The sequence below is a fragment of the Rhizobium sp. RCC_161_2 genome (assembly GCF_041355235.1).
Taxonomy (GTDB): Bacteria; Pseudomonadota; Alphaproteobacteria; order Rhizobiales; family Rhizobiaceae; genus Rhizobium.
Genome location: NZ_JBFUPL010000003.1, coordinates 169,906 through 394,630 on the forward strand (window position 1 = coordinate 169,906; position 224,725 = coordinate 394,630).

Annotated in this window: 220 protein-coding genes, 1 tRNA gene and 1 riboswitch (2 of these 222 running past the window's edge); of the genes, 99 read left to right on the forward strand and 122 right to left on the reverse strand. The window is 60.4% G+C overall.

Translation table 11 applies throughout. The features are described 5' to 3' along the window. A protein-coding gene (locus tag AB6803_RS08640) for an NnrU family protein (RefSeq protein WP_371108492.1) crosses the window boundary here: on the reverse strand, positions 1-345 show its 5' portion. Its footprint begins 237 nt before the window's first position; 345 of the gene's 582 nt are visible here — the first part of the coding sequence; it begins with the start codon at positions 343-345; its stop codon lies off the left edge, out of view. Between the two features lie 178 nt (positions 346-523). On the opposite strand from AB6803_RS08640, the gene AB6803_RS08645 reads away from it, so the two are divergent. Beyond that, the gene (locus tag AB6803_RS08645; RefSeq protein WP_371109000.1) at positions 524-1,504 is read left to right on the forward strand and encodes a polysaccharide deacetylase; all 981 of its coding nucleotides are present in this window, start codon (positions 524-526) and stop codon (positions 1,502-1,504) included. 203 nt (positions 1,505-1,707) lie between these two features. Here the strand turns inward: AB6803_RS08645 and sbmA are convergent, their stop codons facing one another. Next, entirely contained in the window at positions 1,708-2,973 is a 1,266-nt protein-coding gene (sbmA, locus tag AB6803_RS08650; protein WP_371108493.1) for a peptide antibiotic transporter SbmA, read from the reverse strand. A gap of 417 nt (positions 2,974-3,390) precedes the next feature. Between sbmA and AB6803_RS08655 the strand changes: the two genes are divergently transcribed. Beyond that, positions 3,391-3,963, forward strand: coding sequence for a PadR family transcriptional regulator (locus AB6803_RS08655; RefSeq protein WP_371108494.1), 573 nt, complete (start codon positions 3,391-3,393; stop codon positions 3,961-3,963). A gap of 64 nt (positions 3,964-4,027) precedes the next feature. On the opposite strand, the gene map is transcribed toward AB6803_RS08655, so the two are convergent. From map to glpK, 10 genes are all read right to left on the reverse strand, one after another. Further along, positions 4,028-4,780 carry a type I methionyl aminopeptidase gene (gene map, locus AB6803_RS08660; protein WP_007692404.1) on the reverse strand — a complete coding sequence of 251 codons (753 nt, stop codon included), beginning with the start codon at positions 4,778-4,780 and terminating at the stop codon, positions 4,028-4,030. Positions 4,781-4,832: 52 nt separating this feature from the next. Then, positions 4,833-5,894 carry an LLM class flavin-dependent oxidoreductase gene (locus tag AB6803_RS08665; protein WP_371108495.1) on the reverse strand — a complete coding sequence of 354 codons (1,062 nt, stop codon included), beginning with the start codon at positions 5,892-5,894 and terminating at the stop codon, positions 4,833-4,835. 175 nt (positions 5,895-6,069) lie between these two features. Then, a complete protein-coding gene (locus AB6803_RS08670; RefSeq protein ID WP_371108496.1) occupies positions 6,070-6,582 on the reverse strand; it encodes a GNAT family N-acetyltransferase in 513 nt (170 codons plus the stop codon). Positions 6,583-6,635: 53 nt separating this feature from the next. Then, entirely contained in the window at positions 6,636-7,058 is a 423-nt protein-coding gene (locus AB6803_RS08675; RefSeq protein ID WP_371108497.1) for a DoxX family protein, read from the reverse strand. Positions 7,059-7,088: 30 nt separating this feature from the next. Continuing rightward, positions 7,089-7,559 (reverse strand): SRPBCC family protein, encoded by a 471-nt coding sequence (locus tag AB6803_RS08680; protein ID WP_371108498.1) that lies wholly within the window; start codon positions 7,557-7,559, stop codon positions 7,089-7,091. A 98-nt stretch (positions 7,560-7,657) separates the two neighbouring features. Beyond that, positions 7,658-8,914, reverse strand: a complete 1,257-nt coding sequence (locus AB6803_RS08685) for an RNA polymerase sigma factor (RefSeq protein ID WP_371108499.1) — start codon at positions 8,912-8,914, stop codon at positions 7,658-7,660. Then, positions 8,911-9,285, reverse strand: a complete 375-nt coding sequence (locus AB6803_RS08690; RefSeq protein WP_371108500.1) for a YciI family protein — start codon at positions 9,283-9,285, stop codon at positions 8,911-8,913. The genes AB6803_RS08685 and AB6803_RS08690 overlap by 4 nt, the downstream gene beginning before the upstream one ends. Before the next feature lie 63 nt (positions 9,286-9,348). Further along, positions 9,349-10,278, reverse strand: coding sequence for a serine hydrolase domain-containing protein (locus tag AB6803_RS08695; RefSeq protein WP_371108501.1), 930 nt, complete (start codon positions 10,276-10,278; stop codon positions 9,349-9,351). A gap of 343 nt (positions 10,279-10,621) precedes the next feature. Continuing rightward, positions 10,622-11,431 carry a membrane-anchored protein gene (locus AB6803_RS08700; RefSeq protein WP_371108502.1) on the reverse strand — a complete coding sequence of 270 codons (810 nt, stop codon included), beginning with the start codon at positions 11,429-11,431 and terminating at the stop codon, positions 10,622-10,624. Between the two features lie 182 nt (positions 11,432-11,613). After that, a complete protein-coding gene (gene glpK, locus AB6803_RS08705) occupies positions 11,614-13,110 on the reverse strand; it encodes a glycerol kinase GlpK (protein ID WP_371108503.1) in 1,497 nt (498 codons plus the stop codon). A 235-nt stretch (positions 13,111-13,345) separates the two neighbouring features. On the opposite strand from glpK, the gene AB6803_RS08710 reads away from it, so the two are divergent. From AB6803_RS08710 to xdhC, 4 genes are all read left to right on the forward strand, one after another. Then, a complete protein-coding gene (locus tag AB6803_RS08710) occupies positions 13,346-14,122 on the forward strand; it encodes a 3-hydroxybutyrate dehydrogenase (protein ID WP_007694229.1) in 777 nt (258 codons plus the stop codon). A 69-nt stretch (positions 14,123-14,191) separates the two neighbouring features. After that, entirely contained in the window at positions 14,192-15,664 is a 1,473-nt protein-coding gene (gene xdhA, locus AB6803_RS08715; RefSeq protein ID WP_371108504.1) for a xanthine dehydrogenase small subunit, read from the forward strand. Positions 15,665-15,666: 2 nt separating this feature from the next. Beyond that, on the forward strand, positions 15,667-18,003 hold the full coding sequence (gene xdhB / locus AB6803_RS08720; protein WP_371108505.1) for a xanthine dehydrogenase molybdopterin binding subunit: 2,337 nt from the start codon (positions 15,667-15,669) through the stop codon (positions 18,001-18,003). A gap of 212 nt (positions 18,004-18,215) precedes the next feature. Continuing rightward, positions 18,216-19,028, forward strand: coding sequence for a xanthine dehydrogenase accessory protein XdhC (gene xdhC, locus AB6803_RS08725; RefSeq protein ID WP_371108506.1), 813 nt, complete (start codon positions 18,216-18,218; stop codon positions 19,026-19,028). On the opposite strand, the gene AB6803_RS08730 is transcribed toward xdhC, so the two are convergent. Next, on the reverse strand, positions 19,004-19,207 hold the full coding sequence (locus AB6803_RS08730) for a hypothetical protein (protein ID WP_371108507.1): 204 nt from the start codon (positions 19,205-19,207) through the stop codon (positions 19,004-19,006). The genes xdhC and AB6803_RS08730 overlap by 25 nt on opposite strands. An 81-nt stretch (positions 19,208-19,288) precedes the next feature. Between AB6803_RS08730 and AB6803_RS08735 the strand changes: the two genes are divergently transcribed. After that, the gene (locus AB6803_RS08735) at positions 19,289-20,206 is read left to right on the forward strand and encodes a LysR substrate-binding domain-containing protein (RefSeq protein WP_371108508.1); all 918 of its coding nucleotides are present in this window, start codon (positions 19,289-19,291) and stop codon (positions 20,204-20,206) included. A 3-nt stretch (positions 20,207-20,209) separates the two neighbouring features. Here the strand turns inward: AB6803_RS08735 and AB6803_RS08740 are convergent, their stop codons facing one another. After that, complete coding sequence (locus tag AB6803_RS08740) at positions 20,210-20,542, reverse strand: hypothetical protein (RefSeq protein WP_371108509.1); 333 nt, start codon at positions 20,540-20,542, stop codon at positions 20,210-20,212. Positions 20,543-20,751: 209 nt separating this feature from the next. Between AB6803_RS08740 and puuD the strand changes: the two genes are divergently transcribed. The 3 genes from puuD to AB6803_RS08755 all read left to right on the forward strand — a co-directional run bounded on the left by puuD (position 20,752) and on the right by AB6803_RS08755 (position 24,529). After that, entirely contained in the window at positions 20,752-21,990 is a 1,239-nt protein-coding gene (gene puuD / locus AB6803_RS08745; protein WP_371108510.1) for a urate hydroxylase PuuD, read from the forward strand. Beyond that, positions 21,987-23,294, forward strand: a complete 1,308-nt coding sequence (guaD, locus tag AB6803_RS08750) for a guanine deaminase (RefSeq protein ID WP_371108511.1) — start codon at positions 21,987-21,989, stop codon at positions 23,292-23,294. The genes puuD and guaD overlap by 4 nt, the downstream gene beginning before the upstream one ends. Before the next feature lie 95 nt (positions 23,295-23,389). Next, a complete protein-coding gene (locus tag AB6803_RS08755) occupies positions 23,390-24,529 on the forward strand; it encodes an L-lactate dehydrogenase (protein ID WP_371108512.1) in 1,140 nt (379 codons plus the stop codon). On the opposite strand, the gene AB6803_RS08760 is transcribed toward AB6803_RS08755, so the two are convergent. From AB6803_RS08760 to AB6803_RS08795, 8 genes are all read right to left on the reverse strand, one after another. Further along, the gene (locus AB6803_RS08760) at positions 24,526-25,266 is read right to left on the reverse strand and encodes a metallophosphoesterase (protein WP_371108513.1); all 741 of its coding nucleotides are present in this window, start codon (positions 25,264-25,266) and stop codon (positions 24,526-24,528) included. The genes AB6803_RS08755 and AB6803_RS08760 overlap by 4 nt on opposite strands. A 3-nt stretch (positions 25,267-25,269) precedes the next feature. Beyond that, positions 25,270-25,626, reverse strand: coding sequence for a hydroxyisourate hydrolase (uraH, locus tag AB6803_RS08765; protein WP_371108514.1), 357 nt, complete (start codon positions 25,624-25,626; stop codon positions 25,270-25,272). Beyond that, positions 25,623-26,123: an ureidoglycolate lyase gene (locus AB6803_RS08770; protein ID WP_371108515.1), complete on the reverse strand. Its 501-nt coding sequence runs from the start codon at positions 26,121-26,123 to the stop codon at positions 25,623-25,625. Before AB6803_RS08770 ends, uraH begins: the two co-directional genes overlap by 4 nt. Positions 26,124-26,128: 5 nt before the next feature. Then, positions 26,129-26,491, reverse strand: coding sequence for a DUF86 domain-containing protein (locus tag AB6803_RS08775; protein WP_371108516.1), 363 nt, complete (start codon positions 26,489-26,491; stop codon positions 26,129-26,131). 34 nt (positions 26,492-26,525) lie between these two features. Then, entirely contained in the window at positions 26,526-27,029 is a 504-nt protein-coding gene (gene uraD, locus AB6803_RS08780) for a 2-oxo-4-hydroxy-4-carboxy-5-ureidoimidazoline decarboxylase (protein ID WP_371108517.1), read from the reverse strand. 1 nt (position 27,030) lies between these two features. Beyond that, positions 27,031-27,954 (reverse strand): allantoinase PuuE, encoded by a 924-nt coding sequence (puuE, locus tag AB6803_RS08785; RefSeq protein ID WP_371108518.1) that lies wholly within the window; start codon positions 27,952-27,954, stop codon positions 27,031-27,033. Between the two features lie 96 nt (positions 27,955-28,050). Beyond that, positions 28,051-28,758, reverse strand: coding sequence for a DUF1045 domain-containing protein (locus AB6803_RS08790; RefSeq protein WP_371108519.1), 708 nt, complete (start codon positions 28,756-28,758; stop codon positions 28,051-28,053). A gap of 106 nt (positions 28,759-28,864) precedes the next feature. Next, entirely contained in the window at positions 28,865-30,049 is a 1,185-nt protein-coding gene (locus AB6803_RS08795) for an NAD(P)/FAD-dependent oxidoreductase (RefSeq protein ID WP_371108520.1), read from the reverse strand. Between AB6803_RS08795 and mnmD the strand changes: the two genes are divergently transcribed. Further along, on the forward strand, positions 30,048-30,782 hold the full coding sequence (mnmD, locus tag AB6803_RS08800; RefSeq protein ID WP_371108521.1) for a tRNA (5-methylaminomethyl-2-thiouridine)(34)-methyltransferase MnmD: 735 nt from the start codon (positions 30,048-30,050) through the stop codon (positions 30,780-30,782). The two genes, AB6803_RS08795 and mnmD, sit on opposite strands and share 2 nt — an antisense overlap. Here the strand turns inward: mnmD and AB6803_RS08805 are convergent. Beyond that, positions 30,779-34,039, reverse strand: coding sequence for a response regulator (locus tag AB6803_RS08805; protein ID WP_371108522.1), 3,261 nt, complete (start codon positions 34,037-34,039; stop codon positions 30,779-30,781). The genes mnmD and AB6803_RS08805 overlap by 4 nt on opposite strands. Positions 34,040-34,254: 215 nt before the next feature. On the opposite strand from AB6803_RS08805, the gene AB6803_RS08810 reads away from it, so the two are divergent. The 4 genes from AB6803_RS08810 to AB6803_RS08825 all read left to right on the forward strand — a co-directional run bounded on the left by AB6803_RS08810 (position 34,255) and on the right by AB6803_RS08825 (position 39,428). Beyond that, positions 34,255-35,841: a trimethylamine methyltransferase family protein gene (locus AB6803_RS08810; RefSeq protein ID WP_371108523.1), complete on the forward strand. Its 1,587-nt coding sequence runs from the start codon at positions 34,255-34,257 to the stop codon at positions 35,839-35,841. Between the two features lie 144 nt (positions 35,842-35,985). Next, positions 35,986-36,309: a hypothetical protein gene (locus tag AB6803_RS08815; protein ID WP_371108524.1), complete on the forward strand. Its 324-nt coding sequence runs from the start codon at positions 35,986-35,988 to the stop codon at positions 36,307-36,309. Between the two features lie 308 nt (positions 36,310-36,617). Continuing rightward, positions 36,618-38,288 carry a DEAD/DEAH box helicase gene (locus AB6803_RS08820; protein ID WP_371108525.1) on the forward strand — a complete coding sequence of 557 codons (1,671 nt, stop codon included), beginning with the start codon at positions 36,618-36,620 and terminating at the stop codon, positions 38,286-38,288. A 261-nt stretch (positions 38,289-38,549) separates the two neighbouring features. Next, complete coding sequence (locus AB6803_RS08825; protein WP_371108526.1) at positions 38,550-39,428, forward strand: DMT family transporter; 879 nt, start codon at positions 38,550-38,552, stop codon at positions 39,426-39,428. A 27-nt stretch (positions 39,429-39,455) separates the two neighbouring features. Here AB6803_RS08825 and AB6803_RS08830 read toward each other — a convergent pair whose 3' ends face one another. Next, positions 39,456-40,349 (reverse strand): DMT family transporter, encoded by an 894-nt coding sequence (locus tag AB6803_RS08830; protein WP_371108527.1) that lies wholly within the window; start codon positions 40,347-40,349, stop codon positions 39,456-39,458. Between the two features lie 398 nt (positions 40,350-40,747). Between AB6803_RS08830 and AB6803_RS08835 the strand changes: the two genes are divergently transcribed. From AB6803_RS08835 to AB6803_RS08855, 5 genes are all read left to right on the forward strand, one after another. After that, a complete protein-coding gene (locus AB6803_RS08835) occupies positions 40,748-42,157 on the forward strand; it encodes a circularly permuted type 2 ATP-grasp protein (protein WP_034519280.1) in 1,410 nt (469 codons plus the stop codon). A gap of 7 nt (positions 42,158-42,164) precedes the next feature. Then, positions 42,165-43,106 carry an alpha-E domain-containing protein gene (locus AB6803_RS08840; protein ID WP_371108528.1) on the forward strand — a complete coding sequence of 314 codons (942 nt, stop codon included), beginning with the start codon at positions 42,165-42,167 and terminating at the stop codon, positions 43,104-43,106. A 12-nt stretch (positions 43,107-43,118) separates the two neighbouring features. Next, a complete protein-coding gene (locus tag AB6803_RS08845; protein ID WP_371108529.1) occupies positions 43,119-43,937 on the forward strand; it encodes a transglutaminase domain-containing protein in 819 nt (272 codons plus the stop codon). 81 nt (positions 43,938-44,018) lie between these two features. Continuing rightward, complete coding sequence (locus AB6803_RS08850) at positions 44,019-44,315, forward strand: hypothetical protein (protein WP_371108530.1); 297 nt, start codon at positions 44,019-44,021, stop codon at positions 44,313-44,315. A gap of 375 nt (positions 44,316-44,690) precedes the next feature. Continuing rightward, positions 44,691-46,544, forward strand: a complete 1,854-nt coding sequence (locus tag AB6803_RS08855) for an ABC transporter ATP-binding protein (RefSeq protein WP_371108531.1) — start codon at positions 44,691-44,693, stop codon at positions 46,542-46,544. Positions 46,545-46,669: 125 nt separating this feature from the next. Here AB6803_RS08855 and araD read toward each other — a convergent pair whose 3' ends face one another. The 6 genes from araD to chvE all read right to left on the reverse strand — a co-directional run bounded on the left by araD (position 46,670) and on the right by chvE (position 55,009). Beyond that, positions 46,670-48,415 (reverse strand): L-arabinonate dehydratase, encoded by a 1,746-nt coding sequence (araD, locus tag AB6803_RS08860; protein ID WP_007689731.1) that lies wholly within the window; start codon positions 48,413-48,415, stop codon positions 46,670-46,672. A gap of 65 nt (positions 48,416-48,480) precedes the next feature. Then, complete coding sequence (locus tag AB6803_RS08865; protein WP_371108532.1) at positions 48,481-49,914, reverse strand: aldehyde dehydrogenase family protein; 1,434 nt, start codon at positions 49,912-49,914, stop codon at positions 48,481-48,483. A 67-nt stretch (positions 49,915-49,981) separates the two neighbouring features. Beyond that, a complete protein-coding gene (gene araD1 / locus AB6803_RS08870) occupies positions 49,982-50,980 on the reverse strand; it encodes an AraD1 family protein (protein WP_371108533.1) in 999 nt (332 codons plus the stop codon). 115 nt (positions 50,981-51,095) lie between these two features. Further along, complete coding sequence (mmsB, locus tag AB6803_RS08875) at positions 51,096-52,304, reverse strand: multiple monosaccharide ABC transporter permease (RefSeq protein ID WP_371108534.1); 1,209 nt, start codon at positions 52,302-52,304, stop codon at positions 51,096-51,098. Beyond that, positions 52,304-53,839 carry a multiple monosaccharide ABC transporter ATP-binding protein gene (gene mmsA / locus AB6803_RS08880; protein ID WP_371108535.1) on the reverse strand — a complete coding sequence of 512 codons (1,536 nt, stop codon included), beginning with the start codon at positions 53,837-53,839 and terminating at the stop codon, positions 52,304-52,306. The genes mmsB and mmsA overlap by 1 nt, the downstream gene beginning before the upstream one ends. 105 nt (positions 53,840-53,944) lie before the next feature. Then, positions 53,945-55,009 carry a multiple monosaccharide ABC transporter substrate-binding protein gene (gene chvE, locus AB6803_RS08885; RefSeq protein ID WP_371108536.1) on the reverse strand — a complete coding sequence of 355 codons (1,065 nt, stop codon included), beginning with the start codon at positions 55,007-55,009 and terminating at the stop codon, positions 53,945-53,947. A 272-nt stretch (positions 55,010-55,281) separates the two neighbouring features. Here chvE and AB6803_RS08890 point away from each other — a divergent pair, with 272 nt between their 5' ends. Together AB6803_RS08890 and AB6803_RS08895 are read left to right on the forward strand one after the other, a co-directional pair. Next, on the forward strand, positions 55,282-56,301 hold the full coding sequence (locus AB6803_RS08890) for a LysR family transcriptional regulator (RefSeq protein WP_371108537.1): 1,020 nt from the start codon (positions 55,282-55,284) through the stop codon (positions 56,299-56,301). A 65-nt stretch (positions 56,302-56,366) separates the two neighbouring features. Next, positions 56,367-56,834 (forward strand): hypothetical protein, encoded by a 468-nt coding sequence (locus AB6803_RS08895; RefSeq protein ID WP_371108538.1) that lies wholly within the window; start codon positions 56,367-56,369, stop codon positions 56,832-56,834. Here the strand turns inward: AB6803_RS08895 and AB6803_RS08900 are convergent, their stop codons facing one another. After that, positions 56,835-57,095, reverse strand: coding sequence for a hypothetical protein (locus AB6803_RS08900; protein WP_371108539.1), 261 nt, complete (start codon positions 57,093-57,095; stop codon positions 56,835-56,837). It lies immediately after the preceding gene. A gap of 218 nt (positions 57,096-57,313) precedes the next feature. On the opposite strand from AB6803_RS08900, the gene iolG reads away from it, so the two are divergent. Continuing rightward, positions 57,314-58,306 (forward strand): inositol 2-dehydrogenase, encoded by a 993-nt coding sequence (gene iolG, locus AB6803_RS08905; RefSeq protein ID WP_371108540.1) that lies wholly within the window; start codon positions 57,314-57,316, stop codon positions 58,304-58,306. Positions 58,307-58,357: 51 nt separating this feature from the next. Here iolG and AB6803_RS08910 read toward each other — a convergent pair whose 3' ends face one another. After that, positions 58,358-59,635: an ROK family protein gene (locus AB6803_RS08910; protein WP_371108541.1), complete on the reverse strand. Its 1,278-nt coding sequence runs from the start codon at positions 59,633-59,635 to the stop codon at positions 58,358-58,360. 223 nt (positions 59,636-59,858) lie between these two features. Here AB6803_RS08910 and xylF point away from each other — a divergent pair, with 223 nt between their 5' ends. The 7 genes from xylF (at position 59,859) to AB6803_RS08945 (ending at position 65,532) form a co-directional block, all read left to right on the forward strand. Continuing rightward, positions 59,859-60,899 carry a D-xylose ABC transporter substrate-binding protein gene (gene xylF, locus AB6803_RS08915; protein WP_371108542.1) on the forward strand — a complete coding sequence of 347 codons (1,041 nt, stop codon included), beginning with the start codon at positions 59,859-59,861 and terminating at the stop codon, positions 60,897-60,899. A 292-nt stretch (positions 60,900-61,191) separates the two neighbouring features. After that, positions 61,192-62,520 carry a sugar ABC transporter permease gene (locus AB6803_RS08920; RefSeq protein ID WP_371108543.1) on the forward strand — a complete coding sequence of 443 codons (1,329 nt, stop codon included), beginning with the start codon at positions 61,192-61,194 and terminating at the stop codon, positions 62,518-62,520. A gap of 15 nt (positions 62,521-62,535) precedes the next feature. Next, a complete protein-coding gene (locus AB6803_RS08925) occupies positions 62,536-63,318 on the forward strand; it encodes an ATP-binding cassette domain-containing protein (protein ID WP_007689768.1) in 783 nt (260 codons plus the stop codon). A 167-nt stretch (positions 63,319-63,485) separates the two neighbouring features. After that, positions 63,486-63,562: transfer RNA gene (locus tag AB6803_RS08930), tRNA-Arg, on the forward strand. Between the two features lie 80 nt (positions 63,563-63,642). Continuing rightward, positions 63,643-64,272 carry a DUF488 family protein gene (locus AB6803_RS08935; RefSeq protein WP_371108544.1) on the forward strand — a complete coding sequence of 210 codons (630 nt, stop codon included), beginning with the start codon at positions 63,643-63,645 and terminating at the stop codon, positions 64,270-64,272. Beyond that, the gene (locus AB6803_RS08940) at positions 64,269-64,715 is read left to right on the forward strand and encodes a DUF488 family protein (protein ID WP_371108545.1); all 447 of its coding nucleotides are present in this window, start codon (positions 64,269-64,271) and stop codon (positions 64,713-64,715) included. The genes AB6803_RS08935 and AB6803_RS08940 overlap by 4 nt, the downstream gene beginning before the upstream one ends. 136 nt (positions 64,716-64,851) lie before the next feature. After that, positions 64,852-65,532, forward strand: a complete 681-nt coding sequence (locus AB6803_RS08945; RefSeq protein ID WP_371108546.1) for a hypothetical protein — start codon at positions 64,852-64,854, stop codon at positions 65,530-65,532. 43 nt (positions 65,533-65,575) lie between these two features. Here the strand turns inward: AB6803_RS08945 and AB6803_RS08950 are convergent, their stop codons facing one another. The 3 genes from AB6803_RS08950 to bla form a co-directional block, all read right to left on the reverse strand. Next, on the reverse strand, positions 65,576-66,364 hold the full coding sequence (locus AB6803_RS08950) for a hypothetical protein (RefSeq protein WP_371108547.1): 789 nt from the start codon (positions 66,362-66,364) through the stop codon (positions 65,576-65,578). Between the two features lie 667 nt (positions 66,365-67,031). Next, positions 67,032-68,222: a class C beta-lactamase gene (ampC, locus tag AB6803_RS08955; protein WP_371108548.1), complete on the reverse strand. Its 1,191-nt coding sequence runs from the start codon at positions 68,220-68,222 to the stop codon at positions 67,032-67,034. A gap of 54 nt (positions 68,223-68,276) precedes the next feature. Further along, positions 68,277-69,173, reverse strand: a complete 897-nt coding sequence (gene bla, locus AB6803_RS08960) for a class A beta-lactamase (RefSeq protein ID WP_371108549.1) — start codon at positions 69,171-69,173, stop codon at positions 68,277-68,279. Between the two features lie 170 nt (positions 69,174-69,343). On the opposite strand from bla, the gene AB6803_RS08965 reads away from it, so the two are divergent. Further along, positions 69,344-70,219 (forward strand): LysR family transcriptional regulator, encoded by an 876-nt coding sequence (locus AB6803_RS08965; protein WP_371108550.1) that lies wholly within the window; start codon positions 69,344-69,346, stop codon positions 70,217-70,219. A 23-nt stretch (positions 70,220-70,242) separates the two neighbouring features. Here AB6803_RS08965 and AB6803_RS08970 read toward each other — a convergent pair whose 3' ends face one another. Next, on the reverse strand, positions 70,243-70,755 hold the full coding sequence (locus AB6803_RS08970) for a GNAT family N-acetyltransferase (protein WP_371108551.1): 513 nt from the start codon (positions 70,753-70,755) through the stop codon (positions 70,243-70,245). A 153-nt stretch (positions 70,756-70,908) separates the two neighbouring features. Here AB6803_RS08970 and pyrE point away from each other — a divergent pair, with 153 nt between their 5' ends. Then, positions 70,909-71,424 (forward strand): orotate phosphoribosyltransferase, encoded by a 516-nt coding sequence (gene pyrE, locus AB6803_RS08975; RefSeq protein ID WP_371108552.1) that lies wholly within the window; start codon positions 70,909-70,911, stop codon positions 71,422-71,424. A 17-nt stretch (positions 71,425-71,441) separates the two neighbouring features. On the opposite strand, the gene AB6803_RS08980 is transcribed toward pyrE, so the two are convergent. Beyond that, positions 71,442-72,437, reverse strand: a complete 996-nt coding sequence (locus AB6803_RS08980; RefSeq protein WP_371108553.1) for a LysR family transcriptional regulator — start codon at positions 72,435-72,437, stop codon at positions 71,442-71,444. A 120-nt stretch (positions 72,438-72,557) separates the two neighbouring features. On the opposite strand from AB6803_RS08980, the gene AB6803_RS08985 reads away from it, so the two are divergent. Next, positions 72,558-73,958, forward strand: a complete 1,401-nt coding sequence (locus AB6803_RS08985; RefSeq protein ID WP_371108554.1) for an MFS transporter — start codon at positions 72,558-72,560, stop codon at positions 73,956-73,958. 72 nt (positions 73,959-74,030) lie between these two features. Here AB6803_RS08985 and AB6803_RS08990 read toward each other — a convergent pair whose 3' ends face one another. Together AB6803_RS08990 and AB6803_RS08995 are read right to left on the reverse strand one after the other, a co-directional pair. Next, on the reverse strand, positions 74,031-75,302 hold the full coding sequence (locus AB6803_RS08990; protein WP_371108555.1) for an RNA polymerase sigma factor: 1,272 nt from the start codon (positions 75,300-75,302) through the stop codon (positions 74,031-74,033). A 31-nt stretch (positions 75,303-75,333) separates the two neighbouring features. Beyond that, positions 75,334-75,726 (reverse strand): YciI family protein, encoded by a 393-nt coding sequence (locus tag AB6803_RS08995; RefSeq protein WP_371108556.1) that lies wholly within the window; start codon positions 75,724-75,726, stop codon positions 75,334-75,336. 385 nt (positions 75,727-76,111) lie between these two features. Here AB6803_RS08995 and AB6803_RS09000 point away from each other — a divergent pair, with 385 nt between their 5' ends. Together AB6803_RS09000 and AB6803_RS09005 are read left to right on the forward strand one after the other, a co-directional pair. After that, complete coding sequence (locus tag AB6803_RS09000) at positions 76,112-76,489, forward strand: VOC family protein (RefSeq protein ID WP_371108557.1); 378 nt, start codon at positions 76,112-76,114, stop codon at positions 76,487-76,489. Positions 76,490-76,718: 229 nt separating this feature from the next. Next, on the forward strand, positions 76,719-77,486 hold the full coding sequence (locus tag AB6803_RS09005) for a phosphatase PAP2 family protein (protein ID WP_371108558.1): 768 nt from the start codon (positions 76,719-76,721) through the stop codon (positions 77,484-77,486). Positions 77,487-77,508: 22 nt separating this feature from the next. Here the strand turns inward: AB6803_RS09005 and AB6803_RS09010 are convergent, their stop codons facing one another. Continuing rightward, a complete protein-coding gene (locus tag AB6803_RS09010; protein WP_371108559.1) occupies positions 77,509-77,919 on the reverse strand; it encodes a response regulator in 411 nt (136 codons plus the stop codon). A gap of 350 nt (positions 77,920-78,269) precedes the next feature. Here AB6803_RS09010 and AB6803_RS09015 point away from each other — a divergent pair, with 350 nt between their 5' ends. The 6 genes from AB6803_RS09015 (at position 78,270) to AB6803_RS09040 (ending at position 83,896) form a co-directional block, all read left to right on the forward strand. Continuing rightward, on the forward strand, positions 78,270-79,826 hold the full coding sequence (locus tag AB6803_RS09015; RefSeq protein ID WP_371108560.1) for a phosphoethanolamine transferase: 1,557 nt from the start codon (positions 78,270-78,272) through the stop codon (positions 79,824-79,826). A 220-nt stretch (positions 79,827-80,046) separates the two neighbouring features. Beyond that, entirely contained in the window at positions 80,047-81,081 is a 1,035-nt protein-coding gene (locus AB6803_RS09020; RefSeq protein WP_371108561.1) for an LLM class flavin-dependent oxidoreductase, read from the forward strand. A 163-nt stretch (positions 81,082-81,244) separates the two neighbouring features. After that, positions 81,245-82,150, forward strand: a complete 906-nt coding sequence (locus AB6803_RS09025; protein WP_371108562.1) for a MurR/RpiR family transcriptional regulator — start codon at positions 81,245-81,247, stop codon at positions 82,148-82,150. Between the two features lie 42 nt (positions 82,151-82,192). Beyond that, entirely contained in the window at positions 82,193-82,948 is a 756-nt protein-coding gene (locus AB6803_RS09030) for a COG4280 domain-containing protein (protein WP_371108563.1), read from the forward strand. Further along, positions 82,945-83,151, forward strand: coding sequence for a hypothetical protein (locus AB6803_RS09035; protein ID WP_371108564.1), 207 nt, complete (start codon positions 82,945-82,947; stop codon positions 83,149-83,151). The genes AB6803_RS09030 and AB6803_RS09035 overlap by 4 nt, the downstream gene beginning before the upstream one ends. A 163-nt stretch (positions 83,152-83,314) precedes the next feature. Continuing rightward, entirely contained in the window at positions 83,315-83,896 is a 582-nt protein-coding gene (locus AB6803_RS09040; RefSeq protein ID WP_371108565.1) for a histidine phosphatase family protein, read from the forward strand. A 71-nt stretch (positions 83,897-83,967) separates the two neighbouring features. On the opposite strand, the gene AB6803_RS09045 is transcribed toward AB6803_RS09040, so the two are convergent. Further along, positions 83,968-84,903 carry a phytanoyl-CoA dioxygenase family protein gene (locus AB6803_RS09045; RefSeq protein ID WP_371108566.1) on the reverse strand — a complete coding sequence of 312 codons (936 nt, stop codon included), beginning with the start codon at positions 84,901-84,903 and terminating at the stop codon, positions 83,968-83,970. Between the two features lie 133 nt (positions 84,904-85,036). Between AB6803_RS09045 and AB6803_RS09050 the strand changes: the two genes are divergently transcribed. Continuing rightward, complete coding sequence (locus tag AB6803_RS09050) at positions 85,037-85,900, forward strand: helix-turn-helix domain-containing protein (RefSeq protein ID WP_371108567.1); 864 nt, start codon at positions 85,037-85,039, stop codon at positions 85,898-85,900. On the opposite strand, the gene AB6803_RS09055 is transcribed toward AB6803_RS09050, so the two are convergent. Next, on the reverse strand, positions 85,890-87,317 hold the full coding sequence (locus AB6803_RS09055) for a PLP-dependent aminotransferase family protein (RefSeq protein WP_371108568.1): 1,428 nt from the start codon (positions 87,315-87,317) through the stop codon (positions 85,890-85,892). The two genes, AB6803_RS09050 and AB6803_RS09055, sit on opposite strands and share 11 nt — an antisense overlap. 96 nt (positions 87,318-87,413) lie before the next feature. On the opposite strand from AB6803_RS09055, the gene AB6803_RS09060 reads away from it, so the two are divergent. Next, entirely contained in the window at positions 87,414-88,097 is a 684-nt protein-coding gene (locus AB6803_RS09060; protein ID WP_371108569.1) for a pyridoxamine 5'-phosphate oxidase family protein, read from the forward strand. Between the two features lie 34 nt (positions 88,098-88,131). Then, positions 88,132-88,794, forward strand: coding sequence for a GNAT family N-acetyltransferase (locus AB6803_RS09065; RefSeq protein WP_371108570.1), 663 nt, complete (start codon positions 88,132-88,134; stop codon positions 88,792-88,794). Here AB6803_RS09065 and aac(6') read toward each other — a convergent pair. Beyond that, entirely contained in the window at positions 88,791-89,231 is a 441-nt protein-coding gene (aac(6'), locus tag AB6803_RS09070) for an aminoglycoside 6'-N-acetyltransferase (protein ID WP_371108571.1), read from the reverse strand. The two genes, AB6803_RS09065 and aac(6'), sit on opposite strands and share 4 nt — an antisense overlap. Continuing rightward, a complete protein-coding gene (locus AB6803_RS09075; RefSeq protein WP_371108572.1) occupies positions 89,222-89,764 on the reverse strand; it encodes an HIT family protein in 543 nt (180 codons plus the stop codon). The genes aac(6') and AB6803_RS09075 overlap by 10 nt, the downstream gene beginning before the upstream one ends. 230 nt (positions 89,765-89,994) lie before the next feature. Between AB6803_RS09075 and AB6803_RS09080 the strand changes: the two genes are divergently transcribed. Both AB6803_RS09080 and AB6803_RS09085 read left to right on the forward strand, forming a co-directional pair. After that, positions 89,995-90,993 (forward strand): sterol desaturase family protein, encoded by a 999-nt coding sequence (locus AB6803_RS09080; RefSeq protein ID WP_371108573.1) that lies wholly within the window; start codon positions 89,995-89,997, stop codon positions 90,991-90,993. Between the two features lie 267 nt (positions 90,994-91,260). Then, on the forward strand, positions 91,261-94,584 hold the full coding sequence (locus AB6803_RS09085) for a thiamine pyrophosphate-dependent enzyme (protein WP_371108574.1): 3,324 nt from the start codon (positions 91,261-91,263) through the stop codon (positions 94,582-94,584). Between the two features lie 219 nt (positions 94,585-94,803). On the opposite strand, the gene AB6803_RS09090 is transcribed toward AB6803_RS09085, so the two are convergent. The 14 genes from AB6803_RS09090 to AB6803_RS09155 form a co-directional block, all read right to left on the reverse strand. Beyond that, the gene (locus AB6803_RS09090; RefSeq protein ID WP_371108575.1) at positions 94,804-95,574 is read right to left on the reverse strand and encodes a GNAT family N-acetyltransferase; all 771 of its coding nucleotides are present in this window, start codon (positions 95,572-95,574) and stop codon (positions 94,804-94,806) included. 502 nt (positions 95,575-96,076) lie between these two features. Next, entirely contained in the window at positions 96,077-96,922 is an 846-nt protein-coding gene (locus tag AB6803_RS09095) for an aspartyl/asparaginyl beta-hydroxylase domain-containing protein (RefSeq protein WP_371108576.1), read from the reverse strand. A 314-nt stretch (positions 96,923-97,236) separates the two neighbouring features. Next, positions 97,237-98,583: a voltage-gated chloride channel family protein gene (locus AB6803_RS09100; RefSeq protein ID WP_371108577.1), complete on the reverse strand. Its 1,347-nt coding sequence runs from the start codon at positions 98,581-98,583 to the stop codon at positions 97,237-97,239. A gap of 116 nt (positions 98,584-98,699) precedes the next feature. Then, a riboswitch (Fluoride riboswitch) is annotated at positions 98,700-98,787 on the reverse strand. 57 nt (positions 98,788-98,844) lie between these two features. Next, positions 98,845-99,669 (reverse strand): class I SAM-dependent methyltransferase, encoded by an 825-nt coding sequence (locus AB6803_RS09105; protein ID WP_371108578.1) that lies wholly within the window; start codon positions 99,667-99,669, stop codon positions 98,845-98,847. A gap of 148 nt (positions 99,670-99,817) precedes the next feature. Then, on the reverse strand, positions 99,818-100,861 hold the full coding sequence (locus tag AB6803_RS09110) for a Gfo/Idh/MocA family protein (RefSeq protein ID WP_371108579.1): 1,044 nt from the start codon (positions 100,859-100,861) through the stop codon (positions 99,818-99,820). Positions 100,862-100,869: 8 nt separating this feature from the next. After that, positions 100,870-101,655, reverse strand: a complete 786-nt coding sequence (locus AB6803_RS09115) for a ThuA domain-containing protein (protein ID WP_371108580.1) — start codon at positions 101,653-101,655, stop codon at positions 100,870-100,872. Between the two features lie 163 nt (positions 101,656-101,818). Further along, positions 101,819-102,160, reverse strand: a complete 342-nt coding sequence (locus AB6803_RS09120) for an SMR family transporter (protein WP_371108581.1) — start codon at positions 102,158-102,160, stop codon at positions 101,819-101,821. 19 nt (positions 102,161-102,179) lie between these two features. Next, a complete protein-coding gene (locus AB6803_RS09125) occupies positions 102,180-102,743 on the reverse strand; it encodes a TetR/AcrR family transcriptional regulator (RefSeq protein ID WP_371108582.1) in 564 nt (187 codons plus the stop codon). Between the two features lie 31 nt (positions 102,744-102,774). Then, positions 102,775-103,863: an ABC transporter ATP-binding protein gene (locus tag AB6803_RS09130; RefSeq protein WP_371108583.1), complete on the reverse strand. Its 1,089-nt coding sequence runs from the start codon at positions 103,861-103,863 to the stop codon at positions 102,775-102,777. Between the two features lie 113 nt (positions 103,864-103,976). After that, entirely contained in the window at positions 103,977-104,861 is an 885-nt protein-coding gene (locus tag AB6803_RS09135) for a carbohydrate ABC transporter permease (protein WP_371108584.1), read from the reverse strand. A 1-nt stretch (position 104,862) separates the two neighbouring features. Next, positions 104,863-105,765, reverse strand: a complete 903-nt coding sequence (locus AB6803_RS09140; RefSeq protein ID WP_371108585.1) for a carbohydrate ABC transporter permease — start codon at positions 105,763-105,765, stop codon at positions 104,863-104,865. A gap of 73 nt (positions 105,766-105,838) precedes the next feature. After that, entirely contained in the window at positions 105,839-107,107 is a 1,269-nt protein-coding gene (locus AB6803_RS09145) for an ABC transporter substrate-binding protein (protein ID WP_371108586.1), read from the reverse strand. A 251-nt stretch (positions 107,108-107,358) separates the two neighbouring features. Continuing rightward, positions 107,359-108,252 carry a sugar phosphate isomerase/epimerase family protein gene (locus AB6803_RS09150; protein WP_371108587.1) on the reverse strand — a complete coding sequence of 298 codons (894 nt, stop codon included), beginning with the start codon at positions 108,250-108,252 and terminating at the stop codon, positions 107,359-107,361. A gap of 19 nt (positions 108,253-108,271) precedes the next feature. Further along, positions 108,272-109,300, reverse strand: coding sequence for a Gfo/Idh/MocA family protein (locus AB6803_RS09155; protein ID WP_371108588.1), 1,029 nt, complete (start codon positions 109,298-109,300; stop codon positions 108,272-108,274). Positions 109,301-109,435: 135 nt separating this feature from the next. On the opposite strand from AB6803_RS09155, the gene AB6803_RS09160 reads away from it, so the two are divergent. The 3 genes from AB6803_RS09160 to AB6803_RS09170 all read left to right on the forward strand — a co-directional run bounded on the left by AB6803_RS09160 (position 109,436) and on the right by AB6803_RS09170 (position 111,337). After that, positions 109,436-110,476 carry a substrate-binding domain-containing protein gene (locus AB6803_RS09160; RefSeq protein WP_371108589.1) on the forward strand — a complete coding sequence of 347 codons (1,041 nt, stop codon included), beginning with the start codon at positions 109,436-109,438 and terminating at the stop codon, positions 110,474-110,476. A gap of 85 nt (positions 110,477-110,561) precedes the next feature. Beyond that, positions 110,562-110,951, forward strand: a complete 390-nt coding sequence (locus AB6803_RS09165; protein WP_371108590.1) for a group II truncated hemoglobin — start codon at positions 110,562-110,564, stop codon at positions 110,949-110,951. 8 nt (positions 110,952-110,959) lie between these two features. Continuing rightward, on the forward strand, positions 110,960-111,337 hold the full coding sequence (locus tag AB6803_RS09170) for a DUF423 domain-containing protein (protein ID WP_371108591.1): 378 nt from the start codon (positions 110,960-110,962) through the stop codon (positions 111,335-111,337). Positions 111,338-111,353: 16 nt separating this feature from the next. On the opposite strand, the gene AB6803_RS09175 is transcribed toward AB6803_RS09170, so the two are convergent. From AB6803_RS09175 to AB6803_RS09195, 5 genes are all read right to left on the reverse strand, one after another. Continuing rightward, the gene (locus AB6803_RS09175; protein ID WP_371108592.1) at positions 111,354-111,668 is read right to left on the reverse strand and encodes an antibiotic biosynthesis monooxygenase; all 315 of its coding nucleotides are present in this window, start codon (positions 111,666-111,668) and stop codon (positions 111,354-111,356) included. Between the two features lie 20 nt (positions 111,669-111,688). Further along, positions 111,689-111,967 carry a hypothetical protein gene (locus AB6803_RS09180; RefSeq protein ID WP_371108593.1) on the reverse strand — a complete coding sequence of 93 codons (279 nt, stop codon included), beginning with the start codon at positions 111,965-111,967 and terminating at the stop codon, positions 111,689-111,691. Beyond that, positions 111,964-112,362 (reverse strand): DUF2325 domain-containing protein, encoded by a 399-nt coding sequence (locus AB6803_RS09185; RefSeq protein WP_007689862.1) that lies wholly within the window; start codon positions 112,360-112,362, stop codon positions 111,964-111,966. Before AB6803_RS09185 ends, AB6803_RS09180 begins: the two co-directional genes overlap by 4 nt. Positions 112,363-112,496: 134 nt before the next feature. Then, a complete protein-coding gene (locus AB6803_RS09190) occupies positions 112,497-113,750 on the reverse strand; it encodes a TonB family protein (protein WP_371108594.1) in 1,254 nt (417 codons plus the stop codon). A 4-nt stretch (positions 113,751-113,754) separates the two neighbouring features. Continuing rightward, complete coding sequence (locus tag AB6803_RS09195) at positions 113,755-114,210, reverse strand: hypothetical protein (RefSeq protein WP_371108595.1); 456 nt, start codon at positions 114,208-114,210, stop codon at positions 113,755-113,757. 198 nt (positions 114,211-114,408) lie between these two features. Between AB6803_RS09195 and hemP the strand changes: the two genes are divergently transcribed. From hemP to AB6803_RS09230, 7 genes are all read left to right on the forward strand, one after another. After that, positions 114,409-114,582 (forward strand): hemin uptake protein HemP, encoded by a 174-nt coding sequence (gene hemP / locus AB6803_RS09200; RefSeq protein ID WP_153365876.1) that lies wholly within the window; start codon positions 114,409-114,411, stop codon positions 114,580-114,582. 9 nt (positions 114,583-114,591) lie between these two features. Continuing rightward, a complete protein-coding gene (locus tag AB6803_RS09205; protein WP_371108596.1) occupies positions 114,592-115,647 on the forward strand; it encodes a hemin-degrading factor in 1,056 nt (351 codons plus the stop codon). Positions 115,648-115,657: 10 nt separating this feature from the next. Continuing rightward, a complete protein-coding gene (locus AB6803_RS09210) occupies positions 115,658-116,590 on the forward strand; it encodes a hemin ABC transporter substrate-binding protein (protein WP_371108597.1) in 933 nt (310 codons plus the stop codon). Between the two features lies 1 nt (position 116,591). Then, complete coding sequence (locus tag AB6803_RS09215) at positions 116,592-117,701, forward strand: FecCD family ABC transporter permease (protein WP_371108598.1); 1,110 nt, start codon at positions 116,592-116,594, stop codon at positions 117,699-117,701. Between the two features lie 7 nt (positions 117,702-117,708). Further along, positions 117,709-118,500 (forward strand): heme ABC transporter ATP-binding protein, encoded by a 792-nt coding sequence (locus tag AB6803_RS09220; protein ID WP_371108599.1) that lies wholly within the window; start codon positions 117,709-117,711, stop codon positions 118,498-118,500. 174 nt (positions 118,501-118,674) lie between these two features. Then, the gene (locus tag AB6803_RS09225) at positions 118,675-119,025 is read left to right on the forward strand and encodes a hypothetical protein (protein WP_371108600.1); all 351 of its coding nucleotides are present in this window, start codon (positions 118,675-118,677) and stop codon (positions 119,023-119,025) included. Positions 119,026-119,034: 9 nt separating this feature from the next. Then, positions 119,035-119,439, forward strand: a complete 405-nt coding sequence (locus tag AB6803_RS09230; RefSeq protein ID WP_371108601.1) for a hypothetical protein — start codon at positions 119,035-119,037, stop codon at positions 119,437-119,439. A gap of 96 nt (positions 119,440-119,535) precedes the next feature. On the opposite strand, the gene AB6803_RS09235 is transcribed toward AB6803_RS09230, so the two are convergent. Beyond that, the gene (locus AB6803_RS09235) at positions 119,536-120,087 is read right to left on the reverse strand and encodes an RNA polymerase sigma factor (RefSeq protein WP_371108602.1); all 552 of its coding nucleotides are present in this window, start codon (positions 120,085-120,087) and stop codon (positions 119,536-119,538) included. An 11-nt stretch (positions 120,088-120,098) separates the two neighbouring features. Next, on the reverse strand, positions 120,099-120,305 hold the full coding sequence (locus AB6803_RS09240; RefSeq protein ID WP_047456638.1) for a NepR family anti-sigma factor: 207 nt from the start codon (positions 120,303-120,305) through the stop codon (positions 120,099-120,101). Positions 120,306-120,573: 268 nt separating this feature from the next. Here AB6803_RS09240 and AB6803_RS09245 point away from each other — a divergent pair, with 268 nt between their 5' ends. The 5 genes from AB6803_RS09245 to AB6803_RS09265 all read left to right on the forward strand — a co-directional run bounded on the left by AB6803_RS09245 (position 120,574) and on the right by AB6803_RS09265 (position 126,181). Then, entirely contained in the window at positions 120,574-121,368 is a 795-nt protein-coding gene (locus tag AB6803_RS09245; protein ID WP_371108603.1) for a response regulator, read from the forward strand. Between the two features lie 225 nt (positions 121,369-121,593). Continuing rightward, positions 121,594-122,547: a sensor histidine kinase gene (locus AB6803_RS09250; protein WP_371108604.1), complete on the forward strand. Its 954-nt coding sequence runs from the start codon at positions 121,594-121,596 to the stop codon at positions 122,545-122,547. A gap of 510 nt (positions 122,548-123,057) precedes the next feature. Further along, the gene (locus AB6803_RS09255) at positions 123,058-124,419 is read left to right on the forward strand and encodes an NAD(P)-dependent oxidoreductase (RefSeq protein ID WP_371108605.1); all 1,362 of its coding nucleotides are present in this window, start codon (positions 123,058-123,060) and stop codon (positions 124,417-124,419) included. 13 nt (positions 124,420-124,432) lie between these two features. Further along, a complete protein-coding gene (gene preA / locus AB6803_RS09260; protein ID WP_371108606.1) occupies positions 124,433-125,746 on the forward strand; it encodes an NAD-dependent dihydropyrimidine dehydrogenase subunit PreA in 1,314 nt (437 codons plus the stop codon). Positions 125,747-126,094: 348 nt separating this feature from the next. Next, positions 126,095-126,181 carry an SEC-C metal-binding domain-containing protein gene (locus AB6803_RS09265; protein WP_371109001.1) on the forward strand — a complete coding sequence of 29 codons (87 nt, stop codon included), beginning with the start codon at positions 126,095-126,097 and terminating at the stop codon, positions 126,179-126,181. A 113-nt stretch (positions 126,182-126,294) separates the two neighbouring features. On the opposite strand, the gene AB6803_RS09270 is transcribed toward AB6803_RS09265, so the two are convergent. Then, positions 126,295-126,939, reverse strand: a complete 645-nt coding sequence (locus AB6803_RS09270) for a TetR family transcriptional regulator C-terminal domain-containing protein (RefSeq protein WP_371108607.1) — start codon at positions 126,937-126,939, stop codon at positions 126,295-126,297. Between the two features lie 301 nt (positions 126,940-127,240). Between AB6803_RS09270 and AB6803_RS09275 the strand changes: the two genes are divergently transcribed. The 3 genes from AB6803_RS09275 to hydA all read left to right on the forward strand — a co-directional run bounded on the left by AB6803_RS09275 (position 127,241) and on the right by hydA (position 130,819). Further along, positions 127,241-128,494, forward strand: a complete 1,254-nt coding sequence (locus tag AB6803_RS09275) for a Zn-dependent hydrolase (RefSeq protein ID WP_371108608.1) — start codon at positions 127,241-127,243, stop codon at positions 128,492-128,494. A gap of 206 nt (positions 128,495-128,700) precedes the next feature. After that, the gene (locus tag AB6803_RS09280; protein ID WP_371108609.1) at positions 128,701-129,132 is read left to right on the forward strand and encodes an endonuclease domain-containing protein; all 432 of its coding nucleotides are present in this window, start codon (positions 128,701-128,703) and stop codon (positions 129,130-129,132) included. 232 nt (positions 129,133-129,364) lie between these two features. Continuing rightward, positions 129,365-130,819 carry a dihydropyrimidinase gene (gene hydA, locus AB6803_RS09285; RefSeq protein ID WP_371108610.1) on the forward strand — a complete coding sequence of 485 codons (1,455 nt, stop codon included), beginning with the start codon at positions 129,365-129,367 and terminating at the stop codon, positions 130,817-130,819. A gap of 30 nt (positions 130,820-130,849) precedes the next feature. On the opposite strand, the gene AB6803_RS09290 is transcribed toward hydA, so the two are convergent. Continuing rightward, entirely contained in the window at positions 130,850-131,263 is a 414-nt protein-coding gene (locus AB6803_RS09290; protein ID WP_371108611.1) for a cupin domain-containing protein, read from the reverse strand. Between the two features lie 123 nt (positions 131,264-131,386). Between AB6803_RS09290 and AB6803_RS09295 the strand changes: the two genes are divergently transcribed. From AB6803_RS09295 to AB6803_RS09325, 7 genes are all read left to right on the forward strand, one after another. Further along, positions 131,387-132,178: an ABC transporter ATP-binding protein gene (locus tag AB6803_RS09295; protein ID WP_371108612.1), complete on the forward strand. Its 792-nt coding sequence runs from the start codon at positions 131,387-131,389 to the stop codon at positions 132,176-132,178. A gap of 9 nt (positions 132,179-132,187) precedes the next feature. After that, on the forward strand, positions 132,188-132,523 hold the full coding sequence (locus AB6803_RS09300; protein WP_047456647.1) for a membrane protein: 336 nt from the start codon (positions 132,188-132,190) through the stop codon (positions 132,521-132,523). A 2-nt stretch (positions 132,524-132,525) separates the two neighbouring features. Next, entirely contained in the window at positions 132,526-133,413 is an 888-nt protein-coding gene (locus AB6803_RS09305) for an ABC transporter permease (protein WP_371109002.1), read from the forward strand. Further along, positions 133,410-134,543, forward strand: coding sequence for an ABC transporter permease (locus AB6803_RS09310; protein ID WP_371108613.1), 1,134 nt, complete (start codon positions 133,410-133,412; stop codon positions 134,541-134,543). Before AB6803_RS09305 ends, AB6803_RS09310 begins: the two co-directional genes overlap by 4 nt. Before the next feature lie 69 nt (positions 134,544-134,612). Next, the gene (locus tag AB6803_RS09315) at positions 134,613-135,569 is read left to right on the forward strand and encodes an ABC transporter substrate-binding protein (protein WP_371109003.1); all 957 of its coding nucleotides are present in this window, start codon (positions 134,613-134,615) and stop codon (positions 135,567-135,569) included. 397 nt (positions 135,570-135,966) lie between these two features. Next, the gene (locus AB6803_RS09320) at positions 135,967-137,157 is read left to right on the forward strand and encodes an efflux RND transporter periplasmic adaptor subunit (protein ID WP_371108614.1); all 1,191 of its coding nucleotides are present in this window, start codon (positions 135,967-135,969) and stop codon (positions 137,155-137,157) included. A 14-nt stretch (positions 137,158-137,171) separates the two neighbouring features. After that, positions 137,172-140,492, forward strand: coding sequence for an efflux RND transporter permease subunit (locus AB6803_RS09325; RefSeq protein ID WP_371108615.1), 3,321 nt, complete (start codon positions 137,172-137,174; stop codon positions 140,490-140,492). Positions 140,493-140,531: 39 nt separating this feature from the next. Here the strand turns inward: AB6803_RS09325 and ureG are convergent, their stop codons facing one another. The 15 genes from ureG to urtA form a co-directional block, all read right to left on the reverse strand. Further along, on the reverse strand, positions 140,532-141,143 hold the full coding sequence (gene ureG, locus AB6803_RS09330; RefSeq protein ID WP_012652104.1) for an urease accessory protein UreG: 612 nt from the start codon (positions 141,141-141,143) through the stop codon (positions 140,532-140,534). A 106-nt stretch (positions 141,144-141,249) separates the two neighbouring features. Continuing rightward, the gene (locus AB6803_RS09335; RefSeq protein WP_371108616.1) at positions 141,250-141,936 is read right to left on the reverse strand and encodes an urease accessory protein UreF; all 687 of its coding nucleotides are present in this window, start codon (positions 141,934-141,936) and stop codon (positions 141,250-141,252) included. Between the two features lie 6 nt (positions 141,937-141,942). After that, positions 141,943-142,449 (reverse strand): urease accessory protein UreE, encoded by a 507-nt coding sequence (gene ureE, locus AB6803_RS09340; RefSeq protein WP_371108617.1) that lies wholly within the window; start codon positions 142,447-142,449, stop codon positions 141,943-141,945. 79 nt (positions 142,450-142,528) lie between these two features. Continuing rightward, positions 142,529-143,386 carry a GGDEF domain-containing protein gene (locus AB6803_RS09345; protein WP_371108618.1) on the reverse strand — a complete coding sequence of 286 codons (858 nt, stop codon included), beginning with the start codon at positions 143,384-143,386 and terminating at the stop codon, positions 142,529-142,531. Between the two features lie 339 nt (positions 143,387-143,725). Further along, positions 143,726-144,400 carry a TIGR02117 family protein gene (locus tag AB6803_RS09350; protein ID WP_371108619.1) on the reverse strand — a complete coding sequence of 225 codons (675 nt, stop codon included), beginning with the start codon at positions 144,398-144,400 and terminating at the stop codon, positions 143,726-143,728. Between the two features lie 7 nt (positions 144,401-144,407). After that, the gene (gene ureC, locus AB6803_RS09355; RefSeq protein ID WP_371108620.1) at positions 144,408-146,117 is read right to left on the reverse strand and encodes an urease subunit alpha; all 1,710 of its coding nucleotides are present in this window, start codon (positions 146,115-146,117) and stop codon (positions 144,408-144,410) included. 3 nt (positions 146,118-146,120) lie between these two features. Then, positions 146,121-146,744, reverse strand: a complete 624-nt coding sequence (locus AB6803_RS09360) for a Urease operon accessory protein (RefSeq protein ID WP_371109004.1) — start codon at positions 146,742-146,744, stop codon at positions 146,121-146,123. A gap of 43 nt (positions 146,745-146,787) precedes the next feature. After that, on the reverse strand, positions 146,788-147,093 hold the full coding sequence (locus AB6803_RS09365; protein ID WP_007689919.1) for an urease subunit beta: 306 nt from the start codon (positions 147,091-147,093) through the stop codon (positions 146,788-146,790). 22 nt (positions 147,094-147,115) lie between these two features. Further along, positions 147,116-147,418, reverse strand: a complete 303-nt coding sequence (locus AB6803_RS09370) for an urease subunit gamma (protein WP_007689920.1) — start codon at positions 147,416-147,418, stop codon at positions 147,116-147,118. 31 nt (positions 147,419-147,449) lie between these two features. Next, complete coding sequence (locus tag AB6803_RS09375) at positions 147,450-148,271, reverse strand: urease accessory protein UreD (RefSeq protein WP_371108621.1); 822 nt, start codon at positions 148,269-148,271, stop codon at positions 147,450-147,452. A 165-nt stretch (positions 148,272-148,436) separates the two neighbouring features. Continuing rightward, on the reverse strand, positions 148,437-149,132 hold the full coding sequence (urtE, locus tag AB6803_RS09380; RefSeq protein ID WP_371108622.1) for an urea ABC transporter ATP-binding subunit UrtE: 696 nt from the start codon (positions 149,130-149,132) through the stop codon (positions 148,437-148,439). Between the two features lies 1 nt (position 149,133). Further along, entirely contained in the window at positions 149,134-149,889 is a 756-nt protein-coding gene (urtD, locus tag AB6803_RS09385) for an urea ABC transporter ATP-binding protein UrtD (RefSeq protein WP_371108623.1), read from the reverse strand. Positions 149,890-149,893: 4 nt separating this feature from the next. Continuing rightward, positions 149,894-151,054, reverse strand: a complete 1,161-nt coding sequence (gene urtC, locus AB6803_RS09390; protein ID WP_371108624.1) for an urea ABC transporter permease subunit UrtC — start codon at positions 151,052-151,054, stop codon at positions 149,894-149,896. Then, positions 151,051-152,676: an urea ABC transporter permease subunit UrtB gene (gene urtB / locus AB6803_RS09395; protein WP_174161062.1), complete on the reverse strand. Its 1,626-nt coding sequence runs from the start codon at positions 152,674-152,676 to the stop codon at positions 151,051-151,053. The genes urtC and urtB overlap by 4 nt, the downstream gene beginning before the upstream one ends. Before the next feature lie 72 nt (positions 152,677-152,748). Continuing rightward, positions 152,749-154,038 (reverse strand): urea ABC transporter substrate-binding protein, encoded by a 1,290-nt coding sequence (gene urtA, locus AB6803_RS09400; protein WP_007689929.1) that lies wholly within the window; start codon positions 154,036-154,038, stop codon positions 152,749-152,751. A gap of 230 nt (positions 154,039-154,268) precedes the next feature. On the opposite strand from urtA, the gene AB6803_RS09405 reads away from it, so the two are divergent. Together AB6803_RS09405 and AB6803_RS09410 are read left to right on the forward strand one after the other, a co-directional pair. Continuing rightward, entirely contained in the window at positions 154,269-157,658 is a 3,390-nt protein-coding gene (locus AB6803_RS09405) for an ATP-binding protein (RefSeq protein ID WP_371108625.1), read from the forward strand. Further along, on the forward strand, positions 157,651-158,574 hold the full coding sequence (locus tag AB6803_RS09410) for a response regulator (RefSeq protein ID WP_371108626.1): 924 nt from the start codon (positions 157,651-157,653) through the stop codon (positions 158,572-158,574). The genes AB6803_RS09405 and AB6803_RS09410 overlap by 8 nt, the downstream gene beginning before the upstream one ends. 139 nt (positions 158,575-158,713) lie before the next feature. On the opposite strand, the gene AB6803_RS09415 is transcribed toward AB6803_RS09410, so the two are convergent. The 11 genes from AB6803_RS09415 to AB6803_RS09465 all read right to left on the reverse strand — a co-directional run bounded on the left by AB6803_RS09415 (position 158,714) and on the right by AB6803_RS09465 (position 172,301). Then, positions 158,714-159,835 (reverse strand): branched-chain amino acid ABC transporter substrate-binding protein, encoded by a 1,122-nt coding sequence (locus AB6803_RS09415; RefSeq protein ID WP_371108627.1) that lies wholly within the window; start codon positions 159,833-159,835, stop codon positions 158,714-158,716. A 179-nt stretch (positions 159,836-160,014) separates the two neighbouring features. After that, positions 160,015-160,368 (reverse strand): DUF6867 family protein, encoded by a 354-nt coding sequence (locus AB6803_RS09420; protein WP_371108628.1) that lies wholly within the window; start codon positions 160,366-160,368, stop codon positions 160,015-160,017. 24 nt (positions 160,369-160,392) lie between these two features. Beyond that, entirely contained in the window at positions 160,393-161,121 is a 729-nt protein-coding gene (locus tag AB6803_RS09425; RefSeq protein WP_007689938.1) for an ABC transporter ATP-binding protein, read from the reverse strand. Further along, a complete protein-coding gene (locus AB6803_RS09430; RefSeq protein WP_371108629.1) occupies positions 161,121-161,993 on the reverse strand; it encodes an ABC transporter ATP-binding protein in 873 nt (290 codons plus the stop codon). Before AB6803_RS09430 ends, AB6803_RS09425 begins: the two co-directional genes overlap by 1 nt. After that, positions 161,993-163,384, reverse strand: coding sequence for a high-affinity branched-chain amino acid ABC transporter permease LivM (gene livM, locus AB6803_RS09435; protein WP_371108630.1), 1,392 nt, complete (start codon positions 163,382-163,384; stop codon positions 161,993-161,995). The genes AB6803_RS09430 and livM overlap by 1 nt, the downstream gene beginning before the upstream one ends. Positions 163,385-163,388: 4 nt before the next feature. Continuing rightward, a complete protein-coding gene (locus AB6803_RS09440) occupies positions 163,389-164,291 on the reverse strand; it encodes a branched-chain amino acid ABC transporter permease (protein WP_007689941.1) in 903 nt (300 codons plus the stop codon). Between the two features lie 306 nt (positions 164,292-164,597). After that, a complete protein-coding gene (locus AB6803_RS09445; protein WP_371108631.1) occupies positions 164,598-167,024 on the reverse strand; it encodes an FAD-dependent oxidoreductase in 2,427 nt (808 codons plus the stop codon). A 218-nt stretch (positions 167,025-167,242) separates the two neighbouring features. Then, positions 167,243-167,797, reverse strand: a complete 555-nt coding sequence (locus AB6803_RS09450; protein ID WP_371108632.1) for a sarcosine oxidase subunit gamma — start codon at positions 167,795-167,797, stop codon at positions 167,243-167,245. 7 nt (positions 167,798-167,804) lie between these two features. After that, entirely contained in the window at positions 167,805-170,762 is a 2,958-nt protein-coding gene (locus AB6803_RS09455; RefSeq protein ID WP_371108633.1) for a sarcosine oxidase subunit alpha family protein, read from the reverse strand. Further along, positions 170,759-171,034, reverse strand: coding sequence for a sarcosine oxidase subunit delta (locus tag AB6803_RS09460; protein ID WP_371108634.1), 276 nt, complete (start codon positions 171,032-171,034; stop codon positions 170,759-170,761). The genes AB6803_RS09455 and AB6803_RS09460 overlap by 4 nt, the downstream gene beginning before the upstream one ends. Before the next feature lie 13 nt (positions 171,035-171,047). Next, positions 171,048-172,301: a sarcosine oxidase subunit beta family protein gene (locus AB6803_RS09465; protein ID WP_371108635.1), complete on the reverse strand. Its 1,254-nt coding sequence runs from the start codon at positions 172,299-172,301 to the stop codon at positions 171,048-171,050. A 327-nt stretch (positions 172,302-172,628) separates the two neighbouring features. On the opposite strand from AB6803_RS09465, the gene cysQ reads away from it, so the two are divergent. From cysQ to AB6803_RS09480, 3 genes are all read left to right on the forward strand, one after another. After that, positions 172,629-173,423: a 3'(2'),5'-bisphosphate nucleotidase CysQ gene (gene cysQ / locus AB6803_RS09470; RefSeq protein WP_371108636.1), complete on the forward strand. Its 795-nt coding sequence runs from the start codon at positions 172,629-172,631 to the stop codon at positions 173,421-173,423. 231 nt (positions 173,424-173,654) lie between these two features. Further along, positions 173,655-173,930, forward strand: a complete 276-nt coding sequence (locus AB6803_RS09475; protein ID WP_007533628.1) for a DUF1153 domain-containing protein — start codon at positions 173,655-173,657, stop codon at positions 173,928-173,930. A 345-nt stretch (positions 173,931-174,275) separates the two neighbouring features. Beyond that, positions 174,276-174,557 (forward strand): GNAT family N-acetyltransferase, encoded by a 282-nt coding sequence (locus AB6803_RS09480; RefSeq protein ID WP_371108637.1) that lies wholly within the window; start codon positions 174,276-174,278, stop codon positions 174,555-174,557. 191 nt (positions 174,558-174,748) lie between these two features. Here the strand turns inward: AB6803_RS09480 and AB6803_RS09485 are convergent, their stop codons facing one another. Beyond that, positions 174,749-175,105 (reverse strand): hypothetical protein, encoded by a 357-nt coding sequence (locus AB6803_RS09485; RefSeq protein WP_007703800.1) that lies wholly within the window; start codon positions 175,103-175,105, stop codon positions 174,749-174,751. 440 nt (positions 175,106-175,545) lie between these two features. Here AB6803_RS09485 and ctrA point away from each other — a divergent pair, with 440 nt between their 5' ends. Then, positions 175,546-176,247: a response regulator transcription factor CtrA gene (gene ctrA / locus AB6803_RS09490; RefSeq protein ID WP_153364868.1), complete on the forward strand. Its 702-nt coding sequence runs from the start codon at positions 175,546-175,548 to the stop codon at positions 176,245-176,247. A 140-nt stretch (positions 176,248-176,387) separates the two neighbouring features. Here the strand turns inward: ctrA and AB6803_RS09495 are convergent, their stop codons facing one another. Both AB6803_RS09495 and chpT read right to left on the reverse strand, forming a co-directional pair. Beyond that, positions 176,388-176,750 (reverse strand): PleD family two-component system response regulator, encoded by a 363-nt coding sequence (locus tag AB6803_RS09495; protein WP_371108638.1) that lies wholly within the window; start codon positions 176,748-176,750, stop codon positions 176,388-176,390. 208 nt (positions 176,751-176,958) lie between these two features. Then, positions 176,959-177,606: a histidine phosphotransferase ChpT gene (gene chpT / locus AB6803_RS09500; protein WP_371108639.1), complete on the reverse strand. Its 648-nt coding sequence runs from the start codon at positions 177,604-177,606 to the stop codon at positions 176,959-176,961. A 306-nt stretch (positions 177,607-177,912) separates the two neighbouring features. Here chpT and AB6803_RS09505 point away from each other — a divergent pair, with 306 nt between their 5' ends. Both AB6803_RS09505 and AB6803_RS09510 read left to right on the forward strand, forming a co-directional pair. Continuing rightward, positions 177,913-178,527, forward strand: coding sequence for a DUF1134 domain-containing protein (locus AB6803_RS09505; protein ID WP_229202536.1), 615 nt, complete (start codon positions 177,913-177,915; stop codon positions 178,525-178,527). A gap of 186 nt (positions 178,528-178,713) precedes the next feature. Beyond that, positions 178,714-179,895: a hypothetical protein gene (locus AB6803_RS09510; RefSeq protein ID WP_371108640.1), complete on the forward strand. Its 1,182-nt coding sequence runs from the start codon at positions 178,714-178,716 to the stop codon at positions 179,893-179,895. Positions 179,896-179,911: 16 nt separating this feature from the next. On the opposite strand, the gene AB6803_RS09515 is transcribed toward AB6803_RS09510, so the two are convergent. Further along, a complete protein-coding gene (locus AB6803_RS09515; protein ID WP_371108641.1) occupies positions 179,912-180,742 on the reverse strand; it encodes a TrmH family RNA methyltransferase in 831 nt (276 codons plus the stop codon). A 10-nt stretch (positions 180,743-180,752) separates the two neighbouring features. Then, positions 180,753-181,130 (reverse strand): hypothetical protein, encoded by a 378-nt coding sequence (locus AB6803_RS09520; protein ID WP_047456689.1) that lies wholly within the window; start codon positions 181,128-181,130, stop codon positions 180,753-180,755. Positions 181,131-181,179: 49 nt separating this feature from the next. Between AB6803_RS09520 and AB6803_RS09525 the strand changes: the two genes are divergently transcribed. Beyond that, on the forward strand, positions 181,180-182,205 hold the full coding sequence (locus AB6803_RS09525) for an RluA family pseudouridine synthase (RefSeq protein WP_371108642.1): 1,026 nt from the start codon (positions 181,180-181,182) through the stop codon (positions 182,203-182,205). Positions 182,206-182,571: 366 nt separating this feature from the next. Next, a complete protein-coding gene (rpoH, locus tag AB6803_RS09530; protein WP_371108643.1) occupies positions 182,572-183,480 on the forward strand; it encodes an RNA polymerase sigma factor RpoH in 909 nt (302 codons plus the stop codon). A 90-nt stretch (positions 183,481-183,570) separates the two neighbouring features. Here rpoH and AB6803_RS09535 read toward each other — a convergent pair whose 3' ends face one another. The 4 genes from AB6803_RS09535 to AB6803_RS09550 all read right to left on the reverse strand — a co-directional run bounded on the left by AB6803_RS09535 (position 183,571) and on the right by AB6803_RS09550 (position 189,708). After that, on the reverse strand, positions 183,571-185,862 hold the full coding sequence (locus tag AB6803_RS09535) for a hypothetical protein (protein ID WP_371108644.1): 2,292 nt from the start codon (positions 185,860-185,862) through the stop codon (positions 183,571-183,573). 61 nt (positions 185,863-185,923) lie between these two features. Beyond that, complete coding sequence (locus tag AB6803_RS09540) at positions 185,924-187,219, reverse strand: adenylosuccinate synthase (RefSeq protein ID WP_371108645.1); 1,296 nt, start codon at positions 187,217-187,219, stop codon at positions 185,924-185,926. Between the two features lie 222 nt (positions 187,220-187,441). Next, entirely contained in the window at positions 187,442-188,293 is an 852-nt protein-coding gene (locus AB6803_RS09545; RefSeq protein ID WP_371108646.1) for a GNAT family N-acetyltransferase, read from the reverse strand. 116 nt (positions 188,294-188,409) lie between these two features. Next, a complete protein-coding gene (locus AB6803_RS09550) occupies positions 188,410-189,708 on the reverse strand; it encodes an amidohydrolase family protein (protein WP_371108647.1) in 1,299 nt (432 codons plus the stop codon). A gap of 279 nt (positions 189,709-189,987) precedes the next feature. On the opposite strand from AB6803_RS09550, the gene AB6803_RS09555 reads away from it, so the two are divergent. Next, positions 189,988-191,310, forward strand: a complete 1,323-nt coding sequence (locus tag AB6803_RS09555; protein ID WP_371108648.1) for a UDP-glucose/GDP-mannose dehydrogenase family protein — start codon at positions 189,988-189,990, stop codon at positions 191,308-191,310. A 14-nt stretch (positions 191,311-191,324) separates the two neighbouring features. Beyond that, entirely contained in the window at positions 191,325-192,329 is a 1,005-nt protein-coding gene (locus tag AB6803_RS09560) for an NAD-dependent epimerase (RefSeq protein WP_371108649.1), read from the forward strand. A 10-nt stretch (positions 192,330-192,339) separates the two neighbouring features. Here AB6803_RS09560 and rutF read toward each other — a convergent pair whose 3' ends face one another. Beyond that, on the reverse strand, positions 192,340-192,879 hold the full coding sequence (gene rutF / locus AB6803_RS09565; protein ID WP_371108650.1) for an NADH-dependent FMN reductase RutF: 540 nt from the start codon (positions 192,877-192,879) through the stop codon (positions 192,340-192,342). Between the two features lie 335 nt (positions 192,880-193,214). Between rutF and AB6803_RS09570 the strand changes: the two genes are divergently transcribed. Then, a complete protein-coding gene (locus AB6803_RS09570; protein WP_371108651.1) occupies positions 193,215-194,012 on the forward strand; it encodes a creatininase family protein in 798 nt (265 codons plus the stop codon). Here AB6803_RS09570 and AB6803_RS09575 read toward each other — a convergent pair. After that, a complete protein-coding gene (locus tag AB6803_RS09575; RefSeq protein ID WP_371108652.1) occupies positions 194,000-194,968 on the reverse strand; it encodes a LysR substrate-binding domain-containing protein in 969 nt (322 codons plus the stop codon). The genes AB6803_RS09570 and AB6803_RS09575 overlap by 13 nt on opposite strands. 184 nt (positions 194,969-195,152) lie before the next feature. Between AB6803_RS09575 and AB6803_RS09580 the strand changes: the two genes are divergently transcribed. The 6 genes from AB6803_RS09580 (at position 195,153) to AB6803_RS09605 (ending at position 201,308) form a co-directional block, all read left to right on the forward strand. Then, positions 195,153-196,169 (forward strand): ABC transporter substrate-binding protein, encoded by a 1,017-nt coding sequence (locus AB6803_RS09580; RefSeq protein ID WP_371108653.1) that lies wholly within the window; start codon positions 195,153-195,155, stop codon positions 196,167-196,169. Positions 196,170-196,315: 146 nt separating this feature from the next. Then, positions 196,316-197,140, forward strand: a complete 825-nt coding sequence (locus AB6803_RS09585) for an ABC transporter ATP-binding protein (protein ID WP_371108654.1) — start codon at positions 196,316-196,318, stop codon at positions 197,138-197,140. Then, entirely contained in the window at positions 197,140-198,006 is an 867-nt protein-coding gene (locus AB6803_RS09590) for an ABC transporter permease (RefSeq protein ID WP_371108655.1), read from the forward strand. The genes AB6803_RS09585 and AB6803_RS09590 overlap by 1 nt, the downstream gene beginning before the upstream one ends. Further along, a complete protein-coding gene (locus tag AB6803_RS09595; protein ID WP_371108656.1) occupies positions 198,006-199,319 on the forward strand; it encodes a cytosine deaminase in 1,314 nt (437 codons plus the stop codon). The genes AB6803_RS09590 and AB6803_RS09595 overlap by 1 nt, the downstream gene beginning before the upstream one ends. 1 nt (position 199,320) lies before the next feature. Further along, positions 199,321-200,730 (forward strand): FAD-binding oxidoreductase, encoded by a 1,410-nt coding sequence (locus AB6803_RS09600; protein ID WP_371108657.1) that lies wholly within the window; start codon positions 199,321-199,323, stop codon positions 200,728-200,730. After that, the gene (locus AB6803_RS09605; protein WP_371108658.1) at positions 200,727-201,308 is read left to right on the forward strand and encodes an NAD(P)H-dependent oxidoreductase; all 582 of its coding nucleotides are present in this window, start codon (positions 200,727-200,729) and stop codon (positions 201,306-201,308) included. The genes AB6803_RS09600 and AB6803_RS09605 overlap by 4 nt, the downstream gene beginning before the upstream one ends. A 19-nt stretch (positions 201,309-201,327) precedes the next feature. On the opposite strand, the gene AB6803_RS09610 is transcribed toward AB6803_RS09605, so the two are convergent. Beyond that, positions 201,328-201,747, reverse strand: a complete 420-nt coding sequence (locus tag AB6803_RS09610; protein WP_371108659.1) for a cupin domain-containing protein — start codon at positions 201,745-201,747, stop codon at positions 201,328-201,330. A gap of 59 nt (positions 201,748-201,806) precedes the next feature. Between AB6803_RS09610 and AB6803_RS09615 the strand changes: the two genes are divergently transcribed. Further along, positions 201,807-202,298 carry a MarR family winged helix-turn-helix transcriptional regulator gene (locus tag AB6803_RS09615; protein WP_371108660.1) on the forward strand — a complete coding sequence of 164 codons (492 nt, stop codon included), beginning with the start codon at positions 201,807-201,809 and terminating at the stop codon, positions 202,296-202,298. Between the two features lie 12 nt (positions 202,299-202,310). Here AB6803_RS09615 and AB6803_RS09620 read toward each other — a convergent pair whose 3' ends face one another. The 4 genes from AB6803_RS09620 to AB6803_RS09635 form a co-directional block, all read right to left on the reverse strand. After that, the gene (locus tag AB6803_RS09620) at positions 202,311-203,039 is read right to left on the reverse strand and encodes a class I SAM-dependent methyltransferase (protein WP_371108661.1); all 729 of its coding nucleotides are present in this window, start codon (positions 203,037-203,039) and stop codon (positions 202,311-202,313) included. Between the two features lie 35 nt (positions 203,040-203,074). Further along, entirely contained in the window at positions 203,075-203,557 is a 483-nt protein-coding gene (locus AB6803_RS09625; protein WP_371108662.1) for a VOC family protein, read from the reverse strand. A 17-nt stretch (positions 203,558-203,574) separates the two neighbouring features. Then, positions 203,575-203,967: a RidA family protein gene (locus AB6803_RS09630; protein ID WP_371108663.1), complete on the reverse strand. Its 393-nt coding sequence runs from the start codon at positions 203,965-203,967 to the stop codon at positions 203,575-203,577. Positions 203,968-204,029: 62 nt separating this feature from the next. Next, positions 204,030-204,926 carry a DMT family transporter gene (locus AB6803_RS09635; RefSeq protein ID WP_371108664.1) on the reverse strand — a complete coding sequence of 299 codons (897 nt, stop codon included), beginning with the start codon at positions 204,924-204,926 and terminating at the stop codon, positions 204,030-204,032. A 218-nt stretch (positions 204,927-205,144) separates the two neighbouring features. On the opposite strand from AB6803_RS09635, the gene AB6803_RS09640 reads away from it, so the two are divergent. From AB6803_RS09640 to AB6803_RS09650, 3 genes are all read left to right on the forward strand, one after another. Continuing rightward, a complete protein-coding gene (locus AB6803_RS09640) occupies positions 205,145-205,570 on the forward strand; it encodes a hypothetical protein (protein WP_371108665.1) in 426 nt (141 codons plus the stop codon). 34 nt (positions 205,571-205,604) lie between these two features. Beyond that, on the forward strand, positions 205,605-206,099 hold the full coding sequence (locus tag AB6803_RS09645) for a hypothetical protein (protein WP_371108666.1): 495 nt from the start codon (positions 205,605-205,607) through the stop codon (positions 206,097-206,099). 120 nt (positions 206,100-206,219) lie between these two features. Further along, on the forward strand, positions 206,220-206,693 hold the full coding sequence (locus tag AB6803_RS09650) for a GNAT family N-acetyltransferase (protein WP_371108667.1): 474 nt from the start codon (positions 206,220-206,222) through the stop codon (positions 206,691-206,693). 66 nt (positions 206,694-206,759) lie between these two features. Here the strand turns inward: AB6803_RS09650 and AB6803_RS09655 are convergent, their stop codons facing one another. The 3 genes from AB6803_RS09655 to AB6803_RS09665 form a co-directional block, all read right to left on the reverse strand. After that, a complete protein-coding gene (locus AB6803_RS09655; protein WP_371108668.1) occupies positions 206,760-207,455 on the reverse strand; it encodes a hypothetical protein in 696 nt (231 codons plus the stop codon). Between the two features lie 116 nt (positions 207,456-207,571). Continuing rightward, a complete protein-coding gene (locus AB6803_RS09660) occupies positions 207,572-208,183 on the reverse strand; it encodes an alpha/beta hydrolase (protein WP_371108669.1) in 612 nt (203 codons plus the stop codon). A gap of 15 nt (positions 208,184-208,198) precedes the next feature. Continuing rightward, entirely contained in the window at positions 208,199-209,131 is a 933-nt protein-coding gene (locus tag AB6803_RS09665; protein ID WP_371108670.1) for a VOC family protein, read from the reverse strand. Positions 209,132-209,363: 232 nt separating this feature from the next. Between AB6803_RS09665 and AB6803_RS09670 the strand changes: the two genes are divergently transcribed. Beyond that, a complete protein-coding gene (locus tag AB6803_RS09670; RefSeq protein WP_371108671.1) occupies positions 209,364-209,618 on the forward strand; it encodes a type II toxin-antitoxin system Phd/YefM family antitoxin in 255 nt (84 codons plus the stop codon). Further along, positions 209,618-210,028 (forward strand): type II toxin-antitoxin system VapC family toxin, encoded by a 411-nt coding sequence (locus AB6803_RS09675; RefSeq protein WP_371108672.1) that lies wholly within the window; start codon positions 209,618-209,620, stop codon positions 210,026-210,028. Before AB6803_RS09670 ends, AB6803_RS09675 begins: the two co-directional genes overlap by 1 nt. Here AB6803_RS09675 and ung read toward each other — a convergent pair. Next, entirely contained in the window at positions 210,025-210,723 is a 699-nt protein-coding gene (ung, locus tag AB6803_RS09680; RefSeq protein ID WP_371108673.1) for a uracil-DNA glycosylase, read from the reverse strand. The genes AB6803_RS09675 and ung overlap by 4 nt on opposite strands. A gap of 275 nt (positions 210,724-210,998) precedes the next feature. Then, entirely contained in the window at positions 210,999-211,421 is a 423-nt protein-coding gene (arr, locus tag AB6803_RS09685; RefSeq protein WP_371108674.1) for an NAD(+)--rifampin ADP-ribosyltransferase, read from the reverse strand. Between the two features lie 179 nt (positions 211,422-211,600). Between arr and AB6803_RS09690 the strand changes: the two genes are divergently transcribed. Continuing rightward, positions 211,601-211,819, forward strand: a complete 219-nt coding sequence (locus AB6803_RS09690; protein ID WP_371108675.1) for a DUF6500 family protein — start codon at positions 211,601-211,603, stop codon at positions 211,817-211,819. 194 nt (positions 211,820-212,013) lie between these two features. On the opposite strand, the gene AB6803_RS09695 is transcribed toward AB6803_RS09690, so the two are convergent. Then, positions 212,014-214,461 carry an FAD-dependent oxidoreductase gene (locus AB6803_RS09695; protein ID WP_371108676.1) on the reverse strand — a complete coding sequence of 816 codons (2,448 nt, stop codon included), beginning with the start codon at positions 214,459-214,461 and terminating at the stop codon, positions 212,014-212,016. A 9-nt stretch (positions 214,462-214,470) separates the two neighbouring features. Continuing rightward, positions 214,471-215,349, reverse strand: coding sequence for a phosphotransferase (locus tag AB6803_RS09700; protein ID WP_371108677.1), 879 nt, complete (start codon positions 215,347-215,349; stop codon positions 214,471-214,473). Positions 215,350-215,684: 335 nt separating this feature from the next. Between AB6803_RS09700 and AB6803_RS09705 the strand changes: the two genes are divergently transcribed. After that, on the forward strand, positions 215,685-216,488 hold the full coding sequence (locus AB6803_RS09705; protein WP_371108678.1) for a DeoR/GlpR family DNA-binding transcription regulator: 804 nt from the start codon (positions 215,685-215,687) through the stop codon (positions 216,486-216,488). A gap of 7 nt (positions 216,489-216,495) precedes the next feature. On the opposite strand, the gene AB6803_RS09710 is transcribed toward AB6803_RS09705, so the two are convergent. After that, a complete protein-coding gene (locus AB6803_RS09710) occupies positions 216,496-217,377 on the reverse strand; it encodes a LysR substrate-binding domain-containing protein (RefSeq protein WP_371108679.1) in 882 nt (293 codons plus the stop codon). A gap of 115 nt (positions 217,378-217,492) precedes the next feature. Here AB6803_RS09710 and AB6803_RS09715 point away from each other — a divergent pair, with 115 nt between their 5' ends. Further along, on the forward strand, positions 217,493-218,515 hold the full coding sequence (locus AB6803_RS09715) for a YeiH family protein (RefSeq protein WP_371108680.1): 1,023 nt from the start codon (positions 217,493-217,495) through the stop codon (positions 218,513-218,515). Here the strand turns inward: AB6803_RS09715 and AB6803_RS09720 are convergent. The 5 genes from AB6803_RS09720 to AB6803_RS09740 all read right to left on the reverse strand — a co-directional run. Further along, on the reverse strand, positions 218,478-220,316 hold the full coding sequence (locus tag AB6803_RS09720; RefSeq protein WP_371108681.1) for an EAL domain-containing protein: 1,839 nt from the start codon (positions 220,314-220,316) through the stop codon (positions 218,478-218,480). The two genes, AB6803_RS09715 and AB6803_RS09720, sit on opposite strands and share 38 nt — an antisense overlap. A gap of 140 nt (positions 220,317-220,456) precedes the next feature. Continuing rightward, the gene (locus AB6803_RS09725) at positions 220,457-222,241 is read right to left on the reverse strand and encodes an IlvD/Edd family dehydratase (protein WP_371108682.1); all 1,785 of its coding nucleotides are present in this window, start codon (positions 222,239-222,241) and stop codon (positions 220,457-220,459) included. A 7-nt stretch (positions 222,242-222,248) separates the two neighbouring features. Then, positions 222,249-223,133, reverse strand: coding sequence for an NAD(P)-dependent oxidoreductase (locus AB6803_RS09730; RefSeq protein WP_371108683.1), 885 nt, complete (start codon positions 223,131-223,133; stop codon positions 222,249-222,251). Beyond that, a complete protein-coding gene (denD, locus tag AB6803_RS09735) occupies positions 223,130-224,116 on the reverse strand; it encodes a D-erythronate dehydrogenase (RefSeq protein WP_371108684.1) in 987 nt (328 codons plus the stop codon). The genes AB6803_RS09730 and denD overlap by 4 nt, the downstream gene beginning before the upstream one ends. Positions 224,117-224,368: 252 nt before the next feature. Then, on the reverse strand, positions 224,369-224,725 hold the 3' end of the coding sequence (locus AB6803_RS09740) for an efflux RND transporter permease subunit (RefSeq protein ID WP_371108685.1). It continues 2,841 nt past the right edge of the window; the window shows 357 of its 3,198 coding nt (coding positions 2,842-3,198); its start codon lies off the right edge, out of view; the stop codon is at positions 224,369-224,371.

The window sequence follows — 224,725 nt, forward strand, 5'->3', positions numbered from 1 at the left end:
CGCCAAAGCCCAAATCTTCACCGAGAGCACCATCGGATGCTTCATCCTGACCGCGATATGCCCCGCCGGCAACAGCGAGGCGACAAGACAGATCATCGCGAACAGCATCAGCAGGATCGTAATGTGGCTCATCCAGAATGGCGGCGACCAGATCGGGGTCATATCGCGCGCTTGACCGAAACCGTAGATCAGGAGAATCAGCGTCAGGACGCTGGCAATCGAATAACCGATCTTCCAGCCGGACTCGCCGAGGCCGGAGATCATCGAGCTGCGGAAACCCGGCGCGACGACGCGGATCAGGTGGAGGCCAAGGAAAAGAACGATGCCGAGAATAAGCAATGACATGAGGAAATCCTGTTTTGCCGTTGTAACGACATCAGTATCGATTATGGCGAAAATTACCAGCGCCACCGTAGCTTTGCCGCATTTCCGGCAGAGGAAGCGACGGAACCGGGGCATGATCCCCAAACACATGTAGCGGCTTTCGGATGAAAGCATGCTCGTTCAAATCATCGCGGTGCCCATGTTTCGTTTTGTCTCCTTTGCGTCCCTCGCCCTTTCCCTGGCGCTTCCAGTTGCGGCCCGGGCCGATGAGAAGCCGAAGCAATTGGTGATGATCTCCTTCGACGGCGCACACGACAACGCGCTGTGGACGAAGAGCCGCGAGATCGCCTCGCGCAACGGTGCGCATTTCACCTACTTCCTCTCCTGCACCTTCCTGATGAATCGCGCCCAGGCCAAGGCCTATCAGGCGCCGGGACAGCGGGCCGGCAAGTCCAATGTTGGCTTCGCCAAGAGCGAGGACGACGTGCGCACCCGCATCGCCAATATCTGGGGCGCGCATCTGGAAGGCCACGATATTTCCAGCCACGCCTGCGGCCATTTCGACGGTAAAGCGTGGACTGCCGCCGACTGGAAACAGGACTTCATGAGCGCCCGTGTGGCGCTGCGCGACGCCTGGAAGAATGTCGGCTTGGCGGACAAGGAACCGCAAGGCTGGGAAGATTTCGCCACCCACGACGTCAAGGGTTTTCGCGCGCCCTATCTCTCCACCAGCGATGGGCTGGTGCCGGCGGAAAAGGCGATGGGCTTTCAATATGACGCAAGCCTCGTCACCAAGGGTCCGGCGCTGCCGCAGGTGGTCGACGGCCTCTATCGCTTTGGCCTGCCGCTGATCCCCGAAGGCCCCGACAACCGTCTGGTGATCGGCATGGACTACAATCTCTATGTCCGCCATTCCAAGGGCGTCGAGGACAAGGCCAATTCCAAGACCTATGAGGACCGCACCTTCGCGGCCTTCGAAGCCGCCTTCAACAAACAGTACAACGGCGATCGCATCCCGCTACAGCTCGGCTTCCACTTCGTCGAAATGAACGACGGCGCCTATTGGCGCGCCCTCGACCGCTTCGTCACCGACGTCTGCCACAGAGACGGCGTCGCCTGCGTCAGCTATTCCGAGGCAATCCCGCTGATTGCGGCGCGCGGCAAGCCGCAGCAGGGGTGAGGAGCGATCCAGCAAAGCTGGAGCAATCGACCCGGTGGGTCGATTGCAGCCACGAACGCCCTGAGCCAAAGCGAAGGGCCGGCGGTGCGGCAAACGGAGATCTTCTCTCGCCAGTCCAATTGCGGGATGACACCGTGACCGACATGACGTTACGCGCCATCATCGAGACATGAAAAAGGCCCCGTTTCCGGAGCCTCGTTTCATCAACCGTCGACATGCACTGCGCCTGGATCGCGATCCAGATAGCGCTGATCGATCGACGGCAGTGGCTCATCATCGATCGCTGCCTCGAAGGTTTTAAGACGCTTGTGGATCGACAGGAGCTCGATGATCGTCGTCCAGGAATTGACGAGATACTGGAATGAATTGCTGACCTGGCCGAAGGCGGTCGATATCTGCTGATATATACCGTACGTGATCACCCCAGCAACGATGGTTGGAACGAGCATGAACGTTACGAACAAGACGTCAGCCTGAAGGTAGAAATAGCGGGCAACGTTGAAATAAAGATAGTGGAAGTAGATGCGGAAATAATTCCGTCTCACGTTCGCAAAAAGCTCGTTGACGGTTGCCGGCTGCGCACGATCCGCATGATCTTCGCCGTAAACAAGCTCTTTGCGGTAAGCAGCTTCGACACGCTGGTTCTTAAAGTTCAGGCCAGGCAGCTTGATACCGGCAACCGCCAGCAAAACCGTGCCGAAGATTGACCAGAAGAGCGCCAACCAGAAGAGCGAATGCGGAATCTTGCCGATGATCGGCAGTTCGGTGACATAAGTCGAAAGCGCCAGCAGGATTGGCAGGAATACGATCAGCGTCATCACCGAATTGATCAGACTGATACCCAGGCCTTCGAGCACGGTGGAAAACCGCATTGTGTCTTCCTGCACGCGCTGGGACGCCCCCTCGATATGGCGCAGCTTCTCCCACTTCGACATGTAGAAATTGTTCATCGCCGTGCGCCACCGGAAAATATAGTGGCTGGTGAAGAAGTCCGTCAGGATCGAGACAAACATGCTGAGAAAGACGATCTGCACGAAGGTCAGCATGAGGCCGTAGAAATCTCCGACCGTCACGTTCGCTTGCTTCGCCAAGGCGTTCTGCAGCGTATCACCAAATGGCCGGCGCCAATTGTTGATTACTACCGATATCTGCACACCGAAAAAGGTGACGAAAATGATGAAAGCGGAACCCCAGATCGACCAGAGCTTCCACGGATTGTCCCGGGCGCGGACGTGCCAAGTCCCGCAAAAGAGGGCAATGCATAGAAGGAAGAAGGCATAGAACCAGAGATTCCCCCACAACAGGAAATAGCTCAGATCATAGGGCTGCTGCCCTTCCGGCGGCATGATGTAGCCCAGATGCGTTCCCAGATCAGAGACGACGGAATACCAGGCCGCTATACAGATTAGCGTCCAGACCACCATCGAAGTGAAGAATAATTTCGGCTGAGGGAAAAAGGAGTGAAACACGAGAAGCGCAGCTTTCTTGATTGGGGTTTCGAACCGCAATGACGTTTGTTAACGGCGAACCTAAGGCAGTTCGCTAGAGGCGGCAACCGGCCTGGCCGGATTCTTACGTAGATGTAATCGCTTATCCCGTGATCGTGAGGCGATTGTTCAGCCGGGCCTTAGGCAAGGCACCCCGCTCCGCCGCACGCCCTACCCATCCCTCTCAGCAAAAAATTCAATGCCCTCTTGCAAGGTATTATCTTACGATATATATCTTACGACATGACTAACGATATAAATTCACATCACCCCAACAGGAGACACACGATGAAAGGCTTTAGAGATCACATGTTCGGCGATGGCTTTGACACCGTCGAGGCATATATCCTACGACATGGCGAACGCCGCGATTCCCGCGGCAGGCATGGGAGAGAGTTCATGAGAGGCTTCAAAGGCGGCATGTTTGGCGGCGGGTTTCGCACCGGCCGGAAGTTCGACGCCGCCGATCTGCAGCTCATCATCCTCGCTTTGCTTTCCGAGCAGCCGCGCCATGGCTATGAACTGATCAAGACGCTGGAAGAGCGTTCCGGCGGCTTCTATGTGCCGAGCCCGGGCGTCATCTACCCCGCCCTCACCTATCTGGAAGAAACCGGCCTCGCCGAAGTCGAAGCGAGCGGCACGAAGAAACTCTACCGGATCACCGAAAGCGGCCAAAAGCGGGTCGAAGAGAACCGCGAGTTGGTCGAGGCGACGCTCGCCAAGCTGGGTGCCATCGGCGAGCGAATGGCGCATGTCAAACGCGCGTTTGACGGCGAGAATAACGGCGACGATGAAGGTCGTGACGGCCCATTCGGCCGCGAGGCCGGCGACGTTCACCGCGCCCGCCACCTTCTGCACGCAGCGCTGCGCTCAAAACACCCTTGGAGCAAGATTGAGGGCGCACGCATCGCGGCGATCCTCGAGCGGGCCGCCGCCGATATCATCCGCGGCGAGACGAAGACGGAAGACTGAGCCAGAACAATTCCCGGCATCGCGTCAAACACGAGCGGCTGGAGCGCTGAAACGCTCCGGCCGCTCAGCTATCAGCCAACGTCAGGATCATCGGACCATTGCGGGTGGCAACGACGGTGTGTTCGAACTGAACCGTCGGCGCGCGCGGATCGCCATAAAGCGTCCAAGCATCGTCGCCGCCTTCCGCCCAGGTGGCGCCGAGCGAGAGAAACGGCTCGACGGTGAACACCAGACCATCCTGCATGATCCGGGTCTCGTCGGGGTCGGCCCAAGTGGATACCTCGGCCGGCTCCTCATGCAGCGAACGGCCGATGCCATGGCTGGCGAGATTGGCGACAAGCGTATAGCGGTTCTTCTGGGCGAAAGCGCCGACGGCGTGGCCGATCTTGGAGAAGGGTGCGCCGCTGCGCACCTGGTTCAGGCCGACCCAGAGCGCCCGCTTGCCATCACGGCAAAGACGCTCGATTTTCGGCTTCACTGGCGGCACCGCAAACGACGAGCCGGTGTCGGAAAAGAAACCATCCTTCTCGGCTGAAACGTCGAGATTGACGAGATCACCGGCCTGGATCACCCGCGGGCCGGGAATGCCGTGCGCCACTTCCTCGTTGACGCTGATGCAGGTGGCGCCCGGGAACCTGTAGACAAGCTCCGGCGCGGAACGCGCGCCGGCATCTTCCAGAACCTTGCGGCCGATGGCGTCAAGCTCCAGCGTGGTGATGCCCGGCTCTAGCGCCGCCGCCATCGCCTGCAGCGCGTTGGCGCAGATGCGGCCGATCTCTTTCAGCTTGGTCAGTTCGTCGTCGTTCGAGATGATCATTCAGGGCTTCCGGCTGGCTCACGCACGCCCCGCAAACTCCTGGCGCGAAGGCTCACGCAGTCGCTTTCGCCTCTCCACCCTGTTCAGTCAATGCCTTTCTGACGAGCGGCGCGACTTTCGTGCCGTAGAGTTCGATGCCGCGCATGATCTGATCATGCGGCATCGTGCCGATGGCCATTTGCAGCAGGAAGCGGTCATTCTTGAACAGCTTGTGATGCGCGACGATCTTCTCCGCCACGGTTTCGGGATCGCCGACGAAGAGAGCCCCGTTCGGCCCGCGTGACTGATCGAACTGCGCCCGGCTCGTCGGTCCCCAGCCACGCTCTCGGCCAATGCGGTTCATCACTTCGGCCTGTGGGCCATAGAACTGATCGGCGGCAGCCTCGGTCGTATCGGCGACAAAACCGTGGACGTTGATGCTGGTCTTCAGCTTCGCCTGATCCTGATCGGCGCGGCGGGCGGCCTCGCGGTAGAGATCGACCAGCGGCGCAAATCGGCGCGGCTCGCCGCCGATGATGGCGATCGCCATCGGCAGGCCCAGCGCACCGGCACGTGCCACCGATTGTGGCGTGCCTCCGACCGCGATCCAGATCGGCAACGGATCTTGTAGCGGCCGGGGATAGACCCCTCGCCCGTTGATCGGCGCGCGCATCTCGCCCGTCCAGTTTACCTGTTCGCCATCGCGGATCGCCAGCAGCAGATCGAGCTTTTCCTCGAAGAGCTGGTCGTAATCCTCGAGATTGTAGCCGAAGAGCGGGAAGGACTCGATGAACGAGCCTCGCCCCGCCATGATCTCGGCACGGCCATTGGAAATGAGGTCGAGCGTCGAAAACTGCTGGAAGACTCGCACCGGATCGTCTGAGCTTAGCACCGTCACGGCGCTGGTTAGCCGAATGTTCTTCGTCCTTGCGGCAGCGGCCGCAAGCGCCACGGCCGGAGCCGATGCTGCATAGTCCGGGCGATGATGCTCGCCGAGCCCGAAGACATCGAGACCGACCTGATCGGCCAGCTCGATTTCCTCGATCAGATTGTTCAGACGCCGCGCCGCTTCCACGCCCTTGTTGAGAGCGGGATCGGGATTGACGTCGGCGAAAGTATAAAGGCCAAGTTCCATGATGAAACATCCATCTGTTGTTGATGGACGAGATAGGAAGACAGGGTTGCAATCGCAAATATGAATTATCGAACGGTTTGTTCGATAATGTTGATAGCGCCCTCTAATAGGAATCCGAATTCAACAGCTTCCCCACCGCTTCGGAATCAGTCTCCGAAGCGCCTCATGTTGTAGATCAGAGCCTCGGATCGTCCGCCAACAACGCCCAGCGCTCATGATCGCACCACACACCGCCGATCTTCAGATATTGCGGCGAAAATCCCTCCATGCGGAAACCGAGCCTTTGCACCAGCGCGATAGAGGCCTGGTTCGCAGGCTGGATATTGGCCTCCAGCCGATGCAGGCCAACGGTATCGAATGCGTGGACAATGGCCAGGCGCAATGCCTCGGTCATGAAACCCCGGCCTGCAAAACCCACCATGCCGTGATAGCCGAGAAAGGCGCTGCGGAAACCGCCCCAAACCATCTGGCTGATATTGACCACTCCGACGATACCGCCCGAACCGGTGTCGCGCGCCACCAGGCCGATATTGGGCCCGGTTACGGTTTGCCCGAACCAGACATCGAAGCCATCGCGATCGACAAAGGGAAAGGCCCAGGGCGCATGATAGGCGCGGCTGGCGACATTGGCTGCGATCAGGTCTTCGGCATCCGACTGCGCGACTGGCGCTATGGTGACGTGCAGCATGGCTCGCTCCTCTCGTTCATGCGGGAGCGAGCCTTAGCAAATCGAATCCGAAATCAACAGCTTCGGCGGCGGAACGGAATCATTTTCCGAACAGCCTCGTAGCGAAGATAAAGCCCGCCCCAGGCGATGATGCCGAGATAGAGCCCGAACAGCAGGTGCGAAAATATCGGGCTACCGATCCTCAAATGTGTCGCCATCGCCCCGCCGAGTAGGCCGGTGAGGAGGATAGCCCCGAGGACAGACGTCGCCGGGATGGCGTAGAGAACAGCGCAGACGAGCGTGATCACGCCAAGCAGCCGCGCAAGCGCAGGATCACCGGAATAGCCGAGCGCCACCATCGTCTCCGTAACAACAGGCAGTGGAATGATCTTGATCGCGCCGTCGAAAACGAGAAAGGCGATGGTCAAGCCGCTGAGGATCAAGCCGGCCACGCGCTGCGCCCGCGAACCTGAGGATGAATCTGCTATGTAGGACATTCGTGTATCCCCCGGAATGACTTCGACAATTCAAACCCTGTCCGCCAGCGCCGCAAGCTGGTCGGTGCACTGGCCCCATCCCTCGTGGAAGCCCATCTTCTCATGCGCCTCGCGATCTTCCGCCGTCCAATGCAGGACCGTCGCGGTGTACCGCGTCTTACCGCCGCCGAGGTCCTCGAACTGGATGGTCACCACCATGAAGGGCTTGGCTGATGGCACCCAGGCGCTGGTGAAGGCATCGGTGAAGACGATCCGTTCGTTCGGGACGACCTCGAGGTAGACGCCGACATTCGGATAATCCTCACCCTCGGGGCTGCGCATGGTGACGGAGCTGGTGCCTCCGGCGCGGACATCGAGTTCGGCGGCCGACGTTGTCCAGGGCAGCGGTGCAAACCATTGCTTCAGGAGCTCCGCTTCCGTCCAGCAGCGATAGAGTTTCTCGCGCGGCGCGTCGATGATGCGGGTCAGCGAAAGCTCATGGCGTGCGGTCTGTTCGGTCATGGTCCTATCTCTCTCCAGTGTGCATCGGCCCGATCGGCCTATACTCCAAGGACGTTTGAGGACACCTCTTCCCGACAGGGAATGAGAAAATTCGTCGATTATTTTGCAATTGCAGGAGCTGTCGTGCTCAAGCGGTCGAGCTGATGGCGGATATGCTCTGCCTCCGCCGGCGAGCGGGCAAGTGCGATGGCGCGGTCGAAGGCCGAACGCGCCTCCCGCGCCCGGTGCAACTGCATAAGCAGGCCACCCCTCAGCCCATGAAAATAGAAATAGCTGTCGAGTTGATCCGCCAAGGTCTCCACCAGGGCCAACGCCACCTCCGGCCCCTCGAGCTTGGCAACGGCGACAGCACGGTTCAGGGTAACGACCGGCGACGGATGCAGCCGCTCCAGCGCCTGATAAAGCAGATCGATTTCCGCCCAGTCCGTATCTTCTGCCCGCTTGGCCCTGGAATGCAGCGCGGCGATCGCCGCCTGAAGCTGATAGGGGCCGGGACGGCGATGGCGGATCGCCTTGTCAAGCAGGGCCAGCGCCTCGTCGATGAGCGTGTGGCTCCAGAGCGACCGGTCCTGATCCTCCAGCAGCACGATCTGGCCGCCCGCATCGAAGCGCGCCGTGTTGCGCGATTGCTGCAGCAGCATCAGCGCCAGCAGCCCCATGATTTCGGGTTCGGTCGGAAAGATGCGTAGGAGCAGCCGGCCGAGCCGGATCGCCTCATCGGCAAAGGCGGAGGCCTCGCGTCCCGGCCCGCCGGCGGAATAGCCTTCGTTGAAGATGAGATAGATCATGGCGCTGACGAGCGCCACGCGCTCTGCCCGCTCGACGGCGCCCGGCGTCTCGAACGGCACGCCGGCCGCGGCAACCCGCGCCTTGGCGCGGGTAATACGCTGCTCCATGGCGCTTTCGCTGACGAGAAAGGCACGGGCGATCTGCGCCACCGAAAGGCCGGAGACGACGCGCAGCGCCAGGGCGATCTGCTGCGTCGCCGGCAGCTCCGGATGACAGCAGATGAACAGCAGCCGCAGGATATCGTCGCGATAGTTCGATCCGTCGAGCCGATCGACGAGATCGCTTTCGGCGTCACCGGTGTCGGAGATCGCCTCCTCATCCGGCAGGGCCTGTGTCTTTGCCTGCTTGCGCACAGCATCGATGGCGCTGTTGCGTCCGACGAAGATCAGCCACGCCACGGGATCGCGCGGCGGCCCCTTGTCCGGCCAGCTCTTCAAGGCCCGGAGGCAAGCTTCCTGAAACGCCTCTTCAGCGATATCGAGATTGCGGAAATAGCGCAACAGTGCGCCGACCACCTGCGGCCGGGCATTGGTGAAGGCAATATCGATCCAGGCAAGGTCCGTCATGTCGCGATCGTCCCCGGTTTGAAGACGTAAAGCGGCCGGATCTCATAGGAGCCGACGCCGGGATTGGCGACCGCCAGTTTCTTTGAAAATTCAATCGCTTCGTCGAGAGATTCAAAGTCGATGACATAGAAGCCGAGCAATTGCTCCTTCGTCTCGGCGAAGGGACCGTCGATAACCAGCGGCTCGTTCTTGCCCTTGCGCAGCGTCGTTGCCGCCGTCGTTGGCATCAGCCGCGCGACAGGGCCGAGTTTGCCAGCCTCGCTTAGCGGGGCCTGCACCGCCAGCAACCGCTCCATCGTCGCCTGCTCCTCCTCCTTGGACCAGGCAAACACGGTATCTTCGTCGTTGTAGCATAGGATCGCGTAGAGCATGAGCTCCTCCTTCTGATGTAAAGACGAAGGAGTATCACCCGCACCGACAGGCCACGTCAAAAATTATCGTTTGAAAGGTTCGGCTTGGCGGATGAGGCCAATCAAATCGGCGACCTGGTGCAGCAGGGGAGACTTCAATGGCAGATCGCGGTCGGTGCGCTCGACAATGACCAGATCCTCTTGCGGGATGACAAAGGCATATTGCCCGCCTGCACCCCAAGCAAAATAGGAGCCCGCCGGCAAGCGAAATGCGTTCGTGCTCCCATCAGTGGCCGCCGACGGCCTATCTGCCGTCCACCAAAGATACCCATATCCGAACTCGTGATCGGCATCCGAGTAAGGCGTCGTGCTGTCCCGTACCCATTGTTTGGGAACGATCTCCTGCCCGTTCCAGCGTCCCCCATCCAGAAACAAAAGAGCGAATCGGGCAAGATCCCTGGCGCTCATCCGGAAGGTATAGGCGGGATGGATTGATGCACGGCCGCGAACCTTGTGCTGCGCATGCGGGTCGTAATCCTGCATCCCGATTTTCCGCGCGATCTCATCCTCGAACGCGTCATAGATGGAGGCCTTTGTCGCCTTCTCGTAGATCGTGCCGAGAGCATTGAAGTCCCAGTTGTTGTAATACCAGAACGTTCCCGGCGCATGGCTGAAGCGCGCCGGCCGCCTCGCGGCCATCGCCTCCGTCTCATAGAGCGCCGGATGATAGATGCCGGACCGTGCCTCCAGCAGCATCCGGACCGTCGCCTGCTTCTCCTGATCGGACAGTGACGGGGGGTTGTCGTCGATACCCAATTGCTGGAGTGTGCTGCCAAGATCGATCTGATGGTGCGCGACGGCGATCCCGATCAGGGAATCGAGCAGGCTCTTGCGAATGGAAGCCAATTCCATAGGCTTGCTCGTATCTCCCCATTCCGCAACAACGGCCCCATGCTGGACGACCATGACGGCGCTGACATCATGCCCGTCGGCAAAGGCCTTCGCCTCTGCCAATTTCGGCGCCGACCATCCGGATGTCTGGGGCGATAAATGTGCCCACTCGGCCGAAGGCACGGTTTGCGCCAAGGCCGGGGTCGACAGCAGTCCAACAAATAGCAGCCAGATGAAACGCATAGCCGATGCCCTGTTTCAAACGTCGGCATCGAATTTCTGGGCAAATAAGTCTTTTCGTTGACTGAAGCGCGCCCGGCACGGTTCTGCGACATCAGGGCGCATGCGTTCCTACTCGCCGTGCACGGGACTGGGCACAGACGCCACGCCGGATCCAGTGATTCCATACCGTGATTTTGGCATGGAATGATGACAGGCGTCAGCCTTCGATCGAACGACTAGTTCATCAACCGAGCGACGGGTTCAAGACGCCTGCCGCTTTTGAAACCGACCGCGCAGCCTTTGCCTGGGCGTCCGACATCTGCCGGGCGCGGGCCTTGCCCTCCCAGAGCGGCAGGCCGAGGGACTGCGCGACTGCCGGGTCGGCGGTGAAGATCGGATAGCCTCGCTCGATCAGCCGCAACAGGATTTCCCTGTCCTTGCCAATGTGCAACCGGGTCAGATTTTCCTGATTGTAGACATGGCCGCCGGAATCGGGGTTGATGCCGGTGATGATGACGGCGGTAGCGCCATTATAGAGCGCGAAAAGCACAGCGTTGATGCCGTTCGAGCATTTATCGTCGGCGCCCAGTTCGCTGCATTGCATGCCACCGACCCGATCGAGAAGCGCCATGCGCCGATAACGATCGACGATTTCGAGATTGTCGTACCGATAATTGAAGGCTTTCAGCCCATCCTCAAGCCGCTTGCGACCGTCCCGCCAGAGCAGGATGTACAGCATCTTCGCCCGCTCGCCATTCAGCACGCGCCTGACTTCGACGGCATTGGTGTTCGTTCCCTCGATCTGGTTGAACTGCACCAGCGCGACATCGGGCGCCTCGACGCCCCACGCCTTGGTGACAACCTGAGAGCCATTGATGGTGATCACCCGGAAGGTCTCGTCGAAATCCGCAGGCTTGTGCGACACCGGCGCCGATCCGACCACGACAACGGGTCCGGAAAACGGTTCTGAGAGCGTGGGCGGCTTCGGCCGGATAAGCCGATATTTCAGACGCCGATAAAAATGTTTCTTCAGTTCCGCAAATTTAGCAGCCATACCCGCCCTAAGACCCCCGAAGGCGTTCACTGAGAGATAGTCGAACCCATCGAAAGCGACCCCGCAACAAGATGTTGCCGGGTCGCTCGTAGCATCGACTATCGCTGCTTCGAGTTGCATTAGGAAAATAAAGAAATCTTACACGATCAAATTTTCGGTGAGCTACACCCTTAATTGCCCCGTTATCCCGCGCTCAAGGTCCGCCGCACCGCGTCTTTCCAACCCTTGAGTTTCCCGCTTCGCGTTTTCTCGTCCATCGCAGGCTCGAACCGCCGGTCTCGCGCCCAGGCCTTGGCAAAGCCCTCGCGGTCCGGCCAGACACCGGCGCGGCTGCCCGCAAGCCAGGCGGCACCGAGCGCCGTGGTTTCCAGGATGGTGGGGCGATCGACGGGAGCATCGAGCAGATCGGCGAGCCGCTGCATCGTCCAGTCGGAGGCGACCATGCCGCCATCGACGCGCAGCACCGTCTCCTTGCCGTTGCCGTTGCGCCAATCCTTGTGCATGGCATCCAGCAGGTCGCGCGATTGGTAGCAGACGGCTTCCAGCGCGGCGCGGACGATTTCCTCAGGTCCGGTATTGCGCGTCAGCCCGAAGATGGCCCCACGCGCGTCCGGATCCCAATGCGGAGCGCCAAGGCCGGTGAAGGCGGGCACCAGATAGACCTCCTGCAACGGATCAGCCTTTTCCGCCAGCGCACCGGAATCGGCGGCACTCTTGATCGCCTTCAGCCCATCGCGCAGCCATTGCACGGCCGCCCCGGCGATAAAAATCGAACCTTCCAGCGCATAGGTCGTCTCGCCGTCCAGCCGGTAGGCAATCGTGGTCAGCAGCCGGTTCTTCGAGCGCACGATATCCGCGCCGGTATTGAGCAGCGCGAAGCAGCCGGTGCCATAGGTGGATTTCATCATGCCGCGTTCGAAGCAGGCCTGGCCGATGGTGGCCGCCTGCTGATCACCGGCAACGCCGAGGATGGGAATGGCAGCGCCGAAAAGCGAGGCGTCGGTAACGCCGAAATCGGCGGCGCAATCCTTCACGTCCGGCAGCATGGCAGCGGGAACGCGCAGGATCTCAAGCAGATCTTCGTCCCACTCGTTGCTGGCGATATTGTACATCAGCGTCCGCGAGGCATTGGTCGCATCGGTGACGAAGCTCTTGCCGCCGGTCAGCCGCCAGATCAGGAAGGTGTCGATGGTGCCGAAGCAGAGTTCGCCCTTGGCGGCGCGGGCACGGGCGCCCTTCACATTCGCCAGCATCCAGGAGAGTTTGGTGCCGGAAAAATACGGGTCGAGCAGCAGGCCGGTGCGGCGGGTGAAGAGCTTCTCCAGATCCTGCCGCTTCAGCTTGTCGCAATAGCTCGCGGTGCGGCGATCCTGCCAGACGATGGCATTGTGGATCGGCTTGCCCGTCTCGCGATCCCAGACGACAACGGTTTCGCGCTGGTTGGTGATGCCGACGGCAGCGATATCCTTTGCCGTGATGCCGGCCGCCGTGATGGCCTTGCCGACAGTGAACAGCACGGAAGCCCAGATTTCCTCCGGATCATGTTCGACCCAGCCGGGTTTCGGATAATGCTGCGTGAACTCCTTCTGCCCGACGCCGGCAACTTTCATATTGCCGTCGAAAACGATCGCCCGTGTCGAGGTCGTTCCCTGGTCGATCGCCAAGACATAGCCGCCCATGCATTCCTCCCGATAGTTCTGTCTTTAAAGCAACAGATACGACAGCAAAACGAATGTGAAAAGAAAGCAAAACGAAATTTTTGTCGAAAACGCCCCATTCCCGCTCGCGAATATATGAAGCATGCTGTCGCAAAAGAGTCTTGCAGCGATGCGATTGCCATATTCGCGGGTTTGGGACTAACCTCAAGCCGCTATTGCGCTGCAACAACAAGCTGCGCCGTCCAAGGAGAAGATCATGGCAAGAACAGTCGTTGTCACCGGTTCTACAAGCGGTATCGGCCTCGCCATCGCGACCGCCTTCGCCGCCAAGGGTGAAAACATCGTCATCAATGGTTTCGGCAAGCCGGAAGAGATCGATGCCATCAGAAACACGCTCGAAGCATCGGGCGGCGGCAAAGTGATCTACCACCCGGCCGACATGACCAAGCCCGCCGAGATCGCCGACCTGATCGCGACCGCCAATTCGACCTTCGGCAGCGTCGACGTTCTCGTCAACAATGCCGGTATCCAGCATGTCGAGAAGATCGAAGATTTCCCGATCGACAAATGGGACCAGATCATCGCCATCAACCTGTCGAGCTCGTTTCACACCATTCGCGCGGCAGTCCCGCTGATGAAGGCAAAGAAATACGGCCGCATCATCAACATCGCGTCAGCCCACGCCCTCGTCGCCTCCCCGTTCAAATCCGCCTATGTCGCAGCAAAACATGGTATATTGGGCCTGACCAAGACGGTAGCGCTCGAGCTTGCCGAATTCGGCGTCACGGCCAACGCCATTTGCCCCGGCTATGTTCTGACCCCACTCGTCGAAAAGCAGATCCCGGACACGGCCAAAGCGCGCGGGATGACCGAGGAGCAGGTCAAGAACGAGGTGATCCTCAAGGCGCAGCCGACGCATGAATTCGTCAAGGCCGAGGAGATCGGTGCATTGTCGCTCTACCTGGCCAGCGACGACGCGCGTCAGATCACCGGCACACACGTCTCGATTGACGGTGGCTGGACCGCGGAATAACGATAGACGGTTAGGGCCGGATTCGATGACGCGTCCGGCCCTGAACGACAAAAAACAATTGGGAACCACATGAACGACAGCATCCGCTTTATCCTCAACGGCGAGGATATCTCACTTTCCAGCCTGCGCCCCACCGAGACGCTCCTCGATTTCCTGCGTCTCAACCGGCATCTGACGGGCACGAAGGAGGGATGCGCGGAAGGCGATTGCGGCGCCTGCACCGTTCTGGTCGGCCGGCTGATCGACGGCGGACTTCACTATGAGTCCGTCAACGCCTGCATTCGTTTCGTCGGCTCCCTGCATGCCACCCATGTCGTCACCGTCGAGCATCTGGCCGCCAGGGATGGCACGCTGCATCCGGTGCAGCAGGCCATGGTCGACTGTCATGGTTCGCAATGCGGCTTCTGCACGCCGGGCTTCGTCATGTCGCTCTATGGCCTGTGGCTATCGACCGAAAAGCCGAGCCGGGAGCAGATCGAAAAGAGCCTGCAGGGCAATCTCTGTCGTTGCACCGGCTACGAGCCGATCGTCAAAGCCGCCGAACAGGTGAGCCAGAAACGCCCGAGCGCGCTCTTCGATCCGCTGGAAAAGACCCGCTCTGACATCGTCGCCCGCCTCTGGGCCATGCAGGGCGGCGACACCATCAATATGACCTCTTCCGATGGAGATCGCTTGATCGTGCCTGGTTCGGTTTCGGCGCTTGCGCAGGTACTCGCCGACGAACCGAAAGCAACCGTCGTCGCCGGTTCCACCGATGTCGGTCTCTGGGTTACCAAGCAGATGCGCAAACTCGACCCGGTCGTCTTCATCAACCACCTGACCGATCTGCAAAAGATCACCGTGGACGATACCGGCCTGAGCATTGGCGCCGGCGTCACCTACAGCCGCGCCTTCACAGCCATTGCCGAAAAGATCCCGGCACTCGCAAGCCTGATCAACCGCATCGGCGGCGAGCAGGTGCGCAATATGGGAACGATCGGCGGTAACATCGCCAACGGGTCACCAATCGGCGACACGCCGCCACCGCTGATCGCGCTCGGCGCCACCGTCAAGCTGCGCTCGGTTGCCGGCAGCCGTACCTTGCCCTTGGAAGATTTCTTCATCGACTACGGCAAGCAGGATCGCAACCCGGGCGAGTTCGTCGAGGGCATCTTCGTGCCCTACCCCGCCGAGGACATCCATTTCGCCGTCTACAAGATCTCCAAACGCCGCGACGAGGATATCTCCGCGCTTTGCGGCGCTTTCCATCTGGCCCTGGATCAGGCCGGGAATGTCGCCGACATCCGCATCGCCTTCGGCGGCATGGCCGGCACGCCGAAGCGCGCCCGCACGGTCGAGGCCGAACTGATGGGCAAGCCCTGGACCGAAGCGACGGTCACCGCCGCGCGCCCCGCCTTCGATGCCGACTACACGCCGCTCACCGACTGGCGCGCGACCGCCGAATACCGGCAGCTGACCGCCAAGAACCTGCTGATCCGCTTCTATCTCGAAACGGCCGGCGCGCCACAGGAATTGAAGCGTTTCGCGACGGTGGAGGCGTAACGATGGACAAGTCCACTTTCGAGGAACGCAAGGTCATCAACGGCTCGATGCATGGTTCGCTGAAGCACGACTCGGCACACAAGCATGTGACGGGAGGCGCCGACTATATCGATGACCTGCCGGAACCGTCCGGCCTGCTGCATGGCGCACTTGGCCTCTCCGATCGTGCCCATGCCGACATCGCCGGCATCGATCTTTCCGCCGTCAAAGCCTATCCGGGCGTCGTCTGGGTGTTCACCGGAAAGGACATCCCCGGCGTCAACGACACCAGCTCGAACGGCATGCATGACGAGCCGCTGCTCGCTGAGACCAAGGTCGAGTTCCACGGCCAACCGATCTTCGCCGTCATCGCCGAAACCCGCGATGCCGCCCGCCGCGCCGCGAGGCTTGCCAAGATCGATTATCGCGACCTGCCGCATTGGAGCGATATCGATGGTGCGCTCGCCAATGGCGCGCCGCTAGTCTACGAGCCGATGACGCTGAAGCGCGGCGAGCCGGAAACCGAGATGGCCAATGCCAAGCACCACATCAAGGCGCAGATGCGTATCGGTGGCCAGGAGCATTTCTATCTCGAAAGTCACATCGCCATGGCGATCCCCGGCGAAGACGACGAAGTGACCGTCTGGTCGTCCACCCAGCATCCGAGCGAAATCCAGCATATCGTCGGCCATGTGCTGAACATTCCGTCCAATGCTGTCACCGTCAACGTGCGTCGCATGGGCGGCGGCTTTGGCGGCAAGGAGACGCAGGGCAACCAGTTCGCCGCCCTCGCCGCCGTCGCCGCCAAGAAACTTGGCCGCGCCGTCAAATTCCGTCCCGACCGCGACGAAGACATGGCCGCAACCGGCAAGCGCCACGACTTCCTGGTCGATTACGAAATCGGCTTCGACGATGAGGGCCGCATTCATGCGGTCGACGCGACCTATGCCGCCCGCTGCGGCTTCTCCTCCGACCTCTCCGGCCCGGTCACCGACCGCGCGCTGTTCCATGCGGATTCGAGCTATTTCTATCCGCATGTGCATCTCACCTCGAAACCGTTGAAGACCCATACCGTCTCCAACACCGCCTTCCGCGGTTTCGGCGGCCCACAGGGCATGGTCGGCGGCGAGCGCTTCATCGAGGAGATCGCCTATGCGCTCGGCAAGGACCCGCTGGAGATCCGCCGTGCGAACTTCTACGGCCAACCCGGCTCCGGCCGGACACTGACGCCCTATCATCAGGAGGTGGAGGATAATATTATCCACCGCATCGTCGATGAGCTGGAAGAATCCTCCGACTATCAGGCCCGGCGCAACGCCATCATCGAGTTCAACCGCTCCAGCCGCTTCATTCGCAAAGGCATCGCCCTGACGCCGGTGAAATTCGGCATCTCCTTCACCATGACCGCCTTCAACCAGGCCGGCGCGCTGGTGCATGTCTATCAGGATGGCTCGATCCACCTGAACCATGGCGGCACCGAAATGGGTCAGGGCCTCTATACCAAGGTGGCGCAGGTACTGGCCGACAGTTTCCAGATCGATATCGACCGGGTGAAGATTACCGCGACCACCACAGGTAAGGTACCGAACACATCGGCCACCGCCGCCTCCTCCGGCTCGGATCTCAACGGCATGGCAGCCTTCGACGCTGCCCGGCAGATCAAGGAACGGCTCGTCGCCTTTGCAATGGAGAAATGGGGCGTCGGGGCCGAAGAGGTACAGTTCCTGCCGAACCGCGTGCGCGTCGCCAATAGCGAAATCCCCTTCCCTGATTTCATCAAGCAGGCCTATTTCGCCCGCGTGCAGCTCTCCGCTGCCGGCTTCTACAAGACGCCGAAGATCCATTGGGACCGCAAGGCGGGTCGCGGCACTCCGTTCTATTATTTCTCCTATGGTGCTTCCGTCTCCGAAGTCTCGATCGACACGCTGACCGGCGAATATCTGATCGACCGCACCGATATCCTCCACGATGTCGGCCGCTCGCTGAACCCGGCCATCGATATCGGCCAGGTCGAAGGCGCCTACGTGCAGGGCATGGGTTGGCTGACCACTGAGGAACTCTGGTGGGATGCCAAGGGCCGGCTGCGAACCCACGCGCCATCCACCTACAAGATCCCGCTCGCCTCCGACCGGCCGAAGATCTTCAACGTCCGCCTCGCCGAATGGTCCGAAAACGCCGAGGCCACCATCGGCCGCTCCAAGGCCGTCGGCGAACCGCCCTTCATGCTGGCCATTTCCGTTCTCGAAGCCCTCTCCATGGCGGTCGCCAGCGTCGCCGACTATCGCGTCTGCCCAAGGCTGGACGCGCCGGCAACGCCGGAGCGAGTACTGATGGCGGTCGAGCGGTTGAAGGGGATGTGATGGTTTGGCGCACGGTCAATCCCTCCCTCTCCCCTCGGGGAGAAGGTGCCCGAAGGGCGGATGAGGGGGTGGTGCGGCAAACTCCATTCTATCCTTCGCTTGTGCTCAGGATGTTCGTCGCTACGCTCCTCCCCCCCCTCATCCGGCCTATCGGCCACCTTCTCCCCGGCGGGGAGAAGGGACAGCAACCCATACTCGGGTGGGCATGAATCATGCTCCCCCTCGAAACCTTCCTCGCCCAAAACCCCCGCGCCATCCTGATCGAAATCACCAGCACGCAAGGCTCCACCCCCCGCGAAGCGGGCACCTTCATGCTGGTCTCGACGGATCATATCTGGGGCACGATCGGCGGCGGACAGTTCGAGTATCTGGCGATCGGCAATGCCCGCCAGATGCTGGCGGGTACGGATGGCGTGGAGTTCATGGATATCCCGCTCGGCCCCGAGATCGGCCAATGCTGCGGCGGCCGCACGCAACTGCGCTGCCGCCCAGCTACGCCGGAGACGATCGAGACGCTGAAACGGCGGCTGCGGGACGAGAGCGGCGACTGGCCGGAGGTCTATCTCTTCGGCGCCGGCCATGTCGGGCGCGCCCTGGCGATCGCGCTGAAACCGCTACCGATGATCACCACAGTCATCGAAACGCGGCAGGAAGAGCTGGACGAGCTTCCGGCCGATACCAACGGCCGCCTCGTCGCCATGCCGGAAGCCTTGGTATCGGATATTCCCGCAGGCGCGGCCGTCGTCATCCTGACCCATGACCATGCGCTGGATTTCCTGATTGCCCAGCAGGCGCTCGCCCGCCCCGATCTCGCCTATGTCGGCATGATCGGCTCGGCGACGAAACGCGCCACCTTCGCCCATTGGCTTGCCCGCGAGGGCGGCGACAAGACTTTCCTCGGCCGGCTGACGCTGCCGATCGGCGGCGGAGCGGTGAAGGACAAGCGTCCGGAGGTCATCGCCGCCATGACGGCCGCTGAGTTGCTGACGGTCTTTACGACCTATCGCATCCGACCATCCTCATAGTGAGGCGCACGCCCGTCGAGAAACCCGAGATCGCGCTTGAGCTGCTCGGGCATCTCGTCGAGATCAAGCCGCGGCAAAGACGCAGGGCTTCCGGGAAAGACCTGCGCGAAGGTCTCCAATAGGCGGGCCAAAACGGACGGCCTCGCGATATTCACTTGCTCAACAACATGACAATCCATGACAACACCTCAATCCAATCGATGATATGGATTGCAGATTGCTCCCGAAAATGCTGAAATTCCAATCGAACAAACGTCTGCATGCATAAAGAGAGCTTATCCATGAAGCTGTCGAAACAGTTTCCGCTGAACGCACTGCGCGTCTTCGAGGCCGCTGCCCGGCTCGGCAGTTTTACCCGCGCCGGCGAGGAGCTGGGCATGACGCAGACGGCCGTCAGCTACCAGATCAAGCTGCTGGAGGGGAATATCGGCGAGCCACTCTTTTTACGAAAGCCAAGGCAGATCGCGTTGACCGAGGCAGGAGAGCGGCTGGCGCCGAAGGTAAGCGAGGCATTTGCCCTGCTGCAGGAGGCGATGGCTTCGGTCAGCGGTGACGCCGAGACCACGCTCCTCATCGATTCGACGCCGACCTTCGCGTCGCAATGGCTTGCTCGACATATCGGCTCGTTTCAACTACAGCATCCGAATGTCGCCGTCCGGCTCGCCACCTCGGGCAAGCTCATCGATTTCTCTCGTGACCCGGCCGATATCGCTATTCGCAGCGGCCGCGGAACATGGCCGGGCCTGCGTGCCCATCTGTTGATGAAAGTCAACTTCACGCCGATGCTCAGCCCGGAGCTGGCAGCCAGCATCGGCGGCGTCCATGAGCCCGCCGACCTTCTCAAACTGCGGATCATCGACGCAGGCGACCCCTGGTGGGAGCAATGGTTCCAGGCGGCGGAGGTGCCCGACCCCGGCCTGCAAGGCAGGCCGAGAAGCCGACTTGGCGCACAATCTTTCGAAGCAAGCGCCGCCATCGCCGGACAGGGCGTGGCGATCCTGACGCCCGAATTCTACGCTGACGACCTCGCCCGTGGCCGGTTGATCCAGCCATTCGATATTCTCTGTAGCGATAGCTCGGACTACTGGATTGCCTATCCGGAAAGCAGGCGCCACACGCCGAGAATCCGTGCCTTCAGGAACTGGATCCTCGGCGAATTCGGCATGCCACTGGAATAGGGCTCAATAGGCCATGTCCGGCGCGTAGAAACAGCGTGGCGTGTTCTCGTCCGGAAACAGGCAGAGGTGATAAGACCCATCAGGCGAGCGCATCGTCTTGCCCTGCGGCAGCGTGAAGATATGAGCATGCGTCACATAGCGATGATCGCCCGGTTGCAGCATGATCCGATAACCACCCGGAATGACGGTAACCGTACGGGACGGGATCATCTCGCAATCGCCGGTCTCGTTGTCGCCACTACAACAGTAGGGATCATAGGCCCAGCCGGAAGGCGCGTCATGCGCCAGGGCCGCGGTAGCAAAAAGAAAGAATACGAACGCCAGAATACCACGCATGGGCAATTCTCCGTCGAAGTGGACGGCTGACGCGGACGCAGTCCGCTCAAAGCAGCCGCAGGCGTTTCATAGCTCGCCATATTCTGATCTAATGCGAGCCGGACGCACGACAAGAGTGTCGCTTTTCCCTGACACATCAAACTCCCCCCTTCCCTCCGTCCCCAACATTTTGCAATGTGTCGAGTCGGAGGAAGAAAAAGGGGAACTGAATGTATGAATACGCCATTGCGTGGGAATGGCTGGCCTTTGCTGCCCGCTGGTTCCACGTCATAACCGCCATTGCCTGGATCGGTTCGTCCTTCTACTTCATCGCGCTCGATCTCGGGCTGGTGAAGCGTCCCCATCTTCCGCCCGGCGCCTATGGCGAGGAGTGGCAGGTGCATGGCGGCGGCTTCTATCACATCCAGAAATATCTGGTCGCCCCGGCTTCGATGCCGGAACACCTGACCTGGTTCAAGTATGAGAGCTATTTCACCTGGCTCTCTGGCTTCCTGATGCTCTGTATCGTCTATTACGGTGGCGCCAATCTCTTCCTCATCGACCGGCATGTGCTCGACGTCAGCGTTCCCGTTGCCATTCTCATCTCGCTCGCCTCGCTTGCCGGCGGCTGGATCGTTTACGACCTGCTCTGCAAGTCGCCGCTCGGCAACAATACCTGGGGCCTGATGGCGGTCCTCTATGCCGTCCTCGTCTTCATGGCCTGGGGCTACACGCATCTCTTCACCGGACGCGCGGCCTTCCTGCATCTCGGCGCGTTCACGGCGACGATCATGTCGGCCAATGTCTTCATGATCATCATCCCCAACCAGAAGGTCGTCGTCGCCGACCTGATCGCCGGACGCACGCCCGACCCGAAATATGGCCGCATCGCCAAGCAGCGCTCGCTCCACAACAACTACCTGACGCTGCCCGTCATCTTCTTCATGCTGTCGAACCACTATCCGCTGGCCTTCGGCACCGCCTATAACTGGGTGATCGCCGCGCTGGTCTTCCTGATGGGCGTCACCATCCGCCACTGGTTCAACACCACGCATGCCCGCAAGGGCCGCCCGACCTGGACCTGGATCGTCACTGTCATCCTCTTCATCCTGATCATGTGGCTTTCGACCGTGCCGAAGATCTTGACCGGCGAGAAGGATGCCGAAGCAGTCGCGCCCGCCTTCCAGCAGTTTGCATCAGACGCGCATTTCCCGGCGGTAAAGCAGATGGTTTCGACGCGCTGTTCGATGTGCCACGCCGCCGAGCCGGTTTATGAGGGCATTGTGCGGCCGCCGAAGGATGTAAAGCTGGAAAACGACGCGGAAATCGCTATGCATGCCCGCGAGATCTATATCCAGGCCGGCCGCAGCCACGCCATGCCTCCCGGCAACATCACCGAAGTGACGCCGGAGGAACGCAAGCTGCTGGTCGCCTGGTTCGAAAGCTCCGTCGGAGAAAAAGACCAATGACCACCCTTTTGCGCGGCCGCCTGCTGTCCTTCAAGCGCGCGCCGCAAAGCCTCGATGACACGGACAGCTATACCTATGAAAGCGATGGCGGCCTGCTGATCGAAAACGGCGTTATCGCCGCTGTCGGCCCCTATGGCGAAGTGAAGGCGACAGCACCGGCTGACGTTACCGAAGTCGATCATCGTCCGTATCTGATCCTGCCGGGCTTCATCGACATGCACCTGCATTTCCCGCAGATGCAGGTCATCGCCTCCTATGCCGCCAACCTTTTGGAATGGCTGAACACCTACACCTTCCCCGAGGAATGCCGCTTCGTCGAGAGCGCCCATGCCGAGCGCATCGCCACCCATTTCTACGACGAACTGATCCGCCATGGCACGACGACGGCCGTCGCCTATTGCTCCGTGCACAAGACCTCCGCCGACGCCTTCTTTGCCGAAGCCATGCGCCGAGACATGCGGATGGTCGGCGGCAAGGTGATGATGGACCGCAATGCGCCGCAGGGCCTGCTCGATACGCCGCAGATGGGTTACGACGAAACCCGCAAGGTGATCGCCGACTGGCATGGCAAGGGCCGCAACCACGTCGCCATCACCCCGCGCTTCGCCATCACCTCGACGCCCGAGCAAATGGAAGCAACCGCGGCCCTCGCCCGCGAGTTTCCCGACCTGCACATCCAGACTCATCTCTCCGAAAACCACGACGAGATCACATTCACCGGCGAACTTTATCCGGACGCGATCGACTATACCGACATTTACGCTCGCTACGGCCTGCTTGGCCCGAAAAGCCTGTTCGGCCACGCGATCCACCTGTCCGAGCGTGAAGCCGACGCCATGAGCGAGGCTGGCGCGATCGCCGTCCACTGCCCGACGTCCAACCTCTTCCTCGGCTCCGGCCTCTTCCCGCTGAAGGCACTTGCGCGCCGTGAAAAGCCCGTCCGCATCGGCGTCGCCACCGATATCGGCGGCGGCTCCAGCTATTCGATGCTGCGCACGATGGACGAGGCCTATAAGATCCAGCAGCTCCTTGGCGAACGCCTCAATCCGCTGGAAAGCTACTATTACATCACGCTCGGCAACGCCGAGGCCCTGTCGCTCGCCGACAGGATCGGCACGCTCGAACCAGGCACAGACGCCGACCTCACCATCCTAAATGCAGCCGCCACACCGGCCATGGCGCTGAAGATGGAAGTGGTGAAGACGCTGCCCGAGGAATTGTTCCTGTTGCAGACGATGGGCGACGACCGGGCGATCGTGGAGACATATGTCGCGGGGAAAGCTGCGAAGTCAGTCTTGAATTGACAGCCTTCTCCCGCGATTATCAAAGTCTCACATGCGGAAACAAACCGTTCTGATCCAATCCCCCCATACCATTTTCGTCAAGAAGGCAGACCGCCATGACCGCGCCGCTCACCATTGCCGACCTGAAGCAGCTCGCTAAACGGCGCGTACCGAAAATGTTCTTCCAGTACGCCGATTCCGGCTCGTGGACCGAGTCGACCTACGAGGCCAACGAAGCGGATTTCAGGAAGATCAAGCTGCGCCAGCGCGTGCTTGTCGACATGACCAACCGTACGCTGGAAAGCACCATGATCGGCCAGAAGGTGTCGATGCCGGTGGCACTGGCGCCGACGGGGATGACCGGTATGCAGCATGCCGACGGCGAAATGCTGGCGGCGCGGGCGGCAGAAGAGTTCGGCATTCCCTTCACGCTCTCGACCATGAGCATCTGCTCGATCGAGGATGTCGCCTCCGCGACGACGAAGCCTTTCTGGTTCCAGCTCTACGTGATGCAAGACCGCGATTTCGTGATGAGCCTGATCGACCGCGCCAAGGCGGCAAAATGCTCGGCGCTGGTGTTGACGGCCGATCTGCAAATTCTCGGCCAGCGTCACAACGACGTCCGCAACGGCCTGTCGGCGCCGCCGAAATTTTCGCCAAAACATGTGTGGCAGGTGGCAACCAGGCCCTCCTGGTGCTGGCAGATGCTGCAGACGAAGCGGCATTCCTTCGGCAACATCATCGGCCACGCCAAGGGCGTCAACGACGTTAAGTCGCTTTCGAACTGGACGACCGGTCAGTTCGATCAGCGACTGTCATGGAGCGATGTCGCCTGGATCAAGGAATATTGGGGCGGGCCGCTGATCATCAAAGGCATTCTCGACGTGGAGGATGCCAAGGCTGCGGTCGACACCGGCGCGGACGCGATCATCATCTCCAACCATGGCGGCCGTCAGCTCGATGGCGCGCCCTCCTCCATCAGTGTGCTGCCCAGGATCGTCGACGCGGTCGGTGACAAGATCGAAGTGCATATCGACGGCGGCATACGCTCGGGCCAGGATGTACTACGCGCCGTGGCGCTCGGCGCCAAGGGCACCTATATCGGCCGCCCCTTCCTCTATGGCCTCGGCGCCATGGGCAAGGACGGCGTGACGCTGGCGCTGGAGATCATCCGCAAGGAGATGGATCTCTCCATGGCATTCTGCGGCAAGCGGGACATCAAAGCAGTGGACCGGGGAATTATCGCCGGGGCCTAGCGCAACCAGCCCGTTGCCAGCCCGCTCGCCCAATCGGCACGACCGGCTTGGTTGGCGAATTCGGCCATTGCCCGATGATCGTAAGCCACCTGCCGGAAGGTCGGCGCCCAAACGCCGCCGACCTTTTCCATAATGGCATAGGAGGCCAAGGGATGGCCGGCCTCGACCTTGTGGTAATAAGGAAGATCATCGTCATAGGCCGGGCAGCCGACGCTGCCGGGATTGACGATCAGGCGCCCGTCGGAAAGACGGACAGCGCGCGGAATATGGCTATGGCCGCACAGGATCAGTGGAAAATCAATGCCGCCAGCAAAGGCGTCGACCGCTTCGATCGGCTTCAGATGAACGCTACCGTCCGGTGATACGCTTTCTAGCCAGTAGACATTGTCATTGGACGGCGTCGCGTGGCAGAGATAGGCTTCGCCCTTATAAGTCGTACTGAAGGGCAGGCTTCGCAGCCAATCGAGATGATGCGGAGATAAGTCCTCATAAGCGACCCTATCCGATTCATGCATCGTCTCCGGCGCCTGTTCGATCAGATAGCGATCGTGATTACCGCGAACCGTCACAGCATCAAGGGCAAGCAGAATATCGGCCGTCCTGCCGGCAGTCAGCGGTCCGCTGAAGCAATCGCCGAGATTGACGATATCCTCGATGCCCTGCGCACGGATATCGGCAAGTACTGCCTCCAGCGCCAGATGATTTCCGTGGATGTCCGCAATGACAGCAAAACGCAAAACTCAGCTCCCGCGATAGGTGGAATAGCCATAAGGCGAAATCAAAAGCGGCACATGATAATGCGACGTCGTGTCGGCAATGCCGAAGCGGATCGGCACGAGATCGAGGAAGGCCGGATCCGGCAGCTTGGCCCCGCTCGCGCGCAGATAATCACCGGCATGGAAGAGCAATTCATAGGTGCCGGCAACGAAGCTATCGCCAATCAGGATCGGCCCGCCATCGACGCGCCCGTCGGCATTGGTCGTCACGGTATTGAGATGCGTCCGCGTCTCGCCCGCGATCTTGAAGAGATCGATCACCAATCCTTCAGCCGGCTTGCCGAGGGCGGTGTCGAGCACATGGGTCGTCAGTCCGGTCATAGGGTCGGCGCTCCAATGATGAAGGGGGTATCGAAGAAGAATTCCACCAGATTGTTACCCGGCCCATCGCGATCGACAATGAGGAAGTCGCTCGGCTGATCGAGAGCCATCAGCGGATAATGCCAGACATTGGCCCGATAATTCACACCCTGGTCGCCGCGCGCCAGAAAGACCTGCGGCCTTCCCGGCTTGCCGTCCTCATCCTTCGAAACGACCACGAGGAACGGACGACCGTTGAGCGGCACGAAACTCTGGCTGCCGAAGGGGTGACGCTCCATCATCTCGATCGCATAGGGGAAAGCTCTCGGCTGGCCACGAAAGAGGTTCAGGATCACCCGTGCGCCGTCGCCAAGAGCCTCGGCGCTGGAAAGCGCATGAAACCGCTCCGTCGTACCACCATTGATGAACCGCATCGTCGCCGGATCCGTCTCAATCACGTCGCCGAAGGCGGCGAAAGCAGCCTTGGTCAGAGGTTGAATTTCGAGAGTCTGGGTCATTATGGTCATTCGCCTTCTGCCCGCCAATGGCGGATCGCTTCGAGCTGGGATAACAATTCCGGGACTGCGTGTGCAACGACAGTCCAGAGATCCTCGACACCCATCGAAGCTTCGTCGGACAACAGGCGCTTGCCCATATCCCGCAGTTCGTTCCAGCGCACCTCCGGATGCTCGGGCGCGAATTCCGGATGTTTTTCCAACAATTCGACTGCTGCTGTGCCAATGACGCAAAGGCTGTAGGCGACAGCGGATTGCACAAGCTTGTTTCCAGCAAATGCGGCCCCATCCATGCCTCGAACGAAAAGCCGCGCCTCGTCGGCGGCCTTCTGCATGCGATCCAGGTAATAGACGGGGCTTTGCGTCGTCATGCCTAGGCCTTGTTGCTAAAAAGCCAAAGCCGCATCACACACCTCCATCCGGAAGCATGGATTGCAGGCGCAGCAGCGCGATCTTCTCCACCTGCGCCGTTGCGGTCGTGAATTCCGCATCCCGGTCATTGCCGATCCGCGTTTCGAAGGCGGCAAGGATGTCGTCCTTGCCGAGACCCTTGACCGCGATAATAAAGGGAAAGCCGAATTTCGTCACGTAAGCCGTGTTGAGTTCGGTGAAGCGGGTATGCTCTGCAGGGCTCAGCCGATCGAGCCCTGCCCCCGCCTGCTCCTTGCGGCTGTCCTCGGTAAGCTCACCGGCAATCGCCAACCGGCCGGCGAGATCGGGATGCGCCCGCAAAACGCCGAGCCGTTCGTCGGCGCTGGCGGCGCGGAAAATAGCGGCCAAAGCGGCATGCACGCCGCCCGATGTCAACGGCTCGGCAATAGGGCCGGCATCATAGGCCCGCTCGGCGATAAACGGCGAGTGCTCGAAGACGCCGCCGAAACGGGTCACGAATTCGTCACGCGACACCATCTCAGAGCGTGCCCGTGGGAAGGTGATGCTCGTACCAATGATTGGCGATATCGATGCGCTTTGGCACCCAGACCTTGTCGTGCTTCAGCACATATTCGATGAAGCGCCTGAGCGCCGCCGCGCGGCCCGGCCGTCCGACCAGACGGCAATGCAAGCCGACCGACATCATCTTCGGGCTGCCCTGCTTGCCTTCTTCATAGAGCGTATCGAAGGCGTCCTTGAGATAGGTGAAGAATTGATCGCCGGAATTGAAGCCCTGCGGCGTGGCGAAGCGCATGTCATTCGTTTCGAGCGTGTAGGGGATGATCAGGAACGGCTTGCCGTCGAGACCATCGACCCAATAGGGCAGATCGTCGGCATAGGAATCCGACGAATAGAGGAAGCCGCCCTCCTCCATCACCAGCCGTAGCGTATTGTCCGAAGGCTTGCCCTGGTACATGCCATAGGGCCGCTCGCCCGTCAGTTCGGTATGCAGGCGCACGGCCTCGAGAATATGCTTGCGCTCCAGATCCTCGGGAAAATCCTTGTATTCCAGCCAGCGGTAACCGTGGCTGGCGATCTCCCAGCCTGCTTCCTTCATGGCGGCAACGGCTTCGGGATTGCGCGCCATGGCGAGCGTCACGCCATAGACGGTCGCCTGCACCTTGAGCTCGGTGAACATGCGCCACAGCCGCCAGAAACCGGCACGCGAGCCATATTCATAGATCGATTCCATGTTGAGATTGCGCTGGTTCGGCCAAGCTGCCGCGCCGACGATTTCCGACAGTAGGTTTTCCGAAGCCGGATCGCCGTCGAGAATGCTGCTTTCCCCACCCTCTTCATAATTGATCACGAACTGCACCGCGACGCGGGCATCACCGGGCCACTTCGGATCGGGCGTATTGCGGCCGTAGCCGACGAGATTGCGGGGATAGGTATCGGACATGAAAGCACCTTCTCGATTATGCGGAGACGGTAGCATCCACGGACGGAAAGTCGAGACCGAAAGTGAGAAACTCACTTTCCTTTCAGGAATAAATCCCTAGGCAATTTTACGGGCGCTGATCTTGCCCATCGGATGCAGGGAGTGCACGCGGAATGGCCCGCCCGTGCCCTCTTCCATCATCAGCGCGATGTTCGACACCGGCACCGGCTCGGCAAGCACCGGCTCGAAGATATCTCGCAACACCTGCTCCATGCGCGCGGTATCTGTGGGGTTGACCGTGCCCGTCAGCATCATATGGAAGCGAAATTCGTCCATGACATACGGATGGCCCCAGCGATGCAGATTGGCGAATTGCGTGGCCGAGAGACCGTCCGGGTCGCTGCGTTCAATTTCCGCTTCGGTCAGCGGCGCGCGGTAGTGATCGAAGGTCTGGATCACCGATGCGGCGAGGAAATGCATCTCCTGGCAGGGCACCGAAGGCACCAGTCCAAAAGTACTACCGAGACGCGCGACTTCCAGCCGTGGAATCTCGAAGGGAGTCAGCGTCCCGGAAAAGCGCATGAGATCGCGTAGCAGCCCAGCCTCGGACATATCGTCCGCCAGACGAAACGGCGCCTTCAACGTGCCGTTGAAACCATAGCGGCGCGGCACGGCGGTATGGAAGGCGATTTCATGAATACCGAGCCCCCGCGTGGCGGGCGGATCGACCATCTCGCCGGAATAGACATTGCGGCCGAGCCAGTTCGCAGCCACGAGCGTCAGCGGATCGCTCGCGGACGGCGTGAAGCAAATGGCGTAACGCATAAAATCTCCTCCGGAGGGCGATAAACCGGCTGGTCCAGCCAATTGCCGATGAGCAAGGAGATAGGTGATTTGCGTGACAGATTGACGACTCGAACGCAGCTTACGTTCACGTTTTATGTGATGCAGCTACAATATGGTTCGAAAGCGTAAAACCCTGCGGCAGGTTGAAAGAACACGGAATCTTCGCGGCCTCCACAACCGCCGCCTCGGCCAGACGATGCGCCAGGCCGAAGCTGACCTTGAAACCACCGGTCAGCGCGATCAGACGCGGATGATCCGGATGCGTCCCCACCATCGGGTCCCGATCGATCGCCTTCGGCCGCAAGCCGGCCCAGCGCTCGATCACCTCGGCATGATCCAGCACCGGCGCCATCGTCCGGGCGGCGGCGAGCAGATCGTCCAGTTGACTGTCCGTCGATAGCGGATCGTCGAAACGGTTCTCGCTGGTGCTTCCAACCGCCACCAGCCCACCCTCATGCGGAACGATATAGAGCCCGTCACGAAAGATCACCGGCAGGCTTGCATCGACATCCGCCTTCAGCAACGCCGCCTGCCCTTTGACCGGCTGGCCGAGGCTGGAATGGCGACCGGGGGTCAAGCCGTCAAGCATCGGAAAGGAATGGTGGCCGGCGGAAAGAATGCAGCGACCGAAATGAATGCTACCCTCGCGGGTCGTTGCGACGCCGCCGTCCGGATCGATGCTCTCGACCTCCACTCCTTCAACAAGCCGAACATATTTCGCGTTGCCGAGAAATGCGGCCAGAACCTTCAGCAAGGCGCGTGGCGCCACGCGGGCGGCAAGCGTGTCGAAAACAAATCCGCTTTTGCCGGCTGCAGGATCAATCCAGCCATCCACCGGCGCGGCGTCCAGCACCTGCCAATGAAACCGCCGCTCGCCATCGTGCCAATGCGTCTCCGCATCCTGCGAATGAGCAAGCGCGATCTTGTGCAGATGCGGCTTCGGCAAGGGAATGAGCCGGCCGGAACGGCGATATCCGGCGGAAAGCCCGGTTGCCGCTTCAAGCGGCGCAATATCGCTTTCCAGGGCCACCAGCGCATCGAACTGGAATTGCTTCTTTTCGGACCATTTGTCGGGCATATGCGGCATCAGCGCGCCGAGCAGACCACCGCTTGCTCCGCCTCCCAATTGGGCGCTATCGACGAGCAGTGTCTCGATGCCCAACCGCTCCGCATGCACCGCCGCCCACAGACCCATAATGCCGCCGCCGACGATCAGAAGTTCGACGGATGATTGACCGGCAGGCCCCGGAGGATTATCGGCTTTTCCCATGACAGATCCAGTTTCCGATCGGACGCAAGCGGCCGAGACCACTGTAGTGAGCCAAGAGCTCGAATGGCGCGACGGCGATATGCCCTATTCGACCGCCTTTGGCGACCATTTTTATTGCCAGACCGACGGCCGGCTGGAATGCGGCCACGTCTTCCTCGACGGCAACGGCCTGCCCCCGCGCTGGGATGGGCAGCAGAATTTCCTGATCGGCGAGCTCGGCTTCGGCACCGGCCTGAATTTCTGCGAGACCTGGCGGCAATGGAAGCAACACGGCGAGCCGAACTCGCAACTGCATTTCATGTCCTTTGAGCTCTATCCAATGCGCGCCGAGGAGATCGACCGTGCGCTATCGCGCTGGCCCGAGATCGATGCCGAACGTCAGGGACTTGTCGCCGCCTGGCCGGAAGAGCCATGCGGTATCGTCACACTTGCCCTTGACGCCCGCACGCGCCTCAGCGTCGTCTGCGGCCCGGCAATGGACGGCGTGAACGAGGCAAAAGCAGGTTTCAACGCCTGGTATCTCGACGGGTTCGCGCCGTCGCGAAACGCCGACATGTGGTCGCCGGAACTGATGCAGCTTCTTCACGACAAGACCGCCACCGGTGGCACCTTCGCCACCTATGCCGCCGCCGGCTTCGTACGCCGTAACCTGCAGTCGGCAGGTTTTGCGGTCGAGCGCCGCAAGGGCTTTGCCGGCAAGCGCGAAATGCTCTGCGGGATCAAACAGGCTTAGTTGCGGGAACGCTCTGTCTGAAGCGCCTCGTCGCCGAGCCAGCGGCGAACCTTGGCTTCGAGGAGTTCCGGGCTGATCGGCTTCGAGATGTAGTCATCCATACCGGCCTCCAGGCACATGTCGCGGTCGACATCGAGCGCGTGTGCCGTAACGCCGACGATCGGCACATGGCACCCCAGCCCGGCTTCCGCCTCCAGCTGCCGGATCGTTCGCGTTGCCTGATGGCCGTTCATGACCGGCATCGAGACATCCATCATGATCAGCGACGGCCGCAGCTTGAGCCAGGCGTCCACCGCCTCCTGGCCGTTCTGGACTACGAGGAAGCGCAGGCCCGTGACCTGCAGGATCTGCGTGAAGACGATCTGGTTGACCTCATTGTCCTCGGCAACGAGAACATCGATGGCGCTGACGGGCCTTGCCGACACGTCCTGCTCGACGGCCTGAATGGCGGCTTCCGCCTCGGCCTCTATCGGCAATTGCGAGGCAACCGCGGTCGCATAGCCGGTCATCTGTTGCCGCCGCGCCATGCGTATGACATCGATGATGGTGCCGCGAAGCACATTGGCGCGAACAGGCTTCATCAGGTGTGCCTGACCATTCAGTGCGGCAAATTCCTTGTCGCTGCCGACCACATCCATGGATGTCAGGAAAATCAGGGACAGAGCTTCGAAGCGAGCATCCGCGCGGATGGTGTGCGCTACCTCGTAGCCATTCATGTCCGGCATATGGTAATCAAGAATCACGGCATCGACCGGCGCGCCCATCTCGGAAGCAGCATGGAGGATGGCAAGCCCTGTCTTGCCGTCTTCGGCGGCATAGCCGTCAAAGCCCCACTGCTGCAACTGCTCTTCCAAGATCCGCCGGTTGATCTCGTTGTCGTCGATGACCAGAATGCGCGCACCCTTGACATTGACCGGCACCGTGCGCGGCTCGCTGCGTGCCGCGACCGGCGGCATCGGCAGATGTACGGTGAAGGTCGAACCCTTGCCCCATTCGCTATCGACTTCGAGATAGCCACCGAAGAGATCGACCAGCCCGGCGGTGATCGCAAGACCGAGACCTGTGCCTTCGTGGCGCCGCGTCGAGGAGGCGTCGACCTGCGAAAACTTCTCGAAAATGGAGTCGAGCTTCTCCTTGGAAATGCCAAGGCCGGTATCCTCGACGCGAAGCGTCAACATGACCTCGCCATTGTCGATCGGCTGGCTATCCACCTCGACCAGCACATGGCCGCGCTCGGTGAACTTGATCGCATTGCCAAGCAGGTTGGTCACGATCTGGCGGAAGCGGCCTGCATCCCCCAGCACCATGGCCGGCACAGCAGGCGTGGCGCGCACCAGAAGCTCGATGTCCTTTTCCGCAGCCGGCGACGACAGGAGCGTCGCGACATCTTCCACCGCTTCGGCCGGATCGAAGGCCGCCTTGCGCAGGCGCATCTGGCCGGCGTCGATCTTGGAGAAATCGAGGATATCGTTGATGATCGTCAGAAGCGCATTGCCCGACTTGACGATGATGTCGATGAAGGTCTTCTGCCGGGCATCTAGATCGGTCTTGGCCAGCAATTCCGCCATGCCGAGAACGCCGTTCATCGGCGTGCGGATTTCATGGCTCATATTGGCGAGAAATTCGGATTTGGCCCGGTCGGCCGCTTCGCTGCGGGCCAGCAGCAGCTGTAGTTCCGCTTCGCGCTTTTTCATCTCGGTGATATCGGTCAGCACCACGGTCCAGCGGCGGCTCTCGCTCATCGCCGCTTCGAGCTGTATCCAGCGTTCACCCGCCACCCGGAAGACCATCGAAACCGGCTTGTCCGCCGCCATGTTTTCGCGCCAGGCAAGCCGCAAGGCCTCCGGATCGGCACCGAAATCGCCGCGGGCAGCACAATGATCGAAGGCGGCGGACCAGTGCTTGCCAACCGCCAGACAATCCGCGGGAACGAGCAGCATGTCCGTCAGCGCGTCGTTCGCCAGCATGATGATGCCGTCCTGCAAGATCAGCAGCCCTTGGGACATGGCATGCGTCGCGTCCGTCATCAGATCGCCGAGACGTTCCAGCGCAAGATGCGCCTCGCTGATCTCTCGCTCTTGCTGGCGCACCGAGGAAATGTCGGCATAGGTGACGAGCGTGCGGCCGTTCGAAATGCGGCGCGTATCCATGATAACGGATTTGCCGTCGGCAAAGCTCGTCTCGGTCTGGAGACTTGGCCCGGCGTTTTGAGAAGCATCCATGCGCGCCTGGTAGATATCGTCAATACTGCCGGCATCAGGGCCGTAGCGACCAAGGTCGAAATTCCGGACGATGAGATCGCGAACAGGCCGGCCCTCGAAGCGCCCGTCCTTCGAGAAATCCCAGATGTCGTAAAAGGCATCGTTGGTATATTCGATATTGCAATCGCTATCGTAGATCATCACGCCGATCGGCATGGAACGGAGGATGCTCCCGAGATCCTGATGCAACGCCTCGGCGCGCGCCTGTGCTTCGATCAACTGCGTCTCGCGCAGCTTCAGCACGGAAATATCGTTCATGGACCCAACGACATAGCGCTTGCCATCCGAGGTGACGACGCGATTGACGCGCGTCATGATCGGATGCGTCACATGCTGCCGATCGACCACCTGCCCCTCGAATGCAAGCGCATGCCCTTCGTTCAGCACTTGCTCGTTTTCGGCAAAATAATCATCGGCGCCGGTTTCGAACATCTCGTGTTCGGTTTTACCAAGCACCTCGGCGCGGCTAAGCCCGGTGATCGCCGCATAAGCCTCGTTGGAATAGATCAGCCGATGGCTGGCGTCGCGCACGAAGGACGCGACCGGCAGGTCCTTGAGAATGGAGCGATAAAGCCCGGTCTCATCGACGTCTCCACCCAGGATGCTTCCGTCCCACGCTTCGGAGGACGAAACCGAAGGCACGGCGGGCATATCGAGAAATAGGCCGAAGACATACAGACGGTCTTCGGATGGCGAGAAGCTTTCGATCTGCACCCGCGACCGAACATGGCCGGCCGGATCGAAGCACAGCGTCGTCTCCTCGGAACCGAACACCAGCGCCCGGCGCTCCTTGTCCTCGCGGTCGACTTCCTCGCCGCTATCGAAGAGATCGCGGCTGCGATTGCCGATGAAATCGGAGATATCGCGCGCGAAAAAACGCGCATAGGCCCGGTTAACGGCGACATAGCGCAGATCGCTGTTCTTGACATAAGCCGGCTGATCCAGATCGGCGATCCGGCGGCAGGCCAGCTCCAGCAGTTCACCGTCCGAGTTCAACAGCGCCCCTCTTCTCACCGCTCACGATAGTTTACTGAACCAAGGCTGTATCACAAAGCGCTTTAACAAGCCGTTAACCATATTTCCGCCCTCTCAAACGTCGCGTTCAGGCCACTGAATATCCCAAAACAGTCACCCTCTGGTCGCAAACGATGGCGGCATCCCGCATCGAACTCTGCCAAGAATCACATCAGGACAATGGTGGAGGAAGAGCCATGAGCGACGATGCAACGACGGCCTTGCGCGAGACCGATGCAGCGACTGTGCCGGCCGAACGCCGCCGTCGGGCGGGAGGTCGGGGAGCCGAACGCAGCCGCAAGCCGAGTGGCGCAAAATACCTCAATCTCGTCAACAATCTCGCTCGCACCGAGCTTCTGTCGCCCGAAACGCTGGACGACATCCACGAGGCGTCGCTGACCATTCTCGAAGAGATCGGCATGGACATCATCCTGCCGGAAGCGCGTGAGCGCATGAAGGCGGCCGGTGCCGATGTCACGCCCGGCACCGAACGCGTCCGCTTCGATCGCGGCATGATCATGGAGCTGATCGCCTCCGTCCCCTCGACCTTCACGCTGCATGCCCGCAATCCTCTCCGAAACGTAGAAATCGGCGGCAGGAACCTCGTTTTTGCCCAGGTCGCGTCCGCACCCTTCGTCGCCGACCGCGAAGGCGGCAGGCGGGCCGGCAACCGGGAGGATTTTCGTAAGCTGATCAAGCTTGCCCAATCCTACGACGTCATCCACATGACCGGCGGCTATCCCGTCGAACCCATCGATATCCACGCCTCGGTGCGTCACCTCGACTGCCTCTCCGACATCGTCAAGCTGACCGACAAGGCCTTTCATTGCTATTCTCTAGGCAAGCAGCGCAATCTTGACGGTATCGAGATCGCCCGCATCGGCCGTGGCATCAGCATGGATCAGATGGAGCGCGAGCCGTCACTCTTCACCATCATCAACTCCTCCTCCCCGCTGCGCCTCGACGGGCCGATGCTGCAGGGCATCATCGAAATGTCGTCGCGCGGCCAGGTCGTGGTCATCACCCCCTTCACGCTGGCGGGCGCCATGGCGCCGGTGACCATCGCCGGCGCGCTGGTGCAGCAGAATGCCGAAGCGCTCTGCGGCATCGCCTTCAGCCAGATGGTGCGCAAGGGAGCGCCGGTCATGTATGGCGGCTTCACCTCGAATGTCGACATGAAGACGGGCGCGCCGGCCTTCGGCACCCCGGAATATATGAAAGCCGTGATCGCCGGCGGCCAACTCGCCCGCCGCTACGGCATCCCCTACCGTACCTCCAACACCAACGCCTCCAATACGCTCGACGCACAGGCAGCCTATGAGTCGGCGCTGTCGCTCTGGGCGCTGACCCAAGGTGGCGGCAATTTCGTGCTGCACGCCGCCGGCTGGAGCGAGGGCGGGCTGACCGCCTGCTTCGAAAAATTCATCCTCGATGTCGACATGCTGCAAATGGTCGCCGAATTCTTGACGCCGCTCGATGTCAGCCAGGATGCACTGGCGCTGGACGCGGTGCGCGATGTCGGCCCCGGTGGCCACTATTTCGGCACGGCCCATACGCTCGCCCGCTATGAGACCGCCTTCTATTCGCCTATCCTCTCCGACTGGCGAAACTACGAGACCTGGACCGAAGCCGGCCGTCCCACAACCTATGATCACGCCAACCGCATCTTCAAGGAAACCCTTGCCCGTTATGAGCGCCCGGCGCTCGATCCGGCGATCGAGGAGGAGCTCGACGCCTTTGTGGCAAGGCGCAAGCAAGAAGGCGGCGTACCGACTGATTTCTAGAGCAAAATCAACGGGCTCCATACGCCCTGCATGAACAAAATTTAATGTGACACGCGCCCGTTTGGCCGCGACTTCGCCTCGTTTCCCGCCCAATTTCAACCTCGGCTTCGGCTGGGAGGCCTTTTGTTTGGGAAAGGAATTTCAATGTCTGTGCTTCGCACTATTACCACGACGGGCCTCATCGCGCTGACACTCGGCAGCGCGGCCGCCGCAACCACGACCACTGCCGCCGCTTCCGAGCGCGGCGCAATCTTCGGCGGCCTTGCCGCCGGCCTTGTCGGCGGCGCTCTTGTGGCGGAGGCCGCCCGTCCGGTTTACCCGGCTTATCCGACCTACTACCGCACCTATCCGGCCTATTACAATGGTCCGGTCTATGAGCGGGTCTACGAGCGTCCATACCATGGCTGCTACTGGTCGTGGCGCCATGACCGCTGGGGCCAGCCGTTTCGTGTAGAGGTCTGCCGTTAGGTCCAACCTACCATTCCATGACCCCATTGACGCCGCCGGGCTTCCGGCGGCGTTTTTATTGCGTCTGCGAACAAGCTTTCGGCTGCACCCCTTGACTTTGGCGGCGAATAGGACCAAATGCGCATCAGCTTTCACCTTCCGGCCGCCGCGTGAGCGTGCCCTGCGGGACTTATGTACGCAAGAGAAGGACAAAAGCGCTTTTGAAATGAGACCGCACCCAAGGCGGTCAGATGCGCTGGAAAGCTTTTTCCAACTTACAAGTTCCCACTTCACGCGGGGTTCTTGACGCCAGAGACAGACCGGACCGCATGGTGCGACCCGGCCTATTTGCTTTGGCGCCCCCGAAAGGTATTGAATTGACCGATTTTCACTCGCTTGGTCTCTCCAAGCAGATCGTCGATACGCTGTCGCAGAACAACTTCGCGACGCCGACGCCGATCCAGGCACAGGCTATCCCGCTTGTCCTGCAGGGCCGCGACCTCATCGGCCTCGCCCAGACCGGCACCGGCAAGACCGCCGCTTTCGGCCTGCCGATCATCGAAATGCTGTTGAAGGACGCCAAGCGTCCCGATAACCGCACCGTCCGTACGCTTATCCTCGCCCCCACCCGCGAACTGGTGAACCAGATCGCCGACAACCTCAAGCTCTTCGTCCGCAAGACGGCGCTGAGGATCAACGTCGTCGTCGGTGGCGCCTCGATCAACAAGCAGCAGCTGCAGCTCGAGCGCGGCACCGACATTCTCGTCGCCACCCCCGGCCGTCTGCTCGACCTCATCAGCCGCCGCGCCCTGTCGCTCGGCCAGGTCAGCTACCTCGTCCTCGACGAAGCCGACCAGATGCTCGACCTCGGCTTCATCCACGACCTGCGCAAGATCTCCAAGATGGTCCCGGCCAAGCGCCAGACCATGCTGTTCTCGGCCACCATGCCGAAGACCATTGCCGATCTCGCTGCCGAATACCTGACCAACCCGGTCAAGGTCGAAGTATCGCCTCCGGGCAAGGCCGCCGACAAGGTGGAGCAGTATGTCCACTTCGTTTCCGGCCAGAACCACAAGACCGAGATCCTGAAGGAAAGCATTTCCGCCAATCCGGATGGCCGCGCCATGGTCTTCCTGCGCACCAAGCACGGCGCCGAGAAGCTGATGAAGCATCTCGAACATGTCGGCTTTGCCGCTGCCTCGATCCACGGCAACAAGAGCCAGGGTCAGCGCGAACGTGCCCTGAAGGGCTTCCGTGATGGCGAAGTCCGCGTTCTCGTCGCCACCGACGTCGCCGCTCGCGGCATCGACATCCCCGGCGTCACGCATGTCTACAACTACGACCTGCCGGAAGTACCGGACGCCTATGTTCACCGCATCGGCCGTACCGCACGCGCCGGCCGCGACGGCATCGCCATCGCGTTCTGCGCTCCCGACGAAGCCCGCCTGCTGCGCGATATCGAGCGCCTGATGGGCATCGAGATTGCCGTTGCCAGCGGTGAAGCTCCGGCCGACCGTGGTCGTCCGGCTCGCGGCAACAACCGCGCAGGCGGTCGTGGCGGTCAGGGTCAAGGCCAGGGTCGTGGCGGCGCAGGTCAGGGACGTGCCGAAGGCCGCCCCGCCCGTCCGGCTCGTCGTCCTCACCGTGAAGGTGAAGCCGGCGAAGCCCGCGCCCATAACGGCGAGCGTCAGGAACGTCGTCCGCAGCGCGAAAACAATCGCAATGCCGACTTCCGCGGCCAACGCCGTGACGAGCGCGCCCCGCGTCCGGAAGTAGACAACGATCTCGCATCGACGTCCGATTTCCGCCCGGCCAAGAAGCCGCAGCACAATGGCGCCGCAAACGAAGCCGGCGCCCATCGCGGTCCCCGTCACGCTCACGGCCGCCCCACGGGTCGCCATGAAGACCGTGGCCAGAACGCTCAGGGCGAACAGCGCAAGGACGGCGGCATGAAGCGCCGCGGCCCCAGCAATGGCGGCCAGCGCCGCGAACGCGCTTAATTCGATCTCAATGGAATAAAAAAGGGGGCCGATTGGCCCCCTTTTTTATTGCTGTCTGAAACCGTGGAGTTCCGGCATCGGAGAGCCACGGCAACAATTTCGAAGCCGTAGAGATTTCTCGAAAATCTCATTCCGATCAGCCGGGAACATTTGAACGGTTATTCCGCCTAAATCCGGCTCCGCGCGGTTAGACTGTCGGTATATTCGCAAAATTCCCAATATCGGGGCAGAACGTTGCGCACGACAGCATTGACACGGTCGATGTCGGCAAGCGACTGGGGGCAGCTCTTGCTTCTCGGCGGCCTTTGGGGTGGCTCATTCTTCTTTGCCCGGATCGCCGTGGCCGACATTCCGCCCTTGGCGCTCGTCCTCTACCGCGTATCGATCGCAGCGCTTGTCCTGCATCTGTGGCTGCGGTTGCGCGGTATTTCCTTTGCACCTGCCTTGGCAAAGCCTGGCTCATTCCTCTGCCTCGCCTTGCTCAACAACGTTATTCCGTTCTCATTGATCTTCACCGGACAAACGAAAATCGGTGCGGGCCTCGCCTCCGTGCTCTACGCGACGACGCCGCTCTGGACAATCTTGGTGGCAAACCTGCTGACGGCGGATGAGAAGCTCTCAACGGCCAAACTCATCGGCGTCGGGCTCGGGATAGCTGGAGCGGCGATCATGATCGGGCCGGGTCTTCTATTCCAAACCGACGGCCCGACATGGGCGAAGCTGGCGGTCGTCGGGGCGGCGATTTCCTATGCCTTTGCCGTGGTCTACGCCAAGCGCTTCAGGGAGATCACACCGTCCGTCGTTGCAACCGGCCAGCTCACCGCGTCCACCATCCTGATGGCGCCGATTGTCTTCATACTCTACAGGCCCGAAAGCATCCTCACGTCTAGCGTTTCCATCTGGATGGCTGTCGGCGTTCTCGCAGTCTTCACGACAGCGTTCGCTTTCATTCTCTATTTCAACATCATCGCCTCGGCCGGAGCGACAAACGCATCCCTCGTCACGCTGCTGGTGCCCGCCAGCGCAATCATCCTGGGTGCTGCCTTTCTTGGCGAAAGGCTTGAGCTTTACGAATTCGCCGGATTGGCTTTGATCGTTTCCAGCCTCATCATCATGGATGGCAGGCTTTTCCGCCGATGAGGATGAAAACAACCGTCGCCGGGTGCCCTATTCCGGCACCACATCCGCCGTGCGCCGGTTGGTCAGATAAACGCCCATCACCACGACCAACGTGCCGATGATGATCGGCAGGGTCAGCGGCTCGCCGAAGGCAATCGCCGCCTCGATGGCGACTGCGGGCGGCATCAGGTAGATCAGCGAAGCGGCACGCGACACCTGTCCCCGCCGGATGAGATAGAGCAACAGGCCGACCGCGCCCATCGACAGGCCGAAGACCGACCAGATGACGGCAAGGATCGCCTCATGCGTTCCGTCAAAATGCAGATCCTCGAACATCAGCGCCAGCGGCACGGTGACGATCAGGGCACCAACATATTGCAGCGTCGCGATCGTGCGGAGATCGCCGGTCTGCAAGTGACGCTTCTGGTAGAGTGTGCCGTAGGTCACCGACACCATCGCCAACAGATTGACAGTGAGCGGGATAGCCGATTGCCAGAGATTGGCCGTATCCGGCGCCAGGATCTTCGGCGAGATGGCGATCGCGATGCCGATGAAGCCGAGCAGCAGGCCAAGGCGCTGCACCGGTTGCAAACGTTCGCCGACCAGATAGGGCGCGGCCATCGCCGTCATCAGCGGCTGCAGGGCGGCGATGATGCCCGCAATCCCGGCAGGCACGCCCCTGGAGATCGCCCACCAGAGACAGCAGAGATAGATGCCGTGCAGAAAGATGCCCGAATAGATGGCGCGAAAGACGCTCGACCAATCGCGCGGCCATTTCGCGCCGGTAAACGAGCAAAACAGCACAAAGGCGAGTGCCGACAGGCTGTAGCGGATCATCAGGAAGGTGAACGGCCCCGAATGCATCGTCGCATATTTCGCGACGATCCAGCCCGTGGACCATAGGAAGACGAAGATGGCCGGCGCGAATTTATCGAGGGACATGGGGCTCGGCCTGACATTGATTTTGCACGCCGGAGCCGGCGTCAGAATCGAAACCGGAACGTCACGCGCCTAGAGGACAGTCGCTGATAGCCGAAGGTGGTCCGAGCGTCAAAATCGATCCGCTGAACGCAATCATCAATTTTTCTTCACCTTCGCACCGCCACCTGAGCTCAAGGGGATTCGGCATGCCACTCCGGCGGCCAGATAGCGAAATAAGCAAATGCTCAAACTTTGATCACGGCCCGGAGGCAGTCACCGGCCGCCTTCCGCCGTCACAATCAAAAATGCCTGGAAATCCGGCATTTTTGGCGGTTTCGAAATTCGTGCACGCAAACGCGCATACTTCTTGCATTGTCAAAACTGTTGTACTCAAATGGAAAAAAATGGGGACCGCACCTTTGGCATTTGATGAAATGATTACTGCGGATGAAAGTCCGCGCACACCTTACGAAAAATATTTCGAATGGTACTCCGGCCAGGACAGAGGCCATCTCATTGCCAAATCCCGCGATGCGGAAAACATCTTCCGAAAGACGGGCATCACCTTTGCGGTCTACGGACACGCAGATTCCTCCGAAAAGCTCATCCCCTTCGACATCATTCCGCGCATCATTTCCGGCCGTGAATGGCGCAAGCTCGCCCAGGGCATCGAACAGCGGGTCATCGCGCTCAACGCCTTCCTTCACGACATCTACCACAAGCAGGAAATCATCCGCGCCGGCCGCATCCCGCGCGAGCTGATCGAGAAGAACGATGCCTTCCTGCCGGAGATGATCGGCTTCCGGCCGCCCGGCGGCGTCTATACCCACATCGTCGGCACCGATATCGTGCGGACCGGCGAGGACGAATTTTACGTGCTGGAGGACAATGCCCGCACGCCTTCCGGCGTCAGCTACATGCTGGAAAACCGGGAAACCATGATGCAGATGTTCCCGGAGCTGTTCCACCAGAACAAGGTGCAGCGCGTCGAGGACTATCCGTTGCAACTGCGCCAGAGCCTTGCCTCGCTCGCCCCTCCCGGCTGTACCGGCAAGCCGCGCGTCGCAGTGCTCACGCCCGGCATCTACAATTCCGCCTATTACGAACACTCTTTCCTCGCCGACATGATGGGCGTGGAGCTGGTGGAAGGCTCGGACCTGCGCGTCATCGACGGCAAGGTGAAGATGCGTACCACGCGCGGCTATGAGGCGATCGACGTGCTCTACCGCCGCGTCGATGACGATTTCCTCGATCCCCTCACCTTCCGCTCGGATTCGGCGCTCGGCGTTCCCGGGATCATGGATGTCTATCGCGCCGGCCACATCACCATCGCCAACGCGCCCGGCACCGGCATTTCCGACGACAAGGCGATCTATTCCTACATGCCGGAGATCGTCGAATTCTACACCGGCCGCAAGCCGATCCTCGAAAACGTGCCGACCTGGCGCTGTTCGGAGCCAGATAGCCTGCAATACGTGCTGGACAACCTGGCCGACCTCGTCGTCAAGGAAGTGCATGGCTCCGGCGGCTACGGCATGCTTGTGGGACCGACCGCTTCGAAGAAGGAACGGGCGGAATTCGCCGAGAAGCTGAAGAGCAGGCCGAATAATTACATCGCGCAGCCGACCCTATCGCTGTCGACGGTGCCGATCCTGGTCAACAAGGGCATCGCGCCCCGCCACGTCGATCTGCGCCCCTATGTGCTGGTGTCCGACAAGGTGCGGATCATTCCCGGCGGCCTGACCCGCGTGGCCCTCAAGGAAGGCTCGCTGGTGGTCAATTCCAGCCAGGGCGGCGGCACCAAAGATACCTGGGTTCTGGAGGACTGAAACGGACATGCTTGGAAGAACCGCGAATGGCCTCTACTGGATGTTCCGTTACATCGAGCGCGCCGAAAACATAGCCCGCCTTGTCGATGCCGGACAGCGCATGTCGCTGACGCGCAGCGGAGCGGTGGAAGACGATTGGGACGGCGTGCTGCAAAGCGCCGGCGTCCGCGAAGCCTATAACGAAGTGCACGGCAAGCTGACGGGCGCCGACGCAATCGACTATCTGATGCGCGACCGCTCCAACCCGTCGAGCGTCATGTCCTGCATCGAATATGGCCGCAACAATGCCCGCATGGTCCGCACGGCGCTGACGCGCGACACCTGGGAAGCGACCAATGAGTGCTGGATAGAGCTGAAGACATTGCTCGGCAAGCGCCTGAAGACCGCCGAACTGCCGGAGACGATCGACGTCATCAAGCGCAGGGCCGGATTGATCCGCGGCGCCTTCCACGGCTCGATGCTGCGCAACGAGCTTTACAACTTCGCCCGTATCGGCACCTTCATCGAACGCGCCGACAATACGGCCCGGATCCTGGATGTTAAATATTACGTCCTGCTGCCGTCGGTCTCGCATGTCGGCTCCTCGCTCGACAATGCACAGTGGGAATCGATTCTGCGTTCGGTCTCCGCCCACCGCGCCTACAAATGGGCCTACGATCCGGAATACAAGCCGGCCAATATTGCCGACTTCCTGATCCTCAACAGCCAGATGCCGCGCTCGCTCGCCTACTGCTACGACAAGATCGTCAGCAATATCAGCTACCTGGCATTGGAGCACAGTAAGCGGCTGCCGGCGCACGATACCGCCGACGCTATCTGCGAGATGCTGCAGAAGCTGACCATCAAGAACATCATGGACCAGGGTCTGCACGAATTCCTGGAGGATTTCGTTTCGCGCAACAACAAGCTCGGCGCGGAAATCTCCGACGGCTACCGGTTTTATCAGTAAGCGGATGACAATATGAGACTGACGATCAGCCACATCACGGAATACCGCTACGACGAACCGTCGCAGTTCTCGCTGCAGCGCCTGCGGCTGACGCCGCTGACCGGCATCGGCCAAACCGTCCACGACTGGAAACTCACCGTGGAAGGCGCCCATCCGGAGGTCGAATATGACGACCAGTTCGCCAACCGCGTCACGCTCGTTTCGCTCGACGGCGAACAGGATTCAACCCGGATCGTCGCCAGCGGCGAGATCGAAACGCAGGACCTGAACGGTGTTCTCGGCCCGCACAGCGGCTTCGGCCCCCTCTGGCTCTTCCTGCGCGATACGCCGCGCACGAAAGCCGGCAAGCTGACCAAGGAGTTGCTGCGCGGCGTTTCCGGAGACAATGAACTCGGTCGGATGCACGCACTGATGAGCGCCATCCATCAGACAGTGGACTACAGGCCCGGCACCAGTGACACGGAAACGACCGCCGAGCAGGCGCTGGAGAAGAAGAGCGGCGTCTGCCAGGACCACGCCCATATCTTCATCGCCGGCGCCCGCGCGCTGAATATCCCGGCACGCTACGTCTCCGGCTATCTGATGATGGAAGGCAAGAACGAGCAGGCCGCGACCCATGCCTGGGCCGAAGCCCATGTTCCAGGCCTCGGCTGGGTCGGCTTCGACCCGGCCAACGACGTCTGCCCCGACGCCCGCTACGTCCGCATCGCCACCGGCCTCTGCTACCGCGACGCCGCCCCCGTCTCCGGCATGCGTGTCGGCGGACCCGGTGAAAGCCTCACGGTCAAGGTGACGGTGGCAAGCCAGGGGCAGAGCCAAAGCCAGAGCTGACAGGAGAAAATTCGGGCTGCGGGGACATCTAAGAGCTTGATCTTCATTGAGCTCCATCTCGCAATTTTAAGAGGTGAGCCCATGCTTCAGGTCATATGCGTTGGTGTACTTCTCATCGCCGCGGTTTTACTCAATACGCCGATGGCCGCCAAAATGGCAAGGGATGGCAATTGGGGTGAAGCGGTCGGCAGCATGCTCTTCGCGCCGATCGTCGTCTTCTATTTCGTTCATTCGCTCGTCTATTACGCAACGCGCTTTTTGCGTGGGCCGGCTGCGGTCGCGACCTATGCGGCCTCAAAGCTGAATTACATCGCATTCGTGATCAGTCTGCTTGGCGTGCTCGGCGCTGTAGCACAGCGTATGACGCCGCCGGTTTAACCGAACCCCTGCCTCAAAACACAATCGCAAAATTTGCAGTTATGCGATTGAGCCTTGCGACAGTAGGTATTCCACATATCAAAAGGGGCAGAACTTCCGTCCCACCCCTTTTCAATTTCAGACATCAATCTCAGTGGCTATCGCGATTATTGGGGATTTCCGAGCCGCGTGCGCTAACCAAAAAGGCCAGGTCGGCGCCGGTATCGGCCTGCCCTGATCGCCAACCTGCGCGCTGGCGGCTCCGAGGCGACTTGGAGTCGTCGCGAAAATCCTGACCTTTGCTCAGATGTTCTAATTGAGATTGCAGCCGGAAGGTGATCCTATTCCTGCCAACTGAGTCCTCGCCCTCCTTTCCATTTAGAGCCCGAGCGAGCCATGTCGATTTCAGATGCGATCTACCGTCCGTTCGAAAATTTGATCCGGCCACTCGATATTCCCTACCGGCCGTTGCCGTCAAAGGGGCCTGTCGCTGTTCTCCTGCACTTCATCTCTATGTTTCGCGGCGTGTTGATCGCGCTCGCGCTTTCATCCATGGCGATGGAGGCCATCAACCTGACCACGATCTGGGGGCTTTCGGTCATCGTCGATGGCGTATCGCAGAAGGGCGCATCCGCCTTCTTGCACAGCGAATGGCCACTTCTGACCTTTCTCGGGCTCCTGATCTTTCCGGCCATACCAATCGCCTCGTTCCTTCTAAACACGCTCACCTCGCACACGCTCGGCATTGGCATGCCGGCCGCCATCCAGTGGCAGGGCCACAAGGCGGTGGAGCGACAGGATCTCGCCTTTTTCCATGATCTCTATGCCGGACAGGTCGCCTCGCGCCTGCAGCAGGTGTCATCTGCCGTCCAGCAGCAGATCATTGCCGCCTTCCAGTCCATTCCGCGCTTCCTGCTGCAACTCGTCGGCTCCGTGATCCTGCTGTCGAGCCTGTCCTGGCAGCTCGCCTTCCCAGTCGTGGTCTGGATCGCGCTCAATGTCGCTCTCACCGTCAAGATGGCGCCGATCTTTGCCGAGCGTTCGCGCCGCACCGCCAAGCAACGTAGCCTCGTGGCCGGTGCCATCACCGACCTCTACACAAATATGCAGATGATCAAGCAGTTCGCCGCCGAAGACAGCGAAGCCGGCGCCATCAGGCGCATCATCCGAAAGGCCATACAGACACAGCACGGGGAACAGCGCATCTATCGTACCTCGGAACTGATTGTCGTGCTCCTCAACACGATGCTCTGGCTGGTGATGCTGTCGATCGGTTTTTCAGGTCTCGTCAACGGTTTCCTCACGATCGGAGAGTTCGTCGGCGCGGTCTACATCCTCCAGCGGCTCTCCACGCAGATCTTCACTTTCCTGCAGATGGGCCAGCAGATCTTTCAGGCAATTGGGACGATCAAAGACGCGATGCCCGTCATGACGACGCCGCCCACCATCACGGATCGGCCCGACGCGGAGAGCCTCGCGGTCAACAGCGGCGAGATTCGTTTCCAGGATGTCCGCTTTGCGTATAAGTCCGGGAAGCCTGTCATTGATAATCTGTCGCTGACGGTTCGGCCCGGCGAGAAGGTGGGGCTGGTCGGGCTCTCCGGAGCTGGCAAGACGACACTGGTGAGTCTGCTGCTGCGCTTTTACGACATTGTAGACGGCGCGATCCTCATCGACGGACAGGACATTCGCGAGATTACGCAGGCAAGCCTTCGCCGCAACATTGGCGTCATCGCGCAGGACGTCGCGCTGCTGCACCGTTCGGTCGGTGATAACATCCGCTACGGCCGACCGGAAGCGACGCAGGACGAAATCGAACAGGCGGCAAAGACGGCAAAAGCCGATGGATTTATCACCGATCTTGCGGACAGCGAAGGCCGTAAGGGCTACGACGCCTTCGTTGGCGACCGCGGCATCAAGCTTTCCGGTGGTCAGCGGCAGCGCGTAGCGATCGCCCGCGTTTTGCTGAAAGACGCGCCGATCCTCGTGCTCGACGAGGCGACCTCCGCCCTCGACAGCGAATCCGAGGCCGCCATCCAAGAAAAACTCAACCTTGTGATGGAGGGAAAGACGGTGATCGCCATCGCACATCGCCTTTCGACCATCGCCATGATGGACCGGATCATCGTGCTCGATCAGGGTCGCATTCTGGAAGAAGGCAGGCCGGACGAACTGGTCGAGCAGGATGGCTTGTTTGCCCGCCTGTGGAAACGCCAGACAGGCGGCTTTATCCCTGAAGAAATTAGCTAGCTATACTTTCGCCGCGAAACTCCCAATCTTCGCAACAAAATCACCGCCTTTGAAACCCGGTATTTCCACATATCAAAAAGGGGCGGAACTTGCGTCCCGCCCCTCTCAAATTTCAACCGTCAACCTCAGTGGCTGTCGCGGTTCATCGGGATGTCTGAGCCGCGTGCGCCAACCAGGAAGTCCAGGTCGGCACCGGTGTCGGCCTGCATCACGGTCTTGACGTAGAGGCCGCCGTAGCCGCCGGCGAGCGGCTTGACCGGGGAGACCCAGGCAGCGCGGCGCTTGGCCAGTTCCTCGTCGGAGATCTCAAGCTGGATCGTGCGGGCCGGTACGTCGACCGAGATCAGGTCGCCATTCTGAACCAGTGCCAGAGGTCCGCCATCGGCGGCTTCAGGCGCGGTGTGCAGGATGACGGTGCCGTAAGCAGTGCCGGACATGCGTGCATCGGAGATACGGATCATGTCGGTAATGCCCTTTTTCAGCACCTTCGGCGGCAGGCCCATGTTGCCGACTTCTGCCATGCCTGGATAGCCCTTCGGGCCGCAGTACTTCAGCACCATGATGCAGTTCTCGTCGATGTCGAGATCGTCGCGGTTGATGCGGGCGTGGTAGTCCTCGATGCTTTCGAAAACGACGGCGCGGCCCTTGTGCTGCATGAGATGCGGCGAAGCGGCGGACGGCTTCAGGACGGCACCCTTGGGCGCCAGGTTGCCCCGCAGAACCGCGATGCCGCCCGACTGCGTCAGCGCCTTTTCGCGCGGGACGATGACGTCGTCATTGTAATTGACGACATCCTTGACGCCATCCCAGATGCTTTCGCCGGTGACGGTGATCGCATCCTTGTGCAGCAGACCCATATCGCCGACCGCCTTGATGACGACGGGCAGGCCGCCGGCATAATAGAACTCTTCCATCAGGTGCTTGCCGGAAGGCTGCAGGTTGACGATGGTCGGAACTTCACGACCAAGGCGATCCCAGTCGTCGAGCGACAGATCGACGCCGATGCGGCCGGCGAGCGCCAGCAGATGCAGCACGGCATTCGTGGACCCACCGACAGCACCATTGACGCGAATAGCGTTCTCGAAGGCTTCCTTGGTCAGGATGTCGGAAGGCTTCAGGTCTTCCTTGACCATGTCGACGATACGACGGCCGGAAAGCTGCGAGATGACGCGGCGACGGGCATCGACCGCCGGAATGGCGGCATTGCCCGGCAGGGTCATGCCGAGAGCTTCGGCCATCGACGCCATGGTCGAGGCCGTACCCATGGTCATACAGCTGCCGGCCGAGCGGGCCATGCCCTGCTCCGCGTCCATGAACTCTTCCAGCGACATCTCGCCGGACTTGACCATTTCCGAGAACTGCCAGACGGCCGTGCCGGAGCCGACATCCTTGCCGCGCCACTTGCCGTTCAGCATCGGGCCGCCGGATACCAGAATGACCGGGATATCGACCGAGGCCGCGCCCATCAGAAGGCTCGGTGTGGTCTTGTCGCAGCCGCCGAGCAGCACGACGCCGTCGACCGGATTGCCGCGGATCGCCTCTTCAACGTCCATGGCCGCGAGATTGCGGAACATCATCGCCGTCGGGCGCAGCGTGCTTTCGCCGACCGAGAACACTGGGAATTCGACCGGGAAACCCCCGGCTTCGTAGACGCCGCGCTTCACGCGCTCTGCAAGATCGCGCAGATGCGCGTTGCAGGGCGTCAGCTCCGACCAGGTGTTACAGATGCCGATGATCGGACGGCCGTCAAACGTGTCGGCGGGCAGGCCCTGGTTCTTCATCCAGGAGCGGTGCATGATCGCGTTCTTGCCGGTGCCGCCGAACCAGTCATAGGAGCGCAGTCTGCGCGGCCATTCAGCTTTCTTCTTCATAATCTCAGTACCTTTTTTCCGTCGTCCAAGCCGCCTCGTACGAACTTGGACATTGAAATCGATGGTCAGGCCAGCGTGTAGGCCGTCTTGACCGTGGTGAAGAACTCGGCGGCATATTTGCCCTGCTCGCGCGGACCGAAGGACGAGCCCTTGCGGCCGCCGAACGGTACATGGAAGTCCACACCCGCCGTCGGCAGGTTGACCATCACCATGCCGGCTTCAGCGTTGCGCTTGAAATGCGTCGCATGCTTCAGGCTGGTGGTGGCGATACCGGAGGACAGGCCGAACGGCGTGTCGTTGGCGACGGCAAGCGCCTCTTCATAGTTCTTCACCCGGATGACCGAGGCGACCGGCCCGAAGATCTCTTCGCGGCTGATACGCATCTGGTTCGTGGCTTCGGTGAACAGCGTCGGCTGCAGGTAGAAGCCGGGCGTCTCGCGGCTGATGATCTCGCCGCCGAAAGCGAGCTTGGCGCCTTCTTGGCGGCCGATCTCGATATAGTCCGTGTCGGTCTTCAGCTGCTTGGCGTCGACGACCGGGCCGATATGCGTGCCGGCCTTAACGGCATTGTCGACGTTCAGCGTCTTCAGCTTCTCCGTCAGCGCCGCCACGAACTTGTCGTGGATGCCTTCGGTGACGATCAGGCGAGACGATGCGGTGCAGCGCTGGCCGGTCGAGAAGAAGGCAGAGTTGGCGGCGGCTTCAACGGCAACCGTCAGATCCGCATCGTCAAGAACGACCATCGGGTTCTTGCCGCCCATTTCCAGCTGGTACTTGCGGCCATGCTCGACGGAGGACAGCGCCACGCGCTTGCCCGTGCCGACCGAGCCGGTGAAGGTAATGCCGGAGAGAATCGGGCTATCGAGCATGGCCTGGCCGACGACGGAGCCTTTGCCCATGACGAGGTTCAGCACGCCCTTCGGCAGGCCGGCGCGGTGAAGAATATCGACGATTGCCCAGGAGCAGCCCGGCACCAGATCGGCGGGCTTGAAGACGATGGTGTTGCCATAGCAAAGCGCCGGCGCGATCTTCCAGGCCGGAATGGCGATCGGGAAGTTCCAGGGCGTGATGATGCCGATGACGCCAAGCGGCTCACGGGTGATCTCGACGCCGATGTTCGGACGCACGGAAGGCAGCACTTCGCCCGCAAGACGCAGCGCCTCGCCGGCAAAGAAATCAAAAATCTGGGCGGCGCGGATGGTCTCGCCGATCGCCTCAGGTAGCGTCTTGCCTTCCTCACGGGCCAGTAGCGCGCCAAGCTCATCCTTGCGGGCGAGAATCTCGTCGCTGGTCTTCCTCAAGATCGAGTGACGCTCGAGAATGCCGGAACGCGACCATGCCGGAAACGCGGCCTTGGCGGCAGCAATCGCATCCGCAACGTCCTGGACGCTGGCGCTGGCATAGAGGCCGACAACCTCGTTGGTATCAGACGGATTGATGTTTTCGGCGCCGGTCGTACCGGTCCATTCGCCGGCGATCAGATTCTGATGAATGGTCATGGCTTCATGCCTTCCTGGATCTTTTTGAAAACGACCGGCCGCACAGGGGGCAGCCGGCCTCGATGGATTAGAGCTGGCGAACCGCCACGGTCTCCTCAGTGGCAACGGCAAGCGGATTGCGCAGCGGCAGGCCGAATTCGGCGACTTCGATTTCAAAGACATCGCCCGCTTCCGGCTTGATGCCGTCGGCAAAAGACAGCGTCGCGGTGCCGAACATATGGACATGGACGTCGCCGGGCGCGCGGAACAGGTCATACTTGAAGTGATGATATTCGAGATTGGCGAAGGTGTGCGACATGTTCGCCTCACCCGACAGGAACGGCTTTTCGAAAATCACCTTGTCGCCACGCTTGATGCGGGAAGAGCCGCGAATATCCTCCGGCGCAACGCCGATGCGGATTTCCGGACCGAAGCTTGCCGGACGCAGCTTGGAATGGGCGAGATAAAGATAGTTGATCCGCTCGGTGACGTGATCGGAAAATTCGTTCGAGAGCGCAAAGCCGATGCGGAACGGCGTGCCGTCCTTGGCGATGACGTAGATGCCGGCCATTTCGGGCTCTTCGCCACCATCGAGCGCGAAGGACGGAGATACGAGTGCAGCGCCCGGAGCTGCTGCCCCATAGCCGTTGCCCTTGTAGAACCATTCGGGCTGCACGCCCTTCTCGCCGTCCTTGGGTTTGCCGCCCTCGATGCCCATCTTGAACATCTTCATGGAGTCGGTGAGCGTCTCTTCAGCCGCTTCGCTCGTCTTCTTATGCATGGAATCGCGGGTCGCGGCGGAGCCGAGATGCGTGAGGCCGGTACCGGTCAGGTGCAGGTGAGCGGCGTCGGGATGGGTGATCGGCGACAGGAAACGACCATCAGCATAGGCTTTTTCCAGATCGATCGTCTCGCCGAAGCCATGAGCCTCGATGACGGAAACAAGCGACTTGCCGCTATCGGCAGCTTCCATTGCCAGTGCATAGACGCTGCCGGCATTGACGACAGCCTTGGCGGCATCGCCCGGGCCGTTGCGGACGGCGACAATGATCTCGCCGTTCGAACCCTTGATCTGGGAAATGAGCATATTTTCATCCTTTCCTAATAGACAGAGGCTGGATGCATTCCACCGCTCCGGCTCTCAGCGAGAGCCGGACTCTGTCATGGATTTGGTTTTAGATCTCGGCCGAGCGCTTTAGCGATCAGCCCTTGTTCTTGTTGTAGACGTCGATGAAGACGGCGGTGAGCAACACCGCACCCTTGATCATCTTTTGCGAATCCGTTTGGTAGCCGAGGATCGACATGCCCTGGTTCAGAACACCCATGATCAGGGCGCCGATGACAGCACCGGTCACCTTGCCGACGCCGCCGGAAGCGGAAGCGCCGCCGATGAAACAGGCCGCGATGACGTCGAGCTCCAGACCGTCACCGCCCTTGGCGGTGGCCGAATTCAGACGCGTCGCAACGATGATGCCGGCGATGCTGGCAAGCATGCCCATGTTCACGAAGGTATAGAAGGTCAGGCGCCGGGTATCGATACCGGAGAGCTTGGTCGCCTTCTCGTTGCCGCCCATCGCATAAATGCGGCGGCCGATCGTCGTCCGCTGGGTCACGAAGGCATAGATTGCGATCAGCACCAGCATGACGATCAAGACGTTCGGCAGGCCCTTGGCAGAGGAAATCTGATATCCGAGGAACAGGGTCGCTGCAAAAAGCAATAGATTCTGCCCGATGAAAAAGCTCATCGGCTCGACGTCGATACCATGTTTTTCATTCACCTGACGACGACGCCAGGAAAGGAAGAACATAACAATCGGTATGGCGACAGTCAGAAGGATCGACGTTCCATGGATACCGCCGATGTCGAAAAAGTCCGGAAGGAAGCCCGTCGCCATGATCTGGAAAGCCGGCGGGAACGGACCGATACTGCTGCCGCTGCCGGTCATGTTGATGATCGCATAGGTCAATCCACGAAACACCAGCATGCCCGAAAGGGTCACGATGAACGACGGAATGCGATGATACGCGACGAAATAACCATGCCAGGCACCGACCAGTGCGCCCATGCCCAGGCAGATGACCGTAGCCAGAACCAGATTCACATGCCATTGCACTACAAGGACGGCAGCGACCGCACCCACGAAACCGACAACAGAACCGACCGACAGGTCGATATGGCCGGCCACGATGATCAACAGCATACCGAGCGCCATTACGACGATGAATGAATTCTGCAGCACGAGGTTGGTCAGGTTCAGCGGCCTGAAGAGAACGCCGCCGGTAACGATCTGGAAGAAGACCATGATGGCGACAAGCGCGATCAGCATGCCGTATTCGCGGATGTTATTGCGGACGTAGTCGCCGATCGAGACGACGTTGGGGCCTTCTTTGGTTGGGCTGGCCGTAGTCATTAGTGCTTCTCCCCTGAGCGCATGATAGCGCGCATGATTGTTTCCTGGCTCGCCTCTCCCTTCGGCAATTCAGCGACGATCCGGCCTTCATTCATGACGTAGATGCGGTCGCAAGTGCCGAGGAGTTCGGGCATTTCCGATGAGATCATCAGAACGCCCTTTCCGTCGGCGGCAAGCTGGTTGATGATGGAATAGATTTCGTATTTGGCGCCGACGTCGATGCCTCGCGTCGGCTCGTCGAGGATCAGCACCTCTGGATCGGAGAACAACCACTTCGACAGCACGACCTTCTGCTGGTTGCCGCCGGAAAGATTGACCGCCTCCTGGAATACGCCCGATGAGCGGATGCGCAGTTTCGAGCGGAAATTGGTGGCGACCTGAAGCTCTCGAACGTCGTCGATGACCGTCGCCTTGGACACGCCCATGAGATTGGCGAGCGTCGTATTGTGCAGAATGGTTTCGGTCAACACCAGGCCAAGCTGCTTGCGGTCTTCGGTCACATAGGCAAGCCCGGCGTCGATAGCGCGGCGCACCGTGCTGACATCCACCGGCTTCCCGTCGATAAGCACTTCGCCGCTGATCTTGTGACCATAGGACTTGCCGAAGACGCTCATGGCGAATTCGGTGCGGCCGGCGCCCATCAGGCCGGCAATGCCGACCACTTCGCCCTTACGGACGTTGACGTTGATGTCGTGCAACACCTGGCGGTCGCGGTGTTGCTGATGGAAGGCATTCCAGTTCTTGACTTCGAGGATCGTCTCGCCGATCGGCACCGAACGCGGCGGATATCGGTCGGCAAGTTCACGGCCGACCATGTTGCGAATGATGATGTCTTCGCTGATCTCTTCCTCGTGACAGTTCAGCGTCTTCACCGCCATGCCGTCACGCAGCACCGTGATCTCGTCGGCCACCTTGCGCACTTCGTTGAGCTTGTGGGTGATAATGATCGAGGTGATGCCCTGATTGCGGAATTCCATCAGGAGATTGAGCAACGCGTCCGAGTCGCTTTCGTTGAGCGAAGCGGTGGGCTCGTCGAGGATGAGAAGCTTCACGCTCTTCGACAGGGCCTTGGCGATCTCGACGAGCTGCTGCTTGCCGACGCCGATGTCGGTTACGAGCGTGCTCGGAGATTCTTTGAGGCCGACCTTGGCGAGGAGCTGCTTGGTGCGGCTGAAGGTTTCCTGCCAGTTGATCACGCCCGAAGCTGCGACCTCATTGCCCAGGAAGATGTTTTCGGCAATCGACAGGAGCGGCACAAGCGCCAGCTCCTGATGGATGATGATGATGCCGATTTCTTCGGAGTCCTTGATGGTCTTGAACTGACGCACCTGACCGTCATAATAGATATCGCCGTCATAACTGCCGGCCGGATAGACGCCCGAGAGCACCTTCATCAGGGTGGACTTGCCGGCCCCGTTTTCGCCCACCAAAGCGTGGATCTCACCCTGACGGACCTTCAGATTGACGTTTTCCAAAGCGTTCACACCAGGGAACGATTTGGTGATGGTCCGCATTTCGAGAATTGTATTGTCCATTTTTCGTATCCAACGCCACAGCCGAACATACCAGACCAGGCGATCGTCATAAATATCAGAGTCAGGGCCCGCCTTGCGGCGGGCCCTGACCGGTAAGACGGAAGATTACTTCAGCTGATCAGCCTTGTAGTAACCACCTTCGACGAGGATCTTCTCGTAGTTGGTCTTGTCCACTGCAACCGGAGTCAGCAGGTAGGACGGAACAACCTTGACGCCGTTGTCGTAGGTCTTGGTGTCGTTGACTTCAGGCGTCTTGCCTTCCATCAGAGCGTTGACCATGTTGACGGTGACCTTTGCGAGGTCACGGGTGTCCTTGAAGATCGAGGAGTACTGTTCGCCTGCGATGATCGACTTGATCGACGGAATTTCGGAGTCCTGACCGGTGACGATCGGCAGCTTCTGGCCGCCGGTGCCGTAACCAACGCCCTTGAGCGAAGACAGGATACCGATGGAAAGGCCGTCATACGGGGACAGAACTGCATCGACTTTCGCATCGGTGTAGTAAGCCGAGAGCAGGTTGTCCATGCGGGCCTGAGCCGTTGCCGGGTCCCAACGCAGCGTGCCGACCTTGTCCATGCCCATCTGGCCGGACTTTACGACCAGCTTGCCGCTGTCGATGTAAGGCTTCAGGACAGACATTGCGCCGTCATAGAAGAAGAAGGCGTTGTTGTCGTCCGGCGAACCGCCGAAGAGTTCGATGTTGAACGGGCCCTTGCCGTCCTTGAGGCCGAGGGCGTCAACGATCGAGCCAGCCTGAAGAACGCCGACCTTGAAGTTGTCGAACGTAGCGTAGTAGTCGACATTGCCGCTGTTGCGGATCAGGCGGTCATAAGCGATGACCTTGATACCGGCATCATGAGCCTTCTGCAGAACGTCGGACAGCGTCGTTCCATCGATAGCGGCAATGACGAGAACCTTGTCACCCTTGGTGACCATGTTCTCGACCTGCGAGAGCTGGTTCGGGATATCGTCGTCGCCGTACTGAAGGTCGGTGCCGTAGCCAGCAGCCTGGAGCTGCTTGACGATGTTGTTGCCGTCATCGATCCAGCGCGCCGAAGCCTTGGTCGGCATCGCGATACCGACAGTGCCCTTGTCTGCCGCGAAGGCAGGTGCCACCAGCATGGCGACGCTGATCGCAGCGGCCGCCGTCAATGAGATAATGGACTTCATTACTCTCTCCCTTTGTTAATAATGCAACGGACAAAAAATGCCCGCCCGAAACTGCGGCAGGTTCCGTAGAAGGAACGGTTACTTCTGGTTGTGAGAAACGAAGTAGAACTCCTCCACGCTCTCACGTGCATGAGCTGCACCCGGCGCACGCTGGGCAAATTCGTACGATTTCGTATAACTGTCAAATAGAATAACTGGCAAAACACATACCAAATTTGGTATAATGTTAAAAAATAGTACTTTTTTGCCGATGAATGGGGGAAATGGCCGTCATGGAGAAAATATATAACGATTATTCGAGCGAAGGCATCGAGATTCACTCGGACAGTTTTCGCGACGACACCCTGCTCAGAGCCGGCCTGAAGCTCAATCACCTTCGCATGATCGTGACGATCGAGGATCATGGGCAAATTTCCGCCGCCGCCGAGTCCATGAACATGTCACAACCTGCGGCTTCGCGCATGCTCTCCGAAATGGAGTCGATTGTCAAAAGTCCGCTCTACGAACGGGTCGCGCGCGGCGTCGTACTGACGCCTTTCGGACTGGCGCTCGCCAAGCGGGCGCGCAAGATCCTGCTTGAGCTGCGCGAGGCGAGCCGGGAGATCGGCGAGCTTAGAACCGGCAAGGGCGGCTCCGTGTTTCTGGGCGCCGTAACCGCCCCGGCGATCAGCCTTGTCGTGCCGGCGATCCAGCGTGTCACCAGCGCCTATCCCGGCATAGAAATCAATATCGAGGTGGAAAACAGCAACGTACTCGCGCGCGAACTGCTCGCCGCCCGCCATGACTTCATCATCAGCCGCATTCCGGACGAGCTCAATCCGCGTCTGTTCACCTCCCATGAGATCGGTGTTGAGAAAGCCTGTCTCGTGGTCCGCAACGGCCATCCGCTATTGGAGAAAGGCGTCGCCAGTCTCGAGGACCTGCCCGGCTACGATTGGGTCTTTCAGCCGCCCGGCACGATGCTCCGGCGCAAGGTGGAGGATATTTTCATCACCGCCGGTGTGCCCCTGCCGGAAAATATCGTCAATACCTCCTCGCTGCTCCTGACGCTCGCCGTTGTCTGCAAGACGGACGCCATCGCCCCGATCGCGCTCGACATGGCGCAATTCATCTGCGGGCAATCATCAAAGGCCGGTGAATCCTGCATTCTGCCGATCAACTTCGAGCTTGAGGTGAAGCCCTACAGCCTGATCACCGCTCGCGAGCGCGCCATGCCGCCGAGCGCCCGGTTGCTGCACGACATGATTCTGGAGGAAAGCCGGAATCTCCTTCTGCATGATCCGCGCCCATGATCGGCAGACAGCCATAAGCTCCGCACCAACTTGCACGCCTATCCAGGATGCTTCTGGAGGCAGGCATGTTATTCGGGCAATCACTGTTTCAATCCGTCCTCGATCGCCTCGACACGGAAGACGAAAAATCGTCAAAGGATGAGGCGGCGCATCGCATCCGCGGTCTCAACGTCAGTTTTGTCGCGACCGTTCTCGGCGGCGAGCCGGCTGAGTCTTCTCGTCCGGACGATGCCTATATCGACAATCTTGGCAATGAGATCCCCTCGCCGGATCCGCTGCCTGAACCCGAGCTGCAAGAGCCGCAGCCGCCGGTCATGCCGGATCACCTGGCGCGGACATCCAGGGAAGAGGTGGCCACGGACCTGGCGATCTCCCCACAGAGCACCCTGCAATCTCTCCACGAGAAACGCCGCGCCTTCGCCAAGGCCAATCATCCAGACAGCGTCGCCCCGCCCTTTCGCGAACAGGCAACCACGCGCATGATGATCGCCAATCAATTGATCGACGAAGCCCTGCGGCGTCTGGCGCGGTAGCTATTTCTTCTCGTTTGCCGGCTCGTCGTCTTCGCCTTGATCGTCCGCGACAGTGTTTTCAACCTCAGTCTTCGGCGGCTCCGGTTTGAAATTCAACAGCAATACCCAGCCGCTGTAGAGACCGAGCCCGCCGACGATGACGGCCCAGAACGGTTCCGGGCCAAACGCCTCGATGCTTGCCCAGCCAAGGCAGACGCCAACGATCAGAACCCGCACCCAGAGCGGCTTATAGACGGGATGGTTGGGATCGATCAGTTGCATGGGTCTCGTTCACCTGTTGGAGAGATCCCGTCTTTAGCGCATGATCTTGAAAACTGTGAAGCGGTTTCGGAAAAGCCTGTCCAAAGATAAGCCATTTTCGCAATGTGAATTTTAAAATTGTGAAACGCTGGCGGCTTGACGTCGCCTTCGGAAGATGGAATGAAAATTCCATATTGATTTTTATTCGGTTCATTTGTTCCGAATCCAGGGAGGTAAAAATGACTGTCAGATTTGGTCTTCTCGGCGCCGGACGCATCGGCAAGGTGCATGCGAAAGCCGTCAGCGGCGATGCCAACGCCAAGCTCGTCGCGGTCGCGGATGCGTTTCCGGCCGCTGCGGATGCAATTGCTTCGGCCTATGGCTGCGAAGTCCGCACCATCGAGGCGATCGAGGCGGCCAAGGATATCGACGCGGTCGTGATCTGCACGCCGACCGACACCCATGCCGATCTGATCGAGCGCTTCGCTCGCGCCGGCAAGGCGATCTTCTGCGAAAAGCCTGTCGATCTCGATGTCGCCCGCGTCAAGGCGTGCATCAAGGTGGTCGACGAGGTCAAGGGCAAGCTGATGGTCGGCTTCAACCGCCGCTTCGACCCGCATTTCATGGCCGTCAAGAAGGCCATCGACGACGGCCGCATCGGCGACGTCGAGATGGTGACGATCACCTCGCGCGACCCCGGCGCCCCGCCGGTCGACTACATCAAGCGCTCCGGCGGCATTTTCCGCGACATGACCATCCATGATTTCGACATGGCCCGCTTCCTGCTCGGCGAAGAGCCGGTTGCCGTCACCGCCACCGCCGCCGTTCTGGTCGACAAGGCGATCGGCGAAGCCGGCGACTACGACAGCGTCTCCGTCATCCTGCAGACCGCCTCCGGCAAGCAGGCGATCATCTCCAACTCTCGCCGCGCCACCTATGGCTATGACCAGCGCATCGAGATCCACGGCTCGAAGGGCCTGGTTTCCGCCGAAAACCAGCGGCCGTTTTCGATCGAAGTCGCCAATGGCGAAGGCTATACCCGCCCGCCCCTACACGACTTCTTCATGACCCGCTATACCGAAGCCTACGCCAACGAAATCGCCAGCTTCATCGCCGCGATCGAAAAGGGCGCCACGATCACGCCATCAGGCGCCGATGGCCTCGCGGCACTCCAGCTTGCTGACGCAGCGCTGCAGTCCGTCAAGGAAGGCAAGCTGGTGAAGGTCGCCTGAGACCTACCAGCGTTATTAGAATCAGAATGGCCGGGTTATCGCCCGGCCATTTCAGTTTGCCTGCGTCGCTTCGCCAACCGCCGATCGTCCGGCGGAAGAATCATTTGTTTCCGGCGCTACGACGCCCGCTTTGACGATGTCGCTGTCCATGATCGTCAGCGCGCGGTTGAGATGCCCTTCGAAGACCAGCGTTGGCTCGTCGGCCAGGACCCGCAGCTCCGGCATGCCTTCCATGCGCACGACATGCGAGTCCGCCAGCCCCTCCGTTATCCCCTCCAGCAGCAGGTCGTAGTAGCGCGCGCCCGGGCCGGTGATGGCGATCGGCATGCTCTCATGCAGGCTGAGAACGCGCGACAGGCCGTTTCCGAGCGCAAGGCCCGCCTGGCGAAAGGCAAGGATGTTGCGGCGGCTGCCCTGCCGGGCGCTGGCCGCTATCTTGTCGAGTTCGGCGACCGGCACGAATTTTGCGGGGATCGTGTCGAGCGGCACATCGAAGGCCGAGCGCAGGATGGCGTAGAAGCCGGCATAGGCCTCGATGCAGCCGCGCGACCCACAGCGACAAAGGCCGCCTCCAGGCAGATGCAGCATATGACCGAAATTCGGCGCCGATATCTGATGAACGCCCTCCTCGCCACGACGCACGATGCCGAGACCGATGCTATGGCCGAGCGACAGGGCGGCAAGCGCCCGGAAATTCGCCCCCTTCTCATTCTCCTCCTGCCGGCCGACGGCGGCGGCGACCAGCAGCGTCTCGTTGCCGAGGATGACCTTTGCCGGCCAATCCTCCCGCAGCACCGCGGCAAAATCGATCTCGTCCCGCCCGAAGATCGGCGACCAGCGCAGGATCGGCTCGGAGGCATCGACCAGTCCCTTGCTGCTGATCGAGATCATCAAAACCTTGTCGCGCGACAATTGCGAACGGGTGGCGATGCGGTCCAGCGCACTCCGCAGACCGGCCACAAAGGAACCAACGCCGGAGACATCCTGCGGCCTCTCCTCGGTAAAACGATCCATCAACCGGCCGGCATAATCCACAAGCGAATATTGCACAGCATCGGATGAAATGATCACGACGATGAGATAACCGCAATCGCGCCGCTGCGAGAACAGCACGCGCGGCCGGCCCCGGCCGCTCGCGGCCTGCTGCTCCGCCTTCTCGATGATCTGCGCCCGCTCCAGATCGGCGGTGATGACCGACACAGTTGCGGATGAAAGCTTCGTGAAATCAGAGAGTTCGGTATGGGCAAGAGGGCCGTGATGGCGCAGCGCCGCCAGCACCAGAACACTGTTCTTCTGACGGACCAATTCGGTACTCGATTTGGCCAGCATCAACAAGCCTCCCCCTCATTCCACCCTCCTGTTCGCATCTTCAGATGGCTCTTGTCCAGCGGCCAATTAAACCTGCAGACGCGGGTGTTGACAGTCGAAAAAATCTCTGACAGTAAATTTCTCGACTGTCGAGAAAAAAAGCGAAAGCTTTCTCGTCAGCATTATCGCGGCGGCCGACGGGAGCTTCAGGATACGTGCGGTCGCATTCACTCGGGAGGGTAATATGAAAGCTTTTATCAAGCTGGCCGCAGGCGCGGCCATCGTTTTGACCATGCAGACGGCAGCCTTTGCAAAGGATCTCGTCGTCGGCGTTTCCTGGTCTAACTTCCAGGAAGAGCGTTGGAAGACCGACGAAGCCGCCATCAAGAAGGCGCTCGCGGCAGCCGGCGCCAAATACATTTCCGCTGACGCCCAGTCGTCCGCTTCCAAGCAGCTGACCGACGTTGAATCCCTGATTTCCCAGGGCGCCAACGCTCTCATCATTCTCGCTCAGGACTCCGACGCCATCGGTCCGGCCGTCGAAAAGGCTGCTGACGAAGGCATTCCGGTTGTCGGCTACGACCGCTTGATCGAAAATCCGGCCGCTTTCTACATCACCTTCGACAACAAGGAAGTGGGCCGCATGCAGGCTCGCGAAGTCCTGAAGGCCAAGCCGGAAGGCAACTACGTGTTCATAAAGGGCTCGTCGTCCGACCCGAACGCCGACTTCCTCTTCTCCGGCCAGATCGAAGTGCTGAAGTCCGCCATCGACGCCGGCAAGATCAAGAATGTCGGCGAAGCCTACACCGACGGCTGGCTGCCGCAGAACGCGCAGCGTAACATGGAACAGTTCCTGACCGCCAACAACAACAAGGTTGATGCGGTCGTCGCCTCCAACGACGGCACCGCTGGCGGCGCCGTTGCCGCTCTCGACGCCCAGGGCCTCGCCGGCTCCGTTCCCGTCTCCGGCCAGGACGCCGACAAGGCTGCGCTCAACCGCATCGCCCTCGGCACGCAGACCGTTTCCATCTGGAAAGACTCGCGTGAACTCGGCAAGCGCGCCGCTGAAATCGCCCTCGCTCTTGCCGGCGGCAAGACCCAGGACCAGATCGAAGGCGTACAGACCTTCAGCGGTGGCCCGAAGCATGTTGCGATGAAGTCTGTCTTCCTGACCCCGGTCGCTATCACCAAGGATAATCTGAACGTCGTCATCGACGCCGGCTGGATTTCCAAGGCTGAAGCTTGCCAGGGCGTCAAGGCCGGCGCTGTCGCCGCCTGCAAGTAAACGGCAACCCTTGGACGATTGATCCAACGATACCATCGACGCCGCAGCGGCTTTCCGTTGCGGCGTCGAATGCGGATTGGAAGCCGACAACTCTTCCTTGCAGTTGGAGACGACGCTTCCCGCAGCATGCTGCGCCATCGCATCCCCCCTTGGCCTGCCTGATGGTGGTCATCGGGACCGGACAAAGACCGGCAGGAACAGGCGATGACGCATTTTTTGAGATTGGCGCGGTTGCCAGCGATAGCCCGAATGCATCGCAGGCCGCGCCCAATAGAGGGAGAACGGCAAAGCGATGGCCGACATGACACAGTCCACCACATCGAGCGGGCCCCGGAACGCAGATGCCGGCGCAATTACCCGCTTCCTGCGCGCCACCGAAATCGATACCCGCCTGCTCGGCATGATCGGTGCGCTGCTGATCATCTGGATCGGCTTCGATCTCTACCTGCGAGCCTTCGACGGCCGCGAATTCCTGACGGCCAGAAACCTCTGGAACCTCTCGGTGCAGACCTGCGAAATCGCGGTTCTCGCCACCGGCATGGTGCTGGTCATCGTCACGCGCAATATCGACCTTTCAGTCGGCTCGCTGCTCGGCTTCGTCGCCATGATCATGGGCGTCATCCAGGCCAAGTGGCTGCCGCAATATCTCGGCTTCGACAGCTCCTGGACCTGGATCATCACGCTCCTCTGCGGTCTGGTGATCGGCACGGCCATCGGCGCCTTCCAGGGCGCGATCACCGCCTTCATGAACGTCCCCTCCTTCATCGTCACGCTCGGCGGCCTTCTCGTCTGGCGCGGTCTCGCCTGGTATGTCACCAGCGGCCAGACCGTCGCTCCGATGGACTCCACCTTCGTCATCATGGGCGGCAGCGGCGCCACGGGCTCAATCGGCGCCACCTGGAGCTGGGTCGTCGGCATCTTCGCCTGCCTGATGATCGTCGCCAGCATCGTCGGCTCGCGCCGCCAGAGGAAGCGTTTTGGCTTTCCGCGCCGTCCGCTCTGGGCGGAATATTTCCTCGGCTGCCTCGGCTCCGCCGTCGTGCTCGGCACCGTCTATCTCTTCAACAGCTATAACTGGCCGGTCGGCATCGCCAAGCGCTATGCCACGGAACACAATATTACCTGGCCGGATGCGGGCCTGGATATCCCCTACGGTATCTCGGTTCCGGTTCTCATCGCCGTCCTCATCGGCATCGTGATGACCTTCATCGCCACCCGCCTGCGCTTCGGCCGCTATGTCTTCGCGATCGGCGGCAATCCGGAAGCTGCCGAACTCGCCGGCATCAAGACCCGCTGGGTCATCATCAAGATCTTTGCACTGATGGGCTTCCTCGCCGCCGTCGCCGCCGCGATCTCGACCGCGCGTCTGAATTCGGCGGTCAACTCTCAGGGCACGACCTACGAGCTCTTCACCATCGCTGCGGCCGTCATCGGCGGCACGTCGCTTGCCGGCGGCAGCGGCACGGTCGCCGGCGCCATGCTCGGCGCCCTGGTTATGCAGTCGCTACAATCGGGCATGGGCCTCGCCAATGTCGATACACCAATTCAAAACGTCGTCGTCGGCGTTGTCCTGGTGGTCGCTGTCTGGCTCGACATCGTCTATCGCTCGCGTGCCAAGTAAAAGGAATTCTGAACCATGACGGATCAAACCACTCCGCTTGTGGAAATGAAGAACATTTCCATCTCCTTCGGCGGCATCCACGCTGTCGATAACGCCTCGGTCGACCTTTACCCCGGCGAAGTCGTAGCCCTGCTTGGCCACAACGGCGCCGGCAAATCGACGCTGATCAAGATCCTCTCCGGCGCCTATAAGCGCGACAGCGGCGATATCCTGATCAACGGCGAACCCGTCGATATCCGCACCCCGCGCGACGCCAAGAAATACGGTATCGAGACGATCTACCAGACGCTGGCCGTCGCCGATAACGTCGACGCCGCCGCCAACCTCTATCTCGGCCGCGAGCTGCAGACCCGCTGGGGCACGCTCGACGACGTTGCGATGGAAGCCAAGGCCCGCGAAGTGATGGGCCGCCTCAACCCCAACTTCAAGCGCTTCAAGGAGCCGGTAAAAGCGCTCTCCGGCGGCCAGCGCCAGTCGGTGGCGATCGCCCGCGCCATCCTCTTCGACGCCCGCATCCTGATCATGGACGAGCCGACGGCAGCGCTCGGCCCCCAGGAGACGGCGCAGGTCGGCGAGCTGATCAAGCAGCTGAAGAAGGAAGGCATCGGCATCTTCCTCATCAGCCACGACATCCACGACGTCTTCGACCTCGCCGACCGCGTCTCGGTGATGAAGAACGGCCAGGTCGTCGGCCACGCCCGCACCGAGGACGTCACCAAGGACGAAGTCCTGGGCATGATCATCCTCGGCAAGGTCCCGCCCAAGGCCATCCCCGGCCCCGGCGCCATGAAGGCCTGAACCGCAACATTGGCACCCCATAAACAAGGCCGCGACCCGAAGGGCTCGCGGCCTTGTTTCATTTGATCGCACCGATCTGCACTTTCCCGCATTTTCCGCATTGAAGCCAAACGCTTCCTAGGCTAAGAACCTGCCATCGGACAGGCGAGTCAACCCGCCTCAGGCATGCACCCGTAGCTCAGCTGGATAGAGTGTTGGATTCCGATTCCAAAGGTCACAGGTTCGAATCCTGTCGGGTGCGCCATTCTTTTCCTAATGCATTGAAAGCTCAAAACATCTAATGTCATTTCGGACAAACGGTCGTTGCGCGAAGGAGGCAGTTTGGTGAATTCGCCTGTTGAGGTTCTGACGATAGGACACTCGACGCTCCCTTACGAGCGGTTCCTGGCATTGTTGCGTCAAGCGTCGGTTACCGCCATTGCCGATGTACGAACCGCCCCATATTCACGTCATTTTCCTCAGTTCAATCGCGATACGCTTCGTGATGAATTGCGGCAAGACCATATCGCCTATGTCTTTCTGGGAGAGGAACTCGGTGGGCGTCCTAAAGATAAACGTTTTTTTTGCAATGGTGTCGCCGACTATGAAAAGATGGCAACCACTGTAGAGTTCGCGCGAGGACTAGAACGCGTTTTGGAGGGAGCAAGAAAATATCGCATCGCGATGATGTGTTCGGAGCACGATCCGCTGGATTGTCATCGTTGTCTCTTAGTTGGGCGGGCACTTCACGAGCACGGCGTAACGATCAAGCACATTCTAAACAGTGGTCAACTCGTTGATCACCGCCAGATTGAAGCAAGACTGATGGATTTGTCAGGTAAGAGCGATATCGACTTGTTCGAGCCACCGTCAAAGCAACTAGCAGCGGCATATCGCGATCGGGCAACAAGAGTGGCATTTGCGGAACGCAGTAGCGGTTCGCAAAATTCAGAAGGCGCGGAACAGATCATTTGAGCAACGTTGAGCTAACAACGATTGGATTTACGAAAACCACGGCGTCAAGCTTCTTCGATCGTATCAAGAAGGCGGGCGTCAAGAAGGTCATCGATGTCCGTTTACATAACACATCCCAACTGGCGGGCTTCGCGAAAGCCGATGATCTCGCTTACTTCCTAAAACAAATATGCGGTGTAGAATATGTACACCAACCCCTACTGGCACCTACGGATGACATCCTAAAGGCATTCAAACGCGACAAGGGGGATTGGAACGTCTATCAGCGAGTGTTTTTGAAGCTAATGGAAGAGCGTCGTATTGAAGTGAGGCTAAAGCCTGAAATGTTTCAAAGTTGTTGCCTGTTGTGTTCAGAAGCAACACCGCACCATTGCCATCGCCGTCTAGTCTGCGAGTACCTGAATGACAAATGGGATGGTAAACTCCAAGTACGCCATCTTTGAATGATGTAATTACTAAATTTTATCCAAGCGCATTTTCGCGCTAGAGGCGCACTACCGGAAAGAAAAACTACTTGAAATTTCATTACTGATAGCTTGTACTCTTCAAAACCAGAAATGGGTTTGAGGAGAGGGCTACATGACAGCCTACAGTAAAACTATTTTATGCTTGGCAAACTCCCGAAAGACGAGTGGGCGCTGTATCGCCGGGCGTGAACTGATTAATGGCCAGCTAGGGGCTTGGATCCGTCCGGTTAGCTCTCGCGAAAATGCAGAGTTGTCCGAGGAAGATCGGCGCTTCGAGAATGGTCAGGATGCCCGCGTCCTCGACATCATCCGCATTCCAATGTTGGAGCCTAGGCCGAACGCATTCCAGGTGGAAAACCATCTTATTGACGCAGACTATTACTGGACTCTCGATGGGACTATGACATCGGCGCAGGCGAAAGCCGCCGTGGACGGCGCCGGTACGCCACTATGGTCTAATCAATCATCAAGCTACAACGGGCTACACGACCGCGTGCAGACAGAAGCAACTCTACCGGCAGATGGGTCCTTGCGCTTAATTGAGGTTACTGATCTTGAAATAAACGTGGTGGTGGAAGGAGCCGAGTTCGGTAATGGCAAGCGAAAGGTGCGCGGCCGTTTTACCCACGGTGCTACCCAGCACTATCTATCTATAACAGACCCGCTGGCTGAACGTCAGTATCTGCCTGCCGGAAACGGTGTCTTCCCCGTTGGCCAAGCTCTGTTATGCATAAGTCTCAGCGAGCCCTATCAAGGCTACGCTTATAAGCTGATAGCAGCTGTAATTACCTGATAATGTTTAATTTAATCAGATTAATGCATCGGCAGCCATCAACCTACCGCCCCAACCACGCCCTCAACCTGCTCCCCCTATGCGGATCCGCATAGTGAAACAGCGCCGTCGCCCTGATCTTCTCGGGGTCGCAGGGTGCGTTTGTGTGGATCGAGCGATAGCCCCAGAAGAAGTAGAGATTTCCCGGGACCATGGAGATGCGAAGGAATCGATCCGGGATCGATTTTGCCATGCTTCGGAGGGCCCATTGGGTGAGCGGATTGTCGAGCAGGATCTTGTCGACCAGGTTGCTGGCATACCAGCGCCTGACGCGCCGGAAATTCGGCAGGACGATGAGTTCGCCATTGTCCTTTCCGGTGGGCACCTCGATGGGGAGCAGCACGGTCAGGACGTAGGAATCGAAGTGAAACATCATCGAATGCTTGCGGCCCGTGCTGCCGGTCAGGCAGCGCAGGATTTGATAATAGGGCTGGTCCGGCGCCGGTCTCGACGTCACGATCTCATAGGCGCGCATGCAGATGTGCCGGAGCGCCGGCGATGCCGCCAGCTTGCCGAGTGCTGTCTCGGCGACGGGTTCCCGCCCGCGCAGCATGGTGTAGCGATTGCCGGCCGCCGTTACCGTATCCCGCACGAATTGGCGCAGGGCCTCCAGGTCGGCGGGCGAGATATAGCGGGGAAGAACAGCATATCCATCCCGGTTGATCTCATAAACCAGCGACGAAATCTCCGCCTCCGACAACTCCCGGCAAACGGAGGGCTGGTGAGGATCAATCGGCTCACCGGGATCGGGCGGCTGCAGAACGCCCGTTGAAGCGACGATTTCGGAAGCCATAATAGTCCCTCCCATCATCCGTTATACATTCAATTAAAAGTTAAGTTTAAATCGCCGTCAAGAATGTTTTTCTCTTTAATAACAAGAACTTATTTGCAATATTTCGACCTGTGAAGGAATTTCATAGCAGCAACAACCAGATATAATTCACAATCTTCACGTTACCTGCACATCATTATCTGCATGCCGGCCAAGAAGAGGCGTTGGCCTTGTCCTCTCAAAACCGAATGCGCCCGGTGGTTTCAAGTGGGGTCGCGACTTGCGGGATAGATGGCGTGCTCGGCCAGAAAGTTAGCCGGACAAATTTCTCCGGCAATCACAACATTGTGCGCGACAGCTAAAAATCATGAAAAAACTGTAACTTGTCTCTCGGCTCATTGAGAGCGACATTCCCATCGCGCCGGATAAACGAGGTGATAGACATGTCAGACTTGGAAATGTTGGTGAGACGCCGGATCGAGGAAGAACGTGCCAAGGGCACATCCCCGGAGCGTATAACCCAGCTCATTCAAGAGCTCTTCAACAGCGTGGACGCTGCCCAGGCGAATGCTCCCCTTGCGGCGTCTCGCAGACGATAGCAAAACTCCCGTAGACTGACAGCGGCCGGCTCGCGGCATATATCCGGAGCCGGCTTGCGTCTGAAAAGAGGCGCGAGACCGGAGCTGCGTCAGCGCGTGCCTGTAGAGCCCGGCTCCTTGTCCAGCGCCATCAGGATCCGGTATGCCGCCTTGACGCGCGCGGGGATCGGATAGTTTCGGTTCGCCAGCATCACGATGCCGATCCCCTTGGCGGGAACGAAGGCGACATAGGCGCCGAAACCGTTGGTGGAGCCGGTCTTGTTGATCAGCACGTCCCTGCGCGGCGACTGCGGCGGCACGAGCTTATTCGCCTTGTTGGGGTTGCGGGACATCTCGTTGGAATTTCCTGCCTGCAGCTGCTCGAGGCTTGTGGGATAGGCATACATCTCCCAACCCAGCCCCTGCGTCATATCCCCGATCTTGTAATATCCGGTATGCGTCGCGGCGATCGCGCCCTGCAGCGTTTCGTCCAGTTTCGAACTGTCCATGTTGGCCTCAAGGAAGCGGATCATGTCGGCCGCGGTCGTCTTCACACCGTAGGCTTCCGAGTCCATCGGCCCCGGCCCGACGCGGATGGGCTTGTTGCTCTTCGCATAGCCATAGGCGTAGTTGTCCATCTGATCCTGGGGCACGCGGATATAGGTATGGGTCAGGCCAAGCCCCGGGAAGATCTTGCGCTCCATCAGATCGTCGAAAGGCTCGCCCATGCTCGCGGCGGCGAGATGGCCGAACAGGCCTATGCTCGGGTTGGAATAGAGCCGATGGGTGCCGGCGGCGTAGGCTGGGCGCCAGTTCCGGTAATAGGCGATCATCTTGTCCTGATCGGTCACATCGTCGGGAAACTGCAACGGCAGGCCGCCCGCCGTATAGGTGCCGAGATCGAGAAGGCTGATAGTGTCGAAGCTGCTGCCGGCGAGCGCGGGCAGATATTTGCTCGCCTTGTCGGAGAACGACAGCGTTCCGCGCAGCTGCGCATAGGATGCAAGGGTTGCGGTAAAGGTCTTGCTGATCGAGCCGAGCTCGAAGATCGTATCCCCGGTGACCTTCTGCCCGCTCTCCCTGGAGGCGACGCCATAGTTGAAGACGTAGTGCTTGCCCCTGACGGTGACCGCCACGGCCATGCCCGGAATGTCGTTTTCTTTCATGGCGGGTCGGATCGCGTCATTGACGGCGCGCTCGAGCCGGTCTTGCTCGCTGCTATCGGCGGCGTGGACGCTGGTCCCATGGAGCAGAGACGCAACAGCGATCATTCCAAGTGCTGGAAGAGAGATGTTTTTCATAATGTAAACAATGTCCTCATATTCATGATTGGTCGGGGCAAAGCCCCGGCGATTTCATATCTCAGCTGCGATCCGGCCGATTTCGGCGATGACGGCATTGCGTTCTTCAGCGGCGATCTCGGGTATCTCGCAAAAAGCCGTGACGATGATCGGCGCCCGATCCTGTGGCCAGATGACGGCGATATCATTGGCGTTGCCGGCCTTGTCGCCGTTGGTGCCGGTCTTGTCGCCGACCAGCCAGGTCTTCGGAAGGCCGGCGCGAAGGCGCGTGTCGCCCGTCTTGTTGATGATCAGCCATGCCGCCAGTTGAGCGCGCGAGGGACCGGACAGGACATCGGTGAAAAGAAGCCGCCGTAAGTTCTCAAGCATGGCAGCCGCCGTGGTGGTGTCGCGAATATCGTCCGGACCATCGTGATAGTTAAGCTCGGTTTCGATGCGGTCGAGGCGCGAGACCTCATCGCCGAGGCTGCGGCAGAAGGCAGTCAGCGCCTTGGGGCCTCCGAAGCTGTCGAGAAGCAGGTTTCCGGCCGTATTGTCGCTGCGGGTCACAGCGGCATCGCAGAGCTCCGCAATTGTCATGCCGGGCGAACCAATATGCATCTCCGTCACCGGCGATCCGGACTTCACGAGCTCCTTTTTCGTGAACTTGACGCGCCGGTCGAGTGTTTCTTCTCCTCTGTCGACACGCGCAAGAACCAAGGCCGCCGCCAGAGCCTTGAAGGTGCTGCACATCAGGATGCGTTCGCTCGCGCGGTGCTCGACGCGTTTGCCGCTCGCCAGATCGAGAATGCTCACGCAGATGCGACCGGGATACTTGCGCTCAAGCTCCGCAAGCCTGGCCTCGGCGACCTGCGCCTCCTGGGCTTTAACCTCCGCGCTGAACACCGCGAGCGCCGGGATCGCAAGCAAACTGCCGGCAAATGCCTGCCGGCGTGACAATACCATCGTCATTCCTGTCTTCCACTTCGGGTTGGTGTTGGAGAGAGGTTGGCGACATCGATCCCGTTGATGTCTTCAGGGCCGCCTGCACCTCTCGAAGCGGACTATGCAGCCGTGCCATGCCCTCGACAAACGATCAATTCTGGGCTTAGACATGAGAAAAACTTGGGCATTGAAGAACCATGGATATCTCGCAGCTACCGCTGAACGCCCTGCGCGTCTTCGAAGCCTCGGCGCGGCATGGCAGCTTCACGCGGGCCGGCATGGAACTTCGGGTCACGCAAACGGCCATCAGCCATCAGGTCAAGGCGCTTGAAGAAGTCCTGGGCATCACCCTGTTCAAGCGCCTCCCGCGTGGCCTGGCGCTGACCGACGAAGGACATGCGCTGCTGCCGGTGCTGACTGATGCGTTTCGCCGCATGAGTGCGACGCTCAGCCAGCTCGAGGAAGGCAATTTCGACGAAATCCTGACCGTCGGCGTGGTCGGCACCTTCGCGATCGGCTGGCTCCTGCCGCGCCTCTCCTCATTCAAGGCGCAGCATCCGCATGTCGACCTGCGGCTGAAGACAAACAACAATCGCGCCGACATGGTGCTCGACGGCCTCGATTTCTTCCTCCGGTTCGGCGATGGCGCGTGGCATGGAACGGAAGCGATCCATCTGATGGATGCACCCCTTTCTCCGGTGTGCACGCCGGCATTAAGCGAAGGGCTTCACACACCGGCGGACATGGCTAATCTTGACCTGCTGCGGTCATACCGGATCGATGAATGGCCGCTCTGGTTCAGGGCGGCGGGGGCAGCACCACCCAATCTCCGCGGCTGGATGTTCGATTCGTCGCTGACGCTGGTGGAGGCTGCGGCGCGCGGCGTGGGCGCGGCACTCGTCCCTATCGCCATGTTCTCTCACGAGATCGAAACCGGCCGTATCGTCCAGCCATTTCCAATCACCGTGCTGACTGGCAGCTATTGGCTGACACGGCTGAAATCACGCGCCGAAACCGCTTCCATGAAGGCTTTTCGCCAATGGCTGATGGCGGAAATGGAAGATCAGCCATAGCGGGCCGAAGACCCTCCCCCGGCTTATCCCTGTCGCAGCGCCGCGAGCGCAAAAAGATTGGTCGGCGCGCCGTGCAGCATGATCTCCCGCTCCAAGGCGAAGCCGCATTTCTCCAGCACATTGCGTGAGGCGACATTGACCGGACGGACGAGGCCGATCACCCGCTCGGCATGCAAGTCATCGAACGCAAAATCCAGAACCTGCCGTACCAGTTCGGTCGCATAACCCTTGCCCCAGCTATCCGGATGCAGATGATAGGAGAGATTGAGACCCTCGAACTCCTTCGACACGGTCACACCCCCAAAGCCGATCAGCCTGCTATCCGCTTCCACGGCCCAGCGTCCAAATCCGTGGCTGCGCCAATGATCCATATCGCGCGCGAGGCGTTGGGTACTCTCCTCCCGCGTATCCGGCGTCGGGTTTGGCCGATGCGCGACAAGCTCCTGCCGTGAAAAAAGCGCAGCAACGAAATCGACGTCCGTCTCCACCGGCACCCGCAAAAGCAGGCGTTTTGTCCGCCAAACCCGCTCAGTCATCGATCATCCTAACAACCCCTCTCCCGGAACGAGCACAGTTGCCGCAATCAGAGGCAAAGAAAAACACCCACGATCCCTTGTGATCGTCATCGGCACTTTGCTGACTTCCACGGATTATGTAAATCGAAGGCGAACAAGGATTGGGAGACGGTTATGAGCGACGACTTGTTGGGCACTGATATCAATGCGATTGCGCGGATCCATGGGACTTTCACGCTGCGTTCCGGTCAGGTCTCAAACGAATATTTCGACAAGTACCGATTCGAATCCGACCCGGCTCTTCTGCGCCGCATAGCGCGACGCATGTTGCAGCTTCTGCCGAGCGATACGCAGGTTCTGGCCGGACTGGAACTGGGCGGCGTTCCGATTGCCACGGCAATGTCGCTGGAAAGCGGCCTGCCAGCCGCATTCATCCGCAAAGAGGCAAAGAGCTACGGCACATGCAAGGCCGTCGAAGGCCTGGACATCAAGGGCAAGAAGGTCACGTTCATTGAGGACGTGATCACCACGGGCGGTGCAGTCGTCGACGCGGCTAAGCTGGTCAATGCCGAAGGGGCCGATATCCTCGCTGTCGTCTGCGCCATCTGGCGTGGGAAAGGCGAGCCTTCCCTCCCCGGACTGCCGGACCTCCCTGTTTTTCCGGCGCTGCTCGCATCTGAATTGCGATAGAGCCGCAATCGCCAAGCTTATACCGCTACGGCCAAAGGCGCCTGTTCGTAGCAGCAGGCGGCCTTGGAAACGCCCACGCGGCATCCGGATGCATGAAGCGCATCCGCCACCACCTCCACGAAGAGCCGGCGGAACCATACGGCCCTGCCATCGGCCTGGTCGACACGACGATAGAGCATCGTCACCGGATCGGCCGGCAGGTCGAGAGGCGGCTGCGAAACCTTCAGATTATGCAATTGCGCCATGCACCGGGCGATCGATTCCGGGATCGTCGCAATGGCCGGCATGGCCCGAAGCGCCATCGGCAAGGCAGAATAGCGCGGCACGGTCGCGACGACCTGACGATGATATCCGACCCGGGCGAGAGCAAGATCGACATTGGTCAGCGTGATGCCTTCCAGGGAGACGGTAATGTGGTCCGCCTTCGCAAAATCCTCAAGCCCAAGCGGCGCGTCCAATCTTATGTGCCGTGGGTCGTAGATGCAGGCCGATGCCTGGTCGAACAGTGGCGCGCGAATGTGCCAGGATGCCGGTTCGTCATGCACCGAGATGCTGAAGTCATAGGCCCCTTCATCGAGCAGGCGCCCAGCTTCACGTTTGTCGAAAGCAATACCGGTCAGCCGAGCGTTCGGCGCAAGGCCACGTAGCCGCGCCGCCAACGGACCGAAAAAATCCGATTCGAGATTGTCGCACATGCCGACGCGAAACTCGCCTTGCCAGCTTGAAGGGTCGAAAGCCGCCGGCGGCCGGATGGCACGCTCGATGCCCGAAAGGGCTTCCTCGATGGCAGGCGCAATGGACAGCGCCCGCGCCGTCGGCTGCAAACCACGTCCGACCCGCACGAACAATTCGTCGTCTAGCGTCTCGCGCAACCGGCGTAGCGCGGCTGACAGGCCCGGCTGGCCAAGCAACAGGCGTTCGGCGGCACGGCTGACATTCCGTTCCTGCATCAGCACGGAAAAGGCGAGCAGCAGATTGAGATCGATTTTTCGAAGTGCAGCATCATTCATCATCACCAGTAATACCTGACATGGTTACTATCAATTTGCAATAGGGTTTGAACGTGTACATTTTCTCGTTCCCTGCCGTTTGCAACCTCCCAAGAGGCGGCAGCATAGAAAGGAACGATCCCGATGACTTCTTCCCAAACCCGAAGCGGGGCCGGATTTGCGCTGCTGCTGCTATGCGCCGCCAACTTCCTGGACGCCATGGACGTCTCCACCATTGGGGTGGCCCTACCCGCAATCCAGAAAGAGCTCGGCATGCAGGCGACATCGCTGCAATGGGCCGTCAGCGCCTATGTGCTCGGCTATGGCGGCTTCCTGCTGCTCGGCGGCCGCGTTGCCGATCTCTTCGGCCACCGCCGCGTCTTCCTCTGGTCGCTTGCCGTCTTTGCCGCCGCCAGCATTGCCGGCGGCTTCGTCGATAGCGCGCCAACCCTGATCGCCGCGCGCTTGATCAAGGGCATCGCCGCCGCCTTCACCGCGCCGGCGGCGCTTGCATTGTTGCTCTCCGTCTTCGGAGAAGGCAGTGCCCGCGCCAAGGCGCTCGGCGTATTCTCCTCCACCGGCGCTGCCGGCTTCGTGCTCGGCATGGTGCTGGGTGGTGCTGCGACCATCATCAGCTGGCGGGCAACCATCGTCATGGGTGCGCCTGTCGCCATCCTCGCCCTGATCGTCGCACCCTTCGTCCTGCCCGCCGATCACAAGCGAAGCGGCCCACGCGCCCGCTTCGACTGGGCAGGCGCAATCACCATCACTCCCGGTCTGCTGCTCTTCGTCTTCGGCGTCACCAATGCCGCGGCCGATGGCTGGCAGGCGTTTGCCACCTGGGGATCACTGGTGGCAGCCCTGGTGCTGATCCTGCTCTTCTTGCTGGTCGAGTCGCGGCATAGCGATCCGATGGTGCCGCTTGCCATGTTCCGGCGCGCCAAGCTCAGCCATGCCAATGCCATCGCCGCGCTGTTCCAGGGAGCCTATGTCGGCTTCCAGTTCATCGCGACGCTCTACTATCAGACAGTCGTCGGCTGGTCGGCCTTCGCCACTGGCTTCGCTTTCGCCATTGGCGGCGTCTGCGTCATGTTCCTCGCACCGCGCTTCGCCACCATCGGGCAGGCTCGCGGCACGACCCTGCTCATGACGCTGGGCGTCGGACTGCAGGCCATCAGCTATCTCTTCTGGGCGCTGTCGGCCGGCCATATCGACACGATCCTGCTGGTCGCCATCTCGCAGCTGCTGCTTGGTATCGGCTATGCCATGACCTATCCGTCCATTCAGGTTGCAGCCCTGTCCGATATCGAAGAGGATAAGTCCGGCCTGGCTTCGGGCATGCTCTTTGCCTCCTTCCAGATCGGCGGCGGCATCATCCTGGCGGCGGCCTCGGCCGTCTTCAGCGCTGCACCCAGTTACGGCTGGAACCCCTATATCGCCGGCATCGGTTTCGTGACGATCCTGGCCGCCGCCATAACGCTGCTGGCCGCCGTCGGGCCGAGAACGGCGACATCGCGTCCGGATGCCTACCAGGCAGCCGAATAACCAGCGACTTTCATACCCGCGCCAATACGGCGCGGGTATGAGCGATTGAAGTCATCATTACCGTGACGAATGCTATTGCGATGACAGCGCCGCCACGTCGGCGGCGCGTCGCCTCAACAGGTCTCGTTCGCGCTGGTTTCCCGCAAGGGTGGCGGCTTCCTCGAAGGCGGACCGCGCCTCCTCAAAGCGAGCAAGCTTCTGAAGCAGGTCGCCGCGTACGCTCTGCGCCAGATGATACCCTTTAAGCGCGGGCTCATGCGCAAGCTGATCCATGATCGCTAGCCCAGCCTCAGGCCCTTCGGCCATGCCCACCGCGACCGCGCGATTAAGCTCGACAATCGGCGAAGGCACGACCGCCGCCAGCTCCCCATAAAGCTCAGAAATGCGCGACCAATCGGTCTCACCGGCTATTTGGGCCTGCGCATGACAGGCAACGATTGCCGCCTGCAACGCGTAAACACCGCCGGCACCGCCAAGGTCGCGTGCCTGCGCAAGTGCCCGCAGACCTCGCCGGATCTGCAACTGATCCCACAGGGCCCGGTTCTGCTCCAAGAGAAGGATGGGCTCGCCGGCCGCGTCCGTGCGCGCTGCAGTGCGTGAAGCATTCAGCTCCATCAGCGCCAGCAATGCATGTGCTTCGGGCTCATCGGGCGCGACGGAAATGAGCACGCGGCCCATGCGCAAAGCCTCGTTGCAGAGCTGTGGCCTCAGCCAGTCCTGACCACGCGCTGCCGTATAACCCTCGTTGAAAATCAGATAGACGACCTCCAGCACCGATGCGAGCCGCTGCGCAAGATCCTCGCCGCGCGGTGTCTCGTAGGCCAGCCCCGATTCCGAGAGGGTTCGCTTTGCGCGGACGATACGCTGGGCGATCGCTGCCTCGGGCAACAGAAATGCCCTGGCGATCTCCTCGGTCGTCAGGCCGCAGATCATCCGCAACGCCAACGCGACGCGGGCCTCGCGCGATATCAGCGGATGGCAGGCTGTAAAGACGAGGCGAAGCAACTCGTCGCCTATATCGTCGTCGAGGGCGGCGTCCAGATCGGGCATGGCCTGCTGCTCCTCGTCCATATCCAGGGCGATCATCTCATGCTTGCGCTCGAGCATCTGGCGGCGGCGCAGATGATCGAGCGCCCGGCGCTTGGCGGTCGCCATCAACCACGCGCCTGGCCTCTCCGGAACACCGGTCTCCGGCCATCGTTCGAGGGCTGCCAATAGCGCCTCCTGCGTCAGATCTTCTGCAAGAGGCACGTCGCGCAACATCCTTGCGAGGCTGGTGATCAGCCTCGGCTGCTCGATCCGCCAGACGGCCAGGATCGTTCGGTGGGCGTTGGCGGCCGTCATGGCCGCCTATCCCGTCTCTTCTGTGTTTGCCTCAAGCGACTGCGGCCGCGTGTGGGTCGCACGCGCCCTCCATATCGGAGGTGAAGAATGGGCGAACCTCGCATATGCCCTCCCAGCCCGGCATGAAATCTATGTGAAGCTGCATGAACTCGACCGCCAACGCCACTGCCTCTTCCTTGTTTTGAAATTCGGAGATCGCGTAGCCGCCGATAACCTCCTTGGCTTCGACAAACGGGCCGTCGAGGACATTGAGCTTCCCGTCCTTGATGCTGACGCGGGCACCCGTGGCCATTGGCATCAGTCCGCCGGTATCGATCATCCGGCCGGCCTTGATCTCGCGATCGGCAAGCTTGCCCATGGCTTCCATGAGTTCCGGCGTTGGCGTAGCGACGTGAGCAGATGTGATAATCGACATGAAGCGCATTTGACCATTCCCTTCGAGGCGAGCAGCTGGCGCCATTGCCGCTGAATTGGCTCGCTCAATACAACGACGAAGCAATCCTTCGAGAATCGACAGGCGGGTTGAAAAAATGCGTAGCCGGGACCGAAAGACGGCAACTCCTCCCAGACCGTCAACGCCGCCAGCCTATCAATGTCACGCACAAATAGGCAACTCGCCAAATCGCGGCGATCAAGGGGCCTCTCATGCCCTCGAATCCAGCCAGACGGCTGCCGCTCTTCATTGACTCCGAACGGTCGTTGAAAGATGGTTGGGCCAACACTGGAGCCCCTGGTTTTTTGAAGGGATCGCAAACTCTTCGCCTTGGGACGCATGAAGCCGCTACAGCGGGCAAGAGGAGTCTGCATCCATGTTCGATCATATCTCGATTGGCGTCAAAAGCCTGGAACGATCCCAGCAATTCTACGATGCAGCTCTGGCGCCTCTCGGCTACGAGCGGCTGACGAATTTCGATGGCACCGTCGGCTATGGCGCGGAACGGGCGCAGTTCTGGGTCAGCCAGGTGGAGCGTCCCGTCCCGGCGGATCGCGGCTCCGGCCTGCATTTCTGCTTCGTCGCCCCCAACCGGGAAGCGGTTGACGCCTTCTATGCCGCCGGGCTCGCGCATGGCGGCGAAGACAATGGCAAGCCGGGCATCCGGCCGGACTATAGCCAGTTCTACTATGCCGCATTCGTCATCGATCCCGACGGCTATCGTCTCGAAGCCTATTTCCAGACGGGACTATGACGATTGCCGTAGTGGGCAACATCCTATCCGGCGGCTTATTTTTCGACCGCAGCATAGCGCCTCGACGCCATTTCCGCGCGCCGTATTTACTAACTATTTGATGTTTCAGGCTACTGTCAGGCTTCTGTCGTAAGTGCACAGTCGATGGGGATTGTCAGTGCCGTTGCCTAAGACGCCAGTGAAATTCCGTCGCATCTTTGCATTCGATGACGGAAGGCGGCATTTCCTGATGTATGACGGCTATATTGCGTATCCGAAACGCGCGGCGTCGCTCAGCAAACCTTTCACATCATTTCTGACGCTCTTTGCGCTCTGGTGGGCGCTGCTGCTTTTCTTCAACAGATTTCCAGAGATCGACCTTTCCGTCGCCCGCAGCGTCTTTACCAATGCGCCCTGCCCCCCGGGCGACTCGGCGGGCAAGGTTTGCGGCGTGTTCGCCTACGACAGGAGTTCGCTCTTCGCTTTCGTGCGCACCGTGACGCTCGTCCTGCCCTATATCGCAATCATCATCTTGCTCTCGCTCCCAATCCTGTCCTGGAAACGGCTCGGGCCGCTTTGGCGCACACCGAAAGTCGATCGATACATAGCCGCGTTGTTGTCGCTGGCGCTTGGCTGCGGCCTCCTCGTGAACCTATTCCTGAAAAGCTTTTCCGGCCGGCCGCGTCCGCGTGGCACCGATCTTTTCGGAGGCACGCTGGATTTCGTCCAGGCAGGTTCCTTCGCGGGAAAATGTCTCAGGAACTGTTCCTTCGTCTCCGGAGAGGCGTCATCGGCCGGCTGGCTTCTCTGTCTTATTCCCCTGCTGCCGCCACGCTGGCGCTTTCCGCTGGGCGTGCCGCTGGCCATAATATCCTTCCTGATGCCGACCATGCGCGTGCTTACGGGCGCGCACTACCTGTCCGATGTGGTCCTTGGCTGGCTTTCGTCGCTGGTGACCTTCGCCGCCATGCTGGCCATTTTCGAGTTCCTCCGCTCCAGACCGTCACAAGGGACTTGAGAACGGCGGGGCCTGCCGCTCTTTAACCGGCCTTGGGCAGGAAGCCTGACCGATCGCCTCTCGATTTTCCAGCGCCCGCGGACGCTGTCGCCTTGCGAATCCGAGCGATCAGTTCGGCAAGCCCGAACGGCTTAACGAGATAATCCACCGCCCCGGTGCTCAATCCGGTCATCTGATCCGAGATCTGGTCATAGGCGGAGAGGATGATCACCGGTGTCGTTCCGATCCGGGCTCCCATGGATTTCAACAGATCCAGGCCGCTGCCATCCGGCAGCCGCAAATCGAGAAGAACCACGTCGTAGTGGCCTCTGGCAACCGCCGTCTTCGCCGCTCCCAGGTCCATCGACCAGTCGACCACAAAACCCTCGGCAAACAGATGATCCTGCACCGCATTGCCGATGGTAGTATTGTCCTCGACCAGTAAAACCCGCACGGCTGCTTCCTTAATTGAGAAAGGAAGCTATGATCGTGATTGCTGACGGTGACCTGAACTCCACTTAACCGTGCGACAAAAAGCACGGATAAGCGGAATCGACTAGCGCACAGGCTGACGTTATTCAGGTAAATGTCAGGAACGGTGGGCATGGTCTCGCGCTCAGACAGTCTAAGCTGCGTCATGCACGCTACGTTTTAAGGCTTTCCCACTCAGCGTGAGGGAACGCCCGGAGAAAACCGTTGAACAATAAAAACACTCCGTCTGGCGGACGAAGCGTCCGACCGGCCATCGGCAGCGTCACTCTTTGTCTTATAACCACCCTTTATATACTTCTTGTGACAAACCGGATGTTCTGGACCAAGGCTTACGGCTATTTCCTTGCCGAGCCCGCCGCCTTCGCTGGCTTCGTCGTCGGCATCTCGGCCGTCATCATGGCGCTTTTCACGTTTTTCTCCGCCAAATACATTACCAAGCCGACCCTCATTTTCTTCGTTCTCGTGGCGTCGGTGTCCTCGTGGTTCAACGACCAGTTCGGTGTGATCATCGACAAGGAGATGATCCGCAACGCGGCGGTATCGACGGGCGCCGAGGCCGGCCATCTGATCACCGCACGTTTTGTGACGCATGTGCTGCTGACAGGCATCCTTCCGTCCCTGGTGATCGCGTCCGTGCGCATCGTCCATCGCCCGATTCTCAAGAAGCTAGCCTATAATACCGCCGTCATTCTCTCCTGCGTCGCGATCTTCATGGTTGCGGGCATCAGCTTCTACAAAACTTATGCCGGCGTGGGCCGGGCGCATCGCGACATGATGGATACGCTCAATCCGGTGGTGCCGATTACCAGTGTCGTGCGCTACATCGTCGATTCCACCAAGAATGCAAACGTCGTTGCACAGCCTCTGGGCACGGACGCCCGCAGGGTTGGTGCTGTCGACAACGGCAAGCCGCGCGTGACGATCATCGTCGCCGGCGAAACGGCGCGCGCCCAGAATTTCTCGCTCGGCGGCTATGGCAAGATGACCAATCCCGAGCTGGCTAAACAGAATATCGTCTATTTCCCCAACACCACGAGCTGCGGAACGGCAACGGCGACATCGATCCCCTGCCTGTTTTCCGTCTACACGCGGGCGCAATATAGCCATCGCAAGGGTCTGGAAACGGAGAACCTGCTCGATGTGCTGACGCATGCCAAGGTCGACGTGACCTGGCTGGACAACGACACCGGCAGCTACAATGTGACAGATCGCGTTCCCTATACCTATCTGCCACCCTCAGCCGATCCCCGCTTCTGCAAGGACGGCGAATGTCACGATGCGATCCTGGTCGACAAGATCGACAACTGGCTGGACCACATCAAGGGAGATAGCGTCCTCGTGCTGCACCAGCTCGGCAGCCACGGCCCGGCCTACTACCAGCGCTACCCCGAAGAGTTTCGCCGCTTCACGCCGGACTGCCGGGCTAATGACTTCGGCAAGTGCTCGCAGGAAGAGATCAACAATGCCTACGACAATACGATCCTCTACACCGATCACATCGTCTCGGCGGTGATCGACAAGCTGAAGCAGCGCTCGGCCACGGTATCCGGCGCGGTGATGTATTTCTCGGATCACGGCGAGTCGCTTGGCGAGAACGGCATCTATCTGCATGGCACGCCGTATATTATCGCGCCGCCGGAGCAGATCCATGTGCCTTTCCTGGTCTGGATGGCCGACGATCTGGCAAAGATCGGCGGCTATGACATGAGCTGCGTTGCCAAGCAGGCGACCGAAGGCACCCACTCGCACGACAACATCTTCCATAGCGTTCTTGGCATGATGGACATAGCAACGAAGGTCTACGACCCTAGCCTCGACGTCTTCGCCGCCTGCCGCCATCCGGCAAACAAGCTGGCTCAATTGAATTGATGCCTGCGGGCTTGTGACTTCAATCGCGGTATCGCCAATCCGATATCGCGATTCCTTCCGTCACCCCGCAGGACACGTCTGCGACGTTGCTCGTCCTCACTATCGCTATCGTCATATCGAATTCCTCGAACGGAACCCTCGAAACTTTGAGGGTGTTTCGCGATGGGGAACGCGAGTAAATGCCACCCGAACATCATGACGATAGGCAATGGACACAATCATGACGGCAAACACAGTCGAGTTCGGGCTCGATACATTCGGCGACGTAACCCATGACGAGAGCGGAAAGCCGGACTCTCATGCGCAGGTCATCCGCAATGTCATCGAGGAAGGCGTGCTCGCGGACCAGCTCGGGATCGATTTCTTTGGGATCGGCGAACATCACCGCGAGGATTTCGCGGTCTCCTCGCCCGAGACCGTTCTCGCCGCCATCGCTGGCCGCACGTCGCATATCCACCTCGGATCGGCGGTCACGGTTCTGAGCTCCGACGATCCTATCCGTGTCTTTCAGCGCTTTTCGAGCCTGGACGCGGCATCCAACGGACGCGCCGAAGTGATCCTCGGCCGTGGATCCTTCACCGAGTCGTTCCCACTGTTCGGCTTCGAGCTGTCACAATATGAAAAGCTGTTCGAAGAAAAACTCGATCTTTTCGCCGCATTGCTCACCAACGAACCGGTGACCTGGAAAGGCAGCATCCGTCCGCCTCTCGACAAGCAAAAGGTTTTCCCGACGATCGAGAAGGGTCACCTGAAGACGTGGATCGGCGTCGGCGGCAGCCCGGCTTCAGTCGTGCGCGCTGCACAGTATAATCTGCCGCTGATGCTGGCGATCATCGGCGGCAGCCCCTATCGCTTTCAGCCCTATATCGATCTCTATCACAAGGCGTTCGCGCAATTGGGCGGGACGGCCCAGCCGATCGGCATCCACTCCCCCGGCTATATTGCCGACACCGACGACCAGGCGCGTGAAGAACTGTGGCCCTGCTACAAGGTGATGCGTGATCGCATCGGCCGCGAGCGCGGCTGGCCGCCGGTGACACGTGAGGAATTCGAAAACGAGATCGAACACGGCTCGCTCTATGTCGGCTCGCCCGAAACGGTCGCCGCCAAGCTGACGCCGGTGATCAAGACACTCGGCATCAACCGCTTCCAATTGAAATACAGCGCCGGCACGCTCAGCCACCAGAAGCTGATGCGCTGCATCGAGCTTTACGGTCGGGAAGTCATCCCCGCGGTGCGGGCGGAATTGGCGTAACACTCTCCAACCTCAACTGCGGTGCCTGACGGGCCGAAGAGGATGATTGCGGCCGCGACAGCTCGACGCGGCCGCCGGAATCCTGTTGCTACACTTAGTAATGAATACTACATTCATCTACATCGGTAGCATTTGCTACACGACGATAGATGGAAGCACCAGAATGACAACGGATGCACGATCGCAGCCGCAGCGTAATTTCGACGCCCGGATTCTCGCCGCGATCGAAGGCCTTGCACCGGCTGAAAAGCGCATGGCCCGCTTCTTCATCGACCAGAAGCAGGCCGTTCTGCTGAACTCCGCCGCCCAGATTGCCGAGCTTGCCGGCGCCAGTGACGCGACGGTGGTGCGAACCGCCCGCGCGCTTGGGTTCGAGAGCCTCTCAGCGCTTCGTGCGGCATTGCTTTCGGAATTGACGGGAACTCCCTCGCCCGGTAATCGGCTGGAGCAGACGCTCGCAGCAACCGACGGCAACGCCGCCGGTATCCTACACCACGTCATCGGCACGCACGAAAACGCGCTGGACGTTCTGAAGCGTCCGGAGACTGCGGCAAGCTTTACGCGCGCCATCGATATTCTGGTGGCGGCAAACCGGCGCCATGTCTTCGGCATCGGCCCTTCCGGCGCGTTGGCGGATTATGCCAGCCTGCAATTCAACCGCATCGGCCTGCCCACCTGCCCGCTCTCCGCATCGGGCATTGTTCTCGCCGACCGCCTTCTCTGGCTCGGCAGGGGCGACGCCGTTTTGATGATGGCCTACGCGCCGCTCTATCGCGAAATCGAGGTCGTGCTCGAACAGGCCGGCCGGCATGACGTCCCGGTAATCCTCATCAGCGACGATCTCGGCCCATTGATCTCCGACAAGGTGACGGAAATCCTTCCCGTCCCACGCGGCAAGGCCGACCATCTCGCCATGCATGCCGGCACCATGGTGCTGATCGAAGCGATGATCGTTGGGCTCGCCGCGCATCGCCGACAAGCCGCCTTCGACAGCCTTGATCATCTGAGCACCCTGCGCGGCTCCATCGACAAGGCCTGGAGCAAACGCGGCACGAAGAGAAAGAAATAGCATGCGGAATCAAATCCCTATCCGCCTCTCAGGATTCATTGCATGAATAGCCTCACTCCTATCCTCTCCACCCTGACGGCCTCCTTCCTCGGCTCCTTTGTCGAGGTGGTCGAAGCCTTCACCATCGTCCTTGCCGTCGGGGTCACGCGCAGTTGGCGCCCGGCTCTGATCGGTGCGGCGCTCGCACTCGCCTTGTTGGCCGCCCTCGTCCTCATCTTCGGACCGCTGCTGGCGCTGATCCCGATCCATACGATGCAATTCGTCATCGGCGTTCTCCTGATTCTCTTCGGCATGCGTTGGCTGCGCAAGGCCATCCTGCGCTCGCTCGGCGTCATCGCGCTCCATGACGAGGCAGCCGCCTTCACCAAGGAAACGGCAGCCCTGCGGCAACAATCCGACGACCGGCGCGCGGATTATCTCGCCGGCCTTGCCTCCTTCAAGGCGGTGTTGCTCGAAGGTGTCGAAGTGGTCTTCATCGTCATCGCCGTCGGCGGTGCTCATGGCATGACGCTCTATGCCGGTTTTGGCGCACTCGCCGCCTTCATTCTGGTCATGCTCATCGGCCTCGTGGTGCATCGCCCGCTCGCCACCGTGCCGGAAAACACGCTCAAATTCGTCGTCGGGCTGATGCTGACCAGCTTCGGCATCTTCTGGACCGGCGAAGGCATCGGCGCGGACTGGCCCGGCGCGGATCTTGCGCTGATCGCCATCTTCGCAATCGTTTCGCTGGTATCCTTCATCATCGTTCGCAGCCTGCGCGGCTCGACCGGCAAACCCACCGCAAAGGCAGCCCAATGAGTGTCATCCGTACCGCCCTGTCCGAGCTGATCGGCATGTTCATCGATGATGGCAGCTTGGCGACCCTCTGCCTGATCCTGGTCGCCGCCGTCGCCGGAGCCGTCGAGTTTCTGGCGCTGCCGCCACTTATCGGCGGCGTCCTGCTTCTGGTGGGATGCCTCGCCATTCTGGTGCACAGTGTTCTGCGTGCGGTAAAACGATAGGATCATCATTCCCCTGCAAACCATTGGTATGCAGGGGAAATCAAGGAACTCCCTGCGAACCGATCCCCATCCCTGAGCGAGACGATGGTCGACCTCTCCCTCGACAGAGCATCTGGCAGATGCGAAGAAGCTGAAAGGTTCAGCGCGATCGAGAGGCGTTCAGATGAGCAGTGCATATCCGGAAATCTATCTGGTTCGACATGGGCAGACGGAATGGAGCCTGTCCGGTCGGCATACCGGGCGAACCGACATTCCCTTGACCCCTGCCGGAGAAGAGGCTGCCCGCAAGGTCGCAGGCCGCCTGCCTGCCATCGACTTCACCGCCGTCTGGTCGAGCCCGTCGCAGCGCGCCAGGAACACCTGCGCACTGGCCGGCTTCGGTGACGTCGTTGTCATCAAGGATGATCTGGCGGAGTGGGATTACGGCGCCTATGAAGGCATCACCACCAAGGACATTCAAGCACAACGTCCCGGCTGGGAGATTTTCCGCGACGGCTGCCCAAATGGCGAGACGGCAGCCGATGTCGGCGCACGGGCCGACCGGATCATCGGCCAACTCCGAGAGGTCAACGGCAACGTCCTGATCTTCTCCAGCGCGCATTTCCTGAGGGTCTTCGCCCCCCGCTGGATTGGCCTGCCGCCGGAAAACGGCGCACGTCTCGTGCTCGACACCACCAGCATCAGCACTCTCGGCTACGACCACGACTTAAGCGAACCCGTCATCCGCCGCTGGAACCAGACCTGACGGATCGTTAGACAACGATCGAGCGGCAGCAAGACCACTCGATCAAAGCTTTACGCCGAGCCGCAACCGCCTTACCAGGCGGTCAGCCCCAGCAGCTTTTCACCCAGCGGCGTCAGAACCGCTGTCTCGGCATTATGCTTTTCCCATTCGCGAGGATCACCCGGAAACGCGTCGCGTTGCGGGTGGTCGCGCTCGCGCCACAAGCGGATACGCTCCTCCCGCTCGGCAACATTGTCGAACTCGGCCGGATGCATCGACACATATTGCGCCATGCGCACGCGGTTTTCCGCATGGTTTGAGCGGACACCGTGTGCCAGCAGCGAATTGAAGATCATCAGGTCACCCGGCTCCATCTCGATATTGACGACGGAAAGCCCCGTCATATCGGGATGCATCGGGTCGCGATCCGCGGGCTGCGTCTTCTCCCACTCGTCGAAACGCTCGAATAGTTCCGGCACGCATTGAAACCCGCCGACGTCTCCATCCTGTTTCTTCAGGCTCAGAACGCCCTGCACGCCGATCGGCAGCGGACGGCGCGATGTGTCCACATCCCAGTGAATGAAGCCGTTCGGATTGCCCTTGACCTTCTTCGGCGCATTGAGATTGGCGCGATCGATGGTCACCCACAGATCCTCGCGGTCCCAGATATCGACAAAAACGTCATAGATGCGCCGTTCCATGCGGTTGTCCCAGAGCGCCTGGTGATTGTAGATCTCCAGCATGCCTGTGTTGTTGAGCTCCTTCATCTTGTGCTCGCGGCGCTGCGGCGCATACCAGGTCGACGGATCGTTCGGGTCCTTCTCGTCAAATGCCCAGAGCACCTCCACAAGCCGCTCGACATTGGCAGCGGGTACCGCCTGCCGCACGATCACATAGCCCTTGGTGATCCAGTGCTGCCAGTCCTCCTGCGAAAGAACGCGCAATGGCAGCGTCTTCTTGATGTCCTTCAGTTGCGTCGTGACCGAAGAAGCGGTCGGATGAGCGTCTCGTTTCAGGGCCTCTTGCATTTATTCCTCCCATCGGATCGATGCCTGTCGTTTCAGGCGACGACCGATTTGTAGCGGGATGCATGCCGCTCATGTTGCCCTGCCCAGGCAATTTCTGATACTATTCTGGCTTATATGAACATAGTGGCGCCCGATGAGACCCTATCTTGAAGTGTTGCAGCGCTCGCCTGATGCGTCGTGGAGTATGCTCAATCGACGGCTCGACGACGCCATTCCCTTCCAATGGCACCATCATCCGGAATTCGAACTCACCCTCACGCTGAACTCAATCGGTCAGCGTTTCATCGGCGATCATAGCGGCAACTACGACGACGGCGATCTTGTGCTGGTCGGGCCAAACCTGCCGCATACATGGGTCTCACGCGCCAAGATCGACCAGCACCAACCGCATGTCGCGCTTGTCCTCTGGTTCCATCGTGATTGGCTGTTGCGCATGACCGGCGGCGCCGTCGAGTTTCGACCGATCGAGACGATGCTGGAGCGAGCCGATGGCGGCCTGCATTTCTCGAAGGAGACCGCACAAGCAGTGCGGCTTGAATACGACGCCGTCTTCGACAAGCCGCCGGTGGAGCGCCTGTTATCGCTCTTGAACATCCTTGCCAGAGTTGCAGATGACCGGCAGGCAACACCGCTTGCGAGCGCGCCGGGCCAATCATCGGAACTCAAGGAGAGCCGCGAGCGTATCGACCGCGTACTGACGCATATGCATCTCCACTATGCGCGCGCCATCGGCCTGGAGGAACTGGCCGATATAGCCGCACTCAGCGTTTCCGGCCTGCATCGCATGTTCCGCCGCCACACCGGCACCGCCATTTCGGACTACCTGACGCGCATGCGGATCGGCGACGCCTGCGCCCGCCTCTCCTCCACCACTCAGGCGATCCACCACATCAGTGATGCCGTCGGCTATCACTCCATCGCCAACTTCAACCGGCAGTTCAAAACCCTTAAGGGCATGACGCCGCGGGAATACAGGGCATTGTTCGTCAGACGATGACCGACGAACGGCAAAACAGCCTGGCGATCCTTGCCGCCGCCGCATCCGCCGCTTCTGGCGGCATGCGTGCAATGCCGAACAACAGGCCCGGCCGTGGCGGACCGAGGTGCAGGGATGACATGGCGCGGAGCGCAAACCCCTCCGCGTTAATCCTTCGCACCGCCGACACATCGTCGGTGCCCACATCCTTGAACCATGTGGCCAGCTGCAGCCCGCCGGCGCCCTCGCCCACCTCGAGCCAATCGCCGCAATGACGGCGTAGTGCGGAAACGGTGGCTGCCATGCGGACGGCATAAATCGTGTTCATATGCCTTAGATGCGCGCGAAAACGGCCATCGCGGATGAAATCGGCGAGCGCCGCCTGGATATGGATGGGGACGACGGCGCCTCTCAACAGCTGTGCGGCTGTCACCTCCGGCACCAGCCAGGACGGCACGACCGCGTAGGCAACGCGCAGGCCGGGAGCAAGCGTCTTCGAGAAGGTGCCGAGATAGGCAACCACTTCGCCACGGTCGATGCCCTGCAGGGCGGCAATCGGACGCGAGGCATATTGGAATTCGCTGTCGTAATCATCTTCCAGCACGACCGAACCGTTGGCGCGGGCAAATTCGAGCAGGGCCAGACGACGCGAAAGGCTCATCGTCGCGCCGGTCGGATATTGATGCGAGGGCGTAACATAGATCAGCCGCGGCGGCGGACCGGCGGCTTTGGTGACATCGATGCCCTCGATATCGCAGGGCACAGGCACGAGGCTCGCGCCCGCCATCCGCAGCAAGGCCTGTGCGGTCGCATATCCCGGCTCTTCCATCCATGCGAGGGTGCCATCCGGGCGATCGGATCGCAGCAGCACGCGCGCCAGGAGATCGATGGCCGCTCCGGTGGAGGGAACGATAATAAGCTGCTCCGCGCGCGCGATTACGCCGCGCGTGACGGAGATGTGCTCGAGGATCGCTTCGCGCAACTCGCGAATGCCGCTATGGGCGCCGTAGCCGAGGTCATGCACCCGGAGCGAACGGCCGCGAGCACCGAGATACCGTGCCCAGGCGGCATGCGGAAAGGCGGCGGTATCCGGCACGCCGGACTTGAACAAGCCGTCGGTGGCGACCTCGAGCGTTGGCGGCGGGCTGAGCGGAGATGGCTCCGCCTGCCCTTGCAGAGGCGGTGTTGCGAATGCGGCAACGCGGGTCGCCGCCCCCGTCGTCGACTGCAGATAACCTTCCGCTTTCAGCCGTTCATAGGCATTGACCACGGTGGAACGCGCCACATCGAGCGAGATTGCCAGCGTCCTTGTCGACGGCAGCTTTTGTCCCTGCAACATCTGCCCTCGAAGGATGCGGTCTCGCATCAGGCGATAGACCTGCCCCTCCAGATCGCCCGAGGTTCGATCGAGCGCCGGCCATTGCGCGGCAGATGTCATGACGCCCTCAACTGGTCTGTTTAAAATATAAGAACTGGCTATTTATAACATACCTCTTTGGCGGCAAGGATCAAAGCGACACCAACGAGGAAAACCATGGCCGATCTCTCCCCGCCGTCCGCCGACGACTATCCGACCACCGAACGCACGCGCGTGCGTCGCGAACATCATCGCGGCAGCCATGCGCAGGCGGACGTCCATGCTATTCTAGATGCCGCCCCGCTCTGTCACGTCGGCTATGTCATCAATGGTGCGCCCTATGTGACGCCGACGCTGCATTGGCGCGAAGGCAATCATGTCTACTGGCACGGCTCCGCCGCCAGCCGCTTTCTGCGGGCTGCGGAGGACATGCCTGTCTGCCTCACCTGCAGCATCATGGACGGCTACGTGCTCGCCCGCTCCGCCTTCTACCATTCTGTCAATTACCGCTCCGCCATGGTCTTCGGCAAAGCACGCCTGCTGGAGGACGCCGACGAGAAAGCCGATGCCCTGCGTCGCTTCGTCGAGAACCTGTTTCCCGGCCGTTGGGACAGCCTGCGGCCGATGACCAGCCAGGAGGTGAAAGCGACCTCCGTGCTGCGGATGGAAATCGAGGAGGCGACCGCCAAGGTGCGCAACGGCCCGCCGGGAGATGCCGACGAGGCCAATGTTCCGGTCTGGGCGGGCGTCTTGCCGGTCCACAGCCATCTCGCTCCGGCGGAAGCCGCGCCGGGAGTACTCCACGGAATAGAGCTACCCGAACCGCTGGCGGCGCTGATACAATCAGGCCGGCTTCGATAGATTGCCCTCGCATTTGATACCGAAGGACTTCGACATGGACCTTACAAATTGGAACGGCGTACCACGCCCGGAACGGATCACTCTGGAAGGCCGCTATGTCCGGCTGGAGCCGCTTGACACCGCGCGCCACGGCGCCGACCTCTTCGCCTCGGCACAGGCGCCTGGAGCCGACGATCGTTTCCGCTACCTGTTCGAAAACGCCCCCGCCGATCTCGCTGCCTTCACGCCCTGGCTCGAGAAAGCCGCAGCCAGCACCGACCCGCTGTTCTTCGCCACCATCGACAAGCGGGCCGGCCGGGCCGAGGGCCGGCAGGCATTGATGCGGATCGACCCGGCGCATGGCGTCATCGAGATCGGCAGCATTCTCTGGGGTCCAGCAATCGCCCGCAGCCGCGTCACCACCGAGACGCTCTATCTCTTTGCCTCCTACGTCTTCGACACGCTCGGCTATCGTCGTTTCGAATGGAAATGCAACAATCTCAACGAGCCCTCCAAACGCGCCGCCGAGCGCTTCGGCTTTTCCTTCGAGGGCATTTTCCGCCAGCATATGGTCGCCAAAGGCCAAAACCGCGACACCGCCTGGTTCGCGATGATCGACGCCGATTGGCCGCGCCTGAAGGCCGGCTACGAACGATGGCTGAGCCCGGATAATTTCGACGAAGCCGGACAGCAGAAAAGCAAGCTGACGTTCGGCTAAAGCGGCTTTCGGAAATACACCACGCGTTGGGTTTCCTCAAAACCCAACGCGTGGTGAAAGGCATGGCTTTCGATATTGTCGAGCAGCGCATCCGAAGCAAACTCCTGGCATCCGGCGGCGCGTCCCCAATCGGCAACGGTGCGGCAAAGCGATTGCGCTGCGCCCTGCCGCCTGTGCTCCCGGCGCACAAAAATGCCCTCGAGGAAAAGCACAGGAGAGGTCTTGCAACCATTGACATAGTCGTGCCGCAGCGTCGCCTCGGCAAACCCCACTGCGTGACCCGTCTGATCGCAAGCAATGAAGGCGATGGCATTTTCTTTTGTGAGAATTTGTGTCAGCTCAGCGCGATGATGCTCCATCGAGCTACCCGGCCAGAGTTCTCCGCGCAGACGCAACCATGCATCCAGATGTTCGAAACTGGCTTTCTCTATTCGCATCGTTCCTGCCCATCCTTTGATAGATTTAGCCGCAATGACACTCCCGGTTGAGCCGTCACAAACGCGGCTCGCATCATTGCGACGACATCTGAAACCATCGGCCCCGTGACGGGCGGCGGGTTTGGCGCCTCGCAAAACTCCCGCCAGATAAAGAACGTCAATTCGGCACCATCCGTCCCCACGTCCCCCGCAGGCTGGCCGAAGGAGCCAAGAACCCGATAGCGCTCATCCTTCCAGAACAGAGCCTCAAGCCACTCATAGACCGGTATGATATGGAAATGAATCGGATGCCCTGGCGAATGACCATAGCGGCCAATATAGACGCGCGCGGGACGAAGCAGGGTTTCGATCGCCCGCTGTGTCTTGGCAAGAAGAGGCCCAAGTGACGCAAGCGCTTCGGTTGGCAGATCGTACAACGCATTTGTTGCAGCCTTGGAGCCGACCATCAGATAGCCCGGTAAGGCCGTGTCCATGCGATGGTTCACGAGCCAATGCTCTGTCTCGTGAATCCTGAATTTGGAAGGAATGTCCAACGACGACACCTCTCACTGCTGTCTGGGGGCTCCACCAAGACTTTCGTCGGTAAAGGCCCATGTCTTGAAGCGGAGTAACTGAAGACGACCAACTTGACCCACACCAGCAACATATTGAAACAAAAACGCTTCCGTTCCACTCAAGATTTCTCTTTCGTGGCCACAATCATCACGGTACATATCGCTCATATTCGCGCCAACCCACATGATGATAGTCCGAGGATAGTGGCATGACATTTCAGAGCAGTTCGCGTCTCTACGCTGCTGTTTCATCCCTGTTGTGGCCGGTGATCTTTTGCGCCGGCCTGACAGGCTCCTATTTTGCATTTCAGTCGGATATGCATCTGCTGTGGTTCAATGTCACGTATCTCTCGATCGTGGCGATCATCGCACTCTTCGAGCGGCTGATGCCCTATGAAGAGACCTGGCTGGACGGCGATGGCGAGACGCTCAACAATCTCGCCCATACGCTCCTGAGCAAGGGCGGCGTGCAGATCGCGGCGGCCATCGGCACGTCATTCCCGATGGCGGTGGCGACCGTGGCGCAGCCGTTCCTCAGCCACAAGGCGAATATCTGGCCGGAGCAATGGCCGATGGCCTTCCAGGTCGTGCTCGGGCTCGTCATCGCCGAATTCGGCCTCTATCTCGCCCATCGCCTTGCGCATGAGTACCTGTCGCTCTGGCGCTTCCATGCCCTGCATCACAGCGTCGAACGCCTATGGGTCATTAATACCGGGCGCTTCCATATTATCGATTCGCTGTTCAAGATCGCGCTCGGCCAGATCCCGCTCTACCTGCTCGGCGCGCCGCTGCCGGTCTTCCTGTGGATCGGCGCGGTCACGGCCTTCATCGGCCTTCTGACCCATTGCAACATCGATGTCCGCACCGGCCCGCTCGACTGGTTTCTCTCGACGCCGCGCCTGCACCGCTGGCATCATTCCAAGCTGCTTGCCGAGGGCAATACCAATTATGGGGAAAACCTTGTGATCTGGGACCAGATCCTCGGCACCTATTATAATCCGCCCCGCCCCTCCTCCACCGACATCGGCATCACCGGCAAGGTCGCCGACAGTTTCGTTGCCCAGCTCGTGCAGCCCTTTTCAAAGAAGGGCGCCAAGCAGATCATCGGCAAAAAGCCGAAGGAGGTCCGGGACAAGGAAGAACTGGCCGCCGCCAAGGCCGCCTCCCGGCGCAAGCAGGCCGAGGAGCCGATCCGCAAGTCGGGCTGAAAGACACACGACACCGGTCAAATTTTCGAATGGATATGCGGCGCAGGGACAGGCAGGGATGAAATGGCCTCGTCCCGCTGCCGCGCGAAAGCGCATAGACTGTGTCCAGGGAAACCGGCTCGACCCAATTCGGCGCGCCGCCGACACACGTAAACCTATTTCAAATCGAGAAGATATTGTCATTTAACGTGTATTGAAAAAGGCACCCTGGGGGGTTACCTATCCCTCGCAAATTATTGACCATGAAAGATTAGGAAAACTATTGAAATGGAAGGGAGATTTACCACAGATCATCTCAAGCAACTCCATAGAATATTTTTCACATCTCGTGAAATAGATAGACTTGAACGAGAATTCATTAAGCAAGGCATAGCACACTTTCATGTTTCCGGTGCCGGACACGAGTCGACGGCGCTGTTGAATGAATTCCTTCATGACGACGATTGGCTGCATCTGCACTATCGCGACAAAGCCCTGATGCTGGCGCGCGGCATGCCCATTCGTGAGTTTTTCTCCAGCCTTCTTGCCACGGCAAACTCCCATTCCGCCGGCCGCCAGATGAGCGCGCATCTTTCCTCTCGTGCTCTCAACATCACGTCCATCGTCGGTCCGGTCGGCAACAATGCACTGCATGCCGTCGGTGCCAGCGCAGCGCTGAAGCATAAGGCAGGCATGCCGATCGCCATCTGTTGCGTTGGCGACGGCACCACGCAGCAAGGCGAATTTCTGGAAGCCGTGGCCGAAGCCGTGCGCGGCCAATATCCTGTCGTCTTCGTCGTCGAGGACAATAGTTTCTCCATCTCGACACGCACCAGAAAGCAGACCTTCTTCGATCTGCCGACCGGCCCCGCATCCTCTTTCTACGGCCTGGACATCATCCGCGCCGAAGGCGACGATCTGGCCGCCTCCAGCGAAGCCTTCCGCAAGGCCGTCCGCCATAGCCGCAACAACCGCACGCCGAGTCTCGTCGTCATCAACATGGAGCGGCTGACCGACCACACCAACGCCGACGACCAGAAGACCTATCGAACGCAGGATGAGATCGAGAACGCGGCCTACCGCGATCCTCTCATCAATTTGCGCGCCGCCCTGCTGGAGGCGGGCGTCGACGACGCCGCGCTGGACAAGATCGAAAAAGACCTGACCGCCGAGGTACAGGCAGAAGCGGCCCTTGCCCGCAAGGAAGATGCGCCTAAGGTCGAGCCGGAAGCAAAAGCACCCTACCCTGCCTCCTTCGACAAGACAGCCGAATATCGTGGCGACGCCAGTGCCGCGACGCTGACGATGCGCGAGGCGTTGAACGGCGTGCTCGACAAGCAGCTGGCCGACAATCCGGATGTCGTCCTCTTCGGTCAGGACATCGAGGACCCCAAGGGCGACGTCTTCGGCGTCACACGCGGCCTCAGCACGAAATATCCCGAGCGCGTCTACAATGCGGCGCTGAGCGAATCGACCATCGTCGGCACCGCCGTCGGCCGGGCGCTAGCCGGCCAACGCCCGGTTGCCTTCCTGCAATTCGCCGATTTCCTTCCGCTCGCCTATAACCAGATCGTCTCGGAAATGGGCAGCATGTTCTGGCGCAGCAATGGCGCCTGGGAATCGCCCGTCATCCTGATGGTGAGCTGCGGCGGCTACAAGCCTGGCCTGGGGCCGTTCCACGCGCAAAGCTTCGAGAGCATGCTGGCGCACACGCCCGGCATCGACGTCGTCATGCCCTCCACCGCTGGTGACGCTGCCGGCCTGCTCAATGCCGCTTTCGAATCCAGACGTCCGACCGTCTTTCTTTATCCCAAGGCTGTGCTCAACAATTCCGACGGCCGCACCTCCACCGATGTCGACCAGCATTTTGTCCGTCCCGGCCTGTCGCGCTATGTCGCCCGCGGCCGCGACCTGACGCTGGTCACTTACGGCAACACGGTGTCGCTCTGCGCCAAGGCGGCAAGTGCCTTCGAGACCCAGGGATTTTCGGTAGAGGTCATCGACCTGCGCTCGATCTCGCCATGGGATGAGAAGGAAGTGCTTGCCAGCGCCAAGCGCACAAAGCGCCTGATCGTCGTGCATGAAGATAACCGCACGGTCGGCATGGGCGCTGAAATCGTGGCCACCGTCTCAGAGAAGGCCGACGTGCCCGTCGTCGTCCGCCGGCTCGCTCGCTCGGACTCGCATGTCCCCTTCAACTTCGGCAACCAGCTGGAAACGCTGCCATCCTACAGCAAGCTGGTCGACCTGATGGCCGAAGTCCTAGAATGCGAGGTCACCTGGCATGAAGAGGACAAGTCCGGCCCGACGGCCGCGATCAAGGCGATCGGCTCCGGCCCCGCCGACGAGAACGTGCTGGTGACCGATCTCCTGGTGAAGCCTGGCGATACGATCGAGGTTGGCCAGCTCGTCGCCGTGGTCGAGGCGACCAAGGCTTCGGTCGAGATCTGCGCCAATATCGGCGGCGTGGTGCAGGAAGTCTTCGTCAAGATCGGCGACCAGATCGCAACCGACAGCCCGCTTCTGACCGTCGATGCCGACCGCGACCTCAGCGAACGCAATTTCGCGCTTGCTTCCGAGGTCCAGAACAAGTTCGTGCTGCGCCGCCTGAAGTCGCACGCCATCCCGGCGCTCCGCCGCCATTCCGGTAATTTCACGGAAATCGCCGTCAGCGGCATGGGCTTTGCGACCGGTGCCCGCCGGGTCACGAATGAAGAGATCATCCATAACTGGCCGAACCGGCGCGCAGAGGAAATCTTCGCGCTGACCGGCATCAAGAGCCGCTATTGGGTCGGCCCCGGCGAAAGCACGCTGAGCCTGGCAACCAAGGCCGTTCGCGACCTTCTGCACCAGACCAATACGACGATCCATGACATGGACCTCGTCATTGCCGCCACCGGCACGCCCGATATCGCCACACCGTCGCTCGCAAGCCGCGTTTCGGTCGCCGTTGCCGAAGACGGCGTGCGGCCGTCGCTCGCCGCCTACGACATGGGCGCCGCCTGCTCCGGCTATCTCTATGCCCTACAGCAGGCTTACGATTTCATCGCCCAGCAGAACGACGCCAAGGTGCTGATCGTTACCTCGGAAGTGCTGTCGCCACTGCTCGACATGAGCGATTTCTCCACCGCCATCCTGTTCGGCGATGCCGCCACCGCCTGCCTGGTGACCAGCCGCGACATGGCGCGCAATCCGCTGTTCGCAGCCAGCCGTCCGGTCATCAACGGCCGTCCGGAGCCGGGCGATCTCCTCTATGTCCCGCTGCCGGACAAGGGGGTCATTTCCATGAACGGGCGCTCGGTCTTCACCGAAGCCGTTCATTCCATGTCGCGCTCGATCGAAGATGCCTGCGTCGATGCCGGATTGGAGCTTGCCAATCTCGATCTTCTGGTGCCGCACCAGGCCAACCAGCGCATTATCGACACCATCGCCAAGCGCAGCGGCCGCCCGGCACTGAGCGTCATCGAGAACTACGGCAATACCAGCTCGTCGAGCATTCCGCTCGCCATGATGCATGTCGCCAACGAACGCTCCGAGCCGCTCAACCTCGGCCTCGTCGCCTTCGGCGGCGGCATGACCTCGGGTGCGGCTATCGTACGCACGATAAAGTAGCAACCATTGGCAGCAAGAAGCCGCCGCCTCCAGTGGGCGGCGCTTCACCATGATGCAGACGCTCTGCGCCTGATTTCCCTTGATGATCCGGTCGAATGTTAAGATAACCGATGCGTCCGGTTTCACTTTATTCTGGGCGCGCCGTATTTTCAGCCACGATCAACTTGCTCTCAGTTCGACAAACGCAAGGGCGGATGACGCACCCCAGCAACACTCTCGTCAAACGAAACGATTTGAGACCTTCGAATCAAAGCGGTGAATTTCACGTAAGGTCCTGTAGAGCACACTAGATTTCATCACGATGTAGCGCGGCGAAACGACACCGCCAAATCCAGAATACAGCAGAATCGAGCCGGTATGGGCGACGCCGTCGAAATCAAAGATGAGGCCCATTGAAGCCGCGCTTTTGATTGCCTGCCAGATCAAGAGCGCAATGGCGCCGTTGCCACTATCGGCGCTTCGCGTCGAAAGCATGTAGTAATAGGATTTTGTATCCCAGGCGCAGAATATCGCAGCCTTGGCGGCACCGCTGTCGTCCACGGCAACCCAGAAATGGCCCCGCCCGCGGTCCAGGCATTCGCTGACTATGTCTTGGCAGGTGGCGAAGTCGATATTGGCGTTCTCGCCTTTCGCGTCAAGATTGGCAACGAAGAAACGAAAGAAGGCTTCGGGATCCATCATATTGGAGATGCGATAACGCTCCTTGGCTCGCCGTATGACGTTGCGCGTCTTATCCCTCATACTTTTCCAAATCACATCATGTTCGGCAGGGGGAATTTCAAAGGTGAACTGCGTCGATACGTCGAAGTCCTCAGCCTGAAAAGCCAGGGTTTCGCCGACGCCACGATGCATCTTCTGACGAAAAGAGGAGAGGTTTGGCAGTTTTCTGACGAGCTCGCGTGTAATCGACAGCCGCTTTACGAAGCGATTCGGTTCGCTGCCCGAACCGTCAATGATGCCTGGGCCGAGAAAGTGCGTCAGCGTCGGCATATTACTACTCTGTAGGCCGAGGCGCGATTCTATAATGAAGGGCAGACGGCCGACAGTGCGTCCGCCGTCGGTAACCTCCACAACTTCGGCTCTACCCTTTGTTGCGACGCGGAGCCACCATGTTTCGTGGAAAATTGTCGGGACCAAAGGGTCAAAGGAGACTGTAGATTCGACTCTAGCATCATTCGCCAATCCGAGAAAAAAACTAGTCATATCGAATAGAATCCCTCCCGAAATTCATAATAATCACTGCAACTTAAGTATCAATCCATAATTTTATTAAATATAATTGCACAACCCAATGAATAATTCAACTCTCCATAGATATCGATTCAAAAGCCATTATGATGGTGAAATATAGTGACGCAAATCAGCCGCTTGACGTTGTGGGCTTCCCGCGACCGACTACTGCGTTTCAACGCGCAGCCTTACTGACCAAAAACAAAACCCCGGAATCCGCCGCGGATTCCAGGGTTTTGGTGCGTTCACAAGCCAATGAAGATTATGCCTTCGGGCGGTTTCTCAGCGCCTCGGCTTCGGCATAGAACTTCTTTTCCCATTCCTTGTGATTGTCGAGGCCCTCCTTGATGAACGGCGTGAAGATCGCGAGGTTCATTAAAGCCCAGTTGACGATGCGGGCCGGGAATTTCAGCGGCTTGACGAAATCGACGAAGAGGACGACGCGGGTCTTGTCGGTGTGGTTCCAGGCCTCGTGCTCATAGGCATCGTCGAAGATCAGCGCCTTGCCTTCTTCCCAGTGGCAGATCTGCTTGTCGACGCGAATGGCGAGCTGGTCCTTCGGCTCCGGTACGATCAGGCCGACATGCAGGCGCAGCACGCCGTTATAGGGGCCGCGATGGGCGGGAAGGTGCTTGCCCGGCTCGAAGATCGAGAACATCGCCGTGGTCAGTCCCGGGATCTTCTGCACCGCGGCCCAGGTGTTCGGGCAGGCCTTGATGTTCTGCTCCGATTTCACGCCAAAACCGAGAAGAAAGAAGGTCTTCCAGCGGTTATCGGTCGAGATGGTCTTCACATCGGTGGAAATGTCCTGGAAGGTCGGCAGCTCACTCTGGCGTTCCAGCACCTTTTCCAGCTCGGCACGGATCGCGGGATAATCCTTCTCGATCTCGGCGGCCCAGGGGAAAGTGGCATTGTCATAGACCGGCGGATTACCGAGCTTGGCGTATTTCAGATTAAGGTTTTCGGCCCAGGCGACCACGCCCATAAAGAAGCGTGTGACTGTGCTTGGGCGATCCATCGGCGCGATGCCGGTTGTACCAAAGGTTTGTTCCGGAGCATTCGGCTCGGCGGTTGTGGGAGCTGGTGCGCTCAAAGTGCTCTCCGTCATGTCTGTCTGCGTAGGGGTTGTTTGGGAGGAGGAAATCTTGTCCCAGGGAAATCTTGGAGCGGCAACGGGTCCGACAATGTCTGCTTTTGCCTGGCCATCCCTGATCGGCGCTCGACTCCTCTGTTATGCAATGATCATAATGAAAGATTATATGAGTTCATTAGTCGAATTTCGCAAGAGTATCCGTTCGTAAGAGCGGGGTTTTGTCGTGCGCGTTTTTCATCGCCTGTTTCCCCGGATATCAGCCCCGGAGCCGGCGGAAATACGGCCAAGTCCAAGATTTTTTTCCGCAATGATTTCATAATTTTGCCAGCTCACCGCTCCTCTCGCTTGGTCTTGGTGTTCAGCAGCGAGCGGATCGATACACCGGGCGAAATGTCGCCGGCGGCGGCGCTCTTCACGGTACCGATACGCTGCGACAAATAGATGCTGGTATGGCCGCTGCAGATATAGGCAAGGAAGCAGGCGACAGCGAGATAGACCGTATGCGTCGCGCCGAAGAGCTCGATGCCCATGATCATGCAGGCAAGCGGCGTATTGGTCGCGCCCGCGAAAACCGCGACGAAGCCGAGTGCCGCAAAGAGATCGACCGGCGCGCCGAGAACGGCGGCGATAGCATTGCCGAGTGCGGCACCGATGAAGAACAGCGGCGTCACCTCACCGCCCTTGAAGCCGGCGCTAAGGGTCACGACGGTAAAGACCGCCTTCCAGAACCAGCTCCAATAATCGACGCGCGCCGGATCGAAAAATCCCACGATCGTCGCATCGCCGGGATTGGGCGACCAGACGCCGAGGCCGAGATATTCGCGCGTGCCGAGCGCATAGACGAGACCGATCAGCACGATGCCAGCAATCACCGGACGCAACGGCGCATAGGAGCAGACCCTCTTGAAGACCGCCGACATCCTGTGGGACATCTCACTGAAGCAGCGAGCCATCAGCCCGAAGAGCACGCCGGCGATGCCGACCTTGAGAAGCAGCAGCGCATCGAGATGGAAGGTGCTTGCGGGTGTGCCGGCGAGATAGGCGATATGGTACTGGGGGTGCTCGATCCCCCAGGCATGACAGGTCCAGTCGGCGGCAATCGCCGCCACAAGGCTGGGGATCAGCGCTTCATATTGCATGCGCCCGATGGTCAGCACTTCCAGTGCGAAGACTGCGCCTGCGATCGGCGTGCCGAACACTGCGCCGAAACCGGCGGCGATGCCGGCCATCAGCAGGATGCGGACTTCGGCGTGGCTCAGCCTGAAAAGCTTGGCAAAGGCACTGGCGATACTGCCGCCGAGCTGCACCGCCGTTCCCTCGCGCCCCGCCGAGCCGCCAACCAGATGCGTCAGAACGGTCGAGATCAGGATGAACGGCGCCATGCGCAACGGAACGCCACCGCCGGGCTCGTGAATCTGATCGACGATCAGATTATTACCGCCCTCTGCCCCTCGGCCGAACCGCTGATAGGCCAGCACCATCAGGAAACCTGCAACCGGCATCAGGAAGATCAGCCAGGGATAGTCGAACCGCGCTTGCGTCGCCCGGTCGAGGCTCCAGAGAAACAGTGCGCAGAGCGAGCCGACCACGGCCGCCATCGGTACTACCAGGAAGATCCATTTGAATATGCTGCGCAACTGCTGGAAACGATGATGAAAGAACTCGGATGCCGACATCAGTTCGCCCCTCCCGGAAGACCGGCAACGGGCCTGACGGGGACAAGGATCATGAAACAAAGTTGGGATAACAGCAGGATTGCGGACACGACTCTACTCCTTCGCCCCACCGGGCACGTTGAGTAGGAGTCATCAGCTTCCCTGAGACTTCAGAGCAGCGGTTCGGCCACCATGGCCCGGCAGAAATCCATTACCGTTGGATTTTCCATACAGATAAGGAAGCGTCCCTGTCAATCCGGGCGCCGCGGATGCGGCCGCCCTTCAAACTGCTTTGGCTATCATTTCGATCGGCGCGATCAGGCCGCTGCCGACCGACATGCCGACATTGCCCACGCGCTCCGCCGCCTTCGGGCCCATCAGTGCGCCGAGGCTCAGCGTCTGGCCGCCACCGGCGGCGCTGGCACGCATCTCCTGCGCCAGCCGGATTGCCAGCGCACTCCGATCTTGCTCGGACTCCACCGTGAAGCCGGCCTCGCTGAGTAGCTGTCGATAGGTTTCGGGCGTACAAACAAAGCTCGTCTCCGGCGTCATCGCCCAGGGCATCGGATAGGGCAGCGCACCGTCGCGCATCTGCATGACCTCGTAGAGACCGAACCTGCCGCCGGGCTTCAGCACCCGCCGCGCCTCGGCAAACAGCCGCGCCTTGTTTTCGATGTTCATGCCGACATGGATGAGCGTGGCGCGCTCGAAGCTTTGATCGGCAAAGGGAAGCGCCAGCGCGCTCGCCTGCTGAAACGACACCTGCTCGGCCATGCCGCAACGCTCGGTCAGGACATTGGCGACCTTGACGAATTCATCGGTGAGATCGACGCCGGTAACGATGCAGCCGTAGGTGCTGGCGATATAGCGCGCCGGCCCGCCAAGCCCCGATCCGATGTCAATGAGCCGCAGGCCGTCGCTTAGATCAAGATCCCGGGCAAACTCCCGCGTGGCCTCGCGCCGCCCGAGATGGAACTCGTCAATACCGGCAAGATCGTCGATACCGAGATGATCGATATCCTTGCCATTGGCGGCGAGCGCCGCAAGGATCGTCTCCTCCAGTGAGCCGTGCGTATAATGACTCGCAACCTTTTCCTCGGTGGACATGACCCCTCCTCCCATGACCTCGCATTCAGAGCGTGATGGAAGGATGCTGCACCTGCCTCCCCATCGCGTCAAGCAATTGCGACACTTCCAAAGGAAACGGCCGCCCGAAGGCGGCCGCTTAAACGTCGGAGATGAAGCCGAGACAGCATCAAACCTTGAGTTCGCGCCGCTCCGTTTCCGTGACCATGGCCAGATCGAGCACGCGCTGCAAATTGGCGGCATGGCGGAAGCTCGGATCCTGCGGGCTGCCGGTCATCACGGCGTCGGCGAAACGCTGATAATTGGTCAGCACCGGCGGCACCTCGATGACCTTCCATGTCGCCGTTTCCGTATCGTCGCCCAGGCAACCACGCAGTTCCGAACCGTTGGGGCTATGGTTGACCTCCAGGCCGCCGCGTTCGCCATAGATGCGCAGCTTCAGCTCGTTCAGATGCCCCGTCGCCCAGCGGCTCGCATGCACGACACCGAGCGCGCCATTGGCGAAATCGACGGACATCGAGAAGCTGTCATTGGCGTCGAGCGTGTATTCGCCGATGCGTTCGTCCGGCGCCTTGTTGAAGGTCTTCAGCCGGGCGAAAACATGATCGATATCGGTCGCTGCGCCATAGGCAGCGAAATCGAGGATGTGGATGCCGATATCGCCGAGGACGCCGTTCGAGCCGTGGCCGGTCGATAGCCGCCACAGCCACTTGGACTCGCTACGCCAATCGCCCCAGGCCCTGGAAACGAGCCAGCTCTGCAGATAGGAAGCCTCGACATGCTTCACCGTGCCGATCTCACCCGAGATCACCATCTCGCGCGCCTTCTGCAGCTGCGCGACGTTGCGGTAGGTCAGATTGACCATGTTGATGACGCCGGCCCGTTCGGCCGCCTCCGTCATCTCCAGCGCCTTGTCGTAATTCTCCGCCAGCGGTTTCTCGCAAAGAACATGCTTGCCGGCGGCCAGCAGCGGCAAGGTCGTCGGGTGGTGGGCCTTGTCCGGCGTGACGTTGGTCGCCGCATCGAACTCGCCCCAGGCAAGCGCCTCAGCCAGCGACGAGAAGCGGTTCTTGATGTCGAACACATCGGCGAAAGCGGCGAGCCTCGTCGCATCCGTATCGACTGCGCCGACGATCTCGACGCCGGGAATACGGGCGAAGTGTTCGGCCTGGTTCTTCGCCATGCCGCCCGTGCCAACAATTATGAGACGCATTTTATACCTCAGCGATAACCGGCTTCGCCGGCCTGGTGGAGTTTAGGACCACGTTCGACGATCGGCTCCAACGCCTTCTCGACCGGCACGTTCGGCGCATCATGAATGCTCGCTTGCGTGCCGAGCGGATTGTGAGCCCATTTGACGGAGTTGATCAAAACCTTCTGCACGGTGTCGTTGTGGTAGGTCGGATAGGTCTCGTGGCCAGGACGGAAATAGAAGATATTACCGGCACCGCGACGCCAGGTCATGCCGGAGCGGAAAACTTCGCCGCCCTGGAACCAGGAGATGAACACCGTTTCCAGCGGCTCGGGAACGGAGAACTGCTCGCCGTACATTTCTTCGTTTTCCAGCTCAAAATGTTCGCCGAGACCGGCAGCGATCGGATGGCGCGGATTGATGACCCACAGGCGCTCGCGCTCACCCGCTTCACGCCATTTCAGCGCGCAGGGCGTGCCCATCAGCCGCTTGAAGATCTTCGAGAAATGGCCGGAGTGCAGCACGATAAGGCCCATGCCTTCCCAGACGCGCTTGGCGACACGCTCGACGATTTCGTCACTCACGGCGCCATGATCCTTGTGGCCCCACCAGAGCAACACATCGGTATCCTTCAGCCGGGCTTCGCTCAGGCCGTGTTCCGGCTCCTGCAACGTTGCAGTGGTTGCTTCAATCCCGGCATCGGCATTAAGCCCCTTGGCGATCGTCGTATGCATGCCTTCCGGATAGATCTCGGCGACGACCTTGTTTGTCTGCTCATGAATGTTCTCGCCCCAGACGACGGCACGAATAGTCATTACGGCACTCCTCTAATACCATTGTAATTGAACATGTTACGCGTCCCAAAGCGCTTTGGAAAAGCGCCGCTTGTAGGTCTCCATCAGCCCTTCCAACGCCAGAGATAATGCGTCCGAAGCGATTTGACAAAGGCTAAAATTGCCATGCGAAACACCTGTCTTTTCAGTGCGACACGGATTTTGAAAACAGGTTGACGACGAGTACGCCGGCAATGATCAGACCAAGGCCGATGACCGCCGCCAGATCGAGTTTCTGGCGGAAAAACACCAACCCGACGGCGGAGATCAGCACGATGCCGAGCGCACTCCAGATGGCGTAGGCAATGCCGACCGGGATCACCCGCAGCGTCACCGACAGGCAATAGAAGGACGCGGCGTAGCACAGCACCAGCACGATCGAGGGACCGAGCCGGGTGAACTGCTGCGACATCTGCAATGCCGTCGTGCCCATCACCTCCAGCACGATCGCCACCATCAGCACCGCATAGACGGACGCGTTCGCCATCAAACCCTCTCGATATTCATTAGAGTTGCGTGAGCTCGATCAGCCGCTCGACCAGTTTCTCTCGGGCGCTCTCATCCATCTCGTGGCTGCCAAGCAGATCGGCGAGCCAGAGCCCATCGGTCGCCAGCCGCACGATCGCCGCATCCACGGAGGAGTCCGTGCCGACATATTCTTCGCTGCGTTCGCGCACCCAGTCGCGCCAGCGCTGCCGCAATTGCGGTTCGCTGAGCAGCACCATTGTCACCTGCGCCCAATCCTGCGTTTCCTCGGGCCTCTCGCGCAGCGCCAGACAGGCGCGAAGATAGCCGCGGGTGAAGCGCCCATGCGGCAGCGGATCGGCCCGCATCTCCTCCTCGATCGCCCGGTCCAGCCGCTCGATCAGACTGTCGAACAAGGCCTCGAGTAGCGTATTCTTGTTGGGGAAATGATGCAGCAATCCGCCCTTGCTGACACCGGACGCCCCCGAAACCGCATCCAGCGTCACCGCCGTCATGCCCTTCTCCGACGCCAGCCGCGCGGCCACCTCCAGCAACTGCTGGCGGACGAGCAAAGGCTGCTTCTTTCTGTGGTGCGCTGTAGACATGTCGGCATAACATACCAATTGGACGGTTTCGTCAATGCGCGGCGTGATGGGCGACATCGTTCTGGTCGAAAATGGTTAGTTTCGCCCCGTCGACGGCAAAGGCGATCGGCGCACCACTGGTGATGGTCGTCATGCCCGGGTCGGTGCCGATGATCTTCGAGCCGTCCTTCAGCCGGACATGCACAAGCGACCGGTCGCCCAACCGCTCCACCGTCTCGACCGTTCCAGCGATGTCGCCCTTGTCCGCCGTCGTCGCCACCAGATATTCCGGCCGGATGCCGAGCGTCAGCTCCGAGCGCGCCATGCCGTTCAGCGGAACCGCAGTCTTGATGGTCGATCCGTCCGGCAAGGTCGCCGTCGCAAAGCCTCCGGTCTCGCCGACACCGGCCACGCTGACGAAGTTCATTCCGGGAGAGCCGATGAACTGGGCGACATAGCGTGTTGCCGGTCGCGTATAGATTTCCACCGGCGTCGCCACCTGTTCGATCTTCTTGTTGTTCAGCAACACAATCCGGTCGGCAAGCGTCATCGCCTCGATCTGGTCGTGGGTGACGAAGACCATCGTTGCCCCCAATCGCTCATGCAATTGCGCGAGTTCGACGCGCGTGCGGTTGCGCAGACCAGCATCGAGGTTGGACAGTGGCTCATCGAATAGGAAAACGTCGGGTTCGCGCACGATGGCACGGCCAATGGCAACGCGTTGACGCTGGCCGCCCGAAAGCTCCGACGGTTTGCGGTCAAGCAGATGCGGCATCTCCAATATGGTGGCTGCGATGTCAATGCGCTTTGCAATCTCCGCCTTCGGCGTGCCAATGTTTCTGAGGCCGAACGACATGTTGTCGCGTACCGTCATGTGCGGATAGAGCGCGTAGGACTGAAACACCATCGACACACCGCGTTCGCCGGGCGGAAGCTGGTCGACCCGCCGCCCGCCGATCCAGACCTCGCCGCTAGTGATCGCCTCAAGCCCTGCGATCATCCGCAGCAAAGTCGATTTCCCGCAGCCGGAGCCACCCAGGAACACGACGAACTCGCCGGGCTCGATCGTGAGATCGATGTCGTTGAGAACCTGCACCGCACCGAAATGCTTGGTGACGGATTTGATGTTGATTCCTGCCATTTTTCCTCCTCCGGAAGAGTTGAACTTCGCCAGACCTGCCGTTTCTTGTCTTCGTATCCCGGCCTCGTATGAATGGGTCACTCCCACGAGGCCATATGCGTTGCGGCATTCGTCTATTTGACAGCACCAGCAGCCACGCCCCGTGTCAGGGTGCGTTGGAAAATCAGGAAGAAAATCACCGTCGGCGTGACGCCGAGCAGTGAGGCTGCGGCAACCGCCGTCGGATCCTGTGTATTGGAGCCCGACAGGACACCCATGGCGACGGAGACTGTCTGGTTGTTGTTGGAGACCAGGAACACCAGGGGAATCAGAAACTCGTTCCAGGTCCAGATGAAGAAGAAGGTCGCAAGCACGGCAAGCGTCGGGCGCAGGACCGGTACGATCACCAGCCAAAGAATCTGCCAGCGGCTCGCATTGTCGATCTGCGCGGCCTCGATGATCTCACGCGGAAAGGTGGTCAGCACCGAGGACAGAAGGTATGTGCCAAAGGCGGTGTGCAGTACGCCGATGATCAGGATCACCGAGAACATGGAATCGAACAGGCCCACCTGCTTGGCCATGTAGTAGAGCGGGTAAACCAGAGCCTCCTGAGGCGCCATGATGGAAATCAGCAGAATCACCAACAGAGCCCTCCCTCCCCGCACACGGCCGATGCCGATGGCATAGGCGTTGAGGAGGCTGAGAACCACCGCGAGAATGGCGGTACAACCACTGATCAGGATGCTGTTGAAGAGCTTGCGGGTGAAGTCGACATTGGCCCAGAAGTTCTTGAGCGCCGTCAGATCGAAGCTATGGGGGAAAGCAAGCGGACCATTGGCGGCATAGTCGGCCGGGGTCTTGATGGCGTTGAAGGCCGCCAGGAAGAACGGAAACAGCGTACCGCCAAGAAAGACGAACAGAACGGCCAGGACGATCCAGCGGGTAATGCCCTTCTTCTGGCGATGCTCCGTCGGCGCATCCGATGCGATCGGGGTCGAAAGTGAAGCCGTAGCAGCCATCTCAGCGCCCTCCCTCTGTCTGTTTGGACTGCATGCGCAGGAAGAAGATACCAAGCATGATCGTTACGACCGTTTGCAGTGTCGCGATCGACGCTGCATAGCCGACGCGGTTGGTGGTGAAGAAGTGGTAGTATGAGAGATAAGACGGCACCGTCGTCGCATTGTCCGGTCCGCCTGATGTCAGGACGTAGATCGGCGCGAACACCTTTAGGGCGGCGATCAGCGTAGTGAGCGCAACCACGAAAATTTCCGGCATCAGCATGGGGATCGTAATGTAACGAAAGCGGCCGAACCAGCTCGCATTATCAAGCTCGGCGGCCTCATAGAGCGAAGGATCGACCCGCGCCAACCCCGACATGAAGACCACCAGACAATAGCCCACCTGGATCCAGACGATGACGGCCGAGACCGCCCAGAGCGCATAACTTGCATCTCCCAGCCAGTTCTGCGCCATGAAATCGAGACCGATCGCTTTCAGGACCGTATTGACGATCCCGATCGGATTGAGGATCCATCCCCATAGTACGCCGGCCGCGGTCAACGGCAGGATTTGCGGCAGGTAGAAACCCGCGCGAAAAAAGCTCGACAAGGTCTCGCCGAACTGCGCGCTGATGTAATCGAACAGCACCGCCGCCAGCACCAGGCCCAGAATGATCGGCACGATCGTCATCGAAATGATGAACAGGAGCGTGTGCTGGATCGATCCCCAGAACGCCGCATCCACGAGCAATCTCTCGTAGTTCTGAAACCCGATATACCTCGGCGTTCCGATGCCCTTCCAGGTCGTGAAGCTGATGGCGAAATTGGCGATCAGGGGGACAAGCACGATCAGAGCGAACCCCAGCATGCCGGGGAGAATATAGAGATAGTATCCCGCCCTGCCGGAGTTTTTGGACTTCTCCATCGCATTCCTCCAGTCCGAGACAGCGAGACGGCATCAAGCCGTCCCGCCGCTGCGAATTGCTTCAATACAGGGGTTACTGCGCAGCCTGCGCGTCGTCGTAGGCCTTCTTCAGGCGATCGGCGAATTGCTCCGGCGTCGTCGAGCCGTTCACCAGGCCGGTGGTCGCCTGGATCAGCAGCTCGTAATAGCCGGGGACCGGCCAGTCCGGATAGAAACCGAGACCACCCTTGCCGGAAATCTCGTTGAAGAGTTCGACATTGCGCTTGCCGACTTCGTCGGTGACGGTAGCGGGATCGGCGGCGATGGCAACACCACCAAGATTGGCCTGCAGGTTCTGGTTCTCCTTGCTCAAGACGAGATCGATGAACTCGTAGGCGAGATCCTTATTCTTGGCGCTCTTGGGCACCATGAACAGGTTGCCGGTCGAACCCGTGCTGTATTTCGGGGTCGGGAAGATGAACTGGCTCCACTTGAAGTTCTTGATCGAGCTCGCGAAGTTGCCGTTGTTCCAGGTGCCGCTGACGAACATTGGCGACTTGCCAGACGAGAAGAGGTTGTCGGCACCGCCCGTGCCCTTCAGGCCCGTCGAATCCTTGGAGATGTAACCCTTGCCAACCCAGTCGACGATCTTCTGCGCGGCGAACAGGAAGGGCTTCGTGTCTAGCGGCGCCTTAAGACCCTGGTAGTTCTTCACCCAGGTGTCGTCAGCCTGCGTCAGGGCCAGCTCATAGAGCAGATGCTGTGCGTTGGAATCCACGGTGCCGTAGGCAAGCGGCGTAATGCCCTTCTGCTTGAAGGCGTCGAGCGCGGCTTCGAACTCGTCCAGCGTGGTCGGCACTTTCACGCCGTTGGCCTGAAACATGTCGATATTATAGAAAACTGAAACGAATTCGGCATAGACGGGAATGCCGATGATCGGACCGGAGCCATAGACGCCGTTTGCATCATATTTGCTGAGCTGGCTATTGGTTTCGTTGAGGATCTTATCCCAGCCTCGCGACTTGAATTGATCGTCGAGCGGCGTCAGCAGACCCTGCGAAGCAACGAGGCCTGCTGTGGCATTGCCCTTGTTATATTCCAGAAGATCCGGCGCCTGGTCCGAATTGAGGATGAGGCTGCCTGCCTTCTGCAATTGCTCGAAGGTCTTCTGTTCGAAATTGATCGTGACATCGGGATGCTTGGCTTTTAGCTCTTCAAGCGCCTTGGTCCATGCCTTGGCCTGCGAAGTATCCGGCAGTTCGAACCACCAGACGTTAAACGTCTTGCTCTGCGCTTGCGCGACGCCGGCAGCCAGCAAGAGCGACATGCCGGCGGTGATCGCCAGCTTCGAAAACATGTTCATTATATTTTCCTCCACCATGCGAACCGTGACGATATCAATCCGACGACATGGCTCGCGATGCCCGTCGGCACGTTCCTCTTTACTTTGCCCCTCGTCCGTTCATCGACGATGAGACGAACCCCTTGGACATCGCAACGCTCCTCCATTCCGATGTCCCGGCACTGGAGCGCCGCGCGGGGACGTCGCTCCAGTTCGCCGAATTAACGCACAACTCGCATCTTAAATCGATTCAGATTCAAAGTGCGGTCGCGCTATTCGACGAATTCGCCGCCCCGGCTCTGCTTCAGATAGTTCAGGCCATGAATCTGGCCAGTCATTTCCAACTCGTCGCGATAGACCGGGTCATGCCAGCCTTCGATATCGATCGAACCCGACCAACCGGCGAGGCGCAATTCGGAGATAATGTCGGTCCAGTTGCTGTCGCCGAAGCCTGGCGTGCGCATGAAGACGAACTTCTCCTTGCCGAAAATGCCGTGTTCCTTGATGACGTCCCAACGGATCGTCGCGTCCTTGCCATGAACGTGGAAGATCTTTTTTGCCCATTTGCGGATCTGCGGCAGCGGCTCGATCAGATAGACCATCTGATGACAGGGTTCCCATTCAAGCCCAATATTGTCGTCCGGTGTCTCGTTGAACATCAGCTCCCAGGCATCCGGATTATGCGCAATGTTCCAGTCGCCGGTCGCCCAGTTGCCGTCCATGGCGCAGTTTTCGAAGGCAATCTTGATGCCCTTGTCGGCGGCTCGCTTGGCAAGCTCGCTCCACACTTGCTTGTAACGCGGAAGGCTGTCGGTCAGCGGCTTGTTTCGAATGCGGCCGGTGAAGCCGGCAACGCAGGTGGCGCCGAAGTGATGGGCGTTGTCGATGCAATCCTTCCAGCCCTGCAGCGTCTGCTGATCGAGGTCGGAGGTTTCAAGCGGATTGCCGAACATGCCGAGCGTGGAAATGGTGATGTCGCGGCTGCCGATAGCGTCGAGGCAGCGCTTGCCGAGTTCGGCCAGATTCTGGCCGTTGGTCGTCTGCCAGAAGAAGGGTTCGAAGCTTTCGAAGCCGTGGTCGGCGATCTTGGCGATGCCCTTGGCGGCATCCTCGCTGGTCGCCTTGATCATCGTGCCAATGCGGATGGCCTTTGCCGGATTTGTCATGATCTCACTGTCCTTATGCTTAGATTTCGATACGCCGGCCCGACTTGGCGCTTTCGATTGCGCCGAGGACCATTGCGAGGCTGTGGATGTTGTCGCTGCTTTCGGTTTCCGGCCGCTTGCCCGTCTTCACGGCGTCGATGAAGGAGGCGATGACGCTCGCATGCCCATGCGTCTCGTCATCATGCCTGGGACCGGGAACCTCGATGGGGGTAGAGCCGCGCAACAGGCCCGGCTCATGGCCGGCGACGGAGGCTTCGAAATGCTCTTCGCCGTCCCAGGTCAGCATGCCCTTGCTGCCGGTGAGCCGCCATTGGCTCTCCCAACTCGTGCGCTTGCCCTCAGTGCACCAGGAACCGCGATAGCTGAAGACGACATCGTCGGAAAACTCAAACAGCGCATGCGCGGAAGCACCGTGCTTGTACCAAGACCCGGCAGGATTTTTCTCGACGCAATAGACCGAGACCGGCGTCTTGCCGGCAACGAAACGGGCGGCATCGAAGGTATGGATCGCCATGTCGAGCAGGAGCACATTGTCCATCTCCTCACGGAAGCCGCCAAAATGCGGCCCGAGGAAGAAATCGCAATGAATACCGGTAAGCTCGCCGATCGCGCCCTCTTCGACAAAGCGGCGCAGACGGCGCACGCCGGAGATGAAGCGGCGGTTCTGGATGATGGCGTGTACCTTGCCGGTCTTGGCGGCGAGATCGATGAGGGCTGCCCCCTCTTCAAGCGAAGTTGCCATCGGCTTTTCGCTGAGGACATGGCAGCCGCCATTCAGCGCCGTCGAGACAACGCCGAAGCGGGCGGCGGGGATGACGACGTCGAACACCAGGTCGGCCTTCGTCGCCGCGATGACTTCGGCAAGATCCGAACCGATAACGGCCTCTTCGAGACCGAACTCTTTCGCAAGGCCTTCGGCGGTCGCTCGATTGAGATCGACCAGGCCCACGACCTTGATGGTTTCGGCAAGCGACGGCGTCGAGGCTATGGCCTTGAGCCAGCCTTTGGACATAGCTCCGCACCCGCACAAAATGGCATTAAGTTTCACGATTTCCTCCAGCGAACGGTGTCAAACTCCTCGTGACACGCATTCCGTAAACGTTTACGATCCTATGCGAAAAGATTTTCCTGTGTCAATAGAGGAGGACTATGGAAAATGGCGCATGGAGGAAAACACCCGCCGATGAAGGGAATTCGTCAGCTCGCCGACCATCTCGATATCTCGATCGGCACAGTATCACGCGCGTTGAACGGCAAGCCTGATGTCAACGAAGAGACCCGCAAGCGCGTACTCGCTGCCGCCGAACAGCTGGGCTATGTGGCCAACCAATCGGGGCGCAGCCTGCGGCAAGGCACGACGAACGTCATCGGCCTGATGATCCAATCCAGCAGGGAAACCGTTGAAAACAGCGACAATTTCTTTCTGACCGTAACGGGTGGGCTGCAGAGCGTGTTCGCGCGCCACAACCTCGATTTGATCATGCTCCCCTGCCCGAATGATGAAGATCCCTACGAGTACCTGAAACGAATGGTGGCAAGACGCGTCGTCGATGCGCTGATCATTTCGGAGACACAGCGCATCGACAAGCGTTTTGATCTGCTCGCCAAAACGAAAATCCCCTTTGTAGCGCTTGGCCGCAGCCTCTCGATCGGCCAGCATCCCTGGGCCGATCTCGATTTCGACGGCGTCGCCAATGGCGCTGTCGACCGGCTCGTGGCGCATGGGCATCGCCGCATTGCCATCAGCGCGCCCTCCAGCGACATCAACCTCGGCTTCATCTTCGTGGAGGGCTATCGGCGCGCACTGGAGCGGCACGGCATCGCCTATGACCCGGCATTGGTCATCCGCGCCAAATCGAGCGAACAGGGTGGCTATCAGGTTGCCGATGAACTGCTTCGCCTTGAAGAGAGGCCGACGGCTGTGATCCTGATCTACGAATTGATGGCGATCGGCCTCTATCGGCGCGTGATGGAAGCCGGCATCATTCCAGGGCGCGACATTGCCGTCGTGGGTTTTCGCGAGGCGCCGCGCGCCAAGTTTCTGCAACCGCCGCTAACCTGCTTTCGCACATCCCTGCACGAACTCGGTGTCGAATTGGCCGAGATCCTGCTCTCCAGCATGCCCGCCTATAGCCATATCTACCCCCAGACCAAGCGCCAGATGATCTGGCCGCTACAGCTCGTCCCCGGAGAAAGCGACAGTTTTCATCTGAAGGCGGAGTAGCGCCGAAACGCCGCATGAGTGGAATCCGCGATTGCGATCCGCCTTGCGAATTGCCATGTAAAGCGTGGCGAACGGGGACCGGCATTTGAGCGAAGAGACCATCACCCTCTACCAGGCGATCGGCGGTGAAGAGACTGTGCGCTCGCTGACGACACGCTTCTACGATCTGATGGACACGCTGCCGGAGGCGGCCAACTGTCGCGCCGTGCATCCGCCAAGCCTCGAAGGCTCCCGCGAAAAATTCTACGAATATCTGACCGGCTATCTCGGCGGACCGCAGCTCTACATCGAGAAACGCGGCCATCCGCGCCTGCGCAGCCGTCATTTCGTGGCTGCTATCGGCCCCGCCGAGCGCGACGAATGGCTGCTCTGCTTCCGCCGCGCCATGGCTGAAACCATCGAAAACGAAAAGCTGCGGGCGATCATCTGGGAGCCGATCGAGCGCCTCGCCTTCCATATGCAGAACCGGGAATGAGAGAAGACATGAGCCTCAGCACGATAATCCGTCCGCTCACCCTGTTTGCTGCCGGTATCCTCGGCGCCGCCGGCGTCGCGCTCGCAGCCGCTGCATCGCATGGCGGCGATACGCATTTCCTCGGCTCCGCCTCGACCATGTGCCTGGCGCATGCCCCTGCCCTGCTCGCCCTCTATGCCGGCTATGACCGCATCCGCACCGCGCCGGTGGCCACCGTCCTGCTCGGATTGGGAACGCTGATCTTCGCAGGCGATCTGGTCAGCCGCCATTTTCTGGCCAGCTCACTCTTCCCCCTGGCCGCTCCGACCGGAGGAATGGGCATGATGGCGGGATGGGTTGTGGTAGCGCTGGGAGCGTTCTTCAGGAAAGGCGCGGAGGGAGTTTGAGGCGCGTCAGCCTATCTCAAACCCCGGCAACCACATTGAACCCTTCGAACTGCGGTGGTCCCCAGTACAATGCCTTATTACTGCCGGCATTGCGGTGCGCCTCGCGAAAATTCTCGGATTTCGTCCAGTTGAGGAAATCCTCTTCGCTGCGCCAGATCGTGTGCGAGGAAAATAGCGTATAGCCCTCCTCGACATTCATGGAACCGCGCAGCAGGCGGAACTCCACGAAACCGGGAACGTCTCCCAGCCGGGAATCCCGGTCTTTCCAGATAGTTTCGAAAGCAATCTCTGAACCGATGACGACCTTGAAGCGGTTCATGGCGATGTACATGGGCTAGACCTCTCGGGCAATCAGACCTTCTTGCGACGATCGACAGTTTTGCCCGGTCGAGGTGTAAAGGCAATGACATTCGTGCCATCGCGTGCCGTAATATCTCGCGTTATATCCGATTGCTCTCCCGGCAGGCGTGCCTGCCAGGATGGAAATGCCGTCACGTTGGGAGCCTGCCGCTGCTCCTCGGCGCGACGCATCAGCAATTCATAGAGTTCCGGCACGAGGCCGTCGCCATTCTGCGCGGCCAGCTTGTGCAGGCCGATCATCATGAACCCGTCAGGGCCTTGATCATTCATCGGGCAGCGTCTCGTTCGTTCATCGTCGTCAGCGCCCGCTCGAGGCTCGACTTGCTGCCGTTGCGCAAGGGTATGAACGCCTTGCCGAACTTCTTGCAGCCGGTCTTCACCCGCAGGCAGGCATCGTGGCTGATACAGTCGATCGGGCAGAAGACGCAGTCGACGGACGGCAGCACGGTATCGATGCGCGACACCGCCTCGCGCAAGCCGCCATCATGATGGATCAGCTCGGCGCCGAAGTTGCTTGCGATCTGCCGCAGATGCGCCACCTGGCAATCGCGACCGCCGACATATAGGAAACTGCGCCCATCGAGGCTGGATTTCCCGGATGTCTGCTCCGGCTTTTGCGCCTCGCGACTATCCCGGCCCAAATCCCTCTTCCCCTTACGCGCCATACATCACCCGTTCATTGGTTGCTCTAGCGCACCCGATTCCGTCGAGCGCAGGGCGACCATATTAAACATGAGTTTTGGAGTAAAGTATAAAGTTGATGATTTTTATCATATTTTGTCGCGGCCGCGATCGCGGATTACCGTCCTTCAACCCGGATCGCTTGTGTGGCCGGCCAAGTCGGCTTGCCCCACTCCGGAGGCAATGCGGGAAATGGTGCAGCGCGACGGATTTGCTCCATTGCAGCCTGATCTAATTCAGGATCGCCAGAGCTGCGCGCCAAGGAAAGAGAACGGAGTTCGCCGCCCGAGCCAATAACCAAGCTAACAACAAGCGTTAAACCCTGCTCTTTATGTTTCGAAGACAGCCTAGCCATATAACGTTTAAGGCGAGCCTCTACTTTACCCCTATAGTTCGCGATCGCGGCATTACCCGAGCCTGTTCGACGGGCGTCAGACTGTGAGTTCTTATCAGACTGCGCCGTCTCAGTGCCTTCGGAAGAGCCCCTCTTCGAATCCTCTCGACTGTCGCCGTTAGAACCGGCTTTCACCTTCACAACCTTCTGCGGCTGCTTCTTGACGTCTTTCGGTTTGTCGACCGGCTTGGACCGTTGAACCGGCTTGTCGACCGGGGTTATCATTTCAGCGGGAGGCTCGGCGGCTTGGGTTGTTTCAGTCGGCTGTATTTCGACCGGCTCCGCATTTACCGGCTGAACCACCGTCGTTTCGGCCGGCACCTGCGTTGCCAATATTTCGGGCTCCGGTGTGACGACCGTTTCTGGCGATACCTGCTGCGCCGTCTCGGGCGTTGGTTGAACAGGATCAACCGTCTCCACAGGCTCAGCGGCCTCCGCTTCGGCAGGCTCAGCGGTCGTCGGTTGCACAGTCTCCGACTGTACGGCTTCCGCCATTACCTGCTCTGGCTCTGGCGGTTGTTTACTTTCCTCTCCTGCGGCTGTCGCGTCCACATCGCCATTGCCGAGCATGATGACACTGAGCGTATCGCCTGCCTCTTCCTTGGCTTCGTCTTCTGGCGGCACGACTGTAAACAGCAATACCGCGGCAATAACTGCGAAGTGAAAGAGAGAAGAACCGATACAGGCGACGGTGACACCCTTCTTGCCTGCGGAAAGGACGTGGCTCGGCTTCTCCGCCGACAACATGTCCATGACCGGCGGCTCGGAGGCATCCGGCGCGGGCTCGGTCGGGTGAGCGGGATAGGAGTCGATCTGGGTGAAGCGGCTGTAATGCGATACCGCCTCGGCGGTCGGCGGACGCGGCAGGCCGTCGAGGCCGGCCAGTTCGTGGCCCGGAAGCACGCTCGGATAGTTGTCATTCAAGCCATCGCCGGAGCGGCGGCGATCGATGGAAACCTGAACCGAGCGGCGTGCCATGGCTTCAGCCTTCGAAAGGAACGGAAAGCTGGGAGCGTGTCGTCAAGGCGGCCTTGCAGGCGCCCGCCGCCGGGCCATCGCAGACCGGCGTATCGTTGACGATGATGCGGCTGACGCTTTCGCATTTCACACCGGGCATATCGAACTGCCGTACGCGCTTCTTACCGACCGGCAGATCGCGGAAGTCGAGAACGGTGACGCGGTCGACCGCATTCTTGTCGTTGAAGAAGGCGAGCTCGAAGGAGATCTTGTTGATCGGCGTCGTCAGGTCGTTTTCCGCGACGAAGGTCATCATGCAGCCCTTCTGGGAGGGCGCCAGCGCGTTGAGTTCGACGTTGAGCTTCTGCGCATCCGTTGCAGGAGCCGGCGCCGCGACCGCATCCTCGGCGAAGGCCGGGACACAGGAAGCCATGGCAAACAGTCCACCCGCGGCAACGGCCAGAATCGTCTTGGTCAGCATCAGCAATCACTCCCGAAATGTCTCTTGGCGAACGCAAAGCGAGCATTGGATGCCAACGCGTGCACCACCTAAAATTTTAAACTTGACTCCAACAGTCTTCTATTGCGTCTTTAGGAAACCATGACTATGTGAGTCAAGTTAAATCTGGCCGGAGCAACCCTACGGTCCCCTATGAATTTTCAGGCAAAACCAAGCAGGATGATTGCTGAGAAGCCCCCAATACAGCCGGTGCCGCCAGTGGCCGCACAGCAAATTAGAATGGTCGAGAGCACCGATATTTTCCGGGGCCAGACCGAAATCATGATCAGGCATGAGGGCGTCATCTATCGGATGAAGATCACGCGCCAAGGCAAACTCATTCTCAACAAATAGGCATAGCAGATGACCGAGACGACCCGCCCCACCCCTGCCGCCATCCGCGCCTTCCGCGCCGAGAATTCGAACATGCGTGAGCGCGATATTGCCGCTCGCCTTAACGTTTCCGAAGCCGCGCTAGTCGCTGCCGAAGTCGGTATTTCCGCCATTCGCATCGATGCCGACGCCAACCGTTTCCTTAAGCACATCGCCTCGCTCGGTGAAGTCATGGCGCTGTCGCGCAACGAGAGCGCCGTGCACGAGAAGATCGGCGTCTACGAGAACATCAAGTCCGGCGTACAGGCCGCCATCGTGCTCGGTGAGAATATCGACCTGCGCATCTTCCCGAAGCGCTGGGCGCATGGCTTCGCCGTCACCAAGACGGACGGAGATCAGCAGAAACTCAGCCTGCAATTCTTCGACAAGGCCGGCGACGCCGTACACAAGGTGCATCTGCGTCCCGCCTCCAATGTCGAGGCCTATCACGACATGGTCGCGGCACTTCGGCTCGATGATCAGTCGCAGGATCTGATCGAAGATTTCTCCGGTTATGACAATGGCGCGATCGACGGCGATATCAGCCGCGACAAGCTGCGCGACCATTGGAGCCGCATGACGGATACGCATGAATTCTTCGGCATGCTGAAGAAACTGAAGATCGGCCGCCAGGCGGCGATCCGCGCCGTCGGCGATGATTACGCCTGGAAGCTCGAAACCGGCGCTGTCGCCGAGATGATGCATGCCTGCGTGCGCGAGGGCCTGCCGATCATGTGCTTCGTCACCAATGAGGGCACCGTTCAGATCCATTCCGGTCCGATTATCAACGTCGCGACCATGGGGCCCTGGATCAACGTCATGGATCCCACTTTCCATCTGCATCTGCGCCAGGACCACATCGCGGAAGCCTGGGCCGTTCGCAAGCCGACCAAGGACGGCCATGTCACCTCCTTCGAGGCCTATAACGCCAAGGGCGCGATGATCATCCAGTTCTTCGGCAAGCGGAAGGAAGGCTTCGACGAGCGCCGCGACTGGCGCGCCATCATCGAAAACCTGACACGGGCCGACGCCAGCGTCGCCGCCTGAGGATCGAGCCATGACGATGTTGACCAATATCAAGCGCATCAAGCCGTGGGAAATCGTGCTCACCGCTGTGGTGATGATCCTGCCGCTGGTGCCCGTCAGCCCGATCAAGGGCAACTACAGCCTGGTCCAGCGCGCCCATGCGACAGAGGCGCCGAAGATCGACACATCACGACTTGTCTCGGTGGGCGGCGATGTCACCGAGATCATTTATGCGCTCGGCGAGGAAAAGCGGCTCATTGCCCGCGACTCCACCAGCAACTATCCGGAAGCGGCGGCCAAGCTGCCTGATGTCGGCTATATGCGCGCGCTGTCACCGGAGGGCATCCTTGCCGTCAATCCGACCGCCATCATCGCCGTCGAGGGCTCCGGCCCGCCGGAGGCGCTCGCCGTGCTGCGCAATGCCAGCCTGCCCTTCGAAACCGTGCCGCAGACCTATGATCGCGACGGCATCCTGAAGAAGATCGACGTCGTCGGCTCGCTGCTCGGCGTGCCGGACAAGGCAAGGGCACTGGAAAGCAAGGTCGCCGCCGATCTCGATGCCGCCATTGCCAACTCAGAAAAGCGTCCGCAAGCCGAGCGCAAGCGTGTGCTCTTCATCCTCAGCAACCAGAACGGCAAGATCCTCGCCTCCGGCGACAATACCGCCGCCAGTGGCATCATCAAGCTCGCCGGCGCGATCAACGCGGTCGGCAGCTTCTCCGGTTATAAGCCGCTGACGGACGAAGCCATCATCGAGGCCAAGCCCGACATCATCCTGATCATGGATCGCGAAGGCCCTCTGTCGATGAAGGACGAGGACCTGTTGAAGCAGCCGGCGATTTCGCTGACGCCCGCCGCCAGTCACAAGGCGATCGTCCGCATGGACGGCCTGCATCTCCTGGGCTTCGGACCCCGCACCGCCAGCGCCGTACGCGAGCTGAACGCGGCGATCTACGGAGGCTGACATGGCGCTCAGCGAGGTCGTGGCGGAGCTGAAGCATATGTCGCACGGAACGACGCGCCGTCGAGAGGGTGACCGTACCCTGCTCGCCGTCCTCGTTCTCGCCGGCCTCGCGGTCGCCTCCGTCCTCGCTTTCGCCTTCTCGATCACCATGGGTGCCTCGAATGCGTCGATCATCGATGTCATCCGCAGCATGGTCGGCAGCGGCGCGGATAGCGCGCTCAGCAATCGTGACCGCATCATCATCTTCGATATCCGCCTGCCCCGCGCCATCCTCGGCTTCCTGATCGGCGGCGGGCTCGCCGTTTCCGGCGCGGTCATGCAGGGTCTGTTCCGCAACCCGCTGGCAGATCCCGGCCTGATCGGCATCTCGGCGGGCGCCAGCCTCGGCGCGGTCGGAATGATCGTCCTCGGCGCTGGCATCCTCGCGCCGGTCGCGCATCTCCTGGGCATCTTCGCCCTGCCGATCGCCGCCTTCATCGGCGGCCTTGCCACGACGATCATCCTCTACAAGGTGGCGACGCGGCATGGGCAGACATCGATCGCCACCATGCTTCTCGCCGGCATCGCCATCGGCTCGCTGACGCTGGCGGCAACCGGCCTCTTGATCTATATGGCCGACGATCGGCAGCTGCGCGACCTCACCTTCTGGAGCATGGGCTCGCTTGCCGGTTCGACCTGGGACAAGATCGCCGCAGCCGGTCCGGTCATTGTCCTTGCCATGCTCCCATTGCCGTTCATGGCACGCGGCCTAAACGCGCTGACACTTGGCGAAGCGGCCGCCTTCCACATGGGCGTAGCCGTCCAGCGCCTGAAGAATATCGCCATCGTCAGCGTCGCCGCCGCGGTCGGCGCCTCCGTCGCGGTCAGCGGCGGCATCGGCTTCATCGGCATCATAGTGCCGCATATCCTGCGCATGGCGATCGGCCCGGACCATCGTTTCCTGCTGCCGGCCTCGGCTCTGCTCGGCGGCTCCCTGCTGATCATCGCCGATGTGGTTGCCCGCATCATCGTCTCGCCGGCGGAACTGCCGATCGGCATCATCACCGCCGGTGTCGGTGGGCCGTTCTTCCTGTGGATGCTGCTACGGCAGCGCTCGCGCCTCAGCCTGTGAGTTCTCGATGATCGACGTCTCGAACCTTTCCGTCCGGCTTGCCGGCAAGACAGTCGTGCACGACGTCTCCTTCATTGCCGAACCCGGCGCCCTCACGGCGATCTGCGGACCGAACGGTTCCGGCAAGACGACGACCATGAAAGCCATTTCCGGCGAGCTTGCCTATCAGGGCTCGGTGCGCCTCAACGCGGCGGAGATCAGCAGCCTCCAGCCGTGGCAACTGGCGGAAACGCGCGGCGTGCTGCCGCAGGCGAACAGCATCTCCTTTCCCTTCACCGTCCGCGAAATCGTCCGCATAGGGCTGACGACCGGGCGCAACCGTCATCCCGAACAGGCCGACCGCATCGCCGCCGATGCGCTTGCCTCCGTCGACCTCACAGGCTTCGAGGGGCGCTTCTACCAGGAGCTTTCCGGCGGCGAACAACAGCGCGTCCAGCTCGCGCGGGTGCTCTGCCAGATCCCGGAGCCGGTCATCGACGGCAAGCCCTGCTGGCTGCTGCTCGACGAGCCAGTCTCCAGCCTCGACATCAGCCACCAATTGACGATCATGACGCTTGCCCGGCAATTCTGCCAGCGCGGCGGCGGTGTCATCGCCGTGATGCACGATCTCAACCTTACCGCGCTTTTCGCCGACCAGATGGTACTGCTCAAGAATGGCCAGTTGCAAGCAGCCGGTCCGGTCGCCGAGGTCCTGAGAGACCGGCATCTGCTGGATGTTTTCGGCTGCGCACTGAGGGTCAACCGCATTCCCAGCGACGGCGCTCCCTTCGTCCTCGCCCACAGTGCGCTTGGCGACTGAACTCGCTTTCGTTGCAAAGCCTGGAACCTTTCGTTGCATCGCCGCGTTGTTGACGGGTGACCCGGATCGATTTTCTGCGCGCCTGACGGCGCAACATGTCTTGCAGCATTCGGTCATCGCAACAGCCAGCGCGCCGTTCCCGGCGCCAGAGCAAAGACGCAAGGGAGAAAGACCATGGCCACATCCATCCTTCAATCGGCGAAAGCCAAGCGTAATGGCAGCAGCCTGCACGATATGGAAACCAGCATCGAAGAGCAGATTGCAAACCTGCGTAGCGAGATTGCCGCTTTTGCCAAAATCGTCGGTGAGAGCAGCGCCAAGCAGGGTGAAACGATGCGTGCCCGCGCAGAAACCGGCTTGGAAGATCTGACGGCCCGCGGCGAAGAGCTGCTGCGTGAACTACAACACGGCTATGCCAAGAGTTCACGCGAAGTGCGCAGGACCGTCCAGCAGCATCCGGTCGCAACCATCGGCGCCGCGGCCGCCTTCGGTCTGGCAATCGCCCTGCTTCTGTCCCGCCGCTAAGGAGCCGCGATGCTCGCTCCAATCCTCAGCCTGCTCCTGTCGGGCACACTGAACCGTACCGTTGCGCGCACCAAGCGCAACGGTATTTTTGTCGCTATCGCTGCGATCCTTCTCCTCACGGCCCATGGCTTTGCATTGGTGGCCGCCGCCATCTGGCTTGCAACCATCTATGGTGCCGCCGTTTCGGCGCTGCTGATTGCTGCCGGCGCGCTGCTGCTCGGCCTGATCGTTCTCGTCATCATGGCGATCATCAACAAGCAGGAGGAGCGCCGTGCCCGTGAACGCCGAGCCTCTTTGGAGACCATGGCCGTTGCCGCGCTCGGGCTTGCAAAGACGCAGCCGCTGTTGACCGCCGCCATTGCCACGGCACTCGTGTTCGGCAACCTGTTCGGAACGAAGAAACGGGATGATTGACGGCAGGCGAGCCGAGCATTCACTACCGCACGCGACCCAATGAACGAACAGCCTGCGCCATGCCGATGAACATGACGCAGGCTGAATAATACAATCTCAGAAGGCGAACGCCTTGGAGGTCAGCGGCGCGGATGTGGCATCCGGGCCGAAATCCGCTTCTCCTGTAATCTGCAGCAGCTCTTGCAGCCGCTGGCGGGCGCGGTTGACGCGGCTCTTGATGGTGCCGACGGCGCAACCGCAAATCTCGGCAGCTTCCTCATAGGAAAAACCGGAGGCGCCGACGAGGATGATGGCTTCGCGCTGATCGGGCGGCAGCTGATCCAGCGCCTTGCGGAAGTCCTGCAGGTCGAGTGCACCATATTGGGAAGGGTGCGTCGCCATCGATTCAGTGAACAGGCCATCACTGTCCTGCACCTCGCGGCCGCTCTTGCGCATCTGGCTGTAAAGTTCATTGCGCAGGATGGTAAAGAGCCAGGCCTTCATATTGGTGCCCATCTCGAAATGGTCCTGCTTCGCCCAGGCCTTCATGATCGTGTCCTGCACGAGATCATCGGCGCGATCGTGGCGGCCGGTCAGCGAAATGGCGAAGGCACGGAGGCTCGGCAGGGCAGCCAGGAGTTCGCGCTTGAAGCTCGGTTGCTGTTCCATGATGCTTCCCCTCAATCGGAGACTTTTGCGGAAGCCAAGCGTTCAACCTGATCGAGTTTCTCGAGCAGGTCGAGAAAACGATCAGGGATAGCCTCATCCTGCACTGCGGCGTAAAAGGAGCGCAGCCGGTTGCCGATCTGATTGTTGGGGTCCAGGATATCGGCTGCGCGCAAATCAGCGCGGTTCCGGTCCGCTTCCTCTTGATTCTGAATGGTCATTTTGGCCTGCTCGCTTCCGCATTTTCTGGCGTTCTATGGGTCGGGTGCGCCTGTATGCCCTGGTCGGAGTGACCAGTCTGCCTCGCCCGCGTCCGCTTCACATCGAAATCGGAGGAGGATGAAACCTACTGTTCGTTCGCAGGGTAATGCCATTGCCTAAAAAAAGTTCCGGTGCAGAGGAACTTTTTTACCAAGCTGGCGTTTCTTTATCATTGCAGCTTGGAGGCTGTATTTCAATTAGGAATTGATTAAAAGGCGGGAGCCATTAATGACACTTTCCACACGCATTGCGCCGCATCTTCCGTATTTGCGCCGCTACTCCCGCGCGCTTACCGGGACGCAGACTTCAGGGGATGCCTATGTCGCGGCCGTCCTCGAAGCGATCATCACCGACCTCTCCATTTTTCCGGAGACATCAAACGACCGCGTCGCCCTTTATAAACTCTTCACCAAGCTCTTTGGTTCCTCGGCGATCCAGGTTCCCGAACCGACATCGCCCTATGCCTGGGAGCAGCGTGCTTCGATAAACCTCGCAAAGGTGTCGCCGATCGCCCGTCAGGCCTTCCTTCTTGCTTCCGTCGAAAACTTCCGGCTCGGCGAAATCGCCAACATTCTCGAGGTATCGGAAACCGAGGCCATGAACCTGCTCGACAAGGCGTCGCAGGAGATTTCGCGCCAGGTCGCCACCGATATCATGATCATCGAGGACGAGCCGTTGATCGCGATGGATATCGAACAGATGGTGGAAAGCCTCGGGCATCGCGTGACCGGCATCGCCCGTACCCATGCGGAAGCTGTCGCCCTGCACAATGCCACCAAGCCCAGTATGGTGCTTGCCGACATCCAGCTTGCCGACGGCAGCTCCGGCATCGACGCCGTCAACGAGATCCTCAAGACATCGAACATTCCGGTCATCTTCATCACCGCCTTCCCGGAGCGTCTGTTGACCGGCGAACGCCCCGAGCCGACCTTCCTCGTCACCAAGCCGTTCAATCCGGACATGGTGAAAGCCCTGATCAGCCAGGCGCTTTTCTTCAACGAAACCACAAAGGTGGCCGCCTGACACGATTCGACACCTCGTCGCGGAACAAAGATAGCAACCGAACGTTCCGGTTGCTAAGGGACGCTTTACCGACTGTTATGGCGAGTGACTGTATAGACCGGACTGAGTTCTTCCGGCTGAGAATACCCTGTCGGCGGGGTTCTCGAAATTCGAGTGAAAGGCACACCGGTGAATACGACTGAACCATTATCCGGCGCGCCTTTGAGTTTTGAAGGCAAGGCCGCTATGATGGAGCGGGCCCTTGGTAGCGCCGGCATCTCAATCCTCTTTCAGGATGTGACTCTTGCAATCCGCTATGCCGAAAACCTACCCGATCACCTGAAACCATCCTTGATCCTCGGCGGCACCGATCTCCATCTCTTCGGCGAGAAGGATGGCGCGCACCTGCTGCAGCTGAAGCGCGGCGTGCTGGAAAGCGGCAAGCCCGCCAGCGCGGAAGTGGAGCTTCCAACCGGCGACGGCGTGCGCATCTACGAACTGAAGATCGAGCGCATAGGCGGGCGTAAGCCGCAGGGCCTGCTCTCCGTCATCTCCGAGATCACCGAGACCCGCCATCGCGAAAAGGTCCTGAAATCGCTGCTGCGCGAACTATCGCATCGCTCCAAGAACCTGCTGGCGATCATTCAGGGCATTGCCACGCAAACGGCCCGCCATACGTTGTCGATCGACAATTTCCTGATCAAGTTCCGCGGCCGCCTGCAATCGCTGTCGAACTCGCAGGACCTGATCACCGATTCCAGCTGGCGCGGCGCCTATTTGTTCGAACTCGCCGAGAAGCAATTCGCCCCCTACTGGCCCGATGCCGGCGTGCCCATGCCGATCTTCGGGATCAACGCGCATCTGACCCCGAATGCCGCCGTGCATCTCGGTCTTGCCCTGCACGAGCTGATCGTCAATTCCGCCTCGCATGGCGCCATTTCGGCCGGCGCCACCAGCATCACGCTGAACTGCAGGGAATCCGAGCTCGACGGCAAGAAGGCGATCGAGGTGACATGGTCGGAACGCTTCTATTTCCCGGCCGATCATGAATTCGAGGATAACAGCTTCAGCCGCACCGTGCTTGAACGCGTCGTGCCGAGCTCCATGAACGGCCGCGCCGATTTCTCCATCGGTGACGACAGCATCGGCTATCGCCTGACCATTCCGGAAGCCGAATATGAAATCCTCCGCCGCCGCTGAGCGGCGCGCATAAGGAACAAAAAATGAAAACAGCCAGTGCGAGGGCGGCGCACTGGCTGCTTTTCACTCATCGGGAGGGGACCGTGAGTAGTTGCCCGGTAACGATGTTGGGGGCGTGCATCAACTAATGCACTCATCACCAAGCATTCTCTAAACGACGACGCCGGACCTTGGTTCCCATCTTTTTCAAAAAATTTTTGATTTTTTTCTCATGCGTCCGCCACCATCTCGAAGGTGCGTCAACGACAGCCATTGCACACTTTGAGAATTTCCCCATAATTCTGGATTATTACAGTTAAGTTTTTTGATCTTTCATCGATCAGAAACTCAAGAATACAAAATACAAAACATACCCTTAGTAGAAATCCTCCGGCCAGGTTCAACACTGTGCGGCAGAGATGAAAATTTCTATTTCGACAAAAACGAAATCCAAAATTTTACCGTTTGATAAATTTTTTATCCTGAGTTACCGTTTGTTCCACTGGCCGTTTACTATAAGAGGGAACGTCAATGGGACGACTGGAAACAGGGATTCATAAGGGCCGGCTGACGCCTGCCGAGTATGATGCAAACTTCTCCGATCTTCATCCGCGCCTGAACGATCACGAGGCGCTGGTCGCCGCCGACCGCTGTTATTTCTGCTACGACGCGCCGTGCATGACGGCCTGTCCCACCTCCATCGACATTCCGCTGTTCATCCGCCAGATCTCGACGGGCAATCCCATCGGCTCGGCCAAGACGATCTTCGACCAGAACATTCTGGGCGGCATGTGCGCCCGCGTCTGTCCCACCGAACAGCTCTGCGAGCAGGATTGCGTGCGCAATACTGCCGAGGAGCGCCCGGTCGAGATCGGCCGCCTGCAACGCTACGCGACAGACATAGCAATGGCCGAGAACAAGCAGTTCTACGCCCGCGCCGCGTCGAGCGGCAAGAAGGTCGCCGTCGTCGGCGCCGGTCCGGCCGGTCTCGCCTGCGCCCATCGCCTTGCGGTAAAAGGCCATGACGTCACCATCTTCGACGCCCGCGAAAAGGCCGGCGGCCTCAACGAATATGGTATCGCCACCTACAAGGCGGTCGACGATTTCGCCCAGAAGGAAGTCGATTACGTGCTGTCGATCGGTGGCATCGAGGTGAAGAACGGCCAGGCGCTCGGCCGCGACTTCAGCCTTGCCGATCTCTCTTCGCAATATGACGCCGTCTTCCTCGGCCTCGGCCTTGCCGGCGTCAATGCGCTCCGCGCCGCAGGCGAGAATCTCGATGGCGTCGCCGATGCGGTCGCCTATATCGCCGACCTTCGGCAGGCGAACGACAAGGCCGATATCGCCATCGGCCGCCGCATCGTCGTTCTCGGTGGCGGCATGACAGCCATCGACGCGGCCGTGCAGGCAAAGCTGCTCGGCGCCGAAGAGGTGACGATCTGTTACCGCCGCGGCAAGGAGCATATGAATGCTTCCGAGTACGAGCAGGATCTCGCCGCATCCAAGGGCGTGATGATCCGTCATTGGCTGGCGCCGAAGCGCATTCTCGACAAGGACGGCAAGGTCGCCGGCATCGAGGTGGAATACACCGAGCTGCGCGACGGCAAGTTGACCGGCACTGGCGATATCGGCGTCATCGCCGCCGACCAGATCTTCAAGGCGATCGGCCAGACCTTCGAAGCCTCCGGCCTCGGAGCCCTCCGCATGGAAGCCGGCCGCATCGCCATCGACGGCGAAGGCCGCACCTCGCTCGACGGCGTCTGGGCCGGCGGCGACTGCGTGCTTGGCGGCGACGACCTGACGGTTTCCGCCGTCGCACAGGGCCGTGACGCGGCCGAATCCATCAACCACGCGCTCGCTGCCTCTGCGCAGCCGAACGCCGCCGTCGCTTGAAGGGGAAATCGATATGGCTGATCTCCGCAATAATTTCGTCGGCATCAAATCCCCGAACCCGTTCTGGCTCGCCTCCGCGCCGCCGACCGACAAGGCCTACAATGTCGAGCGCGCCTTCAGGGCCGGCTGGGGCGGCGTCGTCTGGAAAACCCTCGGCGAGGAAGGCCCGCCGGTCGTCAACGTCAACGGCCCGCGCTACGGCGCGATCTGGGGCGCCGACCGCCGCCTGCTTGGCTTGAACAATATCGAGCTGATCACCGACCGTGACCTCTACACCAACCTGCGCGAAATGAAGCAGGTGAAGATGAACTGGCCGGATCGCGCGCTGATCGCTTCGATCATGGTCCCTTGTGTCGAGGATGCCTGGAAAGCTATCCTGCCGCTGGTGGAGGAAACCGGTGCTGACGGCATCGAGCTCAACTTCGGCTGTCCGCACGGCATGTCGGAACGCGGCATGGGTGCCGCGGTCGGACAGGTGCCGGAATATATCGAAATGGTCGTGCGCTGGTGCAAGCAATATACCCGCATGCCCGTCATCACCAAGCTGACGCCGAATATCACCGATGTCCGCATGCCCGCCCGCGCCGCCAAGGCCGGTGGCACCGATGCCGTATCGCTGATCAACACCATCAACTCGATCGTATCGGTCGATCTCGACAATTTCGCCCCGAACCCGACGGTCGGCGGCAAGGGCAGCCATGGCGGCTATTGCGGCCCGGCGGTCAAGCCGATCGCACTCAACATGGTGGCCGAGATCGCCCGCGATCCGCAAACCCACGGCCTGCCGATCTCCGGCATAGGCGGCATCACCACTTGGCGTGACGCGGCCGAGTTCCTGGCGCTCGGCGCCGGCAACGTGCAGGTCTGCACGGCGGCGATGACCTACGGCTTCAAAATCGTCCAGGAGATGATCACCGGCCTCTCCGACTGGATGGATGAAAAGGGACATCGCACGCTGGACGACATCATCGCCCGCGCCGTGCCGAATGTCTCCGACTGGCAGTATCTCAACCTCAATTACATCGCCAAGGCCAAGATCGACCAGGACGCCTGCATCAAGTGCGGCCGCTGCTATATCGCCTGCGAGGACACCTCGCACCAGGCGATCACCAACATGGTCGACGGTGCGCGGCATTTCGAGGTGATGGACGAGGAATGCGTCGGCTGCAATCTCTGCGTCAGCGTCTGCCCGGTTGAAAACTGCATCACCATGGAAGAACTGCCGGCCGGCAGCCTCGACAAGCGCACCGGCAAGATCGTCGACCCGAACTACGCCAACTGGACGACCCATCCAAACAATCCGATGGCGCAGCAGGCGGCGGAGTAATCCGGGTCATTCTCGAATTGCGGTTCGGGGATTGTACCTACGAGAATTGAGATGGCGGCCGTCATTGCTACGGTCGCCATCGCTTTTTCGATTGTCCAGTATCCACGAGAGACCGTGTCGCGACCGAGGCCCCCCATTTCCTACTGGTCAAGACGACGGCCGTCGGCTACATGGCAGCGCGCTGCCGCCGATGGCAGTGCCCTGAACAAGAGGAGGCTACCATATCACGCAAGTCCAAAACCCTCCACGATGTGAGCTTTTGAGGTCACGTCCAAGCGACGCAAGTCTTTCCCCTCGGAAACCAAGGTCAAAACAGGCTCGCAATTCGTCCACGGCGATGTCGAACTGATCGAAAAGCTCGGTCGGAATGATCCCTGCCCCTGCGGTTCGCGGAGGCGGTTTCAAAAATTGCTGCCTGAAATCGGGCCATTATGACGGCATTGACCGGGATTACTATTTTTAGGGAGCGGGATTGATCTCGACAGAGAGCATTCCCTATTTTTCGATGGGCGGCGCGATCCAGAGCTTGGATTGCGCCGCAACCGCCACTAAGGTCGCCGAATGCCGAGCCCGTCGACAAATAGCTTTTCCAGATAGCGCGCCGCATCCTCGAAGCGCCCTTCTCCCGAATGTTCCTGCCCAAGCACAGCGCGCACCTGCACATCGAAATCGGCATAATGCTGCGTCGTCGACCAGATGGAGAAGATCAGGTGGTATGGGTCGCATTTGGCGATCTTGCCGGCCTTGGCCCAGGTGCGGATGACCTCGGCCTTTTCATCGACGAGACTCTTCAGCGGGCCGCGAAGCTCGTCCTCGATATGCGGCGCGCCCTGCAGCATCTCGTTGGCGAATAGGCGGCTTTCACGTGGGAAGTCGCGGGCCATTTCGAGCTTGCGGCGGATATAGGAGCGGATCTCGCTTTCGGGATTGCCATTGGCGTCGAAGGCACGCAACGGCTCCAGCCAGGTGAACAGCACGCGGTCGATCAGCGAGCGGTGCATGGCCTCCTTGGTGCGGAAATAATAGAGCACATTGGGCTTCGACATGCCGGCGACATCGGCGATCTGGTCGATGGTCGAGCCGCGGAAACCGTGGACGGAAAACACATCCAGCGCGGCCTCGAGTATCACTTCCTCTTTTTCTTCCTGGATGCGGGTGCGGCGCTGGGTCCTGGCGGCTCTGGGAATGGCCATGTCTGCTCTGTTTCTCCTTGAAATCCAAGCCCTTCGGCCAAGTTCTCATTGCACCCTGCCCGCGCTGTAAATTTGGGCAATTGCCTGAAATTTTATCGGGAATTTTCGCGCTTTTCGTCTTGAGCGCCGCCACGGAAGTTGTAATGTTTACCAATCGGTCAAATTATCTGTCAGATGTCTTACAAAGGCAACCGGCGATTTTCCGGGGCAAGAAAAACAAGCAAACGCTCCGGCAACGACCATCGGGAACAATTGGGCATGCGCCTTGCATGACCCGGCATAAACAGGTGAGGATTGCATCATGGTGGCAGCGCCAGGAGAAAACATGCGTATCAATGGCGATCGCCTTTGGGGCGCATTGATGGACATGGCGAAAATCGGCCCCGGCATTGCCGGCGGCAATAATCGTCAGACGCTGACGGATGCCGACGCCGAAGGCCGCAGCCTTTTCAAAACCTGGTGCGAAGATGCCGGTATGAAAGTCGGCGTCGACAAGATGGGCACGATGTTCGCCACCCGCGCCGGCACCGATCCGGACGCGCTGCCGATCTATGTCGGCTCACATCTCGACACCCAGCCGACCGGCGGCAAGTATGACGGCGTCCTCGGTGTCCTCGGCGCCCTCGAAGTCGTCCGCACGATGAACGATCTCGGCATCAAGACCAAGCATCCGATCGTGGTCACCAATTGGGCCAATGAAGAGGGCGCGCGCTTCGCCCCCGCCATGCTCGCCTCCGGCGTCTTCGCCGGCATGCATACGCTGGATTACGCCTATGGTCGCAAGGATCCGGATGGCAAGACCTATGGCGAGGAACTGAAGCGCATCGGGTGGCTCGGCGATGAAGAGGTCGGCGCCCGCAAGATGCACGCCTATTTCGAATACCACATCGAACAAGGTCCGATCCTCGAAGCCGAGGACAAGACGATCGGCGTCGTCACACACTGTCAGGGCCTGTGGTGGCTGGAAATCACGCTGACCGGCAAGGAAGCCCATACCGGCTCGACGCCGATGAACATGCGCGTCAATGCCGGGCTTGCCATGTCGCGGATCATCGAGATGGTGCAGGGCGTCGCCATGGAAAACCAGCCGGGCGCCGTCGGTGGCGTCGGCCAGGTGTTCTTCTCGCCGAACTCGCGCAACGTGCTCCCCGGCAAGGTGGTCTTCACCGTCGACATCCGCACGCCCGACAAGGACAAGCTCGACCGCATGCGCGCCAAGATCGAGGCCGAAGCGCCCAAGATCTGCGACGCCCTCGGCGTCGGCTGCTCCGTCGAGGCCATCGGTCATTTCGAGCCGGTGACCTTCGATCCGAAGCTGGTGACCGCCGTGCGCAACGCCGCCGAGAGGCTCGGCTATAGCCACATGAACATCATCTCCGGCGCCGGCCATGACGCGTGCTGGGCCGCCAAGGTAGCACCCGCCACCATGGTCATGTGCCCCTGCGTCGGCGGCCTGTCACACAACGAGGCCGAAGAGATTTCCAAGGAATGGGCCGCCGCCGGCGCCGATGTCCTGTTCCACGCGGTCGTGGAGACGGCGGAGATCGTGGCGTGATAGTGGCGCGCGCTCAGCAGCCCCCCTCATTCGCCCTTTGGGCACCTTCTCTCCGAGGGGAGAAAGGGGTACTCGCTTCTGTCGTCGGCGTTGCATGCGTAACCTTAGTTGAAAGCTTATTGTTCAGCACAGAAGGTGCGACGAGCGTCTCCTTCTCCCCTGCGGGGAGAAGGTGGCCCGAAGGGTCGGATGAGGGGGCGCCCCGGATGCCTGACAACAATGACATCACCAAACGCCGTCCAGGAAAAACCCAGCAAGCCCGCCGTCTTCGCAAAAACGATACCGAGGAAGAATATCGCCTCTGGAGCGATCTGCGAGGCCGTCGGCTGAATGGACACAAATTCGCACGGCAGATTCCGCTCGGCCCGTACGTCGTTGATTTTCTGTGTCGCGATAAGTTGCTGATCGTTGAAATCGACGGCTTCCAGCATGCAACCTCCCCCTCAGATATCGTTCGCACACATTGGCTCAACACACAGGGCTATTCGGTTTTGCGGTTCTGGAATCATGAAATCACGCGGGAACGCCGTGCGGTTTTGGAAACGATCCTGGCGGCGCTTGAGGGGCGGATATTCGAAAGAGACGACATTCTGCGCTTCTATCCTGCGATCAAACCGACGGGGGAAATAAGCCAATGATGTATCCGAACCATACCCCCTCATCCGCCCTTCGGGCACCTTCTCCCCGAGGGGAGAAGAGAAGGTTTGCCGCGCCGCCGTCTTTCTCAACAAACCACTGGCACAGTCAGAACTTACTTGGCACCGAAGGTTCGCCACGCCTCTCCTTCTCCCCCCGGGGAGAAGGTGGCCCGAAGGGTCGGATGAGGGGGTGCCACGGCTGCGCGCATCTCGAAAACAGGGAGCAGACACCATGAGCACTGTCATCAAGGGTGGAACCATCGTTACGGCCGATCTGACCTACAAGGCCGACGTCAAGATCGAAGGCGGGAAGATCGTTGAGATCGGGCAGAATCTGTCCGGCAGCGAAGTGCTCGATGCCTCCGGCTGTTATGTCATGCCGGGCGGCATCGACCCGCATACGCATCTCGAAATGCCGTTCATGGGCACCTATTCCTCCGACGATTTCGAGAGCGGCACGCGGGCGGCGCTCGCCGGCGGCACGACGATGGTGGTGGATTTTGCGCTGCCCTCGCCCGGCCAGTCGCTGCTCGAAGCCTTGACCATGTGGGACAACAAGTCGACGCGGGCAAATTGCGACTACTCGTTCCACATGGCGATTACCTGGTGGGGCGAGCAGGTCTTCAACGAGATGGAAGCCATCGTCCGCGACAAGGGCATCAACACATTCAAGCACTTCATGGCCTATAAGGGCGCGCTGATGGTGGATGACGACGAGATGTTCTCGTCCTTCCAGCGTTGCGCCGAGCTTGGCGCGCTGCCGCTCGTCCATGCCGAAAACGGCGACGTGGTGGCGCAGATGCAGGCAAAGCTGCTGGCCGAGGGCAATAACGGCCCGGAAGCGCATGCCTATTCCCGCCCCGCCGAAGTCGAGGGCGAAGCAACCAACCGCGCCATCATGATCGCCGACATGGCGGGCAGCCCGGTTTACATCGTCCACACCTCCTGCGAACAGGCCCATGAAGCCATCCGCCGCGCCCGTCAGAAGGGCATGCGCGTCTATGGCGAGCCACTAATCCAGCACCTGACGCTGGACGAAACCGAATATGCCAATGCCGATTGGGACCATGCCGCCCGCCGTGTCATGTCGCCGCCCTTCCGCAACAAGCAGCATCAGGACAGCCTCTGGGCCGGCCTTGCCTCCGGCTCGCTGCAGGTGGTCGCGACCGACCATTGCGCCTTCACCACCGAACAGAAGCGTTTTGGCCTTGGCGATTTCACCAAGATCCCGAACGGCACAGGCGGTCTCGAAGACCGCATGCCCATGCTCTGGACCTACGGCGTCAACACCGGCCGCCTGACCATGAACGAATTCGTGGCGGTGACCTCGTCCAATATCGCCAAGATCCTCAACTGCTACCCGAAGAAGGGCGCGATCCTCGTCGGCGCCGATGCGGATATCGTCGTCTGGGATCCGAAGCGCTCGAAGACCATTGCCGCCAAGACGCAACAGTCGGCAATCGACTACAACGTCTTCGAAGGCAAGGAAGTGACCGGCCTGCCGCGTTATACCCTGACCCGCGGCGTGGTCGCCATCGAGGAAGGCACGGTGAAGACGCAGCAGGGCCACGGCGAGTTCGTCAAGCGCGAACCCTACACCGCCGCCAACCGCGCGCTTTCGACCTGGAAAGATATCACCGCGCCGCGCAAGGTGCAGCGCAGCGGCATCCCCGCGAGCGGGGTGTAGCGCTTGGCTCCGGCATTTCAGTCCATCCGCTCAAAGCGGCACATACCGCTCCAGATCCGGCAGCAGGACGACGCTTTCCTGCTCGCTCGGATCGGTGCGGGCGATGATGGCCGTCGCCGGCTGGTCGCTGAGATTGGCGGGCAGATGGGGCACGCCGGCCGGAATGTAGAACATTTCGCCGGCGCGAACGATAACGTGCTCTTCCAGCTGGTCCCCAAACCAGCAATGTGTCTCGCCGGAGAGCGCATAGATCGCCGTCTCATGCGCGGCATGCAGATGCGCCTTGGCGCGGCCGCCCGGCGGGATGGTCAGAAGATGCAGGCAGATGCCTGTCGAGCCAACCGTCTCGGCGGCAATCCCCTCGAAATAGCTAAAGCCCTGCTTGCCGGCATAGGTGCCGCCAGGCCGCACGACATGGCAGGTGGGCTTCGATGACATACTCATGGCATTGCTCCTCTGGATCGGGCAGCCGCGCCGCGGCCTTGCCTTCCCAAATTACCGCAATGCCAAACAGGATAACAAGCAATCCGCCGCTCTACGCGGCGAAAACATGACTGGTAGGTGTTAATGACGTCGTCCGCTTCTTCCGTCGTCTCCGCGCGGAACCTCTGTCTCACCTACGAGACCAATGACGGGCCAGTGCATGCGCTGAGCAATGTCGATCTCGATGTGCGCAAGGGCGATTTCGTTTCCTTCATCGGCCCCTCCGGCTGCGGCAAGACCACCTTCCTGCGCGTCATCGCCGATCTCGAGCGCAAGACCTCCGGCGATATCACCGTCAACGGCATGACACCGGACGAGGCGCGCAAGGCGCGTGCCTATGGCTATGTCTTTCAGGCGCCAGCCCTTTATCCCTGGCGCACCATCGAGAAGAACATCGCCTTGCCGCTGGAGATCATGGGCTATGCCAGGGAGGAACAGGCCAAGCGCATCGCCCAGACGCTGGATCTGGTCAATCTCACTGGTTTCGAGAAGAAGTTCCCCTGGCAGCTTTCGGGCGGCATGCAGCAGCGCGCGTCGATCGCCCGCGCGCTCGCCTTCGATGCCGACCTGCTCCTGATGGACGAGCCCTTCGGCGCGCTGGACGAGATCGTCCGCGACCATCTCAACGAACAGCTGTTGAAACTCTGGAAACGCACGAACAAGACCATCTGCTTCGTGACGCACTCGATCCCGGAGGCGGTCTATCTCTCCACCAAGATCGTCGTCATGTCGCCCCGCCCCGGCCGCGTCACCGACGTGATCGAATCCACGCTGCCGCTGGAACGCCCGCTCGGCATTCGCGAGACCCCCGAATTCCTGGAGATCGCCCATCGCGTCCGCGAAGGGCTGAGAGCGGGGCATAGTTATGAGGAATAGGATCGCACCATGAACCCGCAATTCCTCCTCTGGCTCGTCGGCGCCATGGCGATCTTCATCGGCGGGGCAACCGCCTCGCGAACCTATATCGCCAACAACAACATCCTAGTCCTAGTATTCGCGCTCATTCTCTATTGCATTGGCAATCTGATGATGATCCGGCTCATGCGCGAGGGTGGGCTGGGGCTGGCGATATCAGCCTCCTCCATCGCCCAGCTCGTGGTCGTCAACATCGTTGCCTTCGTCGTTTTCGGCGAACGGCTCAGCTTGCCGCAACTGGCCGGCGTCGGGCTCGGCATCGTCGCCATGGCGCTGATGCTGTTTCCCGCGCAAGGGAGGGCATGAGCATGGAGAAGGAGCAGTTCTTCAAGCACAAGTTCCTGCCGGTCACGACCATCGTGCTGGCGATCCTGCTGCTGTGGTATGTCTTCGCCGTCGTCCTCAACACGCCGTTCCAGCGCGATCTCGACCGACGCGCCAATGTCACCTCGACGACGATGGAATTCATCGGCAAGACGCTGGCCCAGCCTAAACCCATCCTGCCAGCGCCGCATCAGGTGGCGCAGAACGTCTTCGAGAACACGTTTCTGCGAACCCCGACCAGCAATCGCAGCCTCGTCTACAATGCCTGGGTAACACTTGCCCCCACCGCTGTCGGCTTCGCCTTCGGCACCGTGCTCGGCATCCTCTTTGCCGTCGGCATCGTCCATCTCGTGGCGCTCGACCGCAGCCTCATGCCCTGGATCATCGCATCGCAGACGATACCCATCCTGGCGATCGCGCCGACGATCATCGTCGTCTTCAGCGCCCTGGGCATCGACGGGCTGATCCCCAAGGCGCTGATTTCCACCTACCTGTCATTTTTCCCCGTCACCGTCGGCATGACCAAGGGACTACGCTCGCCGGAGGTCATGCATCTGGACCTGATGCGCACCTATAATGCCAGCGCGTCACAGACCTTCTGGAAGCTGCGAGTGCCGGCCTCGATCCCCTTCCTCTTCACGTCGATGAAGGTGGCAATTGCCGCAAGCCTCGTCGGCACCATCGTCGGCGAGCTTCCGACCGGAGCCGTCGCTGGTATCGGCGCCAAGCTGCTCGCAGGCTCCTATTACAGCCAGACGATCGACATCTGGGCGGCACTCGTCGCCGGCTCGGTACTTGCGGCGATCCTTGTCGCCATCGTCGGCATTGCCGCACGCATCGTCAATCACTCGATGGGAGGGAGGCCGGCATGAAACTGATTCAGCTCTCCTGGCAGGGTCTTCTTGCTCTCCTGCTCTGCCTTGCCGCCGCGCTCACGCTACCGCTGTTTGCGGATGGCGCGCCGGAGCCGATCCCATCGAGCATTGTAGCACTCGTTTTCTTTCTCATCGTCGTCACCGCGATTTTTTCTCAATCCACCCTGCCGGCACCTATCACCGCGGCCATCCTGTTTCTGGGTGCGCATGAAACCGCTTGGCTGCTGCTATCCCAGATCACCGGCAACGAGGGCAAGGCTCAGCCCTCCTTCTTCCTGCTCATCGCGGCCGGGTGGCTTCTCGCCTGGCGCTGTGTCTCGGTGCTCTCATCCATCCGCCCGCGCTCCGATCTCGGCAATTATGGCCTGCGGATGTTGATCCCGGCGATTTTCGGTGCTTGGATCCTGATCATTTGGGAGGCGGTGACGCGCGGTGCCGGTGTCTCCCTGGTCTTGCTGCCGCCGCCAAGCGCCATCGGGGCAAGCATTGCCGGATCGCTTCCGACACTTTGGATCGACATCCAGCAAACCATCTTCAAATCGGTGTTGATCGGCTACATCATCGGCTGCGCGAGCGGCTTCGTCGTCGCCATCCTCGCCGACCGCTTTGCGTTCCTGCGCCGTGGCCTGCTGCCGATCGGCAATTTCGTCTCGGCGCTGCCGATCATCGGCGTCGCGCCGATCATGGTCATGTGGTTCGGCTTCGACTGGCAGTCCAAGGCCGCCGTCGTCGTCATCATGACCTTCTTCCCGATGCTGGTGAACACCGTCGCCGGCCTTGCTGCCGCCGGCAATATCGAGCGCGACCTTATGCGGACCTACGCGTCGAGCTATTGGCAAACGCTGTTCAAACTGCGCCTGCCGGCCGCCGCTCCCTTTATTTTCAATGCGCTAAAGATCAACTCGACCTTGGCCATGATCGGTGCCATCGTGGCGGAGTTCTTTGGTACACCCATGTCGGGTATGGGGTTCCGCATCTCGACCGAAAACGGCCGGCTGAACCTCGACATGGTCTGGGCGGAAATCGCGGTCGCCGCGATTGCGGGTTCCGTCTTCTACGGTATCGTCGCCATTCTTGAGAGAATGACGACGTTCTGGCATCCGTCGATCCGCGGTGGAAAGACGTAGACTAAGATCCCGGGCAAGGGATCAGGGCATAACTTCAGAGGGAAAAGGGTGAAGACAATGAAAAGACTGATGTTTACACTGATGGCCGGCGCCATGGCGCTGACCATGGCTCAGGCCGCGAATGCCGCCGACAAGGTGACGCTGCAGCTGAAATGGGTGGCACAGGGCCAGTTCGGCGGCTACTTCGTCGCCAAGGACAAAGGCTTCTACAAGGAAGAAGGCCTCGACGTCGACATCAAGCCGGGCGGCCCAGACATTGCGCCGGAACAGGTGATCGCCGGCGGCGGCGCCGACGTCATCGTCGACTGGATGGGTGGCGCTCTGGTTGCACGCGAAAAGGGCGTGCCGCTGATCAACATCGCCCAGCCCTTCGAAAAGTCCGGCCTCGAGCTGATCTGCCCGAAGGACGGCCCGGTCAAGACAGAGAAGGATTTCAAGGGCCATACGCTCGGTGTCTGGTTCTTCGGTAACGAATATCCCTTCTTCGCCTGGATGAACAAGCTCGGGCTGAAGACCGATGGCGGCAAGGATGGCGTGACCGTCCTGAAACAGAGCTTCGACGTCCAGCCGCTGGTTCAGAAGCAGGCCGATTGCATTTCGGTCATGACCTACAATGAATACTGGCAGGCGATCGATGCCGGCTTCAAGGCGGAAGACCTCACCGTCTTCAACTACTCCAAGCTCGGCATCGACCTTCTGGAAGACGGCCTCTATGTCAACGAGGACAAGCTGAAGGATCCGAAGTTCAAGGCCGACATGGTCAAGTTCGTCCGCGCTTCGCTGAAGGGCTGGAAGTACGCCGTCGCACATCCGGATGAAGCCGCTGAAATCGTCATGGACAATGGCGGTCAGGACGAGAACCACCAGAAGCGCATGATGGGTGAAGTCGCAAAGCTGATCGGCAGCGGCAAGCTCGACACCAAGCTCTATGACCGCACGGTGGCAGCCCTTCTGGACCAGAAAATCATCAACAAGAAGCCGACCGGCGCTTACACGCACGAGATCACCGACGCCGCACTGAAATAGTCCCGGCACATCAAATGACCGGAACGCGCGAGGGCTATCCCTCGCGCGTTCTTTTCATTTTGTAACAACCACCACAAAAAGCTGGCTTTATTCTCGCGTCTGCATGAAAAGCCAAGCGTCGATCAAATATCTGAATGCAGACATCACAATACCGTGATTGATCCATAGCGTCTCCAGCATTAGCATCATCCGACGATGGAAATCATTTTCTCGTGATCTTGCAGGATTTGGAAATTGTTCCCATGTAATGGGACAAATTGAGGATGAGGGACTTTCTGGCATGACAAACGGATGTTGATCCGCCGGATAAAGCCGGCCCGCATGCACAGATCCCCCGTGTTCGCGACGGAAACAGCGAAATCCCCGTTACCCAAAATGCCGAACTGGAACCGGACGCATGGCCCTCACGCCGCATAGATTTCTGAGCACGACCGCAATCCTGCTTGCCCTGCTGTCAGCGCCTGCGGCCCTTGCCGAAGAGCCTGCCGTGACCGCCCCGAAGCAGAACCTGCCGGCAATCGTCGTCACGCAGGCGCAAACGCGCAAGCTGATCGACAAGGTGGTCGCCACCGGCACGGTGAAGGCCGTGGAAGAGGTCTATATCCAGCCGCAGGTCGACGGCCTGTCGGTTCGCTCGCTCAACGCCGATGTCGGCGACAAAGTCCAGGCGGACAGCACGCTTGCCACGCTGAACGACGACGCGCTGATCCTGCAGAAGAGTCAGATGGCAGCCACGAAGGCCAAGGGCCAGGCAACGCTTGCACAATTGCGCGCGCAGCTCATCGAAGCCCACGCGAATGCGGAAGAGTCTGAATTGGCGCGGGTCCGCGCCGTCGCCATGGGCGCCAGGGGCACCGTCTCGACCTCCTCGGTCGAGCAGGCGAACGCGACAGCCGCCGCCAACAAGGCGCGCGTCGCCTCGGCCGAACAGGCAATCGCCGTTGCCGAAGCGGACCTCAAGGTTACCGACAGCCAGATCGCCGACACCGATCTGAAACTGGCCCGCACCGGCATCAAGACGCCGGTCGCCGGCACCGTCGCCTCGCGCAACGCCCGCATCGGCGCCATCGCCAACGGCAGCAGCGATCCGCTCTTCACCATCATCCGCGACAGCAAGCTCGAGCTTGTGGTCGACGTCTCCGAAAGCGACATTACCAAGATCAATATCGGGCAGAAGGCGATGATTTCACTTTCCGGCGGCCGTGAAAAGCTCTCGGGCACCGTACGTCTGGTTGCGCCGATCGTCGATGCGGTGACCCGCCTCGGCGCTGTTCATATTTCCATCCACGAGGGCGACAAGGCCCGCGCTGGCATGTATGGCAACGCCGAGATCATCATCCGCGAGACGCAAGGGGTCGCCCTGCCGCTCACCGCCGTCAACAGCGATGAAAACGGCTCCTCCGCCCGCAAGGTGGAGAGCGGCGTGGTAAAGTTCGTCAATGTCGAGACCGGCATCCAGGACGGCGCCTATGTCGAGATCGTCAAGGGCCTGCAGGATGGCGAGGAAGTCGTGGCCAAGGCTGGCGCCTATGTCCGCGACGGCGACCACATCACGCCCATCAAACAAGCGCCGCAAGCGTCCAACTGAGCGAGAACGGCAAGATGAACTTTTCCGCCTGGTCCATCCGAAATCCCGTCGCGCCGCTCTTGGGCTTTTTCCTGCTGATGGTGGTGGGCGCACACGCCTTCTTCAATCTGCCGATTACCCGTTTCCCGAATATCGACGTGCCGGTCGTCAACGTGACCGTGACGCAGAGCGGCGCATCGCCCGCCGAACTTGAAATGCAGGTGACGAAGGAGATCGAAGACGCCGTCGCCAGCATCAACGGCATCGATGAGATCCAATCGACCGTCACCGACGGCCAGTCACAGACCGTCGTGGTCTTCCGCCTCGAAGTGCCGACGCCACAGGCCGTTCAGGATACCAAGGACGCCATCGACCGCATTCGCGGCAACCTGCCATCCACCATCGACGAACCGATCGTCTCCAAGGTCGATGTCGAAGGACAAGCGATCCAGAGCTTCGCCGTCTCCTCACCGAACATGACGCTCGAGGAAATGTCGTGGTTTGTCGACGATGTCGTCAAGCGCGCCCTGCAGGGCCAGTCGGGCATCGGCCGCGTCGACCGCTACGGCGGCGCCGATCGCGAAGTGCGCATCGAACTCGATCCGAACAAGCTGAATGCCCATGGCATCACCGCGCTTTCAGTCAGCCAGCAACTGCGCGGCACCAACGTCGACCTCGGCTCCGGTCGTGGCCAAGTGGCCGGCAGCGAACAGGCGATCCGCGTCCTTGGCGACGCCCGCGAGGTCGCTCAGCTTGCCGACACCACGATCGCGCTGACCGACGGCCGCTTCGTCAAGCTCTCCGATCTCGGGACGATCAAGGACACCTATCAGGAGCCGAAGTCGTTCTCGCGGTTCAACAGCACGCCCGTCGTCACCTTCGGCGTGTTCCGCGCCAAGGGCGCCAGCGAAGTAACCGTCGCCAAGACGGTGAACGACACGCTGGACAAGGTACGCGCCGAAAACCCGAATGTCTCGATCGAGCTGATCGACGACTCCGTCTACTATACCTACGGCAACTACGAAGCGGCGATGCACACGCTGCTCGAAGGCGCGCTGCTGGCGGTCATCGTCGTCTTCCTGTTCCTCCGGAACTGGCGAGCGACACTGATCTCGGCCGTCGCACTGCCGCTCTCGGCGATCCCGACCTTCTGGATCATGAACCAGATCGGCTTCTCGCTGAACCTCGTCAGCTTCCTGGCGCTGACGCTCGCGACCGGTATCCTCGTAGACGACGCCATCGTCGAGATCGAGAACATCGCCCGCCATATCAAGATGGGCAAGACACCGTATCGGGCTGCGATCGATGCCGCTGACGAAATCGGCCTCGCCGTCATCGCCACCACGTTCACCATCATCGCCGTCTTCGTTCCGGTCTCCTTCATGCCGGGCATTCCCGGCCAATATTTCATCCAGTTCGGCCTGACGGTCGCCTTCTCGGTGTTCTTCTCGCTGCTGGTCGCGCGACTGATCACGCCGATGATGGCCGCCTATTTGATGCGTGCGGAAGATGCCGTCGACGACCATCACGACAATGATGGACGCTTCATGCGCGGCTATAGCTGGCTGGTTCGGCTAACGACGCGGAAATGGTACACACGCTATCCGACACTGGTTGCGGCCTTTGCATTCTCGATCGCTTCCGTCTTCGCGTTGATCATGTTCGTGCCCGGCAGCTTCATCCCCCCGGAAGATGCCTCCCGCATCGTGCTCTCGGCCGAGCTCCCGCCCAATGCCCGGCTCGACGACACCGAGCACGCGACCAATGAGATTTATAGACGCGTCAAGGACATCAATGGCGTTGAAAACGTCTTCGTTCTTGGGGGCGCCTCGCCCAAGGGTGATCTGGAACTGCGCCGCGCAACGATTACGCTGACGCTCGGCAAGCTCGACCAGTCACTCGTCAAGAAGCTGGTCAACGATATGCTCGGCTCACTGCCGGTCATAGGACCCTATCTGCCGAAGGTGACCGTCCATGGCCGAGAGCGCCCGCAATGGGATATAGAAAAGGAAGTCTTCGCCAAGCTGCGTTCGCTTCCCGACGTCCGCATCACCAAGCTCAACGACCGCGGCGATCGTGACCTGACTTACAACTTCCTCTCCCGCAACGAGAAGGATCTGAACCAGGCCGTCGGCATTCTCGAAGCCAAGCTACGCAGCGATCCGGCCCTTGCCAATGTCAGCGCCGACGGTGCCCTGCCCCGGCCGGAGCTGCAGATCTATCCGCGCAAGGATGAAGCGGCCCGCCTCGGCATCACGCCGCAGATGATTTCCGATACGGTGCGTGTTGCGACCATCGGCGATATCGATGCCTCGCTGGCCAAGATCTCGCTCGACGACCGCCAGATCCCGATCCGGGTGCAGGCATCGCTCGGCCTGCGCCGCGACCTCGCCTCGATCCGGGCACTGCGCATCAAGACCGCCTCGGGAGCCACGGTACCGATGTCGAGCGTCGCCGATATCGACTATTCCGAAGGCCTCTCCTCGATCAAGCGCAACAACCGCTATCGCGTCGTCGCGATCGGCGCGGACCTGCCGCAGGGCGTGGCGCTGGATACGGCTTCCAGCCACTTCCTGAGCATCGTCAACAGCGCCCAGATCCCGGCCAGCGTCCATCTGGCGGAAAGCGGCGACACCAAGATCCAGAAGGAAATGCAGACAAGCTTCGGCAACGCCATGCTGATGGGCCTGCTACTGGTGCTGACCGTGCTGATCCTGCTGTTCAAGGATGTGATCCAGCCCTTCACCATCCTGCTGTCGCTGCCTCTGGCGATCGGCGGCGTGGCACTGGCGTTGATCATGACCGGCAATGCCCTGTCCATGCCCGTCATGATCGGCATTCTGATGCTGATGGGCATCGTCACCAAGAACGCCATCCTGCTGGTCGATTTCGCCATAGAGATGATGCATCACGGCATGCCGAGGCTGGAGGCCGTGGTCGAGGCCGGTCGCAAGCGTGCGCGGCCGATCATCATGACCTCGATCGCCATGTCCGCCGGCATGTTGCCATCCGCGCTCGGTGTCGGCGAAGGCGGTTCGTTCCGCGCGCCGATGGCGATCGCGGTGATCGGCGGCATCATCGTCTCCACCGTGCTCAGCCTGGTGGTCGTGCCGTCCTTCTTCCTGATCATGGACGACCTGTCGCGCTTGTTGGCCTGGCTCTTCGGCCGTCTCGTCGGCAAGAAGGATGCGGATGATGAGGTCCTGACCAAAGAAAGCCTGGCCGCCGCCGTCGACGAGAACCGCAAGTCGCTGACCGCGCTGGAAGAACGTCTGGATGCCGTGGAGCACAAGGACGCACCACACACGCCGGCAAGAACGAATATCCTGAAGCTGCCGCCATTCGCCGCAGAATAGCGGCGGCCCGACAGTAGAAATAACAAACGGCGGGGCGGCTTAGAGGCCGCCCTGTTCCTTTAGGAAATCGACGATCGTGCCAACGCCGTCGCCGCGCTTCATATCGGAGAAGACGAAAGGACGAGCCTGACGCATCCGCGTCGCATCGCGGTCCATGACATCGAGATCGACATCGACGAAAGGCGCGAGATCCTTCTTGTTGATGACGAGAAGATCGGACTTGGTGATCCCCGGACCGCCCTTGCGCGGAATTTCCTCACCCTGGCAGACCGAGATCACATAGATGGTGATATCGGCGAGATCCGGCGAAAAGGTCGCCGCCAGATTATCGCCGCCCGATTCGATGAAGACGACGTCGAGATCGGGAAGCCGCTCGTTGAGCCCGGCAATGGCTTGCAGGTTGATCGTCGCGTCCTCGCGGATGGCGGTGTGCGGGCAGCCGCCGGTTTCGACGCCGACAATGCGATCCGAAGTCAGCGCCTGCATCCGCACCAGCGCCTCGGCGTCTTCCGTCGTGTAGATATCATTGGTGACGACGGCGACGGAATAATCGTCCCGCATCGCCTTACACAGTTTCTCCGTCAGCGCCGTCTTGCCCGAACCGACAGGCCCGCCGATGCCGACGCGCAGAGGTCCATTTCTCGATTTCATGCTCAAAACTCCAATGAAAAATCAGGATAGCGAAGCGCGGTCCTGCCGCACAGCGGCGAATGACGTAGGAATGGCTCCGAGTATAACATTTCCTCGCGCCATTTCTTCATGAGCGAAAGAGGCGCGTGCCCTGCGTTTCGTGACGAAGGCTTACTATGTCGGCCTGAACCGTCGCAGCGCCGAGATCATCGAGGCTTGAGCGCGCGGCACGTTTCGCCACATCAGCGATGACATCCTCCAGCGCCGCCAGGATCGCCACGCCATCCTTCTGTCCGCTCACCCCGAGCCGGATGCCCGCCGACATCATCTGCGACGCCAAGGCATGCAGGAAGGCGGCCAGCGCCTCCTCGCAGGCGATCCCATGCGCGCGGGCGACGGCACCCACCGCGACGGCATAGGCGGTCTTCGCAGGCAATATCGAAAAGACCAGATGCTGCCAGGCTTCAGCCGCTGAGAGGAAGGCTTCCCCAAGCAGCATGGTTTCCTGATGCCGCTCCTTCGAGCCGGCCAGCGCCTCAGCAAGTTCGATCACATCGGCCAGCCGCGCTGCATCCTCACCGGCGCCATGCGCCTCGGCAAGCAGCACGGCATCGTTCCAGGCAGAGCCATGGCGGATCAGCGCTGTAATCCAGTCCTTGAGGCTTTCCGCATCCCGCACCAGGCCATCATGCACAGCGCGCTCCAGGCCGCCTGAATAGGCAAAGGAGCCGATGGGAAAGGCTGGCGACAGCCATGCCATCAGCCGCAGGAGCGCCTGCAGATCGCGATTGCCTGTCTCTGAGACCTCGGTCATCGACGCTCAGTCGTGCGAATGGTCGTGATGATCATGGCCATGGTGATCATGGCCGTGGTCGTGACCATGTGAATGACCGCCATGGGCATGATAGGCGCCGCGTGCCGGCTGGAACGGCTCGCTGACCTCCGTCACGGTAGCACCGAGACCTTCGAGCATCGAACGGATGACATGATCCCGCAGGATGAGGATGCGCTCGTCCTCGATCTGCGCCGAAAGATGCCGGTTGCCGAGGTGCCAGGCGAGCTCGATCAGATGCCGGCGGTCGCGTGGCTTGATCTCGAACAGCTTTTCCGCGGCGGCGACGATCTCGATCAGTTCGCCATCCTCGCGCACCAGCAGGTCGCCATTGGCGAACAGAACCGGCTCCTTGAGATCCAGCATGACCATGTCGCCATTTTCCAGATGCAGCAGCTTGCGGCGCAGATGCCGAAGATCATGCGGCAACTCGACGCGGTCGATCGGATTGGAGGAAGGGGTGCCGGCCGGCAGATAGGAAGTGACGCGTTGCATGACGGATCCAATTCAAAGCTTTGTCAGACCATGCAAAATAGTCGCTTTCCGCGCAAGGACCAATGCGGGTTTCGCAGATCTATATCCTGTTGCCGTATCGATAGTGCTCGACATGAGCCGACGCCATTTCCTGTTCATCCGTCGAACAGCGATGCCAGGCCTGGTTCATCCATTCGCTTTCATGGACGACACGATTGCGGCCGAGCGCCTTGGCGAGATAGAGCGCCTTGTCGGCGGCGGCATAAGTGGCCTCTTTCCTGCGCGGACCCCATATGTCGGCGATCCCCGCCGAAATAGTAATCTTCACCGCACCACCTTCGACGGCAATGGCATGGTCGGCGATCAGTGCCTTTACTTCCTCGATGCGGACGATGCGCTCAGCCATGTCGCGGCCATGGACGATGGCGCCGAACTCTTCACCGCCCAGGCGTGCGACTACGTCCCTGCCCTTGAAAATACCGGAAAAAATCTGCGACACGGCGATGATGACCGCATCGCCCGAGGCGTGTCCATAGCGATCATTGATCGTCTTGAACCGGTCGACATCGAAGATCACCAGCGAAGCGTTGTCCTCGACCGCGTCAAATGCCTCGGTAAAGGCGCGTCGGTTCAACAGGCCGGACAACATGTCGGTGCGGCTCAGCCGCTCGAATTCGGCATTGGAGAGGGCGAGCCTGTGAATTGCATGGCCGGCCAGCAACGCCAGCGCGGCGGCAACAATGCCACCGATGAACGATGCGAGGAGAATGCAGAGGCGGATGGCATTCGGCATCGGCAGCGGCAACAGACCAAACCACTGCACGATCGGCAGTATCACGAGAATGATGGCGACGGAGAGAACAATGGCGGCGCAACTCATCTTCAGCGCGAAAAAGTATATCGTGCGGCGGCGTTGAAAATCACCCAGCTCGGCCTGCAGCGAAATCCATTCTTTCATGCGATTCACCTTTCTCAGCCCACCGTGCCCATGAGGTGAGATAGAGGCGAACGCTCTTCGATGTCTTTAATGCAATGATTAAAATGCGTGGCATTTCCCAACTTGTGAACGATTAGAAATGACCACCGACGACATGCTCGGCGTTGAGCGAAACAACGGCTCCAGGCCCTGCCGATGCAAGTCTCTGATAATGCTGCACTAGTTCTGCCGCCTTATGAAAAACCCCTGAAATCCTAGGGATACCAGGCTCACCGGCCGATAAAACGCGGCGGGAGCGAGAGAAAACTGAGGATAAAATGGGGAGACGGCCCGTGAGCGGGCTTACCGATTAGATGCAGCTTAATTGTAAAGAGCGAGCGACAGCTTCAGCGTCTCCGGAACAGGGTTCCACACGCCGGTTCTGATCCCGGCCGTTCGCAAGGCGGCCGCCGTCCAGGTGTTGCAGCCGAACAGCGCATTGAAATAACCCTTCGCCTCGAAGAAGCGATCGGTAACACCATAGGCTGCATCGGCAATCGGCGTCACTTCGCCACCTTGCCGCTCGAAACTCCCTGCGATGAACCCTAGCAAAGCCGTGAATTCGCCAGCACTGATGTCAAATAGCTGAACGGCAGGATGCTGCTCGGGGATATGTCCTGCGATGTCGACATGCAGCACTGAACTGTCCAGCGTCAGCGCTCGTAACACCGGCATCGGCTTCAGGTCGGCCCAATGCGGCGTTTCCAGATAAAAGGCACGGCCGCCCCAGCCGAAGATCAGCCATTCCGCATCGGGCGCGGCCAAGGGAATGCCGGCCCGTCCAAGAAAGGAAAACGCCGCCCGGGTCTCGTCGTCGAGCGGCACGGCGATGTCGGTATGGATCGGGTTGGAAAGCACCAGAATGCGCCGCGAGCCCACAGCCTCGCCTACCGCCTCCGCTGGCGCAAACAGCGGCCTTGGAATGAAAGTTCCACCTGCCACGGCCAGCACAGCCAGCAGCAACAGGCGAAACAACCAGCGAATGGCTCTCCCCATCAGCCGCTCAGAACAGGAAGTAACGCTGCGCCATCGGCAGCACCGTCGCCGGCTCGCAGGTCAAAAGCTCACCGTCGGCGTGCACCTCGTATGTCTCCGGATCCACCTCGATATGCGGCGTCAGACTGTTGTGGATCATCGACGCCTTGGAGATGCCGCCACGGGTGTTCTTGACGGCAAGGAGGGTCTTGGCGACACCGAGCTTGCCGGCAAGACCGGCGTCGAGCGAAGCCTGCGATACGAAGGTGACCGAGGAGTTCGTGCGCAGTTTACCGTGTGCAGCAAACATCGGACGATAGTGCATCGGCTGCGGCGTCGGGATCGAGGCGTTCGGATCGCCCATGGGCGCCGCCGCGATCGAGCCGCCGAGCAGGACCATCTCCGGCTTGACGCCGAAGAAGGCCGGGTTCCAGATCACCAGATCGGCGCGCTTGCCGACTTCGATCGACCCGACCTCATGGCTGACGCCGTGGGCAATCGCTGGATTGATCGTGTATTTGGCGATGTAACGCTTGACGCGGAAATTGTCGTTGTCGCCGGTTTCCTGGGCCAGACGGCCACGCTGGCGCTTCATCTTGTCGGCGGTCTGCCAGGTGCGGATCGCCACTTCGCCGACGCGGCCCATGGCCTGGCTGTCGGAGGAGATGATCGAGAAGGCGCCGATATCGTGGAGAATATCCTCCGCCGCGATCGTCTCCTTGCGGATGCGGCTTTCGGCAAAGGCGATGTCTTCCGGAATCGACGGCGACAGATGATGGCAGACCATCAGCATGTCGAGATGCTCGGCAATCGTGTTAACCGTATAGGGCCGCGTCGGATTGGTCGAAGACGGGATGACGTTCGACTGGCCGCAGATCTTGATGATGTCGGGCGCATGCCCGCCGCCGGCACCTTCGGTATGAAAAGCATGGATGGTGCGGCCCTTGATGGCGCCGATCGTGTCTTCGACGAAGCCGCTTTCATTCAACGTATCCGTGTGGATCATTACCTGCACGTCATACTCGTCGGCGACGGACAGGCAGCAGTCGATCGCGGCCGGCGTCGTACCCCAATCCTCGTGCAGCTTCAGCGAAGACGCGCCGGCCAGCACCATTTCCTCAAGGGCGGCCGGCAGCGACGCATTCCCCTTGCCGGCAAGCGCGAGGTTCATGGGAAAGGCATCGAAGCTTTCGATCATCCGTTCGATATGCCAGGCACCGGTGCAGGTGGTTGCGAGCGTGCCATGCGCAGGCCCGGAGCCGCCGCCGAGCATGGTCGTCACGCCGCTCATCAGCGCTTCCTCGATCTGTTGCGGGCAGATGAAGTGGATATGCGCGTCCATGCCTCCCGCGGTCAGGATCTTGCCTTCGCCGGCAATGATTTCCGTCGAAGGACCGATGATGATCGTGATCCCCGGCTGGGTGTCCGGATTGCCGGCCTTGCCGATCGCGGCAATGCGGCCGTTCTTCAGGCCGACATCGGCCTTGACGATGCCCCAGGTGTCGATGATCAGCGCGTTGGTGATGACAGTATCGACGGCGCCATTCGCCCGCGTCACCTGGCTCTGCCCCATGCCGTCGCGAATGACCTTGCCGCCGCCGAACTTCACCTCTTCGCCATAGGTGGTGAAATCCTTCTCGACCTCGATGAAGAGCTCGGTGTCGGCAAGCCGCACCTTGTCGCCAGTGGTCGGCCCGAACATGTTGGCATAGGCGGCGCGGGAGATTTTGTAGGACATGAATCAGGCTCCTTGGGAGGAAAGAATGGATGTTGTGCTGGCGATGCGCCTGAGGCGGCCAAGGGAAATATAAAAATCGACCAATCGCTTCTCAGCCGCGAAGGGGTGACCGTCCCAGCCGGTGTGGCTGAAGCCGGTGATGGCGATGTCGTCGTCGGGGTGGAGCAAAAGCAGCGCGCCGATCGCGACCAAGCCGCTGCTTGGTACGATATAAGAACCCGGTTCATGCGCAGAAAGCGCCTCGTCAAGGCGCTCATGAACGAATTGGTCGATCACGACATGGCGCTTGCCGGTTGCGCGGCAAAAGGCGGTGAACTGATCGGTATAATCGTCGCAGAAATCATTGAGTTCCGGATGCGACAGTGCAAGCGGCGCACGCAATGCAGCGAACTTGCGGGGATCGCGCGCACTCCATATTTCGGACGCGGCCGCAACTGGCGAGCTTTTGCGCCATTCGGCGGAGCCAAGCATGGCACGGGCGGGCCTGCCGGTGTTGCAGACGGCGACGATATCCGTGCGGCTGCCACCTGCCCCGAAAGAACGGCAATCATTGAAGCGTACGACCATGTCGGCGGCGTCGATCTCACTCGCCATCCCCTCAGCAATCTCGCCGTTGCCGACGATCATGATCCTGCGTTTCGCGCTCACTATGCGCCCTCCCCGGCAAGCCTCAGAGCTTGCCCATGACCTGCTGGCGGAAGCCGTAGACCTCGCGCTTGCCGGACAGCGGTATCAGCGTCACCGAGCGCGTCTGGCCCGGCTCGAAACGCACGGCGGTTCCCGCTGGAATATCCAGCCGCATGCCCCTCGCCTTGTCTCGATCGAAAGACAAGCCGCCGTTCGTCTCGGCAAAATGATAGTGGCTGCCGACCTGCACCGGCCGGTCGCCGGTATTGGAGACCTCCAGCGTGACGGTCGGCGCGCCGACGTTGAGTTCGATATCGCCGCTCGCGGCAATGATTTCGCCTGGGATCATGGTCTTTCTCCTCTGCCGTCGCTCAGCGGATCGGCTCGTGCACGGTCACCAGCTTCGTTCCATCCGGAAACGTCGCCTCGACCTGCACGTCATGGATCATCTCGGCAATCCCTTCCATCACCTGATCGCGGGTGATGACATGGGCGCCGGCCTCCATCAGCTCGGCGACGGGGCGGCCGTCGCGGGCGCCCTCGACGACGAAATCGGAGATCAGCGCGATGGCTTCGGGATAGTTGAGCTTGACGCCGCGCTCCAGCCGTCGCCGCGCCACCATCGCCGCCATCGAAATCAACAGCTTGTCTTTTTCTCTCGGAGTGAGGTTCATCGCCTACCTATGTGATTGCTATGTTCTTGAACTAGAGATTCCAGACTTTCGGCACAGGCGCTCCATTGCGCAAGGCGGAAATGACCGGGATCAGGATTTTTCTGAGTGCGAAGCCATCGGACGCCGCCAGCCGCACCACCAGCTTGTCACGCCATTGACTGACGCCACCCATATGCCCTTCCACGAGCGGCCGCACCTGGGCGAGATAAGTTTCCGCCAGCGGCCCGGCATAAAGCAAAGTCGCAAAGGCGACCTGTCCGCTCAACACGGCATGCTCGGCGGTCAAGGCAGCGACATCACCATCGAGCCGCAATTCCTCGGCATGGATCAGCCGCCCGGCCCGGCGGATACGCCAGCGGTCGCGGAACAGCCCCTGCCTCATCGCCTCGCCCATGGCCTTCCGCCCCAAGAGGATCGCCTCGACCGCCAGGAATTCGGCCGTCTCGTCGAGATCGACGTCGAGTCGGCGAGAGAGCGAGGCGCGATCGAACAGAATAGTCTCCTGCGGCAACCAGTCGACGCGCGCGCCGGCGCCGGCCCTGATCGAGGTCACGACCTCGGCAGTACTGGCGGATGCCTTGTAGATCTTCTCGCAGGCCTGGGTGGTCACGTCGATGCGTGTGCCTGCCCCAGCGACGATGCTCCAATCCATGCGGTCACCGCCGGTCAGGCCGCCGGCGGTATTGATGATGACCGCTTCCATGGAACTGTCGAAGGTTGCGGGCAAGCGGATCTTCGCAGACCCCTCCTGGAAAAGCTCGGCAAGACGCGTACGCCCGTCAAGCGCCTTGGCCGCCAGATGGCCGCGTCCGCGCGCCCTCTGCGGTCTCGTGCTCGCCGCTGCGGCCGTCATCCCGTTTCTCCACTTAACCCATCATGTCGTCGCAGGTCATTGAAACCCGACAGGGAACAAACGCAAGCAATTTCTGTGCCTTATGCGACCGCCCTGAACTCCGGCTTAGAGCACCCGGATAGCCGCTGCATTTTTCGCCAGACGATGAAAACAGAGGCAACGGCCTCAGACCGTCAGATGCCGGCGCGCTTCGGGCGTATCCAGCGTCTCCGCCAGACCCTCATGGACGATCTCGCCGCGGTCCATGATGTAGACGTAGTCGGCAAGCTCGCGGCAGAAGTCGAGATATTGCTCGACCAGCAGGATCGCCATACCGGTGGAATCCCGGAGATAGCGGATCGCCCGGCCGATATCCTTGATGATCGACGGCTGGATGCCTTCCGTCGGCTCGTCCAGCACCAAGATCCTCGGCCGCGTCACCATCGCCCGGCCGATCGCCAGTTGTTGCTGCTGGCCGCCGGAGAGATCACCGCCACGGCGCGACAGCATGGATTTCAGCACCGGAAACAGGTTGTAAATATCGTCGGGTATAGTGCGGTCGCGGCGCGGTACGGGCGCAAAACCGGTCTCCAGGTTTTCCTTGACCGTCAGCAGTGGAAAGATCTCGCGGCCCTGCGGCACATAGCCGATGCCTTGCTTGGCGCGGGCAAACGGCGCCATGCCGTTCAACGTCACGCCGTTGAAAGCAACGGTGCCCGCCGACAGCGCATGCTGGCCGGTGACGGCGCGCAGCAGCGAACTCTTGCCGACACCGTTGCGCCCGAGCACGCAGGTAATCTTGCCCATCTCGGCCTTGATCGAGATGCCGCGCAACGCCTGTGCGGCGCCATAATGCAGATTTGCGTTTTCGACTGTCAGCATTTCATCGCCCCAGATAATTCTCGATCACCTTCGGATCGTTGCTGACGAAATCGATCGATCCTTCAGCCAGCACAGAGCCTTCCGCCAGGCATGTCACCTTGACGCCGAGATCGCGGATGAAGCCCATGTCGTGCTCCACCACCACCACCGACCGCGTCTTGGCGATTTCCTTCAGCAGCACCGCCGTCTCCGCCGTTTCGGCGTCCGTCATACCGGCAACGGGCTCGTCGACCAGAAGCAGCTTCGGCTCCTGTGCGAGCAGCATGCCGATCTCCAGCCATTGCTTCTGCCCGTGTGAGAGATTGGCGGCCAGTTCATCGCGGCGATGCGAAAGCCGCACCGTGTCGAGGATTTCGTGGATGCGGTCGCTATCGGCCGGTGTCAGGCGATAGAACAGCGTCGAGAAAACGCCGCGCTTGCGGTTGAGCGCCAGCTCGAGATTGTCCCAGACCGTATGGCTTTCGAAGACGGTCGGCTTCTGAAATTTGCGACCGATGCCGAGCTGGGCGATATCAGCCTCATCCTTCTTGGTGAGATCGACCTGGCCGTTGAAGAACACCTCGCCCTCGTCGGGCCGCGTCTTGCCGGTGATGATGTCCATCATCGTCGTCTTGCCGGCACCGTTCGGGCCGATGATGGCGCGAAGCTCTCCCGGTTCGATGACGATCGACAACGAATTCAGCGCCTTGAAGCCGTCGAAGGAGACGGAGACGTTGTTGAGATAGAGCATGCTGTTGGGTTTGATATCCGGAATCATGCTCTTACTCCGCCGCCTGAATGGTCTTGCTGGCTTCGTCTTCCTCGGCCTTCGGCTTCGGGCTGACGGGCTTGCGGCCATTGCCGATATACTGCGCCGCCGTCCCAACGATGCCCTTGGGCAGGAACAGCGTCACCGCGACGAAGAGGCCACCGAGCGCAAAGAGCCAGAAACTCGGGAACAGGCCGGTAAAGATGGTCTTGCCGCCATTGACGAGGATGGCGCCGATGATCGGGCCGATCAGCGTTGCCCGGCCGCCGACCGCCGTCCAGATGACCACTTCGATGGAATTGGCCGGCGCGAATTCGCCAGGATTGATGATGCCGATCTGCGGCACATAGAGCGCGCCGGCAATGCCCGCCATCATCGCCGATACCACGAAGACGAAGAGCTTCATGTGCTCGACACGGTAGCCGAGGAAGCGCGTCCGGCTCTCCGCGTCACGCACGCCGACCAGCACCTTGCCGAATTTTGAGCGGACGATGGCAGACGACAGCATCAGCGCCAGCGCCAGCAACAGCGCTGTGAGGGCAAAGAGCGTGGCACGCGTGCCGTCGGCCTGGATATTGAAGCCGAGAATGTCCTTGAAATCGGTCAGGCCGTTGTTGCCGCCAAAACCCATATCGTTGCGGAAGAAGGCAAGCAGCAGCGCATAGGTCATGGCCTGCGTGATAATGGAGAGATAGACGCCGTTGACGCGGGAGCGGAAGGCGAACCAGCCGAAGATGAAGGCAAGCAGGCCGGGTGCTGCCAGCACCATGATCATCGCGAACCAGAAATGATCGAAGCCGTACCAGAACCAGGGCAGCTCCTTCCAATTCAGGAAGACCATGAAGTCCGGCAGGATCGGGTTGCCATAGGTGCCGCGCGTGCCGATCTGCCGCATCAGATACATGCCCATCGCATAGCCGCCGAGCGCGAAGAAGGCGCCATGGCCGAGCGAGAGAATGCCGCAATAACCCCAGACCAGATCGAGCGCCAAGGCGAGCAGCGCATAGGTCAGATACTTGCCGAACAGCGACATCAGATAGGTCGGCACATGCAGCGCGCTGGTTTCCGGCAACAGCAGGTTCGACAGCGGCACGAGAAAGGCGATGGCGATCAATATCGCGATGGCGATGCTGATGCGGCGGTCGAGCGAGCGGAGGATAAAGGCCGTGATCATGCTTCCACCGCCCTGCCCTTGAGGGCAAAGAGCCCGCGGGGACGTTTCTGGATAAAGAGGATGATGAGGACGAGTACGAGGATCTTGCCAAGCACCGCGCCCGCATAGGGCTCAAGGAACTTGTTGAGGATGCCGAGCGAGAAGGCGCCGACCAGCGTGCCCCAGAGATTGCCGACACCGCCGAACACCACGACCATGAAGCTGTCGATGATGTAGCTCTGGCCGAGGTTCGGCGAGACGTTGTCGATCTGCGAAAGCGCTACGCCCGCCATGCCGGCAATGCCGGAGCCGAGCGCAAAGGTGAAGGCATCGACCCAAGGCGTGCGAATGCCCATCGAGGAGGCCATGCGCCGGTTCTGCGTCACCGCGCGCATCTGCAGCCCGAAGGCCGAGCGCTTGAGCAGCAGCAACAGGGCAACGAAGACGCCAAGCGAAAAGACGATGATCCAGAGGCGGTTCCAGGTAAACGAGAGATAGCCGATATCGAAGGAGCCGGACATCCAGGAGGGATTGCCGACTTCCTGATTGGTCGGCCCGAAGATCGAGCGCACCGCCTGCTGCAGGATCAGCGAAATGCCCCAGGTGGCGAGCAGCGTTTCCAGCGGCCGGCCGTAGAGAAAGCGGATGACGCCGCGCTCGATGACGAGGCCGACGGCACCCGTCACCACAAATGCAACGGGCAAGGCGATCGCCAGCGACCAGTCGAAGAGTTCCGGATAGGACGTGCGGATGACACTTTGCACCATGAAGGTGGAATAGGCGCCGAGCATCACCATCTCGCCATGCGCCATATTGATAATGCCCATGACCCCGAAGGTGATGGCAAGGCCGATGGCAGCCAGCAACAGCACCGAACCGAGCGACAGGCCGTACCAGACATTCTGCACCGCATCCCAGATCTGCAATTGATCCTGGATGCCGGCAATGGCGGCGGCAACATCGGGCTTCAGGCTGTCGTCGACGGAAACGGAGGAAAGGATGCCGATGGCGTCACGTCCGCCCTCGGTCTTGATCGTTTCGATCGCGGCTTTCTTCTGCTCCAGCGGACGATCGGAGCTAAGGACGGCAACCGCGCGCGCCTTTTCCAGTACGCCGCGAATTTCGCCGTCCTTCTCATTCTGAAGGGCTGCCTCCAGCACTTCCAGCGAATCCGGGCTCGGCGACTTCAGCACCGATTGCGCCGCTTCCAGCCGGACACCGCGATCCGGGCTCAACAGCGTCAAGCCGCCAAGAGCCGCGCGGACCGAGCGACGGAGATTGTTGTTGATCTTGATTTTCGTGAGGTTGCCCTTGGCTTCCTCGCCGGCCGCCTGCCCGGTGACCGGGTCGATCAGGCTCATGGCATCGCCGGAGGATTTGGCGATGAACACCTGGTTGTCGGATTTCCTGACGTAGAGATCGCCATCCGAGAAAGCCTGCAAGGCCGGCACCACCTTGGGATCGCCGGTCTTGGCCAGGTTCTTGACGATCTCGTCGGCCTGCTGGAAGTTCGCCGGACCAAGCGCGTTGATGAGGCTATGTGCATCCTCCTCAGCGCGCAGCGCTGTGGCGGTCAGCACCAGCATCAGGCAAAAGCCGGCGACCAGCGCCAAGGCTATGCGGTAAGCGAATTTGTCGATCATCGCGCTTGTCCCCTCAAGCTGTCGCGGGCAGAGAAGCCTGCCCGCGACGGTCTCACATCAAGCAGGCGGAACTCAGGAACCCTTGCCGCCGCACTTGCCAGTGGCAACGTTGAAGTTGCCGCAGTTCATTGGCAGGCGCCAATCCGAGATCAGGTCTTTGCTGTCGGGCAAAAAGTCGGACCATTCATCGCCGACGACTTCCGGAGTCTGCGAAACGACGTCGAATTGACCGTTTTCCTGCACTTCACCGATCAGCACAGGCTTGGTGATGTAGTGGTTCGGCATCATGGTGGCGTAGCCGCCCGTGAGGTTCGGAACCGAGACGCCGACGAGCGCGTCGATCACCTTGTCCGGATCGGTCGTGCCGGCCTTTTCGACAGCCTTCACCCACATGTTGAAGCCGATATAGGCGGCTTCCATCGGGTCGTTGGTGACGCGCTTGTCGTTCTTGGTGTAGGCGTGCCATTCCTTGATGAAGGCGGCATTGGCAGGCGTATCGACGGACTGGAAGTAGTTCCAGGCGGCGAGATGGCCGACCAGCGGCTTGGTGTCGACGCCGGCCAGCTCCTCTTCGCCGACCGAGAAGGCGACGACCGGAATGTCTTCCGCCTTGACGCCCTGGTTGCCGAGCTCCTTGTAGAAGGGAACGTTGGCATCGCCGTTGATGGTGGAGACGACCGCAGTCTTCTTGCCGGCGGCGCCGAAAGCCTTGATCTTCGAGACTTCCGTCTGCCAGTCGGAGAAGCCGAACGGCGTGTAGTTGGTGATGATGTCTTCGTCCTTGACGCCCTTGGACTTCAGATAGGCTTCGAGGATCTTGTTGGTCGTGCGCGGGTAGACGTAGTCGGTGCCTTCGAGCACCCAGCGCTGCACGCCTTCGTTCTTCATCAGGTAGTCGACGGCGGGGATCGCCTGCTGGTTCGGAGCAGCGCCCGTGTAGAAGACGTTGCGCTCGGACTCTTCACCTTCGAACTGGACCGGGTAGAACAGGATCGAGTCCAGTTCCTTGAACACCGGCAGGACTGACTTGCGCGACACCGAGGTCCAGCAGCCGAACACGGCCGAGACCTTGTCCTTCTGGATCAGCTCGCGCGCCTTTTCGGCAAACAGCGGCCAATCGGATGCGGGGTCGACGACAACGGGCTCAAGCTTCTTGCCGAGAACGCCGCCCTTCTTGTTCTGCTCGTCGATGAGCATCAACATGGCGTCTTTCAGCGTCGTTTCCGAAATTGCCATGGTGCCCGAAAGCGAGTGGAGAACGCCGACCTTGATGGTGTCGTCGGCAGCAAAGGCTCCATGGAATGCCGTTGTCGACATGATGGCGCCCAAAAGCGCGCCGGAGACGAGAGTCTTCAATTTCATTGTTTAGTTCCCCTCTTTTTATCTGCCGCAACGGCTCGTAAACGAAGATTAACCGTTGCCTGCCCGGAATATCCGGCAGCACCGGGGGAAACCACATACGTAATATGACGTAGATGCCGGGGCGAAATGTGCAGTCTATGCCACTCTGATGCCCTTAAGCGCCGTATCGATCCGTGTTACGACATGTCTGGACCGCCGGAATACTGTGGCGGAACTGCTGAAGGGTTGGCATGGCAGCGCGGCAACGCATCATTCCGGTAAGACGCGAATATAACCGCTGGGTCGCGAACCAGACGCTGGAAGACTATGCCCTGCGTTTCACCGCCAAGAGCGCCCGGCAGTTTTCCTCGCAGCGTATCTCGCAGACGGCGATCGGCGCTATCTCCTTCCTGGCGCTGGAAGCGATCGGCGGCGCCATCACGCTCTCCTACGGCACCACCAACGCCTTTTATGCCATCATCGTCGCCAGCATCGCCATGCTGGCAATCGGCCTGCCGATCAGCCGCTACGCCATCCGCCACGGCGTCGACATCGATCTGCTGACCCGCGGCGCAAGCTTCGGCTATATCGGCTCGACCATCACCTCGCTGATCTATGCCAGCTTCACCTTCATGCTGTTCGCGATCGAAGCCTCGATCATGTCTGGCGCGCTGGAGCTGACGCTCGGCATCCCCTTGTGGATCGGATACATCATCAGCGCCGTCATGGTCATTCCGCTGGTCACACATGGCGTCAGCCTGATCAGCCGGTTCCAGCTGCTGACGCAGCCGTTCTGGATCGTCCTCAACATCCTGCCTTTCGTCTTCATCGCCTTTTCCGACTGGGGGAAGTTCGATCTCTGGCGTGCCTTCGCGGGCATCCATCAAGCCTCGGGCGTGCCCGGGAGCGCTGCTCCCTTCAATCTCGTCGAATTCGGCGCTGCATCCGCCGTCATCCTGGCGTTGATGTCGCAGATCGGCGAGCAGGCCGACTTCCTGCGCTTCCTGCCGCCGGAAGGCCATCGCAAGTGGCGTCATCGCCTTGTGATCTTCCTCGCCGGCCCCGGCTGGGTGATCATCGGTGCGCCGAAGCTGCTGGCCGGCTCATTCCTCGTCGTCCTGACCTTGAGCTCGGGCGTGCCGGCCGATCGCGCCGCCGACCCGGCGCAGATGTATCTCACCGCCTTCGGCTACATGATCCCCTGGCACAATGCAGCGCTGCTGCTGATGGCCGCCTTCGTCATGATCTCGCAGTTGAAGATCAATGTGATGAACGCCTATGCGGGGTCGCTTGCCTGGTCGAACTTCTTCTCTCGGCTGACCCATAGCCATCCCGGCCGCGTCATCTGGCTGATCTTCAACGTCGCCATCGCACTGCTCCTGATGGAACTAGGCATCTACAAGCTGCTGGAAGAGACGCTCGGCATCTTCTCGATCATCGCCATGGCCTGGCTCTGCACGATCTCCGCCGATCTCTTCATCAACAAGCCGCTCGGCCTTGCCCCGCCCGGCATCGAGTTCAAGCGCGCGCATCTCTACGATATCAATCCGGTCGGCCTCGGCGCCATGGCGCTGTCGGCGACGATCTCGCTGATCGCCCATTTCGGCGTCTTCGGCGCGGTCGCCGCCTCTCTCGCCCCCTATATCACCCTGGTCATCGCGCTGATCGCCTCGCCCACCATCGCCTGGGCGACCAAGGGCAAGTTCTATCTCGCCCGCAAGCCGCGCCAGAGCTGGAAGAACCTCAGCACCATCACCTGCTCGATCTGCGAACATCCCTTCGAGCCGGAGGACATGGCATGGTGCCCGGCCTATGCCGCGCCGATCTGCTCTCTCTGCTGCTCGCTCGACAGCCGCTGCCACGACATGTGCAAGCCGAAGGCACGGCTCAACACGCAGGTGGGCACGGTCGCGAAGACGCTGCTGCCGGCGACCATCGTCGCCAAGCTCGCCACCCGCCTCGGCCGCTACGGTATCGCCGTTGCCGTGGCGCTAACGGCCGTTGGCGCCATCCTGGCGATGATCGCGCATCAGGTCGGCTCCGCTTCACCGGAGACCGCGCAGGTGGTCGACCGCACCATTCTGATCGTCTTCTTCGTCTTCGCCGTCATCGCCGGCGTCGTCTGCTGGTTCTACGTACTCGCCCATGACAGCCGCGTCGTCGCCGAAGAGGAATCCTCGCGCCAGAACACGCTGCTGCTGAAGGAAATCGCCGCGCACAAGAAGACGGACGCCGCCTTGCAGAGCGCCAAGGAGGCGGCGGAGGCGGCAAACCGCGCCAAGAGCCGCTACGTCGTCGGCCTCAGCCACGAGTTGCGCACACCGCTCAACGCCGTCCTCGGCTATGCCCAGATCCTCGAGCGCGACGAGACCATTCCCGCACCACGGCAGTCCTCGCTGAAAGTCATCCGCCGCAGCGCCGAGCACCTGTCGGGGCTGATCGACGGGCTGCTGGATATTTCCAAGATCGAGGCCGGCCGCCTGCAGGTCTATTCAAACGAAATCAACATCAAGGACTTTCTCGACCAGATCGTCGACATGTTCCGCCCACAGGCACAGGCAAAGGGTCTTGTCTTCGTTTACGAACCCACCGCCGCCCTGCCCGACTATGTCCGCACCGACGAGAAACGGCTGCGGCAGATCCTCGTCAACCTGCTCTCCAATGCCATCAAATTCACCGACACCGGTAGCGTTCGCTTCGAGGTCGGCTATCGCAGCCAGGTCGCGACCTTCACCATTGCCGATACCGGCCGAGGGATCGCCGAAAAGGATCTCACCCGTATCTATGAACCCTTCCAGCGTGGCGAGGCCGAGAGTATCCGCCCGATGCCGGGCCTCGGTCTTGGCCTCACCATCACGCAGCTGCTCACCAACACGCTCGGCGGCGAGATCGCCGTCGTCAGCGAGAAGGACAAGGGCTCGATTTTCAAGGTACGCCTGATGTTATCGACGGTGATCCGACCGATGAAGCCGCCGGCGCAGGAGCAGCGGATCGTCAGCTATGAAGGCCCGCGCCGCACCCTTGTCGTCGTCGACGACAATGAGGACCATCGCGAGCTGATGCGCGAGGTGCTGGCGCCCCTCGATTTCATCGTGCTCACGGCCACCGGCGGGCCGGACTGTCTGACGCTGATCGAGGGCATCAAGCCTGATCTCTTCCTCGTCGATATCTCGATGCCGGGCATGAACGGCTGGCAGCTGGTCTCGCGGCTGAGAGAGAGCGGTCAGACGGCGCCGATCCTGATGCTGTCGGCCAATATCGGCGACGGCGCCGCTGCCAAGGACAGCGACGACAGCCATAATGACGCGATCGCCAAGCCAATCGATATCCGCCAGCTGCGCGACAAGCTTGCGCTGCATCTTGGCCTGAAATGGGTCTATGCCGATGCCTCCGCGCCGGTCCTGCCTAAGCCGCCGCTGCCGATGAAGAGCCCCGGGATAGAGCATGTGCGCGAGTTGATACGGCTCGGCGAAATCGGCTATGTCAGGGGCATCGAGGCGAAGCTCGCGGATCTTGCCAAACTGGACGAGAACCAACCCTTCACCGATGCTCTACGCACCTATGTCCAGGCCTTCAACCTCGACGGCTTCCTGGATTTCCTGAGCAAATTCGACAACGAAAAGGTAGAACCGATTGGCTGAGCCCGCCCATCCCCGCGATATAGTCTTGCTCGTGGACGATTCGCCGGAGGCACTCGGATTCCTGACCGATGCCCTGGAACAGTCAGGCTTCTCCGTGCTGATCGCCACATCGGGATCGGCAGCGCTGAACATCGTCGAACGCATCACCCCGGACCTGATCCTGCTCGATGCTGTCATGCCTTCGATGGACGGCTTCGAGACATGTCGGCGGCTGAAGGCCAATGTCGGCGTCGCCCAGATCCCGGTCATCTTCATGACCGGGCTGACCGAGACCGAACATGTTGTGCACGCGCTGGAATCTGGCGGGGTCGACTATCTCTCCAAGCCGATCAACGTCGACGAGCTGCGCGCCCGCATCCGTGTCCATCTGCGCAATGCCCGCTCTGCCCAGAGCGCCCGGGTGGCGCTCGATGCCGCCGGGCGGCATCTGCTGGCGGTCAAGGGCGATGGCGCGATCCATTGGTCGACACCGCAGGCCACACGCCTGATCAACGCCGCCACGGGCAGTGACGACGGCCTCGAGCTTGTCGTGAAGCACATCGCCGCCTTCATGAGCGAGCGCGCTCGCCTCGGCCCGGCGCGCGACAACCTGGTCTCGATCAGCAATGGCGGCCAGGCCGCCCTGCAATTCTCATTTCTCGGCGCAATCGGCCCAGACGAATACCTCTTCCGCCTCACCGCCACCAACCAGCGCGCCGATGACGGCGTATTGCGTCAGCATTTCTCGCTTACCCAGCGCGAATCCGAGGTGCTGCTCTGGATCGCCAAGGGCAAGTCGAACCGTGATATTGGTGAGATTTTGGGTCTCTCCGCCCGCACTGTGAACAAGCATCTGGAGCAGATCTATGTGAAGCTCGGCGTCGAAAACCGGGCGTCTGCCGCTGTGAAGGCGGCGCATGTGCTGCATGAGGTGTAGGTAAGACTGTTCCCTCCTCCGCTTGCGATGTGAAGAGACTTCCCCGAGCCGGAGGTTCCCCGCCTTGAAACGAAAGAAGCCCGGCCAATGGCCGGGCTCCCCCAATCGAACGCATCGCCGGAAACCGGCGTCTCGAAGATTACTTCGAGATTTCGTCGTAGGTGTACTTACCGTCAGCACCCTTGGACCATTCGTACATGACGTAGTCCGGACGGGTGATGTCGCCCTTGGCATTGAAGCCAAGTTCGCCGATGGCGGTCTTGAACGGACCCTTTGCCTTCAGCGCGTCGGCAACAGCCATCGGATCATTGGAACCGGCAGCCTTGGCGGCGGCAGCGATGACCTGCAGGGCGGAGTAGGAGTAGAGCGTGTAGCCTTCTGGCTCATAACCGGCAGCGCGGAACTTGGCGACGAGATCGGTAGAAGCCGGGTTCTTGCGCGGATCCGGAGCGAAAGTCATGAGCGTACCATTAACGGCGTCGCCGGCGATCGAAGCCAGTTCGTTCGAGACGATGCCGTCACCGGACATGAAGTGAGCCTTGACGCCCTGGTCGGCCAGCTGGCGCAGGATCAGACCAGCTTCGGTGTGCAGACCGCCGTAATAGACGAAGTCGACACCGGCATCTTTCATCTTGGCGATGAGGGCCGAGTAGTCCTTGTCGCCGGGGGTGATGCCTTCATAGAGGACTTCCTTCACGCCACCGGCGTTGAGGTTCTTCTTGGTTTCGTCGGCAAGGCCCTGGCCATAAGGGGTCTTGTCGTGAACGACAGCAACCTTGGCGCCCTTGAAGTGATCGATGATGTACTTGCCGGCAACCGCGCCCTGCTGGTCGTCACGACCGCAGGTACGGAAGGTGTTCCACAGACCGCGCTCGGTGAACTGCGGATTGGTCGAAGCAGGAGTGATCTGGAGGATGCCGTTTTCGGCGTAGACTTCCGAAGCCGGGATGGAAACGCCCGAGTTGAAGTGACCAACCACGAACTTGACACCATCAGCGACAAACTTGTTGGCAACCGAAACGCCCTGCTTGGCGTCGGAAACGTCGTCGCCAAGTTCGAGCTTGAGCTTTTCGCCATTGATACCGCCGGCTGCATTGATGTCGGCAACAGCCTGTTCAGCACCCTTCTGGAGCTGCGCGCCAAAAGCAGCATTCGGGCCTGTCAACGGACCGCCGACGCCAATGATGATGTCAGCCTTCGCAATGCCGCTGAAGGCGATCATTGCCGACAGAGCCACGGCCGACATGAGATACTTCTTCATATTGTTACTCCCAATTTTTTAAGCGGGTTCCGTTTGCTTTGCCCTGCGCAATACCCACCAACCATCGCGCCGGTATATTTGCCTCTTAACGCCTGGAAAATATGTTCCCGAAATATGGTAAGCGATTTCGCGAGCATTTCCAGCTTGGTATTCAGACTGTGCTCAGTTTCAACGCGGTGTCAATTCTTCTTCTTCCATGAAAAGGCCGAGGTCTTTTCATAGAGCCAATAATAATTATTCACCATCTGGTCCGTGCGCCGGTAACGATATCCGGCGGTGGCGAAGATGAGCAGAAGAACCACGTCGACGATATAGTTGAGAAGGTCGAACACCGGCCCATTGAACAGCGCGTGGTGCAGGAACTGCAGCGCAAGCCCGATCATGAATGTATAGATGACCGCCAGCGGATAAGAGTTCCAGTTGGACGCCACGGCGCGGCCGGCACGCCATGCGGTCCAGAAGCCCAGGAGCACGATGACCGTGCGGATGATCATGCGGCCGCCGGTATCGCTATCGATGAAAAGTCCCTGCATATCAAATTCTCCGCGAAACGGGGCTCAATGGTGGCCACCTTCGAGATAGGCCGCGCGCACTTCGGGATTGGCAAGCAACTCCCTGCCCGAGCCGCTCATTGTCACCCGGCCATTGACCATGACATAGCCCCGATCAGAGAGCTTCAGCGCAGCAAAGGCGTTCTGCTCCACGAGGAAGACGGTCAGTCCCTGGGTCTTGTTCAAAACCTTGATAGCCTCAAAGATACCCTTGACGATCAACGGTGCGAGACCCAGCGAGGGCTCGTCGAGCAAAAGCAGCTTCGGACGCGCCATCAATGCGCGGCCGATCGACAGCATCTGCTGCTCGCCACCCGACAACGTGCCGCCGCGCTGCGACTGGCGCTCCTTCAGACGCGGGAATAGGGTGAAGATCTTTTCGACGTCCTCATTGAAATATTTGAGCTTGTCGAGGCTCGCACCCATCTGCAGGTTCTCATAGACCGTCATGCGCGGAAAGATGCGACGCCCTTCCGGCGACTGCGCAATGCGTAGCCGGGCGATCTCATGCGTCGGCATGCGGGTGATATCCTGGCCGTCGAAGGTCACCGAACCAGCGCGGGCCTGCGGGCTGCCGCAGATCGTCATCATCAGCGTCGACTTGCCGGCACCGTTGGCGCCGATCAGGCTGACGATCTCGCCGCTGTTGACTTCAACATTAACGCCGGCAAGAGCGCGGATATTGCCATAATAGGTTTCGACGCCGTCAACTTTCAGAAGCGGTTGGCCCGTCATCAGTGTTCACCCTCCTGGAGGTGCTCGACTTCGGCGATAACCTCTTCCACTTCTTCATCCTCGACGCCGAGATAGGCTGCGATCACTCTTGGATCGTTCTTGACCTGGTCCGGCGTGCCGTCGGCAATCTTTTGCCCGTATTCGAGCACGACCACGTGATCGGAGATTTCCATCACAACCGACATGTCGTGCTCGATCAGGAGGATCGACGTACCGGCGTCCTTGCGGATATTGCGAAGGAACTCGTTAAGCACCAGCGATTCGCGTGGGTTGAGACCCGCGGCCGGCTCGTCCAGGCATAGGAGTTCCGGACCGGTGCACATGGCACGGGCGATTTCCAGGCGGCGCTGCGCACCATAGGGCAGATCGCCAGCCGGATCGTCGGCGCGATCGACGAGATCGGCCTTCTCCAGCCAGAAGCGTGCCAGCTCGATGGCATTCTTGGCTTCAGCGCGATATTTGCCGACGCCGAGCAGGCCGAGCACCGTATAGCCGGACGCCTTCATCAGCTTGTTGTGCTGCGCCACGAGCAGGTTTTCGAGTACGGTCAGGCCCGAGAACAAACGGATGTTCTGGAACGTACGTGCCACCTTGGCTTCGCGGGTAATCCGGAAATCCGGCAGCCGCTCCAGGAGATACTCCTTGCCGCTCTTCTGGTGGAGCGTGATCATCCCCATCGTCGGCTTGTAGAAACCGGTGATGCAGTTGAACACGGTGGTCTTGCCTGCCCCGTTCGGCCCGATCAGTGCGGTGATATCGCCGCGCTTGGCCTCGAAGGAGAAGTCGTTGATGGCCATCAGGCCGCCGAATCGCATCGAAAGATGATCGACCCTCAGCAGGACGTCGTCGGGGGTTGTGGTCACAGCGTTCATCAGCCGTGGCCCTCCTTGGTAAAGCTGCCGGACACCGCTCTTTGCTCCTTGAGGAAGGCGGTCGGCTCACGAGTTCCGACAAAGCCACGCGGTTTCACCAGCATGACGACCACCATGGCGAGGCCGAAGATCAGCATGCGGTAAAGTTCCGGAGTGAAGTCGGCACCGAAAATAATCTTGAGGAAATCCATGTCGCGCAGCAATTCGGTGCCGCCGATCATGGCGATTGCAGCAATCGCGATGCCCTTCAGCGAACCCATGCCGCCGAGAACGACGATGGCAAGGATAACCGCCGATTCAAGGAACACGAAGGATTCCGGCGAGACGAAGCCCTGACGAGCAGCGAAGAATGAGCCGGCAAAGCCGCCGAACATAGCGCCGGTGGAAAAGGCCGTCAGCTTGGTCGTCACGGTGTTGATGCCGAGCGAGCGGCAGGCGATCTCGTCTTCACGCAACGCTTCCCAGGCACGACCGATCGGCATGCGGCGCAACCGGATCGTCACATAGGCGGTCAACGCGCAGAGCGCCAGGATGACGTAGAACAGGAAGATCTTGTACCAGGCCGACGACGTCGACAGGCCAAAGGTCCTGATGACGTTGTGCGGATCCTTCATATCGAAGGTGTAGAGGCCGAACAGCGATGCCTTGGTGATGTTGGAAATACCAAAGCTGCCCTTGGTGACATCGGTCCAGTTGGTGAGCACGATGCGGATGATTTCGCCGAAAGCCAGCGTCACGATCGCGAGATAGTCGCCGCGCAGGCGCAGCACCGGAAAGCCGAGGACCATGCCCCAAAGGGCGGCGAAGATGCCGGACAACGGCAACAGGATCCAGAAGGACAGGCCGAAATGCGTCGACAGCAAGGCGTAGGAATAGGCGCCGACGGCATAGAAGGCGACATAGCCAAGGTCGAGCAGGCCGGCGAGGCCGACGACGATGTTCAGGCCCCAGGCAAGCATCACATAGATCAGGATCTGAATGCCGAAATTGTCGACATAGGTCAGCGATCCCTGCGGGCCGAAAAGCGCCAGCGCCAGCATCGGATAGACGAGCAGAAAGGCCAAGGCCATCTTGTTGAAATTCTTCGAGACGAAGCCCGGCTCGGCCACTACCGGCGGCACCTTCGCCTTGGTTGCCTTCCGTGCTGCCAGTTGAGGCTGGATGAAGACCGTAACCAAGAAACGACCGACCGTCGCAATGGCAACGATGGATGCCAGAAGACCCCAGCGCTGAACGATAACCAACTGGTTGTCGATGTTCTGATCAGTCTTCAGACCGATATAGAGCACGAACATTCCGAAGGTGATGAGCGCCGTCCAGAGAGCGTCGGTAAGCCCTTTCCGGACAAGGCCGGGCGCGGTCTTGCCTGCAACGAAATTTGAATTTGCCATGACGTTATACCTTCTCGACTTCCGGCCGTCCGAGGATACCCGTCGGCTTGAAGATCAGCACGTAGGCGAGGATGGCATAGGTCGCGACATCCTTATACGCGATGGCGAAATTGCCCGACCAGAACGATTCGATGAAGCCGATCATCAGGCCGCCGAGAACGGCGCCTGGCAGCGAGCCGATGCCGCCGAGAACGGCTGCGGTGAACGCTTTGACACCGGGGGTGAACCCGTCTGTGAAATTGGCGACACCATAATACATCAGGTACATCGTGCCGGCGACGGCGGCGAGTGCCGCGCCCATGATAAAGGTGACGGAAATGGTCCGGTCGACATTGATGCCAAGCAGCGCCGCCATCTTGCGGTCCTGCTCCGTGGCGCGCTGGGCGCGGCCAAGTGCTGTCTTGTTAACCAGGTACCAGAAGGCCGCGAGCAGTACGACCGTAATGACGAAGATGATGATCTGCTTCAGCGACAACGATACGCCATCGAAGTTATAGACATCGCCCACCAGCGTCGGGATCGGCTTGTTGCGCGGGCCCTGAGCCACCTGGATGAAGTTCGACAGCACGATCGACATGCCGATTGCCGTGATCAGCGGCGCCAGGCGGAACGAACCGCGCAACGGCCTGTAAGCGATGCGCTCGATCACCCAATTCCACAGGCTCGTCATCAGCATGGCGACGATGAGCATGACCAGAAGCAGGACCGCCACCGGCAGGCCGGCGAAGAACGATACAAGAACCAGGTAAGTGATGAGAGCGGCGAAGCCACCGAGCATGAAAACATCGCCATGGGCAAAGTTGATCATGCCGACGATGCCGTAAACCATGGTATAGCCAATAGCGATCAGGCCATAAATAGACCCGAGAGTCAGCCCGTTTAGGAGCTGCTGGATAAAATAATCCATATGTCATTTCCCCTGGATGCGGAGTCTATGGACCGCATCTCTTATTGATTGAGGTTCCTTTCGAGAGGGCCCTTCGCCGCGATTCCATACTGCTTTCGAAAGAAATGTGAAGCCAAAAAGGCAGGAAATTGACAAATTCTTTTCAAATGACCGTGCGATGGCGCAATTCGAACCAGAAATGGTAGAAAAACGGCATGATCCGGCTCAAAAAATAGCCAGGACAGCAGAATAGATTGTTTAGGCCGAAAATATCTCTTCGGGAACGGGCTCTCCAGCGAGCCCGTTCTCTTCATTCGAGGCTGGTGCTCACGAGCGCATGCGCGCACCGTCGGCGTCGAACAACGGCAGTGGTTGTAGCGCCGCCGGGACTATGTCTCCGAGCAGCTCGATCGACCATCCCCGCGTTTCGTCGGCAATCTCCTTGGGCACATAGCCGATGGCAACCGAGTGGCCCGAAGCATGGGCATAACCGCCGGAGGTTACCCAGCCGCAGACGGCGCCATCATGATAGATCGGCTCGTCGCCGATGACATCGGCATCCTTCGTGGCCAGAATGAAGGTGCGCAGCCGCATCGTTCCACCCTCGGCCTTCTCCGTGGCGGCCGCTGCCTTGCCGATGAAATTCACCTCCTTGGAAAGCGCCACGAATCGCCCGAGCCCCGCCTCCAGAGGCCCGTAGAGCGGGCGATATTCGCGCGCCCAGCTGCCATAGGATTTGTCGAGGCGCAGCGCATTCAGGGCTCTCAGGCCAAAGAGCCTGATGCCGAACTCGGCGCCTGCCTCCATCAGCAGGTCGAAGAGATAGCGCTGATGCTCCGGCTTCATCCAGATCTCATAGCCGAGATCGCCCGTATAGGAGACGCGACCGACAATGGCCGGCGCCATGCCGATATCCATGCGGCGGATGGACATGAATGGGAAAGCAGCGGTGGAGACATCCTGATGCGTCAGCTTTTCCAGGAGCTTGCGCGCCTTCGGCCCAGCGAAGGAGAGACCGAGCAACGACAGGCCGAGCGCCTTCAGCTCTACCGAGCCGTCCTTCGGCAGTAGGCTCTCGAACCAGCGCATGTGATAGGCCTCGGCAATTCCGGAGCCGATGACGAGGAAATCCCCCTCGCCCATTTTTGCGAGCGTGAAGTCGCCGATCAGCTTGCCGTCATGTTTCAGCATCGGCGCCAGCGTCATGCGGCCGATGGCCGGAATGCGGCAGGCAAGCAGCCGGTCGAGAAAGGCTTCCGCACCCGGTCCCTTGACCGAATATTTGGCAAAACCGGAGGTCTCCATCAGCCCGACGCTCTCGCGCACCGCCTTGGCCTCCGCTCCGACGACATCGAAATCGTTGGAACGCCGCCAGGAGAACTGGTCCTCCTCACCCTCGGGCGCAAACCACAAAGCTTGCTCCAGCCCATAATATGCACCGAAGATACCACCCGCCGCCTTGAGCTTGTCGTAGATCGGCGTCGTCAGCAGCGGCCGCGCCGCCGGCAACTCCTCATTGGGATAGCGGATGGAGAAACGGCGAGTGTAGTTCTCGCGCACCTTGGCATTGGTATAGGCAAGCGTCGCATAATCGCCGTAGCGCGAGACATCCATGGCAAAGACGTCAAAGCCTGGGTCGCCGTGGATCATCCAGTTGGCGAGCGCCAGCCCGACGCCGCCGCCCTGGCTGAAGCCGGCCATGACGGCGCAGGCCGACCAGTAATTCGTCAGTCCCCGCACCGGCCCGACCAGCGGATTGCCATCCGGCGAGAAGGTGAAAGGTCCATTGATGATCTTCTTGATGCCGGCATTGTTGAAAGCGGGGAAATGCCGGAAGCCGACTTCGAGCTCCGGTGTGATGCGCTCGATATCCTCGGCCAGCAACTCATGGCCGAAATCCCAAGGGGTGGTTACCGGCGACCAGGGACGACAGGCCTTTTCATAGGTTCCCATCAGCATGCCCTGCCGCTCTTGGCGCAGATAGATCTCGCCGTCGAAATCGACGCAGTGCATCAGCTCCTTGCCGGTGGATTTGTTGAAGTCCATCACCTCGGGCATGTCCTCGGTGATCAGATACATATGCTCCATGGCGAGCACCGGCAGTTCCAGCCCGACCATTCGGCCGACTTCGCGCGCCCAGAGGCCGCCGGCGTTGACGACATGCTCGGCAATGATCTCGCCCTGATTGGTGATCACTCGCCAGGAACCGTCTTCGCGCTGCACCAGCTCCTCGACCTTGGTGTGCAGATAGATCTCGGCACCATTCTTCTTGGCCGACCGAGCATAGGCATGCGTCGTGCCGTAAGGATCGAGATGGCCCTCGACGGGATCGTAGAGCGCACCAACGAACTGGTCCGGATCGAGAAGCGGCATCATCTCGTGCGCTTCCTTCGGCGTCAGCAATGTCGCCTCCAGGCCGTTGTAGCGGCCCTTGGCGAGAATCGACTTCAGCCAGTCGAAGCGCTGCGGCGTTGCGGCCAGCATCAGGCCAGAGGTCATGTGCAGACCGATATCCTGGCCGGAATATTCCTGAATTTCCTTGTAAAGCTCGACCGTGTATTTCTGCAGCTTGGCGACATTCGGGTCGCCATTGATCGTGTGCATGCCGCCGGCCGCGTGCCAGGTCGAACCCGACGTCAGCTCGGAACGCTCAAGCAAGACGACATCCGTCCAGCCGAATTTCGTCAGGTGATAGAGCACCGAACATCCGACGACCCCGCCGCCGATGACGACGACCCTGGCATGGCTTTTCATCTGGAAATCCCCTGTTTTCGGCTCGAAGCCGCAAGGAGTTTTCCCCTGCGACCGGCCGTATTTGCAGGGCAGCCTAGAGACTATCCAGGAGACCAAATAGCCCGAACTGCGAAACCGATATGTCTGTTTGCGCCATCGCGATTGTTCGGATCGCGCCATTCGCTTTCGGGCTTATGGACCCGTCGGAAAACCGCGTCACACCGCTCAGGATTGCAGTCTCAAGCGGCGAAGCCGGCCGTCAGCGCGAACTCGCGTCCCATCTCCATCACTTCCTCGAAAACGCTGCCGGCATAGGAGCGCGGCGCGATGATCTCGAAACGGTCGGGGCCGGTGCGGGCGAGATTGACGCTGACGTGGCAGCACAACATGCTCGCCGATTGCCCCTCGGCAAAGACCTGCGGATGCAAATCGACCGCCACGCATTTCGCCAGGATGCGGCGAACACTTGGGCCGGAAAGGCGCAGCACCACACGGCCGTCGCTCTGCTCGAAAAAGGAAGCCCGGTTTGCATCCAGCATGGCGAGGTCCCGCGCCAGGCTCTCCGCCGCAAGCGTCTCGGACACTGCCAGCCATTCGCGAGGCCCGACATGGCGCACGGAGATATCCGGCATCGCCTTCAGCGCCGCCAGCGTCCAATCCTCTTGCCCAGCATGGCCAAGCACGGAGAAGATGACGGGGCGACGGACCACGGCAAGATGGTTCGGATTGGGCTCGGCCTCGAAACCGGAGATATGATCTTCCAGAACGTGCCTGTTTTGATATGCGGCGCTCATCAGATCCTCACCCTAAAAGCTTCTTGTTGTCGGGATCGACGAAGACCGGATTGCAGACCTCGGCAACCACCTCCTCGCCGCGCAATCCGTCCCAGACGATCACATGCTCGCCGATCCGCTCGCGACCCGACTTCAGGAAGGCGAGCGCGATGAAATGATTGAGAACGGGGGAGAAGCAGGCCGAGGAGACATGCCCCTGATCATTCGCGGTCGACGGCTTGGCGCCCTCCCTCAAGAGGTGCGCGCCGGCCCAGATTTCCTTGCCGGCCTCAAGCGGCTTCAGCCCGACGAGCTGGCCACGGTCGGCGGCGGTCAGGCCGAATCGGGTCGAGAGACGCTTGCCGATGAAATCCGGTTTCTGCGTCGACATCATTCGGCCGAGACCGACATCGTCGGGCGTGGTGCGGCCATCCAGTTCGTTGTGGGTGACATGCCCCTTCTCGATGCGCAGCACATTCAGCGCCTCGACACCGTAGGCGCAGATACCATGCGCCTTGCCCGCCTCCATGACCGCATCCGCCACTGCCTCGCCGTAACCGGCGGGAACGGCGAGTTCGTAGGCCAGTTCTCCGGAGAAGGAGATCCGGAACAACCGCGCCTTCAGCCCGCCCTTCAGCATCACCTCAGCGGCGGCGAGGAACGGGAAGAACGCATCGGAAATATCGTCCTCGACGATCTGCTCGAGAACCAGCCTCGCCTTCGGTCCGGCGATCGCCATCTGCGCCCATTGATCCGACGAGGAGACGAAACGCACGTCGAGTTGCGGCCAGAGGTTCTGGGAGCAGAACTCCATATGCGACATGACCTCGCCGGCCATTGCGGTCGTGGTGGTGAGGAAGAAGTGATTCGGCGATAGATGGCTCGTCGTACCGTCGTCGAACACGATGCCGTCTTCACGAAGCATCAGCCCGTAGCGCGCCTTGCCGATCGGCAGCTTCAGGAAGGCATTGGAATAGAGCCGGTTGAGAAACTCGGCGGCATCCTTGCCGAATATTTCGATCTTGCCGAGCGTCGAAACATCGCAGAGGCCGACATTGCTGCGGACATTCAGCACCTCGCGGTCGACGCTGTCACGCCATGTCTTTTCGCCCGCGCGTGCAAACCACGAAGAACGATACCAAAGGCCGGATTCGACAAAAACAGCGCCGTTCTTCTTCGCCCAGCCATGCAGCGGCGATTCCCGCACCGGATGCGCATGCTTGCCGCGCGACGTGCCCGCCAGGGCGCCGAACGAGACAGGCGTATAGAAAGGCCGAAACGTCGTCGTTCCCACAGCGGCCGGACTGACGCCCCGCATGCCGGCGATGATCCCGGCAGCATTGACATTGCCGAGCTTGCCCTGATCCGTCGCCATGCCACTGGTCGTATAGCGCTTGGCATGCTCGGCATGGCCGAAGCCTTCGCGCAGCGCCAGGCCCAGATCCTTGTTGTGCACGTCGTTCTGGAAATCGACGAAGGCTTTGTCCTTGGCGCCCGGCATATGCCAGGTCGCAGCGAAGGAAGGATCATAGTCGCCCTCGACCTTGGGCATCTCGGCCACATGTGCCTTGCGGCCAAGACTTTCGATCACCCGCCGCGCCTTTGCAGCGCCGTCGGCAAGGCAGCCCGAGACGTCCTCAATGCCGGCCGCAGAACCGGCAATATCCAATTCGCCGCCGACCGTCGGCGCCATGAAGGCCTGCTTTTCCTCCGACCACACCGGCTTTGCGCCGCGCTGGCAGGCAAGATGAATGATCGGCGACCAGCCGCCTGACATGGCCAGCGCATCGCAAGCGATGAACTCGTCAAGCCCGCCGCGATCGGCGATGACGCCACTGATGCGATATTTGCCCTTCGTCGCCTGCACGGTGCCGCCATGAATGATGCGAACACCCTGCGGCGCGACATCGGACGCCGCGCTACGCGTATCGATGATCGCTGATATCTCGGCGCCTTCGGCCACCAGATCCTGCGCCGTGCGATAGCCGGAGCCGCCATTGGTGAACACCACCACCTTCTCACCCGCCACCACGCCGTAGCGATTGAGATAGCTGCGCATCGCGCCCGCCATCATCACGCCCGGCTTGTCGTTGCCGCCGAACACCAAAGGCCGTTCTTCCGCGCCGGTCGCAAGGATGGCGCGTTTGGCTGCAATGCGCCACAGGCGCTCCACCGGCAGATCCGGCGACGGCATCGCCACATGCTTCTGCACTTTTTCGACTGCGCCGAAGACATTGTCATCGTACCAGCCGACCACCGTTGTGCGCGGCATCAAGGTGACATTCTCGAAGCTCTGAAGCTCCTCGAGCGTGGTATGCAGGAAGGCATCGGCGGAAACGCCGCCGATCGACAGCCGTTCGGACAGCAGCGATCCGCCCAGACGAAATCCTTCGTCAGCAAGAATGATACGCAGACCGGCACGCGCCGCCGTCAACGCCGCCATCAACCCCGCCGGGCCGGAACCGATCACCAGCAGATCGCAATGCGCCCAGGCTTTCTCGTAACGATCCGGATCGGGCTCCATCACCGCTTTGCCGAGACCGGCGGCCCGGCGGATCAGCGGCTCGTAGACCTTCTCCCAGAAGGCTGCCGGCCACATGAAGGTCTTGTAGTAGAAGCCGGCGCCAAGGAAGGGCGACAGCAACCCGTTGATCGAGGCGACATCATATTTCAGCGACGGCCAGCGATTCTGGCTGACGGCGGTCATCCCCTGATAGAGTTCGGCGACGGTCGCTCGCGTGTTCGGCTCGGTGCGCCCATCCTTGCCGATCGTCACCAGCGCGTTCGGCTCAGCCGACCCCGCCGTCAAAATACCGCGAGGCCGATGATACTTGAAGCTGCGGCCGACGAGCAGCTGGTCGTTGGCAAGAAGGGCGGCGGCGAGCGTATCGCCCTCCAATCCCTTCATATCCTTGCCGTCGAACTTGAACGAAAGCGGCCGGCTGCGATTGACGAGACCGCCAGCGGCGAGACGATAGGCCGTCATTGCGCCGCCTCCCGCGCCTTGTCAGCCGCATCCGTAACGGAAAAAACCTCGTGGGTGACATTGCTGCGCTCGACGACCAGCCAGCGGCGGCAACCGGCCGCATGATGCCAATCCTCGAGAATGCGCCCGCGCTCGTTATCGCGGATATAGACGTAGCGATGCCAGTCTTCATCCGGCGCAGACGGTGCCGGACGGACGATCGAAGCGCCGCGAATGGTGAACTCTTCTTTTGGGCGCGTGCCGCAATGCGGGCAGTTGATCAAGCTTGCCATTGGTTTCGTGCCCTCAATGCAGATTCGGCTGCGGACCCTTGCCGCTTTCGTCGATCACAAAACCGCGCTCGAAGCGATCGAGGCGCATGAAGCGGCTGACCTCGTGGCTCTCGCCCTTGGCGATCAGGTGCGCGAAGCAGAAGCCGGAGGCCGGCGTCGCCTTGAAGCCCCCATAGTTCCAGCCGCAGTTCAGATAGAGATTGTCGATATGGGTGCGGTCGATGATCGGCGAGCCGTCCATGCTCATATCCATCACCCCGCCCCACGTGCGCAAAACGCGAACACGCGACAGGCCGGGGATCAGCGATACCCCCTCCTCCATCGTATGCTCGACGGTGGCGAGATTGCCGCGCTGGGCATAGGAGCTATAGTAATCGATATCGGCGCCGAAGACCAAACCGCCCTTGTCCGACTGCGATATATAGAAATGTCCGGCGCCATAGGTGATGACGTGGTCGATCACCGGCTTCAGCCCTTCCGAGACGAAAGCCTGCAGCACATGGGTTTCGATCGGCAGCTCCAGATCCGCCATTTGGCCGAGGATCGAGGTATGGCCGGCTGCCGCCAGCGCCAGCTTGCCGCAGCCGATGAAGCCGCGCGTCGTCTCGACGCCCGTCACCGCTCCGCTTTCGTCACGGCGAATGCCGATCACCTCGCATTGCTGGATGAGATCGACGCCACGGCTATCGGCGCCGCGTGCATAACCCCAGGCGACGGCATCGTGCCGCGCCGTGCCGCCACGCTCCTGCAGCAGTCCGCCGAGGATCGGAAAGCGCGCGTGGTCGAAATTGAGATAGGGCATCATCTTGCGCACCTGATTCCGGTTCAGCAGCTCCGCGTCGACCCCATGCATACGCATCGCATTGCCGCGCCGGGCATAGGCATCGCGCTGGCCATCCGAATGAAAGAGGTTGAGGACGCCGCGTTGGGAGACCATGGCATTGTAGTTGAAGTCCTGCTCCAGCCCTTCCCAGAGCTGCATCGAGAATTCGTAGAAAGGTTCGTTGCCCGGCAGCAGATAGTTGGAGCGGATGATCGTGGTGTTGCGGCCGGCATTGCCGGAGCCGAGATAGCTCTTTTCGAGCACGGCAACATTGGTAATGCCGAACTCCTTGGCGAGATAATAGGCCGTCGCCAGCCCATGCCCACCACCGCCGACGATGATCACATCGTAATGCGGCTTCGGCTCCGGGGTTCGCCACACAGGCTGCCAATGCCGGTTTCCCGAAAGCGCCTGTTTTAGAAGCTGATATGCCGAATAACGCATGGATGAATCCCGATCTCTACCCGGCCGCACATTCGCATATGCAATAAAAACGACAAGTCCCGAAAGGACGGAAAATCTTCGCAAACAGGACATCTTCTTTCCCGAATGCGCAGCCGCGACAAACCGCTGTATCCCAAAAGTCACGCGGTCCTGCGGATGTTGTCGGGATCGGCACAGGGCTGCAAAGTCCGATTGTAGAGTCACGATCCGATAGCTAGGCGGTAGAAATGTGATCGGTGCTGGGTCTACACTTCATAGTGAAGACCTCTTAAGTATTGTACTCCTAGACTTGCAACGCAGACGAGCTGCGGAAAGACGAACAGGCAAATGCTCGCGACATTTGAAAAAGCGGCCCTCGAGGCAGGTAAGGCCATTTTGGAGGTCTACCGCGCGGGCTACGCTGTCGCCTTGAAGCAGGACCAGAGCCCCGTTACCCTGGCCGACGAACGCGCCGAACATATCATTCTCGATCATTTGACGCGCGACTTCCCCGACATCCCTGCAATTGCCGAGGAATCGGTGGCCGCCGGCAGGATTCCCGACATTCGCGGCCGCTCCTTCTTCCTCGTCGATCCGCTCGACGGCACGCGGGAATTCATCGAGCATCGTGATGAGTTCACCGTCAACATCGCCTATATTCACAATGGCGCTCCCGTCGCCGGGATCGTTTTTGCGCCGGCACTCGGCATTGCCTTCACCGGAGAAGGCGGTGAGGCGCGCAAGCTCGTCATTTCGGACACGTTCACCGTCGCCGACCGCTCGATCATTGCCGTGCGCGGGCGGCCCGACAGGCTGCTGGCGCTTGCCAGCCGCTGCAACAGCAGCCCGAGGACGGACAGTTTCCTGGCGGAAAATGCCGTCACCGCCTGCACCTCGATCGGTTCGTCGCTGAAATTTTGTCTTCTTGCCGAAGGCAAGGCCGATGTCTATCCGCGCTTTACCCGCACGATGGAATGGGACACGGCGGCCGGCGATGCCGTATTGCGCGCCGCGGGCGGCTCGACCGTCACGCTCGACGGCCATCCCCTCGCCTACGGCAAGACCGACCAGAGCGAAGATTCCGATTTCGCCAACCCCAATTTCATCTGCTGGGGCGGAAAGAAAAATCTCGTCGACGCGTAGTTTTCGATCTCGAAGCGTAAGTTTTCACTGACAAAAAATAGTAGTGAAACCTGTTTTCTCCTACAAATTATAGGGGCTTGCTCGGCTTGTGGCAGCACTGCGCCATGCGCAAATCAGTCCGCCACCGCTTTTCTTAAAATTCTTAGCAAAGTGTTACTAAGCGCTTAGGCAATTTTTAAATGTGGCAAGCTAGAGTGGGTCTTGTGGTCTTGAGTATGTGTAGAGAGTCCAATGACCGAAATGATACGTCCCCGAGTAAAGTATGTCATCGGCCCCGATGGCAGCCCGCTGACGATAGCAGACCTGCCGCCGCCGAATACGCGCCGCTGGGTTATCCGTCGTAAGGCCGAGGTTGTCGCCGCTGTGCGCGGTGGCCTGCTGAGCTTGGAAGAAGCCTGCGAACGCTATACGCTTACTGTCGAAGAGTTCCTTTCCTGGCAGTCGTCCATCAATTCCCATGGCCTCGCCGGCCTGCGGACGACCCGCATACAGCAATATCGTCACTGACGAATGCAGCAGCCGCGATATCCGTTTGATCTTCGGTTCGGGCCTCCTTCCCTCCTCGACAGGATAAGAAGAAGGCCCGAAATCATGATGCAGCCCGCGTAAAAACCACAGACCTGGCTGCATGGACGTCGCGGCAAACCCGCCTGTTTTGGCGACGGCCACAATGGTCGCCGCAGGCTATGATCAAAGTACTGGACATCAAATCCGTCCAAATGGACTGTTTGTTAATCCTGCTAATGTCAAAGCGATACTCGAAGCGGAGATAGTCCGTTGCCGATTTCACCGGTTGGCAGTTCGCCTTCCGCATGCCAATCTTCCCAATACGTAACGCTTGGGAGATTGATCATGGATATTCGCAACGAAAACAATGCGTCAGGCGGCCGCTATGTCGCGACGGTCGAAGGCCACGAGGCCGAGATGACCTTTTCCCGCGCCTCCCCAAACCTTATTATCATCGATCATACCGGCGTTCCGGATACGCTTCGCGGCAAGGGCGTCGGCCAGGCACTCGCCCTTCACGCCGTCGAGGAAGCCCGCGACGGCGGCTGGAAAATCATCCCGCTCTGTCCTTTTTTCAAGGCGCAGTCTCTACGTCATGCGGAATGGCATGATGTTGTGAATATGTAGGCGTCTTCTCAGCAAAGACGGTCCACTTCTTCTCCAGAAAACACCAAAAACCGTGCATGGCCGGCCCAATCGTGGCCAGTCATGCACGGCTCTCGTGCCGTTCCCGCCGCTTCCCGTATCCCTCTGTAAAACATTCCGATTTCGGAACACAGTCGGCTTGAGGGGCAACAGCTGGCGACGGAATGGTTACATCAGGCGCGCGCCCTTACCGGACCCGAACCGTCACGCTCTTCCAAGGCTGCCGCCTTGGCATATTCGGCCTGCATTTCTTCCAGCGATGTTTCCAACGCCTCTTCCTGCACCTGCAATTCCCGGATCGACACCTGCAGGTTATCCGCACGCTGGCGCGCGGCCTTGGCAAAGGTCGGGTAGGCAAAGTGGCTCGGGTCGACAATGCCGGACTTTTTCTCTTCCAGCACGATCTGGCTCTCCAGATCCTTTGTCATACGGTCGAATTCCGCCATCATCATCTGCAATTGCTGCAACTGACGGCGTTTTTCGTTCACCTGAAACTCTTTCAGGCGCGTTAGGCTCTCACGTGACTTCATACGCATTACTCCCGTGATGCGAGACCCCGGCTCTCGATAAAATGACCCGCCGCGCCGCTTTGAGACGGTTTGGTTAAAAAAATTTCCAGCGATCTTAATAAAAACCTACCGCTGGTAACCTTTCGTTTACGGGCATCGTTAATGATAGGGACAATGATTTAAGGGTCAGTAAATGCCGCAGTCGGAATTCGATATGTTGGCATTGGCGAGTCGAATGAATCACTTGGCGTGTCTTCTTAATGCAACACTTTAGGATTGATATTTGCCGATTGTCTTTGGAAAACAGTGCAATGGAAAAATTATTTAATAAATTCGATACGACTTGCCAGAGTGAATCAGAATTTGTTAACCATTCCATGGCAGCTTCCAAATCAGGCAGTGATTTGTTCGGTATCGCGTAGGGGGCTGACGACCTTTCGGCGGCGGTAAAGGGGATAATTATGCGGGTTCTACTCATTGAAGACGATAGCGCGACAGCGCAGAGCATCGAGCTGATGCTCAAATCCGAAAGTTTCAACGTCTACACCACCGATCTCGGTGAAGAAGGCGTCGATCTTGGAAAGCTCTACGACTACGACATCATTCTGCTCGATCTCAACCTTCCCGACATGTCCGGCTACGAAGTGCTTCGCACGCTGCGCCTGTCGAAGGTCAAGACACCGATCCTCATCCTCTCCGGCATGGCCGGTATTGAAGACAAGGTTCGCGGTCTCGGCTTCGGTGCAGACGACTATATGACCAAACCCTTTCACAAGGATGAATTGGTCGCACGAATTCACGCCATCGTCCGCCGTTCCAAGGGCCATGCCCAGTCGGTGATCATGACCGGCGAACTGATTGTCAATCTCGATGCCAAGACCGTCGAAGTCGGCGGCCAGCGCGTGCATCTGACGGGCAAGGAATACCAGATGCTGGAGCTGCTTTCGCTCCGCAAGGGCACCACGCTCACCAAGGAAATGTTCCTGAACCACCTTTATGGCGGCATGGACGAGCCGGAACTGAAGATCATCGACGTCTTCATCTGCAAGCTGCGCAAGAAGCTCGCAAATGCCGCTGGCGGCGCCAACTATATCGAAACGGTCTGGGGCCGCGGCTATGTGCTGCGCGAGCCTGACAGTAACGAGCTAGCCGAAAGCGCCTGAGCCGCTTCCCCACAACCGCCACACCAATCGAAATCCCGCCTCATGAGGCGGGATTTTTTTTGTTGTCGATGTCACCGGCCATAAAAAAAGCCGCCTCGAGAGGCGGCCGTCATTCATGGATTGGAATGGCTTGGCTAAGATCAGGCCGCGATGGCGCGATTGCCGAAAACGGCGGTCAGGATCTTGCGGTCGAAAGGCTTCAGCAGGAAATCGGTGGCGCCGGCCCGCTTTCCGGCCATCAGCTTGCGTAGATCCGCCTCGATGACGCAGTAATAGATCTTTACGTCCTTGCCGTTCGGCATGGCACGGATGCTGGCGATCAGCTCGAGCGCGCCGTCCATGCCGGCATCGACGATCAGATAATCGGGAAGTTCGGCCTGGCAGCGCGCCAAGGCTTCACCGGCGTTACCGGCTTCGCTCACGAGAAAATCCAGCTCGGACAGAATGCGCTTGCCAACCTTGCGTACGACATCCGACGTATCCGTAATCATGAACCGCTGCATTGTCCGCTCCTTCGCGCCCGCTCGCCATCGATCGGGCACCAACTTCAAATTGGAACGATAGGCACATGAGGCTAAGGATTCGTTACCGTTATATTGTCAATTGCGCGAACAGCTCAAAGATTGCAGACGAGCGCAGTGATGCACGTAAAAATACCCCCGCGGCCGTTTCTGGCTGTGGGGGTATCGAAATGGATGCTGCGAATATCGCTTATTCGCCGCGCATGGTGGCGATGAAGGTCAGCTCTTCCGGCGTGGCTTTGTAGGTAAGTTCCATGCCGCTCTCGTCAGCCAGAAGCACGGTGTAATAGGGCTGGATCGAATGGGCATCGACCGCCTCTTCCAGCGTACCGGAGCAGATTTCGGCGAATTTCGGCGGCACGCGCATCAGCCGGCCCTTGGTGGTGATCGTGAACTTGGCATCAAGATCGGGATTTTCCAGCGTCACGTCGATAGTGCCGCCGCGCGGGATCGAGCCATAGGCGACGAGAAAGAGATTGAGCAGCAGTTTGACCCGGTTCTTGGGGATGATGGCGCGCGGGCCGGTCCAGCTCACCTCGGCCTTCTTCTCGGCGGCGGCGAAATCCTTGGCGGCACGCTCGGCCTCGCCCGTATCGATCGAGGCGCCGACGGAACCGGAGGCGCCGAAGGCAAGGCGCGCGAACTTGAGGCGGACTGAAGCGTTGAGCGCGCTCGTGCGGATCAGGTCCATGGCATCGGCATCGGCACCGCCCTCGTCGAGCAGCTCCAGGCCGTTATTGATCGCGCCGACCGGCGAGATCACATCATGGCAGACGCGGCTGCACAGCAGCGCGGCCAGATCCGGTCCGGTCAAGGTGAGGTTCGGATTCTTCGACATTCATTGTCTCCTGAATGCTGACAAGGCGGAACGCCGTATGATTTTACGTTGCCACGGCAAGATTGCTCGAGGATTGCCGCAGGCGGCGTACCACTCGCCATAAAGACACCATATTTGGTAAACCGATTGTTAAGATGATCGACGCAAAATGCATTCATCACCACCAGACTTTTTCGCGCGCGAATCGCCATGCGGAAATCGGGCGGAACAGTCTGGAATGGGGAGCAAGGCATATCCGGCGCGTTCATGCGAATGCACCACGCCTGCGCTCCCAATCGCACCGACCATGATGAACGGATGACTGACATGCGCTATCAACTCCTGAAGAGAATGCCCAGCCCCGGCTCTAGAACGGTAGGCCTCGGCTTGATCTTGGCCATCGTTGCATTCGTGAGCTTCGCATTGCCGGTTCGTCAGGCGGCGGCAGCGCCGACCAACCAACATTATTCGATGCAGGAAATCGTCGACGCCGGACATTCCTTCTTCGGCTCCACCAGCGGCGGCCTTGCCAAGGTGGTCGAGCGGGCCTTTCAACAATATGGCCTGCCGAACGGTTATATCCTCGGCCAGGAGGGCTCGGGCGCCTTCATCGCCGGCCTGACCTATGGCGAAGGCCAGCTCAACACCAAGAATGCCGGCGAACACCCGCTCTATTGGCAGGGACCGTCCCTCGGCCTCGACTATGGCGGCCAGGGCGCCCGCGTCATGATGCTGGTCTACGACCTGCCGAGCATCGACAGTGTCTACACCCGTTTCGGCGGCGTCAGCGGCCAGGCCTTCGTCGTAGCCGGCTTCGGCATGACGGTGCTGAAGAACAACAACATCGTGCTGGTCCCGATCCGCACCGGTCTCGGCGCCCGCCTCGGCGTCAATCTCGGCTATCTCAAGGTCACGCCGAGTGCGACATGGAACCCCTTCTGAGGCTCCGAGCAATATCGCCTCCCATGCCTTCGATCTCCTGGCCCGCGACGATCGCGGGCCTTTTCTTGTCCGGGAACGTCGGCGCGCCGGTAAACCATATCCAATTTAAACCCTTGCTCGTCGGCCTGCCCCCATGCTTAATCAATTGACCGATATCGCAAACAACTCCCAGATGCAGGCAGTGCCGTGATTGAATTTGCTCTGTTGTTCGGATTGGGCTTTCTGACCGCCGCCTTTCTGGCTTTCCTGATTGCACCCGCGATCCACCGCCGCATTGTCTGGTTCACGGAAAAGCGGCTGAAGGCCACCATACCGCTGAGCCCACAGGAAGTGCGGGCACAAAAGGATATGGCGCGCGCCCTCTTCGCCGCCGAAAACGCCAAGACCGAACAGCTGCTGACCCAGGAACGCGACAAGGGCGTCGCACTGCGGATACATAATGGTAAGCTTCTGCAGGAAGCCAGCCGCTTTGCCGCCGAAAGCAGCGAATTGCAGACGCGCATCGACGATCTGGAGACCGAGGCCGGCGAGTTGCGCTCCCGCCTGCGCCGTGAGGAAGGCTATATCAGCCAGCTCAAATCCGGCGTGCATACGGCAGAGCAGACCAGTGCCGAGAAGGATGCTGACATCGACAGCCTGCGCAAGCGGATGACCAAGATGGCTGCCGATGCCGATAATCTGAAGATCGATCTGGCGGCCCGGGAAACCGAGGTCGAAAGCCTGAAGCTTCGCATCAACACCTTGCGGGACGAGCGCGACACGCTGCGCCAGGATCTGAATCAAGCAAGCCAGCGCGCCAGGGACGCCGAATTGCGTCTCGGTCAGGAAAGCGATAGGGCCCGGCGGCTCGACGAGCGGCTGAACCGGGAGATTGCCGGCAATGCCGACCAGGAAACGCTGATCGCGCGCCATGTTCAGGACGTGACACGCCTGAAGGAAAAACTGGAAGCCATAGAGGGTGAGACGCGTCCAGCCGGCCGAGCGCCGCGTGCCGCCAAACTCGTTTCGTCCGCCAAGCGAACCAACGGCGCGAAGCCGTCAGCCGAACAGACTATTCTGGAAGCCGTAGACACCAACGCATCGGAACCGGAGCGCACCGTGGAAGACGATATCGCTCACATGACGGAAGAAGTGCGCAATCGCGCCGCAGCCCTTTCTGACCGCCTGTCCAAATCGCGCTCGCCGGCGCATGATCAGGCCATGCGCGAGGAAATCGCCATCATTGCCGCCAATATGGTGGCGCTGACTGCCCGCCGGGAAGGCGACCAGTCACCGATCTTCGATCTGCTGCCGAAGGACGCAGGCGCCGCCGAACAGGGTGCACGCTTCAGCCTTGCCCATCGCGCCGCCGCCCTCCTGCGAAAGTAACCGTAGAGGCGGAAGCTCAAACCCGCTTGAGCAGCGACGCCATCTCAAAAAGGGCTATGCCGCTTGCCGTTGCCACGTTCAGGCTGTCTAGTCCCGGCGCCTGCGGTATCCGTACGCTGCCGAAAGTTGACAGAATGTCCTGCGGCAGCCCCTCCCCCTCTGTGCCGACCACCAACGCCATGCGATCCGTCGCTGGAACCGCACGGATATCGGTCTCGCCCCGCGGCGACAGGCTCCAGATGGCAAAGCCGCGCTCCGTCAGCGCCGCAAGCAGGTCGACATCGCGCAACTGGCGGCGATAGGGCGTGGTCAGCACCGAACCGACCGAGACGCGCAGCGCCTTGCGATAGAGCGGATCGCAGCAGGTCTCGTCCAGCAATACGGCATCGGCGCCGAAAGCCGCGGCATTGCGGAACATCGAGCCGACATTGTCGTGATTGGAGATACCGCACCCCACAAGAACGAGCGAGCGTTTCGGCAGCCGTCCGAGAAAGGTGTCGATATCCATGTCCGCCGTTCGCCGGCCGAGCGCCAGGACACCCCGATGCAGATGGAAGCCGACGATGCCGTCCAGGACCGAGCTTTCGGCGACATAGATCGGCACGTCGGGCGGAAAGGCCGCGATGATTTCTTCCAGACCGGCGGCGCGATTGCGCAGCAGCAGCACCTTCTCGGCGACGAAATCTCCGCCAGCCGCATGCGCTCCGGCCAGAAGCCGCAACACCACCGTACCCTCGGCAATGAAGCGGCTCTCGCGACCGGTCAGGTCACGCTCGCGAATATCGCGGAATTCGGCGATGCGCGGGTCGTCGGGATGCGTGATCTCGATCAGCCGATCGCCCGCCATCGCCGGGCCGTCAGTTGGGAAGCGCTATCGTCGCGACGATACGGCCGATGCCGTAATCGAAGACGACGGCCTGGCGCTGGCCGCTGGCGAGCGTGCCGTAGAACAACACCTGATTGCCGGAAAGCGCCGTCGACTGGACGGTAAAGCCCTGCGGCAGCGCGGCGGTCACGGAGACCGGAGCATCCGAGGGAATATTCGAAGCCGCAGCGCCTGCTGGCTTTGCCGGAGCGCGCATCGTCTTATAGACAACGGCGCCGAACACGGCCATAAGGCTCACCACCATGACGGCCGCCGAGACGATCTGCAGGCGGACCATCTTGCGTCGGACACTTTCCAGGGCCGGATCGAGGGGCTTCTCCTCTTGATCGTCTGGCTCGAGATTCGTCATCGATGCGTCCTTATTTCCTGAAGAGCGCCTGTGCGCCGGAGAAATGCGTTTGAGCGACCCCTTTAAAGAAGCTGCGGGCAATAGAAAAGTCCTAACTGCCGATGAAACCGCCGAAGGCCGGCTCGATGCCTGGCTGACAGCGCAATTGGACGAGGAATTTTCCCGTAGCCGCATCCAGGCGCTGATCAAGGCCAATGCCGTTCTGCTCAATGGCACCCCGGTCACCGACGCCAAGCGTAAGGTGCGCCCCGGCGACGCCTATGAGATCACGCTTCCCGAGCCTGAGGATCCGACGCCGCAGGGTGAGGATATCCCGCTCGACGTGCTCTTCGAGGACGAAGACGTCATCGTCATCTCCAAGCCCGCTGGCCTCGTCGTCCATCCCGGCGCCGGCAACTGGACCGGCACGCTGGTGAACGCGCTCATCCATCATTGCGGCGACAGCCTCTCCGGCATCGGCGGCGTGCGCCGGCCGGGCATCGTCCACCGGCTGGACAAGGACACAACCGGCGTCATGGTCGTCGCCAAGAACGATATTGCCCATCGCCATCTGTCCCTGCAATTTGCCGACCACGGCCGCACCACGCCGCTGGAACGCGCCTATCAGGCGATCGTCTGGGGTCGTCCGCGCCAGCTCGTCGGCACCGTCAACGCGCCGCTCGGCCGGGCCACCGGAGACCGGACGCGACGGTCCGTCAAGCGCCCGGGCAGCCCGGACGCCGACGAGGCCATCACGCATTATGAAGTGATAGAGCGCTTTCACGAGGCCCCGGACGCCACCGCGCTCGCCTCGCTGATCGACTGCCACCTCGAGACTGGCCGCACCCACCAAATCCGCGTCCACATGGCGCATATCGGCCATCCCCTACTCGGCGACGCCGCCTATGGCGGCGGCTTCAAGACCAAGGCCAATCTCCTGCCTGATACGGCAAGGGAAGCCGTCAACCGCTTCCCGCGCCAGGCGCTTCACGCCTACCTGCTGCAATTCGAACATCCGCGTACAGGCGAAGTGATGCATTTCGAAGCGCCCCTGCCGGACGATATGGAAGAGCTGGCGGCGATACTGCGGGGGTGAAAATCGGCGGCCGTAAAAATCACACGGCTGGACGTCTGCCTCTTCCGCGCCTATAATGGCGGACGGAACCGATTTCCGGCACATCTCTCATCCGCCCGGAACGCAATGCATTTGCTGTTCAAGTGGTTGGATCTCCGAGGCCGGAGGATTCGGGAGGATAGTCACAAGGGCGAATGTCACGGCGTGGTTAGCGTTCACGCCGGGTAACAGCTGCGTGACCATGTTCTTGAATCACTGTTTGGCCGTACTTATCTACATATTGGTTTAGTGCGGGGTCTTCGGACCTGCGCGCCTTGGTCAGCTTCGCAAAGAGCGTGCAATGCGCCCCCAGAAGGGACCAAATCTCGAATAGGAGGGTGCACATTCATGGCCCGTAATACCTTACCGTCCATTGCCGCCGGGGAAGCCGGCCTTAACCGTTATCTCGACGAAATCCGCAAGTTCCCGATGCTGGAGCCGCAGGAAGAGTATATGCTCGCCAAGCGCTACGCGGAACATGCCGACCGCGAGGCGGCCCACAGGCTCGTCACCAGCCATCTGCGCCTCGTGGCGAAGATTGCCATGGGCTATCGCGGCTACGGCCTGCCGATCGGCGAAGTCGTATCTGAAGGCAATGTCGGCCTGATGCAGGCTGTCAAGAAGTTCGATCCGGAACGCGGCTTCCGCCTGGCAACCTATGCCATGTGGTGGATCAAGGCTTCGATCCAGGAATATATCCTGCGCTCGTGGTCGCTGGTGAAGATGGGCACGACGGCCAACCAGAAGCGCCTGTTCTTCAACCTGCGCCGCCTGAAGGGTCGTATCCAGGCTATTGATGAAGGTGACCTGAAGCCGGAGCATGTCTCCGAGATCGCCACCAAGCTGAAGGTCTCCGAGGAAGAGGTCATTTCGATGAACCGCCGCCTCTCGGGCGACGCTTCGCTGAATGCGCCGATCAAGGCGTCCGAAGGCGAGTCCGGCCAGTGGCAGGATTGGCTCGTGGACGATCACGACAGCCAGGAAGCCGTGCTGATCGAGCAGGACGAACTGGACACGCGCCGCCACATGCTGGCCCGCGCCATGAGCGTCCTGAACGACCGCGAACGCCGCATTTTCGAGGCTCGCCGCCTTTCGGAAGATCCGGTGACGCTGGAAGATCTTTCGTCCGAGTTCGACATCAGCCGCGAACGCGTCCGCCAGATCGAGGTCCGTGCCTTCGAGAAGGTCCAGGAAGCCGTTCAGAAGGACGCACTGGAACGCGCCAAGGCGCTGCGTGTCGTCGAGGCCACCGCTTAACGCGCTGGACCCCGGATGTCATTGAATGTTTCAAACAAAAAAAGGCGGGCTGCAAAGCCCGCCTTTTCGATTCCAGGTATTTGAAGCCGGTTACTGGCTGCTCGCGGCAACGCCGCCGAGCGCCTGCCATTCGGCGATCGCCTTGTTGAAGGCATCGGTGCCGGTCGGGCCTTTTTCCATGGTCAGCAGGGCGCGACGGCCGTTGCGGTAGACCACGGGGATGTCGATCCAGTTGCGGGTTTTCAACAGATCGAGGTTGGTCTTGCGCGCATCCGGGAAATCGTTGAGCGCGACCATGTAGACATCGTCCGTCACCTTGGCCGGCACGGCGATCAGCGCGTCGCCACGATCCTGCTCGGTCGACTTGAGCGCAATACGCTGCACATTGTCGATCGCCCCACCCTCGAAGTTCGGCGGAACCTGGAAGGCCAGTTCCACCAGATGGCTTGCAGGCAGCGAAGAGTCCGTATTGCGCGACACGGTGATCGTCGCCGTCAGCCCACGCTGCGGTACGCTGATGAGGCCCTGGACGGATGGTTCCGGACGGCCATCAGCGCCCTTGCCCTCCTGCAGCGACCAGCTGACCGTGCCCTCGAAAGCCGTCGGTGATGTCTGGCCGAGACGCTCTTCATAAAGGAACACCTTCTGCCCATCCGCGACCGGCGCGGTCTGCTGAGGCGTAGCGGAAGCCTGCTGATCGGCCGCCGCTGCCGGTGGCGTCGTCGTGGCCGGTGCGGTCGCGGCGGGGCTCTGCGTTGCCTGAACGGCAGCGGCATTGTTGTTGGCAGGCGCGGCCGCGGCTCCAGCCGCGGGAGCCGGAGCGGCGGACGCGACATTCTGCTCGGCGACGGACTTGCCTTCAGCCACGCCGGGCTGTCCGCCAGCGGCGGGACCTTCGTCCTCTTCCGTGCCGTTCGCCAGCAGGCGCTGGGTGAACTTCGTGCTGACCGTATTCGGGTCATTGTCGAGCGAGGCGACATTGGTATTGCCCGCTGCCGGCGGCTGCGCGGTAGCGGTATTGGTTTGTGCCGGCGTGGTTGCAGGCGACGTCGCGGGAGCGGTCGCGGCCGGTGGCGGCGTGGTATTGTTGCTAGCGGTATTGGAGGACGGCGTGGTCGTCGCCGTCTTCGGCGCCGAACTGATGAGATCCGTCACCATCTTGTCGAGCGCTTCGCGGTTCAGCCAGGCGCCATAACCGCCACCGGCAACGGCCGCAAGGCCGACAAGCGTCACGATAATGCCGGTCGCGCCGAAACGGCGGCGCTTCGGCTCCATGCGGAAGCTCTTGCCCTGCAGCCGCGACGCCATGTCCCGATCGAGATCCAGCGGAATGGAGGAGCCGTTGCCGCTATCGCCATTTTCGGCGAGCTTGTCGAAGCCTGCCAGTTCCTTGAGTTCCCGCCAGCCGTCACTGTCGGCATCACTCTTCGGCACTGCTTTCGGCGAAGAATGCACGTCGGCAAAGAGATCGACATCGTCAAAGGCATTGTCCGGCACCGGCCGCGCGGGCTGCGCCGGCTTGGCAGCCGGGGCCGCTTGCAATTCCCCGAAAACATCCGCGTCCCAGGCAAAGCCGTTGTCGGCAGCCGGAGCCTTCGCGACGGCAGGCTCCTCGACGGGATGACCGAACGGGGCCGGCGTGAAGGCGGCGGCAGGCATGACCGGCTCGGACGCAGCCTGCTTCGAAGGCGCGCCGACCTCGGCCCAGATTTCCTCGACCTGGCTGATGACGTCATCGGCGGAAGAGTGAACGACATGAGGCTGTTGCGGAGCCTGCTCAGGCTCGGCGGCAACGGCCGGCACCTCCTCCACATAATGCTGCGGCTCGACGTGATGAACCTCTTCATGAACAGGTTCGACATGGGCCTCGGCGTGATGAGCCGCCGCCGGCTCGTGTTCCGGCTCCTGCGGAGTGTCGTTCCATGCCTCTACCGTCTCGTGTTCATCCACCACCTCGTGCTGGACATGCACCGGCTCTGCGTGATGGGCGGGCTCTTCAGGCTCCAGAACGTAAGTAGCTACTTCCTCTTGCGCATGAACCTCGGCGGGAGCTGGCTCCGGCTCCTCTACGACATGCTCTTCCTCGATATGGTGTTCTTCGGGAAGTGCTGCCAGCGGCTCTTCATGCGGAACAGGGACTTCCGCGACAGGCTCGTCGGTAGCCGGCAAGGCTTCGGCGTGTTCCGCTTCCACCTCGATGATAGCGGTTTCGAGCTTGTCGAGCTGGCGGCGTAGCATCTCCTCCGGCGGACGCGGCTTCATGCTCTCGAGCTGCCGCTGCACGGCACCACGAGCTCGCTCGTAAACCTTGACCCGCATCTCGGGAGTGTTTTCGGTGAGGCCATCCACGGCCCGCCGAATGACTGCTACAAAATCCGCCATCAGTACTTTCTCATGATGCCCGCCACACAGCCGGACCGGGATTCGTCATTAATTCGTGACCTTAGCCCTCAAACGGATCGGTCACAAGTATGGTGTCTTCGCGCTCCGGGCTGGTCGAAAGCATCGCGACCGGCGCACCGATCAGCTCTTCCACCTGGCGGACATATTTGATCGCCTGCGCCGGCAGATCGGCCCATTTGCGGGCACCGACGGTCGATTCCTTCCAGCCTTCCAGCGTGATGTAGATCGGCTCGACGCGAGCTTGCGCAGCCTGACTCGACGGCAGGTAGTCGATTTCCTTGCCATCCAGTCTGTAGCCGACGCAGATCTTCAGCTCGTCGAGACCATCGAGCACGTCGAGCTTGGTCAGCGCGATGCCAGTGATGCCGGAGGTCTTGACAGTCTGGCGAACCAGCACGGCATCGAACCAGCCGCAACGGCGCGGACGACCGGTGTTGACACCGACTTCGCGGCCGACCGTCGACAGGTGCTTGCCAATCTCGTCATGCAGTTCGCAGGGGAAAGGCCCTTCGCCGACGCGCGTCGTATAGGCCTTGGTGATGCCGAGTACATAGCCGAGCGCCGTCGGCCCGAGACCGGAGCCGGCTGCCGCCTGCCCTGCGACGGTGTTGGACGAGGTCACGAAAGGATAGGTGCCGTGATCGTTGTCGAGCAGAGCGCCTTGCGCGCCTTCGAACAGGATGCGTGCACCCGCCTTGCGCTGGTCGTCGAGCAGTCGCCAGACCTGGTCCATATAAGGAAGAATGTGCTCTGCGACCGAGGTCAGTTCCTCATGCAGCGCATTGAAGGAGATTTCGCTGAGACCCATGCCGCGACGCAGCGCATTGTGGTGCGTCAGCAGCCGGTCGATCTTGGCGGGCAGCGTTTCCGGCTCGGAGAGATCGATAACGCGGATAGCGCGGCGGCCGACCTTGTCTTCATAGGCAGGTCCAATACCACGGCGCGTCGTGCCGATCTTCGTGCCGCTGTTGGAAGCGGCGTCTTCACGAAGCGCGTCGAGGTCGCGGTGCAGCGACAAAATCAGCGGCGCGTTTTCGGCAATGCGCAGCACGTCGGGCGTGACCGCGATGCCCTGGGCGCGCAGCTTCTCGACTTCGGCAACAAAATGATGGGGATCGACGACGACGCCGTTTCCGATGACGCTCAGCTTGCCGCGAACGAGCCCGGAGGGCAGCAATGCAAGTTTATAACTGACACCATCGACAACCAATGTATGACCGGCATTGTGGCCACCCTGAAAGCGCACGATCACATCGGCGCGTTCCGAAAGCCAGTCGACAATCTTGCCCTTGCCTTCGTCACCCCATTGCGAACCGATCACAACTACGTTCGTCATTTCTCCATTCCCGCTTCCTGCGCGCAAAGACGCGCCTTGCTCAAACCCGCGCATCTATAAAGCTTTGTTTTTCGGAAAGCGACCCTGTTGTCTCAGGAGATTCGGCTTTTTACGTGACGAATCAGCGCCTCCAACAGGATTTTTCCCGCCGGCACGCGCTGACGAAAGCCGAACCGTTCCCAGATCTGCCGAATTTCAAAAGCAAAAACGTAAAAACGAGAACTAGCCGAGTTCGAGCGTGGTGACGGCAAAGACGCGATTGAGCGGCATGTTCGGGGCCTTACCCCGATACATCCGCGTCGTTTCAAGCACCGGAGACAGCCCACAGGCTTCGGCAAGCCTGATTGCCTCGGCATTTTCGGCGGGGACATCGAGATATACCGGCCTCCCCTTGGCCTCCGACAGCAGTGTGGCCAGCAAGGCCGCCGCGACATCGGGGCTGTTTGCAAACAGCGGGCCGATCTTGAGGCCCTCGAAACAGCGCCTGATCGTGCCATAGCCGCGAATCCGGCTGCCGCTGCCGACCATGAAGGATTTTCGCCTTTCCGGCGCGCCGCACCAGGCGTTAAGAAAGGAATAGCGCAGCCCCGGAAAAATGCCGGCATCGTAGCGGAGCAGCGCCTCCAGCCTGCCCTGCGTGACCGGCACGACCTCGACTGCCTTGTCTGTCTCGGGCACTTTGGCGACGCCACCATAACGTAAGGTGCGATAGGCCGCCTCGAAGCCGTGACGGCCATAGTTTTCCTGCTGCGCGACGACACCGTCGAGGCCGACGGTGCGATTGCCCGCGAAGGCCATGACCTTGTTCCACAGCGCCTTGCCATAGCCCTTGCCGCGAAATTCCGGATGAACCATGTAGAGGCCGAGAAAGGCGAAGTTTTCGCCATAGCGCACCAGGGAGATGCAGCCGACTGGCACTTCGCCAATCGCACCAACGAAGAAGCCGGAAGGATCCGCCTCCCAGAATGCCGGGGCATCGTCGACACCGGGGTTCCACCCCTCCTGTCGAGCCCATTCGAGAGCGAGCTCCAATTCCCCGGCTCGCATTGTACGCACGGCGAAAGTCGACTTCATGCAAACGTCCCACATCGCCCAATCCGCAGCGTTCCCGTCGAAACGGCTGCGCCCAACCTATCATGGTGCAACGCAGCGGCAATCACAAGCGAAACGCGGCGACATGCCTGACGGTTTCAGCCCTCGGCTGTATCAGGTGCGTAAGCGGCCGGGTCGACCAATCCCGGCCTACCTACGAGCGACAGCGTTGCAACACGCGCCGGCGTCTCGCTGATCACCTTGCCGCGCCGGACGACAAACAGCCTGCCGGCGCGCATCCTGACGGCTTCGATCGTATCCCGGGCCTGCAGCACGACGAGATCACCGTTGCAGCCGACCTCCAGCCCGTAGCCGTCGATGCCCATCACCTTGGCCGGATTGGCGGTGACGGCGTCGAAGCAGAACCGCATGGCTTCGCGCGACGCCAGCTGCCCGACATGCAGCCCCATATGAGCGACATCCAACATGTCGGCGCCGCCGAGCGAATACCATGGGTCCATGCAGCAATCCTGCCCGAAGGCGATATTGATGCCGAATTCGCGCATCTCCTTGACCCGGGTCAGCCCGCGCCGCTTCGGATAGGTGTCGTGCCGCCCCTGCAGCATGATGTTGATCAGCGGATTGGGGATCGCATGCACCCCGGCTTCCGCAATCAGCGGCAGCAGCTTCGAGACATAATAATTGTCCATCGAGTGCATCGAGGTCAGATGCGAGCCGGCTACCCTGCCCTGAAGACCGAGCCGCGTGGTTTCGGCGGCAAGCGTCTCGATGTGGCGCGACAGCGGATCGTCGGTCTCGTCGCAATGCACGTCGACCATCAGGCCGCGCTTCTCGGCGATCTCGCAGAGCGCGCGCACCGAACGCGCGCCATCCTCCATCGTCCGCTCGAAATGTGGAATACCGCCGACAATATCGACGCCGAGATCAAGCGCGCGCTCGAGATTCTGTGCCGCCTTCGGCGACCGATAGTAGCCATCCTGCGGGAAAGCGACGAGCTGCAGGTCCAGATAGGGCGCGACGTGCTTCTTCACCTCCAGCAGCGCCTCGACGGCAAGCAGCCGGTCGTCGCAGATATCAACATGGGTACGTACGGCCAAGAGCCCTTGCGACACCGCGAGGTCGCAATAGCGCAAGGCCCGTTCCGCCACCGCCTCGTGCGTCAGCAGCGGCTTCAGCTCCCCCCAGAGCGCAATGCCCTCCAGCAACGTGCCCGACGTATTGAGCCTCGGCAGGCCGAGCGACAGGGTCGCGTCCATGTGAAAATGACAATCGATGAACGGAGGCGACACCAGATGGCCTCCGGCATCGATCACGCGCCCCGCCTCCGCCTTCAGTCCGGGCTCGACAGCCACGATCTTGCCACCGGCAATGGCAATATCCTGCCCCTTGCGGCCGTCAGGAAGGTTGGCATTGCGGACGATGAGATCGAATGTCATGGGGAATTGCCTTCGGATCGGTGGGAGATGCTTCTATGGTGAATGTCTAGCATGCCTCTGAAGGCTGGCAAGTCGTTCGACGGTTTGGAGCTGTAGCGATCCACGCATGTCACATTGCCTTTATCTTTATGGTCTTTATGACACCTCCATCGCAGTGCCCTGGATAAGCACCGCAACGTATAGGCGTCCCCGGCGATCCTGTGTATAAGCGCAGGCGACCGCCAATGAAGGGATCGCGCCGCGGCGCTGAGCCCTAGCAAGCAAGAGGATTGAAGTTCCATGCACATCACAATGATCGGCTCGGGTTATGTGGGTCTTGTGTCTGGCGTCTGTTTCGCGGATTTCGGCCATGACGTGATTTGCGTCGACAAGGATGTCGGCAAGATCGAGGCGCTGCTGAAAGGTGAAATCCCGATCTTCGAGCCCGGCCTGGAACAGCTCGTCGCTGACAATGTCCGCGCCGGTCGCCTGTCGTTTTCGACCGATGTCGAAACCAGCGTTGCCGCCAGCGATGTCGTCTTCATCGCTGTGGGCACGCCATCGCGCCGCGGCGACGGCCATGCCGATCTCTCCTATGTCTATGCCGCCGCTCGCGAGACCGCCGAGCACGTCAAGGGCTTCACCGTCATCGTCACCAAGTCGACCGTGCCGGTCGGCACCGGCGACGAGGTCGAGCGCATCATCCGCGAAACCAATCCGGATGCTGATGTTGCCGTCGTCTCCAATCCGGAATTCCTGCGCGAGGGTGCGGCCATCGAGGACTTCAAGCGTCCCGACCGCATCGTCATCGGCCTCAACGACGATCGCGCTCGCGGTGTCATGACCGAGGTCTACCGGCCGCTCTATCTCAACCAGGCGCCGCTGCTCTTCACCGCGCGGCGCACCTCTGAGCTGATCAAATACGCTGCCAATGCCTTCCTCGCCATGAAGATCACCTTCATCAACGAGATGGCCGATCTCTGCGAGAAGGTCGGCGCCAATGTGCAGGAAGTGTCGCGCGGCATCGGGCTTGACGGCCGCATCGGCTCGAAGTTCCTGCATGCCGGCCCGGGCTATGGCGGCTCCTGCTTCCCGAAGGACACGCTGGCGCTCGCCAAGACCGCGCAGGATTTTGACAGTCCCGTGCGCCTGATCGAGACGACGATCTCGATCAACGACAACCGCAAGCGCGCCATGGGCCGCAAGGTGATCGCGGCCATGGGCGGCGACGTCAGGGGCAAGACCGTTGCCGTGCTCGGCCTGACCTTCAAGCCGAACACCGACGACATGCGCGACAGCCCGGCGATCTCGGTCATACAGACGCTGCAGGACGGCGGCGCCACCGTGACCGGCTACGATCCTGAAGGCATGGACAATGCCCGCCAGGTGATCGACGATATTACCTATGCCGCGGATGCCTATAGCGCCGCGCAGGGCGCCGACGCCCTGGTCATCGTCACCGAATGGAACCAGTTCCGCGCGCTCGACTTTGCCCGGCTGAAGAGCGTCATGAACGCTCCCGTCCTTGTCGACCTCAGAAACATCTATCGCCATGAGGAGGTCACAAAGCACGGCTTTGTCTATACAAGCATCGGCAGACCCATGAACGGGGCCGAACTGTAAGCAAGGGCCGACGAATGCGCTATCTCATCACCGGAACAGCCGGCTTCATCGGCTTCCACCTCGCCAAGCGCCTGCTCGACGACGGGCATTTCGTCGTCGGCTTCGACGGCATGACGCCCTATTACGACGTCAAGCTCAAGGAAAAGCGCACCGCCATTCTCGCCCGCTCCAACGGCTTCAAGGCCGTGACCGGTATGCTTGAGGACAAGGCTGCGCTGGATCACGCCGCGGAACTCGCGGAGCCCGATGTCATCGTTCATCTCGCGGCCCAGGCCGGCGTGCGCTACAGCCTGGAAAATCCGCGCTCCTACGTGGATTCCAATATCGTCGGCTCGTTCAACGTGCTGGAGCTGGCGAGAAGCATTCAGCCGAAGCACCTGTTGCTCGCCTCCACCTCCTCGGTCTACGGCGCCAACGAGAAGATCCCTTTCGCGGAAAGCGACAAGGCCGACGAGCAGATGACGATCTACGCGGCCACGAAGAAGAGCATGGAACTGATGGCGCACAGCTACGCCCATCTCTTCCATATCCCGACCACGGTCTTCCGCTTCTTCACCGTCTACGGCCCCTGGGGCCGCCCGGACATGGCGCTGTTCAAGTTCGTCGATGCCATCAAGAACGACCGCCCGATCGAGATCTACGGCGAAGGCAAGATGAGCCGCGATTTCACCTATATCGACGATCTCGTCGAAGGCATCATCAAGCTGATCGGCATCATTCCGTCGGAAGAAAACCGGGTCGTCTCGGACACGATCAGCGATACGCTGTCGAAGAACGCTCCTTTCCGCATCGTCAACATCGGCGGCGGCCAGCCAGTCGGGCTGATGGCCTTCGTCGAGACCATCGAGGCGATGCTCGGCAAACAGGCGATCCGCCACATGCTGCCGATGCAGCCCGGCGACGTGCACAATACCTATGCCGTGCCGGATCTGCTTGTGGCGCTGACCGGCTTCAAGCCGCAGATCGAGGTCGACGAAGGCGTGCGCCGCTTCGTCGAGTGGTATCAGGAAAACTACTGAGAAAACCGGCCTATTCGGCCGGACCCGCCGGATGATAGCCACGGTCGAAATAAACCAGCCCCTGCCCGCCGTCGCGCTGGCGGATGGCGTCGACTTCGCACATCAGGATATCGTGCGTGCCGCCATCGGCGCGGTGCACGATGCGGCAGTCGAAGGAAACAAGCGCGTCCTCCAGCGCCGGCGAGCCGGTCGATAGTTCCGACCATGCGGCTGCGGCGAAGCGCTCGGCGACCGGCGTCTTGCCGCCGAAGAGACGCGAGAGGTCCTGGTGACCTTCCGACAGCACATTGACGCAAAGCACGCCGTTTTCCGTCACCGCCGGATGAACGGACGCGCCACGATTGAGACAGACGAGCAAGGTCGGCGGGCTGTCGGTGACGCTGCAGACGGCGGTCGCCGCAAAGCCGGCCAGGCCCGCCGGTCCATTGGTTGTGACGATGTTCACGGCTGCGGCCATGCGTGCCATGGCGTTGCGAAACTCGGCTCGCGCCACATCGGGATCGGCGACGGGCACGGCCTTCTCGAACGCCACGGATGTCTTCATGTTCATTCCCATTGTCCCCGCATGTCGCGCCGAAATCCGGCTGCAAGCAACGTACCAAGTCAAACCGCGTATCTCAAGCAACCGCATTTCATCGAATCGATGCTCGCAGGGCAATTAGTTTTCTATAAAATCTATCAACAAAAGCAAAAACAATCCTGTCCATACGCCTTTGGGGCATTTCCTCCTGTCTTCCGAAAGCGAAGCAACATCACCGGCAATCGTGACGCTCTTGCTGTCAGCGTACACAAAAAGGCAGCGGCACGGCCGCAAATTGATGCTTTCCTCCGTCATCATCCTTGCCGTATCCGTTAAAGGAGAGACGCACATGAGAGGATACGGCCATGGCGAAGCCCTTCTACTGGAATGAACTGAACACTTATGATTTCGCCGGCCTTTCGCCCGATACCACCATCGCGATCCTGCCGATTGCCTCGACCGAGCAGCACGGCCCGCATCTGCCGATCGCAACCGACGTCGCTATCGCCACCGGCATGCTGGCCGAGCTGAAGGTCCAGCGCCCCGACGATCTCGATTTCCTCGTGCTGCCGACCCAGGAGATCGGTAAGGCCAATGAACATGTCTATGGCCCCGGCACGCTCTCCCTCAGCGCCGAGCTGCTGATCCCGGTCTGGACGGCGATCGGTACCAAGGTTGCCGAGGCCGGCATCCGCAAGATGGTCATCGTCAATTCCCATGGCGGCAATCTCGACATCATGGGCATCGTCGCGCGCGAATTGCGCGTGCGCTACCAGATGGCCGTCGTTGCCACCCAATGGATGCGCTTTGGCACGCCGGATGGCATGGTCAGCGAGCATGAGCAGCGCTATGGCATCCATGGCGGCGACGTCGAGACCTCGCTGATGCTGCATTTCCGTCCCGAACTGGTGCGGATGGACAAGGCCGAGAACTTCGCCTCCAAAGCGGAATGGATGAAAGAACACTCCAACTATCTCCAGCCGCTGCCGCCGCACTCGCTCGCCTGGATCGCCCATGATCTCAACCCCAACGGCGTCGTCGGCAACGCCGCCAATGGCACGGCAGAAAAAGGCGCGCTCATCTGCCGCCATCAGATCAAGGGCTTCATCGAAATGCTGCGCGATCTCCGGGACTATCCGCTGTCGAACCTCTATTCGAAATAGGCGTCCGACCGTCGCCGTTCCGACGGCATCAGGATATGTCCCTTCGCCTGTAGTTCCTCCACCAAACCAGCCAGTTCGGCGAGCAAATACTCCACGAACAGGCTGGTCGCCGCATCCAGCGGCGCCCGCGCCCGCGCAAAAAGCTTCAACGGCTGATGCCGTGAATGCGGCTCGGCAATCGGCCGGAACACCAGCTCGCCACGCCGGCAATCGGTGATGACGTCGAGCGGATTGAGTAGCGTCAGCCCCGCCCCGCATTTCACCAGCTGCTTCAGCATCTCCGATGCATTGCTTTCCAGCACCGGCTCGACCTGCACCGATAGCCGCGCCAGAGTGAGATTGATGATCTCGCGCAGGCTGGTGCCCGGCTGCGCCAGCAGCAGCCGCTCCTCCACCACATCGGCGAGATTGATCGGCCCCGGCTCGATCAGCGGATGGCCTGGCGGCAGCACGACACCGATTGGAATGTCGAAATTGCCGAGTGAGCGAATACCGGGCGTTGCCGGGATGTTGAAGCCGAGGCCGATATCCACCTCGCCTGACAGCACCGGCGCGACTGTCGTCGAGCCGGAATCGTTGCGCAACTGGATGAAGACGCGCGGATGCTCGGAGAGGAAGCGCGCAATGATCTCCGGCAGCGGTCCGGCAGCAAGGCCGACCGTCGTCACGATCCTCACCTTCCCGGCCTGCTGCATCTTGAGACTGCGGATGCGCCCTTCCAAGCGCTCGTAATTCTTCAGCACCTCGCGGATATGCTCGATGCAGAGTTCGCCCGCCGCCGTCAGCCTGAGGCCACGCGGCAGCCGCTCGAACAGCGGCGCTCCCATCTCCTCTTCAAGAGCCAGTATCTGCCGGTTGATCGCGGAGGACGCCACGTTGAGCCGCGCCGCCGCCTTGCGGATCGAGCCGCAGCGGGCGATCTCGTTGATGTAGAGCAGTCGTCTCGAATGCAGCATAGGCGCCCCCATTGCATAAATTTTGCCCAAGCCGCACAATTTAGGCACAGGCTGAGTATGAGATGCCTAAAAGGCATCAATGCGCACGAATTTTGATGCTTTTCAAAGCGCAACGCAATCGCTCAAATGCACAAAATGGGCGTCACTGGTGGCGTCTCATGGCGAATAAGGGGAACAACCAGCCATGTTCAATGCATTGAAGTCCAAAGCATTTCTGACCGCCATGGGCCTGATGGCCGCCATTGCCATGGCCGAGCCGGCAAGCGCCCTCGACAAGGTGACCTACGGCACCAACTGGCTCGCCCAGGCCGAACATGGCGGCTTCTACCAGGCAGTGGCCGACGGCACCTACAAGAAATACGGTCTCGACGTCACCATCGTCCAGGGTGGCCCGAATGCTGCCAATTCGGCGCTGCTGATTTCCGGCAAGATCGATTTCTACATGGGCGGCCCGCAGCAGGAAATCGACGCCGTCAAGCAAGGCATCCCGATCGTCGACGTCGCCGCCATCTTTCAGAAGGATCCGCAGGTACTGATCGCCCATCCGGACGCCGGCGTGGAGAAGTTCGAGGATCTCGCCAAGCTGCCAACCCTGTTCATGAGCAAGGACGGCTACGTCACTTATTTCGAGTGGATGAAGGCAAATTTCTCTGGCTTCAAGGACGAGCAGTTCAAGCCCTACAATTTCAGCGCGGCGCCGTTCCTTTCCGACAAGCAGTCGGCGCAGCAGGGCTATCTGACCTCCGAACCCTATGAGATCGAAAAGCAGGCCGGCTGGAAGCCGAAAGTCTTCCTGATCGCCGACGCCGGCTATTCGCCCTATTCGACGATGATCACCGCGCAGACCGCGATGGTCCAGAAGAACCCGGACCTGGTGCAGCGCTTCGTCAACGCCTCGATCGAGGGCTGGTACAACTATCTCTACGGCGACAACAAGGCGGCCAACGACCTGATCAAGAAGGATAATCCCGACATGACGGACGGCCAGATCGCCTATTCGATCGCCAAGATGAAGGAATACGGCATCGTGGAATCCGGCGACGCCATCGACAAGGGCATCGGCTGCATCACCGACGCGCACTACAAGAAGTTCTTCGACGAGATGGTACAGATCAAGATCTTCGACGCCGACACGGATTACAAGAAAGCCTTCGATCCGCAGTTCGTCTGCAAGGGTTTTGGGATGGCGCTGAAGAAGTAAGTCCTAGCACCTCCCCCTTGAGGGGGAAGGTCGCCGCAGAGCGGCGGGTGGGGCTGACACCCCGAGATTTCGAAGGATCACCCCACCCCGGAGCTTTGCTCCGACCCTCCCCTCGAGGGGAGGGTGGATCAACAAAGAGCCGAACCATGACCCTGTCCAAAGCCACCACGACTACCCAAACCGAACCGCGCAAGCGGCCGCTGGTCGTCATGGAGCAGGTCTCGAAGGTCTTCTCCAACGGCACGCTGGCGCTTTCCGGCATGTCGCTGAACGTCGAAAGCGGCGAGTTCATCAGCCTGCTCGGCCCCTCCGGCTGCGGTAAGTCGACGGCACTGCGCATCATCGCCGGCCTCGGCGGGGCCTCCAGCGGCCGCATCGACTGGCCAAGCTCGCGCATCAATTCCAAGGGGCTGCCGGATGGCGATATCAGCTTCGTCTTCCAGGAGCCGACGCTGCTGCCCTGGAAAACCGTGTTCGGCAATGTCCATCTGCCACTGAAACTGCGCGGCGTCTCCGAGACATCGGCCCGTGACCAGATCATGGCAACGCTCGCGACCGTCGGCCTGCAGGATTTCGCCGAGGCCTATCCGCGCGAATTGTCGGGCGGCATGAAGATGCGCGTCTCCATCGCCCGCGCGCTGGTCACCAAGCCGAAGCTGCTCTTGATGGATGAGCCCTTCGCCGCCCTCGATGAAATTACCCGCCAGAAGCTCAACGACGATGTTTTGCGGCTATGGCAGACCACCGGCATTACGGTGATCTTCGTCACCCACTCCGTCTACGAGTCCGCCTATCTTTCCAACCGTATCGTCGTCATGAAGGCCCGCCCCGGCCGCGTCCACATGGATTTTCCCCTGCACACCAGCGGCGAACGCGATCCCCTCTACCGGTCCTCCGAGGAATATCGGCAGGTCTGCGAAAAAGTGTCCCGTTCCCTGATCGAGGCCATTGGCTGGCCGGAGGCCCACTGATGAGCGACAGCACCAGTCTATCCGCAAACCTCTCCACGGAAGCAGCCGGCGCCCTACCGAACCCGGCCGTCCGCACCAGAAATGCCGAGCGCTCCTTCGGTATCATCGTGCCGATCCTGACCGTCGTCGTCCTGATCGTGCTCTGGCAGCTTCTCGTCGTCGCCGCCGATATTCCGCAATATATCCTGCCGAGCCCGCTGGCCGTCGCAAAGGCGCTGGTCTCCGACTGGGGAATTCTCTGGCCGGCGCTCTGGGTCACCACGCAGATCACCTTCATATCCCTGGTGCTGGCGCTGATCGGCGGCGTCGGTTTCGCCATCTTCCTCGTTCAGTCTCGCTGGATCGAGCTTGCCTTCTATCCGCTCGCCGTCATCCTGCAGGTGACGCCGATCGTGGCGATCGCGCCGCTGATCCTGATCTATGCGCCGACCCGGGAATCCGCGCTGCTGATCTGCGGCTTCCTCGTCGCCTTCTTTCCGATCCTCTCCAACATGGTGCAGGGCCTGAAGAGCGTCGACCACAACCTCCTCAACCTCTTCGATCTCTACGGCGCCTCGCGCTGGCAGATGCTGCTGCATCTGAAGCTGCCGGCGGCCCAGCCCTATTTCATGACGGGCCTTCGGATCGGCGGCGGCCTGTCGCTGATCGCCTCCGTCGTCGCCGAATTCGCCGCCGGCTCCGGCGGTCCCAATTCCGGCCTCGCTTTCCGCCTGCTTGAAGCGCAATACCGGCAGAACATGCCACGCCTGTTCGCGGCCCTGCTGCTGCTGTCGGCGCTCGGCGTCGCGATCTTCGCCCTCACCTCCTTCATCTCATGGCTGAGCCTGCATCGCTGGCACGAAAGCAGCCTCAAGCGGGAAAACTGATGTCCTATTCCTTCATGTCCCCGCCGAACGCCGCACGTTTCGTGCTGAGCAACGCCACCATCCCCGCCGTTACCGTCGCGGGCTTCACCGGCCCGTCCAGCGAAGGCCTCATGAAAGCCGATATCGTCGTCGCGGATGGCCTCATCAAGGACATCCTGCCCGCTGGCACAGCCCCTGCGGAATTCGCCAAGGCCGATATGAGGGACGGCATGGTCTGGCCGACTTTCGCCGACATGCACACCCATCTCGACAAGGGCCACATCTGGGAGCGTCGCGCCAATCCGGACGGCAGCTTCATGGGCGCGCTGGACGCCGTGCGTTCCGACCGAGAGGCTAATTGGTCCGCAGCCGACGTCCGCAAGCGCATGGAGTTCTCGCTGCGCGCCGCCTATGCCCACGGCACCAGCCTGATCCGCACCCATCTGGATTCGTTGGCGCCGCAGCATCGCATTTCCTTCGAGGTATTCTCGGAGGTGCGAGAGGCCTGGAAGGACAAGATTGCGCTACAGGCCGTCGCCCTCTTCCCGCTGGACTTCATGGTCGACGAGGCCTTCTTCGCCGATCTGATCACGGTCGTCCGCGAAGCCGGCGGCCTTCTCGGCGGCGTTACCCAAATGAACCCCAATATTGACGCACAGCTCGACAAGCTGATCCGCGCCGCCGCCGACAGTGGTCTCGATATCGATCTGCATGTCGACGAGACCGAAGACAGAGAAGTTCTGACGCTGAAGGCGATCGCCGAGGCCGTGCTGCGCAACGGCTTTACCGGCAAGGTCACCGCCGGCCATTGCTGCTCGCTCGCCCGCCAGGACGAAGACGTCGCCGCCACCACGATCGATCTCGTCGCCAAGGCCGGGATCTCCATCGTCTCCCTGCCGATGTGCAATATGTACCTGCAGGACCGTCATCCGGGCCGCACGCCGCGCTGGCGCGGCGTCACACTGCTGCATGAACTGGCCGCCGCCGGAGTGCCTACCGCCGTCGCCTCCGACAATACCCGCGATCCTTTCTACGCCTATGGCGACCTCGATCCCGTCGAGGTCTTCCGCGAGGCCGTTCGCATCCTGCATCTCGACCATCCGCTGGATACGGCTGCCCGCGTCGTCACCACCTCGCCGGCCTCCATCCTCGGCCGCCCCGATATCGGCCGCATCGCTGTCGGCGGTCCCGCCGATCTCGTTCTCTTCAGCGCCAGGCGCTGGAGCGAATTCCTCTCCCGTCCGCAGTCTGACCGCGTCGTCCTTCGCAAGGGCAAAGTAATCGACCGCAGCCTGCCGGATTACCGTGAACTCGACACCGTTATTGGAGCCTGACATGCCGGATTATCAGCTCATCAAGAAAGAACTCGAAGGTATCGCCATCGAAGACAATCCGGCGCTGGTGCGCCAGAAGAGCCGCGATTTCTACTGGTATTCGCCGATTCTGAAGGCGCAGCTCGACAATGTCACCGCCGACCTCGTCGTAACGCCGAAGACCGAGGAAGAGGTGATCCGCACGCTGAAGGTGGCCTATGCCCATGATGTGCCGGTCACCCCGCGCGGCGCCGGCACCGGTAATTATGGCCAAGCCATGCCGCTCTCCGGCGGCATCGTGCTCAACCTCGCCGCCATGAACAAGGTCAAGGAAATCCACACCGGCCGCGTTATCTGCGAGCCCGGCATCGTCATTGCCGAGCTCGACCGCCAGACCAAGGCCCATTCCGGCCAGGAACTGCGCTTCCATCCCTCGACGGCGCAGACGGCCACCATCGGCGGCTTCATCGCCGGCGGCTCCGGCGGCGTCGGCTCGATCACCTGGGGCGGGTTGCGCGACATCGGCAATATCCTGCGCCTGCGAGTCGTCACCATGGAGGCCGAACCGCGCGTCCTCGACCTGACCGGCTGGGATCTGACCAAGGTCAGCCATGCCTACGGCACCAACGGCATCATCACCGAGATCGAAATGCCGCTCGCCCCCGCTTACGACTGGGTGGACGTGCTGGTCGGCTATGACGACTTCATGGACGCCGTGCGCTTCTCCGACGCGCTCGCCAAATGCAACGGCATCCTCGTCAAGGAAATCGCACCGATCGCGGCTCCCATCCCGCACGAATATTTCACCCGCCACAAGCCCTATATCCGTCACGGCCAGTCTGTCGTGGCGCTGATGATCGCGCCGCATTCGATGGAGCCATTCGTCGCCTTCGCCAGCCAGCAGAAGGGCGAAATCACCTTCCGCTCCGACAAGGTGGAGAGCATGAAGGGCATCCCGCATGCCTATGAACTCGCCTGGAACCACACGACGCTGCGCGCCATCAAGGTCGATCCCTCAATCACCTATCTGCAAGTGCAATATCCTGGGCCGGACCATGTCGCCAAAGTGCAGAAGATGGTCGAGATCTTCGGCGATGAAGTGCCGGGCCATCTCGAATTCATCAAGTTCGACGGCCAGATCCAGTGCTCGGGCTTGCCGCTGGTGCGCTATACCTCCGAGGCTCGCCTGGAGGAAATCATCAAGATCCATCAGGATCACGGCTGCCCGATCTTCAATCCGCATCGCTACACGCTGGAGGAAGGCGGCATGAAGCAGACGGACACCGTCCAGCTCGCCTTCAAGAAAGAGACCGATCCGAAGGGCCTGCTCAACCCCGGCAAGATGATCGCCTGGGACAATCCGGACTTCGATTTCAAGGCCGGCAAGAACTATCTCTTCCCCGGCCTTGCAGCGTTAATGGAAGCCTCATGAGGGTTCTCGTCCTTCATTCGCATCCCGTCGAGGAAAGTTATGGTGCTGCCCTGCACCGGCAGACGATCGAGAGCCTGAAAGCCGCCGGCCACGAGGTCGACGACTGCAACCTCTATGCCGAGGGTTTCGACCCGGTTCTTTCCCGCCATGATCGGATGATCTATCACGACTATCCCGAGAATACCGAGGCGGTGAAATCATACGTCGAGCGGCTGCAACGCGCCGAAGGCCTTGTTATCGTCACCCCGGTTTGGAATTTCGGCTTTCCGGCGATCCTGAAAGGCTATTTCGACCGCGTCTGGCTGCCGGGCGTTACCTTCGAACTGGTCAACGGCAAGGTGACCTCGAAATTGCAGCACATCCAGAAACTTGGCGCCGTGATGACGTATGGCGCCGATCCCTTCCGCGCCTTCATCGTCGGCAACCCGCCGAAGAAGATCATCAAGCGCATGCTCCGCGCCATGATCAAACCCTTCGCCCCGGTCGTCTTCCTCGCCCACTACGACATGAACCGCTCGACTGACGAGACGAGAAAGCGGTTTCTGGAAAAGGTGAAACGGGAGATGGAGCGGTTTTAAAACGCTCCGTAATTCGGACCTAAGCCGGAATGAGCCCGTGGCGCAGCATGACCTCCTGCGCCTTGGCGAGGTCAGGTTTGCCGGGCACATTGACCACTTCCGCAATCTCTTCGAAGTAGCGGCGTCGAATGGAGCCAGGCGTGATGACGACCAAGGCCCGTGCGCTGCCCTCATGCAGGTTCTCATGATGATGGATGCTGCCGCGCGGGATAAAGACAGCGTCGCCAATACCCAGTTCCTGCTTTCGACCATCCACGGTGATCGTCACAGTACCCTCGATCCCGTAGAGGAGTTCGTCCGCATCCTTGTGATAGTGGGGCGCGGGTACACGGGCGCGTGACGGAACGATGAACTCGAATACCGTAGCGCCTTCGTCGTTCACCAGAAAGTGCAGCTCCAACTCCCCGATGCGTACGACATTGTGTCCATTCGCTTCCATTGGTCCCATCCTTGCTGTAAAGTGACTTTACAAAGCAAACGTAAAGCGACTTTACAAATATGTCAATGTTCAATGAAGTGACAAAACAACCCGGCCCGAGTGAGGAATTGCGGCCGCCTTTCTTTGGCGCTCTGCTACGCATCGTTTGGCAGGATGTTCGCAATCGAATGCACGACGCCATTCACGACGCCGGCTTCACTGATTTTCAGGACGCTCACTTCGCCGTGTTCTCCTATCCCCTGCCTGATGGCATCAGGCCATCCGAATTGGCACGGCAGAAGAGAATGTCGCGGCAAGCGATCAACTATCTAATCACCCAGCTCGAAGAGCTGGGATATGTCGAGCGGCGTGCTCCTGAGGACAGCGACCGGCGTCTCATATACCTCAGTGCGCGGGGACAGCAGATAGCCGAAACAATCTTCACCTGCCTACGCAAGCTGCACGCGGAATGGGCCGAAGAGATCGGTCACGAGCGGTTCGATGTCTTCCTTGACGTGCTGAAACAGCTGTCCTTCAAAGCGCAGGAAAGCACGCCAGAGGCTGGCCAATGAGCCATTCGCACGTCACTTCGTCGTGGATATCAGCAGGAACATCGGGCGCTCGCGCTCAATTGCCCAATCCGGATGCGCGGCCAGATCCTCATCCGTCGGCGTCCATTCCTCAACATGCGCAATCGTAAAGCCCGAGCTGATCAGCAGGTTAAGCGTCGTCCCCATGGTACGGTGTTGCTTCACGACACCTTCGGCAAGCCAGTCCGTCACCCGTGGCCCTTCCATCTGATAGCTGTCGAGCGGCCACGACTTGCGGCCCTCGGCATCGACCAACCAGTCCGGCCGTCGCGGCGCCATGTAGATCGGGTGTTCGATAGAGAAGATCAGCCGTCCACCGGGCTTCAATGCCTGATGGATCGTCGCCAGAAGCCCGGAGACATTCTGGATGTAGTGAAAGGCGAGCGAACTGTAGACGAGATCGAAAGCGGCCACCGGAAGCTGGAGATCTTCCAGATCGGCCTTGCCGTAGCGAATTGCCTTGTCAGCCGCCTCAGCCTCGGCTCGGGCGAGCATATTGTCGGAGACATCGAGACCCAGCATATTGGCTGCGCCCTGCTCCCTCGCCCAACGGCAGAACCAGCCGAAGCCGCAGCCGAGATCGACAATATCCAGATCGCGCAAGTCGGGCAGCAACGCCCGCATCGACGGCCATTCCGCCGCACCCGCCAGCCCATCGATCGACCGTTGCAGCTGGCTGTAGCCTCGGAAGAAGGCCGGATCATCGTAGATGTTCTGGGTCATGCTCGCCTCCCAAGGCCCGATACAGCTTGTCCCGGTCAGATCGTGGGTTTCGGTCGCGACAGCCATTGCGAATAAGGTTTCACGCCGAAGCTCGGATCGGCCGGTTCCTCAAGCACATGGATAAACTCGATCGAATGCCCATCAGGATCGGAAAAATACTGCGAAACCGCCGGCATCCAACCGGCAACGACCGGCTCATCAAGCGGCTCGCCATGAAAACCCTTCGGCTGAACGCCATGCGCCTTCAATGCGGCAGCGGAGCGAACCACGTCATCGAGAGTGGTTCTGAACGCAATGTGGAGACGCATGCGCAGAGGCGCGCTGCCCGTTTCCCAGAGGCCCAGCATGCTCGTGCGTTTGTCCCCGATCCAAAGGAAGGCGACATTCCTGTTCTCGATGATGGTCGCAACTTCAAGCTTCAGGATATCGCGATAAAATCCGATAGAGCGCTGAAGATCGGCAACCGTCAGATGCGTTTCGTAAAGGCCCAGGATTTGCGGCACTGGCGCATCTACCATCTCTTTTGAAGCTCCAGTCATCGCACTACCTTTGCTGCGGTCACCTCGACCTCCACCAGAAACTCCGGCCGCGTAAACCCGCCGACGATGATCAGGGTCGAGACGGGCTTCGGATCGAGTGTATAGCGGTCGCGGACAGCCATGTAGGCGGGGAAATCCTCGCGCCTGGTCACAAAACCGGAAATGCGGATGACGTCGGCAAAGCTCATGCCCGCCTCATCGAGGATCGCCTTGATCGCCTCGAAGCAAAGCTCCGCCTGGCCGGTCACGTCGGAGGGGATGCTCTCATCGAGAGCGATCCCGACCTGGCCCGAAGTTACCAGCAGGCTGGCGCCCGGCGGCACCAGCAGGCCGTGATTGTAGTTGCCGAATGGGCGGCGAACGGAGGGCGGATTAAACGTCTTCTTCATCGGCATCGGTTCCTCGTTTGTAGGGCCGATTTCAGCATTTCGACAGCCGGTGGACAAGCCGCTCAGAGCACCTGAACGGGCTCCTTCACCCGATTTCGCCGCACTTCCAGGAGGATATGGCCGAAGAGCGCGGCAAGCACGATCGGCCCGCCGACCAACGTCGCTTTTGAAGGCAGCTCCGCCAGGAACATCCACGTCCACAGCGGCGTCAGCGGCACTTCGAGCGACGTCAGCAGGGTGGCGTCGGCGGCTGGGATCAGCCGTGAGCCGAAGGTATAGAGGCTGAGACCCATGGCGCTCTGAACAAGGCCGAAGGCGACGATCAAGCCCAGATCGTGTCCCGACACCATGGATGGCGAAGCAAACCAGAAGGTGACGAAGGAGCAGAGCCATGCGGACAAGGCCATCGCCGGCAGCATCGGCACATCCCGATGCTGGCGCATGATGACGGCAAGACCGGCAACCGCCAGGGTCATGATGACGGCCAGCCCCTTGCCGAGCCAGCTTCCGTCACCGGCGGCTTCGCCGGAAAGCATCACCAGCACGCCCCCCAAGGCGACGACGCTGGCAACGAGCGTCGTGGCGCTCAGGCGCTCCCGGATGAAGACATAGGCGACACCGGCCGTAACGAAAGGCACGGTCGCATAGATCACCATCGCATCGGCAATGGAGGTGTAATAGATCGAGCCGATACCGCCGATCATGGCAGTCGTGGAGAAAACCGTCGCGGCCAGCGACGGCCAGCGCATCGAACGAAGAATCCGCCAGCCATTGCCGCGCTCGATATAGAAAAACAGTGCGAAGACACCAAGGCCGGCGACGATGCCACGGCAGAAAAGAATGGTCATCAGATCGGCATGGATCGAGCGCACGAACAGGCCGGATGTCGACCACGCCAGGGCCGAAAGCGCCACATAGGTCACACCCAGCCGATATTGCTGCTGCTCCGCCAGCGTCACGACGAACCCTCCCGAACTTCCTTATGTTTTATGGCGCGACTATTAGCGAGTGCAGGAACAGCCTACAAGCCATGCTTGCGACCTGCATGTCGCGGATGCATGAAGAAAATGTAGCGGTTGCAGAACCGCCACGCCTGCTTCACTCCAAACCGGCCCACCCGTCTTGCGGATATTCCATCTGTCTTTAGGGTATGGATGATTCGGCAGAGGGAGAAACAATGCAGCTATTGCTGGCAGGCCTGTTTGCATGCGGCTGCGTGAGCCTGGTCGATGCCGTGCCATGGCCTGTTGCCGAGAGCTATATCAACCCCACCGTGGAATGCAGCCAGAGCGCCAATCCAGGCGCTTGCCGGCATACGCGCGACACCTGGAAAACGGAGTACAGCGATGCCATCGCGGGGAAATATCAAGGGCAGCGGAACGTCGCAATCTGCCTGAGCACGGGCTGCGATAAAGCCATCCAGCCCGACAAGATCCTCGGCTGCGCCTGGCGCATCATCATCGCGAAATCCGGGCACGCGGAGTTCGATGACACGGATGCCATGAACCTCAAGGTGTTCTGTGGGCCGGACTATGTTGCCCAGGCGGACAGGCGAGTGGCCGAGACCCAGGCAAGAACCATGGTGATGATGATCGGGAAATAGGTGGGCATCTCGCGGCCCAATGCAGACGCCTCCAATGATCGTCATTCTGCTACTTGAACCCGCCGAGCTTGCATCAGAGGTTTTCTATATGCTCTCAAGCGACGATACATTGACCGCCTCTGTCACCGATCCAGCCTCTGGTTGCCGTGTCTATTTCGAGGATGACGGTCGGGTCGCCTATGCCTATCTCGTAGCTGCGGATGGGCAAATCATTGCCGACGTCTGGCTCTATAATCGAGGCAAAGCACCTGCCGAGCCCGAATGGCATGATAATGAAACTATGCCATTCGCAAACCCAGCAGAATTTGTCCGGACAGATAAGCCCTTCAATTTCGCTAAACGGCCGTCCGATATTACTGTGCTTTGGGAAGCATCCGAACAATATGGCCTCGTCGCTCGTATTTATATCCACAATGAGCTTTTTGGCATTTTGACCCCAGGAGCGAAACCCGGCTGGAGCGTGCTGGCTACAAGGGACGGCCCACTTGCCCAAAAATTTACATCGAGCTTTGGAGGATCACCCGACTGACGGACAAGCCCTCACCTTCGGCGGCTATCGGCCCAGAGGAACATTAACAGGGCGACGTTCTATTTCCTTTAAGTACGCGATAGTAGGAATTGCTTGGTGACCAGCAGGAATTAAGCTGAAATGGAATTCCAGATCGATCTGGCGCGACACGCTGATATAGCGCCGTGGATGATGCTTTCGGAAGAGGTTGTGGACCTCTTCGGCCCGATGCCCGGCTTCACTGCCGTCCTCACGCGAAAGATTAATCAGAAGCAGGCATTCTGTGCCCGACCCGCCGATGGAAAATCGCTCATAGGCGGCATGCTGATGGGAGGCTCAGGCGAGACCTTCTGGATAAGGTGGCTGGCTGTCTCGCGGGAGCATCGGCGGTCTGGCATTGGCCGGGCGCTGGTGGAGAGGGCAATTGCTATTGCTCCCCTTCAATCCCTTCTTCAAGTGGACACTTTCATTGAAGGTAGTGCCGGAGGGGCAGCGGCTCGGCGGCTATATGAGAGCTCGGGGTTTGCGCCAGGGGAAGTCTGGCAGAAGGACGGTGTCGTTCGGCAACGTTACGTTCGGATGCGGCTTAACAGTTCAGGTCTTGACGACCACTAGGCGCTTTTGAGCCAACCGCCGATCTTCCGCCATCGACCCAAAGTACTCAGAGGAGCGCGCACTGGATTACTGAGATATCCAGACTTGAAGAGGGCCAAGTTTTGCCAACCCCATCTCTTTACCGCTAAGATCGTCCGCAGACCAGCACACGATAGGTAGCCCTTGAGAAGCCGATCCTGCAGCTTTCAACACTCCTATCTGCGCGAATGAATGGCCCTTGACGGAGAACCAGTTGGATAATCCAAACGAAAATCCGGTGTCAAAGCTGATAAAGCCAGATTCGATTGCGCCAAGCTCACCCGTGAACCAAAAGTTTACTCTATGATCTTCAAGTAAGGTGCTTGGAAAAATGGTGTCGTCAGGAGAACCCCAAGCTCTTTCCCATAAATGCAACTCGGCCGGGGACGTTATGGTCTTCCAGCCGACAGACTCGCCGCTCGAAACCATCCCACCGTACCAATGCCCAGCGAGCATCCATTCGAAGCCCTGCTCGGTAAGAGTTATTAGGTCTCCGAAGCTGTCCTTGATCCCCCACTTTCGAGACTGATTGGCTTCACGAACTTTGTGAGCGAGTTCAGAAACTTCGTTCTGAACACCCTTTTCGCGAGTAATAATGTTCGGATAAAACGGCGGCGAAATAGCTAAATTCGCCCAAGCCCTCGAAGACCTCGTTTCGTTCGATCCATGTGCGGAACAGACCTTACTGCACCAAGCGACGTTGTCTTCCACGGCGATATGAAGCAGTCTGGAAGTATCATTCATAGGAAGCACCCTCGCTACGCAGGAAGGATAGCCTATTCGGCAACAGCTACAAGGGCCGCTCCCGGCGGCAAACTTACCGCCAGAAGCACGTCAGAAAAGCCGACGGCAATCCCTCCTTACATGTACGGCGCAAGAAACCCGCGGATCGCCTCGATCTCGTTCGGGCGGATATCGTGGCCGCCCGGATGCCAGTCGAGCGTGACCGCGGCCTTCTGCCGCGTAAAATAATACACAAGCGCCTTGGTCACCGGCGCGGGTGAGATCGGGTCGCGTTCGCCGGCGGTGATCAACACGCGCCTGCCGTCGAGCCCGGCATTGTCGCGCGGCTGAAACGGGATCAGCGGATGCATCAGCACGGCGGCATCGAAGAGATCGCCATGTTCGATCAGCACATTGGCAAGAATGTTCGCGCCATTGGAAAAACCGAGACCGAGCACCTGCGAGGCACCGTGGTCGATGGCGAGACCTTTGACATAGGCAGCCATCTTCTCGGTCGCGCGGGCAAGATCGGCCATGTCGTAGACGCCCTCGCCGGTGCGACGGAAGAAGCGTGCGGCGCCATGTTCCGAAACGTCGCCGCGCGGCGAGACGATGGTCGCGTCCGGCAGCAGGCGGCTGCCGAAATCGAAGAACTGGTTCTCGTCACCGCCGGTTCCGTGGAAGGTGAACAGGATGGGCTTGCCGGGTGCACCGGGCTTTACCCGGTGCACATAGGTCGTATCGGTCATGATCTTATCCCTCGCTTAGGCGTCCAGCGGCTCAAGATGCTGCTCGAGCAGCGAACGCAGACCTTCATGCTGTTCCGGCAGCTTCAGCGCCTCGCCGAGATGAGCCGTGTCCTCGTCGCGGTTGAAACCGGGCTCGTTGGTGGCGACCTCGAACAGCACGCCGCCCGGCGTGCGGAAATAGATCGCCCAGAAGTAGTCGCGGTCGATGACCGGGGTCACCTGGTAGCCCGTATCCATCAGCGCCTTACGCACTTCCAGCTGCTTGGCACGGTTCTCGACGGCGAAAGCAACGTGGTGGACGGAACCGGCACCCGGAAGCGCGCGGTTGATGTTCGGCATGGTTTCGAGATCGACGACATCAGCGCCGTTGCCGCCGGGAATGGCGAGCCGCTTGACGCCTTCATGCGTATCGACGACTTCATAGCCCATATATTTCAGCAGTTCGGCCGTGGCGCCCTCGTCCCGCAGCCGCATGGCGACGGAGTGAAACCCTCTGATCGCATGTTCGGCATCGACGCCGCCATGGGTCCAGGGATCACGCTTGTCATCCTTGACCTCGACAAGCGCGAAACCATCGCCATCGGGACCAGGGAAATGCAGGCGCTTCTGGCCGAAGGATTCATCAACCTTCAGCCCCTCGACACCCTGCTTGCCAAGCCGGTCTGTCCAATAGCCGATCGCACCTTCCGGAATGGAATAGACGGTATTGCCGACTTCGCCGGTGCCCGGACGGCCACGTGCCATTTTCGGGAACGGGAAATAGGTCATGATCGTGCCGGGCGTGCCGATCTCGTCACCATAGTAGAGGTGGTAGACATCGGGTGCATCGAAATTGACGGTCTTCTTGACCCGGCGAAGGCCGAGCGTGTTGGTGAAGAACTTGTTGTTGGTGCGGGCGTCTTCCGCCATCGAGGTAACGTGGTGAAGACCCTTGATCTGATTGAGCATCTCTAACCCCTTGTCTCGCCCGCAACGGCAGGCGTTTTCCATGAGCAGAAGATGGTCCGAGAGCGCACGTTTCGATAGCCCTCAAGTGCCAAACGGATTGTCTCTAATTGTTGAACGATGATGAAGCGTCGTTCACCGATAGTATTTTCGGGCGAGACCCAACCTGTCGGCATTGCATAAGGCCGCCATACATCTTAAATTCATCTAGGCAGTCTAGCTAGGAGATCGACCTATGGATTGGCCATTGCAAGACGCTAAAAATCAGTTTTCGAAAGTCGTGCAGAAGGCTCGTAGCGAAGGTCCGCAAACCGTGACGCTGCGCGGCGCGCGCGCGGTCGTCGTTCTCTCCGCTGAAGACTATGATGCCCTGCAGGCCGGCAAGCCGAGTTTGGTCGATGACCTGCTGTCAGGACCGATCTGGGATGATGAGCTGGCCGATGCGGTAGCGAGGCGAGACAAGAGCCCAAGCCGGGATGTCGCCTTCTGATGTATTTGGTCGATACCAATGTTATTTCCGAAGCCCGTCGCGGTACAGCCGAAGCGATCTCCTGGCTCTGTATAGTCGAGCCCTCGACCGTATATCTGAGCGTCATCACGCTTGGCGAAGTTATGCGCGCAATTGCGCTGAAGCGCAGATCCGATCCGCGATCCGCCGCGTATTTGGAGGAATGGCTCCGCAAGCTCCGCCATGATCACAGCGGCCGCATTCTCCCCATCACCGACGAAATTGCTGTCGAATGGGGACGCATCGCAGCATTGGGCCCGCGCGGCGAAGCCGACGGGCTGATCGCTGCAACCGCAATCGTCCATGACCTTATTGTCGTTACCCGCAATACCAAGAATTTTGACGATACCGGTGTGTCGATAGTCGATCCCTGGGATCAGGCGTCTTACTAACCGCCCGGATTACTCGGCAAAGCCCATTCAATAGGCTCCCGGCCATGCTCGACCAGATAGGCATTGGCCTTGGAGAAATGCCGGCAGCCGAAGAAGCCATTATGGGCGGAGAGCGGCGACGGGTGCACGGATTTCAGCACCAGATGGCGCTCGGTGTCGACGAAGGCGGCCTTCTTCTGCGCGTAGGAACCCCAGAGCATGAAGACGACGCCGTCGCATTCGTCGTTGACCTGGCGGATGACCGCGTCGGTGAAGCGTTCCCAGCCCTTGCCTTGATGCGAGGCGGCCTGCGATTCCTCGACGGTGAGCACGCTGTTCAGCAGCAGCACGCCCTGCTTCGCCCAGCTTTCGAGAAAACCGTGTCGCGCCGGCGGAATGCCGAGATCGGTCTCCAGCTCCTTGTAGATATTGACCAATGACGGTGGAATGCGCACGCCGGGGCGGACGCTGAAGCACAGACCATGCGCCTGGCCGGCGCCGTGATAGGGATCCTGCCCGAGGATCACCACCTGCACTTCGTCCAGCGGCGTCAGGTCCAGAGCGCGGAAATACTCGCTGCCGCGCGGAAAAATCACCTTGCCGCGCTGCTTCTCCTCGACGAGAAAGGATTTGAGCTGCTGCATGTAGGGGCTCTCGAACTCCGGCGACAACGCCTCCTTCCAGCTCTCCTCCAGCTTGATGCTCGCTTCCGCCATTGGCTTACGCCTCCATCTTTTGTCAGCATGTCGATTGAGAATGAAAGCGGCGGCGTGTCAAGAAAATGGCGGAGGTCGCGGCGGGCAGATCACAGTTTTTGAAGGGATGGGCGGCTTGGTTCCAGGCTGATCTGGGAAATCGCAGTGATGGCGACTTTCGACCCAAATCGGCCATTGCAGGACTGATATCGACATGTCTGAGATGGGTGGTTTGCTGACCTTCTCCTTTTAGCGATTCGATCGCGTAATGAGCACAAGATGCGTGTCGCCGCGCATCAGTTGATAATTTCGCCTCGTTCATCTGTGCGGAGTGCGGTCAGTCGTTCTCTCCACACCTGTAGTGCTTCGGGTGTCAATCTGGTCCAATTCGTGATTTCGCCAGTGACCTTGATCGGTGCGCTGCTGCGGTACGACCGAGTGGGGTTGCCGGGAAATTTCTTGTCGGTCACGTTCGGGTCGTTCTCAAATGTCCCGGTCGGCTCTACGACATAAACACGCGGGACTGCGCCGCTTTCGCTGAGTTCCGCCGCGATTTCAGCGGCAAGCCCGGCACCGTCCACAATGGCAGTGAAGTAGATGTGGTTCATCACTACTTCAGGACGATAATTCGACCGGTATCCTGCGGTGAGGAAATCACCTACGCGCAAATCCGCGATCGTGCCGTGAAAGAACGGCCCCTCGTCTAGCACTTCGGCCATCGTTATCCTCCTTGTCTTGTGCGTCTGCTTTTAGTCAGTGAGCTAAGCGGTGCCAACGTCCGATATGGGGTTGAGAGCAGGCATTGCTCTCGCAATTCGATCTGTCCACGGATCTCGGTATTTCTGTAGCGAGAAAGGCATGGTAGCTCGAAGGTGAGTTGCGAAGTACGAGGCACACCATGAGACTAACCCTAAGGGCGAAAGCCATTTCAGTCTGCGACGACAAAATCTCAAAAAAGGGTGAAAGCGTTGGCCTGTCATTCTATGCATTCTTTGCAAACAAGAACGACGACCCCGACCTCCTTATGGAAGCCGCCGAGTGGTGGATCAAAACCCATGCTCTCGATCATTTCGAGAAGGCGACTAAAATTCGTGAGATGATTAGATCTGGGCAGTAGGTGACGACCGCTTTCAGGATCGTGCCTGTCTGCGTTAAACACCTGCAATGGGGTCGAGAGTTGACATTCATCAACGCTTATAAGGATATCCACTCTTGGCGTAACTCAGCCAATCTCACCATTCCGCACAGATTGGTGACATTTGTTACAGAATCCAGATCATCTCCCCGAGACTCGCTTCTCTCCCTCCGAAATCACCCCTTGATCCGCACCATCTGCGGATCGTAAAGCGGCTTCAGCGACACCCGACACGGCACGCGGCGCTGCGCGACATCAAGCTCGTAGCGGCCTCCAAGCACGAAATCCTCGGTAACCCCACCGACGTCACGAACATAGCCATAACCGATCGGCTTGCCGATCGTATATCCATAACCGCCGCTCGAAAGCCAGCCGGCACGCTGGCCATCGCGATAGATGGTCTCGCGGCCAAGAAGAACGGTCTCGGGATCGTCCGGCACGAAGCAGGCAAGCATCTTCTTCACGCCCGACGCCAGTTGCCGCTCGATGGCCTCGCGGCCCCGGAAGGGAGTGCCCTTCTTCATCTTCACAGCCCAGGTAAGGCCTGCCTCCACCGGCGTGTGATCAGGGCCAATATCGGAGCCCCAGGCACGATAGCCTTTTTCCAGCCGGCAGCTTTCGATGGCGCGATAGCCGGCATTGACGAGACCATGATCGCGACCGGCCGCCATCAGCGTGTCGTAGACCGTGGTGGCATATTCCACCGGCACATGCAGCTCGTAGCCAAGCTCGCCGACATAGGTGATGCGCAACGCCCGGACCGGGCAGCCGTCGATGCCGATGGTTTTTACCCGACCGAACGGAAATACGGCATTCGAGACATCGGCCGATGTCACCGCCTCCAGCACGGCGCGCGAATGCGGCCCCATCAGCGACAGCACGGAATAGGCCGAGGTGACATCCACCAGTTCGGCATGCATCTCGGCCGGGATGCTCCTGGCGATCCAGTCGAAATCATGCGTGGCAAAGCCCGTGCCCGTCGTGATGTAGAATTCATTCTCGGCAACACGCGCCACGGTGACATCGCATTCGATGCCGCCCCGGTCGTTGAGCATCTGCGTATAGGTCAGCGCGCCCACCGGCTTGGCGACGTCGTTGGAGGCGATCCAGGAGATCGCCGCCTCGGCGTCACGTCCCTTCAGCACGAATTTGGCAAAGGAGGTCTGGTCGAAGATAACAGCCGCCTCGCGCACCGCCTTGTGCTCGCGTCCCACAGCATTGAACCAGTTCTGCCGGCCATAGGTATAAACGTCATTCGGTTCCTCGCCGGCAAAGAGGTCGGCAAACCAGTTGGGCCGTTCCCACCCCAGCTTTTCGCCGAAGCAAGCGCCCTGAGCCTTCAGCCGATCATAGAGCGGCGACTTGCGGCAAGGGCGGCCGCTCGAATACTCCTCGAACGGCCATGCCATGGTGTAATGTTTACCATAGGCTTCCAGCGTGCGGGTGCGCACCCAGTCGGTGTCGAAATGCGGGCGGCCGAAGCGGCGGATATCGACCGGCCAGAGGTCATAGGGCGGTTCGCCCTTCGCCACCCACTCGGCGAGCGCCATGCCCGCCCCGCCCGCAGAGGCAATGCCGAAGGCGTTGAAACCGGCGCCGACGAAGAAATTCTTCAGCTCCGGCGCTTCGCCGAGAATGAAATTGCCATCGGGCGTAAAACTCTCGGGGCCGTTCAGAAGCTGCTTCACGCCTGCCGTCTGCAAGCCCGGCACGCGCGCAAGCGCCTGCTCCATGATCTGCTCGAAATGGTCGAAATTGCTGTCGAGCAGCGTGTAGTGAAAGTCCCTGGGAATGCCGTCGATCGCCCAGGGGACAGGGTTCGGTTCATAACCGCCCATGACCAGCCCGCCGACCTCTTCCTTGTAATAGGTCAGCCTGTCGGGATCGCGCAGCGTCGGCAGGTTCGAGGGAACGCCGAAGGATTCGGTGATGAGATATTGATGCTCGACGGAGACGAGCGGCACGTTGACGCCGAAGCGCGCCGCGAAAGCCCGCGTCCATTGCCCGGCGCAGACGACGACACGCTCGCATTCGATGCGGCCTTTGTCGGTGATGACGGCGCGGATCCTGCCCTTGTCGATCTCCAGATCGAGAACTTCGGTATCCTCGAAAATCGAGACGCCGGCCATGCGGGCGCCCTTCGCCAGCGCCTGGGTGATATCGGAGGGGTTGGCCTGACCGTCGGTCGGGAGAAAGGCCGCGCCGACCAGATCGTCTATGTCCATCAACGGCCAGAGATCGAAGGCTTCCTGTGGCGTCAGCAGATGCATCTGCAGCCCGAAAGATTGCGCCGTCGTCGCCTGCCGCTTGACCTCCGTCCAACGCTCCTCGTTACAGGCAAGGCGCAAGCCGCCATTCATCTTCCAGCCGGTCGCAAGCCCCGTCTCGGCCTCCAGCCTCTTGTAGAGATCGACGGAATAGCCAAGCATCTGCGTGATATTGGCGCTGGTCCGCAATTGTCCGACCAGACCGGCAGCATGGAAGGTGGTGCCCGCCGTCAGCTTCTTGCGCTCCAGCAGAACCGTGTCGGTCAGCCCGAGCTTGGCGAGATGATAGGCCGTCGAGCAGCCGATAATGCCGCCGCCGATGACGACCGCCTTGGCTGTTTTGGGCAATTCCTTCATCGCATCACCTCAAGAATTGCGGAATGATTGATAGGCGCGTTCAAACCGCGCCAGATTTTCGCTCGTATAGGCTGAATAATCGAAGTCGATCTCGGAGTGGATTTCTGAGACCATGCTCCACATCGTCTCACGCAACAGCGATGCACATTTCATCGCCTGATAGCGCCGCCGCAGATCGTCGCTCACCGACACCTCAAAATAGGCCTCCAGCATCGCGGTTTCCTGGTCCTCGGAGAAATCATTGTTGGAGGCGAGACCGCCAAGATCGAAGAGCGGCGAGTTGAAGCCGGCATAGTCCCAATCGATCAGCCACAGCTTTTTGCCATCGTCGAGGAAATTGGCGGCGAGCAGATCATTATGGCCGAAAGCGATTTCGAAGGGGCCGGCCGCTTGCTCCAGCCGCGCGGCACTATCGAGAAAGGAAGGCAGCAATGCCCGATGCCGGCTTCCCCCTTCTTCGAGAAGGGCGGCATAGTCGCGTACGACATGGAAAACCCAGAAGATCGCGGCCGCACCGCGAAAATGCTTGGAAATATCTAGATGGCAAGATCGGACAAGCGGCACGATACGCGCCAGCATCGACGGCTCGCGGATATCCTCGGGCGCAAGCGCCTTGCCGTCGATATAGTCGAGCACGAGGATGCCGGGCTCATGATGGATGACGGCAGGCGACAACCCGGCCGCATGCGCGGCCCTGCTCGCTGCCACCTCATTGGCCCGGCTGATGTGATGAACCGGAATATCGGTTCCGAGCCTGACGACGAAACGCCGCCCGCCATCCGTCACCAGATAATTGCGATTGGTGATGCCGCCCACCAGCGGAGCGATCTCGACCGGCCCACGCCAGATGCCAAGAGCATGTATTCTGTCTTCGGGTGTTGCGGCCATCCCTACCCCAGCGCGGCGATTGCGCATCTCTTGGATGCAAGAGGTTCCCCACAAACGGAGAACTGTCAAGAACCGGCCACAAAATGAAACGGCCAAGAGGCTTTTTGTTGGGTTGCGTCAGCCAAGAAAGTTTGCCGCATATTAGGTTATGGATAGCGACAATAGAAAGCTTCATCGCCAGCGCGATTTGGCTTAAAAATTAAATCTCGGGATGATTGCAGCAAGACCGCTTGTCTTCGAAGCATTATCCCGCTCTAGATGTTGTTCGCAGGCATGGCCTCCTCCGCGAGCTACTTTCAACGTTTTCGGATCATGCCCCAGATAGGATCGAAACCATGACGGGCATCTCGCCGACGCCGCTTCATTCGAACCATCGGGAACGTGAGATCCTGGAGGAGCTTCGGCTCGCCGGCGGGGCTAGTCGCATCCAGTTCCTCGCCGAGCGGCTGGACGTCTCGGAGGAGACCATCCGCCGTAATATCCGCAGCCTCGAGGCCCATGGCCTCGTCACCAAGGTCCATGGCGGCGTCCACATCAAGGACTCGTTCATCGAGCAGCCTCTGCATTTCCGCATGAACGAGAATGCGGAAGCCAAGCGTGTCATCGCCGCCCGTGTCGCGATGATCGTACAGGACGGCGACACGATCTTTCTCGACATCGGCTCGACCACGGCCTTCATCGCCGTGGCGCTGCAGAAGCATCAGAACCTCTTCATCGTCACCAATGCGGTCTCGGTTGCGAATGCGCTGGCAACCCGCAACGGCAACCGCATCTTCTTTGCCGGCGGCGAGTTGCGCAGCCACGACGGCGGCGCCTTCGGTGCGGAAGCGACCAATTTTCTGCGCCGCTTCAATGTCCGTCATGCAATACTATCCGTCGGCGCCGTCAACGCTACTTCAGGCTTCATGCTGCATGATCTCGAGGAAGCGGAATATTCCCGTGAAGCGGCCCGACGGGCCGAAAACCGCATCATCGTCGCCGACAGCGCCAAATTCGGCCGGACCGCCCCGATCGTCATCGACGATCCCGCCATCTACGACATGATGGTCACCGACGACATACCACCGCCGGATATCCGGGCGATGCTTGACCGCAACGACATCGACCTCGTCGTCGCCGGCCAGCGCCGCGCGGAGTAGCGCTGAGCTAACCCTTGCACATGGCTTCCAGCGTCAACGCCGCCTTACTGGCATGGCGTTCCTTGTGGCGCAGCAGACGGAAGCTGCGCACAGGCAGGTCGAAAGCTGCTTGCACCAGCAAACCCTGTCCGAGATAGGCTCCGGCCGCAGCACTTGAGATCGCCGCGGCACTCTGCCCGGAGCAGACCGCCGACAACACCGCCTCGTTCGAAGGCAGGACCAACGCCACGCTAAGATCGCGCGGCGAGGCCCCGAGTTTCGCGATGGCATTCTCAAATTCCGATCGAGTGCCGGAACCCTCTTCGCGCATCACCCAGGACGTACCGCTGGCAAGATCGGCTGCGGAAAGCTGCCGTCCATCCGCCCAGGGATGAGCCGGCGGCACGACGATCACAAGCGCGTCCTGCGCCACGACTTTCATCGACAGGGCCGGCGCATCCACCTCACCCTCGACGAAGCCGAGTTCGGCGGTGCCCTCGATAACCGCTTCGGTGACCGTGCGGGTATTGCCGATCGTCAGATCGAGCTCGATGCCGGGGTAATCGCGGTGAAACCGCATCAGGATCGGTGGCAGCCAGTAGCTGGCGATGGTTTGGCTGGCGCAGAGATTGAGCCGACCGCGCTGCAGGCCACCAAGTTCGGAGAGCATGAGTTCGGCAGACCGCACACGCGCCAGCGTCGCCCTGGCCTCGCCGAGAAAGGTGCGGCCGGTCTCCGTCAGCTCGATCCGACGGCCGACCCGATGAAACAGCTCGACGCCGTAATAGGCTTCGAGGTTCTTGATCGCTGAGCTAACCGCCGACGGCGTCAGGTGAATAGCCTCCGCCGCATGCGTCAGATGCTCCCGCTCGGCGACGGCGACGAAAATGGCGAGTTGCTCGAAGGTCATGGGAAATCATTCTAATTTATCGAACGAAACATAGGATAATATTCGATGGATGTCGACATCAGGAGATGAGACTTTCCCGGCACAGAAATTCTCCGTAGCCGAATGGCGGTGCCGCATGCCACTTTTCCAACGAACCGCGATCATCCTTCCAGGCCTCGCCCTCACCAGCGCCGTGGCGCTTGTCGCCTATGCCGGCGAACGCCTCGAGATCGGCCTCTTCGGCGGCAGGTGGATCGAGAGCCTGGTACTCGCCATCGCGCTCGGCATCGCCGTCTGCACCGTCAGGCCACTCTCGCCCTCCCTGCGTCCCGGCATCGACTTCAGCGCCAAGATCCTGCTGGAAATCGCCATCGTCCTTTTGGGCGCCTCGATCAGCCTTGCGGCGATCGATCAGGCCGGCGTCTGGCTGATCGCCGGCATCGCCATCGTCGTCGTGCTGTCGATTGCCGCGACCTATGCGATCGGCCGGCTGCTTGGCCTGCCGCCAAAACTGGCGACGCTGATCGCCTGCGGCAATTCCATCTGCGGCAACTCGGCCATCGTCGCCGTCGCCCCGGTCATCGAGGCGGACTCGGAGGAAACAGCCGCAGCCCTCGCCTTCACCGCCGTGCTGGGCATCGCCGCCGTCTTCCTGCTGCCGCTTCTCTATTTCCACGCCGGCATGAGCGTCGGGCAATATGGCGTGCTGGCCGGGCTCACCGTCTATGCCGTGCCGCAGGTGCTCGCCGCCACCGCGCCGGTCGGTCTGCTGGCCGTGCAAACCGGCACGGTGGTCAAGCTCATCCGCGTGCTGATGCTCGGCCCCGTCATCTTCCTGCTCGGCATCATTACAAAAACGGAGACGGCAGCCGCAGACGGCCACATAGGTCACCGTCGCTCGCTCGTCCCCTGGTTCATCTGCGGCTTTCTGGGGTTGATGACGCTGCGCTCCTTCGGACTGATCCCGGACACGCTGGTTGCGCCCATGGCGCTGGTTTCGAACCTGCTGACCGTGATTGCGATGGCGGCACTCGGCCTGTCGGTGAACATCCGCTCCGTCGCCCATGCCGGCGGCCGGGTGATCGTGGCTGCCACGCTGTCACTGATAACGCTCGGCGTCATCAGTTACGGGCTGATCGCCGCCCTGCAGATCCACTAGGCTTGCCGCCGCGCCGAGCGCTAGCCGAGGTCCGCTTTACATCGGATTCTGGAGCCGACGCCAGCAAGGTGGCAATCTCGCTGGCCGAAGAAGGATATCCGATCGCATAGCCTTGTAGCGCATCGCAGCCGGCGCTAGCCAGGAGTTGCGCATGTTCCTCGGTTTCCACGCCTTCGGCGATGACCCCGACATTCAGGGCTCTCGCTATCTCCACAATCGAGCCGACAAGGCGACGCTGTTCGTCGGAAATGGTTATCGCCGTCACCAATTGCCGGTCGATCTTCAGCCGCTTTGGCTTCAGTTTCACCAGGCCGATCAGCGAGGCATGGCCCGAGCCGAAATCATCGATCTCGATCTCGATATCCATCCTTTTGATCGCGTCGATATTGGCGAGCACCCTGTCATCGGGATCATCGAGGAAGATCGTCTCGATCAATTCGAAGACGATGGCATGGCGCGGTATGTTCAGCGTCTGCAGTCGGTCGATGAGGCCCGGATCAGCCAGGCGGCTTGCCGAGATATTGACGGAAATGCGCGGCGGCGTCAGGCCCCGCTCGGCCCAGGCAGCCCGGTCTAAGAGCGCGCAATTGAGAATGGCCGCATCGATCTCGGCGGTCAGCCCGTATTCTTCGGCCACCTTCAGAAAGGCCCCGGGCGCGACCAGCCCCTTCTCCGGATGCCGCCAGCGGGCCAGAGCTTCAAGCCCAATGATCCGTCGGCTGCGCGCATCCACCTGGATCTGGTAAAAAGGCACAATCTCGCTACGCATCAGCGCCAGCCGCAATTCTTCCGCCAACCGCCGCTCACCCTGAAGATCGGATTGCAGTTTCGGTGTGAAGAACTCGACGCGATTGCGGCCAAGTTTCTTTGCCTGATAAAGCGCGATATCGGATTCCGCCAGCAGATTGCCTGCACCGTCGGCAATACTCCAGGCAGCACCGATCGAGGCGCGCACCTGCAACATGTCTCGGCCAAAGCGTATCTCTCGTCGCAGACGCCACAGAATATCCTCGGCAATGGCTGCGGCTTCATCGGCTGTAGCAATATTGACCAGCATCGCGACGAATTCGTCGCCACCGACACGGGCGACCATGTCGCCGGCGGCGATCGCTCCGAGAATCCGCGCCGCCGCCGTCTGCAGCGTCGTATCGCCGGCCGCATGTCCCCATTTGTCATTGATCTGCTTGAAGCCGTCGAGATCGACATGGAGGATCGCCAGCGTCTCCACCGTCTGATCCGCTTGCAACTCCGCCAGCCGGCGGTCGAGGTAGCGGCGGTTGGGAAGTCCGGTCAGGTAATCATGGTCGGCGGCATGCTCGATGCGCGCTCGGCTCTCTTCCAGCGCGACCGCGCGGGCTTCCGCGACCGCTTTCTGATTGGTCAGTTCGCGGTTAAGCAGGACATCGGCAGTGACGTCCCATTCAGCCCCGATGATGGATGGCGCTCCATCAGGCCCCTCGAAGAAATGGGCGCGCGAGCGCAGATAGCGAACGTTTCCATCCGGATGGATGATGCGAAATTCCGAATTGTAGAAGCCTTTTTTCGCGATGGCCTCGTCAAAGTCGGCAATGGCCTGCTCGATATCATCGGGATGCAGGGCATTCAACCAAACCGCCGCCGACACTTTACCGCCACCGATACCGGTCTGATAAAGCTTATGCATCTGCGCATCCCAGAGAATTTCCTCCTCATTGAGGTTATGCTCCCAGACCCCGATTTGCGACGTCTCCAGCGCTAGCTCCAGCCTCCTCAAGAGGTTCTGGAACTCCAGCTCGGATCGCCCTGATATCGCCTCTCCCACCGAGTTCGAACTCCCTCCGGACACATGGAACGCCTGAACAGTCTAGTCGATATCCTGACAGTACTCCCTTTCATGATATTTAATGACCTCCACATGGTTGCAGGCTTTTGCCCGCAGCCATCATTGCGATCACTTTTTGGTTAATGATTGTGACGCGGCGGCTTGGCCGCGAGATCGCGGAAATCGGCCGCACCGTCGAGCACCGCGCCGTCGGAAAGCTGCGTGACCGAGCGGCGATAGATGCGTTGCCAGGGCGTCGCGTCCGGCGGGACGGCCGGAATGCCGTCGCCCTTGCGGCGTTCGATTTCCGCCTCTTCCACCAGCATGTCGCAAAGGCCGTGATTGAAGTCAATCCGGATGGTGTCACCCGTTCTCAGCCAGGCAAGCCCGCCGCCCGCCGCACTTTCCGGCGAGGCATTTAGGATCGACGGGCTGTCGGCGGTGCCCGACTGGCGGCCGTCACCGATCGTCGGCAGGCTGCGGATGCCACGTTTCAGCAGTGCATCCGGCGGCTGCATGTTGACGACTTCGGCAGACCCCGGCCAACCGATCGGCCCCGCGCCGCGGATGACGAGAATGGTATTCTCGTCGATGCCGAGGTCCGCATCGTTGATGCGATTATGGTAATCTTCCGAGCCGTCGAAAACCACCGCCCTGCCCTCGAACACGCCCTCGCGGCCCGGCTCCTGCAGATAGCGGCTGCGGAAATCCTCCGACACGACGCTCATTTTCATGATGGCGAAATCGAAGAGATTGCCCTTCAGCACTAAGAAGCCCGCCCGCTCCTTCAGCGGCGCGGCGAAGGGGAGAATGACCTCACGATCCGTCGCCTCGCGCCCCTTCAGGTTCTCTGCCATGGTCTTGCCGGTCACCGTCGGACAGTCGCCATCGAGCTTGCCGACCTGCAACAGCTCCCACATGATGGCCGGTACGCCGCCGGCGCGGTGGAAGCGCTCGCCAAGATAGGCACCCGCCGGCTGCACATTGGCAAGCAGCGGAATGTCGAAGCCGTGCACCTGCCAGTCCTCCGGATGAAGCTCGACGCCGGCATGCTTGGCCATCGCCGCCAGATGCGGCTGGGCATTGGTCGACCCGCCGATGGCGGAATTGACGCGGATAGCATTGAGAAAGGCCTGCCGGGTCAGCACGTCGGACGGCTTTATGTCTTCGAGCACCAGTTCAACCGCGCGCCGCCCGGTGCGATAGGCCATCTGCCCGCGCTCGCGATAGGCACCGGGAATGGCGGCGCAGCCGGTAAGCGACATACCGAGTGCTTCGGCCATGGCATTCATGGTCGAAGCCGTGCCCATGGTGTTGCAATGGCCGATCGAAGGGGCAGAGGCGAGCGACGCCTCCATGAACTCCTCCTCGTCGATCTCACCGGCCGCGAGCTTGCGGCGCGAACGCCAGATCACCGTGCCGGAGCCGGCCAGTTCGCCGTCGTGCCAGCCATCCAGCATCGGCCCGCCGGAGAGCACGATCGCCGGAATATTGACGGTGGACGCCGCCATCAGCGCCGACGGCGTGGTCTTGTCGCAGCCGGTCGTCAGCACGACGCCATCGAGCGAATAGCCGTAGAGCACTTCGACAAGGCCGAGATAGGCAAGATTGCGGTCGAGCGCAGCCGTCGGGCGCTTGCAATTCTCGAAGATCGGATGGGTCGGAAACTCGATCGGAATGCCGCCGGCATCGCGAATGCCGTCGCGGACGCGCTTGGCAAGATCGATGTGATGACGGTTGCATGGCGTAAGATCGCTGCCGCTCTGGGCAATGCCGATGATCGGCTTGCCAGAGCGGAGCTCTTCCGGCGTGATGCCGTAATTCATGAAGCGCTCGAGATAGAGCGCGGTCATGTCGATATGATCGGGATTGTCGAACCAGTCTTGCGAACGCAGACGACGTTTGGATGGACCGTTGTCGCTCATATCTTTCTCAAGCCTTTCCTCGGCCGTTCTTGTCTTCCAGATGCAGCAACAGGCCGCTGTGATCACGCTCCGCGCCGCCATTTTCGACGAATTCGGCGAATTCCGCCCTGACGGTTTCAGTCAAAGGCAGATGAAGCGACAGGCTGCGAGCGGCAGCCAGAACCGTGTCGAGATCCTTCAGCTGATTGCGGGAGGTTCCACCGGGCTCGAAATTGCGATCGATCATGCGCTGGCCGTGCAGATCGAGAATCCGGCTCTCAGCAAAGCCGCCACGAATGGCGGCGCGGAAAGCCTCCCGCGAGCCGCCACCGGCCTCCACCAGCAGCATGGCCTCAGCGATCGCGCCGATGGTGACCGCAACGATCTGCTGATTGCCGAGCTTGGCGAGCTGGCCGGTGCCGCTCGGGCCGACATGGGTGACGCGGCCAAGCGGCGCAAGCACATCGCGGACGCTATCGATGACATCGGCGTCGCCGCCGGCCATGATCGCCAGCGTTCCGGCCGCAGCCCCCACAACACCGCCCGAGACGGGCGCGTCGATATGGCGAAAACCGCGCTCAGCCAGTTTCGCGGCGTGCTCGCGGGCGACCGGAGGCGCGATCGAGCTATTATCGATGACGACGGCGCCAGGCGCCAGTGCATCCATCACCCCGCTTCCGAACAGGACCTCGCTCACCGCGCCGCCATTGGTCAGCATGGTAAAAAGCACCGATGCTCCCTTGGCCGCCTCCGCCGCCGTTGCTGTGACGGTCGCACCGTCAGCCGCCAGCGCATCCGCCTTGTTCCGGTCACGGTTCCAGACGGTGACGGCAAAGCCGGCGCCGAGCAGGCGCCGCGCCATCGGAGCACCCATCAATCCGGTCCCGAGGAAGGCGATCTTGCGACCGGTCATGGCAGCTGTCCTCCGAGCTCATCTTCGATATGAGCGCGGATGATCTCGTCGAAGGACTTGTCGGCCGCAAACCCCAACTTCTTCGCACGCTTGGCGGTAAAGCCCTGCGCCCAGCCGGAGACGATGCGCATCACCAGCTCGTCGGGCTCGCGGCGGATAAGCTTCACCGCCTTGTCGCCGGCGATGCGCCGAAGCGCCTCGATCTGCTCGCCGACAGTCGCGCTGACACCGGGCATGGAGAGACTGCGATCCGCGCCCAGCGGCGTCAGATCGACCGTCGCGCCATGAACGAGGAAGCCGACCGCCGAACGCGGCGAGGCATGCCAATGCCGCACCTGTTCTGGCACCGGCAGCACCGCCTCCATGCCGACCAGCGGCTCGCGCAATATGCCCGAGAAGAAGCCGGAAGCGGCACGGTTCGGTTTACCGGGGCGAATGCAGATGGTCGGCAGTCGAATCCCGATACCGTCGAGAAATCCGCGTCGCGTATAGTCGGCCAGCAGCAGTTCGCTGATCGCCTTCTGTGTGCCGTAACTGGTGAGCGGCGTCAGATGAAAGTCGTCCGGGATAGTGGTCGGGAAAGGCGAACCGAAGACGGCGCAGGATGAGGTGAAGACGACGCGTGGCTTGTATCCGTCCTCGGTGTTGGCAGCACGGATCGCTTCGAAAAGCAGCCGCGTGCCGTCGAGATTAATACGGTAGCCTTTTTCGAAATCCAGCTCCGCCTCGCCCGAAACGATGGCAGCAAGATGGAAGATCACATCCGGCCGACGGGCCACGATCTTCTCGGCCGCACCGGGCGCGGACAGATCCCTGGCACGCGCCTTGACCTTGCCGTTAAACCCTTCCGGCTGCGGCGGCTCGATGACATCGACCAGCGTCATCCGCGTGATCTCACGGCCGCCAAGTCCGCCGTCGGCCACCAGCCGTGCCGTCAGTTTGCGGCCGATCATGCCGGCTGCTCCGATGATGGCGATATGCATGCATCCTCCTCGCAATAACGCGCATCGGGACAGCTCCTCCGGCCCGATGTACGTCAGTCAATATGCCTATGTGCTTGATAAACCCATGGCGTCGGCATGCAAACGAAATTGACGGGCGAGCGGCAAAATCTTCGAAAAACAGATTGGCCGAAATGGAAAATATCGACGTGGTGCAAGCACAGAAAAGGGCGGGACCTTGCGGTCCCGCCCATGTCACATCGGGCACTGGGGGTGCTACCCGATACGGCAGTCCTATTCGGCGGCGATAGGGAGAACCTCCGCCGAATGGTTATTGTCGTTGCTGTGATGCTGCTTCAGCGGACGGTTGCCCGCCATTCTGCGAATCAGCACGTAGAAGACCGGCGTCATGAAGATGCCGAAGAAGGTCACGCCGATCATGCCGGCGAACACCGCGACACCCATGGCAGCGCGCATCTCGGCCCCGGCGCCGGTCGAGGTAACCAGCGGCACGACGCCCATGATGAAGGCCATGGAGGTCATCAGGATCGGGCGCAGACGCAGGCGGCTGGACTCGATGGCGGCCTGGACCGGCGTGCGGCCCTCGAATTCCAGCTCGCGGGCGAATTCCACGATCAGGATCGCGTTCTT

What these genes read in the sequence shown, in the direction of transcription:
- AB6803_RS09025 (WP_371108562.1), top strand. Translation starts at nt 81,245, where the DNA reads ATGACAACGGATGCACGATCGCAGCCGCAGCGTAATTTCGACGCCCGG.
- AB6803_RS09120 (WP_371108581.1), bottom strand. Translation starts at nt 102,160, where the DNA reads ATGGCGAACGCGTCCGTCTATGCGGTGCTGATGGTGGCGATCGTGCTG.
- AB6803_RS09560 (WP_371108649.1), top strand. Translation starts at nt 191,325, where the DNA reads ATGCGCTATCTCATCACCGGAACAGCCGGCTTCATCGGCTTCCACCTC.
- AB6803_RS09005 (WP_371108558.1), top strand. Translation starts at nt 76,719, where the DNA reads ATGTATGACGGCTATATTGCGTATCCGAAACGCGCGGCGTCGCTCAGC.
- AB6803_RS08985 (WP_371108554.1), top strand. Translation starts at nt 72,558, where the DNA reads ATGACTTCTTCCCAAACCCGAAGCGGGGCCGGATTTGCGCTGCTGCTG.
- AB6803_RS09360 (WP_371109004.1), bottom strand. Translation starts at nt 146,744, where the DNA reads ATGATCGTCGGCAACGGCGAGATTGCTGAGGGGATGGCGAGTGAGATC.
- xdhA (WP_371108504.1), top strand. Translation starts at nt 14,192, where the DNA reads ATGAACGACAGCATCCGCTTTATCCTCAACGGCGAGGATATCTCACTT.
- AB6803_RS09145 (WP_371108586.1), bottom strand. Translation starts at nt 107,107, where the DNA reads ATGAACATGTTTTCGAAGCTGGCGATCACCGCCGGCATGTCGCTCTTG.
- AB6803_RS09275 (WP_371108608.1), top strand. Translation starts at nt 127,241, where the DNA reads ATGGTGGCAGCGCCAGGAGAAAACATGCGTATCAATGGCGATCGCCTT.
- AB6803_RS09430 (WP_371108629.1), bottom strand. Translation starts at nt 161,993, where the DNA reads ATGAACGCTGTGACCACAACCCCCGACGACGTCCTGCTGAGGGTCGAT.
- AB6803_RS09060 (WP_371108569.1), top strand. Translation starts at nt 87,414, where the DNA reads ATGGCCGATCTCTCCCCGCCGTCCGCCGACGACTATCCGACCACCGAA.
- AB6803_RS09055 (WP_371108568.1), bottom strand. Translation starts at nt 87,317, where the DNA reads ATGACATCTGCCGCGCAATGGCCGGCGCTCGATCGAACCTCGGGCGAT.
- AB6803_RS09630 (WP_371108663.1), bottom strand. Translation starts at nt 203,967, where the DNA reads ATGAAGAAGACGTTTAATCCGCCCTCCGTTCGCCGCCCATTCGGCAAC.
- AB6803_RS08920 (WP_371108543.1), top strand. Translation starts at nt 61,192, where the DNA reads ATGGCCGACATGACACAGTCCACCACATCGAGCGGGCCCCGGAACGCA.
- AB6803_RS08945 (WP_371108546.1), top strand. Translation starts at nt 64,852, where the DNA reads ATGACAGCCTACAGTAAAACTATTTTATGCTTGGCAAACTCCCGAAAG.
- AB6803_RS08710 (WP_007694229.1), top strand. Translation starts at nt 13,346, where the DNA reads ATGGCAAGAACAGTCGTTGTCACCGGTTCTACAAGCGGTATCGGCCTC.
- AB6803_RS08825 (WP_371108526.1), top strand. Translation starts at nt 38,550, where the DNA reads ATGTCGGCAAGCGACTGGGGGCAGCTCTTGCTTCTCGGCGGCCTTTGG.
- rpoH (WP_371108643.1), top strand. Translation starts at nt 182,572, where the DNA reads ATGGCCCGTAATACCTTACCGTCCATTGCCGCCGGGGAAGCCGGCCTT.
- AB6803_RS08790 (WP_371108519.1), bottom strand. Translation starts at nt 28,758, where the DNA reads ATGCGTTACGCCATTTGCTTCACGCCGTCCGCGAGCGATCCGCTGACG.
- AB6803_RS08890 (WP_371108537.1), top strand. Translation starts at nt 55,282, where the DNA reads ATGGAGAAAATATATAACGATTATTCGAGCGAAGGCATCGAGATTCAC.
- AB6803_RS09540 (WP_371108645.1), bottom strand. Translation starts at nt 187,219, where the DNA reads ATGACGAACGTAGTTGTGATCGGTTCGCAATGGGGTGACGAAGGCAAG.
- AB6803_RS09660 (WP_371108669.1), bottom strand. Translation starts at nt 208,183, where the DNA reads ATGACCGATACGACCTATGTGCACCGGGTAAAGCCCGGTGCACCCGGC.
- AB6803_RS09700 (WP_371108677.1), bottom strand. Translation starts at nt 215,349, where the DNA reads ATGGCCGCAACACCCGAAGACAGAATACATGCTCTTGGCATCTGGCGT.
- chvE (WP_371108536.1), bottom strand. Translation starts at nt 55,009, where the DNA reads ATGAAGTCCATTATCTCATTGACGGCGGCCGCTGCGATCAGCGTCGCC.
- AB6803_RS09100 (WP_371108577.1), bottom strand. Translation starts at nt 98,583, where the DNA reads ATGTCGGCATCCGAGTTCTTTCATCATCGTTTCCAGCAGTTGCGCAGC.
- AB6803_RS09105 (WP_371108578.1), bottom strand. Translation starts at nt 99,669, where the DNA reads ATGTCCACCGAGGAAAAGGTTGCGAGTCATTATACGCACGGCTCACTG.
- AB6803_RS09020 (WP_371108561.1), top strand. Translation starts at nt 80,047, where the DNA reads ATGACGGCAAACACAGTCGAGTTCGGGCTCGATACATTCGGCGACGTA.
- AB6803_RS09425 (WP_007689938.1), bottom strand. Translation starts at nt 161,121, where the DNA reads ATGACGGGCCAACCGCTTCTGAAAGTTGACGGCGTCGAAACCTATTAT.
- AB6803_RS09250 (WP_371108604.1), top strand. Translation starts at nt 121,594, where the DNA reads ATGATGGAGCGGGCCCTTGGTAGCGCCGGCATCTCAATCCTCTTTCAG.
- AB6803_RS08770 (WP_371108515.1), bottom strand. Translation starts at nt 26,123, where the DNA reads ATGACCCAGACTCTCGAAATTCAACCTCTGACCAAGGCTGCTTTCGCC.
- AB6803_RS08925 (WP_007689768.1), top strand. Translation starts at nt 62,536, where the DNA reads ATGACGGATCAAACCACTCCGCTTGTGGAAATGAAGAACATTTCCATC.
- AB6803_RS09440 (WP_007689941.1), bottom strand. Translation starts at nt 164,291, where the DNA reads ATGGATTATTTTATCCAGCAGCTCCTAAACGGGCTGACTCTCGGGTCT.
- AB6803_RS08965 (WP_371108550.1), top strand. Translation starts at nt 69,344, where the DNA reads ATGGATATCTCGCAGCTACCGCTGAACGCCCTGCGCGTCTTCGAAGCC.
- AB6803_RS09645 (WP_371108666.1), top strand. Translation starts at nt 205,605, where the DNA reads ATGATCGTCATTCTGCTACTTGAACCCGCCGAGCTTGCATCAGAGGTT.
- AB6803_RS09315 (WP_371109003.1), top strand. Translation starts at nt 134,613, where the DNA reads ATGTTTACACTGATGGCCGGCGCCATGGCGCTGACCATGGCTCAGGCC.
- AB6803_RS09255 (WP_371108605.1), top strand. Translation starts at nt 123,058, where the DNA reads ATGGGACGACTGGAAACAGGGATTCATAAGGGCCGGCTGACGCCTGCC.
- AB6803_RS09570 (WP_371108651.1), top strand. Translation starts at nt 193,215, where the DNA reads ATGGCGAAGCCCTTCTACTGGAATGAACTGAACACTTATGATTTCGCC.
- AB6803_RS09190 (WP_371108594.1), bottom strand. Translation starts at nt 113,750, where the DNA reads ATGGCACGCCGCTCGGTTCAGGTTTCCATCGATCGCCGCCGCTCCGGC.
- cysQ (WP_371108636.1), top strand. Translation starts at nt 172,629, where the DNA reads ATGCTCGCGACATTTGAAAAAGCGGCCCTCGAGGCAGGTAAGGCCATT.
- AB6803_RS08665 (WP_371108495.1), bottom strand. Translation starts at nt 5,894, where the DNA reads ATGGAACTTGGCCTTTATACTTTCGCCGACGTCAATCCCGATCCCGCT.
- map (WP_007692404.1), bottom strand. Translation starts at nt 4,780, where the DNA reads ATGATCATCTCGAACGACGACGAACTGACCAAGCTGAAAGAGATCGGC.
- AB6803_RS08980 (WP_371108553.1), bottom strand. Translation starts at nt 72,437, where the DNA reads ATGATGAATGATGCTGCACTTCGAAAAATCGATCTCAATCTGCTGCTC.
- AB6803_RS08815 (WP_371108524.1), top strand. Translation starts at nt 35,986, where the DNA reads ATGTCTGTGCTTCGCACTATTACCACGACGGGCCTCATCGCGCTGACA.
- AB6803_RS09030 (WP_371108563.1), top strand. Translation starts at nt 82,193, where the DNA reads ATGAATAGCCTCACTCCTATCCTCTCCACCCTGACGGCCTCCTTCCTC.
- mnmD (WP_371108521.1), top strand. Translation starts at nt 30,048, where the DNA reads ATGACAGATCCAGTTTCCGATCGGACGCAAGCGGCCGAGACCACTGTA.
- AB6803_RS08680 (WP_371108498.1), bottom strand. Translation starts at nt 7,559, where the DNA reads ATGACCGAACAGACCGCACGCCATGAGCTTTCGCTGACCCGCATCATC.
- araD (WP_007689731.1), bottom strand. Translation starts at nt 48,415, where the DNA reads ATGAAGAAGAAAGCTGAATGGCCGCGCAGACTGCGCTCCTATGACTGG.
- AB6803_RS08850 (WP_371108530.1), top strand. Translation starts at nt 44,019, where the DNA reads ATGCTTCAGGTCATATGCGTTGGTGTACTTCTCATCGCCGCGGTTTTA.
- AB6803_RS09110 (WP_371108579.1), bottom strand. Translation starts at nt 100,861, where the DNA reads ATGCGTCTCATAATTGTTGGCACGGGCGGCATGGCGAAGAACCAGGCC.
- AB6803_RS09205 (WP_371108596.1), top strand. Translation starts at nt 114,592, where the DNA reads ATGACCGAGACGACCCGCCCCACCCCTGCCGCCATCCGCGCCTTCCGC.
- preA (WP_371108606.1), top strand. Translation starts at nt 124,433, where the DNA reads ATGGCTGATCTCCGCAATAATTTCGTCGGCATCAAATCCCCGAACCCG.
- AB6803_RS08810 (WP_371108523.1), top strand. Translation starts at nt 34,255, where the DNA reads ATGAGCGACGATGCAACGACGGCCTTGCGCGAGACCGATGCAGCGACT.
- AB6803_RS09125 (WP_371108582.1), bottom strand. Translation starts at nt 102,743, where the DNA reads ATGTCTACAGCGCACCACAGAAAGAAGCAGCCTTTGCTCGTCCGCCAG.
- urtD (WP_371108623.1), bottom strand. Translation starts at nt 149,889, where the DNA reads ATGATTCCGGATATCAAACCCAACAGCATGCTCTATCTCAACAACGTC.
- AB6803_RS09730 (WP_371108683.1), bottom strand. Translation starts at nt 223,133, where the DNA reads ATGACCGGTCGCAAGATCGCCTTCCTCGGGACCGGATTGATGGGTGCT.
- AB6803_RS08855 (WP_371108531.1), top strand. Translation starts at nt 44,691, where the DNA reads ATGTCGATTTCAGATGCGATCTACCGTCCGTTCGAAAATTTGATCCGG.
- AB6803_RS09590 (WP_371108655.1), top strand. Translation starts at nt 197,140, where the DNA reads ATGAGCGACAGCACCAGTCTATCCGCAAACCTCTCCACGGAAGCAGCC.
- xdhC (WP_371108506.1), top strand. Translation starts at nt 18,216, where the DNA reads ATGCTCCCCCTCGAAACCTTCCTCGCCCAAAACCCCCGCGCCATCCTG.
- AB6803_RS08730 (WP_371108507.1), bottom strand. Translation starts at nt 19,207, where the DNA reads ATGGATTGTCATGTTGTTGAGCAAGTGAATATCGCGAGGCCGTCCGTT.
- AB6803_RS09345 (WP_371108618.1), bottom strand. Translation starts at nt 143,386, where the DNA reads ATGAAAGAATGGATTTCGCTGCAGGCCGAGCTGGGTGATTTTCAACGC.
- AB6803_RS09035 (WP_371108564.1), top strand. Translation starts at nt 82,945, where the DNA reads ATGAGTGTCATCCGTACCGCCCTGTCCGAGCTGATCGGCATGTTCATC.
- AB6803_RS09550 (WP_371108647.1), bottom strand. Translation starts at nt 189,708, where the DNA reads ATGACATTCGATCTCATCGTCCGCAATGCCAACCTTCCTGACGGCCGC.
- AB6803_RS09230 (WP_371108601.1), top strand. Translation starts at nt 119,035, where the DNA reads ATGCTCGCTCCAATCCTCAGCCTGCTCCTGTCGGGCACACTGAACCGT.
- AB6803_RS09270 (WP_371108607.1), bottom strand. Translation starts at nt 126,939, where the DNA reads ATGGCCATTCCCAGAGCCGCCAGGACCCAGCGCCGCACCCGCATCCAG.
- AB6803_RS09535 (WP_371108644.1), bottom strand. Translation starts at nt 185,862, where the DNA reads ATGGCGGATTTTGTAGCAGTCATTCGGCGGGCCGTGGATGGCCTCACC.
- AB6803_RS09620 (WP_371108661.1), bottom strand. Translation starts at nt 203,039, where the DNA reads ATGACCCAGAACATCTACGATGATCCGGCCTTCTTCCGAGGCTACAGC.
- AB6803_RS09195 (WP_371108595.1), bottom strand. Translation starts at nt 114,210, where the DNA reads ATGCTGACCAAGACGATTCTGGCCGTTGCCGCGGGTGGACTGTTTGCC.
- AB6803_RS09115 (WP_371108580.1), bottom strand. Translation starts at nt 101,655, where the DNA reads ATGACTATTCGTGCCGTCGTCTGGGGCGAGAACATTCATGAGCAGACA.
- AB6803_RS09650 (WP_371108667.1), top strand. Translation starts at nt 206,220, where the DNA reads ATGGAATTCCAGATCGATCTGGCGCGACACGCTGATATAGCGCCGTGG.
- AB6803_RS08845 (WP_371108529.1), top strand. Translation starts at nt 43,119, where the DNA reads ATGAGACTGACGATCAGCCACATCACGGAATACCGCTACGACGAACCG.
- ureG (WP_012652104.1), bottom strand. Translation starts at nt 141,143, where the DNA reads ATGAAATCGAGAAATGGACCTCTGCGCGTCGGCATCGGCGGGCCTGTC.
- AB6803_RS09665 (WP_371108670.1), bottom strand. Translation starts at nt 209,131, where the DNA reads ATGCTCAATCAGATCAAGGGTCTTCACCACGTTACCTCGATGGCGGAA.
- AB6803_RS09655 (WP_371108668.1), bottom strand. Translation starts at nt 207,455, where the DNA reads ATGAATGATACTTCCAGACTGCTTCATATCGCCGTGGAAGACAACGTC.
- AB6803_RS08700 (WP_371108502.1), bottom strand. Translation starts at nt 11,431, where the DNA reads ATGGCTGCTAAATTTGCGGAACTGAAGAAACATTTTTATCGGCGTCTG.
- arr (WP_371108674.1), bottom strand. Translation starts at nt 211,421, where the DNA reads ATGGCCGAAGTGCTAGACGAGGGGCCGTTCTTTCACGGCACGATCGCG.
- AB6803_RS09405 (WP_371108625.1), top strand. Translation starts at nt 154,269, where the DNA reads ATGGCAGCGCGGCAACGCATCATTCCGGTAAGACGCGAATATAACCGC.
- AB6803_RS08755 (WP_371108512.1), top strand. Translation starts at nt 23,390, where the DNA reads ATGACCGCGCCGCTCACCATTGCCGACCTGAAGCAGCTCGCTAAACGG.
- AB6803_RS09180 (WP_371108593.1), bottom strand. Translation starts at nt 111,967, where the DNA reads ATGAATGATCAAGGCCCTGACGGGTTCATGATGATCGGCCTGCACAAG.
- guaD (WP_371108511.1), top strand. Translation starts at nt 21,987, where the DNA reads ATGACCACCCTTTTGCGCGGCCGCCTGCTGTCCTTCAAGCGCGCGCCG.
- AB6803_RS09495 (WP_371108638.1), bottom strand. Translation starts at nt 176,750, where the DNA reads ATGCAGCGGTTCATGATTACGGATACGTCGGATGTCGTACGCAAGGTT.
- AB6803_RS09040 (WP_371108565.1), top strand. Translation starts at nt 83,315, where the DNA reads ATGAGCAGTGCATATCCGGAAATCTATCTGGTTCGACATGGGCAGACG.
- AB6803_RS09135 (WP_371108584.1), bottom strand. Translation starts at nt 104,861, where the DNA reads ATGGCTGCTACGGCTTCACTTTCGACCCCGATCGCATCGGATGCGCCG.
- AB6803_RS08970 (WP_371108551.1), bottom strand. Translation starts at nt 70,755, where the DNA reads ATGACTGAGCGGGTTTGGCGGACAAAACGCCTGCTTTTGCGGGTGCCG.
- AB6803_RS08740 (WP_371108509.1), bottom strand. Translation starts at nt 20,542, where the DNA reads ATGCGTGGTATTCTGGCGTTCGTATTCTTTCTTTTTGCTACCGCGGCC.
- pyrE (WP_371108552.1), top strand. Translation starts at nt 70,909, where the DNA reads ATGAGCGACGACTTGTTGGGCACTGATATCAATGCGATTGCGCGGATC.
- AB6803_RS09580 (WP_371108653.1), top strand. Translation starts at nt 195,153, where the DNA reads ATGTTCAATGCATTGAAGTCCAAAGCATTTCTGACCGCCATGGGCCTG.
- AB6803_RS09290 (WP_371108611.1), bottom strand. Translation starts at nt 131,263, where the DNA reads ATGAGTATGTCATCGAAGCCCACCTGCCATGTCGTGCGGCCTGGCGGC.
- AB6803_RS09185 (WP_007689862.1), bottom strand. Translation starts at nt 112,362, where the DNA reads ATGGCGCGTAAGGGGAAGAGGGATTTGGGCCGGGATAGTCGCGAGGCG.
- ung (WP_371108673.1), bottom strand. Translation starts at nt 210,723, where the DNA reads ATGGCGGAAGCGAGCATCAAGCTGGAGGAGAGCTGGAAGGAGGCGTTG.
- AB6803_RS09515 (WP_371108641.1), bottom strand. Translation starts at nt 180,742, where the DNA reads ATGGCGGGCGATCGGCTGATCGAGATCACGCATCCCGACGACCCGCGC.
- AB6803_RS09375 (WP_371108621.1), bottom strand. Translation starts at nt 148,271, where the DNA reads ATGACGGCCGCAGCGGCGAGCACGAGACCGCAGAGGGCGCGCGGACGC.
- AB6803_RS08865 (WP_371108532.1), bottom strand. Translation starts at nt 49,914, where the DNA reads ATGACCATTCATCAGAATCTGATCGCCGGCGAATGGACCGGTACGACC.
- AB6803_RS09140 (WP_371108585.1), bottom strand. Translation starts at nt 105,765, where the DNA reads ATGGAGAAGTCCAAAAACTCCGGCAGGGCGGGATACTATCTCTATATT.
- AB6803_RS09505 (WP_229202536.1), top strand. Translation starts at nt 177,913, where the DNA reads ATGCGCTATCAACTCCTGAAGAGAATGCCCAGCCCCGGCTCTAGAACG.
- AB6803_RS09245 (WP_371108603.1), top strand. Translation starts at nt 120,574, where the DNA reads ATGACACTTTCCACACGCATTGCGCCGCATCTTCCGTATTTGCGCCGC.
- chpT (WP_371108639.1), bottom strand. Translation starts at nt 177,606, where the DNA reads ATGTCGAAGAATCCGAACCTCACCTTGACCGGACCGGATCTGGCCGCG.
- AB6803_RS09295 (WP_371108612.1), top strand. Translation starts at nt 131,387, where the DNA reads ATGACGTCGTCCGCTTCTTCCGTCGTCTCCGCGCGGAACCTCTGTCTC.
- araD1 (WP_371108533.1), bottom strand. Translation starts at nt 50,980, where the DNA reads ATGCTCATTTCCCAGATCAAGGGTTCGAACGGCGAGATCATTGTCGCC.
- urtB (WP_174161062.1), bottom strand. Translation starts at nt 152,676, where the DNA reads ATGATCGACAAATTCGCTTACCGCATAGCCTTGGCGCTGGTCGCCGGC.
- AB6803_RS09130 (WP_371108583.1), bottom strand. Translation starts at nt 103,863, where the DNA reads ATGGCAGGAATCAACATCAAATCCGTCACCAAGCATTTCGGTGCGGTG.
- AB6803_RS09455 (WP_371108633.1), bottom strand. Translation starts at nt 170,762, where the DNA reads ATGACGGCCTATCGTCTCGCCGCTGGCGGTCTCGTCAATCGCAGCCGG.
- AB6803_RS09370 (WP_007689920.1), bottom strand. Translation starts at nt 147,418, where the DNA reads ATGAACCTCACTCCGAGAGAAAAAGACAAGCTGTTGATTTCGATGGCG.
- AB6803_RS09450 (WP_371108632.1), bottom strand. Translation starts at nt 167,797, where the DNA reads ATGAGCGCCGCATATCAAAACAGGCACGTTCTGGAAGATCATATCTCC.
- uraD (WP_371108517.1), bottom strand. Translation starts at nt 27,029, where the DNA reads ATGGTGTCGCGTGACGAATTCGTGACCCGTTTCGGCGGCGTCTTCGAG.
- glpK (WP_371108503.1), bottom strand. Translation starts at nt 13,110, where the DNA reads ATGGGCGGCTATGTCTTGGCGATCGACCAGGGAACGACCTCGACACGG.
- AB6803_RS08775 (WP_371108516.1), bottom strand. Translation starts at nt 26,491, where the DNA reads ATGACGACGCAAAGCCCCGTCTATTACCTGGATCGCATGCAGAAGGCC.
- AB6803_RS09240 (WP_047456638.1), bottom strand. Translation starts at nt 120,305, where the DNA reads ATGACCATTCAGAATCAAGAGGAAGCGGACCGGAACCGCGCTGATTTG.
- AB6803_RS09235 (WP_371108602.1), bottom strand. Translation starts at nt 120,087, where the DNA reads ATGGAACAGCAACCGAGCTTCAAGCGCGAACTCCTGGCTGCCCTGCCG.
- AB6803_RS08830 (WP_371108527.1), bottom strand. Translation starts at nt 40,349, where the DNA reads ATGTCCCTCGATAAATTCGCGCCGGCCATCTTCGTCTTCCTATGGTCC.
- AB6803_RS09480 (WP_371108637.1), top strand. Translation starts at nt 174,276, where the DNA reads ATGGATATTCGCAACGAAAACAATGCGTCAGGCGGCCGCTATGTCGCG.
- AB6803_RS09415 (WP_371108627.1), bottom strand. Translation starts at nt 159,835, where the DNA reads ATGAAGAAGTATCTCATGTCGGCCGTGGCTCTGTCGGCAATGATCGCC.
- AB6803_RS09310 (WP_371108613.1), top strand. Translation starts at nt 133,410, where the DNA reads ATGAAACTGATTCAGCTCTCCTGGCAGGGTCTTCTTGCTCTCCTGCTC.
- AB6803_RS09225 (WP_371108600.1), top strand. Translation starts at nt 118,675, where the DNA reads ATGGCCACATCCATCCTTCAATCGGCGAAAGCCAAGCGTAATGGCAGC.
- urtA (WP_007689929.1), bottom strand. Translation starts at nt 154,038, where the DNA reads ATGAAATTGAAGACTCTCGTCTCCGGCGCGCTTTTGGGCGCCATCATG.
- AB6803_RS08840 (WP_371108528.1), top strand. Translation starts at nt 42,165, where the DNA reads ATGCTTGGAAGAACCGCGAATGGCCTCTACTGGATGTTCCGTTACATC.
- xylF (WP_371108542.1), top strand. Translation starts at nt 59,859, where the DNA reads ATGAAAGCTTTTATCAAGCTGGCCGCAGGCGCGGCCATCGTTTTGACC.
- ctrA (WP_153364868.1), top strand. Translation starts at nt 175,546, where the DNA reads ATGCGGGTTCTACTCATTGAAGACGATAGCGCGACAGCGCAGAGCATC.
- AB6803_RS09160 (WP_371108589.1), top strand. Translation starts at nt 109,436, where the DNA reads ATGAAGGGAATTCGTCAGCTCGCCGACCATCTCGATATCTCGATCGGC.
- AB6803_RS09520 (WP_047456689.1), bottom strand. Translation starts at nt 181,130, where the DNA reads ATGACGAATCTCGAGCCAGACGATCAAGAGGAGAAGCCCCTCGATCCG.
- AB6803_RS09595 (WP_371108656.1), top strand. Translation starts at nt 198,006, where the DNA reads ATGTCCTATTCCTTCATGTCCCCGCCGAACGCCGCACGTTTCGTGCTG.
- AB6803_RS09625 (WP_371108662.1), bottom strand. Translation starts at nt 203,557, where the DNA reads ATGGTAGATGCGCCAGTGCCGCAAATCCTGGGCCTTTACGAAACGCAT.
- AB6803_RS09555 (WP_371108648.1), top strand. Translation starts at nt 189,988, where the DNA reads ATGCACATCACAATGATCGGCTCGGGTTATGTGGGTCTTGTGTCTGGC.
- AB6803_RS08690 (WP_371108500.1), bottom strand. Translation starts at nt 9,285, where the DNA reads ATGCTCTACGCGATCCTATGCTACAACGACGAAGATACCGTGTTTGCC.
- rutF (WP_371108650.1), bottom strand. Translation starts at nt 192,879, where the DNA reads ATGAACATGAAGACATCCGTGGCGTTCGAGAAGGCCGTGCCCGTCGCC.
- AB6803_RS09605 (WP_371108658.1), top strand. Translation starts at nt 200,727, where the DNA reads ATGAGGGTTCTCGTCCTTCATTCGCATCCCGTCGAGGAAAGTTATGGT.
- mmsB (WP_371108534.1), bottom strand. Translation starts at nt 52,304, where the DNA reads ATGACTACGGCCAGCCCAACCAAAGAAGGCCCCAACGTCGTCTCGATC.
- AB6803_RS09640 (WP_371108665.1), top strand. Translation starts at nt 205,145, where the DNA reads ATGCAGCTATTGCTGGCAGGCCTGTTTGCATGCGGCTGCGTGAGCCTG.
- hydA (WP_371108610.1), top strand. Translation starts at nt 129,365, where the DNA reads ATGAGCACTGTCATCAAGGGTGGAACCATCGTTACGGCCGATCTGACC.
- AB6803_RS09280 (WP_371108609.1), top strand. Translation starts at nt 128,701, where the DNA reads ATGCCTGACAACAATGACATCACCAAACGCCGTCCAGGAAAAACCCAG.
- AB6803_RS09170 (WP_371108591.1), top strand. Translation starts at nt 110,960, where the DNA reads ATGAGCCTCAGCACGATAATCCGTCCGCTCACCCTGTTTGCTGCCGGT.
- AB6803_RS09600 (WP_371108657.1), top strand. Translation starts at nt 199,321, where the DNA reads ATGCCGGATTATCAGCTCATCAAGAAAGAACTCGAAGGTATCGCCATC.
- AB6803_RS09175 (WP_371108592.1), bottom strand. Translation starts at nt 111,668, where the DNA reads ATGTACATCGCCATGAACCGCTTCAAGGTCGTCATCGGTTCAGAGATT.
- AB6803_RS08655 (WP_371108494.1), top strand. Translation starts at nt 3,391, where the DNA reads ATGAGAGGCTTCAAAGGCGGCATGTTTGGCGGCGGGTTTCGCACCGGC.
- AB6803_RS09445 (WP_371108631.1), bottom strand. Translation starts at nt 167,024, where the DNA reads ATGAAAAGCCATGCCAGGGTCGTCGTCATCGGCGGCGGGGTCGTCGGA.
- AB6803_RS09080 (WP_371108573.1), top strand. Translation starts at nt 89,995, where the DNA reads ATGACATTTCAGAGCAGTTCGCGTCTCTACGCTGCTGTTTCATCCCTG.
- AB6803_RS09090 (WP_371108575.1), bottom strand. Translation starts at nt 95,574, where the DNA reads ATGCCGACGCTGACGCACTTTCTCGGCCCAGGCATCATTGACGGTTCG.
- denD (WP_371108684.1), bottom strand. Translation starts at nt 224,116, where the DNA reads ATGCATATCGCCATCATCGGAGCAGCCGGCATGATCGGCCGCAAACTG.
- AB6803_RS09485 (WP_007703800.1), bottom strand. Translation starts at nt 175,105, where the DNA reads ATGAAGTCACGTGAGAGCCTAACGCGCCTGAAAGAGTTTCAGGTGAAC.
- urtC (WP_371108624.1), bottom strand. Translation starts at nt 151,054, where the DNA reads ATGATCACGGCCTTTATCCTCCGCTCGCTCGACCGCCGCATCAGCATC.
- AB6803_RS09465 (WP_371108635.1), bottom strand. Translation starts at nt 172,301, where the DNA reads ATGCGTTATTCGGCATATCAGCTTCTAAAACAGGCGCTTTCGGGAAAC.
- AB6803_RS09150 (WP_371108587.1), bottom strand. Translation starts at nt 108,252, where the DNA reads ATGACAAATCCGGCAAAGGCCATCCGCATTGGCACGATGATCAAGGCG.
- AB6803_RS09045 (WP_371108566.1), bottom strand. Translation starts at nt 84,903, where the DNA reads ATGCAAGAGGCCCTGAAACGAGACGCTCATCCGACCGCTTCTTCGGTC.
- AB6803_RS09715 (WP_371108680.1), top strand. Translation starts at nt 217,493, where the DNA reads ATGCCACTTTTCCAACGAACCGCGATCATCCTTCCAGGCCTCGCCCTC.
- AB6803_RS09365 (WP_007689919.1), bottom strand. Translation starts at nt 147,093, where the DNA reads ATGATCCCAGGCGAAATCATTGCCGCGAGCGGCGATATCGAACTCAAC.
- AB6803_RS08950 (WP_371108547.1), bottom strand. Translation starts at nt 66,364, where the DNA reads ATGGCTTCCGAAATCGTCGCTTCAACGGGCGTTCTGCAGCCGCCCGAT.
- AB6803_RS08900 (WP_371108539.1), bottom strand. Translation starts at nt 57,095, where the DNA reads ATGCAACTGATCGATCCCAACCATCCCGTCTATAAGCCGCTCTGGGTG.
- AB6803_RS08735 (WP_371108508.1), top strand. Translation starts at nt 19,289, where the DNA reads ATGCATAAAGAGAGCTTATCCATGAAGCTGTCGAAACAGTTTCCGCTG.
- hemP (WP_153365876.1), top strand. Translation starts at nt 114,409, where the DNA reads ATGATTGCTGAGAAGCCCCCAATACAGCCGGTGCCGCCAGTGGCCGCA.
- ampC (WP_371108548.1), bottom strand. Translation starts at nt 68,222, where the DNA reads ATGAAAAACATCTCTCTTCCAGCACTTGGAATGATCGCTGTTGCGTCT.
- AB6803_RS09575 (WP_371108652.1), bottom strand. Translation starts at nt 194,968, where the DNA reads ATGCTGCATTCGAGACGACTGCTCTACATCAACGAGATCGCCCGCTGC.
- AB6803_RS09015 (WP_371108560.1), top strand. Translation starts at nt 78,270, where the DNA reads ATGTTCTGGACCAAGGCTTACGGCTATTTCCTTGCCGAGCCCGCCGCC.
- iolG (WP_371108540.1), top strand. Translation starts at nt 57,314, where the DNA reads ATGACTGTCAGATTTGGTCTTCTCGGCGCCGGACGCATCGGCAAGGTG.
- AB6803_RS09690 (WP_371108675.1), top strand. Translation starts at nt 211,601, where the DNA reads ATGAGACTAACCCTAAGGGCGAAAGCCATTTCAGTCTGCGACGACAAA.
- AB6803_RS09695 (WP_371108676.1), bottom strand. Translation starts at nt 214,461, where the DNA reads ATGAAGGAATTGCCCAAAACAGCCAAGGCGGTCGTCATCGGCGGCGGC.
- AB6803_RS09610 (WP_371108659.1), bottom strand. Translation starts at nt 201,747, where the DNA reads ATGGAAGCGAATGGACACAATGTCGTACGCATCGGGGAGTTGGAGCTG.
- puuD (WP_371108510.1), top strand. Translation starts at nt 20,752, where the DNA reads ATGTATGAATACGCCATTGCGTGGGAATGGCTGGCCTTTGCTGCCCGC.
- AB6803_RS09475 (WP_007533628.1), top strand. Translation starts at nt 173,655, where the DNA reads ATGACCGAAATGATACGTCCCCGAGTAAAGTATGTCATCGGCCCCGAT.
- AB6803_RS09675 (WP_371108672.1), top strand. Translation starts at nt 209,618, where the DNA reads ATGTATTTGGTCGATACCAATGTTATTTCCGAAGCCCGTCGCGGTACA.
- AB6803_RS08795 (WP_371108520.1), bottom strand. Translation starts at nt 30,049, where the DNA reads ATGGGAAAAGCCGATAATCCTCCGGGGCCTGCCGGTCAATCATCCGTC.
- ureC (WP_371108620.1), bottom strand. Translation starts at nt 146,117, where the DNA reads ATGTCCTACAAAATCTCCCGCGCCGCCTATGCCAACATGTTCGGGCCG.
- AB6803_RS09305 (WP_371109002.1), top strand. Translation starts at nt 132,526, where the DNA reads ATGGAGAAGGAGCAGTTCTTCAAGCACAAGTTCCTGCCGGTCACGACC.
- mmsA (WP_371108535.1), bottom strand. Translation starts at nt 53,839, where the DNA reads ATGGACAATACAATTCTCGAAATGCGGACCATCACCAAATCGTTCCCT.
- AB6803_RS09085 (WP_371108574.1), top strand. Translation starts at nt 91,261, where the DNA reads ATGGAAGGGAGATTTACCACAGATCATCTCAAGCAACTCCATAGAATA.
- livM (WP_371108630.1), bottom strand. Translation starts at nt 163,384, where the DNA reads ATGGCAAATTCAAATTTCGTTGCAGGCAAGACCGCGCCCGGCCTTGTC.
- ureE (WP_371108617.1), bottom strand. Translation starts at nt 142,449, where the DNA reads ATGCAACGCGTCACTTCCTATCTGCCGGCCGGCACCCCTTCCTCCAAT.
- AB6803_RS08895 (WP_371108538.1), top strand. Translation starts at nt 56,367, where the DNA reads ATGTTATTCGGGCAATCACTGTTTCAATCCGTCCTCGATCGCCTCGAC.
- AB6803_RS09585 (WP_371108654.1), top strand. Translation starts at nt 196,316, where the DNA reads ATGACCCTGTCCAAAGCCACCACGACTACCCAAACCGAACCGCGCAAG.
- AB6803_RS09710 (WP_371108679.1), bottom strand. Translation starts at nt 217,377, where the DNA reads ATGACCTTCGAGCAACTCGCCATTTTCGTCGCCGTCGCCGAGCGGGAG.
- AB6803_RS08820 (WP_371108525.1), top strand. Translation starts at nt 36,618, where the DNA reads ATGGTGCGACCCGGCCTATTTGCTTTGGCGCCCCCGAAAGGTATTGAA.
- AB6803_RS08675 (WP_371108497.1), bottom strand. Translation starts at nt 7,058, where the DNA reads ATGTCCTACATAGCAGATTCATCCTCAGGTTCGCGGGCGCAGCGCGTG.
- AB6803_RS09350 (WP_371108619.1), bottom strand. Translation starts at nt 144,400, where the DNA reads ATGGGGAGAGCCATTCGCTGGTTGTTTCGCCTGTTGCTGCTGGCTGTG.
- AB6803_RS08645 (WP_371109000.1), top strand. Translation starts at nt 524, where the DNA reads ATGTTTCGTTTTGTCTCCTTTGCGTCCCTCGCCCTTTCCCTGGCGCTT.
- bla (WP_371108549.1), bottom strand. Translation starts at nt 69,173, where the DNA reads ATGACGATGGTATTGTCACGCCGGCAGGCATTTGCCGGCAGTTTGCTT.
- AB6803_RS09215 (WP_371108598.1), top strand. Translation starts at nt 116,592, where the DNA reads ATGGCGCTCAGCGAGGTCGTGGCGGAGCTGAAGCATATGTCGCACGGA.
- AB6803_RS08685 (WP_371108499.1), bottom strand. Translation starts at nt 8,914, where the DNA reads ATGACGGACCTTGCCTGGATCGATATTGCCTTCACCAATGCCCGGCCG.
- urtE (WP_371108622.1), bottom strand. Translation starts at nt 149,132, where the DNA reads ATGCTGACAGTCGAAAACGCAAATCTGCATTATGGCGCCGCACAGGCG.
- AB6803_RS09320 (WP_371108614.1), top strand. Translation starts at nt 135,967, where the DNA reads ATGGCCCTCACGCCGCATAGATTTCTGAGCACGACCGCAATCCTGCTT.
- AB6803_RS08910 (WP_371108541.1), bottom strand. Translation starts at nt 59,635, where the DNA reads ATGCTGGCCAAATCGAGTACCGAATTGGTCCGTCAGAAGAACAGTGTT.
- AB6803_RS09705 (WP_371108678.1), top strand. Translation starts at nt 215,685, where the DNA reads ATGACGGGCATCTCGCCGACGCCGCTTCATTCGAACCATCGGGAACGT.
- AB6803_RS09000 (WP_371108557.1), top strand. Translation starts at nt 76,112, where the DNA reads ATGTTCGATCATATCTCGATTGGCGTCAAAAGCCTGGAACGATCCCAG.
- xdhB (WP_371108505.1), top strand. Translation starts at nt 15,667, where the DNA reads ATGGACAAGTCCACTTTCGAGGAACGCAAGGTCATCAACGGCTCGATG.
- AB6803_RS09335 (WP_371108616.1), bottom strand. Translation starts at nt 141,936, where the DNA reads ATGACCGAGGTCTCAGAGACAGGCAATCGCGATCTGCAGGCGCTCCTG.
- AB6803_RS09670 (WP_371108671.1), top strand. Translation starts at nt 209,364, where the DNA reads ATGGATTGGCCATTGCAAGACGCTAAAAATCAGTTTTCGAAAGTCGTG.
- AB6803_RS09725 (WP_371108682.1), bottom strand. Translation starts at nt 222,241, where the DNA reads ATGAGCGACAACGGTCCATCCAAACGTCGTCTGCGTTCGCAAGACTGG.
- AB6803_RS09095 (WP_371108576.1), bottom strand. Translation starts at nt 96,922, where the DNA reads ATGACGGAGAGCACTTTGAGCGCACCAGCTCCCACAACCGCCGAGCCG.
- AB6803_RS09460 (WP_371108634.1), bottom strand. Translation starts at nt 171,034, where the DNA reads ATGGCAAGCTTGATCAACTGCCCGCATTGCGGCACGCGCCCAAAAGAA.
- AB6803_RS08670 (WP_371108496.1), bottom strand. Translation starts at nt 6,582, where the DNA reads ATGCTGCACGTCACCATAGCGCCAGTCGCGCAGTCGGATGCCGAAGAC.
- uraH (WP_371108514.1), bottom strand. Translation starts at nt 25,626, where the DNA reads ATGACCGGACTGACGACCCATGTGCTCGACACCGCCCTCGGCAAGCCG.
- AB6803_RS09300 (WP_047456647.1), top strand. Translation starts at nt 132,188, where the DNA reads ATGAACCCGCAATTCCTCCTCTGGCTCGTCGGCGCCATGGCGATCTTC.
- AB6803_RS09325 (WP_371108615.1), top strand. Translation starts at nt 137,172, where the DNA reads ATGAACTTTTCCGCCTGGTCCATCCGAAATCCCGTCGCGCCGCTCTTG.
- AB6803_RS09065 (WP_371108570.1), top strand. Translation starts at nt 88,132, where the DNA reads ATGGACCTTACAAATTGGAACGGCGTACCACGCCCGGAACGGATCACT.
- AB6803_RS09220 (WP_371108599.1), top strand. Translation starts at nt 117,709, where the DNA reads ATGATCGACGTCTCGAACCTTTCCGTCCGGCTTGCCGGCAAGACAGTC.
- AB6803_RS09210 (WP_371108597.1), top strand. Translation starts at nt 115,658, where the DNA reads ATGACGATGTTGACCAATATCAAGCGCATCAAGCCGTGGGAAATCGTG.
- puuE (WP_371108518.1), bottom strand. Translation starts at nt 27,954, where the DNA reads ATGTCCGATACCTATCCCCGCAATCTCGTCGGCTACGGCCGCAATACG.
- AB6803_RS09050 (WP_371108567.1), top strand. Translation starts at nt 85,037, where the DNA reads ATGAGACCCTATCTTGAAGTGTTGCAGCGCTCGCCTGATGCGTCGTGG.
- AB6803_RS09545 (WP_371108646.1), bottom strand. Translation starts at nt 188,293, where the DNA reads ATGAAGTCGACTTTCGCCGTGCGTACAATGCGAGCCGGGGAATTGGAG.
- AB6803_RS08995 (WP_371108556.1), bottom strand. Translation starts at nt 75,726, where the DNA reads ATGCGCTTCATGTCGATTATCACATCTGCTCACGTCGCTACGCCAACG.
- AB6803_RS09615 (WP_371108660.1), top strand. Translation starts at nt 201,807, where the DNA reads ATGTCAATGTTCAATGAAGTGACAAAACAACCCGGCCCGAGTGAGGAA.
- AB6803_RS08990 (WP_371108555.1), bottom strand. Translation starts at nt 75,302, where the DNA reads ATGACGGCCGCCAACGCCCACCGAACGATCCTGGCCGTCTGGCGGATC.
- AB6803_RS09420 (WP_371108628.1), bottom strand. Translation starts at nt 160,368, where the DNA reads ATGCAGGGACTTTTCATCGATAGCGATACCGGCGGCCGCATGATCATC.